We start from the raw sequence: 230686 nt of genomic DNA on the forward strand, positions 1-230686 counted from the left end.
GAAGCCGGCTTCATGACCAAGGACCTGGCGCTCCTGATCGGCCCCGACCAGCCGTGGCTCTCGACCACCGGCTTCCTCGACAAGATCGACGAGAACCTGAAGAAGGCAATGGCTGCCTGATCGGCACACGCCATCGACCCGAATGCGAAACCCGGCCTTGTGCCGGGTTTCTTTTTGGTTGGATAGCCGCAGTTCCAAGAACCTCTGGCGACCCATTCCCTCTGTCATGCTCGGGCTTGACCCGAGCATCCAGGCCAAGCCTCTTGAGCCCAAGGACATCTGTGCGTTGGCGACGGCTCAGGTGGATCCTCGGGGCAAGCCCGAGGATGACGAGAGAAGTCGAGCGGGTCATTTCAGCGGCAGATAGATCTCGCTCAAGAGCTCGGTCGGCGGCACGTCGCGCGGATTGTTGAGATACTTCTCGAACATCAGGCTGTCGCGCACCTCGCGGCCGGATTGCGGCAGCCACGTGCCGTAAAGCCATTGATAGGCCAAGGGCATGTCCGCATAGGGGCCTTTGTGGCGCAGAACGGCATAGCGTCCGCCCTCGAGCGTCTGGGGTGTCAGCGGTGCATCGGCAGGCAGGGTCTCCTTGGCGGTGACGCAGGCAAAGGAGCGCAGCCTGTCCGCCGGCACCAGTTCCGGATCATCCAGATAGATGCCGATCATCTCCATGTCCGGACGATAAAGATTGCGCGAAATCAGTGTGCCGTAGAGCGTCTCGAATGCCTTGCCGATGCCCATATAAGAGCCGGAGTGGGCGACGCCGACGAGATCGAAGCCGTCGATCTCCTTGAGGGTGACTTCATACATATCCGCAATTCCTTCCGATGAAGCGGTTTCGAAGGTTTTGTGGCTGCCCTCCCTCCGATACCGCGCCGGCGGCAGTCCATAGACGGCCTTGAAGGTGCGGTTGAAGGATTGAATATTGGGGTAGCCAGAGCGCTGCGCGATCGCTTCGACAGGAAGATCGGACTGCACGAGATCGGCGGCGGCCTTCTGCAGCCGTAGCCGCTTGACCGTTGCCGCCAACGTCTCGCCGTGGACGGCCCTGTAGATTCGGTGCCAGTGGTGTGGCGACAGGCAGGCGATTTCAGCGAGACGGTCGAGATCGAGCTCCTCGTTGAGATGGCCGTAAATGTAGTCGCTCACCCTGTGCAGCCGTCTTTCGTAGCTTGCCCAGGTCGCCCGCTCGTCCATGTCTAGCCCTTCGCGCTTTGCTCACGGATCGGTAGACCATAGACGACTTTGACAAATCCTGCGGAGTTTTGCGGCGAGCATGCAGAGGGGGCAATCGCAATCACAAAAAAGGACGCCCGAAACCGGCGCCCTTTTCAATTTCACGTTTCTGCGCCTACAGCGCCGCGCATCAAGTATGACGCGCAAATGGCACTGTAACACCTTAAACTTGCTGCATAATTTTATCCTCCAATCGCATCCGATTTGAGGAATTATGCAGTGTCCTTAGCCGGCCAATGCAACGGCAACGGCCTCGATCGCGTCGGCTGCCTTCTCGCCGTCAGGGCCGCCGGCCTGCGCCATATCAGGGCGGCCGCCGCCGCCCTTGCCGCCAAGGGCGGCCGAGGCGATACGCACGAGATCGACTGCGCTGACCTTGGAAGTCAGATCGTCGGTGACAGCCACGACTGCGCTTGCCTTGCCATCGCCGGAAACGCCGACGAAGGCGACGACGCCGGAGCCGAGGCTCTTCTTGCCGTCATCGGCCAGGCTCTTCAGATCCTTTGGTTCGACACCGGAAACGACCTTGCCGAGGAAACGCATGCCGGCGATGTCGCGCGCGGCATCGGTCGATCCGGCCTGACCGCCGCCACCGAGCGCCAGCTTCTTCTTGGCTTCCGTCAGTTCGCGCTCCAGCTTGCGGCGCTCGTCGAGCAGTGCCTCGACGCGGCCGAGCACGTCGCCCGGCTGAACCTTGAGCGTGTTGGCAAGCGTCTTCACCCGCTCGTCCTGCTCGTTGAGATAGGCACGGGCTGCCTCGCCCGTCAGCGCCTCGACGCGGCGCACGCCGGCGCCAACGGCACTTTCGGAAACGACGCGCACCAGACCGATGTCGCCGGTTGCCGAAACGTGGGTGCCGCCGCAGAGTTCGACCGAATAGGCACGGTTGGCCTTGGAGCCGTGAATGCCCTGCCCCATGGACACGACCCGCACTTCGTCACCGTATTTCTCGCCAAAGAGCGCCATGGCGCCTTCGGCAATCGCATCGTCGACGCTCATCAGGCGCGTGGTGACCGGCGTATTCTGAACGATGATCTCGTTTGCCATCTCCTCGACGATCTTCAGCTCCTCGGCCGTCATCGGCTTCGGATGCGATACGTCGAAGCGCAGGCGCTCGGGCGCAACCAGCGAGCCCTTCTGCGCCACATGGGTGCCGAGCACCTCGCGAAGCGCCTCATGCAGCAGATGGGTGGCCGAATGGTTGGCGCGAAGGCGCGAACGGCGGGCATGATCGACTTCGAGCTGGGCCGCGTCGCCGGTCTTGATCGTGCCTTCGGCAACGACGCCGAAATGAACGAACAGGCCCTCGCCGCGCTTCTGCGTGTCGGTCACAACAAGCTTGCCGCCGTCGGTGGTGATCGTCCCCGTATCGCCCATCTGTCCACCCGATTCGCCGTAGAACGGCGTCTGGTTGAGGACGATCTGGACGGCTTCACCCTTGGTGGCCGACTGAGCGACAGCGCCATCGCGCAAGATCGCCTGGACGACGCCTTCGGCAACTTCCGTATCGTAACCGAGGAACTCGGTCGCGCCGTGCTTTTCGCGCAGCTCGAACCAGATGGTTTCGGTTGCCGCTTCGCCGGAGCCTGCCCAATTGGCGCGGGCTTCGGCCTTCTGCCGCTCCATGGCGGTCGTAAAGGCGTCGGTGTCGACGCTGATGCCCTTGGCGCGCAGCGCATCCTGGGTCAGGTCGAGGGGGAAGCCGTAGGTATCGTAGAGCTTGAAGGCGGTTTCGCCATTGAACTGATCGCCTTCGGAAAGGTCGGCCGAGGCTTCGGACAGGAGGTTCAAGCCACGCTCCAGCGTCTTGCGGAAGCGGGTTTCCTCGAGCTTCAGCGTCTCCGAGATCAGCGCCTCGGCGCGCATCAGTTCCGGATAGGCGCGGCCCATCTGGCCGACGAGCGCCGGCAGCAGCTTCCACATCAAGGGATCGCGGGCACCGAGCAGCTGCGCGTGGCGCATGGCGCGGCGCATGATACGGCGCAGCACATAACCACGGCCCTCGTTCGACGGCAGCACGCCATCGGCGATCAGGAAGGCGGACGAACGCAGGTGGTCGGCAATGACGCGATGGCTGGCGCGCTGGTCGCCTTCGGCCTTGACGCCGGTTGCTTCTTCAGACGCGGCAATCAATGCGCGGAAGAGATCGATTTCGTAGTTGTCGTGCTGGCCCTGCAGCACGGCTGCCAGGCGCTCGAGGCCCATGCCGGTGTCGATCGACGGACGCGGCAGGTTGACGCGCTCTTCCTTGGTGATCTGCTCGTACTGCATGAAGACGAGGTTCCAGATCTCGATGAAGCGGTCGCCGTCCTCATCGGCAGAACCAGGAGGCCCGCCCCAGATCTTGTCGCCGTGGTCGTAAAAGATTTCCGAGCAAGGACCGCAAGGGCCGGTATCGCCCATGGCCCAGAAATTGTCGCTGGTCGGGATGCGGATGATGCGGTCGTCGGAAAGGCCGGCGATCTTTTTCCAAAGGCCAAAGGCTTCGTCGTCGGTGTGATAGACCGTGACCAGCAGGCGCTTGGCGTCGAGGCCATATTCCCTGGTGATCAGGTTCCAGGCAAGCTCGATAGCGTTTTCCTTGAAGTAATCGCCAAAGGAGAAATTGCCGAGCATCTCGAAGAAGGTGTGGTGGCGCGCGGTGTAGCCGACATTGTCGAGGTCGTTGTGCTTGCCGCCGGCGCGCACGCATTTCTGCGCCGTCACGGCCGTCGAATAGGGACGCTGCTCAAGCCCGGTGAAGACGTTCTTGAACTGGACCATGCCGGCATTGGTGAACATCAGCGTCGGGTCGTTGCGCGGTACCAACGGGCTCGACGACACCACCTCATGACCATTCCTGCGGAAATAGTCGAGAAACGTCGACCGGATTTCATTCACGCCGCTCATCTTGCGTCCTATCTGTGCACCAATTCAGGCCCAGGCCCCGGCATCTGCCGCGCCACTCGCCGTTATCCTTCGACCCCGCGGCCATCGCTGACGGCTGCGCCCTCCAACGCCCTCGGTCGCCGGAACCACAGGCTTTTATCGTTCGCGTATCATGCTGTCCAGACGGCAGCAAAAAACCGGCCGCCGATGAAGGCGACCGGTTTTGAAAGCTTGAAGCTCGGCTCGCTGCTTATGCTTCGGCAGCGTCGTCGCCGTCGTCGGGTTCCGGACCACCATTCTCGAGGAACCGGTCGGCGATCAGGCCGGCGTTCTGACGCAGAGCCGTCTCGATCTCGCGCGACAGGTCCGGATTGTCCCTGAGGAACGACTTGGCGTTCTCGCGACCCTGGCCGAGGCGCTGGCTGTTATAGGAGAACCAGGCACCGGACTTCTCGACGATACCAGCCTTGACGCCGAGATCGACGAGTTCGCCGGTCTTCGAGACGCCTTCGCCATACATGATGTCGAATTCGACCTGCTTGAAGGGAGGCGCCATCTTGTTCTTGACGACCTTGACGCGCGTCTGGTTGCCGACGACTTCTTCGCGCTCCTTGACGGAACCGATACGGCGGATGTCGAGGCGAACGGAGGCGTAGAACTTCAGCGCATTGCCGCCCGTCGTCGTTTCCGGCGAACCGAACATGACGCCGATCTTCATGCGGATCTGGTTGATGAAGACCACCATGCAGTTCGACTTCGAGATCGAGGCGGTCAACTTGCGCAGCGCCTGGCTCATCAGACGGGCCTGCATGCCCGGCAGGCTGTCGCCCATTTCGCCTTCGATTTCGGCGCGCGGCACGAGCGCTGCGACGGAGTCGATGACGAGAACGTCGATCGCCCCGGAGCGTACCAGCGTATCGGTGATTTCGAGCGCCTGTTCGCCGGTATCGGGCTGCGAGATCAGCAGGTTTTCGAGATCGACGCCCAGCTTGCGCGCATAAACCGGGTCGAGTGCGTGTTCGGCGTCGACGAAGGCGCAGATGCCGCCCTTCTTCTGTGCTTCTGCGATGGTCTGCAGCGCCAGCGTCGTCTTGCCCGAGCTTTCCGGACCATAGATTTCGACGATGCGGCCCTTCGGCAAGCCACCAATGCCGAGTGCGATGTCCAGGCTGAGAGAGCCGGTCGAAACCGTCTCGATCTCGATGATGCTGTCCTTCCCACCGAGCTTCATGATCGATCCCTTGCCGAACGACCGTTCGATCTGGGAAAGTGCCGCTTCAAGTGCCTTGCTTTTATCCACCGATTTGTCCTCTACGAGCCGCAAAGAGTTTTGTGCCATTTGGTCCACCTTTAGGTTATTGAAGCTACCGAGGCAATGAAGCCGCCGCACGAGTTTTTGTACATGTTTTGTTCCGTTTTTGCAAGAGCAGGACAAGACATTGAAAAATAGGAATTATTCGGATTGTGTTCGATTCATGTTCACGCTTTGCTGCGTAATTTTTTTGGCAGCGCCAGGCGCACCCTGAGACGATGAACCCTCCCGATCCGATTCGGCCGATAGACAGCAGAGGAACATTCATGAAGGAAGGCGAAATCGCCGTCTTCGGCGGCGCTCATATCGATCGGCGCGGCCGCATCTCGGGCACGACCGCACCCGGTTCGAGCAACCCCGGCACCTGGTTCGAAGAGGCAGGTGGCGGCGGCTTCAACGCTGCGCGCAACCTGGCACGACTGGGTCATAGCGTCCGGATGATCAGCACGCGCGGTGGTGACGCTGCTGGCGACATCGTGACGGCGGCCGCAGCGGCTGCCGGCGTCATCGACAATCCCCTCACCTTTCTCGACCGCCAGACGCCGAGCTACACTGCGATCATTGAAAATGACGGCAACCTGGTGATCGCCCTTGCCGACATGGATCTCTACCGGATGTTCTCGCCGCGCCAGTTGCAGCGGCGCGCATTGCGCGATGCCATCGCCGACAGCCGGCTGGTGCTGACCGATGCGAACCTGCCCGAAGAAACCATCGCCGCCCTCGTAGCGGCGGCGTCGACGGATGGGCGCATTGTCGCCGGTATCGCCGTATCGCCGGCAAAGGTGATCCGATTCCAGCCGAGCCTGGTCAGGCTCAGCTTCCTGTTCATGAACGAGGCCGAGGCGCGGGCGCTCACCGGCAAGGATGCGGCGGATGCTGAGGGTTGGCCGCCGCTTTTGCGCGCCGCCGGGCTCAATGGCGGCGTCGTTACCCGAGGCGGCAGAGCGGTCGTCGCCTTCGATCGCGAAACCGTCTGCGTCGCGACGCCGCCGGCCCTGCCGGAGCTCGCCGATGTTACCGGCGCCGGCGATGCCCTGGCATCAGGCTTCCTCACCGCCCGTCTTGCCGGCCATGATCTGTCGGAATGCCTGCGGCGCGGCATTGCCGCCGCCGGCATTACGCTTCGCTCTCCCTTGGCCGCCTCGGAACAAATGTCGCAGGCCAACCTCGAACAGGCACTGGCCCTTGTGCCGGCACCTCAAATGCTGGCATGAACGCCGCCAGCCGAACTCCCAAGGAAAAACCATGACCAAACCCGCTTCCCCCTTCCTGCCGATGGAATATTCCGACGAGGTTGCAGCCGCCAAGGCACGCGGCGCGCCGATCGTGGCACTGGAATCGACGATCATCACCCATGGCATGCCCTATCCGGGCAACCTCAACATGGCCCGCAGCGTCGAAGCGATCATCCGCGACCAGGGTGCCGTTCCGGCGACGATCGCCGTCATTCACGGCGTTCTGCATATCGGCCTTGACGATGCGAAGCTGGAAGAGCTGGCCAAGACCGAAGGCGCGATGAAGGTATCGCGCGCCGATCTCGCCTTTGCCATCGCCGAGCGCCGCACCGGCGCGACGACCGTTGCCGCCACCATGATCGCCGCTGCCCGCGCCGGCATCCGCGTCTTTGCGACCGGCGGCATCGGCGGCGTGCACCGCGGCGCCGAGCTGAGCTTCGACATCTCCGCCGACCTCGACGAACTGGCACGCACGGCCGTCATCGTCGTTTGCGCCGGCGCGAAAGCCATCCTCGACATTCCGAAGACGCTCGAGGTCCTCGAAACCCGCGGCGTGCCTGTTGTGACCTATGACAGCGACGTGTTCCCGGCCTTCTGGTCGCGCGATTCGGGCCTCAAGAGCCCGCTGATGCTCAACAGCCCAGCGGCAATCGCCAACTTCCAGAACATGCGCGAACTGCTCGGCGTCGATGGCGGCATGCTGATCGCGAACCCGGTTCCGGCCGAAAGCGAGATCGCGCGCGAGGAGATGGAAATCTACATCGGCCGCGCGCTCGACAACGCCGAACGCGATGAGATTTCCGGCAAGGAGGTCACCCCGTACCTGCTCGACAACCTCTTCCACATGACCGAGGGCCGCAGCCTCGAAACCAACATAGCGCTGGTCGAGAACAATGCCCGCCTCGCCGGCGAAATCGCTGTGGCGCTGACCGCGAAGTAGTCGACTGACATTAAGATCATAAGAGAAAAGCCCGGCGCGAAAGCGTCGGGCTTTTTGTTGGACTGCAATTCTTGGCGAGCGCCGAAATGCGCGCCGCGATTTCTCAGATTCGCTCAATGCACTGCGCAGTTTCGCGCACGCCTCAGGAGTCCAGCATCTCGCGCACGGCCACGGCCAGTTGCTTCAGCGAGAACGGTTTCGGAAGGAAGCCGAATTTGGCGTCGGCAGGAAGATTGCGGGCGAAGGCATCTTCCGCGTAACCCGAGACGAAGATGAACTTCAGGTCCGGGTACTTCTTGCGCAGCTCCGTCAAGAGTGTCGGCCCGTCCATTTCCGGCATCACCACGTCCGAAACGACGATATCGACGGCGCCATCGAGCTCCTCCATGATCTCGAGTGCTTCGACGCCAGAGCCTGCCTCGTGCACGGTATAGCCGCGGGTCTCGAGCATGCGCTTGCCGCCGCGGCGGACCGCTTCTTCGTCCTCTACCAGGAGGACGACGGCTGAATCACCGGTGAGATCGGTCGGTTCCTCGGTCTTGGCGACTGGCTTGGCGACAGCTTCAGCCGGCGGCAGCGTCACCGCCCCATTGGATGCGCCCTGCGTCGGTTCACCCGCGGCTTCCGGAATGTCGATATGGCGCGGCAGCAGGATGCGGAAGGTGGTTCCCTTGCCGACTTCGGATTCCGGATAGATGTAGCCGCCGGATTGCTTGACGATGCCGTAGACCATCGAAAGACCAAGGCCCGTGCCCTTGCCGACTTCCTTGGTGGTGAAGAAGGGCTCGAAGATCTTGTCGAGAATTTCTGGCGGAATACCGGTTCCCTGGTCGGAAACCTCCACCATGACGAAATCTTCCTCCGGCAGTTCGCGCCGGCCAATGGCCGCGATTTCCGTTGCCGGCAGATTGCGCGTGCGAAGCGTGATGATGCCGCCTGACGGCATGGCATCGCGCGCATTGACGGCAAGGTTGAGCAGCACCTGCTCGAACTGGCCGAGATCCGTGCGCACCGGCCAGAGATCGCGCCCGTAGTCGACTTCGACCTTGACGTTGGTCCCGGTCATGCGATCGACGAGCATGCGCAGGTCGCCGATCACGTCGGTCATGCTCAGCACTGTCGGCCGCATGGTCTGCTTGCGCGAGAAGGCGAGCAACTGCCTGACGAGCACCGCCGCACGATTGGCGTTGCGCTTGATCTCCATCAGATCGGCAAAGCTCGCATCGGCCGGTCGCGCCGACAAAAGCAGGTGGTCGGAGGACAGCAGGATCGCCGTCAGCACGTTGTTGAAATCGTGCGCGATGCCGCCCGCAAGCGTGCCGACCGCATTCATCTTCTGCGTCTGCGCCATCTGGTTTTCGAGCGCCTTCTGCTCGGTAATCTCCAGCGCGTAGATGATCGCTGCCTCTTCCGGAGCCTGATCGCTCTGGTCGATGACGGCATTGATATAGAAGCGGAAATGCCGCTCGCCATCGGCCGGGTGCAAGGCGTCGATCGGCGCGATATCGCCCTGGCGATCCTTGGCGGCGGCAAGCGCCTCATGCAGACGGCCCTTTTCCGTCGGATGCACCACCGTTTCGATCAGCGCGCCACGCTCGACATCGTCCTGGGAGACAAGGCCGGAAAACAGCTTGAGGAACGGCGCATTGGTGCGAAGGATGCGACCGTTGCCGTCGACCGAGGCGATGGCCATCGGCGTATTGTTGAAGAAGCGGGTGAAGCGCATCGCAGCGCTCGACGCCGACTGATCCTCGTCCTCGCCGCCGTCGCGCGACATGACGATGGTCCGGCTTTCGCCGGGCGCGCCATCGCGTGCCGACGACACGCGGTGCACCATGCGCACCGGCAGGCTCTGGCCGTTGGACTTGCGCAGATCGAGATCCAGCACCTTGGTCTTCTTCAGGCCTGGCTCCGCCTGCACCGATTGCACCAGCGTCAACCCCTCGCCGGCGACAAGATCGCCGATGCTCATGGAGCCCGGCTGGAATTTTGTCAGGTCGATGCCCAGCCAATCCGCAAGGGTAGCGTTGATGTAGAAGATCTCGCCCTTGCGCCCGGCGGAGAAGAAGCCGGCCGGAGCATGGTCGAGATAATCGATGGCGTTCTGCAGTTCCTTGAAGAACCGCTCCTGGTCGTCACGTTCGGCGGTGATGTCGGCAATCTGCCAGAGATAGAGCGGGTTGCGGTCACTATCTTCGAGCGGCAACACCCGGGCCTTCAAGCGAAACCAGTGGGCACCAGAGCCGCTGGACGCAGCACCGGTCGCCAGCGGCTTCAACAGCCGAAACTCCTCGTGCCCCTGCTTGCCTTCGTGCAGACCGTTGGTGAGGCGGTAGATCGCTTCGGTCGCCTCGCGGTTTCGCGACAGGATCGTTTCGAGCGACTGGATGCCGGCAGAATTCTTCGCGCCGGTCAGCGCGCCGTAGGCGGCGTTGGCGTAAATGATGCGGCCCTTGCGGTCGGTGACGATCGTGCCGTCTTCATGGGCGTCGAGAAAGGCGCGCGCCAGTTCGTCCGGCCGCGATTGCGGCATCACCTCGATGAAGCCGATGACCGACGAGACGAGGAAGAAGATGCCGACCATGGCAAGAACGCCAAGGATGCCGAGCACGATCTCGTTGTCCAACTCGTTCTTGAAGATCACGAAGGCGATCGCAGAGACGGTCAGAACGATCGCAAGCAGGACGATCCGCATGACGGTTCCCGGCCTGACGCCACGGTCAACAACCGGCATCTGGTAGTCACCTGACTGCCGCATTTTCGTCATCGGGTCCTCATCTGCCGCCAATACCGCCCGGCACATAGCCGATACGGTCCGGCGCTCCGGCCGGCATCCGCGCAATCCGCCAGGTGAAATCGGCCAATCCCGACACGCCCTCGATCATTCGGATAGGAATCATCTTTAACGATCAGAGATAACAGCAAAAAGCACCTGTGCGGAAGCGCAGCGGTCAATTCACAGGGAATGTCGGCGAAGTGCTTGTCCAAGCCCGAAAAAAGCCGTCAAATACTGCCACTCGAAAGGCTTTAAGGAGTTCAGCCTATGATGGAAACGATCGTCGGAGACAACGGTAGCCGATTCATTATCGCCGCCGGCGCCGTTGCGATCGGGCTTCTGTGCCTCGTGGCCGTGCTCTGGATCATGCGCAACAGGCCGTCGTCGCCCTTCATTCGCGGCGGCAAGAACAGGCAGCCTCGCCTCGCTGTGCTCGATGCGGCCGCTGTCGACACACGCCGTCGCCTGGTGCTCGTGCGTCGCGACGACGTCGAACACCTGATCATGATCGGCGGACCTACGGATATCGTCATCGAAAGCCGGCTTGCACCGATCGATGAGAGCGCCTCAGCGAACGACGGTCCGGCAGTCATCGAGCGCAAGCCGATCGAGCAGCCGGTTGCCAGCGGCAATGGAACAGAGACAAGGGCAGCAGCGCCGGTGCAGTTGCGCCCTGTCGTACAGCCGGAGATGGCCGTCGCCGCGCCAGTGCGTCCGGCGGCGATACCGCAGGAGCAGCCGGTTGCGCGTGTCGAGCCGGCCCCGGCGGTTCGCCCGATTGTCGAACAGCGCCCGGCTCCTGTGATGGCCCCCGTGATGGCCATTGAGCCGCGTCCGGTCGAAAGGGTTGCGCCACAGGCGCCCGAGATCGTTGCCCCTGTCAATACGGCCGAGAAGGTCGAGGGCATCTTCGATGCCGCCCGCAGCCGCGTGCTGCCGACCCAGCCGCCAGTGCAGGAACAGCGTCCTGCAGCCGTTGCCCAATCGCAGCCCGTTGCCCAAAGCGCGCTTTCGGACTTCGAACGTATCCTCGACGCCGAAATCAGCGGTGACCTGCAGCGGCTGACGCCGGCTGCGGCGGCCGCACGTCCGGAAAATCGCGCGCCTGTGGCCGCTGCCGCCCGCCATGAGCCGATGCTCGGCGCACCGATCGACGATGTCCGCAAGGAGCCGACGATCGAGGAAGAGATGAACCGCATGCTCGCCGACATCTCCGCCGGCCGTAAGCCTTGACACATTCGGCGTCATTTCACCACGGAACAAACATTCAGCAAAAAGAAAAAGGCGCGGTCAACCCGCGCCTTTTTCTCAAGACTGATCCGGAAATCGGACCCTTATTCGTCCCTATAGACCTTTTCCCGACGCTCGTGGCGCTCCTGCGCCTCGATCGAGAGCGTTGCGATCGGTCGGGCGTCCAGACGCTTCAAGCCGATCGGCTCTCCCGTTTCCTCGCAATAGCCGTAGGTCCCTTCATCGAGCCGCTGTAGCGCCGCATCGATTTTCGAGATCAACTTCCGCTGACGGTCGCGGGCTCTCAGTTCAATCGCCCGGTCTGTTTCGGAAGAGGCCCTGTCGGCGAGATCGGGATGATTGGCGCTCTCCTCGGCCAAGTGATCCAGTGTCTCGCGTGCCTCGCGAAGGATGTCGTTTCTCCAAGCATTCAGCTTGGCCCGGAAATAGGCCCGGTGGGTGGCATTCATGAATTCCTCGTCCTCCGAGAGGACAAAGGTACTAAGATCGATCTTCTCACTCAACGCGATTCTCCTGAAGAACATCTCATTGCGGCGGTGTATAGCCCCATGGAAGCCGCGATTCAAGCCTCGGATTAGACACTCAACCGTATTTTAACAATGCTTGCAATTCAGGCTAACTGGCGAATATTTCATCAAAATTACAGATGAGATCTTAGTCGTAGAGATGATCACCTACCCGGCGCCAAGAAGACCGGTCGTAACTTGGATGTTCTGCCGCCAGCGCGACGCCGCCCTTTTGCCGGGATTGGTGCGCCCGGCGGCAACCGGGCAATCCCCTGAAAAAAGCGGTTCACAGCTTGATCTTTGCATCATCGACGGGAAAAGGTGGTGATCCGCCGCGAGACGCGCAAGACCCCGATCCGGCGATACTTTATCCCGTCGCGACCCGCGGCCGGCAGCTACCGGAATTCAATATATGCAAGACAGTGCCGCCAGGCCCTTCCGTCTCTTCCTTCTGCGTCATGCCCGCTCCGGTTGGGCCTTGCCCGGTCAACGTGATTTCGATCGCGCGCTCGACGACGTAGGATATGCCGAGGCGGAACTGATCGCGCAGATGGCTGCCGATCGCGGCATCCGGCCGGAGCTGATCTTGTGCTCGACGGCGGTCCGCTGTCGCCAGACCGCGGAACCCTTCTTCCGATCCGTCAGCGAAGACATCCAGATCCGCTATGTCGATGCGCTCTATACCGGCCCGGCAAGCGTCTATACCGATATCATCGATGCAAACAGGCATCTGAATTCGTTGATGATCGTCGGACACAATCCGATGATTGACGAACTCTTCCGCCGCTTTGCCGGGAACGAGGCGGCGACCGACGCCCTTCCGCATGGTTATCCGCCGGCAGCCCTTGCGATCCTTGACTTACAGGGAGGCCCAGGCGGCGCCGCAACGGCCACGCTGGTGTCGCTGATCCTGCCAACCAGGGAACCGAAATGACATGCCATTGTTGCGGTGCGGGAAATATTTCCTATATCGCCAAGGCAAACAGGACCTGCCGCACGTCTGGCAGACATTCGCATGAACGAAAGCGGCAAGGTCCGCGAGGGATAGCACGACTTGGCGCCAAATCTGACCAGCTTCAAAGACGACGCCCTGATTGCATTCGACAATCTCACCGATCGTGCATCGGGCCTCGTCAATCCCTCTATCCGGCTGGGCGTCACCGGGCTTTCGAGAGCCGGAAAGACCGTCTTCATCTCGTCGCTGGTCCACAATCTCCTCAACGGCGGACGGCTGCCGGTGTTCGAGCCGGTGCGCTCCGGCCGCGTCTCGAAGATAAGGCTTGAACCCCAGCCGGACGACGCCGTGCCGCGCTTTCAGTACGAGGATCACATTGCCGCCCTGGTGCGCGATCGTATCTGGCCGGATTCGACCCGCGCGATCTCGCAGCTTCGCATTACCCTCGATTTCGAGAGCGCCAGCGGCTGGAACAGGCTGTTCTCGGCCGGCCGGCTGTCGCTCGATATCGTCGATTATCCCGGTGAATGGTTACTTGATCTGCCGCTACTCGCACAGGATTTCAAGCAGTTCAGCGACAATTCGGTTGCCCGCGCCCGTGCTCCGGGCCGCGCCAACCGGTCGGCGGATTGGCTGACGCTTGCCTCATCTGCGGGACCAACGGCGATCGCCGATGAAAGCAGCGCGCGCCGGCTCGCCGAAAGCTTCACCGCCTACCTCAAAGCCTGCAAGGCGGACGCGAGCTCGCCCTCGACCCTGCCGCCCGGTCGCTTCCTGATGCCGGGCGATCTCGAGGGCTCACCTGCCCTGACCTTCTCGCCACTGCCCGACCTGCCCGAGGGCCGTGCGCCGAAAGGTTCGCTCTGGGCGATGATGGAGCGCCGCTACGAAGCCTACAAGAAGCACGTCGTCGGCCCGTTCTTCCGCGAGCATTTTGCTCGGCTCGACCGTCAGATCGTGTTGGTGGATGCGCTACAGGCGATCAATGGCGGGCCGGAAGCGCTGCTCGATCTGGAGCAGGCGCTGGCCGACGTGCTCGCCTGCTTCCGTCCCGGCACGAACAGCTGGCTCTCGTCTTTCCTGACCCGACGGATCGACAAGGTGCTGATCGCCGCGACGAAGGCGGACCATCTGCACCACGAAAGCCACGATCGGTTGGAGCGCATCACGGCGCGTCTCGTCAGCCGGGCAGCCGCCCGCATCGGCATGAGCGGTGCGGGGCTCGAGGTCATGGCGATCGCCTCGGTCCGGGCGACACGCGAGGCCACGGTCGACCATGGAGGGCATACGCTTCCGGTTATCGTCGGAACACCGATCGCTGGCGAGAAGATCAACGGCGAGACCTTCGACGGTGAAGGGAAAACAGCGATATTTCCCGGTGACTTGCCGGATGATCCTGAAGTTTTTTTTAGGGCGCTTGATGCCGATGCGTCGGCGAAAAAATTCGGCGACGTGCACCCGATGCCCGAGCTCAGTTTCGTGCGCTTCCGGCCGCCGCATCTTGAAGAGACGGGCGGCGGATTGAAGCTGTCGGTGCCGCATATCCGGCTCGATCGGGCGATGCAGTTCCTGTTCGGAGACCGGTTGGCATGAGTGACGATTTCAACAGCCGTGGCCGAAAGCCCGGTGCTTTTTCGGTGAACCCGGATCCGGAGCAGAAGCCGGCGGAAAGCGACCGCCCCCGCCGCGCCCCGGCGAGCTTCGACGACAAGGTGGTGATGACCCCCGACACGGAGGATCCCTTCCGGGAAACGACGCTTGGCGTCGAAAGCCTCGCTTTGCCGGAGGCAAACCCGCGCAGGCGTCGCCTGTCCGTCGGCAAGATCGCCATGGGGGCATTCGGCATTCTCCTCTCGCTGGCGACGGGTCTTTGGGTCGACCGCCTCATCCGCGACCTGTTTTCCCGCGCCGACTGGCTCGGCTATGCCGCAATGGGTATCGTTGCCATCGGGCTCCTGGCACTGCTGGTAGTCATTGGCCGCGAGCTTTCAGGCATGATGCAACTGACTGCCGTCCAGAGCTTGAAGACGGAAACGGAGAATGCCGCCGCTTCCGGCAATACCAAGCTGGCACGGTCCGCTTCGGAAAAACTCGTCCATCTTCTCGCCACCAATCCGCGCACGGCACGCGGTCGTACGCGCCTTAAGGAAACCGAAGGCGAAATCATCGATGGCCCGCATCTGCTTGACCTGACGGAGCGCGAATTGTTGACGCCGCTCGATCGCGAGGCCCGGCGCATCATTCTCGCCGCTTCCAAGCGCGTGTCGATCGTCACCGCCGTCAGCCCCCGCGCGCTCGTCGATCTCGGCTATGTGCTTTATGAATCCGCTCGCATGATCCGCGCGATGGCCGAGCTTTATGGCGGCCGCCCCGGTACGCTCGGCATGATCAGGCTGATGCGCGACGTTATCGCCCATCTCGCTGTCACCGGCTCGATCGCCGCCGGTGACAGCCTCATCCAGCAGGTGCTTGGCCACGGCTTGGCGTCAAAACTCTCGGCCCGGCTCGGCGAAGGCGTAATCAATGGACTGATGACCGCCCGCATCGGCATCGCTGCCATGGACCTTTGCCGACCGATGCCTTTCAGAGCACTGAAACGTCCCGGGATCGGCGACTTTCTTTCGGACCTCGCGCCCGGTGCCGGTCGCGCGGCTAGTCAGAACGGCGACGTCTAGAAACGACTGCATGTTTCCTAAAACCTACCCGACTTAAGGATGAAAACATGCAGAAATTCAAAGTGCTTCAGCGACCTTTGCGCGTCTGAAAAGACGCGCGGCCTGTAGAACTAGATGCCCGCATACCACTCATAGCCCAATTCTTCCCAGAAGCCGCCGCGTCCACGACCGAACGTCGAAAGATCCGCAACGACCTCGATGGCACTGATGTACTTCGCCATCTTGTAGCCGAGCTGCCGCTCGATGCGCACTCGAAGCGGCGCGCCATTGGCGACCGGAAGTGACCGTCCGTTCAATCCATAGGCAAGGATCGTCTGCGGATGGCGCGCATCGATGAGGTCGATCGATTCGTAGTAGGCCGTCGGTCCGGAAAGCCCGAGACCCATGCGATCGAAGCAATGGAAGACGACATAACGCGCTTCCGGTCTGATCTTGGCTTCATCAAGTACCTTGGCAAGCGGAACGCCCGACCATTTGGCGATGCAACTCCAGCCCTCGACACAGTCGTGGCGGGTGATCTGTGTCCGCGACGGCATGTTGCGCAATTCGGCCAATGTCAGGCTGAGCGGCTTTTCGACCAAACCGGTGACGCCGAGGCGGTATCCGGAAAAATCCTGCTGGAGGGCGATATACTCCGGGTCGGTCGGATCGGTCGAGCCGTTCGGCCGTTGTCCCTGGCGGATTTCGCTTTCGGCGAACTCAGGCGCCAGCCGGTCCGCGTCCATCAATAGCCGCTGTACCCGATAAGTCAGGCTGTTCGCCGATGCCAGGACATCACGGACCGGGCTTCTGTTTTGCAGGATTCCATCGAATGCATCACAACCTGCAAGAGGCAACGTCGAGGCGGCAATGCCGGCGGCGGTCAAAAAGCGCCTGCGATTGATCAGAAGCCGCGTCATTGCCCTGCCTCCTTGCGCTGCGCCTCGCTATCGATGCGGTAACGCCCTGTTATCATCGAGCGCAATTCGTTGATCGGCCCGGCGGCAAAAACCATGAAGATGTGTATGGCGAAGAAGCCCACGAGCAAAAGCATGACGACGAAGTGGATCGTGCGTGCCGTCTGTCGACCGGCAAAGACGTCGATCAACCATGGCCAGGCCGCGTCCATGCCCGGCGACATCGTCAGCCCCGTCAGGATCATCAACGGAAAAAAGACGAGCAAAACAGCGGCATAGGAGAGTTTCTGCAAGCCATTGTAGCTGCGGCCGTGATCGAATCGGAACCGCACGTGGTTGACGAAACTTCGTGGCAGGCCGCTGATATCGGAGGCCGATGGCAGGATGTCGCGCCACAGGTGCCCGTTGATCAGGCTCGCAACCAACCAGACAAGAAAGACGGTCGCAAAAAGCCACGCGAAGAAGAAATGTATCACCCGGCCCGTCGCCAGGTCTTGATAAGAAGGCACCGTTAGCCAGGCTGGAAATGCCCTGTAGTCACGCCGGTCTGCGGCGCCGCTGACCCCGAGAACACCCGTCGTGTCGACCCCCAGGCCGAGCAGCGTCGTCACGCCCCTGACCTCTCCATCTTGCGTCCGGGCGGCGCTGATGGACAGCACGCCGTTGTCGAAGGCAAAGCCCGATTGCTGCCCAAGATAAAGCGTCGGGTGGGCGTTGAAGATCTGCAGGCCACTCAGGAGCAGGAAGAACAATGCCAGTGCCCACAGCCAATGGGTCAGCCGCGTGGCAAGTCCGTGGCGGCGGATTATGAGTGCCTGCGAGATGTCCGTTTCCGGGGTGGTGCTGTTGATCGCCGCTGCCATCATGAAACCTCCGCGTTTCAAGTGGATACGTACGCCGTTGCGATAGAGTTTCATAAACACGTCTGCGCGCATCGTAGCACATGACGGTGAGGCCGCCGTGACTGCCTTGCAGCCATCCGATCTGCGGCGCACAGAGCGCATCACCGACACAAAGAAGCCTTGATATCAGCCCGAAAGAAACCGTCCATTAACCATTTGCGCGCAAATGTGGCTCCTAGTTTCGGACGTTGACCCATCAAGGATCGTTTATGTTCTCGCGCCCTTCTTTGATCGCTCGCGGCGCTGCCGCCTTCGCGCTCGCAGCAACCGTCGGCGTTGCTACGCCAGCCATTTCCGGTGGCAAGGACAAGGCTTTCTTCGAGAAAGTCTCCGGCCAGTGGAAGGGCCCCGGCGAGATCGTCGCCGGGAAATACAAGGGCACCAAGTTCACCTGCGATCTCGCCGGCGAACCGGTTGCCGGCAATGATGCCGGCATCAAGCTCGACGGCTTCTGCCGCGTCGGCGTGTTCAAGCAACCGATGTCGGCGCTGATCACCCAGAAGGGCGGCAGCTACACCGGAAAATTTCTCGACGGCGCTGATGGCAAGGGTCTCGACGTAGTCTCCGGCAACGTCGCCAAGGACAAGGTCGTCGTCGGCATCAACCGCAAGAAGCTGAACGGCGCGATGATCGCCCGGCTCCAGAACGACTCGACCATGAACATCACCATCTCGGTGAAGGTCGAGGATACAATGGTGCCGGTGATCGGCGTCAGTCTCAACCGCCAGCTCGACAACATCGCCGTCGGCTCGATCAAGTAGACGACAGTCCAGATTGCGGAGAAAAGCCCCGGCCAAACGCTGGGGCTTTTCTTTTTGTGCTACTCGAACTCAGGCCCCTGCCCGCCACCAGCCCCTGTCTTCGTCCACCACCTCGATGCCGGTGACGTCGGCATCCGCCAGCCAGTCTTCGACCCGCCGTCCGTTCACACGCATGCCGGAGGCAAAGTCCGCAAGCGGCATCAGGACGAAACCGCGCGCAGTCATGCGCGGATGTGGTAGCTCCAGCTTGGTCTCGGTCTGGGACAGGTCGCCGAAGGTGAGGACATCGATGTCGATCGTGCGCGGGCCCCAGCGTTCGTCGCGCACCCGCTTCATCTGCCGCTCGATATCAAGGCAGGCGTCCAGCAATGCCTCCGGGCCGAGCAACGTTTCGACTTCGGCGCAGGCGTTGAAGAACCAGTCCTGATCGGTCTTGCCCCAGGGTGGTGTCCGATACAGACGCGAAACGGCCCGAACCGCGCAATCCGGCCTGGCATCGAGCATCTGCAATGCATCTGCCATGGCCCTTCTCGGCTCGCCCAGGTTTCCGCCAAGTCCCAAAGTTGCGATATGCCCGCTCATCTCAGGCGACGTGCTCGACCGTGACTTCGACATAATCGAGAATTCCGGGAACCGGTGCATTCGGCTTGCGGACGGAGACCTTGGCACGCCGGACCTGCGGAAAACGCACGCACAGGGTCTTTGCGACCTCGAGCGCCAGCGCCTCGATCAGATAGCGCCGCCGACCGGTGACGATGCGCTCGATTTCGGTAAAGGCGATGCCGTAATGCACGGTGTCGTCGATCGAATCATCGACCAGCGCCGAGCCTTGCTCCACTTCAAGCTCCGCATCGACGAAAAACCGTTGCCCGAGGAATTCTTCCTCGTCGAGAACGCCATGGCGCGCAAAGAAGGCACAGTTTTTCAGGGTGATCGTATAGGTCGCGCTCATGGTTTTCCGTCCCGTCAGCTCTTCTTTGCACCCAGCATAGCATCCGCCACCATCAGCGCATCCCTGCTGTTTGCGACATCATGTACGCGGAAAATGGCCGCACCCGCCATGCGTAGCAGGGCCGTGGTCGCCGCGGTGGCGGCATCGCGGTCCGCCGGCTCTCGTTCGGTGACAGCACCAAGGAACCGCTTGCGTGACGTGCCGACCAGAAAAGGCAGCTCGAAACGGTGCAATTCGGTAAACCGCGCCATCAGTTCGAGGTTCTCTTCCGTGTCCTTGGCAAAGCCGAAGCCCGGATCAAGCACGATCCGTTCGCGTTCGATGCCGGCTTCTGCCGCGATCTGCAGCGAGCGGTCTAGGAAATGGAACTGGTCGTCCACCACATCGGCAAGCTTCTGGCGATCGCGGCCTGTGTGCATGATGCAGAGCCCGGCGCCCGTCTGCGCAGCAACCCGCGCGATATCCGGTTCGCGCTGAAGGCCGTGCACGTCGTTGATGATGTGGGCGCCAGCGTCGACGGCAAGCCGTGCGGTCTCTGCCCTATAGGTATCGACTGAAATGAGCGCATCGGTGTCGCGCGCCAATGCCGCGATGACCGGAAAGATCCGGTTCTGTTCCTCTTTGGCACTCACGGGCGCTGCGTCCGGTCTGGTCGATTCACCGCCAACATCGAGGATCAGGGCGCCGTCGTCGATGCAGCGCTTGCCCTGGACAACGGCTGCTGCCGTATCCGTGAAACGACCGCCATCGGAGAAAGAGTCGGGGGTAACATTGATGATCGCCATCAAAACGCCACGCGGCCCCAGTTCGAGACTACGGCCATGCGCCAGCTTCCAATGAAAATTTTGAAATGGATTGTAAGTCATTTCCCCTCACGATGCGCCGCAGACAACCATTTCGATTTGCTGTTGCACCCACGCTGGCTATGCCCCAAGCTTGATTGAAGTTCAACTAAAGAGAACTACGCATTGATGTCTCGAGTACGCGTTCCGTTCAAAGCCGCCCTTCTTGCCCTTCTGGTTGCCATGCCCTTGGGCTCTGCGTCCGGCGAAACGGTGATAAACAAGAGCTTTTCCTATTTCTCGATCGGCGGCCGCACGGCGGCGGACCTCGACAAAGCTCTGTCCAAAGCCGGGCCGATGATGAAATCGACGGGCGCGCGCCATCCGGGCGCGACGCGGATCAAGTTTGGCGGCACGATCACCTACGTCAATCGCGGCGGACGCTGCGCGGTCGGCGTCGCCCGCGTCACGCTCAGCACGCGCATCATCCTGCCGCGCTGGAAATATCGCAAGCAGGCCAGCCGCGACCTCGCTCTGGTCTGGGATACGTTGTCGAGCGATATCAAGCGGCACGAGGAACGCCACGCCGAGATCGCCCGCAACCACGCCCGCGAGATGGAGAAGATGTTTCTGGCCCTGAGGCCGCAGGCGGACTGCGAACAGATGCAAGAAAGCGTCACACGCGCCAGTACCGAAGCGATCGCCGCTCACGACAAGGACCAGGCCCGGTTCGACCGGACGGAGGCGGCCAATTTCGACAAGCGCATAATCCGATTGCTGCAATACCGGCTGGATGCGCTGAAGAAAACGCAGCGCTAGACAGGTCGCTGTTCAACGGTCACGACCGACATAAGCATAGCCGGAATATACTTTGAGGCGACCTGTTCAACGAGTGCGCACCCACAGTATTTTATTGGTGAAATCTAGCGATAGCTACAGCTGAGCGACTCGCTTATATTCAGAATATGGAACGTGGGGGCGAATTGAAATCCAACCCTCCGTTGTCGAAAGGAATTTGGCGGACCATCATGGTCTTGCACGACGTATAAATATTGCCGTTACTTGAGTTCAGCAGTGTCGTTTCGTTTCTTTAAGCGCAAAGCTCGACGACGCAGCAAATACAGGTTCTCCTGGCGTGTCTTCATGCAGCAGATGTTCCCTCCCTCATCTGCGTGCGATGCGCCCTCCTAGCCTCGCTCGTCACACGACCAGCGAGGCGCTTTTTTGGCAAACATGACATCAATAGATCGATAGACTGAAGATGGGCGCCAACGGCCAGCGATCAGGCCTGGCGTTCGGGCACGTGCACGACGAGCCCGTCCAGCGCATCGCTGACCTTGATCTGACAGGAAAGCCGCGAGGTCGGACGGACATCATAGGCGAAATCCAGCATGTCCTCTTCCATCGCTTCCGGAGCGCCGACGACAGCCGTCCAGGCATCGTCGACATAGACATGACAGGTGGCACAGGCACAGGCCCCGCCACACTCCGCTTCGACACCCGGAACCGAATTGCGAACGGCGTTCTCCATGACGGTCGAGCCGTTCTCGACATCGAGTTCGTGGCGCGTGCCATCAAAGGCAACGATCGTAAGTTTTGTCATGTCACTTTCCGGAATAAGCTGATGGGACTGGCCGATTGCGCAAAGCCGCGCGGGGCGGCGGGCGCGAATTCAGGGAAAGTTCTTCCAACAATTCGGCCATCCAGTCAACAACAGCCGGCAGTTGCATCGCGGACGCAGCGTTTCAGCGCGGGCCGCGATGCACCTTTGTGGCTCGCTGCAATCAGCGGCAGAGCTTCAGGATAAACAGTTCAGCCTCAAGCACGCTCTCTGCAAGAACGTCGGGCAAAGCCGCATCGGTCGGACGCTGTTCGATCGCGCCGGCCGCAGCAGCGACGTCGACGGCGCCGACAGCGAGTGCGGCCCCCTTCAACTGATGGGCCGCCTGGGCACGTCCATTCACGTCGCCATCGGTGATTTCCTTCATCACCTTGCGTGCCTGACGGGCGAACAATTGCAGCACTTCGATTTCGAGCGCCTTGTCTCCCATTGTCTGCGCGGCAAGGTGGGCAAAATCGATGGGCTTCTTGCCGGAAAGAGAAGAGCTACCCGGAGTGTCGGGAGCTTCGAAGGCAATTCTGAGGGCCGCCATGAGCCAATTTCCCTATTGTTTGTATGCTGTTGGTCTTTATCCGACGCCGTCCCGCGACATTCGCGGTCCAATTGCCATGGGCGGCACGGACACCGTGACCGACGACGCCTGTTCACCAAGCTTCGTCGCCGGACGATCGCTACGGTTTGCGAGCTATCATCCTCCACGGGCGGGCGCTGCTATCGGCTTAAAACGGGGCGCAATATAGGCAGGAATCTGGGAAAATGGTTAACGCTCGTTAAACCTCCTGATTTCCTTGCCTTTTCCGACCTAAACCCCTTTGCCACATTAAGAATTCATTAGGATTTTAATGAAGCTGGAGTGCTCTTAATTGTAACAACCGGGCTAATGTGTCACTACGATACGGTTAGGAACGGGCTTGCGTACGAAAATGGCAACCGTTCCGGTGGATAAGCTGTGCGAGTGGTGCCCTCGAGGGTCAATTCCGACTATCCATCGAGGAAATGCAGTGGTGTTCAGTAGGGTATTGCGTAGATGTGATGCGCGTATCTTGCCGTCACCGCCCCGGTGAAGTCAGTGCCTGGCCGCAATCGCGGATCAAATGGACACGCTTCATCGCAGGCAAAAGGTAATGAGGCGTATCCCTATGGCGACGAAGAAGAGCAACGAGTCAATTGATGAAAAGGCCTTCCAGGCTCTGGAAGCGGCCCTTAAGATCGATTTTGACGAGCTTAAGTCGAGCCCTAACGACAAGACTTCCTTGGATAATCCGGAGGAAAATGTGTCTGACTCCACTAATCAGGCTGCTCAGCCCGATCACAGCCGAAATGCCAAGCCTCAGCAGGAAGCCCCCCGCGCCGCGCGAGCAAATGACGCCGCACGCGGGCTCGCTCCTGAACCTGCGCCAAAGTCGCCTCCCCTTTCTCCGGCAAACGACGATGGGCGCCGCTCTCCGGCTGCCATGTTGCGCGCCCTCGACGTTCGCTCGAACCGCGCCGCCATCCGTGTCGCAGCCCTCGTTTCGGTGATCTGGGCCGTGGCCGGCATCGGTGTCGCCAACCTGCTCTATGGCCCACAGATCTGGCAGATCCGCTCGCTGAGCGATCTCGCTGCCACCCCGGGTGCCGTCGGCGTCGCCATTGGCATCGCGCTGCCGATCATGCTCTTCTTCTCCTTCGCCATCATGATCGCCCGCGCGCAGGAACTGCGCAACGCCGCGCGCTCCATGGCCGAAGTGGCATTGCGCCTGGCCGAACCGGAAACTGCGGCCGCCGACCGGGTCATGACCGTCGGTCAGGCCGTTCGCCGCGAAGTCTCGGCGATGAACGAAGGCATCGAGCGCACGATTGCGCGCGCCACCGAACTCGAAACGCTGGTTCACTCCGAGGTGAATGCGCTCGAGCGCAGCTACAGCGAAAACGAACTGCGCGTGCGTACGCTGGTTCAGGAGCTGGGCCTTGAGCGCGAAGCCATCATCGGCCACTCCGAGCGCATCCGCTCGACCATCGCCGGTGCGCATGGCAAGCTGAAGGACGATCTCGACCAGGCCGGCGAAGACATCGCCTCGCGCATCGCCATCTCCGGCGAGGCTTTTGCCTCGCTGATCGACACGCGGGCAGCGGCACTCAGCGAAAAGTCCGACACGGCGCTGCAGAACATCAGCACCATGCTGTCGAACCGCACGGACTCGCTCCTTTCCGGCCTGACGGCAGCCGGCCTCGGCCTCAGCAGCGAATTCGACACCCGCCTCGACCAGCTGAGCGATACGCTGACAAAGCGCGGCGAGCAGCTGCTCGGCCAGTTCGAGACCCGCGCCTCCTCGCTCGATGCTAACACTGAAAAGCTGAATGCCGCGCTGAACGAGCGCGCCCGCCAGCTCAATGAAACGCTGATTGCCCGCACCCGCGACCTCAACGAAAGCCTGAGCGTCGGCCAGCAGGCAATTGCCGGCGGCCTCGAAGACGTGCTCGCGACGCTCAACGCCACCCTCGACGAAAAGGGTGCGCATTTCCGCCAGAGCCTGCGCTCCAGCGCCGACGATGCCATCATGGATCTCGATCTGCGCGGCGGATTCTTCGAAGAAAAGCTGCAGACGACAGTCGGCCACCTTGCCACCGCCTTCGACGAACGCTTCCACGAGTTCGCATCGGCCTTCGACAAGCGCGCCAGCTTGCTCGACACCAAGCTGATGGAAAGCCTGCACCGCATCAACGAGACCGTCAGTGGCGGTTCGGATGCCATCGGTGGCGCGCTCGACAGCAGCATCGAGAAGATCGGCTCGGCGCTTTCGGATCAGTCGCTCACACTCGCGACAGCACTCGGCGCCACCCACGACTTCATCGAGGAGACGATCGGCAGCCGCACGTCCGATCTCAGCAACCTGATCGGCGGAGCCCATAGCCGCATCGACAGCGTTCTTTCCGAAAAGACCAGCAGCCTGATGGGCGCCTTGTCCGAGGCTCAGGATCGCATCGAGAACGGCTTTGGCCAGCGCGCAGATGCGCTTGCAAATGCACTGACATCAAGCGAACAGCGCCTGACCGAGGGCCTCGACACCCGCACGGCACAGTTCGTCGATGGCCTGCACGCGGCCCATGCCCGCATCGAGCAGACGCTGACCGGCTCGACCGACGAGATCACCAGCGCCATCGCGGCAAGCCAGCACCGCCTCGACAACACCCTGTCCGAGCGCACCCTTGCCCTTTCGACCGTGCTTTCGACCGGAACGGACGCGATCGAAGGTGCCGTCGGCGAAACGGCCGACCGGCTGGAGCGTGTTCTTTCGGAACGCAGCCAGGCGATTGCAGAAACCCTTTCGACCCAGACATCGGCACTCGACGGCGTTCTCGCCGATCGCTCCGCCCACATCACCTCGACGATGACGGCCCGCGCCAACGAAATGGCAGATTCCCTGAGCCGTCATGCCGAAGACGTCGCCGACAACCTCACCTTCCGCGCCACGGCCGTTGCCGAGACGATGACCGACCGTGTCGGTGAAATCGAACAGAAGCTTTCGGACAGCGTATCCCTCGTTGCCGAAAACCTCGGTGGCCGCGTCAGCCAGATCTCCGACACTCTTACCAACACCAGCGCTCGCATTGCCGAAGACCTCAGCGGCCGCGTGGGCAAGATCTCGGACGTCCTGACGGCCACCAGCGCCCAGATCGCCGAGGCGCTGACCGCGCGCACCACCGAGGCGACAGCCTCGCTCGCCGGCAAGGCGACGGAAATCGAACAGACGCTGACCGGCCGCGCCGAGCACCTGCGCGAAACACTCTCCTCGACCCACGAGCAGATTCGAGCCACGCTCGACGACCGGATCAACGCAATCAACCTCGCCGTCGACCAGGGCCGCGACCAGCTGGAAGGCATGTTGTCCGACCAGTCCGTGTCGATCGCCACCAGCCTTGCCACCAGCGCCAGCATGCTCGAAATGTCGCTCGAAGAGCGCCAAGCGGCACTTGCCGGCATCATCGACCGCAGCGGCGAAACGCTGGAAGCCCGCATGCGCTCGACGACCGGCAACATTGCCGAGCGCCTGGCGGAAACGGCCGGCCAGATCAGCCTCGCCGCCGACACGCTGACCAACCGCGTCGACATGTCGATCAACGGCCTCAACGACCGCCTTGACGACACCGGTCTGCGCATCGAGACAAGCCTTGGCGCGCTTGAAGAGCGCATGCGCGACAGTGCCGAAAATGTCGGTTCGATTGCCGATGCGGCGGGTGTTCGTGTCGAGACCCGTCTTGGCTCGCTCGAAGACCGTATGCGCGGCAGCGTCGATAATGTCAGCACGATCGTCGATGACACGGCCGCCCGCATCGAGACCCGTCTGGGTTCGCTCGAGGGGCGGATGCACGGGAGCGTCGATAAGGTCAGCGTCATCGTCGATGAAACCAGCAGCCTCATCGAATCTCGCCTCGGAACTTTGGAAGACCGCATCCGCGGCAGCGTCGGCAATGTCAACGCAATCGTCGACGACACCGGTATCCGCATCGAGGCCAGCATTGGCACCCTGGAGGATCGTATCCGCGACAGCGTCGGAAGCGTCAATGCCATCGTCGACGATACCGGCGCCAAGATCGAGACAAGTCTCGGTTCTCTGGAAAGCCGTATTCGAGGCAGTGTCGGCAGCGTCAATGCCTTGGTCGATGACACCGGTCTGCGCCTGGAAACGAGCCTCGGCTCGCTGGAGGATCGCGTCCGCGACAGCGTCGACAGTGTCAACGCTATCGTTGACAACGCCGGCCAGCGCATCGCCGACAGCCTCGGTGAGCGTTCCGGCGAGATCGACCGCGTCAGCGAGGAAGCCGCAAGCCGCATCTCCAGCGCCATCAATGCCGGTACGGACCGCATTGAAGAGCGCCTCGGCACCATGGACCGCGCCCTCAACATCGGCCTCGAAAACGTCAACCGCACGATCGAAGGCAAGGCTGCGGTGCTTGTCACCAGCCTGCGCGGCGCCGTCAGCGAAGCGACGCAGGAGATCGACGCCGAGGCCGGCCGGATCGAAGGCAAGACCGCGGACCTCATCAGCAACCTTCGCGGCGCAGTCGGCGATGTGGTCCAGGAACTCGACACCGAAGCCGCCCGCATCGGAGGCAAGGCTGCCGGTCTCGTCACCAGCCTTCGCGGTGCAGTCGGCGATGTTGCCCAGGAACTCGACACCGAAGCCGCCCGCATCGAAGGCAAGGCTGCCGGTCTCGTCACCAGCCTTCGCGGTGCAGTCGGCGATGTTGCCCAGGAACTTGACACTGAAGCCGCCCGCATCGGAGGCAAGGCTGCCGGTCTCGTCACCAGCCTTCGCGGCGCAGTCGGCGATGTTGCCCAGGAACTCGACACCGAAGCCGCCCGCATCGAGGGCAAGGCTGCCGGTCTCGTCACCAGCCTTCGCAGCGCGGTTAGCGAAGCAGCGCAGGACCTCGACGCGGAAGCGGCCCGTTCCGCCGGCCTTCTTTCCAAGGCTGGTCAGGACTTCGCCAATGTGCTGGCGGCCCGCAACGCCGACTTCGCAAATGCCATTGAGCAGACCGCCTCGACAACGGCCGCACGCCATGCCGAACTCGCCCGCTCGGTCGCCGATGCCTCTGACACCGCCACTGCACGCCTTGCCGCCACGCATGGCCAGGTTGCCAGCCACGCCCAGAACATCCAGCAGGGCTTGGCAGATGCCGAAAAGGCACTGGAAGCCCGTGGTGAGGCGATCCGCAGCACGCTCGACGATCGGACCCGCGAACTCAACTCGATGCTCGCCGGCCGCTCTATGGAACTGTCGCGCATCATCGACGAGCAGGCACGCCCGGTCATCGATCAATATGCCGCAACCGGCCGTGAGGCTGCCGAGCGCATCGCCAGCCTGACGAAGGACAGCACCGATCGCCTGCGCGCGGAAAATGCCGCATTGGTCAATGCCATTACCGAACGCACCGGCGAGACGCTCAACGCCATCTCGCTGCGCGCCGAGGAAACGGCAAAGGCGATGAAGATGGTCGAGAACCGTCTGCAGTCGACGGCCCTCGGCCTGATCGACCAGCTCGCCGCCAACAACACGGCGATCGCAACTGTCATCGACCAGGCAAGCGACAATCTCGGCGACATGGACCAGCGGCTGGAGGCTACGGCCACCCGATTCTCCGAAACCACGCGCCAGGCTTCCGACATGCTGTCGACCTCTACGCGCCTCATCGAAGGCAAGGTCGACAAGCTCTCGGACATCTCGGCCTCTACCCTGTCGCAGATCGGCGGCATCGTCGGCCGCTTCGAGGATCACTCCAAGGTGCTCGGCCAGGCCTCGGACCTGTTGGGCGCCGCCCAGTCGAACCTCGTCAGCACACTCGAGGAACGCCAGGATGCCTTGCGCACCCTGTCGGTCGGCCTCGTCCAGCGCTCGGAAGAAATCGAACGCACCATGCGTGCACTCGAAGGCTTCGTCGATGGTGCCTTCCAGCGTGCCGAAGAGCGCTCAGGTCTGGTTGCTGGTAATCTGCGTAGCGGCATCCAGCAATCCTTCTCGGATGTCGGCCGCCTGCTGTCGAGCACCGAACAGCGTGCAGCCGAAGCCGCCGAATCCATGCGCAATGCGCTGGCCCAGGCCGGCGACGAGGCTGGTGCCTCGGTCGAGGCAGTCTTCTCCCGCGCCGAAGAACGGTCGCGCCAGATTGCCGATACGCTGCGCTCCGGCGTCGAGACCTCGTTCGCCGACGTCAACAAGACGCTCTCGGCGGTCGAGGGCCGCGCGCTCGGCGCCTCCGAGGCGCTCCGCCAGGCGATCGCCAAGGTGGGCGAAGATGCGGGTTCCTCAATCGAGGGTGCATTCGCAACCGCCGAGGAACGCTCCAAGGAAGTGGCGTCCCGCCTGCGCGGCAGCGTCGCGTCGTCTGTCTCCGACGTCGAGCGCATGCTTAGCGAAAGTGGCAAGAAGTCCGACGGCGTCGCAATCCAGCTGCGCGACGCCGTTCGCGTGGCGATCGACGACGCCATCGGCCGCTTCAGCGGTGCGACCGACGATATCCGCCGCTCGGCCGGCGAGATCCGCAAGGAACTCGATATGACCCGCGAAGAGCTGAAGCGCAGCGCCTTCGACCTGCCCGAGGAAGCCAAGGAAAACGCCGCCGTCATGCGTCGTGCCGTGGCCGAGCAGATCAAGGCCCTGCAGGAGCTGTCGGAAATCATCGGCAAGTCCTCGACGCAGCTCGAAGTCGCCCAGCCGCTGCGCCAGCAGCCGGTTGCTGCCGCTGCTGTGGCTGCAGCGCCTGTCGCCCGTCCGGTCCAGCAGCCGGTCGCAGAGCCGCGTCGCCAGGATCCGGCGCCTGCCCTGCGCGGCAGCCTCGGCATCGAACAGGCGACCGTCCAGCAGCCTGCCCCGGCCCAGCCGGAAACGCAGGCCGTCACCAGCGAAGTCGCAGAAGGCGGTGGCTGGATGCGAGACCTGCTGCGTGCCGCGTCGCGGGAAGAAGCGCCGGCAGCCGCACCGCAGCGCCCGGCAGAAAGCCAGCCGGTTGCCCGCAGCGGCGATAACCGCAACCCGCGCCACGTGGTGGAATCGCTGAACTCGCTTTCGGTCGATATCGCCCGGGCCATCGACCACGACGCATCGGTCGACCTGTGGCGCCGCTACCAGCGCGGCGAGCGCGACGTCTTCACCCGCCGGCTCTATACGCTGAAGGGCCAGCAGACCTTCGACGAGATCAAGCGCAAGTACGACCGCGAGCCGGAATTCCGCACCGCCGTCGATCGCTACATCGCCGACTTCGAAAAGCTGCTCGCCGATGTCGCACGCAACGATCCGGACAAGCGCATCACCCAGACCTACCTTACATCCGACACGGGCAAGGTCTACACGATGCTCGCCCACGCCGCCGGCCGCTTCAACTAAGAGGCAGCCCGACCGGCAAGATTTGACGGCCCCATCGCAAGGTGGGGCCGTTTTCACATGTGTCGTCCACAGCGGAAGCGCGCAACAGGTTCGCGTCCGCATCGAGGGCTTCGAGATGTTCTGCATCGACCCAGTGTGACCCACGGCGCGATGACGGTCGTTGTGTGCCTTACCCAGATACCGCATTGTATCCGGATACCACACTGTCGAACCCAAAATCCCTGCCGCATCATCACCGCCGATCTTCCCCAACCACCCGGTGCCGTCGGGCGCCGAGGATCGACATTGAAAAGTGGCGCGTCGGTGCCAGCACAGTGCCGTTGGCGGCGGCACAGTGCCCTAAGTTCAAGGATGCGCGGCATCGCCAATGTTACGGCGCAAGCACGCCCCAGGAGCGGAAGCCGCTTCACTAGTCCCATTTGAATGGCAGAGTTACTCCACGCGCGTTGCGCGCCAACGTGGGCAGCTTACCGGCGGCTACCTACGGCAAACTGCCGTACTACATCACCGCCGATGCTGCCGAGGTGGCGGAGTACCAAGCACCCAACGGATGACCCTTTCATAGCGTCGGCTGGCCGACGCCATTGTCCACAAGAGTATCCCGCAGCCAATCTTGGCGGTGTGGGCCGGAGTGCAGGAGAACGGCGTTTGCCGCACCGTCGACCACAATCGAGAAAGGCGCGGTTCGAGCTTGGAAAAGCCCGGGCATGTTCGTCGCATGATCAGCAAACGCTGACCAGAAGACAGCAGACATGCCTAGCATTCTAAAATTCTGCCCAGGCCCAGGCGGACGCCCTGCCAGGTTCCGCAGTGGTATGTATCCACACCTTAACTATCTCCTGCGGAAGCTGCCGCGAGCATCTCATGCATCTGGCATTAGCCCGACGCGACAGATGTCGCGGTTCACTCCTCATGACGAGAACGACCTGGCGGCCACCACCATAGTAGCTACGCGGCATTGCGTTGCATCAGCGCGTTTGAGTGCATTCCGGCGGCAGCCGGCACATACCCCCAAAGGCGCTTATTTCGGGAAGTAGCAGCGATCCGACCCACTGGTCCGACGCAACCAATCGCGCCACGGTTCGACAACACGAGACAAGGCTCGGATACCCCATCACCGCATTGACACCAGGTTGCTCTTTCCCGTCCAGGCAGAGCCACCTCATGCGCATTTCGCACCGTCGAACGAAAACAACACCGCGCAAAACAAAAGGCCCCGGACAAACCGGGGCCTTTCTAAGGTTTCGATCAAGCTGGCGAAGCCAGTCTGCGATCAATGTTCCTTGTTGGCGTAAACCGACTTCTTGGTCAGGTAGACGAGACCGGTGAAGATCAGCAGGAACACCATGACCATGAAGCCGGTGCGCTTGCGGTCTTCCAGGTGCGGCTCGGCTGCCCACATCAGGAAGGCCGAAACGTCCTTGGCATACTGGTCCACCGTCTGCGGCGTGCCATCCTCGTAGGTAACCTGATCGTTGGAGATCGGCTGGGCCATCGCCAGCGCAGAAGCGTTGGCGAAGTAAGGGTTGTAGTGCGTGCCTTCGGCGACCTGAACGCCTTCCGGCGGCTCATGGTAACCGGTCAGCAGCGCGTGGATATAATCCGGGCCACCTTCCTGGTAAGGCCAGAACATATCGAAGACGAACTGCGGGAAGCCGCGTTCGATGCCGCGCGCCTTGGCGATCAGCGAGAAGTCCGGCGGTGCAGCCCCGTTGTTGGAAGCAGCAGCTGCTTCCTTGTTCGGGTACGGCGACGGGAAGTGATCCGCAGGCACGGCCTTGCGGGTGTACATTTCGCCGTCAGCGTTCGGGCCGTCCTGAACTTCGTAGTTCGCGGCGAAGGCCTTCACCTGTGCGTCGGAATAGCCGAGGCCTTCGAGCGTACGGAATGCCACCAGATTCATCGAGTGGCAGGCCGAACAGACTTCGGTGTAGATCTTCAGGCCACGCTGCAGCTGACCCTTGTCGTAGTTGCCGAACGGGCCGGCAAACGACCAGTCCTGCTGCTCAGGCTTGTGGATCGGATAGTGGGGCGTGCCGCCGCCATGCTCCGCGCCACCTGCCGCCTCTTCAGCGACAGCAGCTCCGAGACCGAGGCCAGCGACGACAGCAAGTGACAGAATGCCTGTTACAAGCTTTTTCATTGTTGTGGGTTCCTTATCAATCGCTGTTCTGATCAGGCACGTGCGGTGGCCGGCTGTGCCTTCGCATTCTTCTTCTCAAGCACCGCCTCGGTGATGGAATTCGGAATGCGCTTCGGCGTTTCGATCAGGCCGAGGACCGGCATGATGACGAGGAAGAAACCGAAGTAGTACAGAGTGCCGATCTGCGACATGACAACGTACAGGCCTTCCGCAGGGCGCGAACCCAGCCAGCCGAGCAGGATGGCGTTGACCACGAAGATCCAGAAGAACAGCTTGTACCAGGGACGGTAGACAGCCGAACGCACCTTCGAGGTATCCAGCCATGGCAGGAAGAACAGGATGATGATCGAGCCGAACATCACCAGAACGCCACCGAGCTTGGAGTCGATCGGGCCGACATTGAAGGTGATGGCGCGCAGCATCGCGTAGAACGGCAAGTAGTACCATTCAGGAACGATGTGGGCAGGCGTCTTCAGAGCGTCAGCCGGAATGTAGTTGTCCGGATGGCCGAGGAAGTTTGGCTGGTAGAATACGAACCATGCATAGACCAGCAGGAACACGGAGACGCCGAGTGCGTCCTTCAAGGTCGCGTAGGGCGTGAAGGGAACGGTATCGGTCTTCGACTTCACTTCGACGCCGGTCGGGTTGGTCTGGCCGGTGACGTGCAGGGCCCAGACGTGAAGCACGACAACGCCGGCGATCATGAAGGGCAGCAGGTAGTGCAGCGAGAAGAAGCGGTTCAGGGTCGGCTGGTCAACGGCAAAGCCGCCAAGCAGGAACTGCTGGATCCACTCACCCACCAAGGGGAAGGCCGAGAAGAAGCCGGTGATAACGGTCGCGCCCCAGAAGGACATCTGACCCCAGGGCAGAACGTAGCCCATGAAGCCGGCAGCCATCATCAGGAGGTAGATGACCACGCCGAGGATCCAGAGGATTTCGCGCGGTGCCTTGTACGAGCCGTAATAGAGGCCACGGGCGATGTGTAGGTAGACGGCGATGAAGAAGAATGATGCGCCGTTGGCGTGCATGTAGCGCAGCAGCCAACCGTGGTTGACGTCGCGCATGATCTTTTCGACCGAGTTGAACGCAACGGTCGTGTCGGAGGCATAGTGCATGGCCAGCACAATACCGGTCAGGATCTGCACGATCAGCATCACGGAAAGCATGGCGCCAAAGGTATATGCGTAGTTCAGGTTCCGGGGAACCGGATAGCTGATGAAGCTGTCGTGAATCATACGCGGCAGCGGAAGACGGGAATCAACCCATTTCTCAATGCCAGTCGTTGGCGTGTAGGTTGAATGTTCAGCACTCATTATCAGTAGTCCCCTCAACCGATCTTGATAACTGTGTCGGAAACGAACGAGAAGGTCGGCACGGCGAGGTTCTCCGGCGCCGGACCTTTACGGATTCGGCCGGCCGTATCGTAGTGGGAACCATGGCAGGGACAGAACCAGCCACCGAAATCACCGGCCTGACCAAGCGGCACGCAGCCGAGATGGGTACAGGAGCCGATCATCACGATCCAGTTTTCCTTGCCTTCGCCGGCGGAGCGATCGAGATCGTTCGCCTCGGCGTCGGTCGGAAGGTTGGCGTTGCGCGCAACCGGATCCTTGAGGTCGGCAAGAGCGACCGCCTTGGCCTCTTCCACTTCCTTCTCAGTGCGGTTGCGGATGAAGATCGGCTTGCCGCGCCATTTGGCCGTCAGCGACATGCCGGCCTGCAGGCTCGACACATCGACCTCGATCGAGGCGAGAGCAAGCGTCGAAGCATCCGGACGCATCTGGTCGATGAATGGCCAAGCGACCGCGCCGGCGCCGACGACGCCCGCCATGCCGGTGGCCAGGTAAAGGAAATCGCGGCGAGTGGGCTCGCCCGAGGTCTCGCTTGAAATGTCGTGTTCGCTCACGGCTAAACCATCCTCTCACGCAATGTTGCGGAAACCGCATCCGCCCAGCGAGATCCCTGCCCTTGCGGTTTCACCTAGGTCAAGGAAGCACGCCCAATCAATGTGCTGACACCTTAGCCGGTTTGCTGTTGCAAACACGTTATCGGGCGTCAGAATCCGAAAAGTGCTGCGCGCACACGGCTCGCAGATTCCCCGTCAATCCGGCGCGTTCTATGCTTGATCGCAAATTATGTCCAGCCTTGACAAGGGTGGGTGGGCAGATTGTCGCGGGGAAAAGCGCGGCCGATTGGCACAAGGACTTGACGGTCGTCATTGCAGTTGGCCGGCGGCCGTTCGAAGGGTGGAGAAAAGGCGACGAGGCCGCCCTACTCTGCCGCTTCTTCGCGTGCCAGAAAGCCGCCGGATTGCCGCGACCAGAGGTCAGCGTAAAGACCGCCCCGAGCGATCAGTTCGGCGTGGGTTCCGTCCTCGACGATCCGGCCCTTATCCATGACGACGAGCCGATCGAGAGCGGCGATCGTCGACAATCGGTGTGCGATAGCAAGCACCGTTTTTCCTTGCATCAGCCGGTCGAGATTGGACTGGATTGCCGCCTCGACTTCGGAATCGAGCGCCGACGTCGCCTCGTCGAGAACGAGGATCGGCGCATCCTTGAGCATGACGCGGGCAATCGCGATACGCTGCCTCTGCCCGCCAGAAAGCTTGACGCCGCGTTCACCGACATGGGCATCGAAACTCCTGCGGCCGCGCTGGTCCTGGAGATCGAGAATGAACTCGTAGGCCTCGGCCCTCTCGGCTGCGATGATCAATTGCTTGTCGGTTGCATCCGGGTGGCCGAAAAGGATGTTGTCCCGGATGGAGCGGTGCAGCAGCGAGGTGTCCTGGCTGACCATGCCGACCTGTGCGCGCAGCGATTCCTGCTTCACCGTCGAAATGTCCTGCCCATCGATCAGGATGCGCCCGCCCTCGAGGTCGTAGAAGCGCAACAGCAGGTTAACGAGCGTTGACTTACCGGCGCCCGAACGGCCGACGATCCCGACCTTTTCGCCTGGACGGATCACGAGCGAGAAGTCGTCGATGACGCCGGCACTCTTGCCGTAATGGAACTTCACATGCTCGAAACGGATTTCCGGCTCGCTGACCGACAACTCCTTGGCATCCGGTTTGTCCACAAGACCGATCGCCTGGGAGACGAGCTCGGCCGAATTCTGGATCGTGCCGATGTTGCGCATGATCGAGTTGAACTGCGTCATCATCCGGCCGAGCAGCATGTTGAGTCGCAGCACCAGCGCCAGCGTGAAGGCAACCGCACCCGAACTGATCGCACCGCCAAGCCAGAGGTGGATGGCATAGACGGCGATGGCCGCGATCATCATGCCCGAAAGCAGCGCAAGCGAGGCACGCACGGCCGTCAGTAGCCGCGTGAAGGGGATCACCGCCCGCTGGAAGCGATCGAAGCCGGCGCGGATATAGCGGTCGTTCTCGTCGTCGCGACCGAACAGTTTCAATGTCTGGATGTTCGAATAGGCATCAACCATCCGCCCGTTCAGCATCGAGGCCATTTCAGCCGTATCGCGCGCGTGCTTGCGGATGCGCGGAACGAAGTAGCGCGCCAGCGCCAGGAAGAGGACGATCCAGAACGCGACCATTGCCGCCAGCCGCCAGTCGAGCTGGGCGATGAGCGCCATGGTCGAGGCGGTATAGATGACGATGAACCAGACGACCTGCAGCAGCGAGACGATCAGATCGCTGGTCGCCTGCGCGCCGGACCAGACTTTCGTCACGATCCGGCCGGAAAAATCGTTCTGGAAGAAGGAAAGCGATTGCCGAGCGACGTGGGTGTAGGTTTGCCAGCGCACGAGATTGAGGAAGCCGGTGATGATCGACTGCTCCTCGACGAGCGCTGCCAGCGACACCGCGACGAAGCGGAACACCAGCACCGTCAGCAACATGAACAGAAGCTCTGGCCCGTTGGCGGAAATTAGCCCGCTCCAGCCCGCTTCGGGCTTCACAGTGTCGAGCAGATCGACCAGCCGTCCGACGAAGTAGAAGAGCCCCGCCTCCAGCATGGCGACAAGGCCCCCGAGGATGGCCATCGCCAGAAACGGCCCTTTGGCCTGGCGGGCGTAGAACCAGGCAAAACCCCACAGCGATTTCGGCGGCTGCAATCGCTCGCGCGGCGCAAACGGCTTGATCCAGTTCTCAAAGATGCTGACGATGGCGCTGAGCATGTTTCCGATATAGGCGGTTCGGCGGCAACAGCAATCGGTTTCCACCATCGGGCGCATTACAAATGCGTTAGGTGACGTGGCAAAACCCCGCCGCCCGCATGGGCGGCAGGGTCACAGCGGATCACTCCGCCGCTTCTTCCTTCTCGGTATCGTCGGCGATGAAGCCGCCCGACTGGCGTGACCAGAGGTCGGCGTAAAGGCCGCCCTTGGCCACGAGTTCGGCATGCGAACCGGTTTCGACGATCCGCCCGGCCTCGAGGATGACCAGGCGGTCCATTTCCGTCAGCGTCGACAGGCGGTGGGCGATCGCGATCACCGTCTTGCCAGCCATCAGCGCGAACAGGTTCTCCTGGATCGCCTGCTCGACTTCGGAATCGAGCGCTGATGTCGCTTCGTCGAGGACGAGGATCGGCGCGTCCTTGAGGAAGACGCGGGCGATCGCGATACGCTGGCGCTGGCCGCCGGAGAGCTTGACGCCCCGTTCGCCGACCTGGGCGTCGAGCCCCTTGCGCCCCTGGTTGTCCTCGAGCGCCTGGATGAACTCCCAGGCATTCGCCCGCTTCGCAGCCGCGGTGATCGCCTCGTCGTCGGCTTCCGGGTGTCCATAGGCGATGTTGTCGCGAATGGAGCGGTGCAGCAGCGAGGTATCCTGCGTGACGACGCCAATCTGGGCGCGCAGGCTATCCTGGGTGACGGTGGCGATATCCTTGCCGTCGATCCGGATTGCGCCTGACTCCACGTCGTAGAACCGCAATAGCAGGTTCATCAGCGTCGTCTTGCCGGCACCCGAGCGTCCGACCAGGCCGATCTTCTCGCCCGGCTTGACGTCGAGCGACAGGTGATCGATGACGCCCTTTGCCTTGCCGTAGTGGAAGCGGACGTTGTCGTAGGTGATCGCACCCTTTTCCGCCTTCAGCGCCTTGGCATCCGGTTCGTCGACGATGTCGTGCGCCTTGGTCATCATGCCGATACCGTCATAGACAGTGCCAATGTTCTCGAACAGCGCCGAGACTTCCCACATGATCCATTGCGACATGCCGTTGATGCGCATGGCCAGACCAACGGCGATCGCGATCGCGCCGACCGAGATGGCACTTGTCAGCCACAGGTGAATGCCGAGCGCGCTGATTGCAAACAGCGCGATGCTGTTGTTGGCGTAGACCAGCACGTGGAACAGCGTCACCTTGCGCATCTGGCGATGCACCGTGTCGAGGAAGCCGTCCATGCCGGCGCGCGCATACGTTTCCTCGCGGCCTGCATGCGAGAACAGCTTGACCGTGCCGATGTTGGTGTAGCTGTCGACGATACGGCCCGTCATCATCGATCGCGCGTCCGCCTGCTCCTTGGAAATCTTCTGCAACCGCGGCACGAAATAGGTAACGATGCAGATGTAGATCACCAGCCAGACGGCGAGCGGCGTCACCAGCCGCCAGTCGGCAGCGGCAACGACGATCAGCATCGTGACGAAATAGCTGACGACATAGACGAAGACGTCGAGGATCTTCATCACCGTTTCGCGAACCGCAAGCGAGGTCTGCATGACCTTGGTCGCCACGCGGCCGGCGAACTCGTTGGCGAAGAACGTCATGCTCTGGCGCAGCAGATAGCGGTGCATCTGCCAGCGGGCGATCATCGGGTAATTGCCGAGCAGCACCTGGTGCATGATGAACGAATCGATCGCCACCAGCAGCGGCAGGCCGATCAGAACCAGGCCGCCCATCCAGATCAGCCGGTGACCTTCCGCCTGCAGGAAGGTGTCGCGATTGGCACTCGACAGCCAGTCGACCATGTTTCCGAGAAACTGGAACAGCGCCACTTCGCCGATGGCGATGAGCATGGTGCAGACCGACATGATGAGCAACCACGGAACTGCGGGCTTGGAATAGTGCCAGCAGAAGCCGAAAAGGCTCTTCGGCGGAAGCACGGGCTCTTCCGTCGGATAGGGATTGAGGCGGGATTCAAACCAGCCAAACATAGACTTGCTCCTTCAGAGTATTTTGAAGGAAGGCGGGAATTTGCCCCGCATTCTTTATCGTGAAAATTTCAGTCCGGAAATGCTGCCCGCCATAGCGGTTTGTCTTCCGGAGTTCCGGAAGCGCGCATCGATCTCTTGAAAGATAAGTCGCGGAACCGGTCAGGCCAAACGGTGGCCCATCACTCCTGGAAGGCGTGTCAACATCAATACAGTCATCATTGCCTCCGTCGGTTCGCGTTGAAGAGAGGTTCTCTCTACCCCTAATCGCGTCGACATGCCAGATTGTCGCAGGCACTTTCCTGCCTGTTTTTTCATCGTTCGGTCGGATGTTGCTCATTCGGCACAGATTAGACACCGCGAAATCAAACGGAAACGACACATGGCAGGCGCGTCCGGCATTGGTAGGAGACGCATATGAACGCATCATCGACGCCCCCTCCCGAATTGAAAGGACAAGGTTTCCATCTGAGGCGGCCGCAAGGGGGCGACGTCGAGGCGCGACTGGCGCTCGGGCGGGATCCCGAGATCCACCGCATGTTCGGTGGCAGCGCCACCTTCGCCCGCGCTTTCGGACAAGCGGATGCAGAAGCGTGGGTGCAACACCTCGTCGAGCATCCAGCTGCCTGGATCATCGATCGCAACGGGCCAATTGGCGAAGTCAGGCTCGACAATATCAACCGGGTCGACCGGCGCGCCTCCTTTGCCATCGGCATCTTCAATCCGAAATTGCTCGGCCAAGGGCTTGGCACTGCCGTCACCAAGCTTGTATTGGCGCATGCGTTCGGCGCGCTCGGCCTGCACCGTGTTTCGCTGCGCGTGCTTGCCTTCAACGAGCGCGCCATCGCCAGCTACCGCAAATGCGGCTTCTCGGTCGAGGGACGAGAGCGAGAGACGGCGCTGATCGACGACGCCTGGCACGACGACATCATGATGGGGATTCTGGCGCATGAATTCTCCGCCGCAAAAGACAAGTCGCAAGAAAAGTGAACAGACGTGAGTGACCTCCGCATTGCCCTCTACCAGCCCGACATTCCCGGCAATACCGGCACGATCCTGCGCCTTGCTGCCTGCCTCGGCCTTGCCGTCGATGTCATCGAGCCGGCGGGCTTCGACCTTTCCGACCGCAATCTCAAGCGCGCCGGTATGGACTATATCGCCTCGGTCACCCTCACCCGCCACATCAACTGGGAACGGTTCGAGGCGTGGCGGGTGCCGACCGGCCGAAGGCTTGTGCTCGCCTCCACCAAGGCCGCCGAGCCCTATACCCGCTTTGAATTCAGGCCCGACGATATCCTGCTGTTCGGTCGGGAAAGCGCCGGTGTGCCAGACCATGTGCATGATCGCGCGGAAGGCCGCATCCTCATCCCGATGGCCGAGGGGCAACGGTCGCTCAACGTCGCCATGTCTGCTGCGATGATCGCCGGCGAGGCGATCCGGCAAGTGCAACTGCTCTGAAAAACATCGCATGGTAATGCCCTGCCTTTCCCGATGGGGGGTGACGATGGGCGCGGCCAACGGCAGCGCCCCAAAATTCAGGCGGCAACCTCGTTGTAGGGCGTCGCCTTGCGGGCCTGCTTCAATGTCCGCGCCCACCAGATGAGCCGATCCATCATCAGGAACAGCGGCGCACGCAGCTCCTCGGGCTTGTAGAGGTTGCCGGCCGCATCGAACTTCGACCAGGCTTTGGCAAACTGGACGCCGTCGCGCAGCGTCACCGCATGCAGCTCGGCAAAGACTTGGCGCAACTGCTCGACGGCGCGGATGCCGCCGGAAGCGCCGCCATAGGAGACGAAGGCGACGGGCTTGGCATGCCACGGCTCGTAGACCGAATCGATCAGTTCCTTCAGCGCGGCCGGGTAGCCGTGATTGTATTCCGGCGTCACCACCAGGAAGGCATCCGCTTCGGCCACCTTGCGCTCCAGCCACTCGCCGGGATTGACCGTGGCGCCGACGCCGCGCGATGCCCTCAGCCGTGCCGGATCGATGACCGTGAGATTGAAGACGTTCGAATCCGAGATCTCACGGATCAGCCAGTTGGCGACCGTGTCGCAGAAGCGCCCCTGCCGGGCGCTGCCGTAGATCACCGCAAGCGTCATTTTCTCTGTCATGGGGATCAGCTCCTTGTTGTGAATTCCATGGAGCTCATGCTATAAAACCTCAACATTAGTTGAGGTCAATAGCCCGCCATGACGATTGTAAGAAACAGCGAAATGCGACGCGAACTGACCGTCGGCGAAGTCGCCGAACGCAGCGGCGTCGCCGTTTCCACCTTGCATTTCTATGAGGCCAAGGGTCTGATCCGCAGCAACCGCAGCCGCGGCAACCAGCGCCGCTATCCCCGAAGCGTGCTGAGGCGCGTGGCGGTGATCAAGGTGGCGCAACGGACCGGAATTCCGCTTTCGGAAATCCAGGCGGCGCTGACGGTGCTGCCCGACGACCGGCCCCTGACGGTGCAGGATTGGGCTCGGCTGTCGGAAAGCTGGCACGAGCAACTGAATGCGCGCATCGCCAGCCTGATGGCGCTACGCGACCACCTGACGAGCTGTATCGGCTGCGGATGTCTGTCGCTCAGGGAATGTCCGCTGCGCAACCCCTACGATGTGCTCTCGATGGAAGGCGCCGGCCCTCGGCTGATGGATGCGACGGAAGAGGACGGCCAGCCCTAGGAGGCCTCAGTCTGCAGTCGGCAGGCGGCGCATGGTGAACTCGATCTCGTCGCCGTCGAGCTGGCGCCAGCTTTCCACTTCGGTCCAATAGGCGGCTTTTGGCCAGGTATCGAACCATTCGCGCGCCTTGGCGCGGGCCGCACTTCGATCGAGCCGAAAGGTTTCACGCACGAAAAGGCCATCGCCTCGTGTCGGATTGTCCCGGCGATGCCGGGCGATCTGGCGCCGCAAACCATCGAGCGGCGGACCTGCGGGTATTCTTGCCATGGGCCATACCTCTGGAGGTAAAGATAGTGTGAGTATCGGGCCATTGCGAGTCCGTTTTACACCGCCCATACGATGCGGCAGACTGCAGCGCGGCGCGCCAAATATGACGCGCAAAGGACGCTGCAGCGCTTTAGACTTGCTGCATAATTTTCTCCTTAAATCGAATCTGATTTAAGGAATTATGCAGTAGCCCGATGGCCCCTCCGCCGTTGCCAATCCGGCGGAAATATGAACTGTGGCCCATATCAACGAATCGGCGGCTTTCCGGCGCGCAAAGCCGCGAACAGGACAAATTTTCATGGAACGACCGCAACTACCCCAGGGGCTGCCTGCCGATATCGAAGACAAGAAGGCAGCAGCCAGAGCCTGGTTCGAAAGCCTGCGCGATACGATCTGCGCCGCTTTCGAGGCTGTCGAAGACGACCTGACCGGCCCGCTGTCCGACCGTGAACCGGGCCGCTTTGTCGGCAAGGAATGGAGCCGGGACGGCGGCGAAGGCGGCGGCGGTCGCATGTCGATGATGGAAGGTCGCGTCTTCGAGAAGGTCGGCGTACACACCTCGACCGTCTTCGGCGAATTCTCACCGGAATTCCGTGAGCAGATCCCCGGCGCCAGCGAAGACCCACGCTTCTGGGCATCGGGTATCTCGCTGATCGCGCATCCCGTGAACCCCAATGTGCCGGCCGTTCACATGAACACCCGCATGGTCGTCACCACCAGCAACTGGTTCGGCGGTGGCGCAGACCTGACGCCGGTGCTCGACCGCCGCCGCGTCATGACCGACCCTGACACGCAGCTGTTCCACCGCGCGATGGAGATCACCTGCAACCGTCACTCGGTGGCTGATCACGCCAGGTACAAGCAGTGGTGCGACGAGTACTTCTTCCTGAAGCACCGCAACGAGCCGCGCGGGACCGGTGGCATCTTCTACGATTGGCTTCAGTCTCCGGCCGAGCAAGGCGGTTGGGACGCGGACTTCGCCTTCACGCGTGATGTCGGCAAGGCGTTCGCGCTTGTCTACCCCAAGATCGTGCGCACCAATTTCAATACGCCCTGGACCGAGGAAGATCGCGACGAGCAGCTCGTGCGTCGCGGCCACTATGTCGAGTTTAACCTGCTCTACGACCGCGGCACCATCTTCGGCCTGAAGACCGGCGGCAATGTCGAGTCGATCCTCTCGTCCCTGCCCCCGGTCGTGCGCTGGCCCTAAAAAATTTCTACTGCATGTTTCCTTAAATCCTATTCGATTTAAGGATAAAAACACGCAGCAACTCAAGGTGCTACAGCGACCTTTGCGCGTCTCATAAGACGCGCGGCGCTGTAGGAAAAGTGCGAAGCGGTTTCCGTCAGGAAATACTTGGAAATGAAGAGATAGAGCGTTTCTGAGGCTCCTTTTGAACGAAACCGAAGGTGCGCGGACGTCATTTGCAGATGCGCACCTTCTTGATCACCACCCGGCCATAGGCGCCATAGGTCTGCACCGTCTTGACCACGCAGGTCTGTCGATAACCGTAGCTGTAGTTGCCGGCTTTTGCCGGAATGGCGAGAGCAATGACAGTCGTCATCGCGAGCGCGACGGCGAAGAGAGAATGGCGCATGAATGGTTCCCCGTTCGAATTCTGCGGCCAGGAATGACGTGCGATCCGCATGTCCGAGCCATCGCACGAAAGCCTGGATTGCGCTGTTTCGATTGGAACAGCTGAACAAATCGTCGAGCGCCGCGTTGTCCTTCCATCGAGGAAGGGGGCCGGACCATGATCTTCAAGAAGCGCACATTTCACGGCAGCGAACCGGATCGCAGCACCGGGGATCACCCCGCCGAGCTGGAACGTCGCGTGGCGCATGGCCTTGCGGTGACGCCCGGGCTCGATGCATCCGACGTCACGGTTGTCTGCCAGGGAAATACGATCGTGCTTGCGGGGCATGTCGCCACGAAGGCCGAATCCGCCCGCGCCGAAGAAGCCGCAAGACTGACGAAGGGGGTGGCAGAAGTGGTCAACCGCATCGAGGCGGCAGAGGGAAGATAGGACTGGCTCAGATAGAACCGAGCGTCCAGCCGACGATCTCGGATGCGACCGTCGCGAACGCCTGATCGAGGGCCCTGACGAAGGCCGGGTTGCCGGTGCCCTTGACGCCGGCCGTGGCGCGGAATGCCTTCTGCGCCCGCACAGTGCCGTTCCGGTCATTGACGATCTTTGCAAAGATCTCGACGACCGCCGTATCGGCGCCTTCGGTCGAGATCTCGAAGGAGCGGATCTCGCTGATCACCTGATAGTCGATCGCCAGCCCCTCGCCGGGCTTGCCGACGCCCGCCACCTTGCCGGTATTCTCGAACGCCTGAACCAGCTTTGCCTGCACCATGCGCGGCAGGCGGTCGCTCCATTGTGCCTTGGACAGATACTGCAGCTCCGAACCGGAAAGACGGATGACGACCTGGTCGCTGTCGAGCGCTTTCAGCGCCGTCGGTTCCGGCACGAGTATCTGCTTGCTGGTCGCAGCCCGTCCTTCGACGACCGGCGACGCGGAAAGGCTGAATGTATCGTTGACGGCAGCACCGGCGCCGCACCCGGCCAACAAGACAGCCAGCGTGAAAACCAGGGCAGAGCGTTTCGCTCCCGTCTCACGCATACACACCAGCCCCGGAAAATTCATACTGCCCAAACCCTTGTCCAATTCGCAGCACCTTAGAGCGCTCTTTAATGAAAGCAACCCGCCGGCCCCACCCGGCTTTGTCTTACCTGATTCAGCGTCGGGTGCGACCATCGTATTGCTTGACTGTTTCGCCGCCGAACAGCAGGCGTTGCGGATTCTTGTCGAATGTCGAAATCGTATTCTCGAGGCTCTGCACGGTGCGACGTGTATCGGTCACCAGTGCCTCGACATCGCGAAGGCCGGAGCCGGAGAACCGCTTCAGATTGTCTGCAATCGGGCCGATCTGGGCGTTGAGGTTGTCGGCCATCTTGCGGAACGATTCGAGCGTGGTGCGCGCCTCGGCCGAAAGCGACGGTGCGTCGGCATCGCCGAGGAACCCATCGACCTTGACGAGGATGCTGTCGACGCGGCTGGAGGCAGCATTCAGCTTGCTGGCCATCTGGGTCACGTCGGTGATCGTGCGATCGATGTCCTGCTGGCGCGCCGTGATCTTCTCGGCAAACTGCGTGATGTTGGCGACCGTCCTGCGGGCGTCGGCACTTGCTGCCGAAATGTCGTTGACAACAAGTTCGACCTTCTGCTTGTCGACGGCAGCCACCAGCGTATCGACGCGCTCGAGCGTCTTCTGCGCATTCTTGCCGAACTGGTCATAGGTCTCGACCGTGCGCTTGAACGCTGCAATGGTTTCGGAAACGCCGCCTGAGGCGGCCTTCAGGTCATTGCTAAGCTGCTCAACGTTGCTGACGATATGATCGATCTTTTTCGGATCGACCGACTTCACCAGCACGTCGGCCGAGGCAAGGGTCGAATCAAGCTTCTTCGACGCGGCATTGATCGATGCCGAAAGCTCGGTCACGCTTTTCAGGAAGTCGTCGATTGCGCCGGAATTGTCGGCAAGCGCCTTGGAGAATTTCTCGGCATTGCCGATCGTGCTGGTCAGGGGGCCGCGCACGTCCTTGACGAAGCCCTGGATGTCGCTGATCGCATCGTCGGCGCGGTCCATGATCTTGTCCGCTGTCGCGAGCAAGCTGGTGACGCTCGACTGGTCGGCAAGAATGCGCGCCTGCGTACCATTTTCAACGGCGCTGCGCAGGATGTTCTCATCGCCCTTGTTGCCACCGCTCAGCTCGATATAGGCAGAACCCGTCAAACCTTGCACTTCGAGCGTCGCCTTGGTCGATTTCAGCACGGGCGCATCGATGGAGACTTCCGTGACAGCAATCGAGTAACGCGGATCGTTGGCGTCGATCGCCAGATTGCGCACCGAGCCGACGGGAATGCCGTTGAAGCGAACAGGCGAGCCGACGGAGAGCCCGTTGGCGGAACCCGGAATGTTGACGACCAGCTCGACCATCTCGCCGCTGCGGCCGTATTGCGACATCCAGTAGACGAAGCCGAAGGCAGCCGCGATCACGAACACCGTGAAGAAGCCGACAATGGCGTAGTTCGCTTTAGTTTCCATTCGTCCCGACTACCTCAGTGGCCATCCTATCGGCCGTTCTTCTGCTTCAGACACCCCGGAAGATGTCCAAGACACCCGGGATCGCCCGCCGGCTTCCTGACGCTATTCGTCGTGCCGCACGATCGACCGCGCCCGTTTGCCCCGGAAATAGGACTGCACCCAAGGATCGTCACAGGCCAACATGTCCTCGACGGTCCCCTCGACCAGAACCTTCTTGTTTCCGAGCACCGCAATGCGATCGCAAACCGAAAACAGGCTGTCGAGGTCGTGAGTCACCATATACACGGTCAATCCGAGCGTGTCGCGCAGCTTGGCGATCAACTCATCGAACTCGGCCGCGCCGATCGGGTCGAGGCCTGATGTCGGCTCGTCGAGAAAGACGAGATCGGGGTCGAGCGCGAGCGCGCGGGCAAGTGCGGCTCGCTTGATCATGCCGCCCGAAAGCTCGGATGGGTATTTGTCGGCCGCCTCCGGCGCCAGACCTACCAGCTCGATCTTCACGCGCGCCAGTTCGTCCATCAGGCTCTGCGGCAGGTCGAGATATTCGCGCATCGGCACCTGGATGTTTTCACGCACCGTGAGGGCCGAAAAGAGTGCGCCGTGCTGAAAAAGCACGCCGAGACGCATGTCGAGCGCGATCCGGTCAACCTCGGACATCCTGTCGTATTCCGCGCCAAGGATCTTGATCGTGCCGGAGCGCTTGGCCAGAAGCCGCAGCACCGTGCGCATCAACACCGACTTTCCGGTACCCGAGGCACCGACGAAGCCGAGGATTTCGCCGCGAAAAATCTCGAGGTTGAGCTTGTCGAGCACGATGTGGGAGCCGAAGCCGACCGTCAGGTCGCGCACGGACAGAACCGCTTCGTGTTCGTAGGCCGGATCCTGCTGTCTTTCCGTGGCTGCTGTGCTCATCGTTCCATCCGCCTCAGAAATCGATCGCTGCGTAGAACATGGCAAACAGGCCGTCGATCAGGATCACCACGAAGATCGATTTGACCACCGAAGAGGTCACGTGGCGGCCAAGCGATTCGGCGCTGCCGCCAACCTTCAGGCCTTCGACTGCCGCCACCACGCCGATGATCAGCGCCATGAACGGCGCCTTGATCATGCCTGCCGCAACCGATGAGAAATCCACGGCCTCCTGCAGGCGCGACAGGAAGGTCGCAACGGTGATGCCCGAATAGGTCCAAGCGACCAGCGCCGCACCGGTCAGTGCTGCGAAGTTGGCAATGATGGTCAGGAGCGGCAACGCGATCGTCAGCGCCACGAGGCGCGGAAACACCAAGACGCCGACGGGGCTGAGGCCCATGACCTTCAGCGCGTCCACCTCCTCGCGCATCTTCATCGAACCGATCTCGGCCGTGATCGCGCTGCCCGAACGCCCGGCGATCATGATGGCGGTCAGCAGCACGCCGATTTCGCGCAGTTGCAGGATGCCGACCAGATCGACGACGAAGACTTCGGCGCCGAAATAACGCAGCTGGAATGCGCCTTGCTGCGCAATGATCGCACCGATCAGGAAGGACATCAGCATGATGATCGGCACGGCCTTGACGCCCATGCGGTCGATCTGGTGAACGATGGCCGCCGGCGAGACGCCACTGTGCCGCCCGAGCTTGAGCTGGGCACCGCGAACCGCCGAGCCGAGAATGTACATCGCCGCGACGGTATCGTTCCAAGTGGCGATCATCACCTCGCCGACCGGTGCGAACAGCCGCTGGAACAGCGGAAGATGTTCGCTTTCGTCCTCCGGTGCCGGCAGTTCCGCCGGTAGCGCGCCGATCAGCTCGACATAGCGTTGACCGCCGTCGACGAACTGGATCTCGTCCTTTTCAGGTCCGGCAAGCCGCGTCATGAAGCGCCGGATGATCCAGGCGCCGGCCGTGTCCATAGCCGTCACACCCGACAGATCGAACTGCCTGACGCTGCTGCCCTTGCGCGCAAGCTGTTCGAGCTTGGCGGCCATGGCTTCAGCTGTCTCGTGCCGCCAGACGCCTGAAAAGACATACGCGCGTTCCGAGCCTCCGGCGTCTCCACTGAGCGCGACATCCGCAACGATCTTGGTCTGGGAACGCGTCACCTGGTCTCTGTCATCCCGATTTGCTAACCGCTCGTAAAAGCTTGCTCCGTCATAACGGCTCACATCCTTGATGTCATCCTGACGAAGCCGGTAACATCAAGACCTAAGCGCCAGATAGGCCCCGCCGGAGAAGATTTCATGTCAACTGTGCTCGAAGCGACAACCGAAGACTTCCCGATTGCGGGCACATTCACGATTTCACGCGGTTCGAAGACCACGGCAAGCGTCGTGACATGCCGAATCACCAAGGACGGCACCAGCGGTTGGGGGGAATGCGTACCCTATGGCCGCTACAACGAAACCATTGCCTCGGTGCTCGCCGAAATCGAAGCCATATGCCCGCAGATCGAACAAGGCCTGACGCGCCCGGAGCTACAGTCGGCGATGAAGCCGGGTGCGGCCCGCAATGCGGTCGACTGTGCGTTGTGGGATCTGGAAGCAAAGCAGAAAGGCAAATCTGTCCATGAGCTTGCCGGTCTCTCCTCACCTGGCACATTGACGACGGCCTATACGCTGTCGCTTGCCGAGCCCGATGCGATGCGCAACCAGGCCGCACAATATGCCCACCGCGCGCTGCTCAAGATCAAGGTCGGCACATCAGACGATGCCTCCCGCATCCGCGCCGTGCGCGAGGGTGCGCCGGAGAGCCGCATCATTCTCGATGCCAATGAAGGCTGGACGCCCGACAGCCTCGCCTATCACTTCGCCATCTGCGCCGAGCAGCGCATCGACCTGATCGAACAGCCGCTTGCCGCCGGCCATGATCAGGCCCTGGCCACGATCGCCCGCCCCGTTCCGGTGTGTGCCGACGAGAGCGTGCACGCGACCGGCGACCTCTCGGCCCTGGTCGATCGCTATGACGCCGTCAACATCAAGCTCGACAAGACGGGCGGCCTGACGGAGGCGCTTCGCATGCGCGATGCGGCAACGTCGCTCGGCCTCAAGGTGATGGTCGGCTGCATGGTCGGAACCTCGCTCGGCATGGCACCGGCAATCCTGGCGGCGCAGGGCGCGGATTTCGTCGATCTCGACGGGCCCCTGCTTCTGGCACGCGATCGCACGCCCGGCCTGCGCTACGAAGCCTCGCTGGTCTTTCCGCCGGAACCACGCCTCTGGGGCTGAAGATACCAGGCGGCAACGGCAAAGCAGCAGCCGGCAAAGGCGACGACCGACATCGAATAGAACCCGTTCACCCCGTACCAGGCGTAGAGATAGCCGGACAGGAAGGTGAGGATCGCCGTGAAAATGCCGGTGTAGAAGAAATAGAGCCCCTGGGCCGATGCCTCCTGCTCCTCGACGACGCGCTCCACCAGCTTGTTCTGCATGCCGGTGTGCATGATCGCATAGGTGAAGGCGTGGAAGCACTGCAGCACGAAATAGCCGGAAAAGCCGAGATCCATCGGGAAGATGATCCAGCGCACGACCGCCAGCGAGCAGCCGGACAGGATCATCGTCCAGACGCTGAAGCGGCGGATGATCGCCTTGGCGAAGATGAACATCGTCACTTCAGCAGCAACGCCGGCACTCCAGAGGATGCCGATCTCCGTGCCGCTATAGCCGATATGCTGCCAGTAGATTGCCGAGAAAGCGAAGAGCATGGCGTGGCTGGCGTTCACCAGCGTCACGCCGATCAGCAATAGCTGCAGATCGAGCTGGCGCAACGATTGCGGCGGAGGCTCGGTCAGCGCCGTGATCGGTGACGGGCGCCGCGGTCGGCCGACCTTTGGCGCCGCAAAGGCCATCAGGATCGTCAGGCCGAAACCGACCGCCATCGCCGGCAGCACCATGTCGCCACCGAAGATGCCGATCATCCAGCCGCCGAGCATGGTTGCGCCGATGAAGGCGACGGAACCCCAAAGCCGCATCTGCGCATAATCGAAACCCCAGCGCCGGACGCCGGAAAGCGCGATCGCCTCGACGATCGGCACATAGGGCGAATAGACCGCCGATTGCAGCGTATAGATGATCAGAACCGGCCAGAACTCCCGGGCGTAGAACAGCACGAAAGCCGTCGCCAGCGACAGGAAACCTGACCAGATCAAAACGATCGTGCGCTCTCCGAGCCGATCGGCGATCACACCGGCAATTGGCGCGGTGATCACGCGTACGAACATCGGCAGCGCCAGCACGACGCCGATCTCGAAATCGCTCATGGAAAGCGTGCTCAACCAGACCGGAAAATACGGCATTGCGAAACCGTTGACGATCAACGGAGCGCAGAAGAGCAAGGCGATGCGAAGCGCAAAATGACGCGGCGGAGGGCCCACAGTTGCGGGCGCTTGGGAGGGAATCATGGGAGAACCTGATGGCTATCGGCCAGCAATAGCATAGCCCGCTGCCGGATCGCCATAACCTAGATTTCACTACAAGCGACGCTTGCGCCCTCGCCGGCGTTCCCGTCAGGCTGCCCGTTGCGTCAGCAGGTGCGCCAGAAGCCGTTCGGCTTCGGCCGTTCCCTCGGCCTCTGCGACGCCGCCGCGCATCTGATGCCAGGTGATCAGTTCCATGGTGCCGTCGTGGTGTTCGGCGATCGCCGTGCAGCTTTCGACCCAGTCGCCCGTGTTGATGTAGCGCACGTCGCCGATATCCTCGATGACCGCATGGTGGATATGGCCGCAGATCACGCCCTGCGCATCATGCCGCCGCGCCTCGTCGGCAACCACCTTCTGGAACTCACCGATAAAGTTGACGGCGTGCTTCACCTGCAGCTTCGCCCAGGAAGAGAACGACCAATAGGGCATGCCGAGCCGGCGACGAACGGCGGCCAGGCCGATATTGATGGCGATCGCCGTATCGTAGGCCCAGTCGCCGAGATAGGCGAGGATGCGCGCATTGCGCACGACCACATCGAATTCGTCGCCATGCAGCACCAGATAGTTGCGGCCGTCGGCACCCTTGTGCATATGGCGCTGCGCCACTTCGATGCCGCCGAAGTGAACACCCGGGAAATCGCGCATGAACTCGTCGTGATTGCCGGGGATATAGATGATGCGCGTGCCCTTGCGCGCCTTGCGCAGCAGCTTCTGGACGACGTCGTTGCAGTTCTGCGGCCAGTACCAGCTACGCTTCAACCGCCAGCCATCGACGATGTCGCCGACGAGAACGATGGTCTCAGCCTCGTGATGGCGCAGAAAATCAATAAGAAAGTCGGTCTTGGCGGCCTTGGAGCCGAGGTGGACGTCGGAGATGAACAACGTCCTGAGGTGTCTTACGGAATTGATTTGCGGTGCCGCCATCATACCAGCCTCGTCTTGATTGAGCCTTCTGGGGCCCGTCAAAACCAGACTCGTGTTTCAGGAAGATGACACGGACGCCGGCCGCTTCGTCGCACCGGCTTAAAAGAACCGCGCAAAAACTGTACGCGGTTCGCAATTCATGCCACAAGGCCACGTCCAAAAAAGAGGAATGCAGACTATGAGCACGGGCGACAAAACGAAATCCCAGACAGGTCCGGTCAGCGGCGACATCGACCAGCAGGCCCTTTTCTTCCACCGTTACCCTCGCCCTGGGAAGCTCGAAATTCAGCCCACCAAGCCGCTCGGCAACCAGCGCGATCTCGCGCTCGCCTATTCGCCCGGTGTGGCTGCGCCCTGCATCGCCATCCGCGACAATCCTGAAACGGCTGCCGACTACACGGCACGCGCCAACCTTGTCGCGGTCATTTCCAACGGCACGGCCGTTCTCGGCCTCGGCAATATCGGTCCGCTTGCCTCCAAGCCGGTCATGGAAGGCAAGGCCGTCCTGTTCAAGAAATTTGCCGGCATCGACGTCTTCGACATCGAGATCGACGCGGCGAGCATCGAGCGTATGGTCGATGTCATCTCGGCGCTCGAGCCGACCTTCGGCGGCATCAACCTCGAAGATATCAAGGCGCCGGAATGCTTCGAGGTCGAGCGCCAGTTGCGCGAAAAGATGCAGATCCCCGTCTTCCATGACGACCAGCATGGCACCGCGATCATCGTTGCGGCCGCAATCCTCAACGGTCTGGAACTGGCCGGCAAGGACATCGCCAAGGCCAAGATCGTTACCTCGGGTGCAGGTGCCGCAGCGCTCGCCTGTCTCAATCTGCTGGTCACGCTTGGCGCCAAGACCGAAAACATCTGGGTGCACGACCTCGAAGGCCTCGTCTACAAGGGCCGCGAAGTGCTGATGGACGAATGGAAGTCCGTATACGCGCAGGAAAGCGACAACCGGGTATTAGCCGACAGTATCGGCGGCGCCGACGTTTTCCTCGGTCTTTCCGCCGCTGGAGTCCTGAAACCGGAACTGCTGGTGCAGATGGCCGAAAAGCCACTGATCATGGCGCTCGCCAACCCCACGCCCGAGATCATGCCGGAGGCAGCGCGCGCGGCGCGCCCCGACGCGATGATCTGCACCGGCCGTTCGGATTTCCCCAACCAGGTCAACAACGTGCTTTGCTTCCCGCACATCTTCCGCGGTGCGCTCGACTGCGGCGCAAGCACGATCAACGAAGAAATGAAGATGGCGGCGGTCCGCGCCATTGCCGGCCTTGCCCGCGAGGAGCCGTCCGACGTGGCCGCCCGCGCCTATTCCGGCGAGACGCCGGTCTTCGGTCCCGATTACCTGATCCCCTCGCCCTTCGACCAACGCCTGATCCTCCGGATTGCGCCGGCGGTTGCCAAGGCTGCCGAGGAAAGCGGCGTCGCCACCCGCCCGATCCAGGACTACGACGCCTATCTCGACAAGCTGAACCGCTTCGTCTTCCGCTCGGGCTTCATCATGAAGCCGGTCTTTGCCGCCGCCAAGAATGCGCAGAAGAACCGCGTGATCTTCGCCGAAGGTGAAGACGAGCGCGTGCTGCGCGCCGCCCAGGTGCTGCTGGAGGAAGGCACGGCCCGCCCGATCCTGATCGGTCGTCCGCAGATCATCGAGACGCGCCTGCGTCGCTACGGCCTGCGCATTCGTCCGGATATCGATTTCGAGGTGGTCAACCCCGAGGGCGACCCGCGCTACCGCGACTACGTCGAGGACTATTTCGCCCTCGTCGGCCGTCTCGGTGTCATTCCGGAAGCTGCCCGCACGATCGTCCGCACCAACACCACCGTCATTGGGGCGCTTGCCGTCAAGCGCGGCGAAGCCGATGCGCTAATCTGCGGTGTCGAAGGGCGTTACAGCAAGCACCTGCGCGACGTCTCGCAGATCATCGGCAAGCGCGACGGCGTGCTCGATTTCTCGGCCCTCAGCCTGCTGATCTCGCAGCGTGGCGCCACGTTCTTCACCGACACCTATGTCAGCTACTGCCCGAGTGCCGAAGAAATCGCCCAGACCACCGTCATGGCGGCGCAGGAGATCCGGCGCTTCGGCATCACGCCACATGCCGCCCTGGTCTCGCATTCGAACTTCGGCTCGCGCGATTCCGAGAGTGCCACCAAGATGCGCCAGGCGCTTCAGCTTGTGCGCGAACTCGCGCCCGATCTGGAAGTCGATGGCGAAATGCACGGCGATTCGGCCATCTCCGAAGTGCTGCGTCAGCGCGTCATGCCCGACAGCACGCTCTCGGGCGAAGCCAACCTGTTGGTCTTCCCGAACCTGGATGCTGCCAACATCACGCTTGGCGTCGTCAAGACGATGACGGACAGCCTGCATGTCGGACCGATCCTGCTCGGCTCAGCACTGCCGGCGCACATCCTGTCGCCGTCCGTGACCTCGCGTGGCGTCGTCAACATGGCGGCACTCGCCGTCGTTGAAGCCAGCCATCCGGGCTAGCGACGCCCTCGTTTTTAAGGGCCGCCGCACCCGGCGGCCCTGTGATGCTGCCGCGACCCTGGGCAACAACCATTGTTTGCAAGGGTCGACAATCCACAGCAAATCGGCTGTCGGTTCTGGACAAAAGGTGAACCCCCAACCATTGTGGGGTTTAGCGCAAAAATCGGTGTTGTGGCATGACTGAACAACAGGCTGTCCTCGACATGCTGGAAATTCTGGAATGCGGAGGCTGTGTCGAGCCGGCCCATTTCTTTACGTTGATGCGCCGTACCTTTCGCATCGCTCATCTCCTATATCTTGAAGCTGAGCCCTATGCCGACGAGCTCAAGATCTGCCGGTTGCACCACACGTTCGGTGCCTACGCGGCCGAGCTTTATCTGACGCGGGAGCTCTACCGTATCGACCCGATCCTCAAGCTGGCGCTCGGTGGCGTCAGGCCTGTCGAATGGACGACGGCGCGCCACCGCTTTCCCGAATGCGAGCCATTGTTCAAGACGGCCGAAGAGATCGGCCTTTCCAGTGAAGGCGTCGCCCTGCCGCTGCCCTCGCCGGCCGGCCGCACCGCCTTGCTGGCCATCAACGTCAATATGTCGGCCGCGGAGTGGTCGATCTATCGGCGCAACCACTTGCGCGACTTCCAGCTCGCCGCCAACCTGTTTCATGCCGGCATGCTTGAAAACGCCGCCATGACAGGGGGGCTGAACACGCGCGATACGCGCCTCACAGGTCGCGAAACCGAGGTTCTCACCTGGTCGGCGGCCGGCAAGAGCTATTGGGAAATTGCCACCATTCTCGGCATTTCCGAACGCACCGTGCGTTTCTTCATGACCAATGCCCGCCGAAAGCTCAATGTTGTCTCCAACACGCAGGCCGTGGCCCAGGCCGTTCGCCATGCACTGATCCCGACGGTTTGACCCACCCTCAAGACGCTCCTCCTTCGCTCATCTGAAAACCCGTCTATATTTAGTGGGAAAAAACGGTTTCCGGAACTGTCGGTAGTGACAGTTTCGCCCCTGCCTGAGGACTGACAGCATCACGCCATCCCCCAAAACAAGGATGGAGAAGAAGATGATCAGGATCCTCAACGGCAGGACACGCGGACAGCACCCACAGTCCATCGACGAGATGTTCAAGCTGCGCAAGCGCGTCTTCCACGATTTCCTGAAATGGGACGTGCAGACCGATGGGGAATGGGAGATCGACAATTACGACAAGTCGAATCCGCTCTATATTCTGTCCTATTCGCCGGAGACGGGAAAACTGCGCGGATCGCTGAGATTGCTGCCGACGCTCGGCCCCAACATGCTGGACGATACGTTCCCGATCCTGCTTGGCGACAACCCTGAGATCCGCAGCGCCTCGATCTGGGAATCGAGCCGCTTCTGCATCGACCCGGAGATTTCTCAGGACCGCGCCTCCAACCAGGTGACCGTCGCCGCCGCAGAACTGATGTGCGGTGTCGGCGAACTCGGGCTGGCCTCCGGCATCAGCCATATCGTCACGGTGACCGATGTCTTCCTCGAGCGGATGTTCCGCCGCATGGGTTGCCCCGGCGAGCGCATCGCTGACCCGCACCGGATCGGCTCGGTCTATGCCGTAGCGGTCGCCTGGGAAGTGACGCCGTCGCTGCTCAGCGCCATGAAGGCCGTAGCGGCGATCGAAGGCACGGTTCTTGAACGGCCGATGTCGCTGGAGACGGCACGCGCCGCCTGATCTCTAACGCTCCTTCCGTTCCTCCCACCGGACGGAGCTGTTAACGCAATGCGAGGCTTGTCGTTGCACCGGCGGCGACAAGCCTTATGATAGGGCTGAAACAGGAAGTGCCGACAGCGACCGAACCCGGACAACAAGGGTGGCGCCGTGCGGTTGCAGGAATGGACGTTCGCCCGTGTTCCGGAACATGAAAACCCTAGCCGCGGCGACCTTGCCGCTGCTTCTGGTTCTTGCCGATCAGGCGCTGGCCTCCAGCGTGTGCGACCGCCTGAACACTCGGCTCGCCGAACTGCCCGCCGCCATCGAAACTACGGCCGATACCCGCGATTATGCGAGCGCGATTTCCCGACAGAACATCGAATTGCGCCGGGCGCGCAACGATCGCCGACGCGCCGGCTGCGGCACAGGCAGCGTCGTCGTCTTCAACGGCGGCGACCCGGATATCTGCACAGACATCAACAGTCTGATCGCCGAGATGGAAGACAATCTGCGCATCCTCAAATCGGAGCGCCAGCAGCTGATGTCAGGCGATGGAGACGATACGCGCCGGCGCATCCTCGCCGCCCTCGAGATCAACGGTTGCTATGGTGGCAGCGAGGAATTTGCGACCGCCGACCCGGACGAGCCGGAAACGTACCGCAACATCCTGCGCGATCTGCCGCCGGACGAAAGCTACGGACCAATGCTGCGGGACGGCGAAATGGGCACCTACCCGCCGGAAAGCGGCGTCTATTCCGGCACGCTTCGCACCATGTGCGTGCGCACTTGCGATGGCGCCTTCTTCCCGATCTCGTCCGAGGCAAGCCCTGTGGACTTCGCCCGCGACGAGCAGGCCTGCCGCGCCCGCTGCCCGGGTGCCGAAACAGAACTATTTTTCCACGACCTGGCGACCGAGGAGAGCGACCAGATGGTCTCCGCCTCGACGGGACGCCCCTATAAAGAACTGCCAAACGCCTTTGCCTATCGGACGCGCGGCGTCGGCAAGCCGGGCATTTGCGGTTGCCAGATTCCAAAGATCGCGACGACGCCCAAGGCTTCCAGTGGCAACACTGGCAACAGCGAATCGTCGATCATCGTCATCGAGGGCAAGAAGGAAGCGGCCGCCCCTACCGCCAAGGCGGCTGCGGAGGAGCGCCCCTACGATCCCGCCAAGAGCAAGGTGCGGGTCATCGGGCCGACGTTCCTTCCCCAGGAGGAAACGTCGATCGACCTTCGCCATCCGAAGGGTCCGGGCTACCAGCCGGTTCAGAGCAACTGATCGCAGCGTCTGCCTTTCGGCAGGTTCCCCAGCCTTCCTCGAACACCAGCTCCTCCAGCGGCAGCCGCTGGCGCCAGCCCTTAACCGCAAGTTCCGGCTCCTGGTAAAGGCGATCGACATATCCGAGGCAAAGCCAGGCGACGATCACGACATGATCGGGAATGCCGAGGATCGCCTTGATCTCATTTTCATGAAAGATACTGACCCAGCCGACACCAACGCCTTCGGCGCGCGCCGCAAGCCAGAGGTTCTGCACGGCACAGACGGTGGAATAGAGATCCATCTGCGGGTTATGGGTGCGCCCGAGAACGACCGCTCCACCGCGCGTGCGGTCGCAGGTGACGCAGATGCTCAAGGGTGCCTTGCGGATCCCCTCCAGCTTCAGGGAGCGGTATTTCGCTTGGCGGTCGCCATCGAACATCAATGCCGCTTCGTCGTTGGCGCGGGAAAAGGCCTGCCATACCCGCTCGCGGGTTTCGGCCTGCCGGACCACGACGAAATTCCACGGTTGCATGAAACCCACCGATGGCGCCCGGTGCGCAGCATTGAGCAGGCGCATCACCACATCGTCAGGCAAGGGTTCGGCCAGGAACTGATCCCGCACGTCCCGGCGCGTTTCGATGGCTCGATAGACGGCTTCGCGCTCGTCGGATGAAAAGGCCTCTGCAGCCGCAAGGCCGCCATTAGCGTCAGTCAGCATCGTTCGATCCCCAACAATGCACAACCTTCCGCCGTCCGCGCGGATATCGGTCTATCTTGCCAGGCCGGTCTTCTGACTTCGGATCAACCGGCCGCCTCACCTTCCCAGATCACATGAAGATCCAGTGGCAAGATCTTGAGCAAGCTCAAAATCCCTAGAGGCAGTCGTCCCCGTCACAGCGTTGGGCACGTTCCGGAATAACACCGGATTCCCGATTCTCCCGCGTTGCGGGCACCTGACGGCGTCATAAGGGCACAGCCCACAGGGAATGACAAGCAAGTCCGGCGTCGCTTGCCGGTCACTCCACAGGGCCTCGCGACAGCGTCAGATGTCAGAGCGGCGCGACCGGATGCGGCGAGCCGTCATAGCCGCCCCACACCGACTGGTCGAAGCAGATGACCGACCCCGTCATCAGGCCGGACTCATCCGACGAGAGATAGGCGCAGGCACGCGCGACTTCCTTGGGGTCGACAAGCCGACCGAAGGGTTGGCTGGCGGCCGCCTTTTCGAGCCAGTCGTCTGCCGCCCCATGAAATTCGCGCTGGATGCGGTCTTCCCCTTCGGACGCCATCCAGCCGATATTGAGGCCATTGACGCGAATGCGGTTGCGCAGCAGCGCATAGGAGGTGTTCTTGGTCAGCGTCTCCAGCGCCCCCTTCGACGAGCAATAGGCGGCGATAAACGGCTGACCGGCCATCGCCGACATCGAGCCAATATTGACGATGGTGCCCTGCGTGCCCTCCCGCCGCATCAGCTTTACCGCTTCCTGCATCAGGAAGAACGGTGCGCGCACATTGACAGCGAACATCCGGTCGAACAGTTCGGGGCTGGTGTCCAGGATGGTGCCGCGATCGGTGATCGCCGCCGCATTGACCAGCGCATCGACGCGCCCGAATGTGGCGTCGCAGGCGCTGACGACCTTGCGCGCGTCCTCGACCTTTTCGAGGTCTGCCTCGACATAAAGTACCTGCGCGCCGGTTGCCTTGCGGATCTGCTCGGCCTTCGCTTCGCCCTTGGCAACGTTGCGTCCACAGATGACGACACCTTTAGCCCCACGTTCCGCAAACAGGTTGGCGATCGTTGCGCCCAGCCCCTGCGTCCCGCCGGTGACGATGGCGATCTTGCCGTCGAGACGGCCATATTGCTCGGTCATGAAAGTCCTCCCAGAATTGAAAGTGAGATGAAAACAGGGCGACCGGCCCCCGCCGCAGAACGCCGGGGACCGGAAAGATCGATTCTGCCGTTCAGCTCAGCTTGCGCTGTGCCTGCTCGCCAAGCGCGCTTCTGAAATCCGCATCGCTCCACCTGCCTGCCAGCGCCTCATGCATCAGTTGCGCCTGGGTCTTCGGCGCGAGACCGCCCAGCGGCGGATCGCGATCGAGATTGGTCGGGAAGGAATAGCCCTCGGCACAGGACGCAATCGCATTGGCCGCCTCATCGGCCGAAAGCGTGCCGGATGCCACGAGTGCGGTCAGCGCCGGGTAGAGGGCTGCACTCATCCTGGCGCGATCGACGGTCTCCATCGCCCTCCCGAAGGCCGAGGAGACCTGGAGCAGGTTGGCGACGCGCTTGATATCAGTCGAATGATTGCTGCCGGCCGCATGGAAGAGAGCCGGGTTGAAGAAGACGACATCGCCCTTTTCCAACGGCAGCTGCACGTGATGCTGGTCGAAATAGGCCCGGAACTCCGGACGTTTCAACGCGAGATAGCCGGGCACGTAGGTCTGGCTATAGGGAAGGAAAAGCGTTGGACCGCTCTCGATCGGCATGTCGCAATGGGCAACGGCACCTTGCAACGTCAGCACCGGCGACAGCCTGTGCACATGAACAGGATACTGCTCGATGACATCAGAGGTCTGGAATCCCAGATGATAGTCGCGATGGGCCGCCTGCGACGCGCCGCCGGGATTGACGCGATTGACCTGCGCCGTCAGCTGGTAGTTCGGACCAAGCCAGGCTTCGCTGACGAGCGCGATGATGGCGTTGGCGTAATAGGCGGCAAAGTTCTCAGGGCTTTTCAGGCAGTGTTTTTCGAGCGAATTCCAGATCCTGTCGTTAGCGCCGGGCTTGGCAAAGTGGTCGCCGCCGCCACTGTTGGTGCGGTGTTGCTCGTCGATGATGGCGTCAAAGATGCCGCTGGCCGCATCGATGACTGATGTGTCGGCATAGGCGTGCTTGAACACCGCCACCCCGGGCCCGGTTGCCAGCACCTCGCAGATTTCGGCCAGGGCAGCGCGGCGCCCCTCGGTCGTGGCGCAGGCGGCAACCAGGCTGGCGCTGTCATAGATCAGCACATTTTTCTCGCAGGCGAGCGCGTGTGGATAATCAGCAAGGTTCGTCTGCCGCTCCACCTCCGCACGGAACGCCTCGATGTCGCAGGCATCCTCGCTCAGCCACACACGGTCGAGGCGCTGGCGCGCCCTGTTGTCGGTCTTCATCTCGTTCCTCCTCAGAAACTTTCGATGTCCCGACTATAGGCGGCGTGAGATCGTGATATAGAGCAGGAATCCATCAAAAAACCATCAGGAGAGTTCGTCGTTGGCACATCCGTTTCTGGTCAAGGATATCGCCTTTCAGGCGGGACTCAGCACCGCGACCGTCGACCGCGTCCTGAATGAACGTCCCGGCGTGCGCCGGCAGACGGCAGCCCGCGTGCGAGCCGCCATCCGCGAGCTGGAGAAGCAGCAATCGGGATCGGAGATGCAAGGCCAGAAGCGCGCGATCGATATCGTGATGGAGGCGCCGGAGCGCTTCACCGAGGCGGTCAGGCAGGCGTTCGAAACCGAGGCGCCGACCTTCATGCCGACCACGTTTCGCTGCCGGTTCCATTTTGCCGAGATCATGCGGCCGCACGACATCGCGCAGCTGCTCGACCGCGTCCGCCTGCGTGGGACCGACGGCGTCGTGTTGAAGGCACCTGATGTGCCCGAAATCGTTGGCGCCGTCGCCCGCCTCGAACAGGCGGGAATTGCGGTCGTCGCGCTTGTCACCGATCTGCCGAACTCGGCGCGCACCGCCTATGCCGGGGCCGACAACCGCGCGGCCGGCGAGACGGCGGCCTATCTCGTGGGCGAACGGTTCGCCGGGCAGGCAGCAACCGTGCTCGTGACGATTTCGAGCAGCCGTTTTCGTGGCGAGGAGGAACGCGAAATCGGCTTTCGCCGGGTGCTCCGCGAGCACTATCCGGCGATCCGCATCGTCGAGATCAGCGAAGGCTACGGCAAGGACGCCGAAACCGGTGTTCTTGCAGCAAGAGCGCTTGCGACAGACGCCGACATCAATGCCGCCTATTCGATCGGCGGCGGCAACCGCGCCGTGCTGGCCGCCTTCGAGCGCCTCGGCCGCGACTGCAGCCTGTTCATCGCTCATGACCTCGACCAGGACAATCTGGCGCTGCTGCGCCAACGCCGGATCCATTTCGTCCTGCATCATGACTTGCGCAGCGACGCCCGCATGACTTTTCGCGCTATTCTCGCACGACGGAGCGGCGCCGGGCAAAAGCTGGGCGGAAGCCGACTGTCGGCCGTCGAGGTGATTACACCCTACAACGTGCCCATCATTTGAAAGGCGGGCCCCGCGACGACACGGGGCCGGTCTCTCACTCCGGCAAAAGCACGATCTTTCCGGAAAAGCTGCGGTCTTCGAGCCGCGCATGGGCTGCCGCACCGTCCGACAGTGCGAAGGTCTCGATGCGCGGACGTTCGATGATACCAGCGCGCAGGGCCTGGAACAGACGCTCTGCCCGGCTTAGCCGTTGCTGCCGGTCTGTCAGAAAATCCCAGAGATCGCCGCCAACGACGGTTTTCGAATTTTCCATGAGATAGCGCGGATCGACCAGCGGCGCCGGCCCACCCGCCATGCCGAATGTCACCAGCGTGCCGCGCGAGCGCACCGCCGAGAGACTGTCGAGCAAGGTTATGCCGACCGAATCATAGGCGACATTGACCCCACCGGCGCTCAAGGTGCGCACCTTGTCCGGCCAGCCCTCGTCATATCCGAGCGCATGGGCAGCACCGGCGGCCTTGGCAAGGGCCTGCTTTTCCAGCGTCGAGGCCATGGCGATGACGCTTGCGCCCCGCGCGATGGCGAGCCGGATCAGCAATTGCCCAACGCCACCGCCTGCCGCCTGGACAAGAACCGTGTCACCGGCCCGGACGCTATAGCTGTCCTCAACCAGATACTGCGCCGTCAGCCCCTGCAGCAGGAGCGCTGCCGCCGCCTCGAAGCCGATATCAACAGGAAGCGGAATCGCCCGCTCCAAAGGCACGGTCACCCGCGTTGCATTGGCAAACGGCACGTCGGCAAACCCTATCCTGTCGCCGAGGGCGATGCCTTCAACGCCTTCACCGACCGCGATGACCTCACCGGCCCCTTCATAGCCGGCAATAAAGGGTGCCTTGCCGGCGAGCACATAATTGCCCTTGCGCCGGTAGATATCGGCGAAGTTCAGCCCGATCGCCCGCATGGCGAGCTGGATGTGGCCGGGCGGCACGGCCGGGTCGGCAACCTCGCGGTAGCTCAGCACCTCGGGCCCACCGAACGAGTCGAACACCAATGCATGCATGATCACTTCCCCCTATCGGATGAGCGTACGGACGAATTCGTCGCCGAGCCCGACGGACTTACAGTGTGCCGCATACCGATCGAGCCTGACGAGCACATCGTCATACCCTTCGGCGTTGCCGTCCTCGTCGAGATAGACCAGGGGGCCGAACACATGGAACAGCGCCTTCATATGCCCGGCCTCCGGATGCACGTAGAGCGTATGAATGTCTCCCGCCGGCTCGAAGATGAAGGTGCCGCGTCGTGCTATCCAGTCGCGCTCACGATACCCCCAAGTGCCCTCGAGCGTCCAACCGGTAACCGGATTGGAATGGCGATGCCGCTCGATCGTGCCGGCTCCCTTCGCCTTGAAGAGGCTGACCCAGCTCCCGCCGCGCACGTCAAACAGCAAGGGCAAGGAAAAGGCACTGTCGCCAAATGGCAGCCATCGCCGCTCGTCGGCCTCCGCATCGGCAACGAGCAGCTCGTCTACTCCATATCTGCTTTCGGCAATGTTGATCACAGTCCATCCTCCCGTTAACTTCAACAATTGGGAATTATCTACTATAGTGGATTTCGTCAACAGAATTGAGAATCGTCGATTTTGCCTCTATCTGTTGCGCGAGGAGACGCCATGCCGAAGCTGACCATCACCCGCCGCCCCGCCGAACAGAGATTGCGCACGACTGAGGAGCGTCCGGCCGAACTCGGTGCAAGGGTCAAGGAGCTCAGAATCGCGCGCGACTGGACACTAGAAGAGGCGAGCCAGCATATCGGCCTGTCGCGTTCGGCCCTGTCGAAGATTGAGCGCAACGAGATGTCACCGACGTTCCACGCCATGCAGAAGTTGGCAGCTGGATTCTCGCTCGACCTCCTGAGTTTTCTCGCCTCCGGCGAGGCAAGCCCGCCTGCCGGTCGGCGCAGCATCACCCGACAGGACGATGGTACCCGCCACGAAACGCCGAACTATGGTCTGCGGCTGTTGATGGAAGAGGTCCGCAACACCGCCTTCATGGCGGTGGAGGTTCTGGTCAGAGCACGATCGCTCGACCAGTTCCCGGATTGGGACCGGCATGACGACGAGGACTTCATGTATGTTCTCGAAGGCGATATCACGCTCTACACCGAACACTACGCGCCAGCCGTGCTGAAATCCGGCGACGCCGTCTACTTCGATGCGCGCCTTGGCCACGCCTGCATATCGACCAGCGACAACGATGCCCGGCTGTTGTGGGTGACCGCTCCGCTTGGCGGGCGCTTCAGCCGTTCAGACGATGACCATGCCGATGGAACGGCGTCGGCCTGACAGCTCAGCCGGTATGGCGCCTGTCAGCCTCATCGTCCGGCGCATCGTTGTTTTCCGTCGAAAGGTCGTCGGCCGTCTGGACGCGGTTGCGTCCCCGTCGCTTGGCCAGATAGAGCGCCTCGTCGGCTACAGCCAGCAACGACCGAGCAGTACGGCCATGCCTCGGCGCAAAGGCCACACCAATGCTACCGCCGATACGCAGCACCTGCCCCTCGAACTCGATTGGCGTCTGCGCATCGTTGACGAGACCGGTGGCAAGTTCGGACGCATCCTTGCCGGTTGACCGCAGGATGACGGCAAATTCATCGCCGCCAAGGCGGGCAACAGTTCCGCGCGCACCAACCCGCAGGCGGTAACGTTCGGCCATCGTCACCAAGACTGCGTCACCCGCCGCATGGCCGTGCTCATCGTTGACGGCCTTGAACTCGTCGAGATCGGCAAAGATCAGCGCGAATGGACGTTTTTTGACGTCGAGCAGGGCCGCAGCGAGCACTTCGTCGAAGCCGCTGCGATTGAGCAGCCCGGTGAGACGATCGTGTTTCGCCATGTGGCGGTTTCGCGCCTCGCTCTGCTGCAGGGCGGAAAAGACGGAGGAGAACCTGAGGGCCACAAACGCCATCAGCAGGGTAGCCGCGATCGCGATGACGATGACGCTCGGCAGGATTTCCGCGCGGACGAAGCCGCCGGGCGATTTGGGCGTCCAGGCGACGACAAGGCATGAGACATCAGCGCAGCGACCGGCGGAGACGTGCACGCCGTCGGCCGGCCGCTGTGACAATGGCACGAAAGCGAGGCCGGTTACGCCAAGCTTTGCCTCGATTTCGCGCAGCGACCGCGCCGTCAGCGGGCGAACCGAAACCATGAACACCGGCTTGCGGCGTTCGGCCGGCAGCTGCAGCGTTTCCGGGATGACGGCCTGAACGACGGCTATGCTCATCTGGCCCTCGATCTGGCGCATATCCACGGCATGAATGCCGGGCACGATCGGCGTGACCGATTGCCGATCAGGCTGGGGGATATCGAGCGTATAGGTGCCGTTGTTGTTTCTCAACGCGTTGTCGTAGCGGCGTCGGGCTTCGTCGAGCAGATCTTCGACGTCGTGAAGCGGGGCATCGGCCGCCTCCGCCGGCACGACCAGCCCATCCTTCACCGCGGTCGAGACATGCCCGTCGGCATCGCTGACGATCAGCCAGGAAAAGCCGTAGTCCTCCCACAGCCAACCCGCCAATTCCGGGGCCACAAAGGTATCGCTCAGCCGTCCGGCCGCAAGTTCCGCATAGGTCGCATTCCAGAAGGAAACCTGGGCCTGAAACTGGACGGCGGCTTCCATCTGGTGCCGCAATTCGTTTGCCACCAGCCGGCGTTCCGCCGAAAGACCGAAGCGATCGGCCTCGACGACGGAGCGGTTGAGAACGAAGATGAGGCTGGCGATCGTCAGGATCGCGACCAGGGTACAGGCCGCATGGATCGCCCACACCGCCCTGTTGCGCTTCGGTTGCCGAAACTTTTGCTCGATCACGCCAGCGCCCCCTCACCGGACCAGCCGTCAAAGGCGAGGGGTGGCACCGGTCAGACGCCACCCTAAAGATCAAAGCAGAAATTTAGTTTAAGCAAGCTGGTATTTGAAAGCCTTAAAGACTTCAACCGCCTAGTAAAGCCGACAATCACCAGTCGTGCGACTGTTAGTTGGACTGCACAGCCGGACGCAACAAGGAGACGATTTCGTCGTCGCCTTCGTCGCGCGCCAGGTCGCGGATCGACCTCGTACCAGTACCATCACGCAGGTTGGCGTTCGCGCCTTTTTCGAGCAACAGCTTCACCACGGATGGCCTCCTGTTGACGACAGCGATAGCGAGCGGCGTCATCCAGTCGCTCTGCGGGTTTGGCCGCCCACGCCCACGGAACTGACCGAAGGGGATGTCGAGCAACTCCGGCTTTTCATTGACGATCTCGAGCACCCGCTCTCCCTTGTCGAAGGCAGCGGCCGCAAACAGGTCGAGCGGCTGTGTCTCGAGGAAGCGCACCATATCGGCCTTGCCGTTGTATTCGGCCCAGCCGATCGGCGGTGCGTGATGATACGGGTCGCGCGCCATGGTGTTGGCACCATGCGCGATCAGCAGCTTCGCCATCTCGATATGCCCGTGCAATGCCGCCTCGTGCAGCGGTGTGCGCGACGTCATGCGGTTGACGTCGAAGCCGAGCGACAGCATCAGCGCCACCTGGGCCGGCTGGGCTTCACCCGCAGCCTCATGCAGGATCGCCGGATGGGCCGCCTGCGTGCGCGAAACAAGCGCCGCATCCCCGGCTGCCAGCGCCTTTGCCGCCGTCGCATTTCCCTCACCGATCGCCCGCGCGAGGCGATCGACATCGGTGAGTTCCGCGACCGTGGCGCCATGGGCCACCAGATAGCCGGCAAGGGTCGGATCACCGCCGAGCTCGGCCCATTGGTAGGGCGTGCGACCTTTCACGACGCGGTTTACGTCGGCCCCATGCTCGACCAGCAGCCGCACACGGTCCGTCATCTTCTTTTCCAGCGCCCAGGCAAGTTGATAGTCGAAGACCCTTTCGCTGTTCTCGATCAACTGACCGTCTTCGCGGACAAGCCAGTTGTTCCTGTCCTTTGCGCTTAGCCCATACCGCAACAAAAGACCGATGCAGGTGTTATCGGGCTCGAACATGCGGTTATAGAGCGCCTGGCTATCATTGGCCGTAGCGCCGGCCTTAAGCAGGAGTTCGGCAAAGGCGACGCAATCCGGATGTTCTGGCTGACGCTCTTTGCCCGCCTCGCCCTGGCCGAAGACGCCCGTCAGCGCGGTAAAACGATATTGCCCGTCGTCCATCCAGAAGGCATTGGCATCGGCGCCACACGCAATGAGCCGTTCAGCCGCTGCAAGGGAAGATCTGCCGGGAACGCGGGCATAGGCCGCGTAGAGCAGAGGCTCCCAATCGTAAGGCCCACCACGCTTGCCGGAGAGTTTCGGATCCGTGTCGAGCCAACGGTCGATGGCGTCGCCATCGCCAAGAGCGGCTGCTACATGGATGCTCTCACGGGCAATTTCTGGATGCTCGTCGAGCAAGGCTTTCGCCTGGGCATATCGCTCCGGGTCCGCAGCGATGTCGCCGAAATAGGACACGGTCGCCAATGCGAGGAAGCGATTGGCAAGCTGTTCGGTGGCGGGCTTGCCGCCCTGAGCGCGTTCGAGATGCGTTTTCAATCGGGTCCAGCTGGAGAAGCCGAACTCCCGGGCGATGACCAGTTGGGCATCCTGCAGGCCGATTGTGGCCGGCTCGGAGAAATAGGACAGCGCCCGCTGGCGTGCCGCGGCATCGCCAGCCTCCAGGGCTTTGTGAAAAGCCTTGGCCTGCTTGCGGATGGAATAGAGGGTAGCGTTCGCGGAAAGATCGCGCGTGATCATGAAAGACCTCCTTTCATTCACGTCCGGTATCCGCGCCCACAGACTGAAAAGAGGTGTGGCAACCAAGTCCAGTGAAACAGGTGGGTCTGGCCCTTCCCGCGGATCGGGTGCGCCCTGCGAACGACACGATCGCTAGCACGCAGCCGATATTCTTGTCCACTGCATGTTTCCTTAAATCCTATCCGAGTTAAGGATAAAACATGCAGCAATTCAAAGTGCTACAGCGACCTTTGCGCGTCTGATAAGACGCGCGGCGCTGTAGGCTTCTCAGCTTTCCGGTTCGTAGCGAACGAAAGCAAAGCGATCCCCCTTGGGCGACCAGTTGGGAACATTCATCGTGCCCTGCCCGCCGAAGAGCTCGAACAGCTCGCGCGCGTTGCTGCCATCCATCTCCATCAATCGCAGACGGACGTTCAGGTCCCGCGGATGATCGAAGACATCGCCGTCATAGGAGAGAACCAGAAGGTGTCTTCCGTCGGGCGACGGATGCGGGAACCAGTCGCCATAGGGGCTGTCGGTCACGCGCTCAACGTCGGTGCCGTCGGGACGAACGCGCCAGATCTGCATGCGGCCAGTGCGGCTGGAGTTGAAGTAGATCCACGCTCCATCCGGCGACCAGTCCGGCCCGTCGTTGCGGCCTTCGCCCTGCGTCAGTCGCCGCTCTTCGCCGCCTTCGACCGAGATCGTATAGATATCGAAGACCTGATCACGAATACCGCAATAGGTCAGTGCGCCGCCATCCGGCGACCAGCCGTGCCAGTAGGACGGGAGGTTGGGGGTGACAAGCCGCGGAGTGCCGCCAGAAGCCGGCAGCAGGTAGATCGCCGACTTGCCGAACTCGGTCTTGTCGCTGATCGCAATCGTGCTGCCATCAGGCGAAATGCCGTGGTCATTGTTGCAGAGATGGGCAAAGCCGGTTTCGATCTCGACCGGCTCCGAGCCGTCGAAGGCCAGCCGGTAAAGCCGGCCGTCGCCATTGATGATGAGATATCGCCCGTCCGGAGACCAATTCGGCGCCTCGACCAGCCGCTCCGTCTGCCAGACGACGCGAGTCTCGGCGGTAACGATGTCATAGGTTTCGATGGAACTGCGCATACGCTTCTCCTGCCGCAACCGCAGCTATTTGCTTTCTTCGCCCCGTGGCAGCACCGCCAAGACTTTGGCGCAGATCGACCGCATCAAGATGACGCTGCGCTGGTCTTGCCAGGTCGAGACCAAGCCCCAGGCCAGCAGCAGAAGAATGCAGACGAAGGCGACGCCGACGGTGACGAGACTACCGGTCGCAAGACCATAGACACCGAACACGGCCGGCGTCGCGAAACAGGCGATCTGCGCCGAAAGCTGCCCACCGGCAGAAACGTCGCTCAGCGACCACAGCCGGATCAGCCGGATTTCCTCCTCGGTGAACTCCGGCTGGCTTTCCTTGCCGTCCCGCCCTTCGGGGATGCGCTCACCGTCTATCCCCGATCGCGGAACCGGTTGGTGATTGGATAGCGCCGATCGCGGCCAAAATTCTTCTTGGTGATCTTCACGCCGGGCGCCGACTGTCGGCGCTTGTATTCGGCGATATAGAGCAGATGTTCGATGCGGTGTACCGTTGTCTCGTCATGACCACGAGCAACGATCTCCTCCGTGCTCATCTCCTTTTCGACGAGGCACTCCAGAATGTCATCGAGCACCGGATAGGGCGGCAGTGAATCCTGGTCCGTCTGGTTGGGGCGAAGCTCGGCCGACGGCGCCTTGTCGATGATGTTTTGCGGGATGACCACGCCGGATGGACCGAGCGCGCCCGGCGGCACGGTGGTGTTGCGCCAGCGCGAGATGCCATAGACCTCCATCTTGTAGAGGTCCTTGATCGGATTGAAGCCGCCGTTCATATCGCCATAGAGCGTGGCGTAGCCGACCGACATTTCCGACTTGTTGCCGGTGGTGACCACCATCGAGCCGAACTTGTTGGAGACGGCCATCAGGATCGTGCCGCGCGTGCGGCTCTGCAGGTTTTCCTCGGTGATGCCCGATTCCGTGCCCTCGAACATATCGGCCAGCGCGCCGAGAAATCCTTCGACCGGCTCTTCGATCGGCACGATATCGTAGCGGCAGCCGAGCGCTTCGGCGCAATCCTTGGCGTCCTTCAGCGAGTCCTTCGAGGTGTAGCGGTAAGGCAGCATGATCGTGCGTACCCGCTCCTCGCCGAGCGCATCAACGGCAAGTGCTGCGCAGATCGCCGAGTCGATGCCGCCGGACAGGCCGAGCACGACGTTCTTGAAACCGTTCTTGTTGACGTAGTCGCGGAAGCCGAGCATGCAGGCGCGATAGTCTGCCTCCTCCCGCTCCGGCAGGCGCGATTGCAGGCCGCCGGCACAGTGCCAGCCATTGTCGCCCTTTTTCCATTCGACGATCGACAGCGCCTCCTCGAACTGGCTCATCTGGAAGGCGAGCGACTTGTCCGTGTTGAAGGCGAAGCTCGCGCCGTCGAACACCAGTTCATCCTGACCGCCGAGCTGGTTGGCATAGATCATCGGCAGGCCGGTCTCTATCACCTGCTTGAGCACGACCTGATGGCGCACGTCCACCTTGCCGCGATGATAGGGCGAGCCGTTCGGTGACAGCAGGATTTCGGCGCCGCTTTCCGCCAGTGTCTCGCACACACCAAGATCGCCCCAGATGTCCTCGCAGATCGGGATACCAATGCGAATGCCGCGGAAATTGACCGGCCCTGGCATCTCGCCCTGGTCGAACACCCGCTTCTCGTCGAACTCGCCGTAATTCGGCAGATCGACCTTGTCGCGTACCGCAATGATCTTGCCGCCATCGAGCACGGCGACGGCATTGTGGCGCCCGGTCTTGGCCAGGCGCGGGAAGCCGATAATGACGCCCGGGCCGCCGTCGGCGGTCTCCTCGGCCAACTTTTCCACCGCCTGTAAACAGGCCTTGAGAAAAGCAGGCTTGAGAACCAGATCCTCCGGCGGATAGCCGGAAATGAAGAGCTCGGTGAGCAGCAGGAGGTCGGCGCCCTGGCGCGCCGCATCGGCGCGCGCCTCACGCGCTTTCGCCAGGTTTCCGGCGATATCGCCGACGGTCGGATTGAGCTGGGCGATTGCGATACGAAGCAGGGTGGGAGCGGCTTTGTGAGCGGTCATGAGCGGGCCTGTCGGTCTGTTCTCGAACGAATGCGTCTGACTTTCGCCCCGATCTTTAGCGCAATCCGCGCGAAAATGCCCACAGCCAATCGCCGCGAAGCGAAAAATTCCAAAAAATTCTGCGTTTCCGGTTTGTTATCGGCGCCGGCTCGCGCGTCCTCACGTCACGAAAACCTGTTTCCAAACACCCTGAACAAGTCATTCATCCCCTGTTCAAAATGACAGTCGTATGACAGCTACACGACACATTGATGAAATTGGAGAAGACGTTGGCCAATATCGATTCAGCCGTAGCGAGGAGATCACGAGTCTACGCTGGTAGACCCGGATTTGCCGCGCGGCACGCCAAGACGCTGACCTCCGCACGCAGTGCATTGTTCTCGCTGTCGATCGCGGCAGCCCTCGTTTTTGCAGTCGAGTTGATCGTGCGCCAGTCCATGGCCGACACGGTCGCCTACTTCCTCGATCCGACGCGCCCCGCATGGACCACCATCGGTGCATTCTTCCTGATCCTTCTCGCCATCGATGGCGTTTTCGGCCGCGAACACAAGTCCGCCGTGGTGCTCGCGCCGCTGGCGATCATACCGGCCATCATCTGCCAGCAGAAGCAGGTCTTTCTCTCCGACCCGCTCTATCCGACCGACTTCCTCTTTGGCCGCCAGATCCTCGAATTGATGCCTGTGCTTGTCAAGGATCGTCCGTGGACGGCCGTCGGCATCGTTGTCGGCCTCATCGCAGCCGTTACAACCATCGGCCTGTTGCTGCGTTACGCCTGGCGCAACTTCCCCAAGCTGACACGCCGCGAGCGCATCGCTCGCGCAGCTTTTGCGCTGCCGCTGCTCTTCGCCTTCTGGCACATCATGGATTACAACCAGTTCTCCTGGATCCGTGATCGCCTGAAGGTCATCCCGATCATGTGGGACCAGACCGAAAACTATCGTCACAACGGCTTTGCGCTGGCGTTTGCGATCAATCTGCCGATGGCCAACGTCAACGCGCCCGCCGGCTACATGGCCGATGCGATCGATCGCATCCCGGTCAAGCCGCTGCCGGCCGGCACCTCCCACCGCAGCAAGCCCGACGTCATCGTGCTGATGAGCGAATCCTTCTGGGATCCGACCCGTCTGCCGAACGTCAAGCTTTCGCCCGACCCGATGCCGACGATCCGCGAAATGCAATCTGGCAACGTGTTCTCGCCAGAGTTCGGCGGCATGACGGCCAATGTCGAATTCGAAGCGCTGACCGGCTTTTCGAATGCCTTCCTGCCCTATGGCAGCATTCCGTACCAACAGTACATCCGCAATCCGATCCCCTCGCTTGCCACCTTCTTCCGTGGCGAGGGTTACGTTTCGCGTGCCATCCATCCGTTCCAGAGCTGGTTCTGGAACCGCACCGCCGTCTACAAGGCCTTCGGCTTCGACACCTTCAAGTCGGAGGAGAATATGCCGCCGATGCAGAAGCGCGGCATTTTCGCCTCGGACGAATCCCTGACCAAGGAGATCATCCGCCAGGCGGACGCCATGGATGACCCCTTCTTCTTCTTCGCGGTAACGCTGCAGGGCCATGGCCCCTATGAGCCGAACCGCTATGCCAAGAATACCATCAAGGTCGAAGGCAACCTGCCGGAGAGCGATCGCCAGGTGCTTGAAACCTACGCCCAGGGCGTCAAGGAAGCCGACGAGAGCCTGAAGAAGCTGATGGACTGGGCCAAGCAACGTGACCGCGAAACCATCATCGTGCTCTTCGGCGACCACCTGCCGCCGTTGAACACGGTCTACACCAACACCGGTTTCATGAAGGGCGTGACCGCGGAGCGCAAGGGCTCGAAGGACCAGATGAAGGCGCAGCACGAAACTCCGCTCGTCGTCTGGTCGAACAAGACGGGTCCGAAGAAGAATGTCGGCACGATCAGCCCGGCCTTCCTTTCCTACCAGATCCTCAAGCAGTCCGGCTACGAGCATCCCTACTATACCGGCTTCCTCGGCAAGGTGCACGACCAGTACCGCGTCGTCGACCGCTACATGCTGATCCGCAAGAACGGCAAGGATGTCGCCGAATGGTCTCGTCAGCCGAAGGTCCCGGCCCTGCTGCGCGACTATCGCTTCCTCCAGCACGACATGATGTTCGGCAAGCGCTACTCGACCGACCGCTTCTTCAAGTCGCACGCGGATCTCTACGCCGCAGGCTTCTAAACCACACCCGCACACGTTCGTGCGACATCACTGGCCTCTGAACAGAGCCGGACGGTAAACCGCCCGGCTCTGTGCACTTTCTCATCTATCCCGTTGATTTCCTCGTCGAAGTGGTGCGCTTAAGCGCGTCGCGATCTTTCCGATTCGCTCACTGCGCTTTAGGCTCTTGTTTTTTGCCCGTGTCGTTATCGCAAATCCGCCGCACACTTTTGCGCGAAACGCTTTCGATATCGTCCGATCCATTTCCGGAGATAGCCATGCCGCATTTGAACGAACTCTCGCAGCACATCTTCGGCAAACCGATGGCCGAGCTCGGCGAAATCGAGCGCCGCATCCTGACCCGCGCCAAGGAACGACGCACCGTTGCAACCGACACCAATGCCGCGTTCAGCGCCGAGCTGTCCGTCGGCGACCGGCTCGCCGACGCCATTGCCAGGATTGGCGGCTCCTGGGGGTTCATTCTCAGCTTTTGCGGCTTTCTCGTCGTCTGGGTGATCATCAACACCGTCTTGCTGGTGACCGGGGCCTTCGATCCCTACCCCTTCATCTTCCTCAACCTGCTGCTTTCGATGCTGGCGGCGCTGCAGGCGCCGGTCATCATGATGTCCCAGAACCGGCAGGCCGAGCGCGATCGCTTCGCTGCGGCAAAGGACTATGAGGTCAATCTGAAGTCGGAAGTCGAGTTGATCGCCCTGCACCACAAGGTGGACGATGTGCTACTGCGCGAGATCGCCGAGCTGAGGACCGACATCGCCAATCTTAACCGCCAGCTTTCCCAGTATCGGCACATACCCGACAATGAATAGACACCGGACAAGCCACTAAAGCGCGCAAGAATCTGCAAGATTCCTAATTCAATCACAAATTTGTATTTTGCAACAATAGGCTATTTCTGACTATTGAAACAACCTATTAGCGTATCGAAAAATTAACACTTGGGGAGCACCGTCAAGGCGCAGGGACAGAGAAAAAGCAGTCACGGTTCGGTCGGAGTTGCTGATATGTCCAAAATAACGCGCCTGTTCGGCAGCCGCGATGGCGCTGCCGCAATTGAATTTGCAATCATCGCCCCTCTATTCTTTCTATGTGTGTTGACGTTGATCGCCTACGGCATCTACCTCAGCGCGGCCCACTCCATTCAGCAGATAGCCGCCGACGCAGCGCGCACCGCCATTGCCGGACTTTCCGAAGGCGAGCGAGAACGCCTTGCCACGGACTACATCCAGCGCACGACCATGGACCAAGCCTTCATCAAGCCGTCCCGTATGACGGTCACCGTCAAGGACGATGCTGGTAACGCCAACCAGTTTACCGTGAGGATCAAGTACGACGCCGGCGATCTCCCGATTTATCGAGCGCTTCGCTACGATCCGTTTGGGAGGTATCTGATATGGGTTTGAAAGCGCCGGGAATAGCACACCTCGCCCGATCAAGAGGTGGCAACGTCGGCATATCCGCCGCTCTCGTCATGCCGCTCGTGATCGCCTCCATGGGACTTGGCATCGACTACGGTTACCTCACGGTCCAGAAGCAGGAAATGCAGTCGACCGTCGATCTTGCTGCCATCGCCGCCGCATCGAACGTCTCCTCCGCCGAGCAGGCTGTTCTCAAGTACTTCTCCAACAACCATGTCAATTTCGCTGTTGCGACGCCCTCCGGCCTGTTGACCGTCGATGGCAAGGTTCTGCCGCCCGGCGACGTCGGGACGGAAAAGGTCGACGGCGTGGCAACGGTCACGCGTGGACGGTATGTCCCCGATCCGGGCGTCGCAGCCGGCCAGCGCTTCGTCAGGGATGCCGCGGGGCATAGACGGGCTTGCGGCCCTTGCCGGTATGCGCATTCGGTTGCCGATCTATGTCGAGCTTGCCCACGCAGAAGCCAAACTTGCCGACATCCGTTGCTACGGCGGCAAGCCGGAGAACGCGGCAGTCGTCGTCGACGCGGTGCCGGGCGTCGCTGAGATCGCCGTCGGTGACGTCAATCCGAAGGTGCTTTCGAGTTTCTCCTTCGACGCTCGGGTCGAGCGCGCCCGCATCGTCGATGCGCTGGCGGTCAAGATCGACGCCATCGCTCACGTCGAGGCGCAGAACCTTCAAGCGTCCCGCCTCACCTTCAGCCCCGCCGAAGTGGCCGCACGCTCGATCAAGAGCGTTTCGACCAAGGACATCCTGTCGTCGACGACGAAGACCCTGCTCAACAATCTGGACCTGAACATTCAGGTGTTGTTCCTGACGCTCGGCAGCCCGACTATCCTGCAACAGGCGCTTGCCCAGACCTTGGCCGCGGTCACGAAACCGGTGGACGATCTGCTCTACAATCTGCTGCTCCTAGTGGGGGTACGCGTGGGAGAAGCCGATGTCCGCGTCACCGGCGTCAAATGTCAGCCACCGGTACTGGTGCAGTAACAGCCTCGCGACAGCACAAAGGGACTGGCAACGGAAAATCGATTGCCGATGCTTTCGAACAAAATGACGGGTTCGCACGTTATGGGCAAGGTAGAGCTGCTACATGCAGATGGGTTGAGTAGTATCGAAGCACACGTGGCGAGGGATCGGAACCCGAGGCGTATGCGAGAGATCGTCGGGAGACGTGCGCGACAGATGCAGTTGGTTGCAAAACAGGGGGATGCTGCACCGGAGAAACCGCTCGCCTTCACGGCGGACGGATTGCTGCGCAACCCGCTCCTGCGCGAGACGCTGCAGATCAGCGCTCGCGATCTGATGGCGGTCTATGATATTTTTCCACGTGTGGCTCGTCTCGTCGCCTCCCACCAGAAATGGACGCTGACCCAGGCCGCTTACGCGCTTCATCTTGAGCGCGACCCGTCTCACCCCGATTCGGGAGTGACTGCCGCGCGGTTGTTGAAGTTCATGCGCGAGACCGGCGGCGCAAGCAGGAACACGGCAGCCGCATTCCTGTCCGAGCTGCTCGCCTACAAGCTGCTGCGCGATGTCAGAGGTGAGCGGACGAACAAGAAGGTTCGCCCACTTGAGCCGACGGAAGTCAGCGAGAGCGCCATGATGCGTTGGTTCATGAGCCAAATGGGCACGCTCGACCGCCTCGATGGCGGCAGACGTCTGGAACATGTCGAGGCCGACACCTCTGTCCTTGGACGCACGCAGCCGATCGCGGCGCGAATGCTCCTGTCCGACAAGAATTGGAGCGAGCCCCCCGAAGGCGTTGCCATCTTCGTTTGGACCGAATGCGGGGGCTTGCTGCTCGATGACCTCATGGCGCGTCCGAAAAGCCTGACGCCCGTGGACGGAAAGGTCTGGCTGGAACTCAATCTCGCCGAGCTTGCCAACCACTACACCATCTCCAACACGCACGTGCGCAGACTGTTCACCAAAGCGCAGGACACAGGTTTCATCGGCCGATCGAACGACGGCTCCCGTGGACGCTTTTGGATGAGCGCCGGACTGGTCGACGAGTATTGTCGCTGGCAGGCTATAAAGCTCGCGGCCCTGGCCAATGCCTATGAGCGAGCCACGGACGGTGCAGTCCGGTTGGCGAAATAGGTCATTTCCTTCACTAAGTGCGGCCCGGCGTCGCCGGAGGTTCGCGCGCACGGATCGCGTCATCGCCTGGCGGCCGGAAGTGGCTTGAACGGTCCTACGACCGGCCCGCTTCAAACTTCGGCAGATCGTCGTTAATGTCGTAGAAATCGCCCTTGTCGGCACAGAATATGTGATAGCCGGGTAGGAGATCCGTCGGCTTCTCAAAGGCGCCGGCCATGATCGAGACGTATTCGGCGCTATCGGATTTCCAGAACAGAGCCGAGCCGCAGTTGCGGCAAAAACCACGCTGCGCGCCATCGCTCGAACGATACCAGGTCACGTCCTCCGCCCCCTCAAGTTCCATGTCGCGATCCAGCACATTGGTCGCGGCGTAATAGAGGCCCGTCTGCTTGCGGCATTGCGTGCAATGGCAAAAGATCAACTCGCGCAGTTCGCCCCGCGTCTTGAACCGCACTGCCGCGCAAAGGCAGCTGCCGCTGTGAATATCCGACATGGTCCCCGACCTCCTGAAACGAGAAATGCCGGGCCAGCTTCGCGAGCCGGCCCGGCATTGTCAATTTCATAGCGACCGCTCGAGGTTCAGAAAATCTGAACCGTGCGGCAATGCCTCAGTATCAGCCGTTGACGACCAGCTTCTTCTCGTCGCGGCCGCCCTTCATGCGCTCGGCGAGCAGGAACGCCAATTCCAGCGCCTGGTCCGCATTGAGGCGAGGATCGCAATGGGTGTGGTAGCGATCGGCGAGATCGTCACCCGAAAGCGCACGGGCGCCGCCGGTGCATTCGGTAACGTCGTTGCCGGTCATCTCGATATGAATGCCGCCCGGGTGCGAGCCTTCCGCACGGTGGATCTGGAAGAAGCTTTCGACTTCCGACAGGATCCGCTCGAACGGGCGGGTCTTATAGTTGTTGAGCGTGATCGTGTTGCCGTGCATCGGATCGCAGGACCAGACGACCTTCTTGCCTTCGCGTTCAACCGCGCGGATGAGGCGCGGCAGGTGCTCGGCAACCTTGTCATGGCCGAAGCGGCAAATCAGCGTCAGGCGGCCGGCTTCGTTGGCCGGGTTGAGCAGATCGATCAGTTCCAGAAGGCCGTCAGCCGTCAGCGACGGGCCACACTTGAGGCCAAGCGGGTTCTTGATGCCACGGCAATATTCGATATGGGCGTGGTCCGGCTGGCGGGTACGGTCGCCGATCCAGATCATGTGGCCCGAAGTCGCATACCAGTCGCCGGAGGTGGAATCGACACGCGTCAGCGCCTGCTCGTAGCCGAGCAGCAGCGCCTCGTGGCTGGTGAAGAAATCGGTTTCGCGCAGGCTCGGATGATTTTCAGAGGTGATGCCGATCGCCTTCATGAAATCCATCGTCTCGGAAATCCGGTCGGCGAGCTTGCGGTAGCGCTCTGCCTGCGGGCTATCCTTGACGAAGCCGAGCATCCACTGATGAACGTTGTCGAGGTTGGCATAGCCACCCATCGCAAAAGCGCGCAACAGGTTGAGCGTCGCGGCGGACTGGCGGTAGGCCATGATCTGCCGTTCCGGATCCGGAACGCGTTCCGCTTCGGTGAACTCGATGCCGTTGATGATGTCGCCACGGTAGCTCGGCAGCTCGACGTCGCCCTGCTTCTCGATGTTGGAGGAGCGCGGCTTGGCGAACTGGCCAGCGATGCGACCGACCTTGACCACCGGCTGCTGAGCGCCGAACGTCAGAACGACGGCCATCTGCAGGAACGCGCGGAAGAAGTCGCGGATCGTGTCGGCCCCATGCTCGGCAAAGCTCTCGGCGCAATCGCCGCCCTGCAGCAGGAAGCCGCGGCCTTCGGCAACATTGGCAAGAGCAGTCTTCAGACGCCGCGCCTCGCCGGCAAACACCAGCGGCGGATACTTCGCGAGTTTCGCTTCCGTTGCCGCAAGAGCCGCAAGGTCCGGATAATCCGGAACCTGCTGGATGGGTTTCTGCCGCCAGCTATTCGGAGTCCAAGTCTGTGCCATTTCGATCACCTGTTGTCTGCCGCGGACGTCGGTCCGCGCGGGTCGCGCCCTGACGGTTTCGACACCGCCCGGTATTCGGAAATTTCACTGCGTCCGCGCGCCCCGCTTCAGCGCGTGGCCAAGCCTTCGCGCCCGCTCGAAGCCGGTGACTTCGCGGATGCGGGCTTATAGACGTTAAGCGATGGCTTGGAAAGGCATCCTACCAGAATTCATGGTTTCCGGCGTCAGCAAAGCAACCGCCCTGCTCAGCCGACCCGCTCGCCCTTACGCACGCGATAGGACGGCGCATACATCGTCACAAGCTCTTCCGATGCTGTCGGATGCACCGCCATCGTCCGATCGAAGTCGTCCTTGGTGCAACCGGCCTTCAGCGAAATGCCGAGCAATTGCGCCATTTCGCCGGCATCGTGCCCGAGGATGTGGGCGCCCAGCACTTTGCGGTCGGCAGCGTTGACGATCAGCTTCATGATCATCTTTTCCTTCCGGCCGGAAAGCGTCGCCTTCATCGGCCGGAACTCGGCACGATAGACTTCCAGTTCTTCGAACTGACGCGCAGCCTGCTCCTCGCTGAGGCCGACGGTGCCGATCTCCGGCTGGGAGAAGACGGCCGTGGCGATCAGGTCGTGGTCGGGCGATACCGGGTTGTTCTTGTATTCGGTCTCGATGAAGCACATTGCCTCGTGGATCGCGACCGGTGTCAGCTGGACGCGATCGGTCACGTCGCCGAGGGCATAGATGCCGGGCGCGCTCGTGCGCGAAAAGGCGTCGACGACGATCGCGCCGCGCTCATCCGTGTTCACCCCGGCGCTTTCGAGCCCGAGGCCCTTGGTGTTCGGCACGCGGCCAAGCGCCAGCATCACCTGATCGACGGCGATTTGGCCGTGTTTCATCGTCTGCGCCACGCGCTTGCCGTCGGCGTCAGTCGTGACCGACTGGATGATGTCTTCGCAAAGGATCCGGATGCCCTTCTCTTCCATCGCCGTGTGCAGGCCGCGGCGGAGATCCTGATCGAAACGCGAGAGGATTTCCTTGCCGCGATAGATCAGTGTCGTTTCGACGCCGAGACCATGAAAGATATTGGCGAACTCGACAGCGATATAGCCACCGCCTGCAATCAGGATCGACTTCGGCAGTTCCGCCAGATCGAAAGCCTCATTGGAGGAAATGCAGAGTTCATGGCCCGGCAGCGCGTCATGCGGCGTCGGGTGGCCGCCGACAGCAATGACGATACGTTCGGCGGTCACGGTCTTGCCAGTGTCGAGCAGGCGAACCGTATTCGGGCCGACAAGCTCAGCCCGTGTACGCAGGATCTCCGCGCCGGCATTGGCGAGCCCCTTCTGGTAGAGGCCTTCGAGCCGCGTGATCTCCTGCTCCTTGGCAGCGACGAGCTTTTGCCAATCAAAGCGACTTTCGCCGACGGTCCAGCCGAAACCCGCCGCATCCTCGAAATGTTCCGAATATTGCGACGCGTAGACATAGAGCTTCTTCGGAACGCACCCACGGATGACACAGGTGCCGCCATAACGGAACTCTTCGGCGATCGCGACCTTCTTGCCGAGACTTGCCGCCAGCCGGCCGCTTCTGACGCCACCCGAACCGCCACCGATTACGAAGAGGTCATAGTCGAAAGCGGGCATGGGCGAACTCCTGAAGGTCGTGCAAGCTGCAATTAGGACAATTAGGGGACCGCGGACCAGGCATTTTCGCCGGCGGCACGCCCCGCTCGGGGGGCAGTCCCCCGTCGCAGGCACATATAGTGTTGCACTGCAGAAAAAGAAAAGCCCGGATTGCTCCGGGCTCCCCAAAACGTGATGTTTAGCCCAGCTGACCCGAGCTCTCTCCGACCGACCGCGGATTATTGGGCGGGCGGTGTCTCAACGGTGCCTTCAATACGTGGCGGAGCCGAAGTGCCGACCTTGGCGTCGAGCGACTTCGTGGCTTCGGTGTTGAGGTCGCGCGACACGCCGGCTGCCCAGATGTCTGCCGCCTTCAACAATTCGCGCGAAGCAATCGGGCCGTCGTTCAGAAGCTTCTTGCCGGCCGTCGACTTGTAGAACTCGGTAATGGCGTTCAGCTCTTCAAGCGTAAAGGTCTTGGCGTAGATCGTCGCGGCTTCGTTTTCGAGATCGGCGCGACGCGCTGCCAGGGTCAAAGCCTTTTCGTCGACGGTCGCGGTGATCAGCTCCTGGAAGTTCGGCGAAGCCTGGATCAGAGTATTCTTCAGACGCTCGGCGAGGTTCGGCAGAATGTTGTCGAAGTTGTTGGTCACGCCGAGTGCAGCGATGGTCGCACGCGCGGCCTTGATCTGGGCGTCGGACACGTCCTGAGCCTGAACCGGAATGGATGCAGAAAGGAGAACCGCGGTGGCTGCGAAAGTGCGGACAAGACCTGCGAGTTTGTTCATTTTTATCCATGCTCCTGTGTTTGTCGCATGCTGCCGGGGCGATTGCCGCCGCCAGGCCCGCATGTGTGGTAACCTGTTTTCTTCACCGGCCCCTGCTCCCCAGGGAGCGACGGGAACCGGCTCAAGATGCGGTCAGAATGCGTGCCTCTTCCGGTCCGGCAATAATTGCCAGCGACGCGATGCCTATGAAAAGTCCATGCTCGACCACGCCCGGAATGGCATTCAGCTCTCCCGCGAGCGCATCTGCATCAGGAATACGGCCAAAAGATGCATCAAGAATGAGGTGTCCACCGTCCGTCTTGAAGGGGCCGTCGCCTGAGTTGCGCACGGAGATGTCACCGGAAAGACCGAGACGCGAGGCCACCTTTTCGATGGCGATGCGCGTTGCCACCTGGCCGAAGGGATTGACCTCGATCGGCAGCTTGAATGCGCCGAGAACATCGACGACTTTCGATTCATCGGCGATGACAATCATGCGCTTGGAAGCGGCCGCGACGATCTTCTCGCGCAGCAATGCGCCGCCGCCGCCCTTAATCAGTCGCAACTGACCATCGATTTCGTCGGCACCATCGATCGTCAGGTCCAGTTCCGGAAGTTCGTCCAGCGACTTCAACTGCACGCCAAGCTCCAGGCACAGCCGCGCAGTACGCTCGGAGGTCGGAACGCCTTCGATGCGGAAGCCCGCAGCGACCTTCTCGGCCAGGAGCCGAACGAACTCCTCGGCAGTCGATCCCGTCCCAATGCCGAGACGCATGCCGTCTTCGACATGTTCGAGCGCCGCTGCCGCGGCTTTGATTTTCATTTGGCGGGCGTCCATACGCCAGTCGCTCCCTTTTTTACCCACCGGATGTGGATGCGGTTACCCACCTTCTCCATCCGTTTTCCGCTGAGACACTTACACGCCCAAAGCTGCAAACAAAAGCCAAAATCAGGGGCCCGGCCCGGATTCCTGGTCCCTTCCCACACACACTTGCCATTGCATTCTCTTGCAACTTCGCCTACCCGAACGACAACTCTTTCCGGCTACGCGAGGTTCACCTCTTGTCTTCCCCCATTGTCGTCTTTGATCTCGACGGAACCCTTGTCGATACGGCGCCGGATCTGGTGGCGAGCCTCAACCATGCGGTGACCCAGGCCGGCGTCGAGCCGGTCACCTACCGCGACCTCACCCATCTCGTTGGCCACGGTGCCCGCGCGATGATCGAGCGGACTTTTGCGCTTCGCAACAAGCCGCTCGATGAAGAAGCGTTGGCCTGGCAGATGAAGGAGTTCGTCGACTTCTATCATGGCTCGATGCCGGGTGATTCCCTGCCTTACCCGGGCATGCTCAACGCACTCGACCGGCTGTCGGCGGCGGGCTTCAAGCTCGCAGTCTGCACCAACAAGCCGGAGATGCTGGCAAACCGGCTGCTCGAGCGCCTAGGCCTCATCGATCGCTTCGCGGCGGTTTCCGGTGGCGACACGTTCGAAATCCGCAAGCCGAATGCCGACCACCTGCTGCGCACGATCGCCAATGCCGGCGGCAGTGCCGCGCACTCGGTGATGATCGGTGACAGCCTCAACGATATTCTGGTCGCCCGAAACGCCGCGATCCCGTCGATCGCCGTGCCGTTCGGCTATTCCGACGTGCCGATCGAAAGCCTGGAGCCGACAGTGATCATCCGCCACTTCGACGAGTTGACGCCGGCGCTGGTGACAGGGCTTTTCAACGGCAAGTAAGCGCGCGGGCGCTGGGCCTGAGGTTTTGATCCGCATCTGATCGAGGATAGAGCCCACTAAGATCAATCGTCATTGGCAGCGCGCACGTAGCAGGTTCCTGCGTCGCGCCGCTTCTCGCATCGCAAAAACACGCTGCGTTCCTCTCGCGTCACCACCACCTAAACGAAAAACCCCATGGAGAAGCTCCACGGGGTCTGAAATTCTGTCGTCGAACACGGTGCCAGTGCGAGTGGCGCCATCGCCTAATTGGGACTTACCCCTCGGCCCGGCGAGCGTCGCGGGTGGCGTCGAGGGCGCGGTTCACGTACATGTCGCGCTCATACACGTCGTCGAAATACTCGATGACACCGTCCTTGTTCGGCCAGGCGGTAAAATAGGCGACGTAAACAGGAACCTTCTGCGGCACCTGCAACGCCTTGTTGCTGCCGCCGCCGATTTCCTTGCCGACATCCTCGACGCTGGTGCCAAGCACGGCCGCTGCCATCCGGCGCGGATCGGCGAGCCGCACGCAACCGTGGCTGAGTGCGCGCTGGTCACGCTTGAAGAAGCTCTTCGACGGCGTGTCGTGCATGTAGATGGCATGCGCATTCGGGAACAGGATCTTCAGTTCGCCAAGCGCGTTGTCGCTGCTCGGCGGCTGGCGCACGGCAACCGAGGCGGTCGATCCGGTCCAGTTGACGGAAGACGACGGCACTGAGCGCCCGCCTATCTCAACCTGATAGCCCATCCGATCGAGATAACCAGGGTCGTTGCGCAGCTTCGGCAGCATCTCGTTGATGATGATCGACTGCGGCACGCCCCAGTATGGATTGACCTCGACGGTCTGAATCTCATCCTGGAAGAAATAGGTCTGGTTCGCCTTTGAACCGACGACGACGCGCATCGAAAACTGCTCGGCGCCATTGTCGCTATAGGACGCGGTAAAGGCCGGCTGGTTGATGAAGACGTAGCGGTTGCCGAGCCCATCGGGAAGCCAGCGCGCCTGTTCCATCGCGACTTCGAGCTTGTTGATCTTGCTTGCCACGGTGTCGCCACCGGTCAGGAGTCGCAGCGACGCCTGACCGACGACGCCATCGGCCTTCAGGCCATTCTCCTTCTGGAACGCTTCGACGAGCAGAACCAGCTCAGGCGTGTACTCAGGGGTTCCTTGATAGGCCGCGAGCACTGCGGCGTGATCCGACTTCAGCGTCTCGGAACCCTTGATGCGGATCCCGGCGACGATGTTGGCAAGTTCCGGATTGCTTTGGCCCGGCTTCAGGAGCGTGCCCGGCGCGATCTCGACACGCTGTTCCACGCTCTTCTCTGCACGAAGGCGCTCGAGTTCAACCGACAATGCAGCGAATTGTTCGCTCTTCGGGTTCTGATCGTTGAGCAGCGTGGCAACATCGGAGCTTGCCGACATCCTATCGAGGAAGGCTGAGAGATCGACGGTCTTGCGCTTGAAATCGTGATAGCCGGAGATCTTGTTGGGATCGATGCGGCCACGCACCGTGTCCTCGACATAGGAAAGCGTTGCCGCCGACAGCGCGATTTCGAACTGAACAAGTTCCTTTTCGCGCGCGATCATATCGCCGCGGTCGAATTCATCAGCAGGCACCTGAACGGCATAATCCTGCGGATCGAGACCGACCTTTGCTGCATCGGCAAGAACGGCAATCGCCCCCTTTGCGCGCGCGTTGACACCGGTGCCGTCGATCCAGACGAAATCAGAACGCGAGCCGTAATGGGTCTCGATGGCTTTTGCCACATTCGAGGTCGTGCGAACCTCAACGTCAGGCATGAATTGACGGGCATCGGTGAGCGCCGCACGCAGCATTGGCGGCAGCGCTTCGTTGCGCACAGAACCGGTGACGACCGGATCGAGCAGCCTACCGGTATCGACCCGGCGCAGAGGTTCCGCCTTGTAGGTATAATAGCGAGGGCCGGTCACCTTCGGCAGCGGCGTGGAGACCGTCCTCTGCTGCGGCTGCCCCATGGAACCGACACCGGGCAGCGGCTGGCCGGACTGCATCTCCTGCTTCGGCGTCTTCTGTCTGCCGCCGCGGATAAGGTCCATCAACGTGATGGCCGCAGCCGGCCGCACATCGAAGGTTGCAATCGAACAGCTGCTCATGAGCGCTACGATCGCTGCCGTCTTGAAAATTCTCATGTGAAACTACGTCCCCGTATCGCGTTGTCGCCGAACTCGGCTTTAGCCAGATTCTCGCCACGCCCTCGTGCTCTAAAACTTATAGAAAAGGATGGTGAATGAAAAGGAAACGCGCCTCCCCGAACGTGCATGAAAACACCTCTGCGTGGTAAAAAAACCGCTTGATTTCCAGGACGTTCGAGGGGGCGTAAAAATTTGATTTGCATCGACATTAGTGTCGTTGCCACCCGGCCCGCACGGCAAGGCGAGCAATGCGAGCCTTAAAGGAAGGCAACGAATGTGGCTGAAACGCCACAAGGAATCCGGGTTCGCCGCGCGCACGCGAATCAGCCGCTGCACGACTGCAAAGGCCGCTCTTTGTCGCACGCCCGCCTTTCAAACGATTGTAGCATTGCCAGCTCCGGGGCCACCTCTTTACAAGCCTTGCCAGCCGGGGCAGAGAGAGGCCCGGCACCTTGGGGAAGGGACAGCCGGTTGCGACCGCGTCCCCTCGCCCAGACTTCATGAACCGCATGACGAAGGCAGGGATCACGATGACATCGACGCGCACGGAAACAGATACGTTCGGCCCCATCCAAGTGGCAAACGACCGCTATTGGGGCGCCCAGGCCGAGCGTTCCCTCGGCAACTTCAAGATCGGCTGGGAAAAACAGCCGGTCGCAATCGTCAGCGCGCTCGGCATCGTCAAGCAGGCCGCGGCCCGCACCAACATGGCGCTCGGTCGCCTGGATGCAACCATTGCCGATGCCATCGTCAAGGCCTCGCAGGAAGTCATCGACGGCAAGCTCAATGACCACTTCCCGTTGGTTGTCTGGCAAACAGGCTCCGGCACCCAGTCGAACATGAACGCCAACGAGGTCATCTCGAACCGCGCAATCGAAATGCTCGGCGGCGTCATGGGCTCGAAGACGCCGGTGCATCCGAACGACCACGTCAACATGAGCCAATCGTCCAACGATACCTATCCGACGGCGATGCACATCGCCTGCGCGGAGCGGGTGATCCATGATCTGCTGCCGGCGCTAAAGCACCTGCACGAGGCGCTCGAAGCCAAGGTCAAGGCGTTCGATCACATCATCAAGATCGGCCGCACCCACACCCAGGACGCAACCCCGCTGACGCTCGGCCAGGAATTCTCCGGTTATGCCGCCCAGGTCGCGTCCTCGATCAAGCGCATCGAGTTGACCCTGCCCGGCCTTTGCGAGCTCGCGCAGGGCGGTACCGCCGTGGGTACCGGCCTCAATGCACCCATCGGCTTTGCCGAGAAGGTCGCGGAAGAAATCGCCAAGATCACCGGCATTGCCTTCACCACGGCACCGAACAAGTTCGAAGCGCTTGCCGCCCACGATTCGATGGTCTTCAGCCACGGCGCTATCAACGCCGCAGCAGCTGCCCTCTTCAAGATTGCCAACGACATTCGCTTCCTCGGCTCCGGCCCGCGCTCGGGCCTCGGCGAGCTCTCGCTGCCGGAAAACGAACCGGGTTCGTCGATCATGCCGGGCAAGGTCAACCCGACCCAGTGCGAAGCGCTCACACAGGTCTGCGTCCAGGTGTTCGGCAACAACGCCGCACTGACCTTTGCCGGCAGCCAGGGCCATTTCGAGCTCAACGTCTTCAACCCGCTGATGGCCTATAACTTCCTGCAGTCGGTACAGTTGCTCGCCGATGCCGCGATCTCCTTCACCGACAACTGCGTCGTCGGCATCGAGGCCCGCGAAGACAACATCAAGGCAGCGCTCGACCGCTCGCTGATGCTGGTGACGGCGCTGGCGCCGAAGATCGGCTACGACAACGCGGCCAAGATCGCTAAGACCGCCCACAAGAACGGCACGACACTGCGCGAAGAAGCCGTCGGCGGCGGTTACGTCACCAACGAAGAGTTCGACGCCATCGTGCGTCCGGAAACGATGATCAGCCCGGCCTGATCCGTATACCCCTGCCGCGGCGCCTTAATCCGCGTCGCGGCTCGGCCCTCGCCCGGATCGACGGGACATTGCATTGTCTGCGTTAAGTCGAATTGTCTTCATTCGCAGAAGCAATCATTAAGACTTCGCAAATCATTTGCCCCTAAAAATCAGTACCTGTAAGCAATGAGTAATATTGGGGGTTTGCGAATGCAAACGGCCACCTCTGGAAAAACGCAAGCTCCGGATATCGCAGCACAAGTAACTCATGCGATGCGCATGATGGGCGTGTCGCCGATACCGCGCAATTACGAGCTTTATTACGAAGCCTACCTCGGTTCGAATCCGCAATTGTCCAAGGAACTCGCAGCTCTCGGCAGCCGCGCGACCCAGGAGGAACTCGACGCGATCGGCGCACAATATTTCAGCCATATCCATCGCTCGACCGGTATCGAGCGCGCCCACACCAGCCTTGCGGCCAAGCTGACCGAACTGGTCAACCTGTTGAAGGACGAGCAATATGCGCTCGAGACTTACAACAAGGTTCTCGACGAAGCCTATGTCAACATAACGAGCAAGAGCGCGTCCAGCGCCGACATCCTGCGCCACGCCATCGGTATCCTCACCGAGGCGACCGCCGACACGATGAGCCAGGGCAAGGAGCGCGTGCAGACCGTGGTGCAGAAGTCCTTCGAGATGGAGGTCATCCGCCAGGAACTCGACGAATACAAGCGGATCGCCAATACGGATTCGCTGACGCGGCTCGCCAACCGCCGTGCCTTCGACGACAATCTCGCCGCCGTCTACAACAACGATCATGAGAAGAACTTCACCGGCCTGCTGGTTGCCGATATCGACCACTTCAAGAAGGTGAACGACACGTTCGGCCATCCGGTCGGCGACAAGATCCTGGCGACGGTCGGCAGCGTCATCCGCGCCAATGTCCGCCGCGACGCCTTTGTCGCCCGCACCGGCGGAGAGGAGTTCGCGGTCATACTCAAAGACAGCAGCCAGGAAGAATGCCTGCAGGTCGCCGATCGCATTCGCACCGTACTGGCCGGCACGCCCTTTAGAAATTCCAAGACCGGCGTCAATTATGGCCCGATCACCCTGTCGGTCGGCGTCTGCATGGCGACCGCCGCGGAGGATGCCGTCGATCTCTACAACAAGGCGGATATCGCGCTCTATTCCGCCAAGAATGCCGGCCGCAACAAGACGATGCTGTTCGAAGACGGCATGCGCAAGGAATCCGGCCGCAACTGGCTGATCTACCGACGTTAGCAACGTCCGAGATACCCTTCATGAAAATGGCGTCCATCGGGCGCCATTTTCATGTCAGCACTCTCGTTCCCTTGGAAACAGCCAGGCCTGATTGCAATCGCTAGAACAGTTGCAACAGGGACCAACGGCTACGGAAAGCACGATCGGTTCCCACAATCCGAGGGGGAGAACCGACATGAAGCGCATTTTTGCAGCCGTCACCGCGATCGTCTTGATGACAGGATCAGCCGCAATCGCCGGCGAAAAGGCACAGGGTCAGATCACCGTCGCCTCCCTCGACAGCAACGCCGCCAAGACCGGTTGGCTTCAGGTCCTGTCGCAAGGCGGCGCCAGCTATAAGGCCAAGCGCGGCGACATCAGCCAGTCACCGATCGCGCGAGAACTCGTCGCCTTCCCTGAGACCGCCGCTCCCGGCACCATCATCATCGACAATTCCGAGCGTCGCCTCTACCACGTCGTCGGCCGCGGCATCGCAGTCAAATACGCCGTCAGCGTTGGGCGGAAGGGGTTTCTGTGGACCGGAACCAACACCGTGAGCCGCAAGGCCGAATGGCCCACCTGGGTGCCGCCCGAGGACATGCGCGTTCGTGAAGCCAAGAAGGGCAAGGTGCTGCCCGCCAGCATGGAGGGCGGCATCGACAATCCGCTCGGTGCCCGCGCCATGTATCTCGGCTCGACGATCTACCGCATTCACGGGACCAACCAGCCGCTGTCGATCGGCAAGGCGATGTCATCAGGCTGCATCCGCATGGCCAACGAGGATGTCGAGCACCTTTATGCCAATGTCCAGCTCGGCACGACTGTGGTCGTTCGCGACTGACCGACCAGTCAAGGCAAGGCGTCCACACTCAGCCTATCGACAGGCGGAGGCACCCGCCTGTCTTGCAATGGCGATCAGTTCCGGCCGGTACTCGAAATGCATGGTGTCGAAATGATACCAGCGGCCGCCCCAGATGAAACCATGCTTCTCGAAGACCTCGACGATCTCCAGCGGATAGCGGTTGCGGTAGGGCGCCGCGCCGCTCTTGCCTCCGCCCGCCCAGCGCCAGTAGTCGGCAAAGCCGGTGTTGAGATCGATCGCCGCGCCAAAACTGTGCACCGAGAGCGTGTGCGCGCCGGCAATGTTGCGCCAGTTGAAGGTCCCGGCACTGGGCACGAGATACCGCTTCAGCTTTGGTCGTGAGGCAAGCTCGCGCCCGACCGCCTGCAACGCCTTGGCCACACCGTGCCTGCTGGTGACGCTCAGGCGCTCGCCGAACCAGTCAACCACGACAAGATCGCGCCTGACGCCCGCAGCACTGCCCCCATAAAGACGTTTCATCAAGGCTTCGCTGCGGATGCGGCCCGGATCGAAATCCACACCCGGCGGCTTGGCACAGGGACCAAGCGGATAGATCTGCGAAAGACTGTCCTCGATATCGCCGGATGCGAGCTTTTCGGCGTGGCTCTTCTGCCTGCCATCATCGATCGGCAGCGCCGGGCCGCCATCGCGCAGGGTCAGCGTGTCTTGGCCGACCTCGGCGACCGCCTCCGGATAGGCCCTGGCGAGCAGTTCGAGCTTTTCGCTGAGCGTCGGCTCGGCCGCCAAGCCTCTGCTGACACAGGCCGAGACAAGCAGAACGGCGGCACCAAGACACGCGCTTATAGATCCACGTCGCATCACGTTTCCATCTCTGGCTTGCGTCGGCTCCGCGGTCGTTCGCAAACCCGCTCGGCCGTTCAGCCTACCACATGGTCTGGGCTGCGCGCTCCGGCCATTCGCGGTCATAGGTATCCCGATCGAAATCGGCCTTGGCGGCCTTCAGCAACGCACCGGGCGTCGGAAGCGTCGCGGGATCGATGAAGCGCTCAGGATTCCAGATCTGCGATCGCATCAAGGCGCGGGCGCACTGGAAATAGACCTCGCCGATGGTGACGACGAGGACGCTGCGCGGGTTCCTGCCATCGATCTCGAAGGAGTCAGTCAGCGCCGGATCGATGCTGACAACGGCGGTGCCGTTGATGCGCATGGTGGTGTTGGATCCAGGCACCAGGAACATCAGCGCCACGCGCGGGTCGCGCACGATGTTGGCGAGCGAATCGACGCGGTTGTTGCCGCGCCAGTCGGGCATCAGAACCGTCTTGTCGTCGGCGACCCGGACAACGCATTCGTCGTCGCCGCGCGGAGAACAGTCGAGCCCTTCGGGACCTACGGTCGCAAGTGCGGCAAAGGGAGATGCCTCGATCATCTGCCGGTACTCTGCGGTCAGCACTTTGGTGACCTTTGCCACCGATGCCTCGCTGACGCCGCCGTAAAGCGCGTTCAATTCCTCGACCGAGGTGATGATCGACATGCCGTCCTCCCGCAAATGCATGATGCCCAAACCGTTATCCGGCTTCATGCAGCCAACTCAATATCAGCAGCGGCGCTCGCCTCGCGAAAGACGGTAACACCGCGGTCGAAGTGATCCTTTCGACGGATAGCATGACGGGCATATGACGGCATCAGCGAAATCTTCCGAAGCCGTATCGGACGCGAGAACGCGGATGCGCGACCAGCCTTCGGTCAGGCAGCAGCCTTTCGATCCTCGGCATGGACGAAAGCATTGATCCTGTCGATCACCGGGCTTGCCGATACGATGCGGCGATGGCCGTAGCCATTCGCCCAGTGAAGCTCGACATTGGGTCCGGCCGCCGCATAGCGGCGCGCATGGTCGGCCGAAACCTCCTTGTCATCTTCCGCATGGATGATCAATGTCGGAACGGCCCGCACCTCAAGGATCCTGGCCGCATCGAAATCCTCCAGCCGGCGGCCGGACAGGCGTTCGACGACGCCTTCGAAGGCGCCCTGGGTTTTGGGTGAAAGGCGAAGAACTTTTCCGAAGCCCTTGAAAAGCCAGGTCATCTCGCTCGGTGCACCGATCAGGACAAGCTTTTTTGCGACATGACTAGGCACGTCGCAAACGAGACCACCGGCCGCACAGGCAAGGCTGGCGCCTCCGAAGGAATGGCCGACGCTGACGTCAAAGCCCCCGAAATGCCGCCAGGCGGCATCGATCGCCCTGACGGCGGCCGGCATCGTCAGCGTCCGCCCCGGCGAGGCGCCATGCCCGGGCCAGTCAAGTGTTACCACCTCGGCTCCGCTGGCAACCAGCCCTTCGATCATGGTGGCGAGATAATCGCTGCGCGATCCCCAGCCGTGAACCAGCAGCACGCGCTTGGCGTTGGCGGCATTGCGCGGGCTCGCGAAATGCCGTGCTAGGACCCACCCGCCGGCATAGGAAAGCGTCACCGGCTCGCCCTTGGCGATCACCGGGACGGCAGCGGCAAGGGCCGCGCGTTCCTTGGCGCTCTTCGGCTTGCGGCCGGGCGTAACACTGAACAGTTTGAAGGCGAGCCGGCCGGCGGCCTCGGGAGAAATGACCGACACGCCGGCAAGCGCATGGCGGATGACCTTGATCGCAAAGGATGCCATAGTGAGAATCTCTTGATATGTTCAATGCTGAACATTATTGTACAACGATGAACAAAAAGCAAGTGATGAACGAACAGCATCATTTCCCCTGGGACCACCCGCGTTTTCGTAGCTGGATTGCAGTCGCGCGCGCCTGTCAGTTGATGCAGCAGACGATGACGCGCTCGCTCGCGCATCTCGACATCAAGCCGCCTCATCTCGACATCCTGATCAACCTCTATCGCTTTGACGGGATCTCGCAGCAGGAGCTTGCCCGCAAGCTGCTGGTGGGGCGGTCCAACATGAGCATGCTGCTGCCGCAGCTGGAAAAACGCGGGCTGATCGAGCGCCGCGGCGACGACAAGGACAAGCGCGTGCTTCGGCTGTCGCTGACACCCACCGGGCGCACGCTGACGGAAGAGGCCATGGAGGTTCAGACCGGCCTCATCGAAAAGTCGATGGAGGGCGCACCGCTCGAGGACTGCATGGTCGTGGCACAATCCATGGAGCGGCTCATCGCCGTTCTGCTCAGGGACGAGAACGAACTCGCCTGACTGCCGGACCGGGCACGAGCCAGTCTTTAGCTGGCTGAGCCTTCCTGTGCCTCGCGGGCTTCCGCTTCCGCCCGCTCGCGCGCGGTTCGCGAGGCGATAATGTCGGACGGCTGCGCGTTGCCTCGGATCAGCTGTCGCCCGGCATAGATGCCGCCGATGGTTTCGAGCGCAAAGCGCTCCTTGTCGAGGTCGCGGAACTCTTCGATCACATCCGCAGCTGTTTCAGCATCCTCGCCCAGAACATTCAGCACTTCAGTGCCAAAAGCGAGCGCCGATTCGAACGTCTCGCGGATCTCGAAGTCCACCCCGGCGTGCAGGAGGTCGATGGCATGACCGCGGTCGAACGCGCGCGCCAGCACGGGCACCAGCGGAAACTCCTCCTTGGCGGTGTGGGCGATCTTGATCGCCGCCGCCTTGTCGTCGACGCAGATGAGGATTGCCCTTGCGGTGGCTGCGCCTGCCGCGTGCAGGATATCGCTGCGGGATCCATCGCCGTAAAAGACCGGAAGCCGAAGTTCGAAGCGTCGCGCACGAAGTCCGCATCCTTGTCGATCAGCGAGAGCTTGTAACCGCGCGCCAGCAACGGCTGGCTGACGATCTGGCCGAAACGGCCGAAGCCGATCATCAGCACCGTGCCTTCGACATTCTCAGGCACTTCCAGATCGTCAGTCTTCGGCGGCTCGGGTTTGGCGAGACGGCCATGGATGAAGATTGCGATCGGGGTCAGCATCATCGACAGGATGATCGTCGCCGTTAGCGTCGCATTGGCTTCGGCATCGATGATGCCGGCCGAGACGGCGGCGGCATAGAGCACGAAGGCGAATTCGCCGCCCTGCGCCATCAGCACCGCCCGCTCCAGACTTTCGCTGTGGCAGGCACGCAGCAGCCGCGCGACCGCATAGATCAGCACGCCCTTCAGCGCCATATAGGCGAGCACGGAAATCACAACGACCTGCCAGTTGGCGGCGATCACCGACAGGTCGATCGCCATGCCGGCACCAAGGAAGAACAGGCCGAGCAGGATGCCGCGAAACGGCTCGATATCGGCTTCGAGCTGGTGGCGGAATGCAGACTCAGAAAGCAGCACGCCGGCAAGGAAGGCACCCATCGCCATCGACAGGCCGCTCTGCTGCATCGCCAGCGCCGAACCGAGGACCACAAGCAGCGCCGCTGCGGTCATCACCTCGCGTGCGCCCGCGGCTGCCAACAGCCGGAACAGCGGGTTCAACAGGTAACGACCGGCGATCACCAGCGCCACAAGCGCTGCAAAAGCAATGCCGATCGCCATCCAGCGCTCCGACGGCTCGCTCGCAGCCCCGCTGCTGCCAAGCAGGGTCACGAGCACCAGCAGCGGCACGATTGCCAGATCCTCGAACAGGAGGATCGCGATCATGCGCTGGCCCTTCAGCGTCGAAATCTCGTTTCGCTCCTGCAGCATCTGCATGACGATCGCCGTCGAGGTCAGCACGAAGCCGGTGCCGGCGATGAAGGAGGGAATGGGCGCAAAGCCGAGCTCTAACCCGACACCGGTCAGGCCGGCAATGCAGGCGAGCACCTGTGCCGCGCCAAGGCCAAAGATATCCTTGCGCATGCTCCAGAGCTTCGACGGCTGCATTTCCAGCCCGATGATGAACAGGAACATCACGACGCCGAGTTCGGCCACATGGAGGATCGCCTGCGGCTCGGTGAAGAAGCGCAGGCCGAACGGGCCGATCACCAATCCAGCAATGAGATAGCCGAGCACCGACCCGAGCCCGATGCGCTTGAACAGCGGCACGGCAACGACACCGGCGGTCAACAGCACGACCACCTGCATCAGGTCATTCGCATCAGATGCTTCGGCCAATAGACCCTCTCCTTTTCAGATGGTTCAGCGTGGCTTTTCGGTCTTGTCGCGCGACATGCCCTTGTCGGCGAGTTCCTGCTCGTAAGCCGCAAAAAGCTCCTCGCCCTTCTCGCCCAGCTCGCGGAGATAGGTCCAGGTAAAGATGCCGGTATCGTGAAAATCGTCGAAGCCGATCCGCACGGCGTAGTTTCCGGTCGGCTGCACCGAGATGATCTGGACGTTGCGCTTGCCCGGCACGGTCACCCGCTGACCCGGTCCATGCCCCTGCACCTCGGCAGACGGCGAAAGCACCCGCATCATCTCCGCCGAAAGGTCGAAGGTTGCGCCGTCATTGAAGGCGACGACGAGGCGGTGGCGATCTTTCGATACACGCAGTTCCGTCGGCCAGATTTCGCTCATGATGTCTGCTCCTGTTTTCAAGCTCACGCTTAACTGAAGAATCGCCCGTGGAGAATTACCCGGCTTTTCCAATCAACACTTTGCGACAGGATGCGCCTTGACGCGACCACGTTTGCTGGCGACATTGAAGGGGCTGGGAGAAAGACATTTGAACACAGCAGCGATAGTGAAAGCCGGCGCAAGGCCGCTTGAGGACAGAACCGCCCCGATGATCGATCCGTTCGGCCGGGCGATCACCTATCTGCGCGTGTCCGTTACCGATCGTTGCGATTTCCGCTGCACCTATTGCATGGCGGAACACATGACCTTCCTGCCGAAGAAGGATCTTCTGACGCTGGAAGAACTTCACCGGCTCTGTTCCGCCTTTATCGCCAAGGGTGTGCGCAAGCTGCGGTTGACCGGCGGCGAACCGCTGGTACGCAAGAACATCATGTTTCTGGTGCGCGAACTCGGCCGCGAGATCGAGGCCGGGCGCCTTGATGAGCTGACGCTGACGACCAACGGTTCGCAACTTGCGAAACACGCCGCGGAACTGGCCGATTGCGGCGTGCGCCGCATCAACGTCTCGCTCGACACGCTCGATCCCGCGAAATTCCACCAGATCACCCGCTGGGGCGATCTCGGCAAGGTCATCGAAGGCATCGACGCGGCCCAAGCCGCCGGCATCAAGGTCAAGATCAATGCCGTTGCGCTGAAAGGCTTCAACGACGCCGAGATCCCCGACCTGATGCGCTGGGCGCACGGTCGCGACATGGACCTGACATTGATCGAAACCATGCCGATGGGCGAGATCGAGGAAGATCGCACCGATCACTACATGCCGCTGTCGGAAATGCGCCGGCAGCTTGAGCAGCAGTTCACGCTGTCCGACATCGCCTACAAGACCGGCGGACCGGCCCGTTATGTCGAGGTCGCCGAAACCGGCGGCCGGCTCGGCCTCATCACGCCGATGACCCATAATTTCTGCGAAAGCTGCAATCGCGTCCGGCTGACCTGCACCGGCACGCTTTACATGTGCCTCGGCCAGAATGACGCCGCCGACCTGCGCACAGCACTGCGGGCCTCGGACGACGACGTGTATCTCGGCCAGGTGATCGACGAGGCAATCGGCCGCAAGCCGAAGGGCCACGACTTCATCATCGATCGTGAGCACAACCGCCCGGCCGTTGCCCGCCACATGAGCGTCACCGGCGGCTGATCCGCCCTCTTCTCCCCGCCAGCGGGGAGAAGAGCACGCGTGGCAGCGCTCTCGCCTCCCTTGAGCCTTGAGCCTGCGCGGCGGGCCGGACAAAGGTCAACCGCTACGAAGTGAGTCGGGCAAGGATGCGCGATCGACATGTTGGGAATGGCGCCGTAAACGAGCCGAAGCAGTCGAAAACCTGTCGCGTGGCACGTGCCCTCTCCCCGTCTGCGGGGAGAGGATTAGGGTGAGGGGCAGCCGGCAGATGCCGCCCGCCGGCTCGCTCAAGCCGCGTAGTTCGATCCATAGCCACGGCCATAGGCCTGGCTCGCGACCGTCGAGGTACCGGTCTTGAAACGCTCGATCTTTTCGTTGAGCGCCTCGACCTGCCGGCGCAGGCCGTGGATCTCGGCGGTGTTTTCCTCCACCATGGCCGCATTCTGCTGGGTGAGCAGCTCGACCTCGTGCACCGCCGAGTTGACCTCGTTGAGCCCCGTATATTGGTCGGCGGCGGCGGCCTCGATGTTGCTGACGAGCTGATGGATGGTGCCGATGTGGTCGTTGATCACTGCAAGCGCGTCGCCGGTTTCCTTCACCAGCGCCACGCCGCTTCTGACCTGCGCCGAACTGTCGGAAATCAACCCCTTAATCTCACGCGCAGCACCAGCACAACGCTGGGCGAGCTCCCGTACCTCCTGCGCGACCACGGCAAAGCCGCGACCCGCCTCGCCCGCCCGCGCCGCCTCGACGCCGGCATTGAGCGCCAGAAGGTTGGTCTGGAAGGCGATCTCGTCGATGACGCTGATGATCGTGCTGATCTTCTCGGACGAGCGGTTGATCTCCGCCATGGCGTCGATCGCCTTGGCGACGACCTGGCCAGAATGCTTGGCGTAGGAATTGGTCTCGTCGACCGAGACAGTGGTCTTGCGGGCGCTTTCGGCCGTCGAGCGAACGATCTCTGTCAGCTGGCGCAAGGCGCGCGAGCTTTCCTCGAGCGCGGCCGCCTGCTGCTCCGTCCGCCGCGCCAGATCGTCGGCCGAGGCCGAGAGATTGCTGGTGCCGCCGGTGATCTCGCCGGTCACCATACGCACATCGCTGAGCGTGGCGCGCAGTGCCTCGACAGCGTTGTTGTAGGTGCGCGCCATGATCACGTAGTCGGCCGGCAGGTCTTCCGCCATGCCTTCTTCGAGATTGCCGGCGGCAAGCTCCGCCAGCACGTCAGAAAGCGCGTTAAGCGCCTGCATCTGTTCGGCCTCGATCCTGGCACGCTCTTCGGCGCGGCGGGCTTCGTCTTCCGCCGATAACGTACGGGCGGCCTCCGCCTCGCGTCCCAACCGGACGTTTTCGACCGCGTTGTCGCGGAACACCGCTACAGAACGCACCATGTCGCCGATCTCGTCGCCGCGGTTGCGGCCTTCGATCGCCACGTCGAGATCGCCGTTGGCAAGCCGGGTCATCGTCTCGGTCACGCGCTTCAACGGGCCGCGCAGGGTCTCGACCAGCATCAGGCCGCCGACGATTGCAAGCAGCGTTCCGGCCACCATCGCCACGATCGACATGTCAGCCGAACGCTGGCTGTCGACCTTGCCGGCTTCCTGGGCGCTGCTGACGAAGCTTTCCAGCGTCGCACTCGCACCGGCAACCAGTGTCGAGGCCGCGGTCTTGGCTTCCTGCCAGCGCCCGCCGACGTCGATCAGCGCGGCCGTGCCCTTGTCGATGTTGTCGAGCGACGGCTTGAGCTTGGCCGGCAGGTCACGCAGCGCGGCATTCTTGCCACCAAGCTCCGACAGTTTCGCCGCGCTGTCACGAACGGCCTGAATATCGGCCAGCACCAGATCGCGGCCTTCCGCGTCGAGCTTGCGGTGTAGCTCGCTGATATGCAGCCGCGTGCTGTCTAGCCCCTTGAAGGTATCGCCCATCAGCGCGATCAGCGTCTTCAACTGCGAGATCTCGCTGTCCATGCCGACGAAACGCTTGGCGGCTGTGTCGGAGTTCTTGGCCGCTTCCTTGGCGAAGTCGGCCTCGTATTTCGAGAACTTGCTGAGGATCGGCACCAACGCGTTCTTCTTGGTCTCGCTGTCTTCAGCGCCGGCAAGGATCGCCTGGACCTTCAGCGCCAAATCCTTCAGCTCGGCAATCGGCTTTTGAACCTTTTCGGAAGCGATCGTCTCGGCGTCCTCGATCTGCTTGATGAGGTGCGGCAGCAACTTGCCCGCCTGATCGATCTTGGCGTCGGCGTTCGCCGCCATCGTCACCGGTAGGCGGAATTTCTTGATCCGCTCGGCGATCCCCTGATAGGCGGCGGCATCGAACAGCAGCGCCTTGGCAAACGCTTCCTTCTCACCCGATTCCTTGCGGATGATGTCGATCTGTTTGTAGGCGCTGTTGCCCTGCGTCGTCATGTCTGTCAGCGCCGCCTCGAGCGAAGCCGTCACCTGATCCTGTTCGACCTTGATCGACCAGAGCTTTTCGGTCTGGGCGCGCATGGCTTCACCGAGCGACAGCACGGAGGCGATCTCTGACTTGTCAGCCTCGCGCGTCAGTAAGCCGTCAAGCGAACGGACGCCGCTTTCCTGTTCGTCGATCTGGGCGCTGAGCGCCCCTCGCGTTTCTTCGCTCGGCGCATCGGCAAAACTCTGGAGCGCGCTGCGCAGCGCCTGGAAATCCGAGAGATTGTTGATGGTTTCGCGCGTCACGGTCATGTGGCCGTTCAGCGTTCGCGCCGTGAAGAAGCCGATGAGGCCGATACCCGCGATCAGAGCCACCAGAGGAACCACGAAGAGCAGAACCTTCGTGACGATTCGCAGTCGCTGTAATAGACGATCGATGAAAGACATTGCGGACCCCAGATTATTCTTATGTGAGACATGTCCGCGCGGTGGCTTCTTCTTGCTGGAAGCACGGGTGAAATATCGGCGGAAGCACCTCCCAGGCCCCGACCGACATCTCTGGAATGACGCGCCGCCAAGGTTCCGGCGCACGCCATCCACCGATCGCGTCATGCGATTGGAAGCGGAATCATCGATGACGATAGGCAGTGAAACTTAAGATTCCGCGAATAGAAACCGGTTCGGGAGAACGCATTTTCTGCACGGCGGACAGTCTTCGTCCGGGTTGATCTCGCCATTGCCCGAAAATTCTACTTGCGCTGGAAGAAAAATCCGCCGTCGGCGGGTTGGTGTTTGCACAAAATGGCGGCCGATGCTTAAACGGTATGCGAGATCCGGCAACGGATTCGCCTTCCCATCCGCCGTCAGGTTTCCGCCCGATCCGGCGCCGCAGGACAGCCCGCATGCAATCCTCCAGCAATTTCCGCGGCATCGTCTTCATGTGCCTGGCGATGGTCGCCTTCTCCTGCAACGACGCCTTGGTGAAATCGGTGACCGGGGCGATGAATGTCGGCCAAATCCTGTTCGTGCGCGGGCTGCTGACCACCTTGATGGTGATCGTCATCGCCCGGCATTTCCGGGCATTTCGTCCGCTTCGCACCATGATGAAGCCGGTCATCATCCTGCGCATCATCATGGAGGCGCTGGCGTCCATCACCTACATCTCGGCGCTCGGACAGATTCCGCTCGCCAATGCATCCGCGATCATGCAGGCGCTGCCGCTGGCCGTGACGCTCGGCGCCGCCGTATTCCTCGGCGAGCCGGTCGGCTGGCGGCGCTGGACCGCCATCTTCGTCGGCTTCATCGGCGTGCTGATCGTCCTTCGCCCGGGGCCGGAAGGTTTTACACCGGCCGCACTCACGGTCGTTGCCTGTGTCTTCTGCACAGCCACGCGCGATCTTTGCACCCGCCGCATCGACCACGACATCCCCTCGCTCTACATCACGGTGACGACGGCGCTCGTGACGACCCTGGTCGGTGCCGCAATGATCGTACCGCTTGGCGGATGGCAGTCGATGTCCTCGACCACGCTGACCCACATCGCTGCCGCAAGCCTGCTTCTGATGGTCGGATACCAGACGATCGTGCTTGCCATGCGCGGTGGCGATATCTCCGTTATCGCGCCCTTTCGCTACACCAGCCTGCTGTTTGCGATCACGATCGGCATTTTCTTCTTCTCGGAGAAGCCGGATGCATGGATGCTGCTTGGTGTTGCCGTGATCATCGGTTCCGGCCTCTACACCTTCTATCGCGAGAGCCGGCGCGGCAAGAAGCCGATAGCCCAAAGCTCGCTGACCGGACCGCTCGAATAGGAACAACGAAAGCCCGATGCCAACAGTCAAGACACCAGATGCGAGACACCCACCGTGGCCGGCCGTGATCCTTGCCGGCGGGCTTTCACGCCGGATGGGTCATCCGAAGTCCGGATTGAGCCTCGGCGGAAAGACGATGCTATCGCGGATTATCGACAGGCTCCGGCCACAGGTCGCAAGCATCGCCATCAACCTCAACGGCGCAGCCGAGCAGAAGACGATCGTGGGGCATCCTGTCATCGCCGATACCGTGCCCGGCTTTCTTGGCCCACTCGCCGGTGTATTGACCGCCATGCGCCACACGGCCGCCATCACGCCGGCAGCAACGCATGTCCTCGTCGTGCCCACCGATACGCCCTTCTTCCCGCACGACCTCGCCCAACGCCTGACCGATGCGATGACGCAGCGCGAGCAGATTGCCGTTGCGTTATCCGATGACGCCCTGCATCCGCTTTTTGCCCTATGGCCGGTCGCGCTCGCCGATGACCTAGAACACTGGATCACAACCGACCCAAAACGCCGCGTGCGCGCCTTCATCGAGCGCCATCCATCGGTCACGGTCGATTTTCCGATGACCACCACAGCCAGTGGATTGTTCGACCCCTTCTTCAACGTCAACACACCAGACGATCTGCTGCGGGCAGAGGAATGGCTTCGCATTCTCGGGGAGAACAGCGCATGACTGCGACGAAAATCTTCGGCATCGCCGGCTGGAAGAATTCCGGCAAGACCGGGCTTATGGTCCGGCTTGTCAGCGAACTGACACGGCGCGGCTTCGTCGTCTCGACCGTCAAGCACGCTCATCATGACTTCGACATCGACAAGGTGGGCGCCGACAGCTACCGCCACCGGGAGGCAGGCGCCCACGAAGTCACGATCGTGTCAGGCACGCGCTTCGCGATCATGCATGAACTGCGCGGCGGGCCGGAACCGAGTTTCGAGGAAATCATCGCCCGGCTCGCCCCGTGCGATCTGGTTCTGGTCGAAGGCTACAAGCGCGAGCCGATCCCGAAGATCGAGTCCCGTCGGCTGGAATCGGCCAACCGCGAACCTCTGGCTCCGACCGATCCGCATATCTGCGCCATTGCCGCCGATCACCCGGTTACGGACACGGATCTGCCCGTGTTCGATCTCGACGACACGAATACGATTGCCGATTTTGTCGAGCGCGTGACCGGCTTGCAAAGCAACAGCGGCGCTCGTTAACGCCGTCATGTCATTGCTGAGCAAGCGAAACGCAGGGCTTACCCGCGCGAAGTCACGACACGCGGTCGAACAGAGTCAGTTGGTGGCGCCGACTGTCATTTCATCGGGAATATCGTTGAGGCGGACGAAGCTGTAGCCCTTTGCCTTTAAGTCGAGAATACCGCGAGCGACGCCGGCGCCGGCGGCGTGCGTCGGCTGGTTGATATGGGCGATGATGACGTCGCCGTCCCGGGCGGTGCGGATGCGCTTCTCTGCCATGGCCGCCCCGAGCAGCGACCCGCCGTCGCCATTTACGGAATAGCCGGCGATGCGGTAGCCCATTTCGCGGATCTGGCTCATCGAGGTGTGGGTGTATTTCGCCGTCGCGCCGCGGAACCAGCGTGGTGCGGCAAGGCCATGCGCCTTGATTGCGGCCGCGCCACCGTCGACCTCGGCCGCAACGGCAGCGCTCGAGCCTGCCGCAGCCAACCCATAGACAGAGACCTTGATGTCGATCGGCGGCACATGCATGGCGCCATGATCCTCGATCTCGAACAGGTCCGGGTGCGCCTTCATCATCTCGACCACCAGCCCGTTGCGCTTCAACCAGCGCGCCGTCACAAAGATCGTCGCCGGAATGCGGTTCTCGATCAGGGTTCCGAGGATGCGCATGTCGGTTGCGCCGCTGCAGGCGTCAAGCGTCAACGCCACGCGCGGAGGTTGGTCCCTGCCCAAAGGATTGCTCGGAAGCCGCAGGTCCGGTTCGACGAGTGCCGGCGCCGCAGTGGCGGACTGGGCAAACAGGGCAAGGGAGGCAATGAGAAGAGCAGCGGTTTTCATGGCAATCCGGAATGAAGAAGAAGAATGGAAACGGCAGAAACCCGCCCTGTGACGGGCGGGTTTCCGAAGATTTGCGCGGGCGACTGTGCCCGCGCTTTGATCAGCGCTGGGCGACCGGGCGAACCAGCGGCGTCACGCGGCGAATGGTAACGCGGCGGTTCTGCTGCTCGGCGACCTCGGTGCGAACCTTGAGGAAGCGCTCGCCATAGCCCTGCGTCACCAGGTTTTCGGCAGGAATGCCGTAGACCTCGGTCAGAAGCGAGGCGACCGATTCGGCGCGCTGGTCGGAAAGCACCAGGTTCGAGCGGTCGGAGCCGACAGCGTCGGTATGACCTTCGATGAAGAAGGTTTCACCCGGATCCTTGGCCAGCACCTTCTCCATGGCGGCGGCAACGCTGCGCATGGTCTTTGCCTGCGACATCGACACTTCGGCACTGCCCGTCGGGAAGGTGATGGTGTCGAGGTCGATGCGGCGAACCTTGTCGCGCAGACGCGCGGAGTGCCGCACTTCGTCGATCGTATAGACGCGCTCTACGCGCTCCACCGGCGGTTCGGCCAGGAAGTCGTAGTAGTCACGGTCCGGATCTTCGGAAACATCGGCGATGTATTCGCGAACCGGGATGCGCAGGCGCATCGGCGGCAGCTCGTAGCCGACGTCGATGATCGCCGGACGCGGACCTTCGTCGCGCTCAGGCGCGTAGATCATCAGGTACTCGTTGCCATCACGGTCGACACGCGAGCGCTGCAGGATGTCGCCATAGCGGTTGTAGACCGTGACGATCCGGTAGCCGCCGGGACGAACGATGGTTTCGCGGGTGCGGCCACGCGGCAGCTCGTCGTAGAAGGTCTCTTCCGCATCGCGGCGAAGGCGTGGACGATCGTCGCCGCGAACGAAGATCTGGTCGCCAACGCCGAGGATGACGCGGTTGTCAATCTCCTGCACCACCTCCACATTGGTGACGTTGTTCGTCACGTTGTTGACGGTCGTGTTGTTGTTGATCACCGTGTTGTTGACAATGGTGTTGTTGACGATGTTGGTCGTCTCGGGAACGGCGAATACCGGCACTTCCTCGACGCGCGTGCCCTTCTCGTTCAGGTTCGCTTCGATCTTCTGAGGCAAGTCAGCCTGAATCTCTGCCGGTATCTGCGCCTGCGAAGAGGCGTCATCGGTCGGCGCCGGAGCGGCTTCTTCCTGCGCACGCAGTTCTTCGCGCTGCTTCTGTCGGTCTTCGCGCGACTTGTTGCCGCCGGCATTGTCGGCGTCCTTGTCGCTGTCGAGAACGGCAGCGCCGTTTTCAACCGGCAGAACGACAGTTTCGTCTGACGCCGCGGGATCTTCGGCGATCTTCTGCTTTTCTTCCTCGGTGCGGGTGTCGACCACCTCCGGTACTGGCTGGACCTGAGGCTGCTGCTCAGCCGTCGCCGGCTGCTCGGTGCCCGGAGCCGGCTGTCCCTCGCCTGTCTGCGGCTCGGTTTGAGGCTCGACGGCGGGTGCTACGGCTTCGCCGGCATTCTGCCCGTCGGTTGCAGGCGGCTGTTCACCGGCGTTCTGGCCTTCGGTCGCCGGCGGCTGACCGGTCGTCGCTTCGCCACCAGCCGGCGGGCAAGCGGTGGATGCATCCTGGCCTTCCGGCACGACGCACTCGCCCTGCTGGGCCTTCTTGGCTTCATCGGCCTGGCGCTTGGCTTCTTCCTCGGCGGCCTTCTGCTGCTCGGCCGCCTGGCGGGCGGCTTCGTCCGCAGCCTTCTGCTCGTCCGCGGCCTTCTGCTGGGCTTCGCCTTCGGCAGCCTTCTGCTCGTCGGCGGCCTTCTGGGCTTCGGCGGCCTTTTCCTGTTCGGCAGCCTGGCGCGCAGCTTCGTCTTCGGCCGCCTTCTGCTGTTCGGCGGCCTTCTGTTGTTCTGCCGCCTGACGGGCCGCCTCCTCTTCGGCAGCCTTCTGGGCTTCGGCAGCCTTTTCCTGCTCGGCGGCCTGGCGTGCGGCTTCTTCTTCAGCCGCCTTCTGCTGCTCAGCCGCTTGCTGTTCCTGCTGTTTCCGCGCGGCTTCCTCTTCCGCAGCTCGCTGCGCTTCGGCAGCCTTCTCCTGCTCGGCGGCCTGGCGTGCGGCCTCTTCCTCGGCAGCGCGCTGCTGCTCGGCCGCCTGGCGGGCAGCCTCCTCTTCGGCGGCCTTCTGCTGTTCGGCGGCCTGCTGTTCCTGTTGCTGGCGCTGCGCTTCGGCTTCCGCCGCACGCTGCTGCTCCTCAGCGGCCCGCTGTTGTTCTTCCGCTGCGCGCTGCTGCTCTTCCGCCTGGCGCTGCTGCAGCAGAAGCTCTTCTTCCGATGGCTGCCCGCTTCCTTCCTGCGCCACTTCGAACGGCTTCATCAGGCTGTCGGCAAGGGCTGGTTGCACCGCAAGCGACACCGAGAGCACCGGTAGCGCCACGGTTGCGAATAGTCTGGATCGAATCGACATAGTCTTCCTTCCTCGTCCTGGGAGGTCCCTTACCTGCCACTGTTACCCACCGGACAGCCAGTTCGGCAACAGGGGGTAGGCGTGAATTCTCAAGGGCCTTGATCCAAGCTTCCGGCTTTTTTGTGTTGCCGGCCAAACGAGCCGCCAACCCAACGCCCGCACCTCAGATCGGTTCCCGTAATAGGGCTAACCAAAGCAAGATTAACCGCCCCTGAACGCACCGTTCATGTTCGCTTGGATCATGGCCAGTGCAATCTCCGGTCGAAATTCTTTTCCCGGCGAGCGTTGTCGCTTTCCAGTTGATTTTTGCGGGAAAACAGTACGAATATCGCCTCAACCGGTGGCAAGCGCCCCGGTCAAGATAGGCATCCGTGAAGAACAAGAAACCGGATGTCGGCCAACAGAGAGGACTATCATGCGTATTTCCAGACGGCTGGCAGCCGCCGCATCGGCTGCCGTTTTCGTGCTCATGGCTGGCTCTGCCATGGCAGATGGCGAAAAGGTCGTTATCGGCACGGAAGGCGCCTACCCGCCCTTCAACAATCTCGAATCAGACGGCACGCTGACCGGCTTCGACGTCGACATCGCCAAGGCCCTCTGCGTCGAGATGAAGGTCGAATGCACGTTCGTGACGCAGGACTGGGACGGCATCATTCCGGCACTAATCGCCAAGAAGTTCGATGCAATCATCGCCTCCATGTCGATCACTGCCGAGCGCAAGGAAAAGGTCGACTTCACCAACAAGTACTACAACACGCCGCCGGCGATCGTGGTGCCGAAGGATTCGCCGATCACCGAAGCAACCGAGGCAGCACTTGCCGGCAAGTCGCTTGGTGCTCAGGGCTCGACCACCCACTCCAACTATGCCGAAGCGCATATGAAGGAAGCGGACATCAAGCTCTATCCGACCGCTGAAGAGTACAAGCTCGACATCGTCAACGGCCGCATCGACGCGGTGATCGACGACGTCGTCGTTCTTTCCGAGTGGCTGAAGTCGGCTGACGGCGCATGCTGCAAGCTGCTCGGCACGCTGCCGGTTGATCCTGTCATCAACGGCGAAGGCGCCGGCATCGCGGTGCGCAAGGGCGATGACGCGCTGCGCGAGAAGTTCAACAAGGCGATCGAAGCCATCCGCGCCAACGGCAAGTACAAGGAAATCAACGAAAAGTACTTCCCGTTCGACGTTTATGGCAGCTGATCGACGGCTTCCGGCCTGTTTTCCTAGTGAATCATGCCGGAAAAACGTTGGTTGATGAAAAAAATGCAACGGCGGATGGCTTGCCCTTCCGCCGTTTTTGTTTGACAAGAAACTAAAACATAAGCGCGATCCATATCCATAAGAACAGCGCAAAGGGGAATTCTCTGACATGAGCGGGTTGTTTACCGGCTTCTACTCGATCCTAGCCTGGATCGGCTCCATCGTGGATCCATTGTGCGGCCCTGTCGGCGTCTTTCGCTGGCTGGCACCCGGTACGCTCCTTGCCTGCGGCGACGCCGGCTGGGGCGACGAGATCGCCTACGGCTTCGTTGTCACCGCAAGCCTTGCCATCGCGACCTTGCCGGTCGGCCTTCTGATCGGCTTCTTCGTTGCACTCGGCAAACAGTCAGAAGAGCGCACGGTCCGCCTGGCATCGAACATCTACACCACCATCTTCCGCGGTCTGCCGGAACTGTTGACGCTGTTCATCGTCTACTACGGCCTGCAGATTCTGGTGCAGCAGCTTCTGGCATCGTTCGGCTACGAAGGGCCGGTCGAGATCAACGCCTTCTTTGCCGGCATGATCGCGCTTGGCGTGGTCTTCTCGGCCTATTGCTCCGAGGTTCTGCTGTCGGCCTTCAAGGCGATCCCGCATGGCCAGTACGAGGCGGGTGCGGCACTCGGGCTCCATCGCGGCCGCACCATGCGGCTGATCATCCTGCCGCAGCTCGTGCGCATCGCCTTGCCGGGCCTCGGCAATCTCTGGATGGCGCTGCTCAAGGATACGGCTCTGGTCTCGGTCGTCGGTCTGCCCGACATCCTGCGCCAGACCGGCATTGCCGCCCGCGTCACCAAGCAGGCCTTCGAGTTCTTCGGCATGGCCTGCATTCTCTTCTTGGTGCTGGCCATGGTTTCGTCGATCATATTCTCGAACCTTGAACGCTGGACCAAACGCGCGGAGATGGGTCGATGAGCTTCGTCGAAACGATGATCCCGCCGCAAGCGCCGCCACCGGCGCCGCCCAAGCCTTACACCCTGGCGCGCTTCGTCGGCAGCGTAACGCTCGGCATCTGGCTCGCCCTCGGCGTCGGCGTCTTCCTGACTGTCGTCAACGGCTGGGATCCGGCGAAATTCGCCAAATACGGTCCGAGCTTCCTGTCGGGTCTTGGCGTCACCTTGATGCTGGTCGCCTGCTCGGTGGTGCTCGGCGCCCTCCTGTCGCTGCCGGTCGCGCTCGGCCGCATGTCGAAGAACAAGATCTGGTCTTGGCTTGCCTATGGCTACGTCTACTTCTTCCGCGGCACGCCGCTGATCGCCCAGCTCTTCCTGATCTACTACGGCCTCGGCAGTTTCCGCCCGCAGCTCGAATCCGTCGGCCTCTGGTGGTTCTTCCGCGAGGCCTGGAACTGCGCCCTCTTTACCTTCACGCTGAACACCGCCGCCTACCAGGCGGAAATCCTGCGCGGCTCGATCGAGAGCGTGCCGCGCGGTCAGCGCGAAGGTGCAGCCGCCCTCGGGCTGCCGGAGCGCATCGCTTTCTACAAGATCATCCTGCCGCAGGCGATGATCGTGGCGCTGCGCCCCTACGGCAACGAGATCATCCTGATGATCAAGGGTTCGGCCATCGTCGCGATCGTCACCGTGTTCGACCTGATGGGTGAAACGCGCCGCGCCTTTTCGCGCACCTTCGACTACCAGATGTATGTCTGGGCGGCGATCCTCTATCTCCTGATGGTGGAAGTGCTGCGCAATATCTGGGCCTGGCTCGAAAACCGCCTGACCCGGCATCTGAAGCGCTAAAGCGTTATCTCGCCAAGACCGAGTTGAAATGAAATAGCGTGGCAGCACTCTGCATGGAGTGCTGCCAAGCTATTGTTATTACGCCTAAAATTTCATATTGAAGCAAATATTAGAACTTGATTAATAAATCAAGCGTTTCATCATAAAGACCAACCTTTGCGAGAAGTGAGGTTCATATGACGAACGAAATGGAACTGCAGCTGAAGGGCTACGGCGTGACCACGGCCCAGATCCTCTACCGCATGCCGGATCATCCGACATTCCTGCAGACCTACATCTGGCAGCACTACGACATCGCCCCGGATTTCCCGGAGATGCGCAGCTTCCTGAAGTTCTGGCAGGAAAAGCTGGATGGCCCGTTGCATTCGGTACGCTACGTCCACCGCAAGCTGATCTCGGCCACCGAATGGCGGGCACTCAACGGCGAGTTCAACCTGCACTGAACCCGCCCTCCGCTGCATCAGGTTTCTATTGAGCGCAAAATCATGCAGCCAGGTTGCTGCGCGCCCGGCCCGTCACACTTGACGCGCGGTGCTGTAGAGAACGACGCACCGCCGTCGGCCACAAATGCAACAATCCTTGGCGCCTATGCCGCGTCAGACATGGACCTCGCCATGGGCAAGCTCGCCCTCGCCCGGTTCCTTGTGCAGCGAGCCGTAAAGCACCACTGCGTAGAACAGCACCACCACCATGATGACGGGCCAGCCGGGCAAAGGGCCTAGCGCTGCATTCTCCGTGACATCGATCCAGGAGCGCACGTGCCCGAAGGGCTCGCCATTGGTCGACAGTTTCGGCGACGAGATCTTGAGGGCCCAGGCGAGCAGCAGGATCAGGTACATCCAGCAGTAGTTGCGCTGCAGCCGGCGGCACAACGCCTCGCGGTAGCTCATCAGGAACGCCGGTTTGCGCAGGCTCTTGGCAATCGACGCGGCCCAGTTAAGGTTGGCAGTGCCGTCCGGCGCCAGGATCTGCGCGAAATACCCGCGCTCGAGCTGGCGCACGCGGGCGCGGTAGACGTCGAAGAAGCGATAGCGGCGAGCCTCGATCAGAAGCAGTAACGTGATCAGCAGCATCGCGAACAGCAGCACGCCGTGATGGGAGTTGGGCGTCGACAACGATACCGACAGCAGGGCGGCGACCACGGTAATCGCCCAGTTGGACGTGCGGTCGATGCGATCCCGCCAGCCGGCCATCCGCCCCAATTCGCCGCGATAATAATGCACGACGGCATTGATCTGCTCCTGCGAGGTCTGGGGCAGTGGCGGGCCCTTCGGCTCCTTGATTTCCGTGCCCACAAGCAGCGGACTGAGTTCGGCAGCCATCGGCATTTCCTCCGTCTTTTCTTGTTGTTGCGATCATGAACCCTTTCCCCCTCCGGATAAATCCCGTGCTCGCCGCCGGCCGTCGTTTTTTGCATTTTCGGCGCCCCGGAGACCCAAGGATCTCGGCGGGCTGCATCTTGCGGCGCATTGCCAAAAGCGGCCTTCGGACGTAAGAAGCGCGCATGACCCAGAACACCACGAAAATCGACGAGGAAGCGCTGGCGGAAGCCTACAACCGCGCCCTCACCCTGGAAAAATCCGGCAACTTCGATGCCGCCGCCGATGCCTATGCCGAAGTGCTGGCGCTCGATCCCGAGGATCACGGCGGCGCATCCGTGCGGCTCGCCTCGATGGGGCGCGGCGAAACACCGGTGAAGGCGCCGGACGCCTATGTCGCGACGCTCTTCGATCAGCATGCCGACGTGTTCGACAACGTGCTTGTCGAGCAGCTTGGCTACTGCGTGCCGCTGCTCGTGCGCCAGCGCCTGCAGGCGCTCGAACTCGGTCCTTTCAACCGCGTGCTCGACCTTGGCTGTGGCACGGGCCTGACCGGCGGCGCCCTGCGCGACATGGCCGAAGACATCACCGGCATCGACCTCTCCGAAAACATGGTTGAGATCGCCCACGAGAAGGAGCTCTACGACACCCTCTACGTCGCCGAAGCGGTGGACTTTCTCGACGACAACGACGACGAACCCTTCGACCTGATCGTCGCAACCGACGTTCTGCCCTATATGGGCGCGCTCGAGGCATTGTTCTTCGGCGCCGTCGACAATCTCGTACCCGGCGGCCTGTTCATCTTTTCGAGCGAAACGTTGCCGGCCGAGATCTTCGCCGGTCGCCCCTTCATGGTCGGCGCGCACCAGCGCTTTGCCCATGCCGAGACCTATCTGCGCGAACGCCTGACGGCGACCGGTTTCGAAGTGATCGAAGTCGGCGACATCACCGTACGCATGGAAGAAGGCGAGCCGATCGCCGGCCACCTCGTGATCGCCCGCTTCAAACCTTAAGCAGAAAACAAAAGCTTGCGAGGGAACAGGCGTCCGCCTGTTCCCTCGCCCCTTTCGCGCACCCGCGCCATCGGCTAAACCTCACCCAGAGCAATCGGGAGTGTTTTGGAAATGGCAAAGGTCGCATTCATCGGTCTCGGCGTGATGGGTTACCCCATGGCCGGCCACCTTAGGGTACGTGGCGGACACGAACTGACGGTCTATAACCGCACCTTCGCCAAGGCCGAGAAGTGGGCCGCCGAGTTCGGCGGACGTGCAGTCAAGACGCCGGCGGAAGCGGCCGATGGCGCCGATTTCGTCTTCGCCTGCGTCGGCAACGACGACGACCTGCGCTCGGTCACCACAGGCAAGGACGGCGCCTTCGAAACGCTGGCGGCTGACGCCATCTTCATTGATAACACCACGGCCTCGGCCGAAGTCGCCCGTGAACTTTACGAGGCGGCCCAGGCCCGTGGCGCCCATTTCGTCGATGCGCCCGTGTCCGGCGGTCAGGCCGGCGCCGAGAACGGCGCGCTGACGGTGATGTGCGGCGGTGACGAGCCTGCCTTCGAGCGCGCCAAGCCGGTGATCGACGCCTTTGCCCGCATGGTCGGCTTGATGGGACCGGCCGGCGCCGGCCAGATCACCAAGATGATCAACCAGATCTGCATTGCCGGTCTCGTCCAGGGCCTCGCCGAAGGCATTCACTTCGGCAAGAAGGCCGGTCTCGACATCGAGAAAGTCATCGACGTCATCTCCAAGGGCGCTGCAGGCTCCTGGCAGATGGAAAACCGCCACAAGACGATGAATGCCGGCAAATATGATTTCGGCTTTGCCGTCGACTGGATGCGCAAGGATCTCGACATCGTGCTGACGGAAGCGCGCCGCAACGGCGCCAAGCTGCCGGTGACCGCCCTCGTCGACCAGTTTTATGGCGACGTGCAGGCCATGGGCGGAAACCGCTGGGATACGTCTTCGCTGCTCGCTCGGCTGGAAAAATGAGCCTTTCGCCGACCTCGGGCGCCGGCGACATCATCGAGCACTTGCGGACGCTGCGTTCGCAGGAGAACCTCGCCGGCATGGCACGGTTCGGCATCGTCACCGAGACGGCGCTTGGGCTCTCGAATGTCGAGCTCCACCGGATCACGCGGCTGGTGAAGGTCAACCATGCCCGCGCGCTCGAACTATGGCAGTCCGGCATCCGCGAGGCACGTATTCTCGCCGCCTTCACCGCCGACCCGAAGACGTTGACGCTCGATGATGCAAGGCTCTGGGCCGATGATTGCAATTCCTGGGAGGTCGTCGACACCATCGCCGACGTCTTCGTGGCTGCGCGCTTCGAACAGGTCCTGATCCCGGAGTTCGCGGCGGACACCCGAGAATTCGTTCGCCGCATCGCATTCGCGATGATCGCGACCGCCGCGGTGCATCTGAAGAAGGAGCCGGATGCAAGCCTTCTTGCCTGGCTGCCGCTGATCGAGCGCCACGCCAAAGATGAACGCAACTTCGTCAAGAAGGCGGTCAACTGGGCGCTGCGCCAGATCGGCAAGCGCAACGCCGCCTGTCATAGTCCTGCACTGGCACTTGCCCAAAAACTCGCAGGCAGCACCGATCGCACAGCAAGGTGGATCGGCAAGGACGCCCTGCGTGAACTGAGCAGCGACAAGGTATTGGCGAGGCTCGGTGTCGTCGGCGCCAGCACGGATCGCGCTCAATCCTAGATCGGATCGCCCAACACAAGACGGCTGCTTTGTCGGGCGCAAACCGAACGATCCGGGTCTTCTCAAGAGCTTGACGAATCAAAACGGCAACGCCATCCTTCCCTTGGCGTGACCTTCGCCTAACCTCCCAAGGCCTTCCTCAGCATGGTCTTAAACGGAGGCAAAGGGACTTCTGTCTCGGGCTATTGTCTTGGTCCGATCGTTTCGGACGTGGTTGCTGGGGAACTGACGTCCGCGACGTGAAAGGCCCGACAATGACAAAAAATGGAAATCTCAAGCGCCGCGTCCGTGCTCGCGCAGCCAAAACGGGCGAGTCCTATACATCAGCTCTCAGACACGTTCGGCAAACATCCCCTGATCATCCCGGCGCCAAATCGGTGCGTTTGGCTGTCGCGCAAACGTCGCTCTTCGACGACCCCCACGACATTTCAGGCCTTCGTGCCAGCGGAATGGAAATGCGACGCCTCATGCGGGAAGCACGCGAGACCGGCGCGCGCCTAATACATTTCCCCGAGGGAGCAACGTGCGCGCCCAACAAGCGCATCATGTCTGAAACCGGTCCCAGAGAGATCGGCCCATCCGATTGGAGCAGGTTCGAATGGACGGTTTTGCGTGAGGAGCTAAGCGTAACCAGCCAGCTAGCGAGAGAACTCAAGCTGTGGACGGTATTTGGCTCGGTCCATCAACTCACGCCACCACATTGCCCGCATAACAGCCTTTATGTCGTTTCCGATCACGGAGAACTGGTGACGCGCTACGACGAGCGCATGCTGTCGAACACGAAGATCTCGTTCATGTACGCGCCAGGGAAAATCCCGGTGACATTTGAGGTTGATGGCGTCCGCTTCGGATGCGCACTGGGTATGGAAACGCATTATCCCGAAATCTTCCGAGAATATGAAGGGCTGGACGTCGATTGCGTCCTCTTCTCAACGACAGGCGAAGTCCCTTCCGCTGCGCCGGCTTTCGCGGCTGAGGTGCTGGGCCATGCCGCGAGCAACGCATTTTGGGTCAGCTATTCCGCCCATGCGCGCCAAAGTGTAGTCGTTCCCTCGGGAATAGCCGCGCCCGACGCTCAATGGGCCGCGCAATCTTCGTCAGACGGCACCCCCGCAATCGCTATCGCGGATATCAATCCCAATCCGGAGCATCCTGCACGGCTATGGAGACGAACGGCCGGGCCGATCTTTACATGCCGCATCAGATCCACAGTGATCCAAGGAGCGACGGCCGCAACACATTCTAAGCGGCGTTCTCCGCCGCCCGTTTACCAAGCCTCAATCCTCGCTGGATTTCGCCTGATCGATCATCATGTAGTCGAGCGGAAGCTCGGTCGTGTACTTGATCTGCTCCATCGCGAAAGCTGAGGAGACGTCACGGATCTCGATCTTGGCGATCAGCCGCTTGTAGAAGGCGTCATAGGCGGCGATATCGGGAACGACAACCCGCAGCAGGTAGTCGACGTCGCCGCTCATGCGGTAGAACTCGACGACTTCGGGGAATTCGCCGACCACTTCCGAGAAGCGCCGGAGCCATTCGATCGAATGCGTGTTGGTGCGGATCGACACGAACACCGTAACCTTGGTGTTGATCTTCACCGGATCGAGCAGCGCCACACGGCGGCGGATGACGCCGTCCTCTTCCATCTTCTGGATGCGCCGCCAGCAAGGTGTGGTCGACAGGCCCACCTTCTTGGCGAGGTCAGCAACAGCCAGCGTGGAATCCTCCTGCAACAGGCGCAGGATTTTGCGGTCTAGACGATCCATGATGTCCCTCTCGAATTATTTTTCTTTCTATAGCGTGAAATCGACAAAGATAAAGAATATTTTTTCAGACAATCAACAGACCGACGCGCTCGCGCAGGAACGGCAAAACCTCCGCTTCGAACCACGGATTGCGCTTCAGCCAGCCGGTATTGCGCCAGCTCGGATGCGGCAATGGCAGGATCGCAGGCATGGCGTTGCGCATGGCGTAACGACGCCAGCCGACGACGGTCGCGGTCATTGATTTCGGACAGTCCGGCCCGATATGCCAGCGCTGCGCATAGTGACCGATGGCCAGCACCAGCTCCACCTGCGGCATCGCCGCCATCACGCTCGTGCGCCAATAAGGCGCGCATTCCCGCCGCGGCGGCAGATCGCTGCCATGGGCATCGTAGCCGGGGAAACAGAACCCCATAGGCACGATCGCCAGCTTGTCCCTGTCGTAAAACGTCTCGCGATCGACAGCGAGCCATTGCCGCAGCCGGTCGCCGGAGGCGTCGTTGAAGGGCAATCCGCTTTCATGCACCCGCAGGCCCGGTGCTTGACCCGCGATCAGCACCCGCGCGGAGCTGGAAATGACCGCAACCGGTCGCGGCTCGTGCGGCAGCCGGTCTTCCGCCCCGCGCGCCGGCTGGTCGCGACAGATACGGCAGGCGGCGATAGCGGCGCGAAGTGCTGCGAGATCATCCCGTTCCTCACCCATCGCCGATCCTCGCAAACAGCGCCGATAGGTGGTCGAACAGCCAAAGCCGGATCGCCTCAAGCCAACCGTCAACCACATGCGGCGCCTCTTCCGCATGGCGGTTGCTGCGGCGCCAGGCCTGCGGCCGGGTGAACTCGCCGGCCCAAAGCCCGACCCTCTGCCTTTCGGCCGTTGCCTCCTCCTTCTGATAGCGGCCGTAGCTCACGGCATAGCCGGTCGCCACCATCTGGCGCCCGACGTCTCGCCCATTGGTCTCGCAGGTGCCGAGATCGCGGCCATATTTGTCGCGTCCATGCAGGCGACACAGCGTCGTGCCGCCCGAGACCATTGCCTTCAACCGCTTGCGGGCATCCGCCCCACAGTCCCACTCCGCTCCATCGCGTCTGCAGGTCTGGCCGATCTCGGGCGCATCGATGCCTTCTAGGCGTATGCGCCGGCCGTCAAGGCGCAGGCTGTCGCCATCGCTCGCGGTCGCAAACCCCGAGAGTTCTCCTGTCACGGTCCGCTCTGGCGGCGGCAGTTGCGAGGCGACATAGGCGCCGGCGCAGAGCAGCAGGAAAATGACCCAACCGCCGATGGTCCCGATGTGCCCGGCAGGCGCGCCCTTTCCGCCTCCGCCCGTGAACCGATATCTCGATCTGCCCGATCTCAACTTGTCCGCATCCCCTTGTTTTTCGGTGTCTCAAGGCGATCGCCAAACACGATCGCGCCACAATGGTTGTCGAATCCTTCACCTGAGGCAGCAACTTCTTAAGGATTGCTGTCTAGACTGCAACCAGCTGTAACCTTTGCATATATGAGCATGAGTATCGCCGTCAGCACCTCGACAGATAAGATCATCGTCGACAAGTCGCGAAGCCATCGAAACAAGGCTGTTTCGAAGACGGTACGCGCGACGCGCGAACGGCTGCAAACCGGTTCGTCCGCCCCTTCCGGCTTTGAACGCGAAATGCTCAATCTCTATATCGGGTCCGCCTTGCATGGCGCCATTGCCGTGCCGTTGCTGGTTGCGCTCATCACTGCGGTCGGCATCTACCTTTCTGGCAATCTGAGCATCGTCGTCTGGGCCGTGATGACGCTTTCGACTCACGCCGTCACCGTCTTCCTGGCGCGAAAGGCGCGCAAGGAGGACATCGCCGCCGATAAGGTGCCGGTGTGGCGCCGCCGCTTCCTGATCGGCCAGCTGCTGATGGGCCTTTGCTGGGCGACGTTCGTCACGCAGGACTGCGCAACCTGCGGCGATATCCGCTATGGCCTGTTCGAAGGCGCCGGCCTGTTGATCGCGCTTGCTGCCACCGCGATGGGCACCTTCCTGCTGCGCAATGCCCTGCTCTACACGTTCGTACCTGTCGTCGCCGCTCTCGCCTTTTCCTCGCTGACCACGGCCGATCCGGTTCACGTCGGTCTCACCGGCGTGATCTCGCTGTCTCTGCTGTTCCTCGTCTTCATGACCGACCGCATGAACCGCGCCAATGTGCACATTCTGTCGATGCAATCGGAGAAGGACGACCTGATTGCCGAGCTCGAAGTGGCAAAATCGATGTCGGACGAAGCCCGTCGGCGCGCCGAGGAAGCGAACCTTGCCAAGTCGCGGTTCCTCGCCTCGATGTCGCACGAGCTGCGCACGCCGCTCAACGCCATTCTCGGCTTCTCCGAGGTCATGTCGACCGAAGTTCTCGGGCCGCTCAACAACCCGACCTACAAGGAATATACCAGCGACATCCACCGCTCGGGCGAACATCTCCTGAACCTGATCAACGAGATCCTCGATCTGTCGCGTATCGAGGCCGGCCGCTACGACCTCAACGAAGAGGCCGTCAGCCTGGTCGATATCGCCGACGATTGCATCGGCATGGTCCAGCTTCGCGCCCGCGCCAAGACGATTGCCATCCACGCGCAGTTCGAGCAGGGCATGCCTGCCGTCTGGGTCGACGAAAAGGCCATGCGCCAGGTGATCCTCAACCTGCTGTCGAATGCGGTGAAGTTCACCAGTTCCGGCGGGGAAGTCACCGTCAAGGTCGGCTGGACGGCCGGCGGCGGTCAATATCTCTCGATCAAGGACAATGGCCCGGGCATTCCCGATGAGGAGATCCCGATCGTGCTTTCGGCCTTCGGTCAGGGTTCCATCGCCATCAAGAGCGCCGAACAGGGCACTGGCCTCGGCCTGCCGATCGTGCAGGCGATCCTAGCCAAGCACAATGGCGAGTTCATCCTGCGCTCCAAGCTGCGCGAAGGCACCGAAGCCATCGCCATCCTGCCGGCCCGCCGCGTGCTCGAAAGCCTGCCCGCGGTCGAGGATGTGCCCGCCCCTGCCCGCCGCCGCAAAAGCTTCGCTTGATCCATGCAGATTGAGACACAACGCCTGCGGCTCCGGCCCTGGCAGGAGCGCGACGTCTCGCCTTTTGCGGTCATCAATGCCGATCCTGAAGTCCGGCGCTACTACTATCCCGCCATCCTGACACCTGAAGAAACCGCGGGCGTCATCGCAGAGTGTGATGCCCACTTGCGCCAACACGGCTTTGCCTTCATCGCACTGGAGCGCAACACGGATGCGGCCCTCATCGGCGGGCTCGGCCTTTCCATTGCCGGTAACGAAATTCCTGATGGTCCGCATGTCGAGATCGGCTGGATCCTCGGAAGGCCCTACTGGGGCAACGGCTATGCGCTGGAGGCGGCCTGCGCTTGCATGCAATATGCCTGGACGACGCTCGGACTTGCCGAAGTCATCGGCTACACCTCGCAGATCAACCATCCCTCACGGGCATTGATGGAAAAGCTGGGAATGCGGACCGATCCGGCTGAGGATTTCGACGACGTCACGGTGCCCGAAGGCAATCCGCTGCGGCCGCACGTGCTTTATCGGATCAGTCCGGCTGACCGATGAGCATTCCTTGGAAAAATGCGACGCGTTTTCCGCAATGAAATGTTGAAAAAGGAGATCGAGCGTTTCTACGAGTCCGTGGAAACCGGAAACGCTCTCGTGCTCAGCTCATGAAGCCGACGAAGATCACCACGTAGCCGGCATAGACGGCGTTGGCGACGATGAGGCAGAGGCAGGCGAAGGAGCCGAGGTCCTTGGCATTCTTGCCCATCTCCGAGATTTCCGGCGAGACGCGATCGACGATCTCTTCGATCGCCGTGTTGATCGCCTCGAACGCCATCATCAGCAGGAACAGGATCGCCATGGCGACATACTGGAAGAAGGTGGCGCCGGCGATGGCGAACGCGACCATCGCCACCGCGAAGGCGATCAGCTCGTGCCGGAACGCCGCCTCGCCGATCAGCCGTTTGGCGCCGCCCAGCGAATAGCTGGCGGCAGCGAACAGATGGCGGATCCCGGTCTGCTTTTCGACGGGGCCGGTCTGGCCGCGGCGGGGCGTGGTGTTGTTGGCGTCCATTTCATCTCGACTGGCTATAAACTGCGCTGCTTCGACATCGTCATTGAGGCGAATGCAAGGCGGTCTCGGTTGCAGAGACGCCGGCAGGTGGCTGCGGCGTGCATCTGCGCCTCTGGATAGGCGAGAAGAATGCGGCCAGCAAGGCCCGACACGCGTAGCGAAGCAGCGACGACAGCCAATCGACAGCAAACGGCGGGCCTTTGCTCAAAGGCCCGCCGTTTCTTCGTCAGTTCTTGTTGCTGACGCCGGCCTGCGCAAACGTCGCCATGCCGCCGTGGCAGGCGGCAGCCGCCTTGACGATGCCGGCGGCAAGGGCTGCACCCGTGCCCTCGCCAAGCCGCATGCCGAGCGCCAGCAGCGGCGTCTTGCCGAGCTTCTCGATCGCCCGCATATGCCCGGGCTCGCCGGAGACGTGGCCGATCAGGCAATGGTCGAGCGCCGAAGGATTGGCAGCCTTGAGGATGGCGCCAGCGGCCGTCGCGACGTAACCGTCGATGATGACAGGCACCTGCTGCATGCGGGCTGCCAGGATGGCGCCGGCCATGGCCGCGATCTCACGGCCGCCGAGGCGGCGCATCAACTCGAGCGGGTCGGACAGATGGTTGCGGTGCAGCGCGACTGCCTTTTCGACGGCGGCGATCTTGCGCTTCAGCACCTCTCCTTCCGAACCGGTGCCCGGACCGACCCAGTCTTCGGCAGAACCGCCGTAAAGGCCGAGATTGATCGCCGCGGCGATGGTCGTGTTGCCGATGCCCATCTCGCCGATGCACAAGAGGTCGGTACCGCCGGCGACAGCCTCCATGCCGAAGGCCATCGTTGCCGCGCAGTCGCGCTCGGAAAGTGCTGCCTCCTCGGTGATATCACCGGTCGGATAGTCGAGCGCCAGATCGAAGACCTTCAGGCCGAGATCGTGGCTGACGCAGATCTGATTGATCGCGGCACCGCCTGCGGCAAAGTTCTCGACCATCTGTGCCGTCACCGACGAGGGAAATGGCGTCACGCCCTGGCGGGTGACGCCGTGGTTGCCGGCGAAGATCGCGACGAGCGGCCGGTTGACCGCCGGCGGCTTGCCCGTCCAGGCGGCGAGCCAGAAGGCGATCTCCTCGAGCCGCCCGAGCGCGCCCGGCGGCTTCGTCAGTTGCGCATCGCGATCGCGCGCGGCAACCAGCGCGGCCGAATTCGGGCCTGGCAGGTTGCGCAACAATTCGCGGAAATCATCAAACGGCAGGCCGCTGGCGCTCATGGAGAAGAATCCTTGCATTTCGTGAAGTTCAATCCACGCTCCTCATAGAGGGCGAGGAAATTTCGGGCAACGACATTTGCGCCAATCCGCGTCGCCGGAGCATGATCCGCCGAACGCGCGGCGATTCGGCGCACCGGAATTTGGAGGGGCCATGACCTATCTTCGCGACTTTTGTGACGATGTGGCGCGCTCGGTCGCCTTCCTCAGCCGCATCCACATGCCGCAACGCCATTTCGTTGACTATGACGGCCGGCTCAATCGCGCCGTTCGCGCCTTTCCGCTGGCGGGCATGCTGATCGCCCTGCCCGCAGCCGCGGTCGCCTCCTTGCTGATTGCGCTTCAGGTCAGCTCCCTCTTCACCGCTTTCGTGGTCGTCGCGGTGCAGGCGCTCATCACCGGCTGCCTGCACGAGGACGGGCTCGGCGACACCGCCGATGGTTTCGGCGGCGGGCGAGACCGGGAGGCGGCGCTGGTGATCATGAAGGACAGCCGCATCGGCTCCTATGGCGCCGTGGCGCTGATCCTTTCCTTCGGCCTTCGCGTGTCGGCGCTTGCATCCTTCCTGCCGCTGTTCACGCCGACTGGCGCAGGCCTCATGATCCTCGGTGCCGCCGCCCTCAGCCGTGCGGCCATGGTCTGGCACTGGTCACGGCTGCCGCCGGCACGCCGCGACGGGGTTGCCGCCTCGGCCGGCGAACCGGACCCGGCAGCGACATCCTTCGCGCTTACCTCGGGCGTGCTCGCCGCCATGCTGCTCTTCTATTTCGCCAAGGCCCCGGCCCTTGCCCTCATCCTCTCGCTCGTCGCTTTCATCGCAACCGTTGCCGCCTTCGGCCGTCTGGCCACCCGCAAGATCGGCGGCCACACCGGCGACACCATCGGCGCTACCCAGCAACTGACGGAGATCGCTGTTCTCAGCGCCCTTGCGCTGACAGTTTGAAACGCCGATATAATCATTCGAAACAACGCTACAGTGCCGCACGTCTTGTCAGACGTGCAAAGGTCGCTGTAGCACTTTGAAATGCTGCATGTTTCCCCAAACCGGATGGGATTTGAGGAACATGCAGTCCCATTCGCCGCAACCCGGGACCGTCAGTTCAGGACCATGGAATCTCCCTGCATTCTCGTCTGTTCTATCGATGAAAAGACCGGCTACTGTTTCGGCTGCGGTCGCACACGAAACGAGATCGGCGCCTGGACGCTCTACACCGATGCCGACAGACACGCGATCATGCTGGCGCTCCCGGCAAGGCTTGAAACAATGGTGCGAAAGCCCCGGCGCGAAACGCGCCGCGCGCGCATGGCCAGGGAACGCGGCGACGCATGACACGTCTTTTGATCCTGCTCTCGATCCTTGCGATCGGCCTCCTGCTGCTGATCGTCAATCACGACGTCGGCCGCACCTTCGGACTGGCAAATGACGATTTCGGCCAGCTCGTTTCACTCGGCGCAATTGCCACGCTCTTGAGTGCCGGCATCTGGCAAAGCCGCCGCCGCTTTGGCGAAGGCGCCCGACAGGCTGCGATCTGGCTGCTCATCGTGCTGGCGCTCGTCTCGGCCTATGTCTACCGCTTCGAGTTTCAGGGCTTCGGCAACCGGGTGCTCTCCGGTCTGATGCCGGGCCGCGCGACTGTGATCACCGACAGCGAGGGTCGTCAGGAAGTGGTGCTGCAGAAGATGATCAACGGTCATTTCGAGACCAATGCCGCGGTCAACGGCAAGGAAATCAACATGCTGGTCGATACCGGCGCCAGCAGCATTGCGCTGACCTATGAAGATGCTGAGCGTATCGGTCTCGATCCGGCGAATCTGAGCTACACGATGACGGTCATGACCGCCAATGGGCAGGCGATGGCCGCACCCGTATTGCTTTCCGAGGTCGCGATCGGCCCGATCGTGCGCAACGACATCCGTGCGACGGTCGCCGCTGAAGGCAAGCTCGACCAGAGCCTGCTCGGCATGACCTTCCTCTCGACGCTCGACTTCCTGCAGATGCGCACCGACGAGCTTCGACTGCGCGATTGATCGGGCATTTGCGGCGAACGCGTCTTCGTGCATGTTGGCGAGATCCGGCCTGCGCCTATCGCCATCGCAAAACCGCCGATTATTTTTGCACGACAGACGTCAAGGAGAAGCGCCTCATGGATTTCATGCGATTGCTGAAGTCGATCGAAGAGCTTCTCTATGAACTCGTGTCATGGCTGCTGTTCTATCCGCTGACGATGTGGCGCACACTGCGGCAACCGCAGGCGATGATGCGCTATGCTGATGTGGAGCTGACGGACGATGTGTCCGAGCAATATACCGAGACGCTGAGCCCGCCACTCTTTCTGCTGATCACGCTGCTGCTCGCCCACGGCGTCGAACTCGGGCTTGTCAACCAGACGACGCCTTGGGCACCGCCGCCGCTGCTTGCAAGCCATTCCAATCTGTTGATGTTTCGCGCCGTCGCCTTCAGCATTCTGCCGCTGCTGATGGCAGTCAAGTTGCTGCACCGCAAGGGCGTGCGGCTGACCAGACACACGCTGAGGGCGCCCTTCTACAGCCAATGTTACATCACGGCGCCGTTCGCGCTTGCACTCAGCATCGGTACGCTGCTCTCCCGAGCGGAAAACCAGAAGGCGCTTGCCGCAGGCCTCGCCTTCATCCTTGTCGCGTTCGTCTGGTACGTGATCGTCGAAACGCGCTGGTTCAAGTCCGACCTCGGTCTGTCGACATCACAGGCGGCCCTGCGCGTCGTGTGGACTTTGTTTCAAGCGCTGATCGCTATTTTCCTGGTTGGCGCCGCTATCGTCTTCGGCACAGGCGCAACGCCCGCCTGATATCGGCTGGCGCCCGCAGGTTTTGGCTCTCCGCCGTCAGTTCCGCAGCCGGTAGCCGGTGCGGAAGATCCAAGCGAGAACCGACAGGCAGATCGTCAGGAACACCAGGATGATCGCGGCGCTGAAGACTGGGTTGACGTCGGACACTTCAAAGAAGCTCCAACGGAAACCGCTGATGAGATAGAGCACCGGGTTGAAGTGGCTGACCGCCTGCCAGAACGGCGGCAGCATGTCGATCGAGTAGAAGCTGCCGCCCAGGAACACCAGCGGCGGAATGACCAGCATCGGGATCAGGTTCAACTGCTCGAAGTCCTTGGCCCAGATACCGATGATGAAGCCGAACAGGCTGAACGACACGGCTGTCAGCACGAAGAAGAACACCATCGCGATGGGATGGGCGATCGAAAGATCGACGAACAGCGAAGCCGTCAACAGGATGATCGTGCCGATCATCAACCCCTTGGTCGCCGCCGCGCCGACATAGCCGAGCACGATCTCGATCATCGAGACCGGCGAGGACAGCACCTCGTAGATCGTGCCGGTGAACTTCGGAAAATAGATGCCGAACGAGCCGTTGCCGATGCACTGCGTCAGAAGCGTCAGCATGATCAGGCCCGGCGTGATGAAGGCGCCATAGGAGACGCCGTTGATCTCCTGGATGCGCGCGCCGATCGCCGCGCCGAAGACGATGAAGTAGAGCGAGGTGGAAATGACCGGCGACACCACGCTCTGCAACAGGGTGCGCCGCGTGCGCGCCATCTCGAAGAAATAGATCGACTTGATCGCTTCGATGTTCATCGTCCTGCTCCCACGATCTCGACGAAAATATCCTCCAGCGAGCTCTGCCGCGTGGAAATATCCTTGAGGCGCACGCCGGCCTCGGCAAGAGCCGCCAGCAGCGAGGTTATGCCGGTGCGGTCGGCGCTGGTGTCATAATCGTAGATCAGACAATGACCATCACCCTCAAGCATCAGGTTGTAGCCCGAGAGCGTTTCGGGCACGGCTTCCAGCGGATGCGACAGGTCGACCCGCAACTGCTTGCGCCCAAGCTTCGACATCAGCGCCGTCTTGTCCTCGACCAGCAGAATCTCGCCGCCGTTGATCACCCCGATGCGGTCGGCGATCTCTTCTGCCTCTTCGATGTAGTGCGTCGTCAGGATGATCGTCACGCCCGAGGCGCGCAGCCGCTCGACGACTTCCCACATGCTCTTGCGCAGGCTGACGTCGACGCCGGCCGTCGGCTCGTCGAGGAAGAGCACGCGCGGTTCATGCGACAGCGCCTTGGCGATCAGCACACGACGCTTCATGCCGCCGGAAAGCTCGCGCAGCATGTTGTCCTTCTTGTCCCACAGCGACAGATCCTTCAGCACCTTTTCGATATGGGCCGGGTTCGGCTTCTTGCCGTGCAGGCCGCGCGAAAAGGTGACGGTGTTCCAGACGGTCTCGAAGGCGTCCGTCGTCAGTTCCTGCGGCACCAGACCGATCATCGACCGCGTCTCGCGAAAATCGCGCACGACGTCATGGCCGTTGACCGTCACGGTACCACCACTCGGGTTGACGATGCCGCAGATGATCGAGATCAGCGTGGTCTTGCCCGCCCCGTTCGGACCAAGCAGGGCCAGAATCTCGCCCTGCTCGATATCGAGGCTAACGCCTTTCAGCGCCTTGAAGCCCGAGGCATAGGTCTTCGAAAGATTGGAAACGGAAACGATTGGTGCCATGAAGCTGATCCGGAATGCGGGGGGCGAAGTCGGCAGGTCACGCCTATATGGGCCGTTTCATCACGATTTGCAGCCCGCGCCCCGCAAAAAACAAGGTGACAGAGCGTCAACATCAGGACAATCGGCCGCTTTCCATTCCGATCGGACCTCGGCCCTCACCTTGCTGACGCGATCCCACCCGCGGCAACCGGTCGTGCAGCACCATGCCGGCAAGCATGGCGACCACGAAGAGTGCCGTCGCCGGCAACCCGAGCGACAGCGATGCCAGCGCGGGGCCAGGACATAGGCCGACAAGGCCCCAGCCGACACCGAAGATCGCCGAGCCTATGATCAAGCGACGGTCGATCACGCGGTTCGAAGGCAGATGAAAGGCATCGTCGAGCAGCGGGCGCCGCATGCGCCGGGTCAAGAGAACGCCAAGCGCCGAGACGGCGACAGCGCCTCCGAGCACGAAGGCAAGGCTCGGGTTCCAGTCGCGCGTGACGTCGAGAAAGCCGCGAACGCGGGCCGGATCCAACATGCCGGAGAGCGACAGGCCGATACCGAAGATCACGCCGGAGGCAAGCGTTGCCAACAGGCGCGGGAAGGCGCTGCCGTTCATTGGACGAAACCTTGGAGATAGACGGTGACGACGGCAGCGATCATGAAGGTCGCAACCGCTGCAATCGACCGGCGGGAAAGCCGGGCGAGACCGACGACACCATGTCCGCTGGTGCAGCCTGAACCCATGCGCGAGCCAAAGCCGACAAGCAACCCGCCGACCACCAGCAACGGCCAGGAGGAGGTGACGGTGACGGTTGGCCAGATGCCGGAGAAAAGACGGTAGATCACCGGGCCAGCCAGCAGGCCAAGAACGAAGACGATGCCGGTCGAGGCCTGCACACCCTGCAGCAGCCTGCCGGCAATTCCGCTGACACCGGCCACACGTCCGTTTGCCACCATCAGTATTGCCGCCGAAAGCCCGATCAGCAGGCCTCCGGCAAGCGCATTCCAGTACTCATTCATTTTTTCGCGCCTTCGCGACAGAAGATTTGACAAAGCGTGCCCACGAGCCGGGCGACCTTATCATGGCTCAGGCGATAGAAAACCTGCTTGGCCTGCCGCCGCGTCGAAACGACGCCGGCTTCCCGCAGCACAGTCAGTTGCTGTGAGAGCGTCGGCTGTCGGATTCCGAGCAATTCCTCAAGTGCCGCCACCGAATGCTCCCCTTCGAGAAGCGTCGTCACGATCAGCAGTCTGTTGCGATTGGCAAGCGTGCGCAGGATCTTCGAAACTTCTGTGGCATGCGCGGTCATGTCGGCGCGCACGCCGGGAAATCGCATCACAGTTCCCATGCCGTCCTCCCGTCGTATCAAGGAGTGAGTAGAACCCTAAAACAATGCGTCCGGGACAAGCCCGGATTCTATCCATGATTGTTATATGAAGTAATATAATATCATATTACTTATACGCAAGCCAGACGACACACAAACGCGTTACCGACCCACTTCGGCCCGCACCGATCCTCACAGAGAAAATAATACCGCAAATTCAGCTTGTTACAATTGCGCACCACGGGAGAACGACGCGCCAAAGTTGGGTCGATTCCTGAAATCAACCATGAGGAAGCGCTAAAACCTACGGTATAAAAACGGCTTAACCGTACAGGCTGTAGAAAAAACGGGCTGCAATCAGAATCATGAAAATGCCGAATCCGACCTCGAGCTGCCGGCGGTTCATGGCGTGAGCGGCGCGCACGCCGAGTGGCGCAACCAGCAGGGTGATCGGTATGATCAGGCCAACGGCGATCCAGTTGATGAAGCCGGTCGAAAACGGCGGCAGGCCCGGCATGCCCCACCCGGCCCAGACGTAGCCGAACAGACCAGGGATAGAGATCAACACACCGACGCCCGCAGACGTCGCGACCGCCTGGTGAATCGGGCGGTTATAGAGCGTCATGAAGGTGTTGTTGAGAACGCCGCCACCGATGCCCATCAGCCCCGAGAGGATGCCGATCGCCACGCCGACCAGCCATTTCACCGGATTGGCCGGCAGGTCGGATCCAAGCCGCCAGCTCGCGCGGTTGAGCAGCATGCGAAAGGCGACGGCAAGCGCGATCACCGCAAAGATCAGCCGAAGCGTTCCGCTGCTGATAGAAGCCGCGATGACCGACGCAAGGATCGCGCCAAGCGGCACGGCAATGGTCCAGTTTCGCAACAGCGCCATGTCGACGACGCCGCGTTTGTAGTGCGACAGGAAGGACCGCACCGAGGTCGGCACGATGATGGCAAGCGACGTCCCGACCGAAAGATGCATGCGAACCGCATCGTCGATGCCGAGCAGCCCAAAGACCTGGTAAAAGACGGGAACGAGGATCGCTCCGCCGCCAATGCCAAAGAGACCGGCAAGCAGCCCTGCGACCACGCCGGCGGCGGCCAGCGCCAGGGCAAACATCATCAGTTCCGAAACCGGCGGCACGGCGTGCTCCATCGTAATAGTGGGAATCCGGCGAACGAACGCAACATTGCCGCCGACGCGGCAGTTCTGTCACAAAACGGTGATGCTTTTCAATCAGTTTGGCGTGGCACGCGGCACGCCCGCCACGTGATTTGCACGCATCACTTGATCTCCGGAGCCTCCCCCTTTCTCCGGATACAGGCCGGCACCACCTCCGCCGGCCTCTTTTTTTGCCGGCTCACGATAGGCGCGATGCTGACGGATGCTCAATCACAGTGACGATAACCGGTCTTGCGCGTCCGCAGGTCGAAGTGGAAATGATCCTTGTGAAAGGGATCGCTGCCGGGGCCGAGAACCGTATTGAAGTATTTGCAGCTGTCGGTGCGAACGGCCTTCAAAAGCCCCTTCTCGCGAAAGGCGAAGAAGCCCTTCTTGCGCACGTCGATTTCCTTGCCGTTCTTCAGCACGAACTTGCCGACATCGATGGCGTTGCCATGCGCATGCTCGGACATCGGGTTGCCCCGGCGCGAGTTCATGGTGCGGCAGGAGTAGCCGCCGAGCGGCTTGATCGTCTTGACGCCGGACCAGTAGCGATAGCGCGACGATGGCGCCAGCTCGTATTTCACCCACTTCGCGAAGGCTTCGGTCACTTCGCAGTTGAGCTTGACGGCGGGCTTGACGTCGATGCCGCCCGACAGACCGCCGAGTTCGATCGGATAGTCGATGCCGCAGGAAGGGCCGTTGCTGATGCGCGGGATATCGCGGAACTCGACGCCGAGCTTGCGCAGCCGCTGGCGGCAGGCGACTTCAGAGCGAGGCATCTGGCCGGTATATTGTGATTCCGGCTCCGCCATCGGATTGCGGGTGCGCGGCAGCATCGCCACCTGCTGCGGCTCCTGAGCGCGCTGCATCGCCTTTTGCCGCTCGAAGGCACGGATACGCTCAGCCTCTTCGGCTGCAATCTGTTCTTCCGTCAGCGGTGGCAGATCCGGGTCGCCGCCAAGGCTCGCCTGCGCCTCGTTCAAGGTCTGCGGCGGACTGCCAAGTTGGCGGACATTGTCCTCGCCGATACCACCGACGACAGGCTGGCTGGCATTGCCCTCGGCGATCTCGTTGCTCTGCTCCTCCGCCAGCCCGACCACCGGCTCCACGCCAAGCATCTGATCCATGTTGACGCCTTCGGACGGAATGGCGGTCGAACCAGTGTTGACCTGCTGGGCGCCCGAACGCGCCGCCTCCTCGCTGTCGATCATCGGCAAGGCGCGGCGTTTCTGCTGATGCGTCGAGGCAGGCATTGTTGTGCCGCCGCTGTTGCTGAAAGTCGAAACCGGCTCTCCGGAAGGATAGGCGGCTACCTCCTGCTCGGGCACGGCATCGACAGGAACGGGCCTGATCGCACCGACGCGTTCGCCGCCGTCGATACGGGCCGAGGGCGTCAATACATCGGTCGTGCAGGCGACAAGAGAGAGCGACAGCGCGAGCGCCGCCAACGGACGATGGAGTGAGGAAACATACGCCATACCGATTTGCCGCCTTCATCCAGCGTATGCGCCCGAAAATCGGCATCGATTTTCGAAGAAGCCCATACGTGCGCACCCACCCGAAATCAAAACGGTGCAGGCCGCCTGTGTCGCAAACCGGGCACGCCGCCGAAAAAGCCCGATTTGGAACCTATTTTATGCAAACACGGTAAATGAAGCCTTGCGAGGCACACCCAACATCAAGCAGGTCGGCAGTCGAAATCGTGTCGGGCTTACAGCGCCGCGCTGACGCGCAAAGGACGCTGTAACGCATGAAACCTGCGGCATGATTTTCTCCGCGGCGACGCCGGCATCAGCGATACCGATGGCATGCCGACGCAAAAAGGCCCGCGCAGATTGCTCGACGCGGGCCTTTGTTCTTACAGCTTACAGCGCCGCGCGTCTTATTAGACGCGCAAAGGTCGCTGTAGCACTTTGAATTGCTGCATGTTTTTATCCTTAAATCGAATACGATTTGAGGAAACATGCAGTAGGCGTGCTTAGCGGCACTCACCGGGGTGTACGACCCGGAAGCCGGCGCCGCCCGCTTCGCAGGAATTCGGGAAGGTCTGAACTCTGCTGCCGCGTTGACCGCAGACCGGTGCGTATTCGCGGGTGCAGAACTGGCCCTGCGGCGGACGGTCGTCGTCGCGGCGGCATTCGCCTGGCGAAACCACCCGGAAGCCATCGGCCCGCGCCATGCAGGCATTCGAGAACGTCTGCTGCTGGCGACCGCGCTGGCCGCACACCGGAGCATATTCACGCGTGCAGGCCTGCGGCTGCGGCTCCGGCGGACGGTAATCCGGGCGGCACTCGCCGCGGTGGATTACGTTGAAGCCGTCGGCCCGCGCCTGGCACGAATTCGAGAAGGTACGCGTGCGGTTGCCCCGCGCCCCGCAGACCGGCGCATATTCCATCGTGCACATCGGCGGACGGATCGGCCCCGGACCGGGCCTCGGCTCGTCAACCACGACGGTACACGCGGACAGAAATCCGAATGCCAACAGAATTGCCGCCCCCGGCCGCGTAAAAAGAAGTCTGAGAAGCGCCATCAATATCCCTCTAACACCGGCAGACAGGCGACCCGGCGCCATGCCGCGTCATTCCACCTCCCGTTCAGCCGTATCTATCTCCGCACACGGATTGGTCAAGCCCGCTCCCGCTTCGACAAACCAATGGTTGAACTGCTCGGTCGTCAACGAACGGGAGCAAGCCGAACCCGCCTCACACCGCACTCAAATTTCAGCTTGATCGGCGCGTGCCGCATACAGTCCGAAATGCAGAAAGGCCCGCGTGCTGCCGCACACAGGCCCTTCATTGATCACGCTGGCGTCGTGCTCAGGCAGCGCGACCGTAAGCGGTCTGCCTTGCTGTTTCCCGCAACCGGAACTTGGTCAGCAGCATCTTCAGTTCGCGGCTCTCGGCTGCGAGCGTCTGGCTTGCTGCCGTCGTCTCCTCCACCATGGCGGCGTTCTGCTGGGTCATCTGGTCCATGCTGTTGACGGCGGTATTGACCTCCGCCAGGCCGGTCGCCTGTTCGCGGGCTGCCGTTGCAATCAAGGCGACCTGTTCGTTGACGCGGTTGACCAGCGCTTCGATCTCCGTCAGCGCATCGCCGGTCGAGCGCACGAGCTCGACGCCGGCGCCAACTTCGCGCACCGATGTTCCGATCAGTGCCTTGATCTCCTTGGCGGCACCGGCAGAACGTTGCGCCAGTTCGCGCACTTCCTGCGCAACCACGGCAAAGCCACGGCCGGCTTCGCCTGCCCGCGCCGCTTCGACGCCGGCGTTCAGCGCCAGAAGGTTGGTCTGGAAGGCGATCTCGTCGATCACGCCGATGATCTGGCTGATCCGGCTCGATGAGGTCTCGATCCGCCCCATGGCGTCGATGGCATTGCGCACGATGCCGCCGGATTTCGCAGCACTCGCCCTGGTCTCATCGACCATGTTGCGCGCTTCGTTGGCCCGGTCGGAGGAATGACGCACCGTCGACGTAATCTCGTCGAGGGCAGCTGCCGTCTCTTCCAGTGCCGCCGCCTGCTGTTCGGTACGGCGCGACAGGTTGTTGGCCGCCTCCGAAATGTCTCCAGCGCTGGCGGTGACGATCTCGGTCGAATGCGAGATTGAACCGATGACATCGCGCAGAGCAGCAACGGCCGTGTTGAAGTCCTGCCTCAGCTTGCCGTACTCAGGGGCGATATCGCCAATTTCAGCCGTCAGGTCACCGCTTGCCAGCAGTTCGAGGGCGGCACCGACTGTCTCCATCGCATCGGCCTGTGCGTCGGCCGTTGCCCGCTGGCGCTGCTCATTGCCGCGCCGCTCGGACGCCAGCCTGTCCTGTTGCTCGGCCTCGCGGAAGCGCAGCTCCAGTCGCTCGCGCACCGAGTCGCGCAGCACGACGAGAACCTTGGCCATCTGGCCGATCTCGTCTCCGCGGTCGGTTTCCGGCACTTCGGATGACAGGTCCTCATCGGCAATCGACCGCATCGAGGCCTTCAGCTTTTCGACCGGCTTGACGACGCTGCGCACGATCGCCAGCGCCGCCATCACGATCGCCAGCGCCGCGGCGAGAAGAATGCCGGCCACCTGCCACGCGCGTTCACGGAACATGGCGGTGAGGTCGTCGGAATAGACGCCGGTGCCGACCACCCAGCCCCAGGGCCTGAAGCCGGCGAGGTGCGAATACTTCAGCACAGGCTCGTCGGCGCCCGGCTTCGGCCAGTAGTAGTCGACGAAGCCCTGCCCGCTCTTTTCCACCGTCTTCACAAATTCGACAAAGAGGTGCTTGCCATTGGGATCCTTGTTGGCGGAAAGATCCCTGCCATCCAGTTCCGGCTTGATCGGATGCATGATCATCGTCGGATGCATGTCGTTGATCCAGAAGTAACCGCTGCCCTGGTAGCGCATCGCCTTGATCGCTTCGAGGGCGCGCTTCTGCGCGTCTTCGCGCGACAGCGTGCCGGCCACTTCCTGTTTGTGGTAGGCGTCGAACACCGCAATGGCGTTCTCGTTCATTGCCGACAGCATCGCCTTGCGTTCGCCCACGAGCTTGTCCTGCGCCTGAAGCAGACCGAAGGTCAGCGCCGCCGCCATGGTCAAAAGTGCGAACGCGACGAGCGCGTAGAGCCGCACCGAAATCCTGAATCGTTTCATCCCCAGTCCCCTGCCTCCAGTAGAAGCGTGCAGGATAGGGACCGCGCTTTGCAAAGCCCCTAACAAACGATCCCTAATTTTTACAATTCTGAATTATCACCTTCGAAAGGAATGGCGTTCGCCATCATGGACTAACGCGATTTGTCGCCCGCCGCTCTTCCCTGACGAAGCAACCATGCGCTACATCTTTCCCGACACAGGGAGACAGGCCGCATGACCGCAGACAACAAACCGACCGGCGAACTGACCTTGCGCACGCTCGCAATGCCTGCCGACGCCAATGCCGCCGGCGATATTTTCGGCGGCTGGGTCATGGCGCAGATGGACCTTTCCTGCGGCATTCGCGCCGCCGAGCGGGCCCGTGGCCGCGTGGTGACGGCAGCGGTGAAGGAAATGGCCTTCGCGCTACCGATCAAGATCGGCGATACGCTCTGCATCTACACCGATGTCGTCAAGGTCGGACGCACATCGATGACGCTCAAGGTCGAGGCCTGGGCGCAGCGCTATCTCTCGCATCTGATGGAAAAGGTGACCGACGCGATCTTCGTCATGGTCGCGCTCGACGAAAATGGCAAGCCGAAGGCGGTACCGGAGGAATAGGAGGAGCGTTCATGGATCCGACCCTACCTGATCCGGCGATTTTCTCGCATATCCGCGTCGTCATGGGCATGGTCGTCAGTCTCAGCCTTGCGAGACTGCTGAGCGGGCTTGCCCTCTTCGTGCAGCATCCGGGAAAGACCGGGGTCTACTGGATCCACCTCGGCTGGGTCCTGTTCATGTTCGTCTTTCTCGTGCACTTCTGGTGGTGGGAATTCCACCTCCATGCCCTGCCTGTGCTTGACGTCACCGTCTATCTCTTTCTCATCCTCTATTGCTGCGTCTTCTTCTTTCTTTGCGTGCTCTTGTTTCCGACGACACTGGAGGATTACAGCGACTACGAGCATTACTTCATGTCGCGGCGAAGCTGGTTCTTTGCGTTTCTGGCACTCGCCTTTGCCGTCGACCTCGTCGACACCGCGCTCAAGGGCAAGGCCTATTTCACGTCCTACGGACTGGAATACCCGATCCGCAACGTGACCTACATTGTGCTCTGCCTGATCGCCGCCTGGACGCCGAACCGGCGTTTCCATGCCGCGTTCCTCATCGGCGCCGTCACCTATCAGCTTGTCTGGATGTACCGCGCCTTCGACCTCTTGGATTGAACACCGCCAAGGCTGTTCTTGACCACCACAATGACGTTATTCCCGAGCTGCCTCTCCTGCCGCAAAAGCGTTCCGCAAAATGCGCCGACAACAAAACAAACAAACTCCATAAATTTTATATTCTTCTCTTACACTGATCCCAGTTCACCGGACGGCGCCCTAGGCCCGCCAGCAAACAGGAGCGGGACAGATGTTCAAACTGACCAGACGGCTTTTCGGCACCGGCCTCTTCACCGCCGCAGTACTGGCCTCCTTCGGCGTCATGGCCGAAGAGCTGAAGGAATTCCGCATCGGCTTCCAAAAGACCGGCCTGCCTGTTGTCGCCCAGCAGCAGAAGGTTATCGAGAAAGCGCTGGAGCCGAAAGGCATCGCCGTTTCCTGGGTGGAGTTCACCGCCGGGCCACCGCTGGTCGAAGCGTTGAACGTCGGTTCCATCGATGTCGGCTGGACCGGCGACGCACCGCCGATCTTCGGCCAGGCCGCCGGCTCGGCGATCGTCTATGCCGCTGCACTTCCGTCGAACGGCAAGGGCGAAGCGATCTTCGTCAAGCCGGGCTCGCCGATCCAGACGCTCGCGGATCTCAAGGGCAAGAAGATCGGTGTCGGCAAGGGCACCAGCGCCCACAATCTGGTGGTCGCTGCTCTGGAGAAGGCAGGCATCGGCTTCGGCGACGTTACCCCTGTTTATCTGAGCCCCGCCGATGCGGCGGCCGCCTTCGCCAGCGACAAGATCGATGCCTGGGCTGTCTGGGATCCATTCTTCGCCATCGCCGAAACGCGCTACAAGCCACGCATTCTGACGACGTCGGCCGAGACCTTGAAGGTCAACACCTATTTCCTCGCCAACCGCGACTTCGCTGCCAACCATGCAGACGCCGTCACCACCACGATTGCAGCGCTGAAGGAGGCCTCCGTCTGGGCCGACGCCAACCGCGACAAGGTGGCGGCCGCCTTGCATGAGGTGACCGGCGTGCCGCTTGAGGCACAGACGATCGCGGCGAACCGCAGCGTCTTTTCGATCGGGCCGATCACCGACGATATCGTCGCCGGCCAGCAGCAGACCGCCGATCGCTTCTTCAAGCTCGGGCTCATCCCCAAGCAGATCACCATTTCCGATGCTGTCTGGACGGCGCCGGGCAACTGATCCCTCTCCCTCCCAAGGCGAGAACCGGCCGGCGTCGAGACGGAAGTTTCGGCGCCGGCGCCGCGAAGACAGAAGGCCCCGAACAGACGAGGACCTAAGCCATGGTGAGAACCGCACCGAACACCGTCGCGCGCAACCTTGCGGGCTGGCTGCTGCCCGCCGCCCTGATCCTTGCCTGGGAAGCGGCTTCCCGCGCGGGCCTGATTTCCGAGAGCGTGATGGCGCCGCCCTCGGCCGTGCTTGCCGCCTTCGTCCGTCTCCTCGCCTCGGGAGAGCTTGTCGAAAACATCGGCATCAGCACGCTGCGGGCACTTTCGGGTTTTGTCATCGGCGGTTCGATCGGTTTTGCGTTCGGACTTGCCAACGGCCTGTCACGCTTGAGCCGGGATCTGACCGACACGACGCTGCAGATGGTGCGCAACATTCCGCATCTGGCACTGATCCCGCTGGTCATCCTGTGGTTCGGCATCGACGAAGAGGCCAAGCTGTTCCTCGTCGCGCTCGGCGTCTTCTTCCCGATCTACGTCAACACGCTGCTCGGCATCCAGGGAGTCGACCCGCAGCTCGTGGAGATGGGCCGGATCTACGGCATGTCGAGGCGCGAACTCTTCTTCCGCGTCATCCTGCCAGGCGCCCTGCCGGCAATCTTCGTCGGCCTGCGCTATGCGCTCGGCATCATGTGGCTGACGCTGATTGTGGCCGAGACGATCGCGGCCTCCTCAGGCCTCGGCTACATGGCGATGCAGGCACGGGAGTTCCTGCTGATCGATGTCGTCATCCTGTCGATCCTGATCTACGCGCTGCTCGGCAAACTCGCAGATAGCTTCGCACGGTTGCTCGAGCGACTGACGCTGCAATGGCACCCGGCCTTCCAGCCGGCCTGATTGCCGTTGAACTGGACGAGCCCGATCCCGAGGAAAAATGGAGCAATCCCGATGTCCGTCATCGCCCTACATCCAAAACAGAAACAGGAAGCGAGCGACACCCCCGCGACCAGCCTGGCTCCCACCTCGCCGTCACCAGTTTCGACAAACGCTCCGCTCGCCTTCTCGCTCCGCGGCATCACCAAACGCTTCGGTGACAAGACCGTTCTCGACGGCATCGATCTCGATGTACCGCAGGGGCAGTTCGTCGCCGTTATCGGCAAGAGCGGCTGCGGCAAGAGCACCTTGCTGCGCATCCTCGCCGGGCTGGATAGCCCAACGAGTGGCACCCTGACCGTTGCCGGCGGCAGGGCGTCGGAGCGGCGCAGCCGCATCATGTTTCAGGAGCCGCGGCTTTTGCCCTGGGCGAGGATCGGCCGCAATGTCGAAATCGGCCTCACCGGCATCGCCAAGGGCGAAGTCGCCCGCGACCTCTCGCTCCAGATCCTTAAAGACGTCGGTCTTGTCGACCGCGCTGAGGAATGGCCGTCGGTGCTGTCGGGTGGGCAGAAGCAGCGCGTGGCGCTGGCCCGGGCGCTGGTCGCTCACCCCTTCATCCTGGCGCTTGACGAGCCGCTTGGCGCACTCGACGCCCTGACGCGCATCGAGATGCAGCAGCTCCTGGAGCGCATCTGGCAACAACAGAACTTTACCGCCGTACTTGTCACCCACGATGTGGCCGAGGCCGTGGCGCTTGCCGACCGCGTCGTCGTCATCGATGAAGGCCGCATTGCGCTCGACCTGTCGATCCCGCTCGCCCGCCCGCGCCGACATGGCAGCCCCGAAACCGCCCGGCTCGAAGGGCAAATCCTGGATCGATTGTTCGGCCGGGGATAAGGTGCCGCTTTCGATCGCTGTTTGGGACGATGCCCATTGACGAACACAACCCTCCGTGGAAGCAATGCAATCATTGCCCGCATAGTAGGTTGGAACATGAACTCAGCGACCGCCGATACCGTTCCTCCGCGTTTCTTCTGGCGCCGCTTCGCAGCCTTTGTGATTGACACTCTGCTCTTTTACGTCGTCGCAATCGTTATTGCGGTCACCCTTGCGTTCGTTCTTCCCTGAGCGCCACGCTTCTTCGTTTCCGCGACAACCCAATGCGAACCTGCCGGGCAGAGCGCGCTTGCAGATAGAATCGACCGCGAATGGCCGCTCGCCACAGGACAGACGCGTGAGAACCAGATCTGCATGACGTCCATATGGGGAGTGCCCGAAGGCAGGGCGTTCGTTTCAACATTGATCGATGTTGATGACAAACCGGCACAACGCTCGATCAGTCTTGCGATCGACGAGACCGGCAAGCCGATTGAATTTGAATCCATGCAGGTCGGACGCGGCGTTCTGGACCAACTCGCGCCGCTGGTTTTCTTCTGCTTGTGCAGTGCCGGCTTCATAGCACGCTTCGGCACCACGCCCGGCAAACGGCTGCTCGCCTTGCGCGTGGTTCAGGGCAACGGCGAACCGCTGCCGTTTGCCTCGGCCGCCAAGCGAGAGACGTTACGGATGCTGCCGTCAATACTGCTCACTGTATTCGGTGCGCCGATGATGCTCCTGTCGGCGTTAGCGATCTTTGGCACCGGCGACATTCTGATGGATGCAGTCGAAACCGTGACTGTTTTCGGCGCTCCCGCCCAGGTCATCCTGTTGGCCAGCTTTCTGGTCTTCACGCTTTTCGCTCTGATCTGGTGGGTTTTTCCCTTCATGCGCTGGCGCGGCCAGACAATCTACGATCGTCTGACTGGCTCCCATGTCGCGTCAGGCGAACCGTTCAGCGAACGGCGGGTTCACCTGCAGCGACAGCGTCCTGACGGACAGATGACGCCATTACAGCGCCGCGCGTCAAACAGGACGCGCCAAGAACGCTGTAACGCTTTGAACTAGCTGCATAATTTTACCGCTAAAGCAGATTCGATTTAAGGAATTATGCAGTAGGCTGACCCGCTCACCCCTTGAAGATGAACGAGGCACCGATGGCGATCAGGGAGAAGCCGACGAGATGGTTCCAGCCGATCGATTCCTTCAGCCAGAAGACCGAGAACGCCGCGAACACCAAGAGCGTGATTACCTCCTGCATCGTCTTCAACTGTGCCGCGGAGTAGACCTCGTGGCCGATACGATTTGCCGGCACGGCCAGACAATATTCGAAGAAGGCAATGCCCCAACTGGCGACGATCGCCATGTACAGCGGCGACGACGTGTATTTCAGGTGCCCATACCAGGCGAATGTCATGAAGACGTTGGAGATCAGGAGCAGCAGGATCGGCCAGAGATAGGCCGGATTGATGGAGAACGACATGAGGATCCTCGAAGGCGCGAATCGTTCCGGCAGGATGATCTTGCCGCTCGCGCTATGACAAGCGCAAACATCATCTGAGACGCGCGATCGGCAGCGCACGAGACCTGAATTTGTCGTTGACAAAATCCCGGTAAACTGCTGTAAAGACGTTAATTTGCGCCGGTCGGCGCAGCTATGCCGCTGATCGTCGTCGCATGGAGTTATGCGTTCGAGGAACAGCGACGCGCCGGCATCCATCAACTTCTGCCGCCCGACCTCCGGCGCCTTGGTGCGCGGTCGCCCGACCTTTGCGGCCGCCCGCGTCGATTCCTGTTCCTTTCCATGGCTTTGCCCGTTCTGCCGCATTCGGCTACAATTGACATTGCTGCCTTAATTAGGGCCCGAAGATGCGATCAATGGATCGCGGTGCCTGCGCCAGGGGCCAGGCAGAACACAAAAATAACGCACCAAACCCAGAAAACACGGCGATATCTAACCCAAATGGATTAGATTGCGCACGAATATTCGTATTTTTTGCCCTTTGCCACAATTTTGCACCAGACGGTGAGCAAAGTCCGCGCACCGTCCGACGGGACAGGCAGGGGAATACCACACTCCGACGGCAATCGCCGTGAAGTTGGCACCGCGTTTCATCGCGGTTCGCCGACGCGCTGATGCTGCGTTCAAGGTGCAACGCACGAGGCGCGAACCGCCGATATCCCCGAAAACAGTGATCGATGCAGATGAAAACCGGGGGCAGTGTTCGGCGATCGCCAGGCACATCCGGGATGCACGCACCAAACAACTTGGCAAGGAGACCTGACCATGAAGGTCCTGGCGTTTCTCGCGGCTGCCTATGTCGCGCTTTTGACACCGGATGTGGCCACGGCGGGCATGTTGGCCCAGGCCCAGCAATATAACGGCCTGCACGAGGTCAAGAACAACAAGCGGCTCCGGACCGCGCTCGGCATCAATCCGGCCCGCACCCCCTGGTGCGGCCACTTCATGGGCTTGATAGCCCGTAAGGCTGGCCGAACACCGCCACAAAGCTTCGGCATCGCCCGCTCCTGGCTGCGTTTCGGCGCGCCGGTCAAGCTGTCCTATGCCCGTCCCGGCGACATCATCGTTGTGCGCACCGGCCGCAGCTATCACGTCGGCATCATCTCCGCCCTGTCCAAATCGACGGCGAAGGTGATTGGCGGCAACCAATCGGGTCGCGTCACGGTTTCGCAGTTCACCCGCGGTCAGGTGGTCGCAGTTAGACGTTAGCCGACGACGGAAAGATCTGCGGTCAACGAACGAGGCTATCGTCGCGCATGTCCGGCTGCGCACCGTCGAGCGACAGGCGCATCGCGCAGCGCCGCTCGGCCGGTAGGCCGTTTGTCGCCTCCTTCGCCAGGATCTGGGCCAGCCGCGAGCCGAGCTCTTCTTCGCCGAGCGTCAGGAAGCCGAGCTTGCGATAGAAGCGCTCGTTCCAGACGAGTTCGCGGAACGTGGTCAGCGTCACCTCGCCAAGCGAGCGGTCGCGCGCATGCGCGATAGCGGCTGCGAACAAGGCGCGCCCAAGTCCAAGGCCTTGCCGCTCGTGCAGCACCGCGAGCTGCCAGATGTGCAGAGCACCATCGCTGATCTCGGCGCAAAGAAATCCAAGCGGGCGGTCGCGATCGTCGACCGCAACCCAGGAAAGACCGGAGCGAACGAATTCCAGATGCGATGCGACCGACTGGACGTCGTCGTCAGCAATCCAGGCAAGCTCGGGCACGGTGCGAAATGCCTCACCCGACGATCTCTCGATATCGGGCAGCGCTGGCGCATCGTCTTCACGGGTCAGTCGTATCAGGGCGTTCATGGCGGCATCCTATCGACGGAATTTGGTCCGTCGAAACAGTCTTTCGATAGAACGCCCAAGTAAGCGATAACGACGATACGTTTCTAGAGTTTTCTCCATGAAGACAAACGCTTATCCCCATATCTTCGCCAACCACACGCGATCCGCCCCCGGCGGAACCGTCAGGCGCATAACGCACAAGCCCGCCGGCAGCATCGAAACCGCCAATGACCGTGGCGATGGTCAGCCGGTTGACGAACCAGTCGAGCGGCTGCTTCGCCTCATCTTCAAAGGCGGCGCCGAACGCCTCTGGATGGCGCGAATGACCATCGAGGCATAGCGCCCGATGGAGGTCGACGTCTGGGGCAATCAAGCCGGCGGGGTTGAAAGGAAGACAGCACGGTTCCAAAATTGGCTGCTGGGCGAAAGATCCTCTCCGCATAGACCCGCCGCGTCACGGCAATCCGTGACGCCGGCAACCGGATTCCGAATTTTAAATCTTCGCCCTAAACACCTGAATCAACAATCAAACACTCTACTCATCGCGCAACCCGCGAGGCCATCTGCGCGATCTGTTCCAACGCGGCGCTCAGCCCCGCAGACGGGCTCGTCAAGGGGCGCGTTCCTCGACGCACAAGCTCGGCCGCCCCGGCCATGGAGGCTTGAGCGAGAGCGACAATCGCCGCGCCATCGTTATAGGCGGCGTCGGCTGCATCGGCGATTGCGGCGAGATAGCCATCGCGGTCACCGGCCTTGAACAGACCCCATGCGCCTGCGACGAGACGCACCTCGAGCGCCACACCCTTTCGCTTCGTGGCCTCGGCAAAAAGCGCAGTGGTCGGCGCCACGGTCGTTTCGACGGCGCAGAGCGCCACCACCTTTTCTCCGATCGACGCTGCCTTTTCGGCAAGCGCGGCATCAGTCCGCAACACCGGCACCGGCGCTTCACGCACGATCGCGGTACTCGGCCCGAGCGTCGAACAGGTGAGGAGCACGGCGTCGGCGCCGCCTGCAAGCGCCGTCAGCGCTGCAGCCGTCTCCTCGGCTATATCGTCGGTGAGCCCGCCTGCCCGTTCCGCAGCCTCGAGCAGGTCCGGCCGCACCGCATGGCGAAGCACGCCCGCGGCAAGGCCGAGTTCGCGCGCGGCGGCTTCGAAGACGGCGACGTTGCTGTCGGCGGTATGCAGGCACGCGATGATCAAGATGCTTTCCCTCACGCTGGATTCGCGCTTTGCGGTCGCCGTCGGCCACTCGCTGCCGGTAAACTTCGCACGTTACGTCGCCGGCTGGAAATAGGGATTGAGGCCCCCAACACAACGCAGGTCCTTCCATCGCTTCAAACGTGCAATCCACGGGCGAAAGCGCCTTCGGCCCGCAAATGGCCCCAAAATCGGCGCAGCAATCGATGCCGACACACGATCGCCGCGCTTTTCGCGCTTCTAGATATTGCTAAATTACGTTACCCTTAATTTCCTCTAGCTGTACGCCGCGGGAGGGGCTTGCCCCTTTGGAACGGAAGCTCGCAGTCATCCTCGCTGCCGATGTCGCTGGCTATAGTCGCCTCGTCGCGACCGACGAGGAAGGTACGCTTGCGACGCTGGGCACCTATTGCGCCACGATCGGCGACCTCGTCGCCGAGCATGGCGGTCGCATTTTCAGCACTGCCGGTGACAGCGTCGTCGCCGAGTTCCACAGCGCCGTCCAGGGGGTCCGCGCCGCCGTTGCTATCCAGCGCGCCCTGCAACGCCGCAATGCCGATCTGGCGCCGGAGAAACGCATGGAGTTCCGCATCGGCATCAATCTCGGCGACGTCGTGGTCGAAGGCACAAACCTGTTGGGCGACGGCGTCAACGTCGCAGCGCGGCTGCAGCAGGTGGCGCGACCGGCCGGCGTCTGCATCTCGGGAACGCTGCACGACCAGATCGAGGGCAAGCTCGACTTCCCCATGGTCAAGCTCGGCGAGCAGACGCTCAAGAACATGCCGCGGCCGGTGCTGGTGCACAGCGTCGACTGGCGCGAAGACCCGACGGTGCCCGACCTGCCCGGCATGCCGCTCCGCCTGCCGAACAAGCCGTCGATCGCCGTGCTCCCCTTCCTCAACATGTCGGACGATCCCGGCCAGGACTACTTCGCCGACGGGTTGACCGAGGACATCATCACCGGGCTCTCGCTCTGTCGCTGGTTCTTCGTCATCGCGCGGAACTCCTCCTTCGCCTACAAGGGGCACGCAGCGGACGCGAAGCAGATCGGCCGCGATCTCGGCGTGCGCTACATCGTCGAGGGCAGCGTGCGCCGATCAGGAAGCCGCGTGCGTGTCACCGGGCAATTGATCGAGGCCGAGACCGGCGTGCATCTCTGGGCGCAGCGCTTCGATCGCGAAGTGGCGGACATCTTCGCCATCCAGGACGAACTCACCCAGCACGTCGTCGCCGCCATCGAGCCGGAAATTCTGATCGGCGAAAATCGGCGAGCGCTGTTGCGCGGCACCGAGAACCTCGACGCCTACGAATGCCATATGCGCGGCACGCTGCTGCACAACGCCCAGGACACGGCCGCGCATTTCTCCGAGGCGATCGACTGGCATCGTCGTGCCATCGCGCTCGATCCGGATTTCGGCCGCGCCCATATGATGCTGGCGCGTTCGCTCTACGCCAGATGTTTCTTCGGCTTCAGCGACGATATCGACCGCGACAGGACTGAACTGCTCGCCGCAGCCGAGCGCGCCATCGCGCTCGAAGATCGGGATCCCTATTCGCACTACGTCATGTGCCTTGCCAATTTCGCAGCCCATCGTCCGCATGCGGCCGTTGCCGAAGCGCAGCAGGCGATCGATCTCAACCCCAATCTCGCATTGGCCTATATGGCACTCGGCTGGGCCCGCATTTTCATCGGCCGCTTCGCCGAAGCGCTCGATCCACTGCACAAGGCCTTGCGTCTGAGCCCGCACGATCCGCTGACCTATCTCTTCCTTAACCGGCTCGCGCTTGCCCACTATCATCTCGGCAATTACGAGGAGGCGCAGCACCATGCCGAGCGCGGACTGCTGTTGCGGCGCACCTATTTCAATCTGGTCGTTGTGCTCGCCTGCCTCGGCCAGCTCGGGCGCACGGAGGATACCTGCAAGCTTATCGACGAGGCGATCGCCAACGCCCCCTCTGATCTCAAGCGCTACTGGCAGATCCTCACCGCCTATGTCGATCCCGCCGACTACGCGCATTTCACCGACGGGCTGCGCAAGGCGGGCCTGCCCGCTATACCGTGAGGCGCCATGACACGTGCGCAACAGCTCGGCGTCGTGATCGGTCTGGCCGTCGTGGTAGTCCTGACATTGCTGCGCGCCAGCGATCCGCAGCTTCTGAAACAGGCGCGCGACGTCACCTTCGACGAATATCAGCGGCTGTCCCCGCGCGCCTACGAGCCGATGCCGGTCAAGGTCGTCGATATCGACGAAGCCTCGCTGCGCGCCTTCGGGCAATGGCCCTGGCCGCGAGACCGGCTGGCGAAGCTGACGGACAGGCTGGCGGAGATGGGGGCGTCGGCGATCGCCTTCGACATCCTGTTTGCCGAGCCGGATCGGCTGTCGCCACGCAACGTATTGCGCGACGTGCCGGAGATCGATCCCACGCTGCTTGAGCGCCTGCCCGACAATGACGAGGTCTTTGCACAGTCGATCGCGGAAAAGCCCGTCGTCCTCGGCTTCGGGTTGACCAACGAAGGAAGCTACCTGCCGCCGGTCAAGGCGGGCTTCGCCTTCACCGGCGAAAGTCCGATCGGCGCACCGCCGCGCATTCTGTCGGCCACGCCGCTGCGACCGCAACTGGAGAGCAATGCCGCCGGTCTTGGCCATATCAGCCTCAACCCCAGCGACTCCTCGGCCGTCGTGCGAGCGGTGCCCCTGTTCCTGAGCGACGGCCAGCAACTCTACCCTAGTCTCGCAATGGAGGCGCTGCGTGTGGCGCAAGGCGCATCGACCTATGTCATCGCCGGCGCGCCCGACCTGCCCGATACGATGACGGCTGCCAAGATCGGCGATTTCGTCGTGCCCTTGACCGCCGCCGGCGAACTCTGGCTCTACGTCAGTCCCGATACAACCGAGCGCTATGTCTCCGCACGGCGCATTCTCGAGGATGGAGACATGTCTCCCGACGTCAGCGCGGCAATCGAAGGCAGCATCGTGTTCATCGGCACCTCCGCCGCCGGCCTGCAGGACGTTCGCACGACGGCGCTCGGCCAGAACGTTCCCGGCGTCTCGCTGCATGCCCAGATCGTCGAGCAGATCCTCTCCGGCCACTATCTCTCTCGCCCGGACTGGGCCAATGGCCTGGAAATCCTGGCGATTGCGATTGCCGGCTGCCTGCTCGTGCTGTTGACGACTTTCGTCAGTCCCGTCATGGCGCTTGCCTGCGGCATGGCGATCACGGCGCTGGCGCTCGTCGCCTCATGGGTCGCGTTCGCCTATGCCGGCCTGCTCTTCGATCCGCTGGCGCCGATCCTTGCGGCGTCCATCACCCATTTTTCGGCCACGGCGTTCCGCTTCCTCGTCACCGACCGCGAGCGCCGCGAGGTTCGCCAGGCCTTCGGCCGCTATCTCTCACCGTCGTTGCTCTATCGGATCGAACACAATCGCAACGCCCTTCGGCTCGGCGGCGACGATCGAGAACTGACGGTCATGTTCGTCGACGTGCGCAGCTTCACCGAGATCAGCGAGCGCATGGCGCCGACCGATGTCGTTACCTTTCTCAACACCCTGCTCGATGCGCTGAGCCGGCACGTCATTGCCAATGAGGGCACGCTCGACAAGTTCATCGGCGATTCGATCATGGCCTTCTGGAACGCACCGGTCGATGTCGCCAACCATCCGCGAAAGGCGCTGCGGGCAGCGCTCGGCATGCGTGAGACCTTGGCGCGGCTCAATGCCGACGACGCCTTCGGTTTCGGCGCGACGCAGGCGGTCGGTATCGGCATCGGTATCCATACGGGGATCGCCTGTGTCGGCAACATGGGCGCCGAGACGCGCTTCAACTATTCGGCTGTTGGCGACACGGTCAACATCGCCGCCCGCATCGAGGCGGCGTGCAAGGAGGTGAGCTTCGACATTCTCGTATCGGAAGCGACGGCGCAGGCGCTGCCCGGTTGCGCGCTGCTGGAAGCAGGCGCCCTGGGGCTGAAGGGAAAGACGACGCGAACCCGGCTCTTTGCCGTCGCCGGCGACGAAGGCGTCGCCTCTTCGCTCGACTTCGGTGAGTTGCACAGACTACATTCGAGGCTGATCGAAAACCTGCGTGCACGCGCCTCGACCAGCCGCAGCCTGGCCAATGCCGCCAAGCTCAAGGCGGCGGCGATCACGCCGGGTCTGGTGACCTTCTACGGCAGGATCACTCGCCGGGCGGAGCATTTCATCGATGTTCCCGCCGAGCAGGAAAGCCGAATCGCCGAGTAGCGATCAATCGTCATTGTCACCATCAAGGACGCGTTTGGCAGCCCGGTGGGGCACCTATTGCGCGGTCTCCTGCTACTCACCGGTGTTGCGACCACGGTCGCCACCGCCGCGTTTGCCGCCATCCTGGCTGTTGCCGCCACTCTGGGCGCCGACGTTCTGGCCGGCGCTGCTCTGAGTGCCGTTGGTCTGATTGCCGCTGCTCTGTTCCGTGCTGCCAGGTCCGGTGTCGTTGTTGTCGCCGCCCTGATCCTGATTGTCGCCGCCTTGATCCTGCTTGTCGCGGCCCTGGTCGTGCTTCTCGCCACCGCGATCATGCTTCTCACCTCGATCGTGCTTCACACCTCGATCATGCTTGTCATGGCCCTGTTCGCGAAGCTGCTTTTGTGGTCGCGGCGTTTCCGGCTTAGGCTCTTCGCGGACGACCGGATCCGGTTGCTGCGCCGGAGAACTCTCGCGCTGGATTGCAGCCCGTAGCCCGCAGCCGCCTCCGGCCCAACCCATGGCGCCGGAAAGCCGCTGGCCGCCAGACAAGAACGGCAAGGCCTGGGCGTTGCCGAGTGCTTGCAGCGTACGGCGGTTGACACGGCTGGCCTGGCTGACGGCGCCGCCGGGCTTTGCCACCACACAGTCGCAGCGCTGCGTCAGCTGGCGACATCCGCCGGCGCCGCAGAAGCTCGCCGCGCCGCTGAGCAGCACCATCGCGGTCGTTCCATCGCTGCCGACATAAAAATCGAACGCCGTGCCGCGCACGCCGATGGTGCCGGCCGGCGTGACGATTTCGTAAGCCGAATGTTTGGATTTGCCGCTGACCCAGCGAAAGGTTCCCTTGGCGGCCATGATCGTCAGTTTCTTCACCGACTTGCTGCCGTCATAGACGAACTGATCGATGACCACGGATGATCCCCAGCCGACAGCCAGCTTGGTCCCGTCCTGAAAGACGAATTGTCCAAGGCCGGACTTTGACGTCCGGATCCGTTCATCCCGGTAGACCGGGTCCCTGACCGCCAACGGACCACTCTTGCCGGAGACTTCCGTCCTGATCGAGACTGCCTGGCCAATGGGCTCGGCAGTAAAGCTCGGCACTGGACAAAAAAGCGTGGCACTAACAGCGATGAGTGCGGCACTGCGCAAACGCGACATGAGCCCCTCCAAACCACTCTTTTTACCACGCGGCATGGCCGGATGTCTGCTCGCCCATTCGAGGTAACCGGCGGCAACCAGAACTAGCAAAAGCTAACCCCTCCCCGTTGCCGGCGCGAAAACAATACGTCCAAAACGCCAGATGCGCCGGGCATGTTGCCTCACGAACGGCAGGCGCAAATACAACGCCAGATAGACAACTCAATGCACCGACACACCGGAAGTCACCCGTCGAAAGCTGCCGTGAGCCGACAGGAAGACGAGGAAACGGTGGGCATTGCCTGGCCAAGGCGAACGGGCTGGTAGTCTGCTTCCGCCGGGCCATAGGGAAGCCAAGATGCACACGATGCAAGCGTCGCGCTTTCAGCTGCGACTGGCGTCATTGCCGGCTGTTTTCTTGAGCCGGAACCGATGACGGCAAGATGCAGCAGTTGGAACGACTGCAAGCTCCAGTTGATCTTGCTAGATCGGGGGTCGCACATGCGCCCGCAGACTACCTCTCCCCGTTGGCGGGCAAGCTCGGCCACCGACATGGGCAAACCGTCGCCCCAGGACCGGTAAACACCCGGAAGAATCCATGCATTTCGTTTCCCTTTTGTACTCATTCCCCCTTTATTTTCGTTATGACTCTGTCCATATTCCCGCCATGGCCCAGGATCCGAAGACGTCTGCAAAAAATCCCCCCAGGAAAACCACAGTGCCCGGCGGCTTCGAGGAAGCCCCGCAGGCGCCGCTGTCGGGAACGCCGCTATCCGGCAACGTCTCCGATTGGGTGAAACAGCTCGAGGCCGATGCCGAGGCTTCCGCCTTCGAGAGCCAGCGCGAGGTCGCCTCCAAGGCCGGCAAGCACCGCAAGAAGGTGGAGATCGCCGCGAAATCGGCCGCAGGCCGCAAGCCCGAAGGGGCGTCCGAGCCAATGCGAGGCCCACGCGGAGCGAAGGCGCAAGGCGCCGACAGCGTGAGCGGAAGGACGTCCCGCGGGACGTCCATGGGCGGCACGACCGACCCGAAGACGCGCGCCGCGGCGGGCCTCAATCCGGTCGCCGGCCTCGACGTGTCGCTTGAGGATGCCGACAAGCTGTCCACTTCCGGCGTCACCGCCACCGTGGAGGCGCTGTCGGCGCTGATCGAGAGCGGCAATCCGCTGTTCAAGGACGGCAAGCTCTGGACGCCGCACCGCCCTGCCCGGCCGCCGAAATCCGAAGGCGGCATCGAGATCCGCATGGTCTCCGACTACGAGCCCGCCGGCGATCAGCCGACGGCGATCGCCGATCTCGTCGAGGGCCTTGCCTCCGGCGAGCGCAGCCAGGTGCTGCTCGGCGTCACCGGCTCGGGCAAGACCTTCACCATGGCCAAGGTGATCGAGGCGACCCAGCGCCCCGCCGTCATCCTCGCGCCCAACAAGACCTTGGCCGCCCAGCTCTATTCCGAGTTCAAGAACTTCTTCCCCGACAACGCGGTCGAGTACTTCGTCTCCTATTACGACTACTACCAGCCGGAAGCCTACGTGCCGCGCTCGGACACCTTCATCGAGAAGGAATCCTCGATCAACGAGCAGATCGACCGCATGCGCCACTCGGCCACCCGCTCGCTGCTGGAGCGCGACGACTGCATCATCGTCGCCTCGGTCTCGTGCATCTACGGTATCGGCTCGGTCGAGACCTATACCGCCATGACCTTCCAGATGAGCGTCGGTGACACGCTCGACCAGCGGCAGCTGCTGGCCGACCTGGTGGCGCAGCAATACAAGCGCCGCGACATGGATTTCCAGCGCGGCTCGTTTCGCGTGCGCGGTGATACCATCGAAATCTTTCCGGCCCACTTGGAAGATGCCGCCTGGCGCATCTCCATGTTCGGCGACGAGATCGACGCCATCACCGAGTTCGATCCGCTGACCGGCCAGAAGACCGGCGACCTGAAATCGGTAAAAATCTACGCCAACTCGCACTACGTCACCCCGCGCCCGACGCTGAACGGCGCCATCAAGGCGATCAAGGAAGAGCTGAAGCACCGGCTGGCCGAGTTGGAAAAGGGCGGCCGCCTCCTCGAAGCCCAGCGGCTGGAGCAGCGCACCCGCTACGACATCGAAATGCTGGAGGCCACCGGCTCCTGCGCCGGCATCGAGAACTATTCGCGATACCTCACCGGCCGCAATCCCGGCGAGCCGCCGCCGACGCTGTTCGAATACATCCCCGACAACGCGCTGCTGTTCATCGACGAGAGCCACGTCTCCGTCAGCCAGATCGGTGGCATGTATCGCGGCGACTTCCGCCGAAAGGCGACGCTGGCCGAATACGGCTTCCGCCTGCCCTCGTGCATGGACAACCGTCCGCTGCGCTTCGAGGAATGGGACGCCATGCGCCCCGACACCGTCGCGGTTTCGGCCACGCCCGGCAGCTGGGAAATGGAGCAGTCCGGCGGTGTCTTTGCCGAACAGGTCATCCGCCCGACCGGCCTGATCGATCCGCCGGTGGAAGTGCGCTCGGCGAAAACCCAGGTCGACGACGTGCTGGGCGAAATCCGCGAGACGGCCGCTGCCGGCTACCGCACGCTGGTGACGGTGCTGACCAAGCGCATGGCCGAGGACCTGACCGAATACCTGCACGAACAGGGCATTCGCGTCCGCTACATGCACTCCGACATCGACACGCTGGAGCGCATCGAGATCATCCGCGATCTTCGTTTGGGTGCTTTCGACGTGCTCGTCGGCATCAACCTCCTGCGCGAAGGCCTCGACATTCCCGAATGCGGCTTCGTCGCCATCCTCGACGCCGACAAGGAAGGCTTTTTGCGCTCGGAGACGTCGCTGGTGCAGACCATCGGCCGTGCCGCGCGTAACGTCGACGGCAAGGTCATCCTCTATGCCGACCAGATCACCGGGTCGATGCAGCGCGCCATGGACGAAACCAGCCGCCGCCGCGAAAAGCAGATGGCCTTTAACGAGGCCAACGGCATCACGCCGGAATCAGTAAAGGCAAAGATCTCCGACATCCTCGACTCGGTCTACGAGAAGGACCACGTGCGCGCCGACATCTCCGGCGTCGCCGGCAAGGGCTTTGCCGATGGCGGCCACCTCGTCGGCAACAACCTCCAGGCGCACCTCAACGCGCTGGAAAAGCAGATGCGCGACGCCGCCGCCGACCTCGACTTCGAAAAGGCCGCCCGCCTGCGCGACGAGATCAAGCGCCTCAAAGCCGCCGAACTCGCCGCCATGGACGACCCGATGGCACGGGAAGAAGCCAAGGCGATCGAAGGTGGAACGGGGCGGAAAAAGGCAACGGCACCAAATAGCGGTAAGGCCTCCCCCTCGCCGTCATCCTCAGCCTTGAGCCGAGGACCCACCACCATCGCGGACGACAATTCCCTGTTCCAGAAACCGTCGCTCGACGACATGGGTCCGGGCACCGACACCGAACGCCCGCTGTTTCGCAAGCCCGAACTCGACGAAATGGGCCGCGACGTGGCAACGCCGGCCGGCCGCAAGGATGCCGAGAGCCAATCGCTCTTCCGCAAGAACAGCCTCGACGAAATGACTGTCGGCCGCACCGAAAAACCCGTCATCGGCAAGGTGCCGGACAAGCCGCTCATCCGCGCCAAACCGGGCGTCGGTTCCTATGAAGACCCCGTCGACGAAAAGCGTCAGAAGGGGCGGACGAAGGGCAAGACGGGGCGGCCGGGGAAGTAGCGTCGGCAACGGCGAACAAGTTTGCGTTATCCCGGCGCAGCTCTCATCACACCACGCCCAGTATGCGCGAACCAGACGCGCCAAGGATAGGACCTTTCTCAAGGCGCAGCGCCATTCAATGTGAGGGCGGCGCGGGTTGCAAAGCCTATCGCTGGCGTCAAGCTTGGGATCCACTTCTATGAGTATCTTGTCGACGTAACCTGACCAGACGAGATGACCGCGCGGCGAGGATGATATGCAGAAAGTTAAATTGGCACTCCAGAAACTGAGAGGTTCCGGTCGAATCAAACCCGTAAATGAGAACGCATCTGCGTTTAACTTCCGCTACATCAAAGCATAGTTCTTTTTGGGAGAGCAGCCGCAGAGTCGTCAATCATTCGGCAGAACTGAACTCATCCAGTTCCGTCGCCTCAGGCGGCCTGGCCAAACAGGACTGCCTTATGCGGCCACGTGGGCTTCCTCTGCTTTAGCTTTCCATAAGACCGCGCTCCGGCCCGATGGCTTGAGTACCCCCGCACGTCTTAATCGAATGATGGGCTGGCTAATTCAACTCCACCCCCCCTGTGCCTATCAAGCTCCTGCATCATCAGGCCCTTGAGGTCGCGCGGCTCGGCGAGTTGCGGATCGTAGCCGGTGTCGGCATGGATCTTCCGGCGCACCAGATCCTTCAGGAGAACGCAGGCCGCCTGCAGCCGGGCAAATTGCCCGGAATCGCGCAAAGCTTTGCGGACGGCAGCGGCTAGCCCAGCATGCATCACCGCTCCGCGCTACAGCTTCATCTCCGCCAGCGCCCTATGCAGGGGCGCATCTGAAATCAGGATCGCGCCGGTGAACGGAATGTCCATGTCGAGCACGACATAGACAGAGGCGGCGATGAACATCGCCGAAACCACGAACATGGCGACGACCACGACGTTTTGCGGCGCGCGATAGCCGAAGCTGGCGAAGATCAGCGTCATCCACGCCATCAGCATGCCGATGACGGGCATCGGTATTGCGCCTTCCGATTGCTCGACGATCGTCCAGCGCTGTTCGACGATGCGGTTATATTGCTGGCGGGCACTCACCAGCATGGATTCATGCAGGCTGTCGGCGGGCTGAATGGCCGCGAGGCTGTTACCGACCGTATCCAGCCGCTGTTGCGTGGAATTGGGTCCCTGGTGCTGCACATTGTCGACCCTTTCGGGATCGGCAATCACCCCCTCTACATAGGCGATCAGATATTGCCGCGCATCGTTGCCGGCGAGGCCATAGGTCCTGAGCGTCCGGTCGAGAAGGATCAGATTGATGGCGAAGGAATGCACATTGTCGTCGATCCCCTCGAACGTATTCTTGGCCGAATTGATCATCAGGCCGAAGACCAACGACGCCATGACCACGAAGATATTGGCAACGAGCCGCACGACGGTATTGGTGTCATCATCGCGATGACGCGCCGGCAGCTTCGGATAGAGGTGCATCATGCCAAGCGCCGCCACACTCAGGCAAAGGAACGCGGCAACGGCAATCAAGATCGCACTCATTCCGGCCCCGTTCCCGTTATTCCACTGCCCTCTGTCCGTCTGGCGCGTCCCATGGGCGGCTACTGCATGTTTCCTTAAATCCTATTCGCTTTAAAGAAACATGCAGCAGTTCAAAGTGCTACAGCGACCTTTGCCCATCTAGTCAGATGCGCGGCGCTGTAGGATAGGAACTTTATCAAAGTCCGCAACGGCTGAGGTGTTGGCCGACGGTCTCGAATCCGCGGCAGCCCGGTCGTCAGTTCACGACATCGCCGAGCTTGAGCCATCGTCTTGCGGGCCACGCTTTAGCCGCCAGTGCCAGCCGTCACCTGCCCCAGCACTCCAACCAGCGCCTTGCCATCGGTAAAATAGGGATCGCCACCGCCGTTGCGGCCGGTCGTGGTGGCGCCTATGCCGGGGATGTCGTAGGTCGAGGAAACCTGTCCGGCCTTTTGCAAATCGCCGATGACCAAGTCTCGCTCTGCGTCCAGGTTCGGGCCGATATGGTGGGTGATCTGGCCGGTGTCGTGGCTGAAGCCGACACCGCGGTCGAAGCTGGCCGAGCCGAGCCAAAGCGGCTTGCCATCCGAGCCGGTATGTTTGGTCTGCCAGAAGCGCACGTGGTTTCGCTCGTCGGCGCTGTTACCGACGGGCTTTTCAAACGCCAGATCCTGTTTCCGGCCCTCGAAGAACAAAGGGCTGACCGGTGCATCGAGGTCCGGCCGATCGAGCACCACGCTCAATCCGATGTCGACGGAGGATCGCAGGGTTATCTTGTCGGCCGGATCCCAGCCGGCCGCGGCGAAGGCGCGGATCACCTGTTCCTTGGAGCCAACGAGGCCGACGTTGATAGGGTCGCCGGGAATATCCTGCTCGGTGGTGGTGACCATGGCGCTAAAATCGTCAACCCGGCTCCTGTCGTGAAAGATCCAGAGCTCCGGCAGCAGGAAATAGCTGACCAGCAGATAGGCGACCAGCACAACCGCCAGGACGCTCAGAGATGCATGAAGTTTCCTGCGACGGGTCATCTGCGTTCACCCTAGTCCCGGTGCGGTGATATCAGCTAAAGGCGATATCAGCTAAACCTGAAACAGCCAGGAAAGCAACGTGTGGTTATGGTCATGCCGATCCTGCACCAGCCCGTCTCCGTTCCGCCACCACCGCCGCAAACTCATTCCCTGCGCTCTGAACCGACGCGACCGCCTTGCGTGTCCCAAAAACGACCGTCGAGTATGGTGCAGACGGCTGCAGCTGCACGCCGTTGACGAGTATTCCTGCATCTCGCAAAGCCCATAGCAAAACAGGCGGCCATTCAAAGTGCTGCAGCGACTTTGCGCGTCTGATTAAGACGCGCGGCGCTGTACGCGAACCGGATCGCCGCGTTTTCAAGCGCAGTGACGGCCAGTTGGAGGCAGAACGTCCGCAGGCTGCCGGCGTCGGGCCGCGAGTGGCGAGCGGCACGGCTCCCTTGCCTTCTGCGGCAAGATGCGAGCAGCGCTACTCCGCGGCGTGCGCCTTTACCTCCAGCGCCTCCAGCTCGTAGGAATAGCCTTCCAACATTTCATAGGCCTGCTCGATCGTCTTGATCTGCTCTTCGGTGGTCTTGATCGCCTCGGCGATCGAGCGTGAGCGGGCGCGCAGCATCGAGCCGAGGACGTCGGTTTCCGGCCGGCGGCCGAGGCGGTCGAGGTGTTTTCGCACGCGGGCGCGGTGGCGCTCCAGCTCGAGGATGTGGAAGCGGCTCTTGACGATATCGTCGGAAAGCTTGCGGCGCATGGCGGCGACGGGGTCGAAGCTGCCGGGCTCGCGCTCGTCGAGAATGAAGTCGTTGACCAGGGTCTCCAGCATCATCAGGCCCTTGAGGTCGCGCGGCTCGGCGAGCTGCGGGTCGTAGCCGGTGTCGTCAAAGACCTTGCGGCGCACCGGATCCTTCAGGAGATCATAGACCGCCTGCAGCCGGGCGAATTGCTCGGCATCGCCGCCCGAGTCGGGATGGGCCGCCTTGGCCGCCTTGCGATAGGCCGTGCGGATGGCCTGGTCGTTCGCGTCGCGGTCCACGCCAAGCATCTCGTAGGGATCGATCACGCTGCCCCCTGTTCGTCTCGCATTCCGATTTCTCCGCCTGACCTAACGCACGCAACCGAAGACCGGAACCAATCACCGGTAAAGCCTGCGCGTTATCCCAAACTTGTTCAAGTGCTGATGCGGCGTGATGGGATCATCACCGCATCCGGGCGCCGCGTTCATCAAGTCGAGGCGCGCCGAAGCACTCGCCCTTCCGACGCGGCGGCGCGCACGTTCGTCCGTGGTCGGGACGAAATTGTGGTCGGAAACGGGCCGTCCCCGATTTTTCCATGCAGGACCAATGGTTACGGCGCAAACCGACCACGTGACCTGCGTCGCCCGCAACAGGAGCGATGGCCGGAAGGCGGTCCATCGAAGGGCGACGCACCTTGGCGCACGCGGAAACCGATGCGCGTTCGGCCCGCTTGTTCGGCTGCTTATCGGCCCGCGCGTGGCCGCGACAATCAACGGACGTCGCCATCAACGGCCCTCACACGCACTCCGCCCGCCGCGGGTGACCTTCGCTCTTTTCTGCGGCACGCGCCTGCCCCAAAACCTTGGTCGCCTCTTCCACTTTTGCCGATAGCGGCGATGGTTGCCCGCTGAGGAATGACACCAAGATCGCGATCATCCAGCGGCCGGAACGCGGCAGTCTGCAACATGCTCGCCGATAGCCCGCCCGGCTCTGCGTCCCCTCGCCGTTCGTCTGCACCAAGCGGCAGCCGCTACAGCGCCGCGCGTCTAATCAGACGCGCCAAGGTCGCTGTGGCGCTTTGAATTGCAGAAGCCCAAAACCCCTGAGAATGCTGTGGTTGGCGGCACATTTTCCCGAAATAAGCCGCGCGAATGGCTCTTGCGTTTTTTTGCAAATACTGTCACTGCTGCTACCGTTCGGGCGTTTTCAATCCCGGAGACTGGACTTTCTCTTTTGTGCCCGGCTTGCCGGGCCGGCCGGAAGCGGCAAATGGACGTTCTTTCCCCGTTATCGTGACTACTCGACGCCTATCCGCTTGTATGCGGAAGACGACACACCCACATCCTCACGGGGGCGCGGGTATAGCTTTAAGACTGAAGGAAAAGGACTTCTTCCATGGCCACTAAGGGCACCGTAAAATTCTTCAACCAGGACAAGGGTTTTGGTTTCATCACGCCGGACGGCGGCGCTAAGGACGTATTCGTCCACATCTCCGCTGTACAGGCCGCTGGCCTTGCTACGCTGAAGGACGGCCAGGTTGTCACGTTCGACACCGAAGCTGACCGCATGGGCAAGGGCCCGAAGGCCGTCAACATCCAGGCTTCGTAAGCCGGATCGTCCGACTGGACTTTTTGGAAGCGGCGCTCCCCAGGGGGCGCCGTTTTCGCTTGGGCTGTTGGTTTGTGTCGGGGCGGGTGCCGACGCATTGGCCGGAAGCCGCCTTCGCTTCGACCGAGGAGACCTCGGCATCCGCATCCGCAAGTATTCGCGGGGCGGCCAGGGGGATCATCGGCTCAAGGCCGAGGATGACAGCGGTTCAAGGCTGAGTATGGCGCCGGCTCAAATGAGAGACTCGCGTCGGTGTGAGGACGACGGCCGATGTTGGCGGGTCCGCCAGCTCTTTTCATTTGGCCTCAGGCGTTCTCGATCACCGTGAGGATCGACAACACACCATGTGGCCAGCAAGCGGGGCCACCGCTCTGCCTCGAACAAGTCGCCCCTCATTTCTGTGCTCGTCACAGAAATCCAGCAGCGCCGCGTCCGCGGCGCAAGGTTGCAGCTGTAGGCGCAGTCCCTAGTCGCCATGTGAGACATTCCGGCCGTGCCGACGCTGGCCCTCTGCGACATGCAGAGGATGACGTTCCGCGACGTCTCCGGACCTACTCGGCCGCCTGCTTTGCGGCTGCCGCCTCGAACACGGCATCGAAGGCGGCGTGGATGACCTCCGGCCCAGCCCCTTGGCGGGTGGCGTCAGACGACAGGATCTGGCGGTAGCGCCGTGCACCCGGCCAGCCCTGGAACAGCCCGACCATATGCCGCGTGACATGGGCGAGCCGGCCGCCATTGGCGATGTGGCCGGCCGCATAATCGGCCATCGCTTCGCGCAATTCCGCCCAGAAGGACAGGTCCAGCCGGTGGCCGCGCTCTGAGAAGTCGGCAGCGTCGTGAATGAGCGTCGGCGCGCCGGTCAGCGGATGCGGGAAAAAGCCATCGACCGACGAAAGCATGGCGCTGTCGTGATAGGCGGCCCGACCGAGCATCACGCCATCGAGATGCTTGAGCTCGTCAAGCGACTGATTCAAAGTCTGAAGTCCGCCGTTGAGGCCGATGAAAAGATTAGGGTTTTCAGCCTTCAGCCGGTGCACGAGAGCGTAGTCGAGCGGCGGGATGTCGCGGTTTTCCTTGGGCGAGAGCCCCTGCAGCCAGGCTTTGCGGGCATGGACCCAGACCGCGTCCGTACCGGCGTCGACGACGCGCGACACCAGATCGCGCAACGCCACTTCCGGATCCTGCTCGTCGACGCCGATGCGGCATTTCACCGTCACCGGGATCGTGACCGTGGCCTTCATCGCCGCCACGCATTCCGCCACCACGCCAGGCTCCTGCATCAGGCAGGCGCCAAAAGTGCCGGATTGCACCCGGTCGGACGGGCAGCCGACATTCATGTTGATTTCGTCATAGCCGAACGCTTCGGCAATGCGGGCCGCCTCCGCCATCTTGCGCGGATCGCTGCCGCCCAGCTGCAGCGCCACCGGATGCTCCGACGCATCAAAACCGAGCAGCTTCACCCGATCGCCCCTGAGGATCGCGTCGGCGACGATCATCTCGGTATAGAGCAGCGCATGCCGCGAAAGCCGGCGCGCAAAAAACCGGTAGTGCCGATCGGTCCAGTCGATCATCGGCGCCACGGCGAAGATCGGAGCCTTGAAATACGCTCTTCCGGCCGCAGATTTTGCTGCGTTCTCAGTCATTTCTTCTGTCTCTTGTTCGCTCGCGGCGGCAAAGGGCAGCGCGATGGCCACGCGCCCGCCGACGGCCAGCGTCTTGTACCGTTGCCGGCTTATATAATGGCGCAGGCAAGAAAGCGAGCCTTTGACGGGCAGCAAGGCTCCTGGCTGCGGATCGCCGTCATCGGGCGTGGCTGCTCACGCGAACGGCACGGCGGGACGCTTCGGATCAGAAATGCCGGCAACGCCACGGGCTGTTGCGACAGACGCTTCATTTCGCGCCAGAGTTTCTGGCAGACTTTGATGGCTTGCGCCCTGCCGCCTGCAAGACTTGCGTCGCGACATCCGAAGCCTTCGTCGGGCGGAGGCAGTTCGGCGGGGCCGGAAAGCCGGGCGCAAAAACGCACCAAAAATGGCTCACGCTCGAGCCGTCATCCTTGATAAAAAATCACAGGCGACTCGATCGGGGACCATTCATGCAAAATGTCATATTTGCTTTTGTGCTGGGGCTTGCGACGGCGGTTGCAACAGGCGCCTGGGCTCAGCCATTCAGGTCCCCGACCGCGCTCATCGAGGCGCTCTATGCGCCATATCTTGGCGACGGCGACACCTCGGAGCGCGACGCGTTTTTCTCCAACGATCTCACCAAGCTTTACGAGACCGACGCGGAGAAGAGCCAGGGTGAGGTCGGCGCCATCGGCTTCGACCCCGTCATCAACGGGCAGGATTGGGACATCGCCAACCTGCGCATCGGCAAGGCCGAAATCACCGGCCCATCCGCTGTCGTCACCGTGCGCTTCGAGAATTTTTCGGCGCCCGTCACCCTGCGCTACAGTCTGATGAACGAAGCCGGAAACTGGCAGGTCGACGACATCGAAAGCACCGAGGGCGATACCCGGTGGACGTTGAGCGAGATCTTCGCCAACGCGCAATATTGAAGCGGTAGATATGGCTCGAACCGCAGCACGGAAACGAATTCGCAGGTGGCCGGGCCGCGCAAACAACCAGACGCAAGCATCTTCGGCTTGACAGGCGGTATCACAGGCGATTAGGGCAGCGTCCCTGTATCGATACAGAAGGCAGGAACAAGGGAAGACGGCATGAAACGTGCGATCGTGGCACTCCTCACCCTCCAGCTCGCGGGTTGCCAGTCAGTGGCGCTCGAGGATCAGGAGATCGCGAAGCCGAAACCGCCTTCCGTGCCGACGCTCTCCGGCACCGATCTTCAGGCCCTTATCGTCGGCAAGTCGCTGCGCTACACCATTAACGGCGTCGTCTCCTCCTATTTTGCCGACGGCCGATATGGCTACCGCGATTACGAAGTGCGCGACGGCGGAACCTACACGATTGCGGGCGACGAAGTCTGCATCACCTTCGAGGATGGTGGCAGGCGCTGCGACCAATTCGCCCGGATCGGACCCGACTATGTCAGGATCGAGGAAGGCGGCCGCCAGACCAAGGTGGCAGGCGTCGGACCGGCCTGAACCGGCGACAGCGCTGCGGGCACCAGCGTCGCGGCAATGCTTCAGAAAGGCGGAGATGCCCGCGCTCGAAATTCGCCCTGCCCGTCCAGACGAGCGCCTGGCGCTGATCGAGCTTTCTCTCCAATCCGCTTCGCGAACCCCTTATTCCCAAGGGGTTCTATTATGGGGGGTTATGGCATAGTTCGCCGGGCACCGGGGCTTGGGTGCCGGGGGAGAAAGACGTGAACCCTTTGCGCTCGACACAATGTATCGCGCTGTCGCAGCCTGATATCGACACGCTGCAGCGCGTCTTCGACAACATCTGCGCCGAGCAACACTGGCCGCGCGACAGCGCCCGTGCCCGCCGCCATGCACGCATGCTGATCGACGAATATCTGGCCGGCACGACCAATGAGCAATTGCTGCTTGTCGTCGGCCGCTTGTTCGCCTCACGCTTGGCGGAGACATCGACCTCGGCCTAGGGGCGAAGTCCAGCGGTTGTGCTTCGGCAAGACGCACCCGGAAAAGCTGCTTACAAAAGCGTTATCCTGCGCTACATTAGCACAGTTGACCCTTGCCGCGTGGGAGGAGCCCTGTCGCAAGCAGTCGCGATGCCGACATTCATTGAGATGATCTCGAGGAGGAGACGCATGCATCAAATCATCTGGAACCAGCCGATCGAACTCGACTTCGTGACGGGCGATGTCCGCACCGTCAAGGGCCCGTCAGACGCGCTTGCCTGCCTTGCCGACCATTGGCCGCGGCGCGGACCGAGTTACGTCGCCGCCCGCAGCGCCTGCCGCGCCGCCATCGACGGCCGTCGCACGGTGGAAGAAGCGCGATCGCTGTTCATCTCGGCTGCAAATGAAGCCGAATTGAAAGCGCATTAAGAGGCATTTGCCACCCGCATTGAGTGCCCTGCACTCGCCCCTTGCCGTTGGCATGCGAAGAGCACGCCGGAGGGCCTGTTGATTGGCATCTGCGCCCTCTTGGAAGAAATGACTTGCGGCGGCGCGATCGCGCCCCAGACAGTGCCTGAGCATGGCATCCGGTGGTGGAGTTACCGTGCCGATTCGGCGCAGCATCTTCAAATAGCACGCAAATTTCCCGGAAATGGCCCGATTTCTGTCGTGAAGCCTTCATTTCTCTGCGCTATATCATGAGGTGCCTCACAAAAACCAATTTCGAAGCGTCTGAGTCCCATCAAGGGAAAAAGCATAATGTCCCAGAAAAAAGGGACAACGAAAACGGGAGAGATATCATGAGCGAGCAGAATCTCTATCGCATCGTTGAAGTCAGTGTGAAGCGCGACGGCGATCGTCGCGATGTCGGCATCATGACCGTGCGCCAAGCCCTGGAACTTCAAGTACCGAGCCTCGAATACAGCCATCCGGAACTGAACTCTCGGTCGGATGGACGGTTTCTCACGCGCGCCCAGTTGCAAGCCTACGCCTGCTGCGCCTGAGATAAACCCTTGCAGCACCCGAACAGGGTGTTAACGTCCGGCTGGGATTCGAAACAGCCGGACAATCATGCAAACAGTCATTCCACCTTCACCACCCGTCCTGTTGCCGATCGCCGGTAGCCTCGTGGGTTTTCCGGTGCGCCGGGTCTATTGCGTGGGCCGCAACTATGCGGCCCACGCCATCGAGATGGGTCACGACCCGGATCGCGAACCGCCGTTCTTCTTCCAGAAGAACCCGGACAACCTGCTGGTGGCCGATAAGACCTTCCCCTATCCGCCGCGCACGGCCGATGTGCACCATGAGGTCGAGCTGGTTGTCGCCTTGAAAAGCGGCGGCGCCGACATCCCTGTCGAACAGGCGCTCGACTGCGTCTACGGCTATGCTGTTGGCATCGACTTCACCCGCCGCGACCTGCAGGCCGAGGCCAAGAAGGCGGGCAAGCCCTGGGCAGCGGCCAAGGCCTTCGAACATTCGGCGCCTGTTTCCGAGATCGTGCCGGTCGAGGCGATCGGTCATCCCGTCAACGGCAATATCTGGCTGAAGGTCAATGGCGAGCTACGCCAGCAGGGCGATCTCGAGCAGATGATCTGGAAGATACCCGAAGTCATCTCGGAGCTTTCACGGCTGTTCACGCTCGCCCCCGGCGACATCATCATGACCGGGACCCCTTCGGGTGTCGGTCCGGTGGTGCGCGGCGACGCGGTGACCTGCGGCGTCGATGGCGTCGCGGCGCTTGCCGTTACCGTTCTCTAAGATCGGAGCGCTTCCGCTTTCGTTTCGGAACGCATCGCGGAAGCGCCCCATCGCATTGTCTTGACGCATCTCCCGATAAAGGAAGCGCTGCACGCGGTTTCAGGGAATGCTCCAACAACAAGGATTGCCCGATGCCGCTCTATGCCCTTGGACCGCTGCGTCCGCAAACGCCTACTGAGGGCAGCTACTGGGTGGCGCCTGATGCCAACATCATCGGCCAGGTGGAAATCGGCGAGGATGTCGGCATCTGGTTCGGCGCCACGCTGCGCGGCGACAACGAGCTGATCCGGCTTGGCGCCCGCACCAATATCCAGGAAAACACCGTCATTCACGTCGACCCCGGCTTTCCCGTGACCATCGGCGAAGGCTGCACCATCGGTCATGGCGCCATCATCCACGGCTGCACCATCGGCGACAACTCGCTGATCGGCATGGGCGCAACGGTGCTGAACGGTGCGAAGATCGGCCGCAACTGCCTGGTCGGCGCAAATGCGCTGGTGACCGAGGGCAAGGAGTTCCCCGACAATTCGCTGATCGTCGGCGCGCCCGCCAAGGCCATCCGCACGCTTGACGATGCCGCCGTCGAAGGGCTGAAGCGCTCGGCCAGCCACTACGTCAAGAACTGGCAGCGCTATGCGATGCAGCTGACGAAGCTCGACTAGAGCGTTTCCGGTTTAAACGGAGTCACAAAACGCTGACGGAAAACCGCTTCGCACTTTTCCTGGAATTGCTCTAAGCGCGACGAGCCCGCCGCGCTCAGTCAGGCGCAGCTCTGGCAGTGACCACGGATCTCGATGGTGGTCTTTTCCGTCTTGAAGTTCTGTGCACGCGTCAGCGCCGACAACCGCTGCTCGATCGCGGTGTCGTGGAACTCGGTTACCTGCCCACACCCCTCGCAGATCGTAAACGCCGTGACCCCGTGATCATGCTCGTGCTCGTGCGGGCATGTGCAGGCAACGAAGGCGTTGAGGCTTTCGAGCCGGTGCACGAGGCCATACTCGAGCAGCTTGTCGAGCGCGCGATAGACCTGCAGTGGCGCGCGAAACCCCTGGTCGCGCAGCTTGTCGAGGATTGTGTAGGCGCTCAAGGGGCCTTCGGAATGGCTGAGCGCATTCATCACCATCGTCTGGTTCTTGGTCAGTTGCGGGGTCGTCATCAATGATGCCCTCCAGGCGTGGAATGAGACGCTGTCTCCAACCGACGCCGCCCGATCGGCAGCAGACTCAGTACGAAAAGCGCAAGTGCAGCAACGACGATAGACGGTCCCGACGGCGTGTCCCAGTGCAGCGAACCGAAAAGCCCACCGGTAACGGCAAGCGCACCGATCACCGAGGCAAGAACCGCCATTATTTCCGGCGACGTCGCAAAGCGGCGGGCTGTGGCCGCCGGGATGATCAGCAGCGAGGTGATCAAGAGGATGCCGACGATCTTCATGGCGATGGCGATCACCAGCGCCATCAACAGCATGAAGAACAACCGCGCCCGCTCCGGCTTCATGCCCTCGGCCTCGGCGAGTTCAGGATTGACCGTGGAGGCCAGCAGCGGCCGCCAGAGATAGACGATCGCGAAGATCACCAGGATGCCGCCGCCCCAGATGATGTAGATGTCGGATTCCGACACAGCGAGAATGTCGCCGAAGAGAAAGCCGACGAGATCGATGCGCACCCAGGTCATGAAGGCGACGATGACGAGGCCGATCGACAGCGCCGAATGCGACAGGATGCCGAGCAGCGCATCGGTCGACAGCGCCCCGCGCCGCTGCAGGAACAGCAGTAATATCGACACGGCAGCCGCAACGATGAACACCGCCACCATCAGGTTGAGATCGAGAAGCAGCGACAGCGCCACACCCAGCAGCGCCGAATGCGCCATGGTATCGCCGAAATAGGCCATGCGCCGCCAGATGACGAAGCAGCCGAGCGGCCCCGCCATCACGGCGATACCGATGCCGGCGATCAGCGCCCGGACGAAGAAATCGTCAAGCATCGCGCTTCTCCTTCACCTCGAAGCCATGCAGGCGGGTGTGGTGGCCGCAGCCGCAATCCTCGCCATGGTCATGCACGTTGTCGTCCTCGTCGTGGTGATGGCCGTCGCCCGGGTAACAGTGCTCGGTGATCGAACCATCAGCATGCAGCACGCGCCCGTCAGGCAGAAGCGTGTGGTCGTGATTGTGGCTGTAGACCGCAAGCGTGCTGGCAGCGCGCCTGCCGAACAGCTTCTGGTACTCCGGGCTCTGGCTGACGGCCTGCGGCGTGCCGCGGCAGCAGACATGGCCATTGAGGCAGACGACCGTGTCGGTTTCGGCCATGACGATATGCAGATCGTGCGAGATCAGCAGGATGCCGCAGCCGGTGCGGTTGCGGATCTGCTTGATCAGTTCGTAGAGCGCGATCTCACCGCTGAAGTCGACGCCCTGCACCGGTTCGTCGAGCACCAGCAGGTCCGGCTTGCGGGCGATCGCCCGCGCGAGCAACGCCCGCTGGAATTCACCGCCCGACAGATGCTGCACCTCGGCTTTCGCCAGATGCAGAACGCCGGTCGCCGACAGCGCCTCCTCGATCTCCCTGCCCTTCAGCGGGCCGGTCAGCGTCATCAGCCGTTCGACTGTCAAGGGCAGCGTCCAGTCGACTGCAAGCTTCTGCGGGACATAGCCGACCTTCAGGCCCGGCTTGCGCTCGACAAAACCTTCGTCGGCCTTCAGCACGCCGATCGCCGTCTTCGCGGTCGTTGACTTGCCAGAGCCATTGGGGCCGATCAGCGTGACGATCTCGCCCGGGCTGATGGAAAACTCCACGCCACGCACCAGCCAGCGGCCGTTGCGGCTGACGCCGGCATTGTTCAACCGCACCAGCGGTGTCGTTTCTGGGGATCGGAAATTCAGCATCAAAAAATTCCGGATTGGCGGTTGCCACTGGCTATCGCACACGTTATAGCATAACGCAATTGATGTAATAACATTACATTGAAACATCGACACGTTCAACCGGACGTATGCTCGGTGTTTCAAGTGTCCGAACTGCGCCTGTCCCTGGCCGAAAACGATAGTCGGTTCAGGGCCTTGCGTGACATTCAAGCCCGGAGAAACCGATGAAATCGTCTTCCGCCCTGCTCTTTGCCTCCACAATCCTGCTGTCTTCGCCCGTTGCAGCGGCCGGCCCCAATGTGGTGGCTTCGATCAAGCCTGTCCACTCGCTCGTCGCTTCGATCATGCAGGGCGTCGGCGAACCGTCGCTGATCGTCGAGGGTGCTGCTTCGCCCCATACCTACAACATGAAACCGTCGAACGCCGCGGCGCTGCAGGCGGCCAAGGTGGTCTTCTGGGTCGGCCCGGGGCTCGAAGCCTTCCTCGACAAGCCGCTCGATGCGCTGAGCGGCGGCGCCAAGGTGGTGGAGCTCAGCGAAGCGCCGGGTCTTGAGAAGCTGAAGTTCCGCGAAGGCGGCGCCTTCGAGGCGCATGATCACGACGACGAGGGCCATGGTGAGGAGGGCCACAAGCACGCCGAGGGCGAAGCGGAACACGACGATGCCGCAGCTCCCGAGGCTGCTGCCGCAGATGACCACGATCATGCGCATGAGGGCCATGATCACGAAGGCTTCGACATGCACCTGTGGCTCGACCCGCAAAATGCTAGGGCGATGGCAGCCGAGATCGAAAAGACGCTCACAGAGGCCGACCCGGACAATGCCGGCGCCTACAAGGCCAATCTCGAGAAACTCAACCAGCGCCTCGACGCGCTGGACAAGAGCCTGGTCGCAACCGTCGCGCCGGTGAAGGACAAGCCCTTCGTCGTCTTCCACGATGCCTATCAGTATTTCGAGCATCGCTACCAGGTGCGGGTGGCGGGCTCGATCACGGTCAGCCCGGAGGTTCTGCCCGGCGCCGATCGGCTGTCGCAGATCCACGCCAAGATCAAGGAACTGGGTGCGACCTGCGTCTTTGCCGAACCGCAGTTCGAACCGAAACTGATCAATGTGGTGATCGAAGGCACGCCGGCGAAATCCGGGACGCTCGATCCAGAGGCGGCCACGCTCGATGCCGGGCCGGACCTCTACTTCCAGCTGATGGAAGGTATCGGCACGTCGCTCAAGACCTGCCTCGCCTCGGCAAGCTGATCCGTGCTCCCAAGGCGGCATAGCCGTCCTCCCAAGGCGGCAAAGGCGCGCCACGCGCCGCCCCTCTCCGTCATGCTCGGGCTTGACCCGAGCATCCAGCGTGCCTCCCTGTGGGGCTTTCAGCCGCTGGATCCTCGGGTCAAGCCCGAGGATGACGAAAGGACAGATCAAGCCCCGGAAGTGACCGGCGGACAGGTCTAACCGATGACTGAGACCGGTCGAGGCAGGACCGGCGCACAAGGCCGAAGCCTCGCGGCCGATGGCAAAGCCAGTCCACGAGCGACCGGATTGTTCAGGCGGGCGTAAGCGTCCGCCTTTTATAGGCGCGTCAAGCGTAATGGTATAACATACAGGAAACAACGATGGAAAGACTTCCCGTAACCGTGCTGTCCGGCTTCCTTGGCGCCGGCAAGACGACGCTGCTCAACCATGTGCTGTCCAACCGCGACGGCTTGCGTGTAGCCGTCATCGTCAACGATATGAGCGAGATCAATATCGACGCCGCGTTGATCCGCGACGGCGGCGCCAACCTGTCGCGCACCGAAGAGCAGCTCGTTGAAATGACCAATGGCTGCATCTGTTGCACGCTGCGCGACGATCTGCTGCGCGAAGTCCGCGATCTCGCCGAACAGAACCGCTTCGACTACCTGCTGATCGAATCGAGCGGCATTTCCGAACCCCTGCCCGTCGCAACCACCTTCGATTTTCGCGACGAGGATGGCGAAAGCCTTACCGACGTCGCCCGCCTCGACACCATGGTCACCGTGGTCGATGCCGCCAATCTGCTTGCTGACTACTCCTCGCTCGATTTCCTTGCCGATCGCGGCGAGACGGCAGGCGAAGGCGATACCCGCACATTGGTCGACTTGCTTGTCGAGCAGATCGAGTTCGCCGATGTCGTCGTGCTCAACAAGATCGGCACGGCTACATCAGAGCAGCGCGATGCCGCACGCAAGATCATCGTCGGGCTGAACCCGGATGCGCAGCTGGTGGAAGTGGATTTCGGCCAGGTGGAACTGCGCGACGTGCTCGGCACCGGCCGCTTCGACCTTGCCAAGGCCGAACAGCACCCGCTCTGGTACAAGGAGCTGCATGGTTTCAAGAATCATATTCCGGAAACCGAGGAATACGGCATCCGCTCCTTCGTCTACAAGGCCCGCCGCCCGTTCGATCCCACCCGGTTCCAGGCGTTTCTCAATCGCTCCTGGCAGGGCGTGGTGCGGGCCAAGGGTTTCTTCTGGCTGGCGACGCGACCCTATCATGTCGGCGAACTGAGCCAGGCCGGGCCGCTGGTCAGAACATCAAAGATGGGCCTGTGGTGGGCGGCAGTGCCTAGGGAGCAATGGCCGCGCGACCCGGGCTTCCTGAAGGCTGTCGGTCCCTACATCGATCCCGTCTGGGGCGATCGCCGCCAGGAGATCGTCTTCATCGGCGCCGACCCCATGGATCAGGCGATGCTGACGGCCGAACTCGACGCCTGCCTGGTCAATGACACCAGCTTCCAGCCGGACCGTTGGCGGGATCTGCCCGATCCCTTCGCGAACTGGTCGCAGCGGGCGGCCTGATGCAGGCGGCCGGTCCAAGACCACGTCGACCGCGCTTCACCTGCATGGGCCTCAATGCCGCCGGCAGGCCCGTGCCGATGTTCGATCCGTTCTTTGATGGACAGGATAATGGGGAGGAGGCACTCGCCCCGCCCGGCCCGCTGGAGCGACTGCTTTTCGGAGAGCGGGGTCGGACTGAAGCCGCGGACATTCCGTCGCTGCGTCGAACGACGGTGTAGGGAAAATCGAAGGGGTAGCCATAAAGCGCCCCCGGACTGCTGACAAAGTTGCCGCTGGTTATCTGCCGACCATTGGCAAGCTCAAGGCGATCGGAAACTTCCTTCATTCCTGTGCCTGTCACAGGAATCCAGTCAGCCCAAGTCCTTGGGCTAAAGGGTCTTTTGGCCCGACAGACGTCGGGCCACTGGATCCCCGCCACAAGGGCGAGGATGAGGAGAGGGGGTTTCGCCCTTCGTCAATAGATTCTTTCAGAGGCTGTAATAAGTTTGAAGGGGCAGCCCGAAAGGCTGCCCTCGATCAAATCGTTCAACGCGCAGACGTCAGGCCGACGATGACGCCGGTCGCAAGGCTGATCAGCAGGAAGTCGTTGTCGACACGCACCCACTGCTGGCCGCGCGGCGGCTGGCGCAGCTTGTAGCGGCGATAATCGCGCACCTGCGCCATGTGGCGGCGCTCGGCGGGGCTCAACCGATGGCCGCGCGACCAGCGTTCCTTCTTCTTGACGATGACACGCTTTTCGATTGTCACGTGCTTGTCGACATGCCGGTCCACGTGGCGGTCGACAGGTCGACGCTGATAGCGGTCGTAGTTCTGTGCGACCTCGAAGGAACCTGCCGGCTGGGCAAAGGCTGCTACCGGTGTGATCAGGAAGGAGCTGGCGACCAGAGCGGTCAGGAGACGTTTCATCGGGGTATCCTTTCGTTATTTGCACCCCGAAAATAGGTCCGGCTTCCTGAACCGAATATGAAACGCTACATTACAAATACGTAATGATATCGAGTACTTATAAGCGTTACCTTACAGACTGATATTCTCACTCTGAGAGGCTGACGTAACGGAACAGATCGAAATCCGCCGCCAGTCCCGCACCCGACGTGTCGAAGGCGAACATGCCGGCGAAAGCGCCGGTAAACGATCCATGTTCGCCGCGGCCGCCCTCGTCCGACACCACGCCAGCGTCGAGCACCGGGCCGAGGGCCTGCCAATCGACCGCCCCGTCTGCGCGCCAGAAGAACTGCAGGTCATTGTCGCGGATCTCCATGGCAAGCCCGATCGGCCCTCCGGGCACGGCGATGCCGCTTCCGACAGGAAACTGCAGCCGGCCAAGCGGGAAGTCGCCCGGGCAGGACAGGATCGTCAGCGTCCGCCCAAGAGTCTCGTGCCAGGTGAGGCCGAGCGCATGAAACTTGTGGCGGTTGTAGTAGTGCGTCAGCCCGGCGACCTGCTGATAGGTCTCCGGCGCGAAGTCGACCAAGGTTTCAGCGCGGAAAGAATGATGCTCCTGCCGGCGGGCGACCAAAGCCTGCTCGAACCAGCTGCCGATGCTTTCGCGGGCAAAGAGCCTCAAGTGCCCTGCCCGCCTTTCCAGCGAAAAGATCCGCTCCGGCAGCGGCGTGCGCAGCCACTGGAACTCGGCCGGAAGCGCGGCCCCATCGAAATCGGTTTCGACCACGCGCGGCTCCACCAAGGCCCCGACCGGGCCTGGAGCTGCGACCAGGACTTCGGGAACCGGCCCGCCGTTTTCGAGATAGAGCCAGCCGTCATCGCGCCAGACGCATTTCTGCAGTGCCGTCTCGCGGCCAAGCGTGCAGCGACGCTCCGGCGGCAGCGGCCGGCCGCAGAGATGGGTGTGATAGGCTTGCCCGTCCGGCGTCTCGACATATTGCCCGTGCCCTGCGCGCTGCAGTGGCGCATCAGGGTGATCCTTTGACGTGATTAGGTAGGTATCGGGATGGATTTCGTAGGGACCGTCGATCGTGCGCGACCGCGCCATGGTCACGGCATGGTCGTATCCCGTGCCGCCTTCCGCCGTCGTCAGATAGTACCAGCCATTGCGCTTGAAGAGATGCGGCCCTTCGACCAGACCGAGCGGCGAGCCGGCAAAGATGTTCTTCACCGGCCCGGCCAGCCTGCGCGCGCGCTCGTCCCATTCCTGCAAGAGGATACCGTCGAAGGCCGGATGTTTCGGCGAGCCGCCTCTGCGATGGTTCCACTGCATGTTGAGGAACCATTTTCGCCCATCGTCGTCATGGAACAGCGACGGGTCGAAGCCGGAGGAATTGACGTAGACAGGATCGGACCAGACGGCTTCGATCGCCTCTGCCGTGACGATGTAGTTGTGTGCGTCCTTGAAGTTGCCGTCGAAGCGCTTGACGTCGGTATAAACAAGGAAGAACAGGCCGTCGTTATAGGAAAGGCACGGCGCCCAGACGCCGCAGCTATCCGGGTTGCCACGCATGTCCAGCTGGCTTGCCCGCTCCAGCGGCCGGCGCACCAGACGCCAGTTCACCAGATCGCGCGAATGGTGGATCTGCACGCCCGGATACCACTCGAAGGTGGACGTGGCGATGTAATAGTCATCGCCCACCCGGCAGATGGACGGGTCCGGGTTGAAGCCGGGCAGGATCGGATTGCGAATCAGGGCAGTCATTCCTCGGGCATCCTCCAATTGTCGGCCGCATCCAGCCCCAAACCGCCGTGATTTTCAAGACTGCAACGTTACAGTTGGTGACGTAGCCCACGACGCGGCACGAGTGGTTCACGCAGTATTGCCATTTGCGCCCTTCACGTCTGCAGTGAAACCCACTGGCGATACTGGTTGGCACCCTGTTGTGCACAATGATTGGGCAATCGCCTGACAGCTCCATTCGACTTTAGTCTGGGGTGGCGGAACTAACCGGGAAAATCGAGCCTCGGACTTGAACGCTGGCTTGAAATCGGCACTCTGGTTGTGCTTGGCACAAAAACCAAAACAGCCACTGCGGGGAGGAAATCGATGAAAGCGTTACTCGGCTTCAGCCGACTCATAGACACGACGACCGAGTTCATCGGCAAATCGGTGTCCTGGCTCATTCTGGTCGCTGTGCTCGTCAGCGCCGGCAATGCCATCATCCGGAAAATGTTCAACATGTCGTCGAACGCCTGGCTCGAGGCGCAGTGGTATCTCTTCGGGGCGGCCTTCATGTTCGCCGCCGCCTATACACTGAGCCAGAACGAACACATCCGCATCGACGTCGTCTACGGCCAGTTCTCGCGCCGCGTGCAGCACTGGATCGACCTGTTCGGTCACGTCTTCTTCCTGATGCCGTTCGTGCTGCTGATGCTCTATTACTTCGTGCCCTACGTGAAGATGTCCTACATCTCGGGCGAGGGCTCCTCCAGCGCCGGTGGCCTGATCATCTGGCCGGCCAAGGCCATCCTGCTCTTCGGCTTCCTGCTGCTCGCCTTCCAGGGCGTATCCGAAATCATCAAGAAGGTCGCGATCATGACCGGCAACATGGACGACCCGACACCCTATGTGCCGACCCATGCACCGCTTGACGACGTCGTCGCTCCGGAGGCCCGTCCATGATCGAATTCATTGCTGAAAACCTGGCACCGATCATGTTCGTCTCGCTGATCGTGTTCCTGCTGCTGGGCTATCCCGTCGCCTTCTCGCTCGCCGCCAACGGCCTCCTGTTCTTCATCATCGGCGTGGAGCTCGCTCCGCTGTCGGATTCGATCAACCTGTCCTGGCCATTGCTCAACGCGCTTCCCGACCGGTTCTGGGGGGTGATGTCGAACGACACATTGCTTGCCATCCCCTTCTTCACCTTCATGGGGATCGTGCTCGAGAAATCGGGCATGGCGGAAGACCTGCTCGACACAATCGGCCAGCTCTTCGGCCCGATCCGCGGTGGTCTCGCCTATGCGGTCATCTTCGTCGGCGCGCTGCTTGCAGCCACCACCGGCGTGGTTGCAGCCTCGGTCATCGCCATGGGCCTGATCTCGCTGCCGATCATGCTGCGCTACGGCTACGACCGCAGGGTCGCATCGGGCGTCATCGCTGCCTCCGGCACGCTCGCCCAGATCATCCCGCCATCGCTCGTTCTGATCGTTCTCGCCGACCAGCTCGGCCGCTCAGTCGGCGACATGTATGCCGGCGCGCTTATCCCGGGCCTGGTCCTGACCGGCCTCTACATGATCTATATCCTGATCATGACCTTCGTCCGGCGTGACTCGATGCCGGCCCTGCCGCTGGCCGCCCGCACACTCGGCTCCGGCGTCACCTCACTGATCGTCGCGCTCATCGTCGCCGGCGCCTTTGCCTACGCGGCGCATATCTATCTCTATCCGACCCATGGCGAGAACGCCGACATCCTCGGCGCCACCGTTGGCGTCGGCTTCATCTACGTCGTCGCTCTTCTGGATCGCGGCTTGAAGATCAATGCGATGTCGCGGCTTGCCCAGCAGGTCATCATCGTGCTGATCCCACCGCTGGCGCTGATCTTCCTCGTGCTCGGCACCATCTTCCTCGGTATCGCCACGCCGACAGAAGGCGGCGCCATGGGTGCGGTCGGTGCACTGATCATGGCGGCGGCCAAGGGCCGCCTGAGCATGGACGTCGTTCGCTCGGCCCTGGCGGCAACCACCCGGCTTTCCGCTTTCGTGCTGTTCATCCTCATCGGCGCCCGCGTGTTTTCGCTGACCTTCTACGGCGTCAACGGCCACATCTGGGTCGAACACCTGCTGACGGCGATGCCGGGCGGCGAGACCGGCTTCCTGATCACGGTCAACCTGCTCGTCTTCTTCCTGGCGTTCTTCCTCGACTTCTTCGAGCTTGCCTTCATCATCGTGCCGCTCTTGGCTCCGGCCGCCGACAAGCTCGGCATCGACCTGATCTGGTTCGGCGTGCTGCTCGGCATCAACATGCAGACCAGCTTCATGCATCCGCCGTTCGGCTTCGCGCTCTTCTATCTGCGCTCGGTCGCGGCCAAGGTGCCCTATCTCGACAGGGTCACCGGAAAGATGACACAACCGGTGACGACAGGGCAGATTTACTGGGGGGCTGTGCCCTTCGTCGGCATCCAGATCATCATGGTGGCGCTGACGATCATGTTCCCGCAGATGGTCATGCACTACAAGGGAAGCGGCGAAGTCATCGATCCGAACACCATCAAGATCGAGGTGCCCGGATTCGGGACCGGTGGCGGCGGGCTTACGCTCCCCGACAACGGCGGCGGCCTCGGCCTTCCCGGCGGTCTCCAGCTTCCGGGCGGCAGCCCGCTCGACCAGAAGCCGGCGGACCAGAACGGCGGGGCTGGCGCACAACCGCAGACGGCGCCGTCAAACGACCTGAGCCAGCCGCCTTCGTTCAAGTAACGTTCGGCTTATGCAGACAGAGGGCGGCCCCGTAAAGGGCCGCCCTCTCAGCTTGCTGCCCCCCGAAGATCGCTTTCTGGCAAACGGGCATCCCATTTTCCCTCATCCTCGCCGTTGTGGCGGGGATCCAGCGACCTGACGTCCGTCGGGCCAAAAGACTCTTTTCAGCCCAAGGACGTGGGCTGACTGGATTCCTGTGACAAGCACAGGAATGATGGAGGTTTTGGATGGCGTTCGGGCTTTCCCCCGCAAACTTGCGATGATCGAACATGCCCTTGTCGGCAGTCAGGGCTGGCCCCACAAGGGCCGCCCTCTTCATGTGGCAACAAGCCTGCTCCAGCCACCGATGTCCGCTCAATCCAGCCGCTTGGCCGGATTGTCGCGATACCAGTCGACGATCATCGGCATCATCTCCTCGAACGGGCCGCCGACGAAAACATTGAGCAGGCCCATGCGCGACGTGCTCTCGTTGCGGAAGTCGTGCATCGTTCCGCGCGGGATGACACAGATCGATCCCTTCTCCATTTGGTGCCAGGTGTCGCCGACCAGGATGCTGGCGGTCCCCTCGATCACGTAGAAGATTTCGTCATTGTCGTCGTGCTTATGCGCCCCCGGCCCTTCGTGCCGCGCCTCCACCCACCATTCGGAAATCGAGAACCGACCTTGGGTCTCCGGGCCGTCGGCTTTGAACACGGCCTGTATCGCGCCCATGTCGTAGCGCCGGCCGCCGTCCGGCCCGTGCACGATCGATTGGCTTTCGCTCGGCATGGCATCCTCCTCATCGAGCGTTAAGACAGCAACCTTACCACGAAATCTGGAGACCGCGTCCACCCGCAAGCCGGAACGAAAAAGCCGCCCGCAACCGAAGTTGCAAGCGGCTTTCATTCCGGTTCGATGCCGCTTCCCATCAGCGATGGAAAGCGCTGTAGCCAGTCGCAGGCTTAGAGCTTGCCGCCCCGCTGCAGGATCATCATGAAGGTGTCGTAGTTGTATTCGGCGATCTGGGCGTTGAGGTAGTACTCGCCGCGGAATGCCTTGATCGAGTCCCAGATCTTCTTGAAGGTCGGGTTCGAAGCTTCCATTTCGGCATAGACTTCGTTCGCCTTTTCGAAGCACGCCGACAGGATTTCCGGGCTGAACGGGCTGAGCTTGGCGCCCGAAGCCACCAGGCGCTTGATCGCCGACGGGTTCAGGTAGTCGTACTTCTGCAGCATGTTTGCGTCGGTTGCGTGGCAGGCGGTGCGCAGCAGCGACTGGTAGTTCTTCGGCAGGCCGTCGAACGCCGCTTTGTTGAACATGGCGTGGACCGTCGGGCCACCTTCCCACCAGCCGGGATAGTAGTAGTAGGGCGCGACCTTGTAGAAGCCGAGTTTCTCGTCGTCATAGGGGCCGACCCATTCGGCAGCGTCGATGGTGCCCTTTTCGAGCGCCGGGTAGATGTCGCCGCCGGCGATCTGCTGCGGCACGACGCCGAGCTTTTCGACCACCTTGCCGGCGAAGCCGCCGATGCGCATCTTCAGGCCCTGCATGTCGGCAACGGTCTTGATTTCCTTGCGGAACCAGCCGCCCATCTGCACGCCGGTGTTGCCGCCGGGGTAGCCGACGAGACCCTGGGTCGCCAGGAACTCGTTGAATAGTTCGATGCCGCCGCCATGGTAGTGCCAGGCGTTCATGCCGCGCGCGTTGAGCGCGAAAGGAACGGCAGCGCCAAGCGCCCAGGTCGGGTCCTTGCCCCAGTAATAGTAGGCGACCGTGTGGCAGGCCTCGACCGTACCGGCAGCGGCAGCATCCGCAGCCTGCAGGCCGGGCACGATTTCACCGGCTGCAAAGACCTGGATCTGGAAATTGCCGTCGGTTGCTTCAGAGACATATTTCGAAAGGACTTCGCCGCCGCCATAGATCGTGTCCAGCGACTTGGGGAACGACGAGGCAAGGCGCCAGTTGATCTTGGGATTTGCCTGCGCGATCGCAGGCGATGCGAGCGCCGATGCGCCAGCCGCAGCCAGGCCACCGAGGCTTGCGTTTTTAATGAATGAACGGCGATCCATGGTTCCTCCCTATTTCCGCCGAGGCAGAATCCGGCGCAACCGTGGTCGCGCCTCCGCCCAATGGAACCTCACCGCCTTTGCGGCACGTGCGAGGCCCCGCTCCTCCTCCCAAAGCGTCGCGATCTCCAGGATTCGCTCGCTGCGCTTTAAGCTCTACTGCAGTTTCCTTAAATCCTATTCGATTTAAGAATAAAAACATGCAGCAATTCAAAGTGCTACAGCGACCTTTGCGTGTCTCATAAGACGCGCGGCGCTGTAGTTTCTGCAAAGCCGCTGCGCACGGCATGCTTTGGAGCCATCCGTGTCGCAGCGCGAACCGGTGGCATCGACGCACCTTACACGCTCACTTATGCATGTCCAGCGGACGCTTTCCGGCGCATATTCGACTTTTGTCTAATGCGCCGGAAAGTAATCGGAATTGCTCAAAATCGAGGCAAATCAATGTATTCGCAGGATCAGAGCTCGGCCGAAGAGGCCCAGAGATTGACGTCGGCTTCGCGCGCGTAAAGGTCGATCTCGGCCAGCTCTTCCGCCGTGAACGTGTCGTTTTCAAGCGCCTTGACGCAATCGACGATCTGCTCGGAACGGCTGGCACCGATCAGCGCCGAGGTGATGCGCCCGCCGCGCAGCACCCAGGCGAGCGCCATCTGCGCCAACGTCTGGCCGCGCTTTTCGGCAATGCCGTTGAGCTTGCGGATGTTGTCGATGATCGCCGGACGGATGAAGTCCTTCTTGAGGAAGTGGTTCTGTGCGGCGCGGCTGTCCTGCGGAATGCCGCCGAGATACTTCGTCGTCAGCATGCCCTGGGCGAGCGGCGAGAAGACGATCGAGCCGATGCCGAGATCTTCGAGCGTGTGCACGAGGCCGTCGTCCTCGATCCAGCGGTTGAGCATGGAATAGCTCGGCTGATGGATCACGCAGGGTGTGCCGAGTTCCTTCAGGATCGCGGCCGCCTCGCGGGTGCGCTGCGAGTTGTAGGAGGAAATCCCGACATAAAGCGCCCGGCCCGACCGCACGATATGGTCGAGGGCGCCGCAGGTCTCTTCCAGCGGCGTGTCCGGATCGAAGCGGTGCGAATAGAAGATATCGACATAGTCGAGCCCCATGCGCTTCAGGCTCTGGTCGCAGGACGCGATCAGATACTTGCGGCTGCCCCACTCGCCATAGGGACCCGGCCACATGTCGTAGCCGGCCTTGGATGAGATGATCAACTCGTCGCGCAGATGCGCGAAGTCCGTGCGCATGATCTCGCCAAAAGCGGTTTCGGCCGATCCCGGAGGCGGACCGTAATTGTTGGCGAGATCGAAATGGGTGATGCCCAGATCGAAGGCAGTACGGCACATGTCGACCTTGCGGTCGTGCGGGGTGTCGCCGCCGAAATTGTGCCAAAGCCCCAGCGAGATCGCCGGCAGCTTCAGGCCGGACCGTCCGACGCGGTTGTACTTCATGGTGTCGTAGCGGTTTTCCGCCGGTAGCCAGGTCATCGCAATTCCTCCGCGATCGGGTTTTGATGGCGAATAAGAGACCGCCATCCTGCAAATGAGAAAGGTTTCCGCGGCTGCGGAAACCTCTGTTCAGAAACGTCTAAACTGGTCCGATGCAGCTATGAAGCGGCAGCGGCACGATTTCCCGATATTTCTTCTTGAGGTTCGATGAGCAGCGCCCGCGCCTCCTCGATCCCGAGGGCTGCCGGCTGGGTGCAGGTGGTACTGAGTTCGATGAACCGCCCTTCCTCGCCCGACTTCAGGATCGATACCATCACGTCGACGCCGTGCAGCGCGCGGTCAAGCGAGCAGCGGGCATCGCGACCCTCGAGAATGGCGATCGCCATGTCGGCAAGGCCAGCCGTGCGGTAGTTCGCCATCGGGCCCTGCGGGTGCTCCTGGTTTTCGACGGCAAAGGGATGATCCCACATTTCCAGCGGCTGGATGTTCTTGTCCCTGCCGCTCGCTTCGACCTTGCCGCCGAAGAAGTTGGGATCAGGGACGAAAATCGAGCCCTCCGTGCCGTAGAGCTCCATATTGGCGTGGCGATGCGACCAGACATCCCAGCTCGCCGACAGGGTGATCGTTGCGCCGTTTGCGAACTCCAGCAGCGCATGGATGTTGGTCGGCGTCTTCACCGGGATGACCTCGCCGTTGCGCGGCTCGCTGGTAATGGTGCGTGTCGGATTGGCCATCGAAGACAGCGCTGCCACGCGCTTCACCGGACCGATGAGGTTGATCAGGTTGGCGATGTAGTAGGGCCCGAGATCGAGGATCGGACCGCCGCCGGGAAGAAAGAAGAAGTCCGGGTTCGGATGCCACATCTCCATGCCGGGGCTGAGCACGTGGCAGGTGCCCGACGTCACGCGGCCGATCTTGCCGGCGTCGATATAGCTGCGGGCAAGCTGGTGGGCGCCACCGAGGAAGGTGTCGGGGGCGCAACCGACCGTCAGGCCCTTGGCCTTGGCAAGGGCGCGGAGTTCCTCACCCTGCTCCAGCGAGAGCACCAGCGGCTTTTCCGAGTAGACGTGTTTTCCCGCTTCGAGAATACTCTTGGATACCGGGAAATGCGCATCAGGGATCGTCAGGTTGACGACGATATCGACATCCGGGTTGGCGAGAAGCGCTTCGATGCTCTGCGCTTTGACGCCATACTCAGTCGCCCGTGCTTCGGCTGCCGCCGGATTGATATCCGCGCAGGCGACGACTTTGATGCCCCTGAAAAGCGGGGCAAGCTTGAAATAGGTGGTGGAGATGTTGCCGCATCCGATGATGCCGACGCCAAGTTCCTTGGTCATGGATCTACCTGTTTTTCAGTAGGATTGGATGGAGGCGAGCGAGCGCTTGGCGAAGCGCTGGAAGTCACTCGGATTGTCGTGCTCGGCAATGAAATAGCGCGCCTTGGTGCCGGAGAGCGCCTGGAACAGGCCCTTCCAGTCGACCGTACCCTCGCCGACATCGGCCCAGCCGTCTTCGTCCTTTTTCTCGCCCGTCGGCGCGATGTCCTTCACATGCACGGCAGTGATCCGGTTGGCATATTTCTTGATCCAGGCGATCGGGTCGGCGCCGCCGCGGATGATCCAGGCGATGTCGGCCTCCCAGGAAAGATCCGGCCCACCCTCGAAGATCAGGTCCTGCGGAATGCTGCCATCCGGCAGGGCGAAGAATTCGAAGTCGTGGTTGTGCCAGCCGAAGATGAGGCCGGCATCGCGGTAGGGCTTGCCCGCCGCCTGCAGGCGCTCGCCGAAGGCGCGCCAGCCGGCCGCGTTCGTCGGGCGATGCTCGGGCAGGAGATAAGGGCAATAGATCGCCCGGATGCCGAGCGCCTTGGCGATTTCAAGCACCCGTGCCGGATCGCTTTCGAGCATATCCAGGCCGAAATGCGCCGTCGGCATGGCGAGGCCGTTCTCGTCGAGACCGTGCTTGAAGCTTGCGATCTCCGCATCGCTGAGCGCCGCATAGAGCGCGCCGTAACCTTCGACCTGGCTATATCCTGCCTCGCCGATCGCCTTCAGCACATCGGCGAAGGGCGGGAAGTTGCGGGCGCTATAGAGCTGAAAACTGACGTCTTTCATCGAAAATCCTCCTCGGGAAATCATCGTGATCGGTCTGATCGGCCAGGGGCGGGACGAGACCCGGCCGGGTTTTTCGTCATCCGGCCCTGAGCCAGGCGTCGTAATCCGACACCAGCAGATGGACGGGGGCTGTGTCCTCCTCGATCGCCGAGAAGCGACCAACGGGTTCGCGGAAGTAATTGTCGGTAAGGTCGTCGTTGACGGTCGAAACCTCGCCCATCAACACGTCTCCGTCTTCCGCCCAGAAGGCGTGCCAGTTGCCGGGCAAAAGCGTCACGCTTTCGCCGGGCATGAGTTTCAGGAGGTCGCCGGCCTTCAGCCGACGCAGGCGCGCATCGGTCGCTACCTCGACGTCGCTTTCGTCGTCGACAGAGCCGTCGGAGTGCGAATTGTACATCTGCAGCACCAGCGTGCCACCGCCACGGTTGATGATGTCCTCGGTCTTGGCGGCGTGGCGATGCAGCGGGTTGACCTGACCGTTGCGGGTGATCATCAGTTTCTCGGCATAGACCATGCCCTGCCCCGTCGTCAGGTTCGAGGCATCGCCATTGCGCAGCGTGAAGAGCACGAGACCGACCTCATCGAAGCGGCCCTTGCCGTAATCGGTGATGTCCCATCCGAGCCGGGCATCGAAGATCGTCGGGCAATCCGAAGCGACGCGCGACTTCATTTCTTCCGGCGACCAATAGGCAAAGGGCGGAAGCACGAAGCCGAAGCTGCGCATGAAGGCATCGCTGCTGGCGATGATGTCATTGACGTGGCTGCGTTTCACGGTGGGTCACCCCTTTCCCTGGCAGGATTCAAGATCGAAGGCGGCAAAGCGCGGCACCGTGCCTTCGGCAAGTGATGTCTTCGGCGTGAAGCGGATGACCTTCGTTTCACCTGATGTGAGATCGAAGGCATTGTCGGCGTAGCGCCCGGCGACGTCGGCCTCGATCATCACATGCAGCGCCAGGCCACTCGCCTTGATCGAGACGTCGTAGGCGCCGTCGCCGATTGGCAAGACCTCAAGCGACAGCTTGGAGGGCTGAAGATCGAGAGCCTTATAGGTGCCCGGCACGTGATGGCCTTCGCCACGCATGCCGTTCGACGCCTCGAACGACCAGAACAACAGTGCGTTTTCGGGAATGTCGCGCGCCGCGATGCTCACCAAGGTCGCCGCGCGGTCCGGCGAGCAGGTGCCTGCTGCCGCCATCAGCGGCGTGCGCGCACCGTCAAGCGTAACGACGAAGGCCTGCAGTTCCACAGTCACCGGCGCGGCGGTGTCGTTGACCATCGAAAAGGTGATTTCCTTGCCGTCGGCGGACGGAATGGCGGCAACGGCCACCGGCTGGAAGAAGCGGCGCACCATGTAATGCATGGCCTTCCAGCTGCCGCCGTAGTCGAGGCTCGACCAGGAAGCGACCGGCCAGGTGTCGTTGAGCTGCCAGTAGAGCGTGCCCATGCAATGGGGCTTGAGCGAGCGCCAGTAATCGACGGCCGTGCGGATCGCCAGGCCCTGCTGGATCTGGCTGAGATAGACGAAGCTTGGGAAGTCCTTGGGGAAGCGGAAATAGCGGAACATCGTGCCGGCAATGCGCTCGTTGCCGCCGACGTTCTTCTGGTGGCTCTCGATCACCGGCGACGCGATGTTGAGGTCCTTCTCGGCAGCAAACTGCCGGATGACGGGCATGGAGGTATAGGACTGGAAACCGAACTCCGAGCAGAAGCGCGGGCGCACGGACCGGTAATTGTCGAAGGATTTGTTCTCGTGCCAGACCGACCAATAGTGCATGTCGCCGGAACCGTCGGAATGCCAGGCGTCGCCGAAATCGAGATAGCCGGAGGCCGGGCTTGAGGGCCACCACAGTGCGTCCGGCAGCGCCGCCTTCAGCGCAACTTCGACCGTACGGTTCAGGCGGTCATAGGAGACGAGATAACGGTCGCGATCCTTGCGCGGCTCGTCGAACCAGGTGAGCGCCCCCACCAGCTCGTTGTCGCCGCACCAGAGCGCGATCGACGGATGGGACGACAGGCGCTTGACCTGGTAGTCGACCTCGGCCGCGACGTTGTCGAGGAAATCGGGCGTCGAGGGATAGAGGTTGCAGGCGAACATGAAGTCCTGCCAGACCATCAGGCCCAGCCGGTCGCAGAGATCGTAGAACCAGTCCGGCTCGTAGAAGCCGCCGCCCCAGACGCGGATCATGTTCATGTTGGCGTCAAACGCTGAGCGCAGCAGGTCCTCGACACCATCAGGCGTCACCCGTGACATCAGCGCGTCGGCCGGGATCCAGTTGGCGCCCCGACAGAAGATCTCGCGGCCATTGACGCGAAAGGCAAAGCGGCTTCCCGCCTCGTCCTTGTCGGTCAGAAGCTCGATCGTGCGAAAGCCGATCTGACGCGTCACCTGCTCCTGTGGCACTTCCACGGTCAGCATCGAAAGGTTCTGCTCGCCGCTGCCGGCCGGCCACCAGCGTTTCGGCTCACTGACGGTAAAGACGTGGGTGATGCGGGTCTCGCCGGTGCCGACGGCGCAATCGAGCCGCTCCCTTTGGCCGTCGAGAGAGAAATGAACCGGGACGATGCCCGGACCATCGGCAAAGAGCGTGACCGTTACCTGCAGATCGACCGAGCCGTCGCCGAGCCAGATCTGCTTTGTCGTCACATGCTCGATGCGGGCGATCTCCAGCCGGCGCAGCGCCAGCGTACCGTAGACACCGAGCGGCGCAATCGCGATGTTCCAGTCCCAGCCGAAATGGCACTGGGGCTTCCTCAGCATGTTGCCGTTGGCGATCGGCGAATTTCCGGGGTGGTAGGGCACGTAGAAGGGCTGCGCCCTCTGCCGGCGTGCACCCTCTGATATCGAGGACGGCAGCACGATGCGGATACGGTTTTCACCGGCGACCAGCGTACGGGAGACATCGGGCCGATGACGGCGGAAGCAATTGTCGGCCTCGAGCACGAGCCGGTCGTTGACGAAGACCGAGGCGACCGTGTCGATGCATTCGAGGTCGAGATACCAGTAGCCGCCGAGATCATCCGCATCGATCGACACTGTGCGCTCGATCACCCAATCCTCGTGCGCCACCCATTGCACGTCATCCTCGTTGCGACCCACATAAGGGTCGTCGATGATGCCGGCCCTTTGCAAAGCCGTGTGCACGTCGCCCGGCAGCGCCATGGTCGTCGCGTGGCTTTTATCGCTGGAAGCGAGCTGCCATTCTCCCGCGAGGTCGAGATAGCAAGCGGTTCGATTCGGGTCCTGGGAGAGCATTTCCATATTCCGTTGATTGCCGGCGAAACTGCCGGCATGCCAGTGTGTCGAAACGCGCCGGATGATGAAAGCCGGCGCGTTTCCCCGTTGTTCAGAGACGATTTTCGCTGACCGCGTCGAAGATCGAGGCGACCGCCATGTCGAAGGAAAGCGTCACCGCCGTTCCCGGCTTGTAGCGGCGCTGGCCGCCGATGCGCACCGACATCGACTGGCCGGCAAGTTTCAGCCAGAGCAGGTTGTCGGCGCCCATCGGCTCCTCGATATCGACGACCGCCTGGTGCGACGGCTGGCCGTTCGGTGCCTCGTCGACACGCACATGCTCCGGCCTCAGGCCAAGGACGACCTTTTGGCCAGATTTGAACGGCCCGCGCGACGGATAGGCCGACACGTCGAAATCGACGCCATTGGCGCGCACGAAGGCCCGCCCATCCTTCAATTGCAGCTCGCCGCGGAAGAAGTTCATCGACGGCGAGCCGATGAAGCCGGCGACGAACAGGTTTTCCGGCGCGTTGTAGATCGTCATCGGATCGGCAAGCTGCTGGATGACACCGCTCTTCATCACCGCGATGCGGTCGGCTAGCGTCAGCGCCTCGATCTGGTCGTGGGTGACGTAGATCATCGTGTTCTTCAGGGACTGATGCAGCCGCTTGATCTCGACGCGCAGTTCCGAACGCAGCTTGGCGTCGAGGTTCGACAGTGGCTCGTCGAACAGGAACACGTCGACATCGCGCACCAGTGCCCGGCCGATCGCCACGCGCTGGCGCTGGCCGCCGGAAAGCTCGGCGGGCTTGCGCTTCAACAGCGGCTGGATCTGCAGGATCTCGGCGGCGCGGCTGACGCGCTTGTCGATCTCGGCCTTTTCGACCTTGGCCACCTTGAGCCCGAAGGAGAGGTTCTTCTCCACCGACATCTGCGGATAGAGCGCGTAGGACTGGAACACCATGCCGATACCACGGTCCTTCGGCTCCTCCCAGGTGACGTTCTTGTTCTTGATGAAGATCTGGCCGTCGCTGACGTCCAGGAGCCCGGCGATGCAGTTGAGCAAGGTCGACTTGCCGCAGCCGGATGAGCCGAGCAGCACCAGGAATTCGCCATCCTTGATGTCGAGGTTGAGCGTGTCGAGCACAGTGACGGCACCGAAGCTCAACGACAGATCCTTGACCGATACGCTGACGTTTTCCATGCCCTTACCCTTTCACTGCGCCGGCGGCGATGCCGCGGACAAAAAGCCGCCCGGAGACGAAGTAGACGAAAAGCGGCACGGCACCGGTGAGGATGGTTGCCGCCATGTTGACGTTGTATTCCTTCACGCCCTGTACCGAATTGACGATGTTGTTGAGCTGGACGGTCATCGGGTAATATTCCGGCCGGGTGAACACCACGCCGAACAGGAAGTCGTTCCAGATGCCGGTCACCTGCAGGATCATCGCCACCACGAAGATCGGCATCGACATCGGCAGCATGATGCGGAAATAGATGGTCCAGAACCCAGCGCCGTCGACGCGCGCCGCCTTGAACAATTCTTCCGGCAGCCCGGCGAAATAGTTGCGGAACAGAAGCGTCAGGATCGGCATGCCGAAGATGGTGTGAACGATGATCAGGCCGGTCAGCGAGCCATAGACGCCGAGCTCGCGCAGCACGATGACGATCGGATAGATCATCACCTGATAGGGGATGAAGGCGCCGACGATCAGGATAGTGAAGAACAGGTCGGCGCCCTTGAAGCGCCAGTTGGCCAGCGCATAGCCGTTGATCGAGGCAATCGCGATCGAGACGATGGTCGAGGGAACGGTGATGCGCACCGAGTTCCAGAAGCCGCGCGAAAGGCCATCGCAGTTGAGGCCGGTGCAGGCGCTCGACCAGGCCTTCACCCAGGGCTCGAAGGTGATTTCGAGCGGCGGCGCGAAGATGTTGCCGAGTCGGATTTCCGGCATGCCCTTCAGCGAGGTCATGACCATGACGTAGAGTGGCAGCAGGTAGTAGAGTGCCACGACAATCAGGGTGCCGTAGACCATGATGTTGCGGCCCGAAAGCGCCCGGCGCGGCTTGCGGCCCCGCGGGCCTGAAAGGGCAACGGAGGTCTTTTCCGCCTCGGGGTCGATACCGGCGGCGATGGCGTTGAAAGCGACGATCTCAGGCACGCTTGCGCCCTCCCCCAAATTCGAGATAGGCCCAGGGCACGATGATGATGGCGACGGTGATGAGCATCATGGTCGAGGCGGCAAATCCCTGGCCGAGATTCTGCGCCTGGAACATGTAGTCGTAGACGTATTTGGCCGGCACTTCCGAGGCGATGCCCGGGCCGCCGCTCGTCTGCGCCACCACGAGATCGTAAACCTTGACGATGCCGCTTGCGATGATGACCAGCGTGGTGATGAAGACGCCGCGCATCATCGGGATGATGACGAAGACATAGGTCTTCCACATCGGAATGCCGTCAACGCGCGACGCCTTCCAGATATCCTCGTCGATCCCACGCAAGCCGGCGAGCATCAGGCACATGACGAGCCCGGTCCCTTGCCACAGCGCCGCGATCAGGATGCCGTAAATGACGATATTGGAATTGTAGAGCGGGTCGAAGGCAAAACTCGTCCAGCCGAGAGAGCGCACCACCGACTGGATGCCGTATTCCGGGTTGAGCAGCCATTGCCACACGAGGCCCGTCACGATGAAGGACAGGGCGAAGGGATAGAGCATGATCGTGCGGAACGTGTTCTCGAAGCGGATCTTCTGGTCCATCAGCGCCGCCAGCAGGAAGCCGATGACCAGGCTGAAAATCAGCGAAAACAAGCCGTAGATCGCCAGGTTCTGCACCGACATCAGCCAGCGCGGCGCGGCCCACAGCCGCTCATACTGGTCGAGGCCAACGAAGGAAAGCCGCGGCAAGAGCTTGGAATTGGTGAAGGAATAGACCACGGTCCAGACCGTGCCGCCGAGGAAAATGACCACGGCCGTCAGGATCATCGGGATCGAGGCCAGCTTCGCATTCAGATTCCGCAGCCACTGGTTCGGCCGACCCGAACCGCGTGTGTGACCCATGTTTCGTTCCTCCGGAACTGCATTGGATTGCCGATGGCAGGCGGCGTCGATGACGAACGGATGTGCCGTCGCTCGAAAACCGCCTCGCCACGTTGAAGCCGTTCTCCCAATACGCCTGCCAGGCAAAGGCACGCTGGTCCGCCTGAACGTGTCGTGCCGAATGGGAGCCTTGGCCGACCCCGCCGAGGGCGGGGCCGACGGATCAAGGAAGCTCCATCAGTCCGCCGAAGCGATGATGTCGGCAAAGCGCTTCTGCGCTTCCTCCGGCGTCATGGAGGGGTTGGCGAAGAACTCGGAGAAGAGATCTTCCTTCTGTTTCTGGCTGTCAGCCGACAGAAGCTGGTCGGTCCACTGGATGACGTTGCCCTTGGCGAGGATGTCCAGGCCCTTCTTCATGCAGTCGTTGGCGGCAGCCAGATCGACATCGCCGCGCACCGGCAGCGAACCCTTCTTCAGGTTGAACGCCACCTGCGTCGCCGGGTTCAGGAGCGTCGATGCCAGCACTTCCTGGGCCTTGGATATCTCCTCATCCTTCAGCACCGGGAAATAGAAAGCGTCGCCGCCCGTCGCGATGACTTCGTTGACGCCGAGGCCCGGCAGGCAGGTGTAATCGGTTCCGGCCTTCTGGCCGGCGAGCTGGAATTCGCCTTGCGCCCAGTCGCCCATGATCTGGCCGCCGGCCTTGCCGGTGATGACCATGTTGGTCGCCTGGTTCCAGTCCTGGACATTGGTGCCCTTGGACATGCGACGCGCGTCATCCGCAGCCTTGAACACCTTGGCAATTTCAGGACCGGCGGCCACTTCCTCGTCCTTGTCGCCAAAGACCTTGAGGAACGTGTCCTTGCCGGCAAGAGCGACGATGAGAACGTCGAAGGCACCGGCCGACTGCCACGGCTGTCCGCCGACGGCGAGCGGCACGATGCCGGCTTTTTCAAGTGCCGGTGCCGCTGCGACAAACTCGTCCCAGTTCTTCGGCACATCGACGCCGGCCTTCTTGAAGGCAGCGTTCGACAGCCAGAGCCACTGCCAGGAATGAATGTTGACCGGCGCGCAATAGACCTTGCCGTCGATGGTGCAGGAATCGAGCAGGCTCGCCGGCCTGATGATCTCTTTCCAGTTCTCCTTGGAGGCGACATCGGTCAGGTCGCGCATCAGCCCAGCCTCGACCAGTTCCTCTGCCTGGCGTCCATGGTTGAATTGCGTGGCACCCATCGGATCGCCACCGGTCAGGCGGCTGACCATGATCGGCCGCGCCGTGCTGCCGGCGCCGGCAATGGCACCGTCAACCCAGTGATTTCCGGTGGCATCGAACGCTTTTGCAAGCTCGGCGACCGCAGCAGCCTCCCCGCCCGACGTCCACCAATGCGTCACCTCGAGATCGGTTGCGTTTGCTGCACCAAATGGCAGCGCCACCGTCACCGCCAAAGCGGCCGCGAAAGAACGTAAATTCATGAGTCTCCTCCCTCACTGTAACGTTACCGTAAAAAACTTAGAGGAAACGATCCCGGTCCGCAACTCCCACCCCAATGAATTTAAACAGAAACATTTTCTGCAATCTACAGGCGTACTTTCGGACATCAAAGAGACGTGAACTGATCACGGGCAAGACCATGAAGATCCGGCATAGCGGGTTGATAACGCGCTGATTTTGATATTTTTTGTGCAGAAATGCTGGTATTTTGCTGCATATGCTCTCTCGCAGACGCAAAAAGCCCGCTGCAACACAGCACACTCAACCAGAGTGTTTCATTCACCGCAGCGCAGCAACGAAAATGCTCGACAGCGCTACTGTATCGTTACAGATTTGCCTCGGTGCCGTACGCCCATAGCAGGATAGCTCCCCGTCACATTTCGTATATAAGGCGGGAAGTGACGCTAAATGGGGCGGCGGGCGGCAACGGCAAGGGCGAGCGGGTGACAGCGATGGACAGCAAGACGAAAAACAGACCGCTGACGCCGCCGCCGGATGGCGGCAGGCCCACGCTGAAGACGATCGCCTTCATGACCGGGCTCGGCATCACCACCGTCTCGCGCGCCTTGAAGGATGCGCCCGATATCGGCGCCGAAACCAAGGAGCGCGTGCGCCTCGTCGCCAAGCAGATCGGCTACCAGCCGAACCGCGCCGGGGTGCGCCTGAGAACCGGCAAGACCAATGTCATCAGCCTGGTACTGACATTGGAAGAAGAAATCATGGGCATCACCAGCCCCATGGTCGTCGGCATCACCGAGGTTCTCGCCGGCACCCCCTATCATCTGGTGGTCACGCCCTATAGCGCTACCAAGGATGCGCTGGCGCCGATCCGCTATATCCTCGACACCGGCGCGGCCGACGGCGTGATCATTTCGCGCACCGAGCCGCACGACCCGCGCGTGGCGCTTCTGACGGAGCGCGGCCTGCCCTTCGTCACCCACGGCCGCACCGAGATGGGCGTCGTCCACCCCTATCACGACTTCGACAACGAGCGTTTTGCCTATGAGGCCGTGCGCGAGCTGGTGGAGCGCGGCCGCAAGCGCCTGGTGCTGCTGGAGCCGCCGCCGCACCTGACCTTCTATTCGCACATGCGCGCCGGCTTCGAGCGCGGCCTTCGCGATTTCCAGGCGGATGCGGTCAGCTTCCACCACATCAATATCGATCACACGCTGGTCGAGATCCGCGACGCCTTCGAGACGCTGATGCGCTCGGACAATCCGCCTGACGGCATCGTGTCGGGCAGCGGCTCCGGCGCGATCGCACTGATCGCCGGCCTTGAGGCCGCCAACAGGACACTCGGCAAGGATGCCGACATGGTGTCCAAGGTGCCGAGCGATTTCCTGCGCTGGCTTCGCCCCGAAGTGGTGACCATGTACGAGGACATCCGGGTTGCCGGGCGCGAACTCGCCAAGGCGGTGATCGGCCATATCGACGGCCAGCCGTCCGAAACGCTGCAGAGCCTCAGTCAGCCGGAGCTTCAGTCCGCCGTGCCGGTATCGATCAAACGGTAGGAACAGGGCAGTCCAGGTCACCGTCGGTGCATTTCAGGTAAACCTTGAGGTTTTCGATACGGACTTTGGTCATGCCATCACGGCACGAGTTGAAAATGAACGAATACAAGCTGCCCGTGACCACGGAACTCGAAAAGTTGCACTCGGCATCGCGGAACGCCACCCACGCCCTCTGCGCTGTTAGCAGCAGCCTTGTGGTGTCTGCGTCGTCCTTTAGTCGTGCCTCGATCTGCTTGTAGAGAGTGTTCAGTTCGGTGTCGGATTTGTCATAGGCCTTCCCGGCGCATATGTTCATGTCCGCTTGGTTCGTCAGGTCGCCGCAGCTTTGCTCCGCATATGCCGACGTGGACGTTGCCAAGACCAGGGCGGCAGTCAACAATGAAGCCTTCATGGAACTCAGTCTCCGTTTTTGAAACGACTCTGTTTCGCGCTTGGAACGAATAAATCCCTTACTGCAATTGGCCGTCTTATCAGCAACGGCGCACCGGGCGCGCTGCCGCCGCCGTTATCCGCAGCTCTCATGACAGTCTGATCATGGGCGCTCTCTTCGGTTTCATCGGCGATTCAATCACCGGTCGCACCAAGGACGGCCGTCTACTGCATACTGGTCTTCCTGCTCGATACAACCGTGTGAATAGATGGGGATCGATGACCAAACGAAACGGGGCGACCTACCGCATGTTGCCTTAAATCGCATTCGATTTAAGGATAAAAACATGCAGCAATTCAAAGTGCTACAGCGCCGCGCGTCTAATAAGACGCGCGGCGCTGTAGGCCGCCCCGTTCGAAATTCCGATTTTGCCCGCTCAGGCGTTGAGGCCGCTGCCCCACGGGCCGTGGTGGGCATCGGCGCCATCGACGCGGTCGAAGCCGTGGGCGCCGAAGAAGTCGCGCTGGGCCTGGATCACGTTGGCAGTGCCGCGGCCGCGGCGGTAGCTGTCGAAGTAGCCGAGTGCCGAGGCCAGCGCCGGCGCCGGCAGGCCACCGAGCATGGCCGCCGAAACGACACGGCGCAGTGCCCCGTCGGTTTCCTTGACCATGGCGGCAAAGGCCGGGGTGACGATCAGGTTGGCGGCATCGGGCGCCTTGGTGAAGGCGGTGGTGATTTCATCCAGGAACTGCGAGCGGATGATGCAGCCGGCGCGCCAGATCTTGGCAATCGTTGGCATCGGCAGCGACCAGTTGAATTCCTTCGAGGCGGCGGACATGACGGCAAAGCCTTGAGCATAGGCGCCGATCTTGGCGGCCAGCAGCGCGTTTTCCAGGTCCTTGATGAAGGCAGCCTTATCAGTGACCTTTAACTCGCCGACATCAGGCAGGCCGAGGATCTTCTCGGCGGCTTCGCGCTCATCCTTGGCGGACGAGATGCTGCGCGCGGCAACGGCCGCTTCGATCGCGGTTGCCGGAACGCCCATGTTCTGCGCTTCGATCACCGACCACTTGCCGGTGCCCTTCTGGCCGGCCTTGTCGAGGATCAGGTCGACGATCGGCTTGCCGGTCAGCGGATCCGCTGCCTTCAAGACCTTTTCGGTGATCTCGATCAGGTAGGAATTCAGGCGACCCTTGTTCCAGGCGCCAAAGACTTCGCCGATTTCGCCGGCCGTCATCTTCAAGCCGTCGCGCAGGATACCGTAGATTTCGGCGATCATCTGCATATCGGCATATTCGATGCCGTTGTGGATGGTCTTGACGAAGTGGCCGGCGCCGTTTTCGCCGAGCCAGGCAACGCACGGATCATTGTCGTATTTCGCGGCGATCGAGGTCAGCACCGTCTCGACGCGCTTGTAGGAATCTTCCGTGCCGCCGACCATGATCGACGGGCCATGGCGCGCGCCCTCTTCACCGCCGGAAACACCCATGCCGATGAAGGTCAGACCTGAGTCCTTCAGCGCATCGAAGCGGCGCATCGTGTCGCGGAAGTTGGCGTTGCCGGCATCGATCATGATGTCGCCCTTGGCGAGGTACGGCTTGAGGATTTCCATCTGCTGATCGACCGGCTCGCCGGCCTTGATCATGATGATGATCGGACGTGGCGGGCGGATGGCGGCGACGAACTCTTCGATGGTGTCGCAGGGCACGATCTGGCCCTGGAGTTCGCCGGCTTCCGCGTAGAATTTGTGCGTCGCTTCGACGGTGCGGTTGAAGACCGCTATCTTGTTGCCTTTTTCAGCGATGTTGAGCGCCAGGTTCGAGCCCATGACGCCGAGACCGATAAGGCCGATTTCCGCCTGTGACACGTGATTGCCTCCATTGGACAGGAGAGCCGGACGCGATCAGGATAAACGCGTGGGAGCCGGCCCCTCGAATTAAACTTCGCGCGCTCGCATTGCCCCTCGGGAAAGGGGCGGACGCGAGATGCGACGGCGGAGGCTGTTTTGGCATTCAAATCGATTAACGACAAGCGATTCTTGAGAAAATCACTCCTTTTCGGGCTTGCCGTCGCCATCGTCGAGCACGCGCCAGGAGGCGCCGTCGAGGTCTTCGTACTGGCCGCTCTTCAGCGCCCAGAGGAAGGCGACGAGACCGAGTCCCCCTAAGAACAATGCGATCGGAATGAGATAGATCAGCGTGTTCATGAGGCGCTTCCGATCGCGCCCAGCGTCGTCGGCGCCTGTCGCTCGATCGCTGCGGCAGACTTCGCCACCTTCGCGCGCAGCCGCAAAGCGTTGGCAACGACGATGATCGACGATGTCGACATGGCGATGGCTGCAATCAACGGCGTCGCGTAGCCCATGATGGCGATCGGGACGGCGATGACGTTGTAGCCGATCGCCAGCGCGAAGTTCTGGCGGATCAGCCGGCCTGCCCGGCGCGAGGTGTCGATCGCCATCGGCACGGCGTCGAGGCCCTGGTGCAGGAAGACGAAATCGGCAGCCTGCCGGCCGACGTCGGCAGCCGTTGCCGGCGCCATCGAGACGTGGGCTGCACGCAGCGCCGGCGCATCATTGATACCGTCGCCGACCATCAGCACGCGATGACCGCCTTCGGCCGCAGCCGCGCATTCGTCGACCTTGCCGCGCGGCGACAGTTCGGAACGCCAGCGGATGATGCCGAGCCTGCGGGCAAGCGCTGCCACGACCGGCTCGCGGTCGCCCGAGAGAATGCCGGTTGCAAAGCCCATGCGTGTCAGCTTGTCGACGCTTTCGCGCGCCTGTGGCCGCAGCCGGTCTTCAAAGCGGAAGCAGGCAAGCTCGCGTCCGTCGAGCGAGAGGATGACCTCCGACTGGCCGCTCGCCTCACCGGCGTCGCCACAGGCAAAGGCGCGGCTGCCGAGACGATAGATGCCGTCGGTCGTCTGTGCCTCGATGCCCGCGCCCGGGATTTCACGGATATCGCCGGAGAGAACCGGCGCGATCGCAGCCGCATCGTGGATGGCCATGGCCAGCGGGTGGCGCGAATGCACGGCAAGGCCGGCAGCGGTCGCCAGCACCGCCGGCTTGATCTCGGCCCCGTTGGTCAGGCGCGGTTCCCCGGCGGTCAGCGTGCCGGTCTTGTCGAACAGCACCGTGTCGATCTCGGCCAGCCGCTCCATGGCCGATCCGTCCTTTACCATGACGCCGTTCTGGAAGAGCCGGCCTGCGGCAATGACCTGCACCACCGGCACCGCCAGGCCAAGGGCGCATGGGCAGGTGATGATCAGCACAGCAACGGCCACCAGCATGGCGTGATGGAAATCGCCGTCGACGAACATCCAGCCGATAAAGCTCAGGAAGGCCAACAGGTGAACCGCTGGCGAATAATATTGCGCTGCCCGATCGGCGATGCGGCGATAACGCGCCCTGCCCCCTTCGGCCGCCTCCATCAGGCCCATGATTTCCGCGAGCAGCGAGTCGCGGGCAGCAGCCGTCGCCTCGATCGTCAGCGGTCCCGTCAGGTTGAGCGTGCCGGCCTCGACCGTGTCGCCAATATGCACCGGCGCGGGTGCGCTTTCGCCGTTGACGATCGAGCGGTCCAGGTCGCTCGAGCCGACGAGAATCCGGCCATCGACAGGAATACGCTCGCCGGCCGCAATCGCCAGCCGTTCGCCCGGCTTGATCTCGTCCACCGGACGGTATTCGCGGCTGCCGTCGGCATCGATGACCATCGCCCCGCGCGGCGACAGGCGCGCCAGGCTGCTGATCGCCGAGCGGGCGCGGCCGCGCATCATGTGGTCGAGCGTGCGGCCGATAAGCAGGAAGAACAGAAGCATCACCGTGCCGTCGAACCAGGCATGGGTGCCGTGAGTGATCGTCTCATAAAGCGAGATGCCGTAGGAGAGCGTGATCGCCAGGGCGATCGGCACGTCCATGTTCGTGCGGCCGTGCTTCAGCGCATTCCAGGCGGAGGCATAGAAGAACCGGCCGGCATAGATCAGCGTCGGCGCGGCGATCAGCGCCGAAATCCAATGGAAGAGATCGCGCGTTGCCGCCTCGGCGCCCGACCAGACCGAGACCGAGAGCAGCATGATGTTGGTCGAGGCAAAGCCGGCGACGGCAACGGCGCGGACCAGCTGCTTCAACAGCGTGTCGCCCTCTTCCTCGCCGGGTGCAAACAGATGCGTTTCGTAGCCGCGCTCGCGGATCGCGCGCGCCAGTTCGCGCGGATCGCTGCGCTGCCCCGCGACCTCTTCCTTCCAGACGACTGAGACCCGGCGCGAGGACAGGTTGACGCGGGCGCGCTCCACCTCCGGCCGGCTCTTCAGGGCAGCCTCGATCGTCGTGATGCAGGCGCCGCAGTGGATGCCGGGCACGCTGAGGTCGGTCTGGCGAAGGCCACTGCCGAGCGTGCGGCTGGTCAGCCACAGCTCTTCCGAACTCGGCAGGCCTTGCGCACTCCTGTCGATCTCCAGCGCGGTTTCGGCGCCGGCAGCGCAGCAACTCATGGACGCTCTCCCGGCGCGATGAAGCGAATGGCCTGGCGATAGACGACCTTGTCGCCCGACGTCGCGGTGATATCGGCAATCCATTGTCCGCGCTTAAGGTCGGTTGCGGCAACGAAGACGCCGTTGCCCTGATGCGCCATCTCGATCTGCACGTCCTCATGCTCCTCGACCGGACGCTTGAACACGGCAACGACCTTGTCGGCCGACGTTTCAGCCTTGCCTTGTCGCGTCAGCGTGTAGCGCACCGCGCCCGGCTCCAGGCTGAGCTTGCCGTCGAGGCCGCTCGCTGCAAAGGCGCGCGCCTCCTTCACCTTGCCGTTGAACTGCTGGCTGGCGACATAGGTGTTCTGGACGACGAGCCCGCTCCAGCTGTGGCTGGCGTTCCAGGCCATGATCAGGTTGACGGTGATGATGGTGCCGAAGAACAGCACCATCACGCCGAGCATGTGCCATCCGGTGAAGACACGGGGTTGCCTGCCTTGGTCAGCGGTCATTTCGCGGCTCCCGGTTGGTTGAAGTTGGCCTGGTATTCGTCGCGCTCATGGCTCGACGGGTCTTCTGCAATCAGGCTGAAGCCGTCTTCCGCTTCGCCGAGTTTATCCTTCGGCAGCGTCACGAACACTTTCAGCGCCGTCACCTTGTCCGGATCGACGCCGACGGCAAAGCTGCGGCCGTCGCCCGGTGCCTGGCCGGCAATGCGCATCATCGCCGACGGCATGCCGTCGATGGTGAGTGTGATCGTGCGCTGTTCGGGGATCATGTTCAAGAGCTTGACCATGTAGCCGTTGCGCACCGATCCATCCGATTCGAGCACGAATTGCGGGTTGCGATCGTGCAGCACGTTGAGCTCCAGCCGATCGCGCGCCAGGAGCGCATAGAGCAGGCCGATACCAACCAGCGTCCAGACGCCGAGATACACAAGCACGCGCGGCCGGAAGACGATCTTCCAGTTGAAATGCCTGACCTTGTCGACGAAGGTGCCGTCGGCGTCACGCACCCGGCCCGGGTCGATCGCCGTCGTGCCGCCGTCGGTGGCAAGCGCCATGTTGGAGGCATAATCGCTCAGCGTCGCATAGGCGATCAGCCCGCGCTCGCGCCCAAGCTTGTCCATGACGTTATCGCAGGCGTCGATGCAGAGCGCGCAGGTGATGCATTCGAGCTGCTGGCCGTCGCGGATGTCGATGCCCATCGGACAGACGACGACGCAGGCATTGCAATCGACGCAGTCGCCGACGCTCTCGCCCGCGGCTGCCGCCTTCTTCTGGTGGCGCGAGCGCGGTTCGCCACGCCAGTCGTTATAGGTGACGACCAGCGAGTTTTCGTCGAGCATCGCCGCCTGGATGCGCGGCCACGGGCACATATAGGTGCAGACCTGCTCCCGCATCAGCCCGCCGAACACATAGGTCGTGGCGGTGAGAATCGCGACGGTCATATAGGCGATCGTCGGCGCCTCGAGCGAGACGAAGCTCTTCAGCAAGGCCGGCGCGTCGGCAAAATAGAAGATCCAGGCGCCGCCGGTGGCAATGCCGATCAGAATCCAGATCGAATGTTTCGTCACCCGCTTGACGATCTTGGCCGCTGTCCATGGTCCGGCATCGAGCTTCATGCGCGCGTTGCGGTCGCCTTCAATGTAGCGCTCGACGACAAGGAACAGGTCGACCCAGACGGTCTGAGGACAGGTGTAGCCGCACCAGGCGCGCCCGACGGCTGACGTGACCAGGAAGAGGCCGAAACCCGCCATCACGAGAAGCCCGGCCACGAAGAAGAATTCCTGCGGCCAGATCTCGATGAAGAAGAAATAGAAGCGACGGGCGGCGATATCGACAAGCACCGCCTGGTCGGGCGCATGCTCGCCGCGGTCCCAGCGGATCCACGGCGTCAGATAGTAGATGCCGAGCGTGACCAGCATCACCAGCCACTTGAACTGGCGGAATCGTCCCTCGGCGCGCTTCGGGAAGATCTTCTTGCGCTTTTCGTAAAGCGGCTTGCGCACATGCGCCGCGTTGACCGCCTCGGCCTCGTGGCGTTCGACGATGGGGGCGTTTGTGGCGGATTGAGGCTGCATCTGTGGGATATCCCCGAATATATCGCGTATTGAACGCTGTTTTGCCCGATCTGGCGGCCGGAAACGTTGATCTGTGTCAAGTTTGCGGGCTAAAGCGGCCGCATGCGTCGAAACGTCCGGGCTTCATGCCGCGCGACTTGATGGCAATTGCCACACCACGACATCCCGCCAAACCTACGAGGACCGCATGGACACGATCATCGGCTTTTTGAACACGATCTTCTGGGGCTATGTGCTCATTTATGGCCTGCTCGCCGTCGGCATCTTCTTCACCATCCGGCTTGGCTTTCCTCAGATCGTGCATTTCGGCGAGATGTTTCGTGTGTTGAGCAGCGGCGGGTCGAAGGATGCGGCGGGCATCAGTCCGTTCCAGGCGCTGACCGTGAGCCTTGCCTCGCGCGTCGGCACCGGCAATCTCGCCGGCGTTGCCGTTGCGCTCTATCTCGGCGGACCGGGCGCCACCTTCTGGATGTGGATGGTCGCGCTCGTCGGCATGGCGACGGCCTATGCGGAAAGCGCGCTGGCCCAGCTCTACAAGGTCAAGAACGAAAACGGCCAGTATCGCGGCGGTCCGGCCTTCTACATCGCCCGTGGCCTCAATGCGCCGTGGGCGGCAACGATCTTCTCCGTCTGCCTCATCCTTTCCTTCGGTCTCGTCTTCAATGCGGTTCAGGCCAATTCGATCGCCGATGCCGTACAGGGCGCCTTCGGCATTCCGAAGATCGTGGTCGGCATCGCCGTTGCAGCGCTCTCGGGCATCGTCATCTTCGGCGGTATCCGCCAGATTGCGCGCGTTGCCGAAATCGTCGTGCCGTTCATGGCCGTCGCCTATCTGCTGATGGCGATCTATGTGCTGATCGCCAACGCCTCGCTGGTGCCAACGGTGCTCTGGACCATCATTTCCAGCGCCTTCGGCCTGCAGGAAGCGGCAGGCGGCATCACCGGCGGGGTCGCTGCCGCCATGCTCAACGGCGTCAAGCGCGGCCTGTTCTCCAACGAAGCCGGCATGGGCTCCGCCCCGAATATCGCAGCCGTCGCCACCCCGGTTCCGCATCACCCGGCCTCGCAAGGGTTCGTACAATCGCTCGGCGTCTTCATCGACACGATCCTGATCTGCACCGCGACATCGGTGATGATCCTCTTGTCCGGCACGCTGGAGCCCGGCTCCGGCATCACCGGCACGCAACTGACCCAGGCCGCCATGAACGTCCATATCGGCTGGGCGGGCAGCTATTTCATCGCCATTGCGATCTTCTTCTTCGCCTTCACCTCGATCATCGGCAACTATTCCTACGCGGAGAACGCGCTGACCTATCTCGGCGGCGCCAACCGTCTCGGCATCACCCTCATGCGATGCGCCGTTCTCGCCATGGTCGTCTGGGGCGCCTATGAGAGCATCGCCACCGTGTTCGACGCCGCCGACGCCTCGATGGGCCTGATGGCGACGATCAACCTGATTGCCATCCTGCTCCTGTCGGGTACCATTGCCAAGCTGACGAAGGACTATTTCGCCCAGCGCAAGCAGGGTGTCGAGCCGGTCTTCCACGCCGCCGACTACCCGGAACTGCAAGGGCAGATCGACGGCAAGATCTGGTCGCGCGATTAGGGCGGCAAGAGACAGGTAACCGGAAGCGGGAGACCTCGGAGGGCAAGGCATGCATGGTACCTTGCGGCCACTGACGCTTGCCAAGCGCTGCGGCATCTACCGCGAGCGCTCGGCGCCTGCCTCGCTTGCGGGCCATGTGGAGTGCCTTTGGAGCCATACCATGCCCGAGGGCCCGCCCTCGCCCATGGCTGTCGTTCCCGATGGCTGCGTCGATATCATCTGGTCGAGCCGGGGTCTGGCTGTTGCCGGCCCAGACAGGGTCGCAGCCTTTCCGGTCATCGGCCCCCGCGAGACCGTGGTCGGCCTGCGCTTTCGGGCCGGTATTGCCGCCTCCTGGCTGCGCACGCCGCTTTGCGAGCTGACCGGTACGGTCGTGCCGCTCGATGCCTTCTGGGGTGCCGCCGCCGATGAACTCCATGCGCGGATGACTGAGGCCGGTAGCGCAGCAGCGCGTGCCGCGATGCTTGCTCACGCGGTTGAGAAAAGGCTGGCGGCGGTCGCAGCCCCGCCTGCCGACATCGCCGCTTGCCTGGCTGAGTTGCGCCAGAGGCAACCGATGTCTGACAACCCGATCCGGCTGCTGGCGCAGACGACAGGAACCAGCGAGCGCACGCTGCGCCGCCGCTGCCACGAACATTTCGGCTATGGCGCCAAGACGCTCGACCGCATCCTCCGCCTGCAGCGTTTTCTCGCCACCTGCCGAAGCGACGTTGAGGCGAGCCTGAGCGCGCTTGCGCTTGATACCGGCTACGCCGACCAAGCCCACCTGACGCGCGAGACCAGGGAGCTGACCTCGCTCTCGCCGCGCGAAATCCGGCGCCAGCTCGCGAACTGACTGGCCGTTTCATTCAAGACGGCGACGCCCTGTGGTGCTACCCCTTGATTGCAACGGCAATGGCAAGGCGACGAAACGCATGACGACACTGGCAGCGAAAATCATCCACATCTCGATCGAGCGCGACTGGCACGAGGTCTATGTTTTCATGGCCAAGCCTGAAAACATGCCGCTCTGGGCATCGGGCCTTTCGTCCGGCCTGACGCGCGACGGGGAAGAATGGGTCGCTCCGGGACCGCTCGGCAACGCGCGCGTGCGTTTTGCCCCCGACAATGCCTTCGGCGTCGTCGATCATCTGGTGACGCTGGAAAACGGCGTGAAGGTGCACAACGCCCTGCGCGTCGTGTCGAACGACGATGGCGCCGAGGTGATGTTCACGCTGCTGCGGCAGGCCGACATGAGCGACGAGCAATTCGCCGGCGATGCCGAATGGGTGGCGAAGGATCTCGCCGCCCTTAAGTCAATCTTGGAATCAGAAAGCGACAGGACACATCATGGGTAACAAGGGCAACGATCGCCGCATCGACTATGTCGAGTTCAACGTCTCCGACATCGCCGCCAGTAAGGCGTTCTATGGCGGCGCCTTCGGCTGGACCTTCACGGATTACGGCCCCGAATATTGCGAGTTCCAGGACGGAAGATTGACCGGCGGCTTCACCACGACAGGGCCAGTCCGGGCCGGAGGGCCGCTGATCATCATCTATGCCGACAATCTGGAAGAGAGCTTGACGAAGGTCGAGGCGGCCGGCGGAAAAATCCTGCAACCGATCTTCCCCTTCCCCGGCGGCCGGCGCTTCCACTTCGCCGATCCTGACGGCTACGAGCTGGCGGTTTGGTCGGCGCAATAACCATCCCTCGCGCCGGTTTCCGCCACCTGTGGACAACCGGCGTCTGCGCCTGCAGATTTTACCCAGACTTAATCTTTGCATCCCAAGATTGCGCGCGAAAACAAGAAGCGGCAAAGGGCGCTGGGCAATGTCAGACGATCACGAGTTTCTGCGGAATTCCGTCATCATCGGCGCCCACCCCGACGACGAACTGCTGTGGTTCACCTCGATCCTGAAAAAGGTCGACGAGGTCATCATCCTTTATCGCGATATCTGGTCGGAGCCGCAGATGGGCGACGCCCGCGTTGCCGCCATCAAGGCCTATCCCCGCGGCAACGTCCGGTTCCTCGAGATGGAGGAGACCGGCTCCTTCGACTGCGCCGATTGGACGAGCCCGAAGCCTGGCCCCTACGGCATGGAGTTCGGAACCGAAGGCACGCGTCGCGAGGCCAAGCGCGTGGTGAAGAAATCGCTGTCGCAACTGATGCCCGGCAGCTTCCGCCACTCGACGCGGCCGATCGCCCAGGCCTACCGTGAAAACTACGAAACGCTCTATCGCACGCTGCAGCCGCGGTTGAAGCCCGACATGAACGTCTTCACCCACAATCCCTGGGGCGAGTACGGTCACGAGGATCATGTGCAGGTGTTTCGCGTGCTCGACCGGCTTCGCGACGAAATCGGCTTCAAGCTCTGGATGTCGAACTATTGCACCGAACGCTCGATGCCGCTGGCGATGCAGTATTTTAGCCGCAAGCCGGTCAACTACATCAGGCTGCCGGCCGATAAGGCCTTCGCCGAGGAGGTTGCCGCCGTCTATCGCGACAAGGGCTGCTGGACCTGGCGCAATGACTGGATCTGGTTCGACGACGAATGTTTCATGGAAGCCCCACGCAGCAAACCCGAGGGCGGCGGCTTTCACCTGTTGCCGATGAACCTGTTCAATTTCGGCACCGTCGTGCGCCGACCGGTCAACGCGCCGCTGCTTTTGGGCGCCGCCCTTTCAAGCGTCATGGTCGGCGCCACCATCGCCGCTGCGCTGGAATGAAGATAGGCCGCGTCTTTCGACGCGGCCATTTTCTTAACTTGACGATTGGTACCGCCCCTCATCCGCCTGCCAGCACCTTCTCCCCGCCAGCGGGGCGAAGGTAGCAAGCCGGGCCGGCACCGCACCCATCAACGCCGATGTTCGGCGAAAGCGTCGCTCCCAACGGCTCTCTCCCCGCTGGCGGGGAGAGATGTCCGGCAGGACAGTGAGGGGCAAACCTTAGCTCGGGGCGCGAGCGTTCCCCTACTCGCCGCCGCCGAGCGAATGCACGAACACGGCAAGCTGCTTGACTGTGGTGTCGCCGAGGCGTGGCAGCCAGGCCGGCATGACGCCGTGCTTGGGCGCCTTCATCTGCGCGACGATTGCCTGCTCGCTTGAGCCATTGAGCCAGAGCGCATCGGCAAGATCCGGCGCGCCGAACTCGCGATTGCCCTTGGCGTCGGCGCCGTGGCACGAGGCGCAATTGGCCTCGAACAGCGCCTTGCCCGGTTCGACCAGCGCCGCATCCGAAGGCGTGCCGGTGAGGCTGACGACATAGGCGGCGGTCTGCTTGATCTCTTCCGGCTTGAGGATCTCGGCAAAGGACGGCATTTCGGAGACGCGCGTCTCGTCGTCGCCGGTATAGCGGATGCCGTGCGCCACCGTCTGGTAGATCTCCTCAGGTTTGCCGCCCCACAGCCAGTCGTCGTCGTTGAGGTTGGGGAAGCCGGCCGAACCGGCGGCACCCGAACCGTGGCACTGGGCGCAGTTGACCTTGAAGGCCGAGGCGCCGGCCGCAACTGCGAACTGGTGAAGCTGCGGATCGGCGATGATCTGGTCGAGTGAGCTCGCGGCGATCTTTTCCAGATTGCCGGCCTGCGCCGCCTTGGCATCGGCAAGCTCGACGCTGAGTTCCGCACGGCTGGAGTAGCCGAGCACGCCCTTGGTCGCATCGGTTAGCAGCGGCACGGCCGGATAGACGATCATGTAACCGATCGCCCAGACGATGGTGGCGTAGAAGGTATAGACCCACCAGCGCGGCATCGGGTTGTTGAGCTCGCGGATCCCGTCCCATTCGTGGCCGGTTGTCTCGACGCCGCTGATCTCGTCGACATGTTTGTCCGACATGGATCAATCCTCCTTACGAGCGGAATGAGGAAAAGTGTTTTGCGGTTTTCCGCCCGCATTCCGCTCTGATTTCTGAGTCTCGATCACATCGTGATCGAAGGGGATGGCTGCGGCCCGATCGGCGGCCTTCTTGGCGCCGGGCCTAAAGATGAAGGCGACGACGCCGAGGAAGAAGAGCGTCATGGCAAGCAGCGCCCAGCTGTCGGCGAACTGGCGCATGGCCGTGTAGGTTTCCATGTCCGTGCCCTCCCTTAGCGATAGCCCGTGGTGTCGTCGTAGGTGGAGAAGTCGACCAGCGTGCCGAGCATCTGGAGATAGGCGACGAGCGCGTCCATCTCCGTCAGCTTCTGCGGATCGCCGTCGAAATCGCCGAGCTTGGCCTTGGGATAGCGCGCCTCGACACCCGACGTGTCCGCATTCGGGTCGGCCTGCGCCTTGATGTCGGCGGCGGCGTTCTCGATCATCTCGTCCGAATAGGGCACGCCGACGGCCCTGTTGGCCTTCAGCTGTCCGGCGACGTTCCTCACGTCGAGCGGCGTCGACTTCAGGAACGCATAGCTCGGCATCACCGATTCCGGCACCACCGAGCGCGGCTCGGTCATATGCTGCACGTGCCACTCGTTCGAATAGCGGTCGCCGACGCGGGCGAGATCCGGCCCGGTGCGCTTCGATCCCCACTGGAACGGATGGTCGTACATGGATTCTGCCGCCAGCGAGTAGTGCCCGTAGCGCTCCACCTCGTCGCGGAACGGCCGGATCATCTGGCTGTGACAGACGTAGCAGCCTTCGCGAACGTAGATGTCGCGGCCCGCGAGTTCCAGCGGCGAATAGGGCCGCATGCCTTCGACCTTCTCGATGGTGTTTTCGAGATAGAACAGCGGCGCGATTTCAACGATGCCGCCGATCGAGACGACGAGAAGCGAGCCGACGAGCAGCAGCGTTGCGTTGCGTTCCAGGGTGGCGTGTTTGTCGAGAATGGACATGGGTACTGCCCTCCTATTCCGCAGCCTTGAGCACGGGCGTCGAACCGAAGATCGGGGCTTCGTCACGCACGCGGCCGAGGATGGTCATTGTTACGTTGAAGGCCATGAGCAGAGCGCCGGCGAGGAACAGGGCACCGCCCAGCGCACGCAGCACGTAGTAGGGCAGCATGGCCGCGACCGATTCCGCGAAGGAATAGACGAGGAAACCCTGGTCGTCGTATTCGCGCCACATCAGGCCCTGCTGGATACCGGCAACCCACATGACAGCGGCGTAGACGACGATGCCGAGCGTGGCGAGCCAGAAGTGCCAGTTGACCATGCGCACGCTATAGAGCCGCTCGCGGTTCCACAGCTTCGGCGTGAGGTAGTAGATGGCGCCGAAGGTGATCAGTCCGTTCCAGCCGAGCGCACCCGAATGCACGTGGCCGATCGTCCAGTCGGTATAGTGACTGAGCGAGTTGACCGTCTTGATCGACATCATCGGACCCTCGAAGGTCGCCATGCCGTAGAAGGCGACGGCCATGACCATCATGCGGATGATCGGGTCGGTGCGGATCTTGTCCCAGGCGCCCGAGAGCGTCATCAGGCCGTTGATCATGCCGCCCCAGGACGGCATCCACAGCATGATGGAGAAGACCATGCCGAGCGTCTGCGCCCAGTCCGGCAGAGCCGTATAGTGCAGGTGGTGCGGACCGGCCCAGATGTACATGAAGATCAGCGACCAGAAGTGAATGATCGACAGGCGGTAGGAATAGACGGGGCGGTTGGCCTGTTTCGGAATGAAGTAATACATCATGCCGAGGAAGCCGGCCGTCAGGAAGAAGCCGACGGCGTTGTGGCCGTACCACCATTGCGTCAGCGCGTCCTGCACGCCGGCAAAGGCCGAATAGCTCTTGGAGCCCAGGAACGACACCGGAACCGCCAGGTTGTTGACGATGTGCAGCATCGCGATGGTGACGATGAAGGCGAGATAGAACCAGTTCGCCACATAGATATGCGGCTCCTTGCGCACCAGCAGCGTGCCGAGGAACACGGCGAGATAGGCGACCCAGACGATCGTCAGCCACAGGTCGACATACCATTCCGGCTCCGCATATTCCTTCGACTGGGTGATCCCCAGCAGATAGCCGGTGGCGGCCAGGACGATGAAGAGCTGGTAGCCCCAGAACACGAACCAGGCGAGATTGCCGCCGAACAGGCGCGCACGGCTGGTGCGCTGGACGATGTAGAACGAGGTCGCGATCAGCGCGTTGCCGCCGAAGGCGAAGATCACCGCCGAGGTGTGCAGCGGCCGCATGCGACCGAAGTTGAACCACGGCTCGATGTTGAGATCCGGAAAGCCCAGTTGGAGCGCAACCACGACGCCCACGAGGAAGCCGACGACACCCCAGAAGACGGTGGCGATGACGCCATACTTCACGACTTCGTCGAAATATTCCGACTGCGGTGCGGCCGCCTTGCCTGCTGACGCCGTGCTGAAGTCGAGGCGCCGCATCATAACGATCGTGCCGCCGAGCAGCACGAAGAACAGCACCCACATATGGGCTTCGAACTGCCGGTCCTGTGCGAATCCGGCGCCTAGAAGCGCCAGGAAAGCACCGACCCCGAGCAGGATCGTCTCGAAAGTGTATTTCATGGTTGGGTCCCCAACTTTATCCAGATGCAGACGCGTGCACACGCCTAAAGGCGGCATGCCCAGCGCAGCTTGCCGGAAAGTGTCAGAATCGGGGCACCCTCACCTTGATTCAGATCAAGGCCGGGGGCCTCCACTTGCTTCACCCTCAGGAAACAATGAGGGAGCGCCATAGGAGCTGGCGTCAGAACAGCATGAAGAGAACGAATGATAGTGGAATGATCCGGGTGTGGACGGGTTTGCGAGCGCGCCCTGCCCCGATGGGCGAACCGCGGGCCTGGCTGGCACGTGCGCATCAGGAACAGCTTGCGCTCTGCAACAGCCTGGAGGAAATCGCCGACAGCCTGCCGGCTGAAATCGACCGGCAGAAATGCGCCTATGCCGCCAAGATGCTGGAGCCGCTCATACGCGAACTGCATTCGGGCGAAGAGAGCGCGGTGTTTCGCTGGGTCGAGCAGAATTTCGGCGACGACCCGTCGATCGCGGCAACGCTCGCGCGGCTCAAATACGAACATTGCGAAGATGAGTGCTTTGCCGAAGAGCTCACGGAGATGCTGGTGAAGCTCGGCGCTGCCGACGAGAGCGTCAATGCGGAGACAGCCGGCTACATGCTGCGCGGCTTCTTCACCAATCTGCGAAGGCACATCGGCTTCGAGCAGGAATGTCTTCGCACGCTGCTTCCAGTCGACCCGGACATCAATTGAACGAACGGCGGCTCGAAAGGGCCGCCGTTTCTGTATCCGGCTCAACTGCATGTTTTCTTAAATCCTATTCGATTTAAGGAAACATGCAGCAATTCAAAGTGCTACAGCGACCTTTGTGCGTCCAATAAGACGCGCGGCGCTCTAGGCGACAGGGATCAGGCGGCGATGGCGCGGCGTCGGTCCGCATGCTCCTGGATCACCAGGATCGCACCGATGAGCTTGCCGTTGCTCGACATGCACGGCGTCAGCCGGCAGCGCACCACGACGGTTCGCGCGTCGACGGTCTTGGCGAAGGTATAGTCGACCACCTCGCCCGCAAAACAGCGATCGAGATAGCTCTTCACGCGCAGCTCGAAGCGCTGGATGCCAATGAATTCGACGATATGCCGACCGATGAGATCCATCGGGCGGCTTTCGAGATGGTTCGCGTTGAGCGGATTGGTATAGAGATACCGATAATCCGGCGTGATCACGGCGATGCGGTCAGGGAAGCTGTCGAGAATCGCCTCGTTGAGAAGCCCCTCGTCCGCCCGCCCCTTGTGTGGTGCAGCCGGCGTGCGCTCCAGTCGCAAGTCGGCAGCGTTGACCGCGCCCGTGGCTGCGAAATAGCGATTGATCAGCGACTGCAAAAGCTGCGAATGGCGCAGCACGCAGGAAATATCGTCGGCCTCGACGCGCAGAATATCGATCAGAAACTGGAACTGAAGGCGGGCATCTTCGACGCTCACGGCCTTCTCATCATAGACCGACTTCAAGATGGGATCGAGCTCGCGATCCAGAAGTCCGATCAGATGTTCGTCTGCTGTACGTACTGCATACTGCAGTTGTGAATACTTGAACCAGAACAGCTCAATCAGTGCGTTCAATTCGAAACCCCAATCCCCCACGGCCGAGGCCGCGCCGATGCACTTATATGACAGGCTTTGATGATGTAGATGCTGATCTACAGCGCCGCGCGTCTTATTAGACGCGCAAAGGTCGCTGTAGCACTTCGAATTACTGCATGTTTTTATTCCTAAATCGAATAGGATTTAAGGAAACATGCAGGCGTTGACGTTTCCCCCACATCCTCAGCGAAAACCACAAAGACTTGGCCACCCAAAGCGCTTGCAGTCTGCCCCTCGCAATACAACGGTGAGTTTACACTCATTACCGCCCCGTTCAACATCAGAAAGGGAAGCTTGCGGTTTCGAAACGACTTCAACGGCGCAAAGACGGCGATTTTCTCCAGCAAATGCCTTAGGCATAGACAAAAAGGGCGTTAATGCCTGCGGCGGCAACGCCTTTTGCGGTTCGAAGAGAATCAGTCTTACAGGTAGCGCTTGATGTGCCAGCGGTCGTGGTACCACAACCATTGCCCGGGATACTCCCTCACCCAGCTCTCCACCTTGTCGTTGAGAACCTGTGCCGTGGCGTTGACGTCGACAGCGCCATCGGGCTTGCGCGGAATGTCGATCGCCGGCTCCAGCTCCAGCCGAAAACGGTTGCCGGGCAGCCGGATGCAGCGGGCGGGATAGACCTCGCAATTGAACTGCCGCACGAGCTTGGCGAGCAGCGGGTTGGTCTGCACGTCCTGGCCGAAGAATTTGGTCTTCAGGCCCTTGCGGAATTTCTGGTCGACCAGAACGCCGACGCCGTTGCCGCGCTCTAGCTGGCGGGCGAGTGCGAAGGACGAACCCGCATGCGACGGCACGAGATTGCCCATGCGCTCCTTGCGGAACTCGAAGACCTTCTCGGCGACGTAAGGGTTGTTCGGCGGACGGAAGAGCACCGTCACCTCCAGCCCGAAGGCGGAGCCAGCGACCGGCAGCATCTCGAAATTGCCGCTGTGGGCGGTAAAGACGATAAAGGGTCGCGGGTTGTCGCGCAGCTCGAGAAAGAGCGGAACGCCGGAGACTTCGACGCGGCCGGGCTTGGTCGCCTCGGGATCGAAATCGAACAGCCGGTCGAGGAAGACATATTCCGCCGCCATGCGGCCCATATTGCCCCAGCTCTCCATGGCGATCGCTTCGATCTCGGCCTCCCGCTTCTCGGGAAAGGCGTTGCGCAGATTGGTCAGCGTCAGCTTGTGCCGGCTGGTCTTCGGGCCGATGAAGCGTGCGGCGCGATCCATGAAGCGGATCGCGCCGTCAGCCGGAAACAGCTTCAGGATCGTCAGAAGCAGAAAGACGAGTTGCGCAATCAGCCACTGCCGGAAATGATCCGCCGTCAGAACCAGCCGTGTGATCAGCATGCGCACGTGGATCAATCCATCTTCAGGATGATCTTGCCGAAGATCTGGCGCGATTCCATCCGCTCCAGTGCCCGGTCGATCTCGTCGAAACCGACCTGCGTATCGATGACCGGATGCACCAGGCCGCGCGCCATCTTCTGCATGGCGTTGGCCATGTTTTCCATGCGGCAGCCGAAGGAGCCGAGCAGCTTCAGCTGCTGCTGGAACAGCATCATCAGGTTCATGTCGGTCGACACACCGGAGGTCGAGCCGCAGGTGACCAGGCGGCCTCCCCGCTTCATGCAGAGCATTGAGCCGGCCCAGGTGTCCTTGCCGACGTGTTCGAACACGACGTCGACGCCCTTCTTCTTGGTGAGCTTGCGCACGACACCTTCGAAGCGGTCGGTGCGGTAGTTGATGACGTGATCGGCGCCGAGCGCCTTGGCCTTCTCGATCTTGTCGTCGGATCCGACGGTAGTGATAACCGTGCAGCCGATCTTCTTGGCAAGCTGGATTGCCGCCGAGCCGATGCCGGAGCCGCCGGCATGGACGAGAATGGTTTCGCCTGGCTCAAGCTTGGCGTTGTCGAACAGCATGTGCTCGACCGTGCCGAAGGTGACCGGTGCAAGCGCTGCGGCCACGGCATCGATGCCCGGAGGTGCCGGCACCAGCAGGCGTGCGGGAAGATTGATCTTCTCCTGCGCGAAGCCGTCGAGGTGGAAGCCATGCACGCCGCCCACATGTTCGCAGAGATTGTCGCGACCTTCGCGGCACGGGCGGCAGAGGCCGCAGGTGCGCGCGCCATAGATCGAAACGAGCTGCCCCGGAAGCACGCTTGAAACGCCCGGGCCGATGCTTTCGACCACACCGGCCGCCTCGGCGCCGATGACGAGCGGCATCTTGCGCTTGGCAAAGGCCATGCCGCGCCAGCCCCACACGTCGATGTGGTTGAGTGCGACGGCCTTGACCCGGAGCGTCACTTCGCCCGGGCCTGGCGCTTCCGGCTCGGGAACGTCGGTGATTTCGAGCTTGCGGTCATCGAGCAGTTGCAGGGCGCGCATGATCTTTCCTCTGCCTTGAGCGGCATCATTTCGTCTGAAGTTTCTGCGGCGTGCTTCCTTAGATCGGATCCGGTTCAAGGAAGCGTGCAGCAGGCTTAAAGCGTTACAGCGTCGCTTGCGCGTCATGTTCGACGCGCGGCGCTGTGACCGCCGACTTAGGCCGGCTCGGCGGTCATGACAAGGCTGGCGTTCTGTCCGCCGAAGCCGAAGGAGTTCGACAGCACGGCAGAGACCTGCTGGCTGCGCTTCACGTTCGGCACGACGTCGAGCACGATGGCCGGGTCGGGATTCTGGTAGTTGATCGTCGGCGGCAAGGTGCCGGTCAGCATCGTCTGGATCGAGAACACTGCCTCGACTGCGCCTGCAGCCGTCAGCGTGTGGCCGATCATCGACTTGTTCGACGAAACCGGGATCGACGGCAGATGTTCGCCGAAGACGGCCGACATCGACAGATATTCCATCTTGTCGTTTTCCGGCGTCGAAGTGCCATGGGCGTTGATGTAGCCGATGCCACCTTCGTCGATGCCGGCGTCGGCAAGGGCCGCGCGGATCGTCGCGATCGCCGGGCCGCCATCGGGCGACGAGCGCGTGCGGTGGAAGAGATCGGCCTTCTCGCCGCACCCCTTCAGGATGCCGTAGACACGGGCGCCACGAGCGACCGCTGCTTCCAGCGATTCCAGCACCAGGGTTGCCGCGCCTTCGGCGATGACGAAGCCGTCACGGTCCTTGGTGAAGGGCTTGGAGGCCTTTTCCGGCGGGTCGTTCTGGGTCGACAGCGCCGAGAGCAGCGCAAAGCGGATCAGCGCCTCGGCACTGACCGAACCGTCGGTCGCGACTGTCAGCGCGCGATCGGTGCGGCCCTGGCGAATGGCCTCGACGCCGAGCTGGATTGCAGTTGCGCCCGAGGCGCAGGCCGTCGACAGCGTCACCGGCAGGCCGCGGGTGCCGAAGCGATCGGCCAGGCGTTCGGAGATCGCGCCGAAAAGCACGGCCTCGTGAAACACCGGATCGGCCTTCTCGCGCATCGCGGCAAGGAAGCGATTGTAGGCGTCGCCCGGCTGGGTCGACGGTGGCGAGCGGTCGGCCAGTTCAAAGCGCGCGCTCCATTCCGGCTCGATCGGCGGAGCGGCGAGAAACAGCGGGCCGTTGAAATCGCCGGAAAGACCGGCCTGCGCCAACGCCTCAAGCGTCGTTTCGCGCGCCATGGCGTAGGAGCGCTCGACCGAATTGGCCGCCGGGACCTCGATGAAATCGACCATGCCCGAAATGCGCGTGTTCAGGCCTTCCGTCGGGAAACGGGTGATCTTGCGGATGCCGGAGACGCCGCCGGTCAGCGCCGCCCAGTTGTCTTCGAGACCCTGGCCGAGCGAGGTGATGACGCCCATGCCGGTGACGGCGACGATCGGACGACCGAGATGATCCTTGTAAGCGTTGCTCATCAATCGTTCCTCTTATTCGGCCGAAAGGACCGCGACGCCTTCGCCGCGTGAATGACCAATGGTCGTCACGACCGCCGTTCTGGCGCCCGCCGTCATCGGTTTTTCGAAGCTTGCGTCGAAAGCCGGAACCTTGGCGCCGTGGCCGAGCGCCAGTGCGGCAAGCGCGAGGCCCGCCGGAAACTGCGCTTCGATGCTGTGGCCGACAAGCCCGCCATAGGCGCGCACCGGCGCGCCGGCGAGCTTTGCTTCCAGAAAGGTCTTTTCGTGGGCAACGAGATCATGCAGGCCCGAGGTGCCGGAGAAGACCACTGTCTGCGCCGGATCGAGCGTTTCGGCCGGTTTTGCCAGATCGGCAAGGCGCGCCTCCAGCTTGCCGTCGCTGCGGCTGCCACGGTCGCTGCCGATCGCGTCGATCGTGGCATAGATGCGGGCGCCTCGGGCTTCGGCATATTCGCGCGATTCCAGCATCAGGAAGGCGCCGACGGAACCGAGGATCATTCCGCCGCCATCCTGGCGCTTGCGCGACCAGATCGGCTGCCAGTCGCCGACCGTCTGCGCCTGGATGGCCTCCGTCATCAGCATGATGTCGAGACGTTCGGCCGAAAATGCGCCGCCCGCCAGCGTATGTGTCGACTGTCCCGCCTTGATGCGGAAGAACGCCGTTTCGATCGCCGAAATGCCGGCCGCCTCTTCGCCCATGAAGGTGCGCGACGATCCCGTCACCTTGTGCACGATCGAGATGTTACCGGCGAGAAGGTTGGAGAGCTGGGCGAGGAACAGCGTCGGGCGCAGTTCGGTCGTCAGCTTCTCGTTCAGCAGCTGCTCGCGGTCGTTGCGCTTCAGCGCCTCGCCGACGATCAGCGAATCGACATTGATGTCGCGCTCGCCGCCGCCGGCGGCCACGATCATGTCCATGCTGCCGCAGGCGTCGAGATTGTCCTTGAGGCCGGCGTCGTCGAGCGCCAGGCCTGCTGCAAACACGCCGAGGCGCTGCCAGTTTTCCATCTGGCGCTGGTCGCCACGCTTGGCGATCTGCTGCGACCAGTCGATCTGCGGCAGCGGATGCACCGGATAGGGCTTGAACTTTTCGGCCTCGACGCGTGGCTCCGGCGCCTCGGCCGCGTTCAGAAACGCCACATGCGGCTCGACGCCGACACCCTGGCTTGTGACGATACCGACGCCGGTGATCACCACGTCGTTTGCGGATTTGCTCATCTTCACTTCTCCGAAGCGGCATCCGCCGCAAGTGCCGTCATCAGGCCCACCTCGTCGGCGCGCCTGCGCACGATATCGCCGAGCGGCACCTGATCGAACGGCATCGTTCTGAGTTTCAATTGTGCGTCACAGACCTTCTTGCCCGCAGACGTGATCTTCGCCTTGGTGACGGCGAAACCGGAGCCATCGTGCTCGAGGAAGGCTTCGATATCGAGTTCTGCCGACGGCTCGACGAAGGCCCGCATCTTGGCGCCATCGACCGACATCAGAAACGGCATTGCCGCGAAATTGGTCGCGGCCAGCACCAGAAATCCCGAAGCCTGCGCCATCGTCTCGATCAGAAGCACACCCGGCACCAGCGGATAGCCTGGAAAGTGGCCCTCGAATACCGGGCTCTTTTCGGGAACGACGGATCGCGCCGTCAGCCGGCCAGCCGACAGATCGACCGTTTCGACACGATCGATCATCTGGAAGTATTCAAGGAGCATGGAGGCTCACCCCGTTTGGTTTCGGGCTCAAGTAAAAACGCCAATGCCGCCTGTCAAGCGCGAGGCGCGACCGGCGGCATTGGAAATCGAGTGGAAAGGCTTGAACCTTGGCCCGATCAGGCCTTGGCAGCCCGCAGCTCGTCGATCTTGGCGCAGAGGTTCTTGAGCACGAAGTATTCTTCGGTCGAAACCTTGCCTTCGTTGACTTCCTGCGTCCACTGTTCCAGCGGAATCTTGATACCGAAATCCTTGTCGATCGCAAAGACGATGTCCAGGAAGTCCAGGCTGTCGATGCCGAGATCGTCGATCGTGTGGCTTTCCGGCGTAATCGTCTCGCGATCGATCTCGCTCGTTTCAGCGATGATGTCGGCAACCTTGTCGAATGTAGCAGTCACGCGCATACCTCTTTATTATTTTATTCCGAGTCTCGGCGATCCTATAGGTAAATGCGCCGCAAAAGCCAATGGCCTTGATGGCAACCTCTGCGATTTGAAATGCGGTGTTGCTAAACGGCGACCGAATGGCGCCCCCGTCCTGACTGAAGATGAGTGTCGAAAATGGCCGCCACCGACCGGGCAAACGGCCGGCCGCGTTCGGTAAGGCTGAAGACGCCGTCCTCGATCGTCGTCAGCCCGTCCACATCCCTTGCGCGCCAGAGCTTTGCCTCCTCGACGACCGCTCCGGCGAGTTCAGGAAACTCCGCCTTGATTCGCGAGAACGAGAAGGCGAAATCGCACATGATGGATGCGATCACCCGCGCCCGCAGGCGATCATCAGGCGTCAGCATGTAGCCGCGCACCGCGGCCAGGCCTGCGTTCTCCACCTGGCGCAGATATTCGCCGGTTGCCGGCATATTCTGCACATAACCTTGACGGAACTGGCCGATCGCCGAGGCGCCAAGACCGATCAGGGTTTCGGCGCTGTCACATGTATAGCCCTGGAAATTCCGGCGCAGGCGCCCTTCCCGGTTGGCAACGGCCAGACTGTCGCCGGGCCTGGCGAAATGGTCGATGCCGATCGCCTCGTAGCCGGCGGCAACAAGCATGTCGGCCGCCCGGCTCATCTGGGCAAAACGTTCGACGATACCTGGCAGGCTCTCGTCTGATATCATCGACTGGTGCTTCTTCATCCACGGCACATGGGCATAGCCGAAGAGCGCGACGCGATCCGGCGCCAGCGACACGACGGCGTCGATCGTTGCCTCCAGCGACGACAGGCTCTGGTAGGGCAAGCCGTAAAGCACGTCGCAATTGACCGAACCCACGCCGCGGGCTCGCGAAGCCTCGATCGCATCACGCGTCTGCTCATAGGTCTGGATGCGGTTGATCGCCTTCTGTACCACGGGGTCGAAATCCTGGACGCCGAAGCTCGCCCGCGTCATGCCGATCGCTGCCAGCGCGTCGTGGCGCGCCGCGTCGAGGTCGTTCGGGTCCATCTCGATGCTGATTTCGCAATCGCTGGAAAATTCGAAGTGACTGCTGAAGGCGCGCTTGAGCGCGATCAGATCGTCCGGCCTGACCAGTGTCGGCGATCCGCCGCCCAGATGCAGCGCCGTGACCTTCGCTTGGCGGTTCACCCGCCCGCCGATCGTGGCGATTTCGCGGTGCAGTCCGTTCAGGTAGCTCGCCACCGGCTCGTAGCGTAACGTCTGCTTGGTGTGACAGGCACAGAACCAGCACAGCCGGTCGCAATAGGGCACATGGGCGTAAAGCGACAGCGCCTCACCCGGCCCGATGGCCTCTAGCCAGGACTGGTACTCAGCCTGACCGACCGCCTCCGAAAAATGCGGCGCGGTGGGGTAACTGGTATAGCGCGGCACGGGGCTCGCATATTTCAGGATCAGAGCGTCGTCCATCGGTCTCTCCGTCAAGATGGCAAACGCATAGGACGGATGGGAAAGCACGCCGTTGATTTTGATCAAGCCGTCGAATTAACACGTTAAAATTGACAATGCTCAATTCAACATGAGACATTGTTTCGCGCTTCCGGAATTAGCACCTGTCAACTCTTGATTTAACCGCCCGCATCCTCTTTGGTCCCTCGAACAAACCCGATGCAGGGAAGAAAGATTTGCAGATCGTGACCGAACATCGCCGCAAGGATATCCACAATTCGGACATTCCAGCCGTCTGTGCTGCCTGCGAGGCGCGCCACGGCGGCGTCTGCGGCACGCTGACTGCTGACCAGCTTCTCGACCTCAGCCGGCATTCGACCCGCAGGCGTGTCGAACCCGGTCGCGAGGTCGTCGGCCAGGGCGAAATGACTGACAGCTACGCCAACATCATCAGCGGCGTCGTCAAGCTGAGCAAGGTTCTCTCCGACGGACGCCAGCAGATCGTCGGCCTGCAGTTCGCTCCCGATTTCATGGGCCGGCCGTTCACGCGTGAAAGCGCGCTGACCGCCGAAGCGGCGATCGACACCGACATCTGTTCGTTCCCGCGCAATGTCATCGAGCGGCTCGTTGCCGATGCGCCGGGCCTTGAACACCGCCTGCACGAACAGGCGCTGAAGGAACTGGACGAAGCGCGCGACTGGATGCTGACGCTCGGCCGCAAGACCGCGCAGGAAAAGGTGGCGAGCTTTCTCTATATCATCGCCACTCACATCGATCCGGAAAACGGCACGGCAACAGCATTCGATCTGCCACTGTCGCGCGCCGATATCGCCGACTATCTCGGCCTGACGATCGAGACCGTCAGCCGGCAGGTGACCAAGCTGCGCAAGGACAATGTCATCCACATCGAAAACAGCCGTCACGTCACCGTGCCAAGCATGGACCGGTTGATGCAGGTGGCCGGCATCGACTGAGTCCGCCGTCCAAGGTTCAGCGCGTTTCCGCTTTAAAGAAGTCGCGGAAAACCGCTGCGCACTTCTCCGGGAAATGCTCTATCTCTTTGTTTTATGCATTCTCCGACGGAAAACCGCTCCGCACTTTTCCTGGAAATGCTTTTAACGCGTGATGACGATGCGCGTGTTTTTCAGCCCGTGTTCACGGGCAAGCGCGAAGAACTCCGCGGCATTGTTGGGATGCAACCGCACGCATCCGTGTGAGGCAGGGCGGCCCAGGCGCTTGACATCATAGGTCGCGTGAACAGCATAGCCACCGTTGAAGAACACGGCGTAAGGCATTGGCGCATCATCATATTTTTTCGAGCGATGATTGCGCGAAAGCCACTTGGCCTTCCAGCTCCCCTTCGGCGTGACATAGCCCTTGCGCGCGGTGGAAACCTTCCAGCGATACATCACGACGCCGTTCTGCTTTACCACCATCGTCTGGGAGGAGAGGCTGATCTTGGCAACGAGATTGGCGGCGTTCAGCGGCTGAACGGAAAACTGCATCAGAACGGCAATCACCACAATCAGGGATGTGTGTCGCATGCTTCACTCCCCGCGTGTGAAACCTCGACTGCATGCCTCCGATCAGCGGAGAAAATCCCGCAGCAGGCTTCAGGCGCGTTGCAGCATCCTTTGCGCGTCATATTTGACCCGCAAGGCCGCAATCAGTGGAACCAAACGTCCGCAGAGAATAACCGGCCCGTAATGTTGCAAGTTTAATACATATGGAAAGAAAAGTCTTAATGCCAAGATCAACTTGCCGTGGATACGCGGTAGAAACCGATCAAATCATGGCGATCAGAAGAACAGCCAAGGTCATTGCCGAACAAGCACCATAGAATACAGCGATACCGGCGTCGATGTCTTCGCTTTCGGCAACGGCGCGGCCAGGCCCATTGATCATCGGTTCGCTGACCATGACCCCGCCATAGACGCGCGGACCCGCTAGCTGCAGGTCCAGCGCGCCGGCCATCGCCGCTTCCGGCCAACCTGAGTTGGGGGAGCGGTGCAGGCCGTGATCGCGAAACGCCACTCCGATCGCATCGGCCGCCGCGGGGCGCCCACGATGCAGCCAGGCGCCGGCAGCGATCAACAGGACGGATAGTCTCGCTGCCGGCAGGTTGGCGACATCGTCGAGCCGGGCGGAGGCCCAGCCGAAATTGAGGTATTTCGGCGATTTGTGGCCGATCATCGAATCGGCGGTGTTCAGCATCTTGTAGGCGAGCAGCCCGGGAAGACCGGCAACCGCATACCAGAAGGCAGGCGCCACCACCCCATCGGAAAAGTTCTCGGCAAGGCTTTCGATCGCGGCGCGGCAGACGGCGGGCGCATCGAGCGTCTTCGGGTCGCGCCCGACGATCATCGACACGGCGTTTCGGCCGCCTTCCAGCCCCCCCAACCGCAAGCCTTCGGCAACGCGCCGGACATGATCGCCAAGGCTCTTCTGCGCCAGGAACACCGCAACGACGACAGCCTCGAGCAGGTAGCCGATGGGGGCCATCACCGAGAACAAGCGGTGCAGGATGCTGCCGGCAAGCACGCTGGCAAGCAGCAGCACGCCGATCGTCAGGATACCGCGTATTTTCAGGGCGCCGGCACCGAGGCTCTCATGCCTGTTCAGCGCCCCATCAAAAACCGCGATCGCCTTGCCGAAAAACACCACGGGATGCGGCAGGCGTGACCAGAGCCAGTCCGGATCACCGACGACACGATCAAGCAGCAGGGCAGCCACAAGGATGAGAAGAATCTCGCTCGACACTCAGCACTCCCCTGGGCGCAACGCGTCCCCAGGGCGCAACGCGTCCCCAGGGCGCAACGCGTCCCCAGGGCGCAACGCGTCCCCACGGCGCAGGGCGTCCGCCAGTCGCCGGTCACCTTCCGCATCGGGCGCAAGCCCGATCCTGAGCCAGCGAGAATCGTAGTCGAATTTGCGCGTCAGGATCTGCGCCTCGCAGAGATGACGGTGCAAGGCATGGGCATCGGCATGTTCCACCAGCACGAACAGCCCGGTTCCACCGATGCGCTTGAGACCGGCCTCATCAAGAACCGCATCGAGCCCAGCGCGACGCTCAAGAATGCCCGCGGCGATCGCTTGCGTATCGCCGGACATCAATGCCTTGGAGATAACCAGCGCCGGCCCGGACACTGCCCAGGGGCCGAGCCACTCACGAAATGCATCGAGCACGGTATCGGCTGCCACGACGAAGCCCAGGCGCAGGCCAGCCAGACCGAAGAATTTCCCGAAGGAGCGGAAGACGATGAGATTGTCGTGGGCGCCGACTTGGCCGGCGACACTGAAGTCCGGCTCCAGATCGCCGAAGGCCTCGTCGACGACCAGCACGCCGCCATTCGCCGCCATCGTCGCCGCCATCGCCAGGATTCCTGCCGGCTGGAAGGCGCGGCCGGTCGGGTTGTTGGGGTTGACCACAACTGCAAGGCCGTGGTCGACGCCAAGATCCTCGGCACGCTCCACCCGATCGACGGCAAAGCCTGCCGCGGCCAGCACGCGTGCGTATTCGCCATAGGTCGGGCCGAAGACCGCGACGCGGCGACCGGTAGGAACCAGCCGCGGCAACAGCTGGATCACCGACTGGGTGCCGGGAACCGGCAAGGGCTGGATACCATCGGTTCGGTAGTAGCTGGCGGCGGCAGCGCGCGCGCCATCGATCGTCAGTTTGTCGGGCAGCCGGTGCCAGGCCTGCTGCGGCACCGGCGGCAATTCGACCGGGCGCGGATTGATGCCGGTCGACAGGTCAAGCCAGTCCTCGAAGCGGCCGCCGAAACGGGCAGCGGCTTCGGTGACGCCGCCGCCATGCACGATCGGCGCGCTCATGGCCTGCCCGCAATATCGATGAGATGCATGAACGAGCCGGCGACATTATCGCGCTTCAAACCCGCCTGCCCCAGATCTACGCTGGCGGCATCGCTGACGGAAAACAGCCGATCGGCTGCCCCTTCCGAGACGATGGTCGCATAGTGGAATTCGTGCGCCGTCATGGGTCCATCGAAGAATGTGTTGTCGAGGGGCACGACGCGGCGGTAGCCGAGGTGCCGCCTGCGCTCGGCAAAACTTGTGGTGAGCGGCAGCAGGCCGAGCATTTCGTAGCGCGCACCGTCGGCCGCGACAAGCCCCTCGCCCAGCACCATGTAGCCGCCGCACTCGCCGAAGATCCGCGCGCCACGCCTGGCCGCCGTCCCGATACCGGATCGGAAGGCTGCCGCCGCCTGCAGGCGTCCAGCATGAAGCTCGGGATAGCCGCCCGGCAGATAGACCGCATCGGCCGCCACGTCCGGGCCTTCGTCGGCAAGTGGCGAAAAGAAGGAGATTTCCGCCCCGGCGCGGCGCCAGCCGAAGAGCAGGTGTTCGTAGCAGAAGGCGAAGGCCACATCCCGTGCCACGGCGATATGCTGGCCGAGCGGTTTGAACCGGGTGACCTCGGCCATCACCCGCTCTTCCGGTGAAAGTGCTGACGCAGCGCGGATCGCGTCGAGATCGCAGGTCGCCTCGACCCGGTCCGCCGCATAGTCGATGAAAGTTTCAAGCGTGCCGTGTTCTCCTGCCTGCACCAGGCCGAGGTGCCGCTCGGGCAGCTTCAGGGCACCATCCTGCCGCAGCACGCCGAAGACAGGCATGGCCACGCGCGTCAGCGCATCGCGCAGCATCATCTCATGCCGATCGCTGCCGACCTTGTTGAGAATGACGCCGGCAACGCGGATATCTTTGCGGTGATCGGCATAACCGCGCACCAGTGCCGCCACCGAATGCGACATGCGGGCACAATCGACCACCAGGATGACGGCGAGATCGAGTGCCTCGGCAAGATCGGCCGGCGCACCGCTGCCGTCGGCGGCACCGTCATGCAGGCCCATCATCGCCTCGACGACGAGCGTGCGCCCATCGGCGGCGTAGGCCGCATTTGTCGCGAGAAGCGCGGGGCGCATGGCCCAAGGGTCATAGTTGAGGCAGGGCTCGCCGCTCGCCGCGGTATGAAATGCCGGGTCGATATAATCAGGACCTGCCTTTCCCGGCGCGATCGCCATGCCGCGCCGTCGCATGGCGCGCATCAGCCCGAGTGTCACCGTGGTCTTGCCGGAGCCCGAACAGGGCGCGGCGATCAGCAATCCGCTCATGCGGGATCCCTGAGCCCGCGGCTTGCAAGAGGATCGGCCACAAGCTGCCGCCCATCAAGCGCCCCGATCCAGTCGAGCGACGCCCGCAGGCGCACGACCTCGCCGACGACGACGATCGCCGGCGGCTCCAGACCGGAAGCGATAACATCGGCTTCGGCGCGCGCCAGCGTCGTTTCGAGCACCGTCTGCTCCGGCGTTGCCGCATTGCAGACGAAGGCCACCGGCTCTTCCGGCGAGCGCCCGGCACCAATGAGATTGGCGGCGATGGCGCCGATATGTTTCATCGCCATGTACATCACGATCACGGGCGAGCCCGAGGCAATGCCTTGCCAATTGATGCGGTCCGGCACTAGGCCGGAGGAGTCGTGACCGGTCAGGAACGTGACGGCGTGGTTGACCTCGCGGTGGGTGACGGGAATGCCGGCATAGGCAAGCCCACCAATCCCGGCAGTAATGCCCGGCACGATGCGAAACGGGATGCGGTTTTCGACCAGCGTCAGCGCCTCCTCGCCACCCCGCCCGAAGACGAAGGGATCGCCGCCCTTGAGACGCAGGACGCGCTGGCCGGCGCGCGCCAGCTCGACGAGCCGGAGAGAAATATCGCGCTGTTTCGGCGAAGGCTTGCCACCGCGCTTGCCGGCAAACTCCAGCACGGCGCCCGGCCGGGCGAGCTTCAGGCAGTCCTCGTTGACCAGCGCGTCGTGAACGATGACATCCGCCTGCCGCAGCGCATTGGCGGCATGAAGCGTCAGCAGGCCGGGGTCGCCCGGGCCAGCGCCGACGAGCCAGACGGTACCGGGCTCAAGCGCAGGCAGGCCGGAAAAAATCGTGTCGTTCATGCCGTTTCTCCCGCCACGCGCTTAAAGCCTACCGCTGAACTGCCTTGGCACCGAGCGGATTCAGATTCACAGGAATTCCGCATAGTTATTTGAAATATCTTGCATATCTTTACCAAAACGCGATCCGAGAAATAGCTCATGATGCGGCCGCCAGGGTTGCCGGCATGATTGCCAGACGGTGATCGGCAGGCCCGGCAATCGCTGCCGTTGCATGTGAAGACGTGAGCTTGGCAACCAGCAACACGCTTGCCGAGCCGGCGCCGACAAGAGCGGCGCCCTCGGCAACACCGTGGCAGCCGGTATGGGCAAAGACAATCGCCGAGGGATTTTGCAGCCGGGGCGCTTCGGCTTCAAGCGTCGCCGCATCGAAGAAGCGTGCGGCCACGGCAAAGTGCTCGGCGGCAGCGTGGATCGCCGGCTCGCCGCGCCTCGCGTCGAGCGAGGCGACGAAGCCGATATCGGCTTTGTCAGCGCCGGCCTGCGCCAACGCCTTTTCGGCAAGCGCAATCACTTCATCAATCGGCGTGCCGCGCTCGCAGCCAAGACCGAGGACGAGTGGTCCCGGCGGTCGCCGCGCTATGCTGGATGATTTCATGGTCGACCTCGGCCCCCTTCGCGGCAATCCACACGAAGCGCCGCCCGGCTCAAATCCCGGGTCGGTCTGGACAGCACCGATTCCAGCCCCCTGCCTGGGTCGGCCGCATCGGACGCTCTTTCAGTCCGCCAGAAGCGGACGCCGTCGCACATCCGTCATTTTTACCGGAGGCAACCGCACGGGTCAAACCGGATTGCGCCATCGCCATGTCGCGTTTGACGAAACCCACCACTCGCCTTCGGCGCGCGCATACCGCCAGAACCGGCAATCGACGGAAGACAGCAAACGCCCATCCGAGTACCCATAGTCTCAGAATAAGGCACTGATTTCTTGAGAGAATTCTCATCTTGCGACGAGCATCGCAGATGCACCACGACAGAAGGCTTTGCATTTCGCCGCGGCCTCTGACACAAGGCGAGAAAGGCCTGCATACTCCTCCCTCCTCGAGTCTCTCCCGTGCAAGATCTCGCTTTCCACCTGCTCGTGTTCCTGTTCGTTGCCGCCTTCATTGCCGGCTTCATCGATTCGATCGCCGGCGGTGGCGGCATGATTACCATTCCCGCCATGCTGATTGCCGGCATCCCGCCGCTCCAGACGCTGGGCACCAACAAGCTGCAGGGGCTGTTCGGCTCGGGCTCGGCAACCCTTTCCTATGCCCGGCGCGGTCACGTGAACCTGAAAGAGCAATTGCCGATGGCGCTGATGTCGGCGGCGGGCTCCGTGTTGGGCGCGCTGCTCGCGACCGTCGTTCCCGGCGACGTTCTGAAGGCGATCCTACCCTTCCTGCTGATTGCCATCGCGCTCTATTTCGGCCTCAAGCCGAACATGGGCGACGTCGACCAGCACCGCCGCATCACGCCGTTCGTGTTCACGCTGACGCTCGTGCCGCTGATCGGCTTCTACGACGGCGTCTTCGGTCCCGGCACCGGCTCGTTCTTCATGCTCGGCTTCGTCACGCTTGCCGGATTCGGCGTCTTGAAGGCGACGGCACATACGAAATTCCTGAACTTCGGCTCGAATGTCGGCGCCTTCGCCGTCTTCCTGTTCTTCGGCGCCATCCTGTGGAAGATCGGCCTGATGATGGGCGTCGCCCAGTTCCTCGGCGCCCAGGTCGGCTCGCGCTATGCCATGGCCAAAGGCGCCAAGATCATCAAGCCGCTGCTCGTCGTCGTCTCGATCGCGCTGGCCGCCCGGTTGCTGGCCGACCCGACACATCCGCTGCGCATCTGGCTGGGGCTCTGAGGCGGGACCCACCTACGCGCTGTTTGCCTGTGCTGCCGAGCGCAGGCGGCCAACGTCATCCTCACGCGACCGGTCAAAGGCTCGGATCTGAAGAGCTGGGCGTTGGCGGTCGCCTGACGTGCGGGTCCCAGAAAGGCGCGTGTCGCACTGGCCCGCAAGCTGGCGGTGGTGTTGCACCACATGCTCATGGACAGAACCAACTTCATTCCCCACAAGGTGACGCCAGCCATGGCCGCTTGAGCCGGAAGGAGACAACAACACAGGTTTCGGGTGGGCACTGCCATCAGCCCCCCCGAGCGAGGTCCCTTCGCCGGGACGATGGATGGGTTAGGCCGCAGACTTGGGCGCAGCACTCAGGTGACTGCGCGCCCCTAGATTGGCCAGCCGGTCCTCAGCAGACCCCATAGAGCAGCGGCCCAGCGTCGACTGCGAACAGAAGCAAGCACTCGGCGAGGGATTAAGCTCACAAGGGATTGACTCAAGGCCCGTTACAGAAGGCCAAGTCTCCCGCACTCCTTGGCGGGAGGTTCGAACTTAGGAGATTACAATGAAAATTATTATCGCCGCAGTGGCATCACTCGCGTTTGCGACTTCCGCTATTGCTGCTGTGCCGTCGACGCCAACCGAGAAGAAGCCCACTGTCAAAACTGCAGGCCAAGTTGAACTGGCATGGGGCAAAAACCGCTCGGGCCAAACCACGACATCGTCCGACAAGTACTCGAACGGCAGGACCTTTCGCTGATCCAGCCTAATGCAAAAAGGGCGGCTGCGGCCGCCCTGAATTTTGGCAATATGCGGCTATGGCGGGAAGCGGTGACGTCCTCCCCAAGGCCCCCGCGGGTGTCACCTCTCACCGTCGGCTCGCCGGTGAAATTCCCGTAACCAAGACGAAAGTCGAGCAAGGCCGCACCTTGAGCCTCTAGTCGCTAGAGATTTCAGAGTGCCACTCATGCTTCGCCAGTCAGGGGCCGCATGGGGCCGCCTGCCCGCGAAGCGTCGTGCTGTCCTTCGCTCGCCTTGAGGTTCCAATGTTTACCACCCTGCCCGCCATCCTGATGCTTGTCGTCGGCCTGTTCACCCTGGCGCTGGCGATCCTGCGCCGCGTGCAGTCTGGCCGCTCGCCCGTTGTGCTGACCTATGGCAACGACGCGGAAGGTTTTGCCGGCAAGCTCTTTCGGATGATCGTGGCGGCGCTGGTGGTTCATCTCCTGGCGATCGCCGCCTTTCCCGATGCGGTCGGCGCCACGCTCGGCCGGATCCCGATGCTCGACAAGCCGCTCCTTCACGCCGTTGGCCTCGTGCTCATGACGCTCGGCGGCGGGTTGACGATGCTGTCGCAATGGGCGATGCGCCACTCGTGGAAGATCGGCATACCGGAGGAGCAGGACGCGCCGCTGGTCACCTCCGGCCTCTACGCGTTTTCCCGCAACCCGATTTATGTCGGCATGGTCACGGCGCTGACCGGCACCGTGCTGGCCGTGCCGAACGTCGCCTCGGTGGCGCTCACTCTCTCAGCCTGGATATCGATCTCCTATCAGATCCGCATGGAGGAAACGTACCTCTCCCGCGCTTTTGGCGAGGCGTATGGCGCCTATTGCAAGCGCGTCCGGCGGTGGATCTGAAATCACGCGGATTGCGCGCCAATGGAACCTGCGGCGGCTGGACCCGCACCCGACCTCAAAACACCGCCAGCAGCAGCGCGCCGGCGGCAATGAAAACGACACCGAGCCAGTTCATCAGGTTGAGCTTTTCGCCGAGGAACAGCACGCCGAAGATGGCGACCATGACGATCGACAGCTTGTCGATCGGCGCCACCCGCGCCGCATCGCCGAGCTTCAGGGCGCGGAAATAGGCAAGCCAGGAGGCGCCGGTGGCAAGGCCGGAAAGTGCCAGAAACAGCCATGTCCGCCCCGGGATTTCCGAAGGCTTCTGCCATTGCCCCGTTGCCGCGACGATGCCGGCCAACACGAGGAGGATGACGACGGTGCGGATCAGCGTGGCGAAGTCGGAGTTGATCTGGGCAACCCCGACCTTGGCAAACACTGCCGTGAGCGCCGCAAAGGCAGCCGAAAGCAGAGCCCAGAACTGCCAGCTCTGGCTCATCAGAACTCGACGCCCTTCTGCGCCTTGATGCCGGAGCGGAACGGATGCTTGATCAATTCCATCTCGGTCACCAGATCGGCGGCTTCGATCAGGTCTTCCTTGGCGTTGCGGCCGGTCAGTACCACATGGGTCATGTGCGGCTTTTCTTCCTTCAGGAAGCGCACGACTTCGGCCACGTCGATATAGTCGTAGCGCAGCGCGATGTTGATTTCGTCGAGCAGCACCATCGAGTTGCGCTCGTCGCGGATCAGTTCCTTGGCCTTCTCCCAGGCCTTTTCCGCCATCGCCACGTCGCGGGCGCGGTCCTGCGTTTCCCAGGTAAAACCCTCGCCGAGCGTATAGAACTGGCAGACATCGCCGAAATGCTTCTCGATCAGGTCGCGCTCTCCGGTTTCCCAGGCGCCCTTGATGAACTGCACGACGGCGCAGGGCATGCCATGGGCGATATGGCGGAAGATCATGCCGAAGCCGGCGGTCGACTTGCCCTTGCCCTTGCCGGTGTTGACAATGATCAGACCCTTCTCGTCGGTCTTCGTCGCCATGATCTTTTCGCGTGCGGTCTTCTTCTTCGCCATCTTCATCGCATGGCGGGCATCGTCCTTTTCGGCGACACCTTCACCCGTGCTCACCACTTCTTCGCTCATGACGTTCTCCTCAATCATATGAATCTATCGTGGGATGCGGACGTAGTACCGCCCGCGATCTCACTCTTTGCAATTGCGCAACTCCGGACGGAAAACCGTTTCAAGCTTTCCCCGGAGCTGCTCTATTCGTTTCCGGCGCGAAGCCGCACCGCAGCCGTTGTGCGGCCGCTCAGTTCAAAGCGTGCCGAGTTGGAGCGCGGGATCCAGAGATTACGGTCGATCGCCTCCAGCAACCGCTCCGAGAGCTCGGCGAGTGCCGCCGGGTTCTTGTCGCGCAGGAAGCCTGACACCCGCTCGTCGACGATGAAAGCCTGGTAGGCAGCCTCGAAATGATGGTCGCGCACGGCACCCGTGGTTGCGGCAAAGGCAAACATGTAGTCGACCGTCGCGGCGATCTCGAAGGCGCCCTTGTAGCCGTGGCGCATGACGCCATCGATCCACTTGGGGTTGACGACGCGCGCGCGCACCACACGGCCGATCTCTTCCTCCAGCGAGCGGATGGCCGGCTTTTCCGGCCGGGAGTGGTCATTGTGGTAAATCGCCGGCCGGGCGCCGCTCAGGTGCTCGGCGGCAAGGCTCATGCCGCCTTCGAACTGGTAGTAGTCGTCGCTGTCGAGCAGGTCGTGTTCGCGGTTGTCCTGGTTCTGGACCACCGCTTCGATCGTGCGCAGCCGCTCCTCGAAGAGCTCCCGTCCCGCCTTGCCCTCCTCGCCGGCGCCATAGGCATAGGCGCCCCAGGTGAGATAGGCATCGGCGAGATCGGCTTTGCTGTCCCAGCCCTTCTCGTCGATCAGCGCCTGCAGGCCGGCGCCGTAGGCTCCGGGCTTGGCACCGAAGACGCGGTAGGAGGCGCGGCGCGCGGCTTCCGCCGGCTCGACGCCCGACGCCTCCAGCCGCTGCGTCTCGGCGCGCATGCGCGCGGCGATCATATTGTCGGCATCGTCTTCCTCAAGCGCCCCGACGGCACGGATCGCCTTGTCGAACAGCGCGATCTGGTCCGGGAAGGCATCGCGGAAGAAGCCTGATATCCGCAGCGTCACGTCGACGCGCGGGCGGCCAAGCATCGCCAGAGGCACGATTTCATAGCCCATCACCCGGCGCGAGACCATGTCCCAGGTGGGCTTGGTGCCGATCAGCGCCAGGGCCTGGGCGATGTCGTCACCGCCGGTGCGCATGTTCGCCGTGCCCCAGGCCGTCAGGCCGAATGAGGACGGCCATTCGCCGTGATCCTGCAGATAGCGGCGGATCAGCAGTTCGGCGGATTTCTTGCCAAGTTCAAAGGCCGCCGGCGTCGGCACCGAGCGGCTGTCGACGGAGTAGAAATTGCGGCCGGTCGGCAGCACGTCGGGACGGCCGCGGGTCGGCGCGCCGGAAGGCCCCGGCGCCACGAAGCGGCCATCAAGGCCGGTGAGAAAGCCGGCCATCTCGGCAGCGCCGGAGTTGATGATCGATGGCTTCAGTCGCGCCTCGATCTCGCCAAGCACGGTGCGGGTGGCAGGCCAGTCCTCGGGCGCGAGCGTCTCGCCAGAAACGAACGCCGCCGCCAGCAGCTCGATGCGCTCGACAGTATCGCCGGCCGTCCGCCACGGTGCATCGGAAATGGAGGAAAGCATGTCCGGCCGTGCGCCTTCCCAGGGATCGGACATCACGCAATCGAGCGGATCGAAGCCGAGCCCGGCATCCGCGGCCATCGCCCGCTGCAGGCTCTGGTCGGCGCCTTCGCCAAGGCTGCGCGGCACCCGCGCCAGCGCCACGGTCAGGTCGGTCAGCAACCGCCCCTCCGGTGCAACGCCAAAAATGTGCAGGCCATCGCGGATCTGCATTTCCTTGAGGTCGCAGAGATAGGCGTCGAGCTTCTCCAGCGCCTTGTCGTCGCTGTCGCCCTTGTCGATACCGGCATCGTGGTCGAGGCCGATGTCACGCACGAGGTCGAGGATCTGCCGGCTGAGCAGCCTGAGCCGGCGCGGATCGCCGCCGGCCGCGTCGTAATATTCGTCGACCAGCGCTTCGAGATCCTTCAGCGGCCCATAGGATTCCGCCCTCGTCAGCGGCGGCGTCAAATGGTCGATGATGACGGCGCTGGTGCGGCGCTTGGCTTGCGTGCCCTCGCCGGGATCGTTGACGATGAAGGGGTAGACATGCGGTAGCGGCCCAAAGATCGCCTCGGGATAACAGGTCTCCGACAGCGCTAAGGCCTTGCCGGGCAGCCATTCCAGATTGCCGTGCTTGCCCATATGCACAATGGCCTGCGCGCCGAACTGGTTGCGCAGGAAAGCGTAGAAGGCGAGATATCCGTGCGGCGGCACCAGATCCGGCGAATGGTAGCTTTCCTTCGGATCGATGTTGTAGCCGCGCGCCGGCTGGATGCCGACGACAATCTCGCCGAAGCGGGCAAGCGGCAGCGCGAAGGCGCCATCGAGGAAGAACGGGTCGGTTTCCGGCGCACCCCAGCGATCGCTGACCTCATCCTGAATCTGTTTCGGAAGCGAATCGAAGAACGTATTGTAATCGCTGAACGAAAGAACTTCGCGGATCTCGCGATCGCGGCTCGCCGCGTTGGTCGGCCCAGCCATCAGGTAGCCGATCAGTGCATCGCCATCCTCAGGCACGCCGGCGACGGGATAACCTTCGCTCGCCATGGCGCGCAGCACTTCAACCGTGCCCGCCGGCGTATCGAGCCCGACGCCATTGCCGAGTCGGCCATCGCGATTGGGGTAATTGGCCATGATGATGGCGATCCGCCGTTCGGCCGGACGGGCGCGGCGCAGTTTTGCCCAATTGACCGCAAGCCTGGCGGCAAAGCGGACCCGGTCGGAAAGCGGTTCGTGCCCGACGATGTTGGCTTCGACCTTGGGATCGTAGATCGAGGCCGCCTTGAAGGAGACGGCGCGCGCCAGAATGCGGCCATCGACCTCCGGCAAGGCAACGTTCATGGCGAGATCGCGCGCCATCAGCCCCTGCGGCGAGGCCTGCCATTGCGCGCGCGACGATCCGGAGAAGATCACCTGCAGCACCGGCGCGCCGGTTGATTCCAACACGGTCGGCTGCCTGTCGGCACCGGGCGAGGAAACGGCAAAGCCGGTGGCGTTCATCACCACGTCGGGTGCCGCCTCGGAAAAAATCGATTGCAGCGTGCCGACCGAAACGGCATCCTTGAGGCTGGAGACAAACAGCGGCAACACGCGCATGCCTTCGGCGGCAAGCGCCTCGATCAGCGCTTCGACCGGCCGGGTCTCGCCGCTCTGGACCAGGGCGCGATAAAAGCAGATCCCGACTGCCGGGGGTTCGAATCCCTCCCCCGCGACCATCCGCTCTTGGACACGTGCCTTCCATTCGCTGACGCCGATGACGCCCGCGCCCGGCCACCAGATGCCGGCCTTGAGCAGCGGTTTTGCCGGCTGCGGCTTTTCCGCGTCTGAGATCAACGCCTCGGCGTAGTCGAGGAACAGGCCGGCATTGTCAGCGCCGCCCTCGGTGAAATAGGCCCAGAGGCGCTGGCGGTCGTCGGCCTCAACGGTCGAAAACGGCTCGAGGCCGGGATCGGGCTTGTCGTCGCCGGGCAGCACCGCGATCTGGAAGCGGTGGGTGACGGCGGCGGCATGCAATGCTTCCAGCACATAACGGAAATAGCTGGCGCCACCGAGCGGCCTGACCACGATGAGTTTTGCATGCCTTGCCGTGCGCTCGACATAGGTGTCGACCGACATCGGGTGCATCAGGTTCATCAGGCTGGCGATGCGCAGGCTCAGCTCCCCGTCGCGCCGGCCATGGGCCGCCGCGATCGACGAAAGCTCGGTGTCGGCGGCCGACAGGAAAAGCACGTCGGCCGGCGTTTGCCCCAGGTCGATCGCCTCGTTGCCGTCGGCGATCGTTCCTTTCTGGGCGAGAAGCAGATGCATGTTTCTGTCCGTTCGAGCAATTCCAGGAAAAGCGTGAAATGGCTTTCCTGGAATTGCGTTGCTTCAAGGAGTTAGGCGAGTGCGGTGATGGCGGCGCGCACCGCAGCTTCGTCCATGTCGTGCAGGCCGATGACGACGAGGCGCGTACCGCGCTTCTCGCCAGCCGCCCAGGCACGGTCGTAATACTGGTCGATGCGGGCGCCAACGGCCTGGATCAGCAGGCGCATCGGCTTGCCGGGCACGTCGGCAAAGCCCTTGAGGCGCAGCACGTCATGCTCTGATATCACGCCCTTGAGGCGATCGATGAAACCTGCCGGATCGGCAATCGCGCCGAGCTCGACGACGAAGCTGTCGAACTCGTCATGAGAGTGCTCCTCGCCGGCCTCATGTTCCATCTCGTGGTGAGACTTGCGGTTGGCGATATCGCTTTCCGTGCCGACGCCGAGGCCGAGCAGGATGGCAGCGGCAACTTCGCCGTTCTTCGCCTCGATCATTGTTGGCTTGCGGTTAGTGCGCGAAGCGACCTCGTCGCGCACGGCCTTGAGGCCGGAGGCGTCGATCAGATCGGTCTTGTTGAGCACGATCAGGTCGGCGGCGGTCAACTGGTCCTCGAACAGTTCCTCGATCGGGCTTTCGTGGTCGAGATTGTCGTCCTCGACACGCAACGCATCGACCTTGTCATGGTCGTCGGCAAAACGGCCGGCGGCAACGGCGGCACTGTCGACCACGGTGACGACGCCATCGACGGTGACTTCGCTGCGGATATCAGGCCAGTTGAAGGCGGCGATCAGCGGCTGCGGCAAAGCGAGGCCCGAGGTTTCAATGATGATATGGTCAGGACGATTTTCGCGCTCGAGCAGCTTGGTCATGGTCGGGATGAAATCATCGGCAACCGTGCAGCAGATGCAGCCATTGGTAAGCTCAATGATATCGTCTTCCGAGCAGGCTTCTGCGCCGCAGCCCTTCAGCACGTCGCCGTCGACGCCGAGATCGCCGAACTCGTTGATGATGAGCGCAATGCGCTTGCCATCGGCGTTCTGCAGCAGATTGCGGATCATCGTCGTCTTGCCGGCACCGAGGAAGCCGGTGATGACGGTCGCCGGGATCTTGCCCTGGTTGGCTCTGGCAGTGGTCATGGATCAACCCTTCATTTTCAGCGGCAATCCGGCCGCGACAAAGTAAACTTCCGCGGATTTCTCCGCAACGATCTGGTGAAGCCGGCCGGCATGGTCGCGGAAATCGCGGACCATGCGGTTCTCGGGCACGATGCCGAGGCCGACTTCGTTGGAAACAAGGATGAGGCGCGCCCGCGCCTCCGGCAGGAAAGCGGCAAGGGCCGCGAACTCTGCCGCCATGTCGCGCCCTTCCATCATCAGGTTGGTGACCCACAGCGTCAGGCAGTCGACGAGCACCACGCGGTTCTCGTCATCGATGCGCGTCAGCAGCGAAACGAGGTCGAGCGGCTCTTCATGCGTCGTCCAGCCTTCGCCGCGCCTTGCCCGGTGATGGTCGATGCGCTCGCGCATCTCGTCGTCCCAGGCACGGCCGGTCGCGACATAGTGCATGCCGAGCCCGGAGGCTTCGACGAGCCTTTCGGAAAAGCTGGATTTGCCGGAACGGGCACCGCCGAGGACCAGAACCGGCCCGGCATGGGAAATGCTCATGTGCGTTGCAGCCTCACGCGCTTGGTCGCGAATTCGAGCGGCAACAGGATTTCACCGCGCCGACGGCGCGTTCGGGAAACGATCGATGAGCCAAGACAACCTCCGTGATGGCGTGGGAAGCGGGCTTCCCTTCGGGCGGAATGCCCCTGTCGGACGGCAGGTCTCCTGGCTCACGGCGTCACGAGCCCACCACATCGCGCCCCGCGTGATCACGCGAAGACCGATGCTTGGGCCCGAACGGCCCGCCTCACCTTCCCGGCGTTTTCTGGTTTCGTGAAAGGCGGACGATTCGTAGAAGAAGAGGCGTCCAACCCGGCTGATCACGAAGCCACGCCAGTGGCTTTTCCGGCTGAATTCCAAACCGCCTTCGATTGCCCCATGCAATCGAAAGGAAGCCGGCTATCAGCCCGATGGCGAACCCTGACCGTTCTACAGTCGCGGGGTCGGCTGCGATAAGGATGCCCGATTTGGGTCCATCCGTCACATTCCCAATTATTCCCCCGCATCGCCACGATCCGGGGAAACCATCCAACGTCAGATGATTAGGAAGCGGGCGCCGCAAAGTCAATCGACGCGTGCGACACGCCACCCGTCGAGATGCGGCGCGCGACAATTTGCCGGCAGCAGGCCGCAAAGGCCACTCCTGCATGTTTTTATCCTTAGATGGTATTCGACCTAAGGATAAAAACATGCAGCAATTCAAAGTGTTACAGCGACCTTTGCGCGTCCAGTAAGACGCGCGGCGCTGTAGTCGACGTCGGAGCGGACGCTCCACGGCAACTGAACTTTATTTTAGCAACGTCAGATATTGCGATAGAGTAGCCGAAAGTCGTTTCGATTATCCGGAAGGCAGATGGAACGCAGGCTCACCGCCGTGATGATTGCCGACGTTTCCGGCTATGGACTGCTCACCCAAGCCGACGAAGAGGGTACGTGTGCCCGCTTTCAGGCCGATCTGCACGGCCTGTTCGAACAAAGGATTGCCGCACATCGCGGGCGGTTGATCAAGACCATGGGCGACGGGTTATTGGTCGAGTTCCAGAGTGTCGTCGAGGCGGTCCGTTGTGCGGTGGAGGTTCAGCGCGCGAAATCCGAAAGCCGCGGCTCCGATCAGGGTCGACTGGAATTCCGCATCGGCATCAATCTTGGCGACGTCATCGTTGAAGGCGACGACATTCACGGCGATGGAGTGATCATTGCCGAGCGCCTGCAGAGCCTCGCCGAACCGGGTGGGATCATCATCTCCGGCACCGCCTACGACCAGGTCGAGAAGCACCTCGATGTCGGCTTCGTCTTTCTCGGCGAACAACGCCTGAAGCATATCGAAAAGCCGGTGCGGACTTACCGGCTGGGGCTGAACGAAGCCCGCCCCGGCAGCGTAAAGGTCGCTGGGCGCCACGCGAAGCGCTGGGCGGCACTCGTTACGTCTGCTGTCGTGCTCGGCGCTGCTGCCGGCGTGGCCTGGTGGCGGCCCTGGGAGTCGCCTGTGGAAACGGTCCAGATACAACCACCGAATCTGACCGCGCCGGACAAGCCGTCGATCGCGGTGCTTCCGTTTGCCAACGTGAGCGACGATCCCAGGCAGGAGTATTTCGCCGATGGCATGACCGATGGCCTTGTCACCGAGCTGGCTCAGGTATCCGGCTTGTTCGTTATCGCGCGTAACTCGACCTTCACCTACAAGGGCAGGGCGGTGACACCCAGGCAGGTGTCCAAGGAACTCGGTGTCCGATACGTCCTCGAAGGCAGTGTGCAGCGTGCCGGAGAACAGCTACGGATCAATGTTCAGCTCATAGATTCTCTCAGCGGCGGCCACGTTTGGGCCGGCAAGTTCGACGGTTCACTTTCCGATGTCTTTGCGCTGCAGGACGAAGTGATGCGCGGCATTGCCGACGCGCTTGCGCTTCGGTTGAATCCTGACGAGCAGATGGCCTTCGGACGCAAGGAAACGACGGTCCCGGCGGCCTTCGATGCGTTCCTGCGCGGCTGGGAGCATCACCGGCGCACGACCCCCGAAGATTTTGCAAAGGCAGTGCCTTTTTTCGAGCAGGCGATTGCGCTCGATCCTGCCTATGGACGAGCCTATGCCGCCGCCGCCATGGTCTACGCGCGCGTCTACCTGTGGCGTTGGCATTATCGGCTTGATATCTCGCGGATCGAAGCTAGAGCCAAGGCGCTACAATTTCTAAGGACCGCGCAGAAACACAAAACAGCGCTCGCCTATCAGGCGGCCGCTCTCCTGTCCGAAGCGGCCTGGCAGCATGCCGATGCGCTCGCCGAACTCAAGGAAGCGATCGCGCTCGAACCCGGCGATTCCTGGAGCTACGCGCTGACGGCCTTCGTGCTGACCTCCGCCGGCCGCCCAGCGGAGGCCCTGCCCTATATCCGTACGGCCATGCGCCTCGATCCGCACTCTCCGTCCTTCTTCATTTACGTTCTTGGACTGACGCAGTTCAGCCTGGAGGATTTCGAGGCGTCGGTGGCTGCGGTGAAGCGCAGCATCGAACTCAATCCTCAGGATGACGGTTCTTTCCTTCTTCTCGCCTCCGCTTACGCGCACCTCGGCCGGAACACGGAAGCGCAGGCAGCGATCACTCGTTTCAACGCGCTTCGCCTCGCACGCGGTGGCACTGCCGCCACCATCTCGACCAGCCCGCCCATGGATCTGGCAAAGCTGGCGGATAGCGAGCTCTTCTACCGGGGACTGCGCCTGGCCGGCGTGCCTGAGACCTTGATGAACGCCGACTTCGTAGGCAGGAACAGACTGGAAGCCGACGAAGCCCGCTCACTATTCCTGGGGCATCGGCTGCATGGACGCATGCTGGACTCGGGCGAGGAACATGAGGCTGTCATTTCAACCGGGGGCGTGGCCACTCTGACAGGAGGCTGGGCTTCCATCGGCGCTGGTCGCATGACCGATGTCGAGGTCAAGTTTGACAGGGACGAGGTTTGCTTCCTGTGGCTCAAGACAACGAACCTCTGCGGAATGGTGCTGCGAAATCCCGGAGGACTTAGCGGCAAGGAAAACGAATTCATATGGTACCACGGCGACAGGGCGTTCACGTTCTCGCAGGTCCGCTAGCCCCTTGCGCTCGCCCATGCTACCGCTACCGTACCCGCTGCAGCGCGCTGAACTGAAAAGCCTGCACTGAATTCCATGGCGTCTTATGCTGGTGCCTGATCGCTTCGACCAGCCGGAAGGACGGCCCGATTACTTCGGCAAGCGCCGCCGGGTCGTAGCGCATCACCGGCAAACCGCTGCAGCGGTTCGGCCCATCCGGCGCAAAGGTGGCGATGATGGCGTGTCCGGAAGGCTTCACGGCAGCACAAAGACGTTCGACATAGGCCGCGCGCTCTGCCGCACCGGTCAGGAAGTGAAACGCGGCGCGGTCGTGCCAGATATCGTATTGCCGCGAAGGCGACCAGTCGGTCACGTCGGCGGCGATCCACTCTACCGCTTCGCCGCGCGCGCCGAGCCGGGCTCGTGCGGCGCCAAGCGCGGTTGGAGACAGGTCAAGCACCGCGACCGACCATCCGCCCTCCTCCAGCAGCCGATCGACCAATCTAGACGCACCGCCGCCGATATCGATCAGCGATGCCGGCAAGCCCCGCCCGTACTCGTGAATGAGCCGCAGCGACACCTCGGGCGTGCCTTCGAACCAGCTGACGCCCGCCTCGTCCTTGGAGGCATAGGCAGCATCCCAATGCGCACGCCGCTCGTCGTCACTCATTGCAAACCGCCTGTTGCGCCGGTCATCCCGTGGTCAGAAGTCTGCATGTGTCGGCGCCTGCGGCACGCAGTCCGCGACGCATCTTAACGCCCCGCGCGCGTGCTGCAAATGCTGCGGGCGGGCCTCAATTGCCGAGCAGTTGATGGAGCCACGTCGGGTCAAGCACCGCCTCGAGCTCCGCGGCGACGTCATCGAGCGCCGCATCGACCGACTGGCGGTAGTTGCCGATGCCGCCTTCGATGCCGAAGCTTTTGAGCAGGGCAGCACGGTAGGCATCGCTGGAAAACAACCCATGCAGGTAGGTTCCCATCACCCGTCCGTCGGCCGAAAGGGCGCCATCGGCGCGATCGTCGATGCGGATCGAAGGGCGGTCGCAGTCAGGACCCGTGGTGCGGCCGAGATGGATTTCATAGCCTTCGAGCGGCACGTCGTGTTCCAGCGACCAGGCACGGCTGTTGCGCAGGGTCTTTTCCGGCGCCATTTCCGTTTCGACGTCGAGCAGCCCAAGTCCCTTGATTTCCCGCTCGTTGCCCTCGATGCCGAGAGGGTCGGTGACGCGCGCGCCCAGCATCTGGTAGCCGCCGCAGATGCCGATCACCCGGCCACCGCGCCGCACATGGCGCTTGAGGTCCTCATCCCAACCCTGCGCCCTGAAATCCTTGAGATCGCCGATGGTCGATTTCGACCCAGGGATGACGACGAGAGCGGCATCGGCGGGGATCGGGCTGCCCGGTTTGACGAAGACGAGATCGACCTCCGGCTCGGCGGCGAGCGGATCGAGGTCGTCGAAATTGGCAATTCTCGACAACACCGGAACGGCAACCTTGAGCGCCCGCCCCTCGCCGCGGGCCAGCTTTTCGAGCACGACCGAATCCTCTGCCGGCAGCCGCCCGGCCGCCTTCAGCCACGGCACTACGCCGAAACAGGGCCAGCCGGTGTAGCGGCCGACCGCGGCGATGCCGTCGTCGAACAGCGTGACGTCCCCACGGAACTTGTTGATCAAATAGCCCGTCACCATGCGCCGGTCCTCGTCGGGCAGGATCGCATGGGTGCCGACCAACGAGGCGATGACGCCGCCGCGATCGATGTCGCCAACGAGCACAACGGGGACATCGGCGCGGGTCGCAAAACCCATATTGGCGATGTCGCCTGCTCTCAAGTTGATTTCGGCAGGTGACCCCGCCCCCTCGACGACCACGAGATCGGCACCGGCCGAAATCTGCTCGAAGCTTTCCATCACCGCCCCGAGCAGCTTCGGCTTCAGTGCCTGATATTCCCGCCCCTTCGCCTGGCCTGCGACCTTGCCCTGCACGACGATCTGGCTGCCGACATCCGACTGCGGCTTCAAGAGCACCGGGTTCATGTGCACCGAAGACGGCACGCGGGCGGCTAGCGCCTGCAGCCATTGCGCCCGGCCGATTTCGCCGCCGTCATGCGACACGGCGGCGTTGTTCGACATGTTCTGCGGCTTGAACGGCCTGACCTTCAACCCGTGATTGGAGGCGAGCCGGCAGAGGCCTGCCACCAATACCGATTTTCCGACATCCGAGCCGGTTCCCTGAAGCATGATCTTGCGTGTCATGCGGCCACCGGTAACACCGAATTGACCGGCCGCAAAGAGCTGTATTGACACGTTTTCGCCGCATTTGCGGCGCGTCGATGACGGACTGTTTCGGCCGCTCATCAAGCTTGTCGAGTTTCCCTCCGAAACTAGCATAAATGCGACATCCCGTGACGAGTTTGGCATTCAATTCCATAAGGCGCGAGCCTATATCAGCGCCATCGAAACACACACCGGACGACAAACGTCCGGCCTCTCAAGGTCCATGCCCATGCTGTACATATTCAGCAAACCAAATTTCGTTCAGATCGCCTGGAATTCCAAGGCACCGGTCAGCCAGTCGCGCGTTCGCAACGTCGTTCTCGACGCTCCCTTCGGCCCGCTCGGCTTCATCCGCACGTCCAACGTCGGCTGACCCATCAGGCCCATAGGATCGGGCCCCTATCGGCCACGGCTTCGCATTCCGGCAGCTGACGCCTTCTCCTCCAGCCGTCTCCCTTCGTGGAGGCGGTTTTTTTTGGCCATACGGCGCATGTGAGGCGCTGGGTTTGCGCATGTCGTCGCCGCAGAACCGCCACGCACTTTTGTGCGACACGCCCTTAAACGCGAAAACCGCATCGACCTCTTATCGAGGGATGCGGCTTCCAAAAAACGCTGGTCACTCCGGAAAAACACACCGGAGGTTCGCTCAAACCCGGGACGCTATACCTTGATCCGGGTCGACGGCCGTTTCCCGCCGCGCAACAACAATTAGCCGGACATCGTTACCGGATGGTTATCGAGGATTTAACGAAAGATGAATCGCGGCATTTTTTGAATTTTTTTCGCGACATTTACAAAATGTGCGCGTGGCGCATTCACGACAGGAAAGGTCCTGATTGCAACAGATCGAAAACAAGCATTGCGGCGACCGCTATATTTTACGGCACTAATTGTCGCGAATGCTTAAATTTGGCCCGATGGAAGCCAAAAAAATCCCCTTCCATCATGTCGCAGACAGACGCTGCCCGCAGCCCGGCGCGGCCGTTTTCCGATTCAAGAGGTTGATTTCCCAACGAGAATACTTAGGCTTGCGGAGCGGTATAGAGGAGATCCGGCCGGCGACAGGGTTCCGCGGCCAGGACCAGATCGAACTCCCACACCGCCGCAGCAGGGGCTACCCTTGGCTTGTCTTTTGCCGAACCCCAGGCTGCTCATTTGGCTCGGGTGACCGGGATGCACGGCGTCCCCACGACGCCCGTTTGATCGTAGGCTGCAGTTAAAGACTGGGAGGTCTTGCAACATGAAGAAACTCCTCGCTTCCACCATTCTCGCCGCGGGTCTGTACGCGCTGGCGGGTTCCGCGCAGGCCGCGGAATGCGGTGAAGTCAGCATTGCCGAGATGAACTGGGCGTCGGCGGGCGTTGCCGCTCACGTGGACAAGTTCATTCTGGAAAACGGTTACGGTTGCACCGTGACGCTGGTCACCGGCGACACCATGCCGACCTTTGCCTCCATGAACGAAAAGGCCCAGCCGGATATGGCGCCGGAACTCTGGGTCAACGCCGTTCGCACGCCGCTCGACGCGGCCATCAAGGAAGGCCGGCTGATCGAAGCCGCCAAGATCCTGAGCGAAGGCGGCGTCGAAGGCTGGTGGATCCCGAAATTCGTCGCCGATGCCAACCCCGATATCAAGACGGTGCAGGATGCGCTGAAACACCCCGATCTCTTCCCGGCACCGGAAGACCCGTCCAAAGCCGCCATTCACAATTGCCCGTCTGGCTGGAACTGCCAGGTTTCGACCGCCAATCTCTACAAGGCGATCGATGCCGAGAAGGCCGGCTTCCAGCTGATCGACACCGGCTCTGCGGCCGGCCTCGACGGCTCGATCGCCAACGCCTTTGCCAAGAAGACCGGCTGGCTCGGCTACTACTGGGCACCGACTGCCATCCTCGGCAAGTACGAAATGACCCGCCTCTCCTTCGGCGTTGATCACGACAAGAAGGAATGGGACGCCTGCTCGGCCGTTCCGGATTGCCCGAGCCCGAAGGTCAACTCCTACCCGGTCTCCGACGTCTTCACTGTCGTGACCAAGTCGTTTGCCGACAAGGCCGGCGTTGCCATGGACTATGTCAAGGCGCGCAAGTGGGACAATGGCACCGTCAACAAGGTCCTTGCCTGGATGGATGAGAACCAGGGCACCAACGAGGATGCAGCAAAGCACTTCCTCGAAGAGTTCCCGGACATGTGGACCACATGGGTAAGCCCTGATGTGGCCGAGAAGGTCAAGGCGGCACTCTGATTTTCGCTGACGATGCAGGCGGCCCGCGTGAAAAGCGGTCGCCTGCATCGGCGTCTTCGCCAGCCGGAAAAAATTGTCGGACATGGCAAGCAATACCGGCGACGACGAACAGGTTCAGTTCGCTTCGCATGTCGCATTCAGTAAAGCGGGCGTCACGTTCCGCTGTCACATTCCTCACGCCGGGACCCGAAGAGGTCACCGCAAAGTCTGCGCAGGGATCGGCAACGACCGGTCTGAAGACGCAGTCGGCGTCATAAGACTTCAGGCCAAGAAGGGGAAAAATATGGCATCCATCTGCAGTGTCTTGCCAGAGTTGCTCTGCAAGTTCCCTGCCATTGACGACGGAACGATCCGCCTGGCTCGCAAGACCATCGACGATGGTTTCAAGGGTTTCGTCCGCACCTATGGCGACGCCATCGACACGGTCGTCCAGCCGCTTCAATGGTTTCTGAACTATCTCGAAAGCCTGTTCGTCAGCTCGCCGTGGATCGTCATCCTCGCGCTCATGGTGGCGATCGTCTATTTCGGCAGCCGCAACATCAACATCACCATCGGCACGGCGCTGTCGATGATCGCCATCGGCCTCGTCGGCCTGTGGAACGACACGATGGTCACGCTCGCAATGGTCACCGTCTGCACGCTGATCTCGATCCTGATCGGCATTCCGATCGGCATTCTGATGGCGCGCTCCGAGCGGGTGCAGTCGGTCGTCAATCCGGCGCTCGACGTGATGCAGACGATGCCGAGCTTCGTCTATCTTATTCCGGTCGTGATGATCTTCGGCATCGGCAAGGTTCCGGGCCTCATCGCCGTCGTCATCTATGCCGTGCCGCCGATGATCCGGCTCACCAATCTCGGCATCCGCCTCGTCGACAAGGAAGTGCTCGAAGCCGCCGACGCCTTCGGGTCGTCGGCCTGGCAGAAGCTCAAGAACGTGCAGATGCCGCTGGCGCTGCCCACCATCATGGCCGGCATCAACCAGACCATCATGATGTCGCTGGCGATGGTCGTCGTCGCATCGATGATCGGCGTGGGCGGCCTCGGCAAGAACGTGCTGCAGGCGATCGCCAACCAGTTCTTCACCGTCGGTTTCCTCAACGGCTTCGCCCTTGTCGGTATCGCCATCATTTTCGACCGTACCAGCCAGGCCTTCGGCAGGCGGCTACAGAAGCATTCGGAGGTTATCCATGGCTAGTCACGCGATCGAGGTGAAGAACCTCTACAAGATCTTCGGCCCCAATGGCGGCAACTATGTCGATGCCGTCAAGCGGGGCCTGGGCAAGGCGGAACTCAACGAAAAGCACGGCCACGTGCTCGGTCTGCAGGACATCAACATCTCGATGCCGGCCGGTGGCGTCATGGTGGTCATGGGGCTTTCGGGCTCGGGCAAGTCGACGCTGATCCGCCACATCAACCGGCTGATCGACCCGACCGCAGGCGAAGTGCTCTATGACGGCGTCGACGTCTGCAAGATGAACGACAACGACCTGCGCGAATTCCGTCGCCACAAGACGGCGATGGTGTTCCAGAAATTCGCGCTGCTGCCGCACCGGACCGTGCTCGACAACACCGTTTACGGCCTGGAGATCCAGGGCG

General features: G+C 62.1%; 205 protein-coding genes, 5 pseudogenes and 2 riboswitches (1 of these 212 cut by a window edge). Of the genes and pseudogenes, 88 read left to right on the plus strand and 122 right to left on the minus strand.

Annotated elements, in window-relative coordinates; translation table 11 throughout:
• Nucleotides 1–348 precede the first annotated feature (348 nt).
• The 3 genes from C6558_RS18585 to recA all read right to left on the minus strand — a co-directional run bounded on the left by C6558_RS18585 (nt 349) and on the right by recA (nt 5446).
• Nucleotides 349–1200 carry a GyrI-like domain-containing protein gene (locus C6558_RS18585; RefSeq protein WP_025427174.1) on the minus strand — a complete coding sequence of 284 codons (852 nt, stop codon included), beginning with the start codon at nt 1198–1200 and terminating at the stop codon, nt 349–351.
• A gap of 264 nt (nt 1201–1464) precedes the next feature.
• A complete protein-coding gene (gene alaS / locus C6558_RS18590) occupies nt 1465–4128 on the minus strand; it encodes an alanine--tRNA ligase (RefSeq protein ID WP_084814278.1) in 2664 nt (887 codons plus the stop codon).
• Between the two features lie 229 nt (nt 4129–4357).
• Nucleotides 4358–5446: a recombinase RecA gene (gene recA, locus C6558_RS18595; protein ID WP_025427176.1), complete on the minus strand. Its 1089-nt coding sequence runs from the start codon at nt 5444–5446 to the stop codon at nt 4358–4360.
• Between the two features lie 239 nt (nt 5447–5685).
• Here recA and C6558_RS18600 point away from each other — a divergent pair, with 239 nt between their 5' ends.
• Both C6558_RS18600 and C6558_RS18605 read left to right on the plus strand, forming a co-directional pair.
• Nucleotides 5686–6633, plus strand: coding sequence for a carbohydrate kinase family protein (locus C6558_RS18600; protein ID WP_057208681.1), 948 nt, complete (start codon nt 5686–5688; stop codon nt 6631–6633).
• 31 nt (nt 6634–6664) lie between these two features.
• Nucleotides 6665–7594 carry a pseudouridine-5'-phosphate glycosidase gene (locus C6558_RS18605; protein ID WP_025427178.1) on the plus strand — a complete coding sequence of 310 codons (930 nt, stop codon included), beginning with the start codon at nt 6665–6667 and terminating at the stop codon, nt 7592–7594.
• Between the two features lie 142 nt (nt 7595–7736).
• Here the strand turns inward: C6558_RS18605 and cckA are convergent, their stop codons facing one another.
• A complete protein-coding gene (cckA, locus tag C6558_RS18610) occupies nt 7737–10361 on the minus strand; it encodes a cell cycle histidine kinase CckA (RefSeq protein ID WP_025427179.1) in 2625 nt (874 codons plus the stop codon).
• Between the two features lie 276 nt (nt 10362–10637).
• On the opposite strand from cckA, the gene C6558_RS18615 reads away from it, so the two are divergent.
• Complete coding sequence (locus tag C6558_RS18615; RefSeq protein WP_107027592.1) at nt 10638–11603, plus strand: flagellar biosynthetic protein FliO; 966 nt, start codon at nt 10638–10640, stop codon at nt 11601–11603.
• A 101-nt stretch (nt 11604–11704) separates the two neighbouring features.
• On the opposite strand, the gene dksA is transcribed toward C6558_RS18615, so the two are convergent.
• Nucleotides 11705–12124, minus strand: coding sequence for an RNA polymerase-binding protein DksA (gene dksA, locus C6558_RS18620; protein WP_025427181.1), 420 nt, complete (start codon nt 12122–12124; stop codon nt 11705–11707).
• Between the two features lie 415 nt (nt 12125–12539).
• Between dksA and C6558_RS18625 the strand changes: the two genes are divergently transcribed.
• The 3 genes from C6558_RS18625 (at nt 12540) to C6558_RS18635 (ending at nt 15757) form a co-directional block, all read left to right on the plus strand.
• The gene (locus tag C6558_RS18625) at nt 12540–13061 is read left to right on the plus strand and encodes a histidine phosphatase family protein (RefSeq protein ID WP_057208685.1); all 522 of its coding nucleotides are present in this window, start codon (nt 12540–12542) and stop codon (nt 13059–13061) included.
• A 120-nt stretch (nt 13062–13181) separates the two neighbouring features.
• Complete coding sequence (locus C6558_RS18630) at nt 13182–14675, plus strand: YcjX family protein (RefSeq protein WP_025427183.1); 1494 nt, start codon at nt 13182–13184, stop codon at nt 14673–14675.
• The gene (locus C6558_RS18635; protein ID WP_025427184.1) at nt 14672–15757 is read left to right on the plus strand and encodes a YcjF family protein; all 1086 of its coding nucleotides are present in this window, start codon (nt 14672–14674) and stop codon (nt 15755–15757) included. Before C6558_RS18630 ends, C6558_RS18635 begins: the two co-directional genes overlap by 4 nt.
• Nucleotides 15758–15867: 110 nt before the next feature.
• Here the strand turns inward: C6558_RS18635 and C6558_RS18640 are convergent, their stop codons facing one another.
• The gene (locus tag C6558_RS18640) at nt 15868–16656 is read right to left on the minus strand and encodes a molybdopterin-binding protein (protein ID WP_107027593.1); all 789 of its coding nucleotides are present in this window, start codon (nt 16654–16656) and stop codon (nt 15868–15870) included.
• The gene (locus tag C6558_RS18645) at nt 16653–17519 is read right to left on the minus strand and encodes a cytochrome b/b6 domain-containing protein (protein ID WP_057208752.1); all 867 of its coding nucleotides are present in this window, start codon (nt 17517–17519) and stop codon (nt 16653–16655) included. The genes C6558_RS18640 and C6558_RS18645 overlap by 4 nt, the downstream gene beginning before the upstream one ends.
• A 245-nt stretch (nt 17520–17764) precedes the next feature.
• On the opposite strand from C6558_RS18645, the gene C6558_RS18650 reads away from it, so the two are divergent.
• Nucleotides 17765–18316 (plus strand): hypothetical protein, encoded by a 552-nt coding sequence (locus tag C6558_RS18650; protein ID WP_025427187.1) that lies wholly within the window; start codon nt 17765–17767, stop codon nt 18314–18316.
• Nucleotides 18317–18385: 69 nt separating this feature from the next.
• Here the strand turns inward: C6558_RS18650 and folK are convergent, their stop codons facing one another.
• The 3 genes from folK to folP are packed head-to-tail and all read right to left on the minus strand — an operon-like array spanning nt 18386 to nt 20134.
• Complete coding sequence (gene folK / locus C6558_RS18655; RefSeq protein WP_371412279.1) at nt 18386–18931, minus strand: 2-amino-4-hydroxy-6-hydroxymethyldihydropteridine diphosphokinase; 546 nt, start codon at nt 18929–18931, stop codon at nt 18386–18388.
• Nucleotides 18900–19268 (minus strand): dihydroneopterin aldolase, encoded by a 369-nt coding sequence (gene folB, locus C6558_RS18660; RefSeq protein WP_025427189.1) that lies wholly within the window; start codon nt 19266–19268, stop codon nt 18900–18902. The genes folK and folB overlap by 32 nt, the downstream gene beginning before the upstream one ends.
• Before the next feature lie 14 nt (nt 19269–19282).
• Nucleotides 19283–20134: a dihydropteroate synthase gene (folP, locus tag C6558_RS18665; protein WP_025427190.1), complete on the minus strand. Its 852-nt coding sequence runs from the start codon at nt 20132–20134 to the stop codon at nt 19283–19285.
• Between the two features lie 105 nt (nt 20135–20239).
• On the opposite strand from folP, the gene C6558_RS18670 reads away from it, so the two are divergent.
• Nucleotides 20240–20869, plus strand: coding sequence for a DUF922 domain-containing Zn-dependent protease (locus tag C6558_RS18670; RefSeq protein ID WP_025427191.1), 630 nt, complete (start codon nt 20240–20242; stop codon nt 20867–20869).
• A gap of 463 nt (nt 20870–21332) precedes the next feature.
• On the opposite strand, the gene C6558_RS18675 is transcribed toward C6558_RS18670, so the two are convergent.
• Entirely contained in the window at nt 21333–21653 is a 321-nt protein-coding gene (locus C6558_RS18675; protein ID WP_025427192.1) for a 2Fe-2S iron-sulfur cluster-binding protein, read from the minus strand.
• Nucleotides 21654–21834: 181 nt separating this feature from the next.
• Nucleotides 21835–22203, minus strand: a complete 369-nt coding sequence (locus C6558_RS18680) for an Hpt domain-containing protein (protein ID WP_025427193.1) — start codon at nt 22201–22203, stop codon at nt 21835–21837.
• A 607-nt stretch (nt 22204–22810) separates the two neighbouring features.
• Between C6558_RS18680 and C6558_RS18685 the strand changes: the two genes are divergently transcribed.
• Complete coding sequence (locus tag C6558_RS18685) at nt 22811–29539, plus strand: kinesin (RefSeq protein ID WP_057208687.1); 6729 nt, start codon at nt 22811–22813, stop codon at nt 29537–29539.
• Between the two features lie 1273 nt (nt 29540–30812).
• Here C6558_RS18685 and C6558_RS18695 read toward each other — a convergent pair.
• The 6 genes from C6558_RS18695 to C6558_RS39945 form a co-directional block, all read right to left on the minus strand.
• Entirely contained in the window at nt 30813–31682 is an 870-nt protein-coding gene (locus C6558_RS18695) for a cytochrome c1 (protein WP_025427195.1), read from the minus strand.
• Nucleotides 31683–31714: 32 nt separating this feature from the next.
• The gene (locus C6558_RS18700) at nt 31715–32995 is read right to left on the minus strand and encodes a cytochrome b/b6 (protein ID WP_025427196.1); all 1281 of its coding nucleotides are present in this window, start codon (nt 32993–32995) and stop codon (nt 31715–31717) included.
• A gap of 14 nt (nt 32996–33009) precedes the next feature.
• Nucleotides 33010–33588 (minus strand): ubiquinol-cytochrome c reductase iron-sulfur subunit, encoded by a 579-nt coding sequence (petA, locus tag C6558_RS18705; protein WP_025427197.1) that lies wholly within the window; start codon nt 33586–33588, stop codon nt 33010–33012.
• 365 nt (nt 33589–33953) lie between these two features.
• Nucleotides 33954–35819 carry an ABC transporter ATP-binding protein gene (locus tag C6558_RS18710; protein ID WP_038576142.1) on the minus strand — a complete coding sequence of 622 codons (1866 nt, stop codon included), beginning with the start codon at nt 35817–35819 and terminating at the stop codon, nt 33954–33956.
• Nucleotides 35820–35940: 121 nt separating this feature from the next.
• Nucleotides 35941–37794, minus strand: coding sequence for an ABC transporter ATP-binding protein (locus C6558_RS18715; protein WP_107027594.1), 1854 nt, complete (start codon nt 37792–37794; stop codon nt 35941–35943).
• On the minus strand, nt 37778–38221 hold the full coding sequence (locus C6558_RS39945) for a hypothetical protein (protein ID WP_144239149.1): 444 nt from the start codon (nt 38219–38221) through the stop codon (nt 37778–37780). The genes C6558_RS18715 and C6558_RS39945 overlap by 17 nt, the downstream gene beginning before the upstream one ends.
• Here C6558_RS39945 and C6558_RS18720 point away from each other — a divergent pair.
• Together C6558_RS18720 and C6558_RS18725 are read left to right on the plus strand one after the other, a co-directional pair.
• On the plus strand, nt 38209–38781 hold the full coding sequence (locus C6558_RS18720; RefSeq protein WP_025427200.1) for a GNAT family N-acetyltransferase: 573 nt from the start codon (nt 38209–38211) through the stop codon (nt 38779–38781). The two genes, C6558_RS39945 and C6558_RS18720, sit on opposite strands and share 13 nt — an antisense overlap.
• 6 nt (nt 38782–38787) lie before the next feature.
• A complete protein-coding gene (locus C6558_RS18725; RefSeq protein WP_057208691.1) occupies nt 38788–39249 on the plus strand; it encodes a tRNA (cytidine(34)-2'-O)-methyltransferase in 462 nt (153 codons plus the stop codon).
• A gap of 77 nt (nt 39250–39326) precedes the next feature.
• On the opposite strand, the gene C6558_RS18730 is transcribed toward C6558_RS18725, so the two are convergent.
• A complete protein-coding gene (locus tag C6558_RS18730; RefSeq protein ID WP_025427202.1) occupies nt 39327–39902 on the minus strand; it encodes an NADPH-dependent FMN reductase in 576 nt (191 codons plus the stop codon).
• A gap of 78 nt (nt 39903–39980) precedes the next feature.
• Here C6558_RS18730 and soxR point away from each other — a divergent pair, with 78 nt between their 5' ends.
• Nucleotides 39981–40460: a redox-sensitive transcriptional activator SoxR gene (gene soxR, locus C6558_RS18735; protein WP_025427203.1), complete on the plus strand. Its 480-nt coding sequence runs from the start codon at nt 39981–39983 to the stop codon at nt 40458–40460.
• A gap of 6 nt (nt 40461–40466) precedes the next feature.
• Here soxR and C6558_RS18740 read toward each other — a convergent pair whose 3' ends face one another.
• Nucleotides 40467–40727 carry a hypothetical protein gene (locus C6558_RS18740; protein ID WP_025427204.1) on the minus strand — a complete coding sequence of 87 codons (261 nt, stop codon included), beginning with the start codon at nt 40725–40727 and terminating at the stop codon, nt 40467–40469.
• 298 nt (nt 40728–41025) lie between these two features.
• On the opposite strand from C6558_RS18740, the gene hemF reads away from it, so the two are divergent.
• A complete protein-coding gene (hemF, locus tag C6558_RS18745; RefSeq protein WP_107027608.1) occupies nt 41026–41937 on the plus strand; it encodes an oxygen-dependent coproporphyrinogen oxidase in 912 nt (303 codons plus the stop codon).
• 211 nt (nt 41938–42148) lie between these two features.
• Here hemF and C6558_RS39955 read toward each other — a convergent pair whose 3' ends face one another.
• Entirely contained in the window at nt 42149–42325 is a 177-nt protein-coding gene (locus C6558_RS39955) for a hypothetical protein (protein WP_156407975.1), read from the minus strand.
• A gap of 156 nt (nt 42326–42481) precedes the next feature.
• On the opposite strand from C6558_RS39955, the gene C6558_RS18755 reads away from it, so the two are divergent.
• The gene (locus tag C6558_RS18755) at nt 42482–42754 is read left to right on the plus strand and encodes a BON domain-containing protein (RefSeq protein ID WP_025427207.1); all 273 of its coding nucleotides are present in this window, start codon (nt 42482–42484) and stop codon (nt 42752–42754) included.
• Nucleotides 42755–42761: 7 nt separating this feature from the next.
• Here C6558_RS18755 and C6558_RS18760 read toward each other — a convergent pair whose 3' ends face one another.
• The 4 genes from C6558_RS18760 to C6558_RS18775 form a co-directional block, all read right to left on the minus strand.
• Complete coding sequence (locus C6558_RS18760; RefSeq protein WP_025427208.1) at nt 42762–43379, minus strand: ABC-type transport auxiliary lipoprotein family protein; 618 nt, start codon at nt 43377–43379, stop codon at nt 42762–42764.
• Nucleotides 43380–43470: 91 nt separating this feature from the next.
• A complete protein-coding gene (locus C6558_RS18765) occupies nt 43471–44841 on the minus strand; it encodes an MlaD family protein (protein ID WP_025427209.1) in 1371 nt (456 codons plus the stop codon).
• A gap of 102 nt (nt 44842–44943) precedes the next feature.
• On the minus strand, nt 44944–45753 hold the full coding sequence (locus C6558_RS18770) for an ABC transporter ATP-binding protein (RefSeq protein ID WP_057208693.1): 810 nt from the start codon (nt 45751–45753) through the stop codon (nt 44944–44946).
• A gap of 13 nt (nt 45754–45766) precedes the next feature.
• A complete protein-coding gene (locus C6558_RS18775) occupies nt 45767–46921 on the minus strand; it encodes an MlaE family lipid ABC transporter permease subunit (RefSeq protein WP_025427211.1) in 1155 nt (384 codons plus the stop codon).
• A 138-nt stretch (nt 46922–47059) separates the two neighbouring features.
• Here C6558_RS18775 and dgcA point away from each other — a divergent pair, with 138 nt between their 5' ends.
• Nucleotides 47060–48043 (plus strand): N-acetyl-D-Glu racemase DgcA, encoded by a 984-nt coding sequence (gene dgcA / locus C6558_RS18780; RefSeq protein WP_025427212.1) that lies wholly within the window; start codon nt 47060–47062, stop codon nt 48041–48043.
• Here the strand turns inward: dgcA and C6558_RS18785 are convergent.
• Together C6558_RS18785 and C6558_RS18790 are read right to left on the minus strand one after the other, a co-directional pair.
• On the minus strand, nt 47995–49215 hold the full coding sequence (locus tag C6558_RS18785) for an MFS transporter (RefSeq protein WP_025427213.1): 1221 nt from the start codon (nt 49213–49215) through the stop codon (nt 47995–47997). The two genes, dgcA and C6558_RS18785, sit on opposite strands and share 49 nt — an antisense overlap.
• A gap of 105 nt (nt 49216–49320) precedes the next feature.
• A complete protein-coding gene (locus C6558_RS18790; protein WP_025427214.1) occupies nt 49321–50160 on the minus strand; it encodes a UDP-2,3-diacylglucosamine diphosphatase in 840 nt (279 codons plus the stop codon).
• 175 nt (nt 50161–50335) lie between these two features.
• Here C6558_RS18790 and C6558_RS18795 point away from each other — a divergent pair, with 175 nt between their 5' ends.
• From C6558_RS18795 to C6558_RS18810, 4 genes are all read left to right on the plus strand, one after another.
• Nucleotides 50336–52648, plus strand: coding sequence for an NADP-dependent malic enzyme (locus C6558_RS18795; protein ID WP_025427215.1), 2313 nt, complete (start codon nt 50336–50338; stop codon nt 52646–52648).
• A 176-nt stretch (nt 52649–52824) separates the two neighbouring features.
• Entirely contained in the window at nt 52825–53562 is a 738-nt protein-coding gene (locus C6558_RS18800; RefSeq protein ID WP_025427216.1) for a LuxR family transcriptional regulator, read from the plus strand.
• Nucleotides 53563–53716: 154 nt separating this feature from the next.
• On the plus strand, nt 53717–54361 hold the full coding sequence (locus C6558_RS18805) for an acyl-homoserine-lactone synthase (protein WP_025427217.1): 645 nt from the start codon (nt 53717–53719) through the stop codon (nt 54359–54361).
• A gap of 187 nt (nt 54362–54548) precedes the next feature.
• Nucleotides 54549–55619 (plus strand): DUF2865 domain-containing protein, encoded by a 1071-nt coding sequence (locus tag C6558_RS18810; protein ID WP_025427218.1) that lies wholly within the window; start codon nt 54549–54551, stop codon nt 55617–55619.
• Here C6558_RS18810 and bluB read toward each other — a convergent pair.
• From bluB to C6558_RS18825, 3 genes are all read right to left on the minus strand, one after another.
• Nucleotides 55528–56319, minus strand: a complete 792-nt coding sequence (gene bluB, locus C6558_RS18815) for a 5,6-dimethylbenzimidazole synthase (RefSeq protein WP_057214315.1) — start codon at nt 56317–56319, stop codon at nt 55528–55530. The genes C6558_RS18810 and bluB overlap by 92 nt on opposite strands.
• 44 nt (nt 56320–56363) lie before the next feature.
• Nucleotides 56364–56573, minus strand: a riboswitch (cobalamin riboswitch).
• Nucleotides 56574–56650: 77 nt separating this feature from the next.
• On the minus strand, nt 56651–57472 hold the full coding sequence (locus C6558_RS18820) for an SDR family oxidoreductase (protein WP_025427220.1): 822 nt from the start codon (nt 57470–57472) through the stop codon (nt 56651–56653).
• Between the two features lie 91 nt (nt 57473–57563).
• Nucleotides 57564–58757, minus strand: a complete 1194-nt coding sequence (locus C6558_RS18825) for a phytanoyl-CoA dioxygenase family protein (RefSeq protein WP_057208695.1) — start codon at nt 58755–58757, stop codon at nt 57564–57566.
• Nucleotides 58758–58857: 100 nt separating this feature from the next.
• Here C6558_RS18825 and C6558_RS18830 point away from each other — a divergent pair, with 100 nt between their 5' ends.
• Nucleotides 58858–59883: a LacI family DNA-binding transcriptional regulator gene (locus tag C6558_RS18830; protein WP_025427222.1), complete on the plus strand. Its 1026-nt coding sequence runs from the start codon at nt 58858–58860 to the stop codon at nt 59881–59883.
• A gap of 34 nt (nt 59884–59917) precedes the next feature.
• Here C6558_RS18830 and C6558_RS18835 read toward each other — a convergent pair whose 3' ends face one another.
• Complete coding sequence (locus C6558_RS18835) at nt 59918–60883, minus strand: quinone oxidoreductase (RefSeq protein WP_025427223.1); 966 nt, start codon at nt 60881–60883, stop codon at nt 59918–59920.
• Nucleotides 60884–60895: 12 nt separating this feature from the next.
• The gene (locus C6558_RS18840; RefSeq protein ID WP_025427224.1) at nt 60896–61384 is read right to left on the minus strand and encodes a 2,4'-dihydroxyacetophenone dioxygenase family protein; all 489 of its coding nucleotides are present in this window, start codon (nt 61382–61384) and stop codon (nt 60896–60898) included.
• A gap of 111 nt (nt 61385–61495) precedes the next feature.
• On the opposite strand from C6558_RS18840, the gene C6558_RS18845 reads away from it, so the two are divergent.
• On the plus strand, nt 61496–62167 hold the full coding sequence (locus C6558_RS18845) for a helix-turn-helix domain-containing protein (protein ID WP_025427225.1): 672 nt from the start codon (nt 61496–61498) through the stop codon (nt 62165–62167).
• A gap of 4 nt (nt 62168–62171) precedes the next feature.
• Here C6558_RS18845 and C6558_RS18850 read toward each other — a convergent pair whose 3' ends face one another.
• From C6558_RS18850 to C6558_RS18875, 5 genes are all read right to left on the minus strand, one after another.
• Nucleotides 62172–63686 (minus strand): diguanylate cyclase domain-containing protein, encoded by a 1515-nt coding sequence (locus C6558_RS18850; protein WP_057214310.1) that lies wholly within the window; start codon nt 63684–63686, stop codon nt 62172–62174.
• A 163-nt stretch (nt 63687–63849) separates the two neighbouring features.
• Nucleotides 63850–65583, minus strand: coding sequence for an ankyrin repeat domain-containing protein (locus C6558_RS18855; RefSeq protein WP_084814282.1), 1734 nt, complete (start codon nt 65581–65583; stop codon nt 63850–63852).
• 267 nt (nt 65584–65850) lie between these two features.
• Nucleotides 65851–66678: a TolB family protein gene (locus C6558_RS18865; RefSeq protein ID WP_025427228.1), complete on the minus strand. Its 828-nt coding sequence runs from the start codon at nt 66676–66678 to the stop codon at nt 65851–65853.
• A 24-nt stretch (nt 66679–66702) separates the two neighbouring features.
• Nucleotides 66703–66888 (minus strand): hypothetical protein, encoded by a 186-nt coding sequence (locus C6558_RS18870; protein ID WP_025427229.1) that lies wholly within the window; start codon nt 66886–66888, stop codon nt 66703–66705.
• A gap of 152 nt (nt 66889–67040) precedes the next feature.
• Entirely contained in the window at nt 67041–68723 is a 1683-nt protein-coding gene (locus C6558_RS18875) for an NAD+ synthase (protein ID WP_025427230.1), read from the minus strand.
• Between the two features lie 269 nt (nt 68724–68992).
• Between C6558_RS18875 and C6558_RS18880 the strand changes: the two genes are divergently transcribed.
• The 5 genes and pseudogenes from C6558_RS18880 to C6558_RS18900 all read left to right on the plus strand — a co-directional run bounded on the left by C6558_RS18880 (nt 68993) and on the right by C6558_RS18900 (nt 74433).
• The gene (locus C6558_RS18880; protein WP_025427231.1) at nt 68993–70915 is read left to right on the plus strand and encodes an LTA synthase family protein; all 1923 of its coding nucleotides are present in this window, start codon (nt 68993–68995) and stop codon (nt 70913–70915) included.
• A gap of 257 nt (nt 70916–71172) precedes the next feature.
• A complete protein-coding gene (locus C6558_RS18885; RefSeq protein WP_025427232.1) occupies nt 71173–71721 on the plus strand; it encodes a DUF1003 domain-containing protein in 549 nt (182 codons plus the stop codon).
• Between the two features lie 195 nt (nt 71722–71916).
• On the plus strand, nt 71917–72315 hold the full coding sequence (locus C6558_RS18890) for a TadE/TadG family type IV pilus assembly protein (protein ID WP_171520354.1): 399 nt from the start codon (nt 71917–71919) through the stop codon (nt 72313–72315).
• Nucleotides 72306–73320, plus strand: a pseudogene (locus C6558_RS18895) (pilus assembly protein TadG-related protein). Before C6558_RS18890 ends, C6558_RS18895 begins: the two are co-directional and overlap by 10 nt.
• A gap of 195 nt (nt 73321–73515) precedes the next feature.
• Nucleotides 73516–74433 carry a hypothetical protein gene (locus C6558_RS18900; protein WP_025427235.1) on the plus strand — a complete coding sequence of 306 codons (918 nt, stop codon included), beginning with the start codon at nt 73516–73518 and terminating at the stop codon, nt 74431–74433.
• A 94-nt stretch (nt 74434–74527) separates the two neighbouring features.
• Here the strand turns inward: C6558_RS18900 and C6558_RS18905 are convergent, their stop codons facing one another.
• From C6558_RS18905 to rpiA, 5 genes are all read right to left on the minus strand, one after another.
• A complete protein-coding gene (locus C6558_RS18905) occupies nt 74528–74926 on the minus strand; it encodes a GFA family protein (RefSeq protein ID WP_025427236.1) in 399 nt (132 codons plus the stop codon).
• A gap of 121 nt (nt 74927–75047) precedes the next feature.
• The gene (locus C6558_RS18910; RefSeq protein ID WP_025427237.1) at nt 75048–76421 is read right to left on the minus strand and encodes a class II 3-deoxy-7-phosphoheptulonate synthase; all 1374 of its coding nucleotides are present in this window, start codon (nt 76419–76421) and stop codon (nt 75048–75050) included.
• Nucleotides 76422–76666: 245 nt separating this feature from the next.
• Nucleotides 76667–78058, minus strand: a complete 1392-nt coding sequence (gor, locus tag C6558_RS18915; protein ID WP_025427238.1) for a glutathione-disulfide reductase — start codon at nt 78056–78058, stop codon at nt 76667–76669.
• A gap of 218 nt (nt 78059–78276) precedes the next feature.
• Entirely contained in the window at nt 78277–78825 is a 549-nt protein-coding gene (locus C6558_RS18920) for a DUF2059 domain-containing protein (RefSeq protein WP_025427239.1), read from the minus strand.
• Between the two features lie 121 nt (nt 78826–78946).
• Nucleotides 78947–79642: a ribose-5-phosphate isomerase RpiA gene (gene rpiA / locus C6558_RS18925; RefSeq protein ID WP_084814283.1), complete on the minus strand. Its 696-nt coding sequence runs from the start codon at nt 79640–79642 to the stop codon at nt 78947–78949.
• 224 nt (nt 79643–79866) lie between these two features.
• Here rpiA and C6558_RS18930 point away from each other — a divergent pair, with 224 nt between their 5' ends.
• Nucleotides 79867–80544, plus strand: coding sequence for an HAD family hydrolase (locus tag C6558_RS18930; protein ID WP_025427241.1), 678 nt, complete (start codon nt 79867–79869; stop codon nt 80542–80544).
• A gap of 253 nt (nt 80545–80797) precedes the next feature.
• Here the strand turns inward: C6558_RS18930 and C6558_RS18935 are convergent, their stop codons facing one another.
• Nucleotides 80798–82693 (minus strand): murein L,D-transpeptidase, encoded by a 1896-nt coding sequence (locus tag C6558_RS18935; protein WP_025427242.1) that lies wholly within the window; start codon nt 82691–82693, stop codon nt 80798–80800.
• Nucleotides 82694–83226: 533 nt separating this feature from the next.
• Here C6558_RS18935 and fumC point away from each other — a divergent pair.
• From fumC to C6558_RS18950, 3 genes are all read left to right on the plus strand, one after another.
• On the plus strand, nt 83227–84618 hold the full coding sequence (fumC, locus tag C6558_RS18940; protein ID WP_025427243.1) for a class II fumarate hydratase: 1392 nt from the start codon (nt 83227–83229) through the stop codon (nt 84616–84618).
• Between the two features lie 189 nt (nt 84619–84807).
• Nucleotides 84808–85878 (plus strand): GGDEF domain-containing protein, encoded by a 1071-nt coding sequence (locus C6558_RS18945; protein ID WP_025427244.1) that lies wholly within the window; start codon nt 84808–84810, stop codon nt 85876–85878.
• Between the two features lie 175 nt (nt 85879–86053).
• Nucleotides 86054–86698 (plus strand): L,D-transpeptidase, encoded by a 645-nt coding sequence (locus C6558_RS18950; protein ID WP_025427245.1) that lies wholly within the window; start codon nt 86054–86056, stop codon nt 86696–86698.
• A gap of 33 nt (nt 86699–86731) precedes the next feature.
• On the opposite strand, the gene C6558_RS18955 is transcribed toward C6558_RS18950, so the two are convergent.
• The 3 genes from C6558_RS18955 to C6558_RS18965 all read right to left on the minus strand — a co-directional run bounded on the left by C6558_RS18955 (nt 86732) and on the right by C6558_RS18965 (nt 89332).
• On the minus strand, nt 86732–87538 hold the full coding sequence (locus tag C6558_RS18955) for a M15 family metallopeptidase (protein WP_038576151.1): 807 nt from the start codon (nt 87536–87538) through the stop codon (nt 86732–86734).
• A gap of 64 nt (nt 87539–87602) precedes the next feature.
• Complete coding sequence (locus tag C6558_RS18960; protein WP_025427247.1) at nt 87603–88211, minus strand: pyridoxamine 5'-phosphate oxidase family protein; 609 nt, start codon at nt 88209–88211, stop codon at nt 87603–87605.
• Nucleotides 88212–88423: 212 nt separating this feature from the next.
• Nucleotides 88424–89332 (minus strand): alpha/beta fold hydrolase, encoded by a 909-nt coding sequence (locus tag C6558_RS18965; protein WP_025427248.1) that lies wholly within the window; start codon nt 89330–89332, stop codon nt 88424–88426.
• 47 nt (nt 89333–89379) lie between these two features.
• On the opposite strand from C6558_RS18965, the gene C6558_RS18970 reads away from it, so the two are divergent.
• Nucleotides 89380–89865, plus strand: coding sequence for a MarR family winged helix-turn-helix transcriptional regulator (locus C6558_RS18970; RefSeq protein ID WP_025427249.1), 486 nt, complete (start codon nt 89380–89382; stop codon nt 89863–89865).
• A 26-nt stretch (nt 89866–89891) separates the two neighbouring features.
• On the opposite strand, the pseudogene C6558_RS18975 reads toward C6558_RS18970, so the two are convergent.
• Both C6558_RS18975 and C6558_RS18980 read right to left on the minus strand, forming a co-directional pair.
• Nucleotides 89892–91681, minus strand: a pseudogene (locus tag C6558_RS18975) (monovalent cation:proton antiporter-2 (CPA2) family protein).
• Nucleotides 91682–91735: 54 nt separating this feature from the next.
• Nucleotides 91736–92110 carry a gamma-butyrobetaine hydroxylase-like domain-containing protein gene (locus C6558_RS18980; RefSeq protein WP_025427251.1) on the minus strand — a complete coding sequence of 125 codons (375 nt, stop codon included), beginning with the start codon at nt 92108–92110 and terminating at the stop codon, nt 91736–91738.
• A 148-nt stretch (nt 92111–92258) separates the two neighbouring features.
• Between C6558_RS18980 and moaA the strand changes: the two genes are divergently transcribed.
• Complete coding sequence (gene moaA, locus C6558_RS18985) at nt 92259–93308, plus strand: GTP 3',8-cyclase MoaA (protein ID WP_025427252.1); 1050 nt, start codon at nt 92259–92261, stop codon at nt 93306–93308.
• Between the two features lie 266 nt (nt 93309–93574).
• Here moaA and C6558_RS18990 read toward each other — a convergent pair whose 3' ends face one another.
• Nucleotides 93575–96127 (minus strand): methyl-accepting chemotaxis protein, encoded by a 2553-nt coding sequence (locus C6558_RS18990; RefSeq protein ID WP_025427253.1) that lies wholly within the window; start codon nt 96125–96127, stop codon nt 93575–93577.
• A gap of 455 nt (nt 96128–96582) precedes the next feature.
• Here C6558_RS18990 and C6558_RS18995 point away from each other — a divergent pair, with 455 nt between their 5' ends.
• Genes C6558_RS18995 through mobB form a run of 3 tightly spaced genes read left to right on the plus strand, consistent with a single transcriptional unit; the run spans nt 96583 to nt 98697 of the window.
• Nucleotides 96583–97491: a DMT family transporter gene (locus C6558_RS18995; RefSeq protein ID WP_025427254.1), complete on the plus strand. Its 909-nt coding sequence runs from the start codon at nt 96583–96585 to the stop codon at nt 97489–97491.
• A gap of 16 nt (nt 97492–97507) precedes the next feature.
• Entirely contained in the window at nt 97508–98173 is a 666-nt protein-coding gene (mobA, locus tag C6558_RS19000) for a molybdenum cofactor guanylyltransferase MobA (RefSeq protein ID WP_051509168.1), read from the plus strand.
• Complete coding sequence (mobB, locus tag C6558_RS19005) at nt 98170–98697, plus strand: molybdopterin-guanine dinucleotide biosynthesis protein B (protein WP_025427256.1); 528 nt, start codon at nt 98170–98172, stop codon at nt 98695–98697. The genes mobA and mobB overlap by 4 nt, the downstream gene beginning before the upstream one ends.
• Before the next feature lie 75 nt (nt 98698–98772).
• Here the strand turns inward: mobB and C6558_RS19010 are convergent, their stop codons facing one another.
• Nucleotides 98773–99516 carry a polysaccharide deacetylase family protein gene (locus C6558_RS19010; protein WP_084814285.1) on the minus strand — a complete coding sequence of 248 codons (744 nt, stop codon included), beginning with the start codon at nt 99514–99516 and terminating at the stop codon, nt 98773–98775.
• A gap of 100 nt (nt 99517–99616) precedes the next feature.
• Nucleotides 99617–101965 (minus strand): OmpA family protein, encoded by a 2349-nt coding sequence (locus C6558_RS19015; RefSeq protein WP_025427258.1) that lies wholly within the window; start codon nt 101963–101965, stop codon nt 99617–99619.
• 415 nt (nt 101966–102380) lie between these two features.
• Between C6558_RS19015 and C6558_RS19020 the strand changes: the two genes are divergently transcribed.
• The 4 genes from C6558_RS19020 to C6558_RS19035 all read left to right on the plus strand — a co-directional run bounded on the left by C6558_RS19020 (nt 102381) and on the right by C6558_RS19035 (nt 105406).
• The gene (locus C6558_RS19020) at nt 102381–103163 is read left to right on the plus strand and encodes an ABC transporter substrate-binding protein (RefSeq protein WP_057208703.1); all 783 of its coding nucleotides are present in this window, start codon (nt 102381–102383) and stop codon (nt 103161–103163) included.
• 169 nt (nt 103164–103332) lie between these two features.
• Nucleotides 103333–104136: an ABC transporter permease gene (locus tag C6558_RS19025; RefSeq protein ID WP_025427260.1), complete on the plus strand. Its 804-nt coding sequence runs from the start codon at nt 103333–103335 to the stop codon at nt 104134–104136.
• Nucleotides 104133–104963: an ABC transporter permease gene (locus C6558_RS19030; protein WP_025427261.1), complete on the plus strand. Its 831-nt coding sequence runs from the start codon at nt 104133–104135 to the stop codon at nt 104961–104963. The genes C6558_RS19025 and C6558_RS19030 overlap by 4 nt, the downstream gene beginning before the upstream one ends.
• A gap of 176 nt (nt 104964–105139) precedes the next feature.
• Nucleotides 105140–105406 carry an usg protein gene (locus C6558_RS19035; protein ID WP_084814287.1) on the plus strand — a complete coding sequence of 89 codons (267 nt, stop codon included), beginning with the start codon at nt 105140–105142 and terminating at the stop codon, nt 105404–105406.
• A 153-nt stretch (nt 105407–105559) separates the two neighbouring features.
• Here C6558_RS19035 and C6558_RS19040 read toward each other — a convergent pair whose 3' ends face one another.
• Entirely contained in the window at nt 105560–106285 is a 726-nt protein-coding gene (locus C6558_RS19040; RefSeq protein ID WP_025427263.1) for a DUF2270 domain-containing protein, read from the minus strand.
• A 182-nt stretch (nt 106286–106467) separates the two neighbouring features.
• On the opposite strand from C6558_RS19040, the gene C6558_RS19045 reads away from it, so the two are divergent.
• From C6558_RS19045 to C6558_RS19060, 4 genes and pseudogenes are all read left to right on the plus strand, one after another.
• Nucleotides 106468–107295 carry a class I SAM-dependent methyltransferase gene (locus C6558_RS19045; protein ID WP_057208705.1) on the plus strand — a complete coding sequence of 276 codons (828 nt, stop codon included), beginning with the start codon at nt 106468–106470 and terminating at the stop codon, nt 107293–107295.
• A gap of 111 nt (nt 107296–107406) precedes the next feature.
• Nucleotides 107407–108276: an NAD(P)-dependent oxidoreductase gene (locus C6558_RS19050; RefSeq protein ID WP_025427265.1), complete on the plus strand. Its 870-nt coding sequence runs from the start codon at nt 107407–107409 to the stop codon at nt 108274–108276.
• On the plus strand, nt 108273–108995 hold the full coding sequence (locus C6558_RS19055) for a DNA alkylation repair protein (protein WP_107027598.1): 723 nt from the start codon (nt 108273–108275) through the stop codon (nt 108993–108995). The genes C6558_RS19050 and C6558_RS19055 overlap by 4 nt, the downstream gene beginning before the upstream one ends.
• 254 nt (nt 108996–109249) lie before the next feature.
• A pseudogene (locus C6558_RS19060) lies at nt 109250–110241 on the plus strand (carbon-nitrogen hydrolase family protein).
• A gap of 31 nt (nt 110242–110272) precedes the next feature.
• Here the strand turns inward: C6558_RS19060 and C6558_RS19065 are convergent.
• The 3 genes from C6558_RS19065 to C6558_RS19075 all read right to left on the minus strand — a co-directional run bounded on the left by C6558_RS19065 (nt 110273) and on the right by C6558_RS19075 (nt 112113).
• Nucleotides 110273–110761 carry an Lrp/AsnC family transcriptional regulator gene (locus C6558_RS19065; RefSeq protein WP_025427268.1) on the minus strand — a complete coding sequence of 163 codons (489 nt, stop codon included), beginning with the start codon at nt 110759–110761 and terminating at the stop codon, nt 110273–110275.
• A gap of 64 nt (nt 110762–110825) precedes the next feature.
• Nucleotides 110826–111461: a uracil-DNA glycosylase family protein gene (locus C6558_RS19070; RefSeq protein WP_057208708.1), complete on the minus strand. Its 636-nt coding sequence runs from the start codon at nt 111459–111461 to the stop codon at nt 110826–110828.
• Nucleotides 111454–112113, minus strand: a complete 660-nt coding sequence (locus C6558_RS19075) for a thermonuclease family protein (protein ID WP_081788859.1) — start codon at nt 112111–112113, stop codon at nt 111454–111456. The genes C6558_RS19070 and C6558_RS19075 overlap by 8 nt, the downstream gene beginning before the upstream one ends.
• Before the next feature lie 150 nt (nt 112114–112263).
• Here C6558_RS19075 and C6558_RS19080 point away from each other — a divergent pair, with 150 nt between their 5' ends.
• The gene (locus tag C6558_RS19080; RefSeq protein ID WP_025427271.1) at nt 112264–113799 is read left to right on the plus strand and encodes a HAMP domain-containing sensor histidine kinase; all 1536 of its coding nucleotides are present in this window, start codon (nt 112264–112266) and stop codon (nt 113797–113799) included.
• A 3-nt stretch (nt 113800–113802) separates the two neighbouring features.
• Complete coding sequence (locus C6558_RS19085) at nt 113803–114345, plus strand: GNAT family N-acetyltransferase (RefSeq protein ID WP_025427272.1); 543 nt, start codon at nt 113803–113805, stop codon at nt 114343–114345.
• 100 nt (nt 114346–114445) lie between these two features.
• On the opposite strand, the gene C6558_RS19090 is transcribed toward C6558_RS19085, so the two are convergent.
• Together C6558_RS19090 and cobT are read right to left on the minus strand one after the other, a co-directional pair.
• Complete coding sequence (locus tag C6558_RS19090) at nt 114446–114859, minus strand: diacylglycerol kinase (protein ID WP_025427273.1); 414 nt, start codon at nt 114857–114859, stop codon at nt 114446–114448.
• Between the two features lie 226 nt (nt 114860–115085).
• Nucleotides 115086–116102, minus strand: a complete 1017-nt coding sequence (gene cobT, locus C6558_RS19095) for a nicotinate-nucleotide--dimethylbenzimidazole phosphoribosyltransferase (RefSeq protein ID WP_025427274.1) — start codon at nt 116100–116102, stop codon at nt 115086–115088.
• 151 nt (nt 116103–116253) lie between these two features.
• Between cobT and C6558_RS19100 the strand changes: the two genes are divergently transcribed.
• From C6558_RS19100 to C6558_RS19115, 4 genes are all read left to right on the plus strand, one after another.
• Nucleotides 116254–117042, plus strand: a complete 789-nt coding sequence (locus C6558_RS19100; protein ID WP_025427275.1) for an adenosylcobinamide-GDP ribazoletransferase — start codon at nt 116254–116256, stop codon at nt 117040–117042.
• A gap of 165 nt (nt 117043–117207) precedes the next feature.
• Nucleotides 117208–117429 (plus strand): DUF1289 domain-containing protein, encoded by a 222-nt coding sequence (locus C6558_RS19105; RefSeq protein WP_025427276.1) that lies wholly within the window; start codon nt 117208–117210, stop codon nt 117427–117429.
• Nucleotides 117426–118127, plus strand: coding sequence for a TIGR02281 family clan AA aspartic protease (locus tag C6558_RS19110; protein ID WP_025427277.1), 702 nt, complete (start codon nt 117426–117428; stop codon nt 118125–118127). The genes C6558_RS19105 and C6558_RS19110 overlap by 4 nt, the downstream gene beginning before the upstream one ends.
• Before the next feature lie 116 nt (nt 118128–118243).
• A complete protein-coding gene (locus C6558_RS19115; protein WP_025427278.1) occupies nt 118244–118924 on the plus strand; it encodes a hypothetical protein in 681 nt (226 codons plus the stop codon).
• Nucleotides 118925–118960: 36 nt separating this feature from the next.
• On the opposite strand, the gene C6558_RS19120 is transcribed toward C6558_RS19115, so the two are convergent.
• From C6558_RS19120 to C6558_RS19160, 9 genes are all read right to left on the minus strand, one after another.
• A complete protein-coding gene (locus C6558_RS19120; RefSeq protein WP_025427279.1) occupies nt 118961–119722 on the minus strand; it encodes an ABC transporter permease in 762 nt (253 codons plus the stop codon).
• Complete coding sequence (locus tag C6558_RS19125; RefSeq protein WP_025427280.1) at nt 119719–120645, minus strand: ABC transporter ATP-binding protein; 927 nt, start codon at nt 120643–120645, stop codon at nt 119719–119721. The genes C6558_RS19120 and C6558_RS19125 overlap by 4 nt, the downstream gene beginning before the upstream one ends.
• A gap of 112 nt (nt 120646–120757) precedes the next feature.
• Nucleotides 120758–121246 carry a YeeE/YedE family protein gene (locus C6558_RS19130; RefSeq protein WP_025427281.1) on the minus strand — a complete coding sequence of 163 codons (489 nt, stop codon included), beginning with the start codon at nt 121244–121246 and terminating at the stop codon, nt 120758–120760.
• Nucleotides 121243–121650, minus strand: a complete 408-nt coding sequence (locus tag C6558_RS19135; RefSeq protein WP_025427282.1) for a YeeE/YedE family protein — start codon at nt 121648–121650, stop codon at nt 121243–121245. Before C6558_RS19135 ends, C6558_RS19130 begins: the two co-directional genes overlap by 4 nt.
• On the minus strand, nt 121647–121979 hold the full coding sequence (locus C6558_RS19140; protein WP_025427283.1) for a metalloregulator ArsR/SmtB family transcription factor: 333 nt from the start codon (nt 121977–121979) through the stop codon (nt 121647–121649). The genes C6558_RS19135 and C6558_RS19140 overlap by 4 nt, the downstream gene beginning before the upstream one ends.
• Nucleotides 121980–122280: 301 nt before the next feature.
• Nucleotides 122281–123102, minus strand: a complete 822-nt coding sequence (locus C6558_RS19145) for a sulfite exporter TauE/SafE family protein (protein WP_025427284.1) — start codon at nt 123100–123102, stop codon at nt 122281–122283.
• A 245-nt stretch (nt 123103–123347) separates the two neighbouring features.
• Nucleotides 123348–124601: an extensin family protein gene (locus tag C6558_RS19150; RefSeq protein ID WP_025427285.1), complete on the minus strand. Its 1254-nt coding sequence runs from the start codon at nt 124599–124601 to the stop codon at nt 123348–123350.
• A 500-nt stretch (nt 124602–125101) separates the two neighbouring features.
• Entirely contained in the window at nt 125102–125653 is a 552-nt protein-coding gene (locus C6558_RS19155) for a Kazal-type serine protease inhibitor domain-containing protein (protein WP_025427286.1), read from the minus strand.
• A gap of 286 nt (nt 125654–125939) precedes the next feature.
• Nucleotides 125940–127754: a methyl-accepting chemotaxis protein gene (locus C6558_RS19160; RefSeq protein WP_057214291.1), complete on the minus strand. Its 1815-nt coding sequence runs from the start codon at nt 127752–127754 to the stop codon at nt 125940–125942.
• Between the two features lie 213 nt (nt 127755–127967).
• Here C6558_RS19160 and C6558_RS19165 point away from each other — a divergent pair, with 213 nt between their 5' ends.
• From C6558_RS19165 to C6558_RS19190, 6 genes are all read left to right on the plus strand, one after another.
• Entirely contained in the window at nt 127968–128354 is a 387-nt protein-coding gene (locus C6558_RS19165; protein WP_025427288.1) for an acyl-CoA thioesterase, read from the plus strand.
• 11 nt (nt 128355–128365) lie between these two features.
• Complete coding sequence (locus C6558_RS19170; protein ID WP_025427289.1) at nt 128366–128956, plus strand: hypothetical protein; 591 nt, start codon at nt 128366–128368, stop codon at nt 128954–128956.
• A 190-nt stretch (nt 128957–129146) separates the two neighbouring features.
• Nucleotides 129147–130100 (plus strand): aliphatic sulfonate ABC transporter substrate-binding protein, encoded by a 954-nt coding sequence (locus tag C6558_RS19175; protein ID WP_025427290.1) that lies wholly within the window; start codon nt 129147–129149, stop codon nt 130098–130100.
• A 101-nt stretch (nt 130101–130201) separates the two neighbouring features.
• Entirely contained in the window at nt 130202–130984 is a 783-nt protein-coding gene (locus C6558_RS19180) for an ABC transporter permease subunit (RefSeq protein WP_051509170.1), read from the plus strand.
• Between the two features lie 51 nt (nt 130985–131035).
• Nucleotides 131036–131860, plus strand: coding sequence for an ATP-binding cassette domain-containing protein (locus tag C6558_RS19185; protein WP_025427292.1), 825 nt, complete (start codon nt 131036–131038; stop codon nt 131858–131860).
• 402 nt (nt 131861–132262) lie between these two features.
• Complete coding sequence (locus C6558_RS19190; RefSeq protein ID WP_158071673.1) at nt 132263–132907, plus strand: RDD family protein; 645 nt, start codon at nt 132263–132265, stop codon at nt 132905–132907.
• 61 nt (nt 132908–132968) lie between these two features.
• Here the strand turns inward: C6558_RS19190 and C6558_RS19195 are convergent, their stop codons facing one another.
• Nucleotides 132969–133322 carry a DMT family protein gene (locus C6558_RS19195; protein WP_025427294.1) on the minus strand — a complete coding sequence of 118 codons (354 nt, stop codon included), beginning with the start codon at nt 133320–133322 and terminating at the stop codon, nt 132969–132971.
• A gap of 804 nt (nt 133323–134126) precedes the next feature.
• On the opposite strand from C6558_RS19195, the gene C6558_RS19205 reads away from it, so the two are divergent.
• Nucleotides 134127–134570, plus strand: a complete 444-nt coding sequence (locus C6558_RS19205) for a TIGR02594 family protein (protein WP_025427296.1) — start codon at nt 134127–134129, stop codon at nt 134568–134570.
• A gap of 22 nt (nt 134571–134592) precedes the next feature.
• On the opposite strand, the gene C6558_RS19210 is transcribed toward C6558_RS19205, so the two are convergent.
• Nucleotides 134593–135150 carry a GNAT family N-acetyltransferase gene (locus C6558_RS19210; RefSeq protein WP_025427297.1) on the minus strand — a complete coding sequence of 186 codons (558 nt, stop codon included), beginning with the start codon at nt 135148–135150 and terminating at the stop codon, nt 134593–134595.
• Between the two features lie 97 nt (nt 135151–135247).
• Between C6558_RS19210 and C6558_RS19215 the strand changes: the two genes are divergently transcribed.
• Nucleotides 135248–135469 (plus strand): hypothetical protein, encoded by a 222-nt coding sequence (locus C6558_RS19215; protein ID WP_025427298.1) that lies wholly within the window; start codon nt 135248–135250, stop codon nt 135467–135469.
• A gap of 199 nt (nt 135470–135668) precedes the next feature.
• On the opposite strand, the gene C6558_RS19220 is transcribed toward C6558_RS19215, so the two are convergent.
• Nucleotides 135669–136331 carry an Asp/Glu racemase gene (locus tag C6558_RS19220; protein ID WP_057208711.1) on the minus strand — a complete coding sequence of 221 codons (663 nt, stop codon included), beginning with the start codon at nt 136329–136331 and terminating at the stop codon, nt 135669–135671.
• A 305-nt stretch (nt 136332–136636) separates the two neighbouring features.
• Here C6558_RS19220 and C6558_RS19225 point away from each other — a divergent pair, with 305 nt between their 5' ends.
• Entirely contained in the window at nt 136637–138391 is a 1755-nt protein-coding gene (locus C6558_RS19225) for an adenylate/guanylate cyclase domain-containing protein (protein WP_025427301.1), read from the plus strand.
• Nucleotides 138392–138397: 6 nt separating this feature from the next.
• Nucleotides 138398–140569, plus strand: a complete 2172-nt coding sequence (locus C6558_RS19230) for a CHASE2 domain-containing protein (RefSeq protein WP_025427302.1) — start codon at nt 138398–138400, stop codon at nt 140567–140569.
• A 72-nt stretch (nt 140570–140641) separates the two neighbouring features.
• Here C6558_RS19230 and C6558_RS19235 read toward each other — a convergent pair whose 3' ends face one another.
• A complete protein-coding gene (locus tag C6558_RS19235; protein WP_025427303.1) occupies nt 140642–141709 on the minus strand; it encodes a FecR domain-containing protein in 1068 nt (355 codons plus the stop codon).
• A 646-nt stretch (nt 141710–142355) separates the two neighbouring features.
• Here C6558_RS19235 and uvrB point away from each other — a divergent pair.
• Entirely contained in the window at nt 142356–145394 is a 3039-nt protein-coding gene (gene uvrB, locus C6558_RS19240) for an excinuclease ABC subunit UvrB (protein ID WP_084814294.1), read from the plus strand.
• A gap of 575 nt (nt 145395–145969) precedes the next feature.
• Here uvrB and C6558_RS19245 read toward each other — a convergent pair.
• The 4 genes and pseudogenes from C6558_RS19245 to C6558_RS19260 all read right to left on the minus strand — a co-directional run.
• A pseudogene (locus C6558_RS19245) lies at nt 145970–146149 on the minus strand (molecular chaperone DnaJ); the annotation flags it as partial.
• A 12-nt stretch (nt 146150–146161) separates the two neighbouring features.
• Entirely contained in the window at nt 146162–146917 is a 756-nt protein-coding gene (locus tag C6558_RS19250) for a DUF4239 domain-containing protein (RefSeq protein WP_057208713.1), read from the minus strand.
• A 284-nt stretch (nt 146918–147201) separates the two neighbouring features.
• The gene (locus tag C6558_RS19255) at nt 147202–147924 is read right to left on the minus strand and encodes an LssY C-terminal domain-containing protein (RefSeq protein ID WP_025427307.1); all 723 of its coding nucleotides are present in this window, start codon (nt 147922–147924) and stop codon (nt 147202–147204) included.
• Between the two features lie 469 nt (nt 147925–148393).
• Nucleotides 148394–148963: a J domain-containing protein gene (locus C6558_RS19260; protein WP_107027611.1), complete on the minus strand. Its 570-nt coding sequence runs from the start codon at nt 148961–148963 to the stop codon at nt 148394–148396.
• A 1087-nt stretch (nt 148964–150050) separates the two neighbouring features.
• Here C6558_RS19260 and C6558_RS19265 point away from each other — a divergent pair.
• A complete protein-coding gene (locus tag C6558_RS19265; protein ID WP_025427309.1) occupies nt 150051–150263 on the plus strand; it encodes a cold-shock protein in 213 nt (70 codons plus the stop codon).
• A gap of 551 nt (nt 150264–150814) precedes the next feature.
• Here the strand turns inward: C6558_RS19265 and dusA are convergent.
• Nucleotides 150815–151906 (minus strand): tRNA dihydrouridine(20/20a) synthase DusA, encoded by a 1092-nt coding sequence (gene dusA / locus C6558_RS19270; protein WP_025427310.1) that lies wholly within the window; start codon nt 151904–151906, stop codon nt 150815–150817.
• A gap of 452 nt (nt 151907–152358) precedes the next feature.
• Here dusA and C6558_RS19275 point away from each other — a divergent pair, with 452 nt between their 5' ends.
• The 7 genes from C6558_RS19275 (at nt 152359) to C6558_RS19305 (ending at nt 156226) form a co-directional block, all read left to right on the plus strand.
• Nucleotides 152359–152820 (plus strand): DUF3828 domain-containing protein, encoded by a 462-nt coding sequence (locus tag C6558_RS19275; protein ID WP_063963317.1) that lies wholly within the window; start codon nt 152359–152361, stop codon nt 152818–152820.
• A gap of 162 nt (nt 152821–152982) precedes the next feature.
• Nucleotides 152983–153366, plus strand: a complete 384-nt coding sequence (locus tag C6558_RS19280) for a hypothetical protein (protein WP_057208715.1) — start codon at nt 152983–152985, stop codon at nt 153364–153366.
• A gap of 221 nt (nt 153367–153587) precedes the next feature.
• On the plus strand, nt 153588–153827 hold the full coding sequence (locus C6558_RS19285) for a hypothetical protein (protein WP_171519872.1): 240 nt from the start codon (nt 153588–153590) through the stop codon (nt 153825–153827).
• A gap of 168 nt (nt 153828–153995) precedes the next feature.
• The gene (locus tag C6558_RS19290) at nt 153996–154235 is read left to right on the plus strand and encodes a DUF982 domain-containing protein (protein WP_025427314.1); all 240 of its coding nucleotides are present in this window, start codon (nt 153996–153998) and stop codon (nt 154233–154235) included.
• A 371-nt stretch (nt 154236–154606) separates the two neighbouring features.
• On the plus strand, nt 154607–154810 hold the full coding sequence (locus C6558_RS19295) for a hypothetical protein (protein ID WP_025427315.1): 204 nt from the start codon (nt 154607–154609) through the stop codon (nt 154808–154810).
• Between the two features lie 67 nt (nt 154811–154877).
• Nucleotides 154878–155564, plus strand: coding sequence for a fumarylacetoacetate hydrolase family protein (locus C6558_RS19300; protein WP_025427316.1), 687 nt, complete (start codon nt 154878–154880; stop codon nt 155562–155564).
• Nucleotides 155565–155695: 131 nt separating this feature from the next.
• The gene (locus tag C6558_RS19305; protein ID WP_025427317.1) at nt 155696–156226 is read left to right on the plus strand and encodes a gamma carbonic anhydrase family protein; all 531 of its coding nucleotides are present in this window, start codon (nt 155696–155698) and stop codon (nt 156224–156226) included.
• 98 nt (nt 156227–156324) lie between these two features.
• Here the strand turns inward: C6558_RS19305 and C6558_RS19310 are convergent, their stop codons facing one another.
• From C6558_RS19310 to C6558_RS19320, 3 genes are read right to left on the minus strand one after another with little or no spacing between them, the layout of a single operon-like run.
• Nucleotides 156325–156720 carry a Fur family transcriptional regulator gene (locus C6558_RS19310; protein ID WP_025427318.1) on the minus strand — a complete coding sequence of 132 codons (396 nt, stop codon included), beginning with the start codon at nt 156718–156720 and terminating at the stop codon, nt 156325–156327.
• Nucleotides 156720–157550, minus strand: coding sequence for a zinc ABC transporter permease subunit ZnuB (znuB, locus tag C6558_RS19315; RefSeq protein WP_084814289.1), 831 nt, complete (start codon nt 157548–157550; stop codon nt 156720–156722). The genes C6558_RS19310 and znuB overlap by 1 nt, the downstream gene beginning before the upstream one ends.
• Nucleotides 157543–158448, minus strand: coding sequence for an ATP-binding cassette domain-containing protein (locus C6558_RS19320; protein WP_107027599.1), 906 nt, complete (start codon nt 158446–158448; stop codon nt 157543–157545). The genes znuB and C6558_RS19320 overlap by 8 nt, the downstream gene beginning before the upstream one ends.
• 203 nt (nt 158449–158651) lie before the next feature.
• Here C6558_RS19320 and znuA point away from each other — a divergent pair, with 203 nt between their 5' ends.
• Nucleotides 158652–159677 (plus strand): zinc ABC transporter substrate-binding protein ZnuA, encoded by a 1026-nt coding sequence (znuA, locus tag C6558_RS19325; protein ID WP_025427321.1) that lies wholly within the window; start codon nt 158652–158654, stop codon nt 159675–159677.
• Between the two features lie 362 nt (nt 159678–160039).
• Nucleotides 160040–161242, plus strand: a complete 1203-nt coding sequence (zigA, locus tag C6558_RS19330; protein ID WP_084814290.1) for a zinc metallochaperone GTPase ZigA — start codon at nt 160040–160042, stop codon at nt 161240–161242.
• 525 nt (nt 161243–161767) lie between these two features.
• Here the strand turns inward: zigA and C6558_RS19335 are convergent.
• Both C6558_RS19335 and C6558_RS19340 read right to left on the minus strand, forming a co-directional pair.
• Nucleotides 161768–162148, minus strand: a complete 381-nt coding sequence (locus C6558_RS19335) for an RcnB family protein (protein WP_025427323.1) — start codon at nt 162146–162148, stop codon at nt 161768–161770.
• Between the two features lie 127 nt (nt 162149–162275).
• Nucleotides 162276–163892 (minus strand): glycoside hydrolase family 43 protein, encoded by a 1617-nt coding sequence (locus tag C6558_RS19340; protein ID WP_025427324.1) that lies wholly within the window; start codon nt 163890–163892, stop codon nt 162276–162278.
• A gap of 345 nt (nt 163893–164237) precedes the next feature.
• Here C6558_RS19340 and C6558_RS19345 point away from each other — a divergent pair, with 345 nt between their 5' ends.
• Both C6558_RS19345 and C6558_RS19350 read left to right on the plus strand, forming a co-directional pair.
• Nucleotides 164238–164813, plus strand: coding sequence for a TRAP transporter small permease subunit (locus C6558_RS19345; protein WP_025427325.1), 576 nt, complete (start codon nt 164238–164240; stop codon nt 164811–164813).
• A complete protein-coding gene (locus C6558_RS19350; protein WP_025427326.1) occupies nt 164810–166603 on the plus strand; it encodes a TRAP transporter large permease subunit in 1794 nt (597 codons plus the stop codon). Before C6558_RS19345 ends, C6558_RS19350 begins: the two co-directional genes overlap by 4 nt.
• Before the next feature lie 354 nt (nt 166604–166957).
• On the opposite strand, the gene C6558_RS19355 is transcribed toward C6558_RS19350, so the two are convergent.
• The 11 genes from C6558_RS19355 to C6558_RS19410 form a co-directional block, all read right to left on the minus strand.
• Nucleotides 166958–167371, minus strand: a complete 414-nt coding sequence (locus tag C6558_RS19355; protein ID WP_057208722.1) for a cupin domain-containing protein — start codon at nt 167369–167371, stop codon at nt 166958–166960.
• 173 nt (nt 167372–167544) lie between these two features.
• Complete coding sequence (locus C6558_RS19360) at nt 167545–168651, minus strand: TRAP transporter substrate-binding protein (protein WP_025427328.1); 1107 nt, start codon at nt 168649–168651, stop codon at nt 167545–167547.
• Nucleotides 168652–169106: 455 nt separating this feature from the next.
• On the minus strand, nt 169107–170135 hold the full coding sequence (gene mgrA, locus C6558_RS19370) for an L-glyceraldehyde 3-phosphate reductase (protein ID WP_025427329.1): 1029 nt from the start codon (nt 170133–170135) through the stop codon (nt 169107–169109).
• A 119-nt stretch (nt 170136–170254) separates the two neighbouring features.
• Nucleotides 170255–171433, minus strand: a complete 1179-nt coding sequence (locus C6558_RS19375) for a Gfo/Idh/MocA family protein (protein WP_025427330.1) — start codon at nt 171431–171433, stop codon at nt 170255–170257.
• Between the two features lie 15 nt (nt 171434–171448).
• Nucleotides 171449–172210: a sugar phosphate isomerase/epimerase gene (locus tag C6558_RS19380; RefSeq protein WP_025427331.1), complete on the minus strand. Its 762-nt coding sequence runs from the start codon at nt 172208–172210 to the stop codon at nt 171449–171451.
• A gap of 76 nt (nt 172211–172286) precedes the next feature.
• Complete coding sequence (locus tag C6558_RS19385) at nt 172287–172982, minus strand: D-lyxose/D-mannose family sugar isomerase (protein WP_025427332.1); 696 nt, start codon at nt 172980–172982, stop codon at nt 172287–172289.
• Between the two features lie 6 nt (nt 172983–172988).
• Nucleotides 172989–175463 carry a glycoside hydrolase family 2 protein gene (locus C6558_RS19390; protein WP_025427333.1) on the minus strand — a complete coding sequence of 825 codons (2475 nt, stop codon included), beginning with the start codon at nt 175461–175463 and terminating at the stop codon, nt 172989–172991.
• 91 nt (nt 175464–175554) lie between these two features.
• The gene (locus C6558_RS19395; RefSeq protein WP_057208724.1) at nt 175555–176646 is read right to left on the minus strand and encodes an ABC transporter ATP-binding protein; all 1092 of its coding nucleotides are present in this window, start codon (nt 176644–176646) and stop codon (nt 175555–175557) included.
• A gap of 4 nt (nt 176647–176650) precedes the next feature.
• Nucleotides 176651–177478, minus strand: coding sequence for a carbohydrate ABC transporter permease (locus C6558_RS19400; RefSeq protein WP_225906378.1), 828 nt, complete (start codon nt 177476–177478; stop codon nt 176651–176653).
• 118 nt (nt 177479–177596) lie between these two features.
• The gene (locus C6558_RS19405) at nt 177597–178502 is read right to left on the minus strand and encodes a carbohydrate ABC transporter permease (protein ID WP_025427336.1); all 906 of its coding nucleotides are present in this window, start codon (nt 178500–178502) and stop codon (nt 177597–177599) included.
• Nucleotides 178503–178718: 216 nt separating this feature from the next.
• Nucleotides 178719–179954: an ABC transporter substrate-binding protein gene (locus C6558_RS19410; protein WP_084814291.1), complete on the minus strand. Its 1236-nt coding sequence runs from the start codon at nt 179952–179954 to the stop codon at nt 178719–178721.
• Between the two features lie 471 nt (nt 179955–180425).
• Between C6558_RS19410 and C6558_RS19415 the strand changes: the two genes are divergently transcribed.
• A complete protein-coding gene (locus C6558_RS19415) occupies nt 180426–181484 on the plus strand; it encodes a LacI family transcriptional regulator (RefSeq protein WP_025427338.1) in 1059 nt (352 codons plus the stop codon).
• Here the strand turns inward: C6558_RS19415 and C6558_RS19420 are convergent.
• From C6558_RS19420 to ccoG, 6 genes are all read right to left on the minus strand, one after another.
• Nucleotides 181474–181875 carry a lysozyme inhibitor LprI family protein gene (locus C6558_RS19420; protein WP_057208726.1) on the minus strand — a complete coding sequence of 134 codons (402 nt, stop codon included), beginning with the start codon at nt 181873–181875 and terminating at the stop codon, nt 181474–181476. The genes C6558_RS19415 and C6558_RS19420 overlap by 11 nt on opposite strands.
• Nucleotides 181876–182290: 415 nt before the next feature.
• The gene (gene gndA / locus C6558_RS19425) at nt 182291–183721 is read right to left on the minus strand and encodes an NADP-dependent phosphogluconate dehydrogenase (RefSeq protein WP_025427339.1); all 1431 of its coding nucleotides are present in this window, start codon (nt 183719–183721) and stop codon (nt 182291–182293) included.
• Between the two features lie 180 nt (nt 183722–183901).
• On the minus strand, nt 183902–184060 hold the full coding sequence (ccoS, locus tag C6558_RS19430; protein ID WP_025427340.1) for a cbb3-type cytochrome oxidase assembly protein CcoS: 159 nt from the start codon (nt 184058–184060) through the stop codon (nt 183902–183904).
• On the minus strand, nt 184057–186345 hold the full coding sequence (locus C6558_RS19435) for a cation-translocating P-type ATPase (protein WP_025427341.1): 2289 nt from the start codon (nt 186343–186345) through the stop codon (nt 184057–184059). Before C6558_RS19435 ends, ccoS begins: the two co-directional genes overlap by 4 nt.
• On the minus strand, nt 186342–186839 hold the full coding sequence (locus C6558_RS19440) for a FixH family protein (protein WP_025427342.1): 498 nt from the start codon (nt 186837–186839) through the stop codon (nt 186342–186344). Before C6558_RS19440 ends, C6558_RS19435 begins: the two co-directional genes overlap by 4 nt.
• Nucleotides 186836–188410 carry a cytochrome c oxidase accessory protein CcoG gene (gene ccoG, locus C6558_RS19445; protein ID WP_025427343.1) on the minus strand — a complete coding sequence of 525 codons (1575 nt, stop codon included), beginning with the start codon at nt 188408–188410 and terminating at the stop codon, nt 186836–186838. Before ccoG ends, C6558_RS19440 begins: the two co-directional genes overlap by 4 nt.
• 187 nt (nt 188411–188597) lie before the next feature.
• On the opposite strand from ccoG, the gene C6558_RS19450 reads away from it, so the two are divergent.
• The 5 genes from C6558_RS19450 to C6558_RS19470 all read left to right on the plus strand — a co-directional run bounded on the left by C6558_RS19450 (nt 188598) and on the right by C6558_RS19470 (nt 192723).
• Nucleotides 188598–190016, plus strand: a complete 1419-nt coding sequence (locus tag C6558_RS19450; protein WP_057208728.1) for a sodium:alanine symporter family protein — start codon at nt 188598–188600, stop codon at nt 190014–190016.
• A 49-nt stretch (nt 190017–190065) separates the two neighbouring features.
• Nucleotides 190066–190851 carry a helix-turn-helix domain-containing protein gene (locus C6558_RS19455; protein ID WP_107027600.1) on the plus strand — a complete coding sequence of 262 codons (786 nt, stop codon included), beginning with the start codon at nt 190066–190068 and terminating at the stop codon, nt 190849–190851.
• Nucleotides 190852–190930: 79 nt separating this feature from the next.
• Nucleotides 190931–191353 (plus strand): polyketide cyclase, encoded by a 423-nt coding sequence (locus C6558_RS19460; RefSeq protein ID WP_025427346.1) that lies wholly within the window; start codon nt 190931–190933, stop codon nt 191351–191353.
• Entirely contained in the window at nt 191346–191699 is a 354-nt protein-coding gene (locus C6558_RS19465; protein WP_025427347.1) for a VOC family protein, read from the plus strand. Before C6558_RS19460 ends, C6558_RS19465 begins: the two co-directional genes overlap by 8 nt.
• A gap of 127 nt (nt 191700–191826) precedes the next feature.
• Complete coding sequence (locus C6558_RS19470; protein ID WP_025427348.1) at nt 191827–192723, plus strand: hypothetical protein; 897 nt, start codon at nt 191827–191829, stop codon at nt 192721–192723.
• 243 nt (nt 192724–192966) lie between these two features.
• Here C6558_RS19470 and ccoP read toward each other — a convergent pair whose 3' ends face one another.
• The 4 genes and pseudogenes from ccoP to ccoN form a co-directional block, all read right to left on the minus strand.
• Nucleotides 192967–193830: a cytochrome-c oxidase, cbb3-type subunit III gene (ccoP, locus tag C6558_RS19475; RefSeq protein WP_025427349.1), complete on the minus strand. Its 864-nt coding sequence runs from the start codon at nt 193828–193830 to the stop codon at nt 192967–192969.
• An 87-nt stretch (nt 193831–193917) separates the two neighbouring features.
• Nucleotides 193918–194067 (minus strand): annotated as a pseudogene (locus tag C6558_RS40845) (cbb3-type cytochrome c oxidase subunit 3); the annotation flags it as partial.
• A 14-nt stretch (nt 194068–194081) separates the two neighbouring features.
• Nucleotides 194082–194813, minus strand: coding sequence for a cytochrome-c oxidase, cbb3-type subunit II (ccoO, locus tag C6558_RS19485; protein WP_025427351.1), 732 nt, complete (start codon nt 194811–194813; stop codon nt 194082–194084).
• Nucleotides 194814–194826: 13 nt separating this feature from the next.
• Nucleotides 194827–196449, minus strand: a complete 1623-nt coding sequence (ccoN, locus tag C6558_RS19490; protein WP_025427352.1) for a cytochrome-c oxidase, cbb3-type subunit I — start codon at nt 196447–196449, stop codon at nt 194827–194829.
• A 215-nt stretch (nt 196450–196664) separates the two neighbouring features.
• On the opposite strand from ccoN, the gene C6558_RS19495 reads away from it, so the two are divergent.
• Entirely contained in the window at nt 196665–197150 is a 486-nt protein-coding gene (locus C6558_RS19495) for a hemerythrin domain-containing protein (protein WP_025427353.1), read from the plus strand.
• A 155-nt stretch (nt 197151–197305) separates the two neighbouring features.
• Here the strand turns inward: C6558_RS19495 and C6558_RS19500 are convergent, their stop codons facing one another.
• The 8 genes from C6558_RS19500 to hemN form a co-directional block, all read right to left on the minus strand.
• On the minus strand, nt 197306–198016 hold the full coding sequence (locus tag C6558_RS19500; protein ID WP_025427354.1) for a PAS domain-containing protein: 711 nt from the start codon (nt 198014–198016) through the stop codon (nt 197306–197308).
• Between the two features lie 443 nt (nt 198017–198459).
• Entirely contained in the window at nt 198460–199383 is a 924-nt protein-coding gene (locus C6558_RS19505) for a lipid A biosynthesis lauroyl acyltransferase (RefSeq protein ID WP_038577074.1), read from the minus strand.
• A gap of 11 nt (nt 199384–199394) precedes the next feature.
• Nucleotides 199395–200423 (minus strand): zinc-binding dehydrogenase, encoded by a 1029-nt coding sequence (locus C6558_RS19510; RefSeq protein ID WP_025427356.1) that lies wholly within the window; start codon nt 200421–200423, stop codon nt 199395–199397.
• A gap of 155 nt (nt 200424–200578) precedes the next feature.
• Nucleotides 200579–201862, minus strand: coding sequence for a beta-ketoacyl-ACP synthase (locus C6558_RS19515; RefSeq protein WP_025427357.1), 1284 nt, complete (start codon nt 201860–201862; stop codon nt 200579–200581).
• 12 nt (nt 201863–201874) lie between these two features.
• Nucleotides 201875–203077: a beta-ketoacyl-ACP synthase gene (locus tag C6558_RS19520; protein ID WP_107027601.1), complete on the minus strand. Its 1203-nt coding sequence runs from the start codon at nt 203075–203077 to the stop codon at nt 201875–201877.
• A gap of 2 nt (nt 203078–203079) precedes the next feature.
• Complete coding sequence (locus tag C6558_RS19525) at nt 203080–203565, minus strand: 3-hydroxyacyl-ACP dehydratase FabZ family protein (protein ID WP_057208732.1); 486 nt, start codon at nt 203563–203565, stop codon at nt 203080–203082.
• A gap of 116 nt (nt 203566–203681) precedes the next feature.
• Nucleotides 203682–203966 carry an acyl carrier protein gene (locus C6558_RS19530; protein ID WP_107027602.1) on the minus strand — a complete coding sequence of 95 codons (285 nt, stop codon included), beginning with the start codon at nt 203964–203966 and terminating at the stop codon, nt 203682–203684.
• 104 nt (nt 203967–204070) lie between these two features.
• A complete protein-coding gene (gene hemN, locus C6558_RS19535; protein ID WP_025427361.1) occupies nt 204071–205420 on the minus strand; it encodes an oxygen-independent coproporphyrinogen III oxidase in 1350 nt (449 codons plus the stop codon).
• A 215-nt stretch (nt 205421–205635) separates the two neighbouring features.
• On the opposite strand from hemN, the gene C6558_RS19540 reads away from it, so the two are divergent.
• Nucleotides 205636–206373 carry a Crp/Fnr family transcriptional regulator gene (locus C6558_RS19540; protein ID WP_051509171.1) on the plus strand — a complete coding sequence of 246 codons (738 nt, stop codon included), beginning with the start codon at nt 205636–205638 and terminating at the stop codon, nt 206371–206373.
• A gap of 141 nt (nt 206374–206514) precedes the next feature.
• On the opposite strand, the gene C6558_RS19545 is transcribed toward C6558_RS19540, so the two are convergent.
• The 6 genes from C6558_RS19545 to C6558_RS19570 form a co-directional block, all read right to left on the minus strand.
• Complete coding sequence (locus tag C6558_RS19545) at nt 206515–206943, minus strand: L,D-transpeptidase (RefSeq protein WP_025427363.1); 429 nt, start codon at nt 206941–206943, stop codon at nt 206515–206517.
• Between the two features lie 241 nt (nt 206944–207184).
• Complete coding sequence (gene cbiB / locus C6558_RS19550; protein WP_025427364.1) at nt 207185–208159, minus strand: adenosylcobinamide-phosphate synthase CbiB; 975 nt, start codon at nt 208157–208159, stop codon at nt 207185–207187.
• Nucleotides 208160–209233 carry a threonine-phosphate decarboxylase CobD gene (cobD, locus tag C6558_RS19555; RefSeq protein ID WP_107027603.1) on the minus strand — a complete coding sequence of 358 codons (1074 nt, stop codon included), beginning with the start codon at nt 209231–209233 and terminating at the stop codon, nt 208160–208162.
• Nucleotides 209230–210531: a cobyrinate a,c-diamide synthase gene (locus C6558_RS19560; RefSeq protein ID WP_084815263.1), complete on the minus strand. Its 1302-nt coding sequence runs from the start codon at nt 210529–210531 to the stop codon at nt 209230–209232. Before C6558_RS19560 ends, cobD begins: the two co-directional genes overlap by 4 nt.
• Nucleotides 210528–211370: a uroporphyrinogen-III C-methyltransferase gene (gene cobA, locus C6558_RS19565; protein ID WP_025427367.1), complete on the minus strand. Its 843-nt coding sequence runs from the start codon at nt 211368–211370 to the stop codon at nt 210528–210530. Before cobA ends, C6558_RS19560 begins: the two co-directional genes overlap by 4 nt.
• A gap of 136 nt (nt 211371–211506) precedes the next feature.
• A complete protein-coding gene (locus tag C6558_RS19570) occupies nt 211507–211965 on the minus strand; it encodes a cobalamin biosynthesis protein (RefSeq protein WP_025427368.1) in 459 nt (152 codons plus the stop codon).
• Nucleotides 211966–212421: 456 nt separating this feature from the next.
• On the opposite strand from C6558_RS19570, the gene C6558_RS19575 reads away from it, so the two are divergent.
• The 3 genes from C6558_RS19575 to C6558_RS19590 all read left to right on the plus strand — a co-directional run bounded on the left by C6558_RS19575 (nt 212422) and on the right by C6558_RS19590 (nt 214829).
• The gene (locus tag C6558_RS19575; RefSeq protein WP_025427369.1) at nt 212422–213207 is read left to right on the plus strand and encodes a TSUP family transporter; all 786 of its coding nucleotides are present in this window, start codon (nt 212422–212424) and stop codon (nt 213205–213207) included.
• Nucleotides 213208–213754: 547 nt separating this feature from the next.
• Complete coding sequence (locus C6558_RS19585; RefSeq protein ID WP_025427370.1) at nt 213755–213949, plus strand: hypothetical protein; 195 nt, start codon at nt 213755–213757, stop codon at nt 213947–213949.
• 286 nt (nt 213950–214235) lie between these two features.
• The gene (locus C6558_RS19590) at nt 214236–214829 is read left to right on the plus strand and encodes an isoprenylcysteine carboxylmethyltransferase family protein (protein ID WP_025427371.1); all 594 of its coding nucleotides are present in this window, start codon (nt 214236–214238) and stop codon (nt 214827–214829) included.
• A gap of 55 nt (nt 214830–214884) precedes the next feature.
• Here C6558_RS19590 and C6558_RS19595 read toward each other — a convergent pair whose 3' ends face one another.
• From C6558_RS19595 to cobU, 5 genes are all read right to left on the minus strand, one after another.
• Nucleotides 214885–215310: an EamA family transporter gene (locus C6558_RS19595; protein ID WP_025427372.1), complete on the minus strand. Its 426-nt coding sequence runs from the start codon at nt 215308–215310 to the stop codon at nt 214885–214887.
• Nucleotides 215310–215954: a cob(I)yrinic acid a,c-diamide adenosyltransferase gene (cobO, locus tag C6558_RS19600; protein ID WP_025427373.1), complete on the minus strand. Its 645-nt coding sequence runs from the start codon at nt 215952–215954 to the stop codon at nt 215310–215312. The genes C6558_RS19595 and cobO overlap by 1 nt, the downstream gene beginning before the upstream one ends.
• Nucleotides 215955–216076: 122 nt before the next feature.
• Nucleotides 216077–219853: a cobaltochelatase subunit CobN gene (gene cobN, locus C6558_RS19605; RefSeq protein ID WP_107027604.1), complete on the minus strand. Its 3777-nt coding sequence runs from the start codon at nt 219851–219853 to the stop codon at nt 216077–216079.
• A gap of 71 nt (nt 219854–219924) precedes the next feature.
• Nucleotides 219925–220989, minus strand: a complete 1065-nt coding sequence (gene cobW, locus C6558_RS19610) for a cobalamin biosynthesis protein CobW (protein ID WP_025427375.1) — start codon at nt 220987–220989, stop codon at nt 219925–219927.
• A gap of 3 nt (nt 220990–220992) precedes the next feature.
• On the minus strand, nt 220993–221517 hold the full coding sequence (gene cobU / locus C6558_RS19615; protein ID WP_025427376.1) for a bifunctional adenosylcobinamide kinase/adenosylcobinamide-phosphate guanylyltransferase: 525 nt from the start codon (nt 221515–221517) through the stop codon (nt 220993–220995).
• Between the two features lie 137 nt (nt 221518–221654).
• Nucleotides 221655–222061: riboswitch (cobalamin riboswitch) on the minus strand.
• A gap of 309 nt (nt 222062–222370) precedes the next feature.
• Here cobU and C6558_RS19620 point away from each other — a divergent pair.
• The gene (locus tag C6558_RS19620) at nt 222371–224599 is read left to right on the plus strand and encodes an adenylate/guanylate cyclase domain-containing protein (RefSeq protein ID WP_084815264.1); all 2229 of its coding nucleotides are present in this window, start codon (nt 222371–222373) and stop codon (nt 224597–224599) included.
• A gap of 25 nt (nt 224600–224624) precedes the next feature.
• On the opposite strand, the gene C6558_RS19625 is transcribed toward C6558_RS19620, so the two are convergent.
• Together C6558_RS19625 and C6558_RS19630 are read right to left on the minus strand one after the other, a co-directional pair.
• Nucleotides 224625–225248: a trans-aconitate 2-methyltransferase gene (locus C6558_RS19625; RefSeq protein ID WP_025427378.1), complete on the minus strand. Its 624-nt coding sequence runs from the start codon at nt 225246–225248 to the stop codon at nt 224625–224627.
• A 124-nt stretch (nt 225249–225372) separates the two neighbouring features.
• Nucleotides 225373–226830, minus strand: coding sequence for a cobyric acid synthase (locus tag C6558_RS19630; protein ID WP_025427379.1), 1458 nt, complete (start codon nt 226828–226830; stop codon nt 225373–225375).
• A 250-nt stretch (nt 226831–227080) separates the two neighbouring features.
• Between C6558_RS19630 and C6558_RS19635 the strand changes: the two genes are divergently transcribed.
• The 4 genes from C6558_RS19635 to C6558_RS19650 form a co-directional block, all read left to right on the plus strand.
• Nucleotides 227081–227224, plus strand: coding sequence for a hypothetical protein (locus C6558_RS19635; protein ID WP_107027614.1), 144 nt, complete (start codon nt 227081–227083; stop codon nt 227222–227224).
• A gap of 867 nt (nt 227225–228091) precedes the next feature.
• Entirely contained in the window at nt 228092–229090 is a 999-nt protein-coding gene (locus C6558_RS19640; RefSeq protein ID WP_025427380.1) for an ABC transporter substrate-binding protein, read from the plus strand.
• Nucleotides 229091–229373: 283 nt separating this feature from the next.
• Nucleotides 229374–230285, plus strand: a complete 912-nt coding sequence (locus C6558_RS19645; RefSeq protein ID WP_025427381.1) for a proline/glycine betaine ABC transporter permease — start codon at nt 229374–229376, stop codon at nt 230283–230285.
• Nucleotides 230278–230686 carry the beginning of a glycine betaine/L-proline ABC transporter ATP-binding protein gene (locus tag C6558_RS19650; protein WP_025427382.1) on the plus strand. Its footprint extends 638 nt past the window's final position, so 409 of the gene's 1047 nt are visible here — the first part of the coding sequence; it begins with the start codon at nt 230278–230280; its stop codon lies beyond the right edge, outside the window. The genes C6558_RS19645 and C6558_RS19650 overlap by 8 nt, the downstream gene beginning before the upstream one ends.

Origin of the sequence: Ensifer sp. NM-2, from assembly GCF_003024455.1 — a bacterium.
Taxonomy (GTDB): domain Bacteria; phylum Pseudomonadota; class Alphaproteobacteria; order Rhizobiales; family Rhizobiaceae; genus Ensifer; species Ensifer canadensis.

What these genes read in the sequence shown, in the direction of transcription:
- C6558_RS18585 (WP_025427174.1), bottom strand. Translation starts at nt 1,200, where the DNA reads ATGGACGAGCGGGCGACCTGGGCAAGCTACGAAAGACGGCTGCACAGG.
- alaS (WP_084814278.1), bottom strand. Translation starts at nt 4,128, where the DNA reads ATGAGCGGCGTGAATGAAATCCGGTCGACGTTTCTCGACTATTTCCGC.
- recA (WP_025427176.1), bottom strand. Translation starts at nt 5,446, where the DNA reads ATGGCACAAAACTCTTTGCGGCTCGTAGAGGACAAATCGGTGGATAAA.
- C6558_RS18600 (WP_057208681.1), top strand. Translation starts at nt 5,686, where the DNA reads ATGAAGGAAGGCGAAATCGCCGTCTTCGGCGGCGCTCATATCGATCGG.
- C6558_RS18605 (WP_025427178.1), top strand. Translation starts at nt 6,665, where the DNA reads ATGACCAAACCCGCTTCCCCCTTCCTGCCGATGGAATATTCCGACGAG.
- cckA (WP_025427179.1), bottom strand. Translation starts at nt 10,361, where the DNA reads ATGACGAAAATGCGGCAGTCAGGTGACTACCAGATGCCGGTTGTTGAC.
- C6558_RS18615 (WP_107027592.1), top strand. Translation starts at nt 10,638, where the DNA reads ATGATGGAAACGATCGTCGGAGACAACGGTAGCCGATTCATTATCGCC.
- C6558_RS18625 (WP_057208685.1), top strand. Translation starts at nt 12,540, where the DNA reads ATGCAAGACAGTGCCGCCAGGCCCTTCCGTCTCTTCCTTCTGCGTCAT.
- C6558_RS18635 (WP_025427184.1), top strand. Translation starts at nt 14,672, where the DNA reads ATGAGTGACGATTTCAACAGCCGTGGCCGAAAGCCCGGTGCTTTTTCG.
- C6558_RS18640 (WP_107027593.1), bottom strand. Translation starts at nt 16,656, where the DNA reads ATGACGCGGCTTCTGATCAATCGCAGGCGCTTTTTGACCGCCGCCGGC.
- C6558_RS18645 (WP_057208752.1), bottom strand. Translation starts at nt 17,519, where the DNA reads ATGATGGCAGCGGCGATCAACAGCACCACCCCGGAAACGGACATCTCG.
- C6558_RS18650 (WP_025427187.1), top strand. Translation starts at nt 17,765, where the DNA reads ATGTTCTCGCGCCCTTCTTTGATCGCTCGCGGCGCTGCCGCCTTCGCG.
- folK (WP_371412279.1), bottom strand. Translation starts at nt 18,931, where the DNA reads ATGTCGAAGTCACGGTCGAGCACGTCGCCTGAGATGAGCGGGCATATC.
- folB (WP_025427189.1), bottom strand. Translation starts at nt 19,268, where the DNA reads ATGAGCGCGACCTATACGATCACCCTGAAAAACTGTGCCTTCTTTGCG.
- folP (WP_025427190.1), bottom strand. Translation starts at nt 20,134, where the DNA reads ATGACTTACAATCCATTTCAAAATTTTCATTGGAAGCTGGCGCATGGC.
- C6558_RS18670 (WP_025427191.1), top strand. Translation starts at nt 20,240, where the DNA reads ATGTCTCGAGTACGCGTTCCGTTCAAAGCCGCCCTTCTTGCCCTTCTG.
- C6558_RS18675 (WP_025427192.1), bottom strand. Translation starts at nt 21,653, where the DNA reads ATGACAAAACTTACGATCGTTGCCTTTGATGGCACGCGCCACGAACTC.
- C6558_RS18680 (WP_025427193.1), bottom strand. Translation starts at nt 22,203, where the DNA reads ATGGCGGCCCTCAGAATTGCCTTCGAAGCTCCCGACACTCCGGGTAGC.
- C6558_RS18685 (WP_057208687.1), top strand. Translation starts at nt 22,811, where the DNA reads ATGGCGACGAAGAAGAGCAACGAGTCAATTGATGAAAAGGCCTTCCAG.
- C6558_RS18695 (WP_025427195.1), bottom strand. Translation starts at nt 31,682, where the DNA reads ATGAAAAAGCTTGTAACAGGCATTCTGTCACTTGCTGTCGTCGCTGGC.
- C6558_RS18700 (WP_025427196.1), bottom strand. Translation starts at nt 32,995, where the DNA reads ATGAGTGCTGAACATTCAACCTACACGCCAACGACTGGCATTGAGAAA.
- C6558_RS18710 (WP_038576142.1), bottom strand. Translation starts at nt 35,819, where the DNA reads ATGCTCAGCGCCATCGTCAGCATCTTTGAGAACTGGATCAAGCCGTTT.
- C6558_RS18715 (WP_107027594.1), bottom strand. Translation starts at nt 37,794, where the DNA reads ATGTTTGGCTGGTTTGAATCCCGCCTCAATCCCTATCCGACGGAAGAG.
- C6558_RS18720 (WP_025427200.1), top strand. Translation starts at nt 38,209, where the DNA reads ATGAACGCATCATCGACGCCCCCTCCCGAATTGAAAGGACAAGGTTTC.
- C6558_RS39945 (WP_144239149.1), bottom strand. Translation starts at nt 38,221, where the DNA reads ATGATGCGTTCATATGCGTCTCCTACCAATGCCGGACGCGCCTGCCAT.
- C6558_RS18730 (WP_025427202.1), bottom strand. Translation starts at nt 39,902, where the DNA reads ATGACAGAGAAAATGACGCTTGCGGTGATCTACGGCAGCGCCCGGCAG.
- soxR (WP_025427203.1), top strand. Translation starts at nt 39,981, where the DNA reads ATGACGATTGTAAGAAACAGCGAAATGCGACGCGAACTGACCGTCGGC.
- C6558_RS18740 (WP_025427204.1), bottom strand. Translation starts at nt 40,727, where the DNA reads ATGGCAAGAATACCCGCAGGTCCGCCGCTCGATGGTTTGCGGCGCCAG.
- hemF (WP_107027608.1), top strand. Translation starts at nt 41,026, where the DNA reads ATGGAACGACCGCAACTACCCCAGGGGCTGCCTGCCGATATCGAAGAC.
- C6558_RS39955 (WP_156407975.1), bottom strand. Translation starts at nt 42,325, where the DNA reads ATGCGCCATTCTCTCTTCGCCGTCGCGCTCGCGATGACGACTGTCATT.
- C6558_RS18755 (WP_025427207.1), top strand. Translation starts at nt 42,482, where the DNA reads ATGATCTTCAAGAAGCGCACATTTCACGGCAGCGAACCGGATCGCAGC.
- C6558_RS18760 (WP_025427208.1), bottom strand. Translation starts at nt 43,379, where the DNA reads ATGAATTTTCCGGGGCTGGTGTGTATGCGTGAGACGGGAGCGAAACGC.
- C6558_RS18765 (WP_025427209.1), bottom strand. Translation starts at nt 44,841, where the DNA reads ATGGAAACTAAAGCGAACTACGCCATTGTCGGCTTCTTCACGGTGTTC.
- C6558_RS18770 (WP_057208693.1), bottom strand. Translation starts at nt 45,753, where the DNA reads ATGAGCACAGCAGCCACGGAAAGACAGCAGGATCCGGCCTACGAACAC.
- dgcA (WP_025427212.1), top strand. Translation starts at nt 47,060, where the DNA reads ATGTCAACTGTGCTCGAAGCGACAACCGAAGACTTCCCGATTGCGGGC.
- C6558_RS18785 (WP_025427213.1), bottom strand. Translation starts at nt 49,215, where the DNA reads ATGATTCCCTCCCAAGCGCCCGCAACTGTGGGCCCTCCGCCGCGTCAT.
- C6558_RS18790 (WP_025427214.1), bottom strand. Translation starts at nt 50,160, where the DNA reads ATGATGGCGGCACCGCAAATCAATTCCGTAAGACACCTCAGGACGTTG.
- C6558_RS18795 (WP_025427215.1), top strand. Translation starts at nt 50,336, where the DNA reads ATGAGCACGGGCGACAAAACGAAATCCCAGACAGGTCCGGTCAGCGGC.
- C6558_RS18800 (WP_025427216.1), top strand. Translation starts at nt 52,825, where the DNA reads ATGACTGAACAACAGGCTGTCCTCGACATGCTGGAAATTCTGGAATGC.
- C6558_RS18805 (WP_025427217.1), top strand. Translation starts at nt 53,717, where the DNA reads ATGATCAGGATCCTCAACGGCAGGACACGCGGACAGCACCCACAGTCC.
- C6558_RS18810 (WP_025427218.1), top strand. Translation starts at nt 54,549, where the DNA reads ATGAAAACCCTAGCCGCGGCGACCTTGCCGCTGCTTCTGGTTCTTGCC.
- bluB (WP_057214315.1), bottom strand. Translation starts at nt 56,319, where the DNA reads ATGCTGACTGACGCTAATGGCGGCCTTGCGGCTGCAGAGGCCTTTTCA.
- C6558_RS18820 (WP_025427220.1), bottom strand. Translation starts at nt 57,472, where the DNA reads ATGACCGAGCAATATGGCCGTCTCGACGGCAAGATCGCCATCGTCACC.
- C6558_RS18825 (WP_057208695.1), bottom strand. Translation starts at nt 58,757, where the DNA reads ATGAAGACCGACAACAGGGCGCGCCAGCGCCTCGACCGTGTGTGGCTG.
- C6558_RS18835 (WP_025427223.1), bottom strand. Translation starts at nt 60,883, where the DNA reads ATGCATGCATTGGTGTTCGACTCGTTCGGTGGGCCCGAGGTGCTGAGC.
- C6558_RS18845 (WP_025427225.1), top strand. Translation starts at nt 61,496, where the DNA reads ATGCCGAAGCTGACCATCACCCGCCGCCCCGCCGAACAGAGATTGCGC.
- C6558_RS18855 (WP_084814282.1), bottom strand. Translation starts at nt 65,583, where the DNA reads ATGATCACGCGCGATCTTTCCGCGAACGCTACCCTCTATTCCATCCGC.
- C6558_RS18865 (WP_025427228.1), bottom strand. Translation starts at nt 66,678, where the DNA reads ATGCGCAGTTCCATCGAAACCTATGACATCGTTACCGCCGAGACTCGC.
- C6558_RS18875 (WP_025427230.1), bottom strand. Translation starts at nt 68,723, where the DNA reads ATGACCGCTCACAAAGCCGCTCCCACCCTGCTTCGTATCGCAATCGCC.
- C6558_RS18885 (WP_025427232.1), top strand. Translation starts at nt 71,173, where the DNA reads ATGCCGCATTTGAACGAACTCTCGCAGCACATCTTCGGCAAACCGATG.
- C6558_RS18890 (WP_171520354.1), top strand. Translation starts at nt 71,917, where the DNA reads ATGTCCAAAATAACGCGCCTGTTCGGCAGCCGCGATGGCGCTGCCGCA.
- C6558_RS18900 (WP_025427235.1), top strand. Translation starts at nt 73,516, where the DNA reads ATGCAGTTGGTTGCAAAACAGGGGGATGCTGCACCGGAGAAACCGCTC.
- C6558_RS18905 (WP_025427236.1), bottom strand. Translation starts at nt 74,926, where the DNA reads ATGTCGGATATTCACAGCGGCAGCTGCCTTTGCGCGGCAGTGCGGTTC.
- C6558_RS18910 (WP_025427237.1), bottom strand. Translation starts at nt 76,421, where the DNA reads ATGGCACAGACTTGGACTCCGAATAGCTGGCGGCAGAAACCCATCCAG.
- gor (WP_025427238.1), bottom strand. Translation starts at nt 78,058, where the DNA reads ATGCCCGCTTTCGACTATGACCTCTTCGTAATCGGTGGCGGTTCGGGT.
- C6558_RS18920 (WP_025427239.1), bottom strand. Translation starts at nt 78,825, where the DNA reads ATGAACAAACTCGCAGGTCTTGTCCGCACTTTCGCAGCCACCGCGGTT.
- rpiA (WP_084814283.1), bottom strand. Translation starts at nt 79,642, where the DNA reads ATGGACGCCCGCCAAATGAAAATCAAAGCCGCGGCAGCGGCGCTCGAA.
- C6558_RS18935 (WP_025427242.1), bottom strand. Translation starts at nt 82,693, where the DNA reads ATGAGAATTTTCAAGACGGCAGCGATCGTAGCGCTCATGAGCAGCTGT.
- fumC (WP_025427243.1), top strand. Translation starts at nt 83,227, where the DNA reads ATGACATCGACGCGCACGGAAACAGATACGTTCGGCCCCATCCAAGTG.
- C6558_RS18945 (WP_025427244.1), top strand. Translation starts at nt 84,808, where the DNA reads ATGCAAACGGCCACCTCTGGAAAAACGCAAGCTCCGGATATCGCAGCA.
- C6558_RS18950 (WP_025427245.1), top strand. Translation starts at nt 86,054, where the DNA reads ATGAAGCGCATTTTTGCAGCCGTCACCGCGATCGTCTTGATGACAGGA.
- C6558_RS18955 (WP_038576151.1), bottom strand. Translation starts at nt 87,538, where the DNA reads ATGCGACGTGGATCTATAAGCGCGTGTCTTGGTGCCGCCGTTCTGCTT.
- C6558_RS18960 (WP_025427247.1), bottom strand. Translation starts at nt 88,211, where the DNA reads ATGTCGATCATCACCTCGGTCGAGGAATTGAACGCGCTTTACGGCGGC.
- C6558_RS18965 (WP_025427248.1), bottom strand. Translation starts at nt 89,332, where the DNA reads ATGGCATCCTTTGCGATCAAGGTCATCCGCCATGCGCTTGCCGGCGTG.
- C6558_RS18970 (WP_025427249.1), top strand. Translation starts at nt 89,380, where the DNA reads ATGAACAAAAAGCAAGTGATGAACGAACAGCATCATTTCCCCTGGGAC.
- C6558_RS18980 (WP_025427251.1), bottom strand. Translation starts at nt 92,110, where the DNA reads ATGAGCGAAATCTGGCCGACGGAACTGCGTGTATCGAAAGATCGCCAC.
- C6558_RS18990 (WP_025427253.1), bottom strand. Translation starts at nt 96,127, where the DNA reads ATGTCTTTCATCGATCGTCTATTACAGCGACTGCGAATCGTCACGAAG.
- C6558_RS18995 (WP_025427254.1), top strand. Translation starts at nt 96,583, where the DNA reads ATGCAATCCTCCAGCAATTTCCGCGGCATCGTCTTCATGTGCCTGGCG.
- mobA (WP_051509168.1), top strand. Translation starts at nt 97,508, where the DNA reads ATGCCAACAGTCAAGACACCAGATGCGAGACACCCACCGTGGCCGGCC.
- mobB (WP_025427256.1), top strand. Translation starts at nt 98,170, where the DNA reads ATGACTGCGACGAAAATCTTCGGCATCGCCGGCTGGAAGAATTCCGGC.
- C6558_RS19010 (WP_084814285.1), bottom strand. Translation starts at nt 99,516, where the DNA reads ATGAAAACCGCTGCTCTTCTCATTGCCTCCCTTGCCCTGTTTGCCCAG.
- C6558_RS19015 (WP_025427258.1), bottom strand. Translation starts at nt 101,965, where the DNA reads ATGTCGATTCGATCCAGACTATTCGCAACCGTGGCGCTACCGGTGCTC.
- C6558_RS19020 (WP_057208703.1), top strand. Translation starts at nt 102,381, where the DNA reads ATGCGTATTTCCAGACGGCTGGCAGCCGCCGCATCGGCTGCCGTTTTC.
- C6558_RS19025 (WP_025427260.1), top strand. Translation starts at nt 103,333, where the DNA reads ATGAGCGGGTTGTTTACCGGCTTCTACTCGATCCTAGCCTGGATCGGC.
- C6558_RS19030 (WP_025427261.1), top strand. Translation starts at nt 104,133, where the DNA reads ATGAGCTTCGTCGAAACGATGATCCCGCCGCAAGCGCCGCCACCGGCG.
- C6558_RS19035 (WP_084814287.1), top strand. Translation starts at nt 105,140, where the DNA reads ATGACGAACGAAATGGAACTGCAGCTGAAGGGCTACGGCGTGACCACG.
- C6558_RS19040 (WP_025427263.1), bottom strand. Translation starts at nt 106,285, where the DNA reads ATGGCTGCCGAACTCAGTCCGCTGCTTGTGGGCACGGAAATCAAGGAG.
- C6558_RS19045 (WP_057208705.1), top strand. Translation starts at nt 106,468, where the DNA reads ATGACCCAGAACACCACGAAAATCGACGAGGAAGCGCTGGCGGAAGCC.
- C6558_RS19050 (WP_025427265.1), top strand. Translation starts at nt 107,407, where the DNA reads ATGGCAAAGGTCGCATTCATCGGTCTCGGCGTGATGGGTTACCCCATG.
- C6558_RS19055 (WP_107027598.1), top strand. Translation starts at nt 108,273, where the DNA reads ATGAGCCTTTCGCCGACCTCGGGCGCCGGCGACATCATCGAGCACTTG.
- C6558_RS19065 (WP_025427268.1), bottom strand. Translation starts at nt 110,761, where the DNA reads ATGGATCGTCTAGACCGCAAAATCCTGCGCCTGTTGCAGGAGGATTCC.
- C6558_RS19070 (WP_057208708.1), bottom strand. Translation starts at nt 111,461, where the DNA reads ATGGGTGAGGAACGGGATGATCTCGCAGCACTTCGCGCCGCTATCGCC.
- C6558_RS19080 (WP_025427271.1), top strand. Translation starts at nt 112,264, where the DNA reads ATGAGTATCGCCGTCAGCACCTCGACAGATAAGATCATCGTCGACAAG.
- C6558_RS19085 (WP_025427272.1), top strand. Translation starts at nt 113,803, where the DNA reads ATGCAGATTGAGACACAACGCCTGCGGCTCCGGCCCTGGCAGGAGCGC.
- C6558_RS19090 (WP_025427273.1), bottom strand. Translation starts at nt 114,859, where the DNA reads ATGGACGCCAACAACACCACGCCCCGCCGCGGCCAGACCGGCCCCGTC.
- cobT (WP_025427274.1), bottom strand. Translation starts at nt 116,102, where the DNA reads ATGAGCGCCAGCGGCCTGCCGTTTGATGATTTCCGCGAATTGTTGCGC.
- C6558_RS19100 (WP_025427275.1), top strand. Translation starts at nt 116,254, where the DNA reads ATGACCTATCTTCGCGACTTTTGTGACGATGTGGCGCGCTCGGTCGCC.
- C6558_RS19105 (WP_025427276.1), top strand. Translation starts at nt 117,208, where the DNA reads ATGGAATCTCCCTGCATTCTCGTCTGTTCTATCGATGAAAAGACCGGC.
- C6558_RS19110 (WP_025427277.1), top strand. Translation starts at nt 117,426, where the DNA reads ATGACACGTCTTTTGATCCTGCTCTCGATCCTTGCGATCGGCCTCCTG.
- C6558_RS19115 (WP_025427278.1), top strand. Translation starts at nt 118,244, where the DNA reads ATGGATTTCATGCGATTGCTGAAGTCGATCGAAGAGCTTCTCTATGAA.
- C6558_RS19120 (WP_025427279.1), bottom strand. Translation starts at nt 119,722, where the DNA reads ATGAACATCGAAGCGATCAAGTCGATCTATTTCTTCGAGATGGCGCGC.
- C6558_RS19125 (WP_025427280.1), bottom strand. Translation starts at nt 120,645, where the DNA reads ATGGCACCAATCGTTTCCGTTTCCAATCTTTCGAAGACCTATGCCTCG.
- C6558_RS19130 (WP_025427281.1), bottom strand. Translation starts at nt 121,246, where the DNA reads ATGAACGGCAGCGCCTTCCCGCGCCTGTTGGCAACGCTTGCCTCCGGC.
- C6558_RS19135 (WP_025427282.1), bottom strand. Translation starts at nt 121,650, where the DNA reads ATGAATGAGTACTGGAATGCGCTTGCCGGAGGCCTGCTGATCGGGCTT.
- C6558_RS19140 (WP_025427283.1), bottom strand. Translation starts at nt 121,979, where the DNA reads ATGGGAACTGTGATGCGATTTCCCGGCGTGCGCGCCGACATGACCGCG.
- C6558_RS19150 (WP_025427285.1), bottom strand. Translation starts at nt 124,601, where the DNA reads ATGGCGTATGTTTCCTCACTCCATCGTCCGTTGGCGGCGCTCGCGCTG.
- C6558_RS19155 (WP_025427286.1), bottom strand. Translation starts at nt 125,653, where the DNA reads ATGGCGCTTCTCAGACTTCTTTTTACGCGGCCGGGGGCGGCAATTCTG.
- C6558_RS19160 (WP_057214291.1), bottom strand. Translation starts at nt 127,754, where the DNA reads ATGAAACGATTCAGGATTTCGGTGCGGCTCTACGCGCTCGTCGCGTTC.
- C6558_RS19165 (WP_025427288.1), top strand. Translation starts at nt 127,968, where the DNA reads ATGACCGCAGACAACAAACCGACCGGCGAACTGACCTTGCGCACGCTC.
- C6558_RS19170 (WP_025427289.1), top strand. Translation starts at nt 128,366, where the DNA reads ATGGATCCGACCCTACCTGATCCGGCGATTTTCTCGCATATCCGCGTC.
- C6558_RS19175 (WP_025427290.1), top strand. Translation starts at nt 129,147, where the DNA reads ATGTTCAAACTGACCAGACGGCTTTTCGGCACCGGCCTCTTCACCGCC.
- C6558_RS19180 (WP_051509170.1), top strand. Translation starts at nt 130,202, where the DNA reads ATGGTGAGAACCGCACCGAACACCGTCGCGCGCAACCTTGCGGGCTGG.
- C6558_RS19185 (WP_025427292.1), top strand. Translation starts at nt 131,036, where the DNA reads ATGTCCGTCATCGCCCTACATCCAAAACAGAAACAGGAAGCGAGCGAC.
- C6558_RS19195 (WP_025427294.1), bottom strand. Translation starts at nt 133,322, where the DNA reads ATGTCGTTCTCCATCAATCCGGCCTATCTCTGGCCGATCCTGCTGCTC.
- C6558_RS19205 (WP_025427296.1), top strand. Translation starts at nt 134,127, where the DNA reads ATGAAGGTCCTGGCGTTTCTCGCGGCTGCCTATGTCGCGCTTTTGACA.
- C6558_RS19210 (WP_025427297.1), bottom strand. Translation starts at nt 135,150, where the DNA reads ATGAACGCCCTGATACGACTGACCCGTGAAGACGATGCGCCAGCGCTG.
- C6558_RS19215 (WP_025427298.1), top strand. Translation starts at nt 135,248, where the DNA reads ATGAAGACAAACGCTTATCCCCATATCTTCGCCAACCACACGCGATCC.
- C6558_RS19230 (WP_025427302.1), top strand. Translation starts at nt 138,398, where the DNA reads ATGACACGTGCGCAACAGCTCGGCGTCGTGATCGGTCTGGCCGTCGTG.
- C6558_RS19235 (WP_025427303.1), bottom strand. Translation starts at nt 141,709, where the DNA reads ATGTCGCGTTTGCGCAGTGCCGCACTCATCGCTGTTAGTGCCACGCTT.
- uvrB (WP_084814294.1), top strand. Translation starts at nt 142,356, where the DNA reads ATGGCCCAGGATCCGAAGACGTCTGCAAAAAATCCCCCCAGGAAAACC.
- C6558_RS19250 (WP_057208713.1), bottom strand. Translation starts at nt 146,917, where the DNA reads ATGAGTGCGATCTTGATTGCCGTTGCCGCGTTCCTTTGCCTGAGTGTG.
- C6558_RS19255 (WP_025427307.1), bottom strand. Translation starts at nt 147,924, where the DNA reads ATGACCCGTCGCAGGAAACTTCATGCATCTCTGAGCGTCCTGGCGGTT.
- C6558_RS19260 (WP_107027611.1), bottom strand. Translation starts at nt 148,963, where the DNA reads ATGCTTGGCGTGGACCGCGACGCGAACGACCAGGCCATCCGCACGGCC.
- C6558_RS19265 (WP_025427309.1), top strand. Translation starts at nt 150,051, where the DNA reads ATGGCCACTAAGGGCACCGTAAAATTCTTCAACCAGGACAAGGGTTTT.
- dusA (WP_025427310.1), bottom strand. Translation starts at nt 151,906, where the DNA reads ATGACTGAGAACGCAGCAAAATCTGCGGCCGGAAGAGCGTATTTCAAG.
- C6558_RS19275 (WP_063963317.1), top strand. Translation starts at nt 152,359, where the DNA reads ATGCAAAATGTCATATTTGCTTTTGTGCTGGGGCTTGCGACGGCGGTT.
- C6558_RS19280 (WP_057208715.1), top strand. Translation starts at nt 152,983, where the DNA reads ATGAAACGTGCGATCGTGGCACTCCTCACCCTCCAGCTCGCGGGTTGC.
- C6558_RS19290 (WP_025427314.1), top strand. Translation starts at nt 153,996, where the DNA reads ATGCATCAAATCATCTGGAACCAGCCGATCGAACTCGACTTCGTGACG.
- C6558_RS19295 (WP_025427315.1), top strand. Translation starts at nt 154,607, where the DNA reads ATGAGCGAGCAGAATCTCTATCGCATCGTTGAAGTCAGTGTGAAGCGC.
- C6558_RS19300 (WP_025427316.1), top strand. Translation starts at nt 154,878, where the DNA reads ATGCAAACAGTCATTCCACCTTCACCACCCGTCCTGTTGCCGATCGCC.
- C6558_RS19305 (WP_025427317.1), top strand. Translation starts at nt 155,696, where the DNA reads ATGCCGCTCTATGCCCTTGGACCGCTGCGTCCGCAAACGCCTACTGAG.
- C6558_RS19310 (WP_025427318.1), bottom strand. Translation starts at nt 156,720, where the DNA reads ATGACGACCCCGCAACTGACCAAGAACCAGACGATGGTGATGAATGCG.
- znuB (WP_084814289.1), bottom strand. Translation starts at nt 157,550, where the DNA reads ATGCTTGACGATTTCTTCGTCCGGGCGCTGATCGCCGGCATCGGTATC.
- C6558_RS19320 (WP_107027599.1), bottom strand. Translation starts at nt 158,448, where the DNA reads ATGCTGAATTTCCGATCCCCAGAAACGACACCGCTGGTGCGGTTGAAC.
- znuA (WP_025427321.1), top strand. Translation starts at nt 158,652, where the DNA reads ATGAAATCGTCTTCCGCCCTGCTCTTTGCCTCCACAATCCTGCTGTCT.
- zigA (WP_084814290.1), top strand. Translation starts at nt 160,040, where the DNA reads ATGGAAAGACTTCCCGTAACCGTGCTGTCCGGCTTCCTTGGCGCCGGC.
- C6558_RS19335 (WP_025427323.1), bottom strand. Translation starts at nt 162,148, where the DNA reads ATGAAACGTCTCCTGACCGCTCTGGTCGCCAGCTCCTTCCTGATCACA.
- C6558_RS19340 (WP_025427324.1), bottom strand. Translation starts at nt 163,892, where the DNA reads ATGACTGCCCTGATTCGCAATCCGATCCTGCCCGGCTTCAACCCGGAC.
- C6558_RS19345 (WP_025427325.1), top strand. Translation starts at nt 164,238, where the DNA reads ATGAAAGCGTTACTCGGCTTCAGCCGACTCATAGACACGACGACCGAG.
- C6558_RS19350 (WP_025427326.1), top strand. Translation starts at nt 164,810, where the DNA reads ATGATCGAATTCATTGCTGAAAACCTGGCACCGATCATGTTCGTCTCG.
- C6558_RS19355 (WP_057208722.1), bottom strand. Translation starts at nt 167,371, where the DNA reads ATGCCGAGCGAAAGCCAATCGATCGTGCACGGGCCGGACGGCGGCCGG.
- C6558_RS19360 (WP_025427328.1), bottom strand. Translation starts at nt 168,651, where the DNA reads ATGGATCGCCGTTCATTCATTAAAAACGCAAGCCTCGGTGGCCTGGCT.
- mgrA (WP_025427329.1), bottom strand. Translation starts at nt 170,135, where the DNA reads ATGACCTGGCTACCGGCGGAAAACCGCTACGACACCATGAAGTACAAC.
- C6558_RS19375 (WP_025427330.1), bottom strand. Translation starts at nt 171,433, where the DNA reads ATGACCAAGGAACTTGGCGTCGGCATCATCGGATGCGGCAACATCTCC.
- C6558_RS19380 (WP_025427331.1), bottom strand. Translation starts at nt 172,210, where the DNA reads ATGAAAGACGTCAGTTTTCAGCTCTATAGCGCCCGCAACTTCCCGCCC.
- C6558_RS19390 (WP_025427333.1), bottom strand. Translation starts at nt 175,463, where the DNA reads ATGCTCTCCCAGGACCCGAATCGAACCGCTTGCTATCTCGACCTCGCG.
- C6558_RS19395 (WP_057208724.1), bottom strand. Translation starts at nt 176,646, where the DNA reads ATGGAAAACGTCAGCGTATCGGTCAAGGATCTGTCGTTGAGCTTCGGT.
- C6558_RS19400 (WP_225906378.1), bottom strand. Translation starts at nt 177,478, where the DNA reads ATGGTCTACGGCACCCTGATTGTCGTGGCACTCTACTACCTGCTGCCA.
- C6558_RS19405 (WP_025427336.1), bottom strand. Translation starts at nt 178,502, where the DNA reads ATGGGTCACACACGCGGTTCGGGTCGGCCGAACCAGTGGCTGCGGAAT.
- C6558_RS19410 (WP_084814291.1), bottom strand. Translation starts at nt 179,954, where the DNA reads ATGAATTTACGTTCTTTCGCGGCCGCTTTGGCGGTGACGGTGGCGCTG.
- C6558_RS19415 (WP_025427338.1), top strand. Translation starts at nt 180,426, where the DNA reads ATGGACAGCAAGACGAAAAACAGACCGCTGACGCCGCCGCCGGATGGC.
- C6558_RS19420 (WP_057208726.1), bottom strand. Translation starts at nt 181,875, where the DNA reads ATGAAGGCTTCATTGTTGACTGCCGCCCTGGTCTTGGCAACGTCCACG.
- ccoS (WP_025427340.1), bottom strand. Translation starts at nt 184,060, where the DNA reads ATGAACACGCTGATCTATCTCATTCCGATCGCATTGTTCTTAGGGGGA.
- C6558_RS19435 (WP_025427341.1), bottom strand. Translation starts at nt 186,345, where the DNA reads ATGAGTTGCTGCGCTGCCGGCGCCGAAACCGCGCTGGAGATCGACAGG.
- C6558_RS19440 (WP_025427342.1), bottom strand. Translation starts at nt 186,839, where the DNA reads ATGACCGCTGACCAAGGCAGGCAACCCCGTGTCTTCACCGGATGGCAC.
- ccoG (WP_025427343.1), bottom strand. Translation starts at nt 188,410, where the DNA reads ATGCAGCCTCAATCCGCCACAAACGCCCCCATCGTCGAACGCCACGAG.
- C6558_RS19450 (WP_057208728.1), top strand. Translation starts at nt 188,598, where the DNA reads ATGGACACGATCATCGGCTTTTTGAACACGATCTTCTGGGGCTATGTG.
- C6558_RS19455 (WP_107027600.1), top strand. Translation starts at nt 190,066, where the DNA reads ATGCATGGTACCTTGCGGCCACTGACGCTTGCCAAGCGCTGCGGCATC.
- C6558_RS19460 (WP_025427346.1), top strand. Translation starts at nt 190,931, where the DNA reads ATGACGACACTGGCAGCGAAAATCATCCACATCTCGATCGAGCGCGAC.
- C6558_RS19465 (WP_025427347.1), top strand. Translation starts at nt 191,346, where the DNA reads ATGGGTAACAAGGGCAACGATCGCCGCATCGACTATGTCGAGTTCAAC.
- C6558_RS19470 (WP_025427348.1), top strand. Translation starts at nt 191,827, where the DNA reads ATGTCAGACGATCACGAGTTTCTGCGGAATTCCGTCATCATCGGCGCC.
- ccoP (WP_025427349.1), bottom strand. Translation starts at nt 193,830, where the DNA reads ATGTCGGACAAACATGTCGACGAGATCAGCGGCGTCGAGACAACCGGC.
- ccoO (WP_025427351.1), bottom strand. Translation starts at nt 194,813, where the DNA reads ATGTCCATTCTCGACAAACACGCCACCCTGGAACGCAACGCAACGCTG.
- ccoN (WP_025427352.1), bottom strand. Translation starts at nt 196,449, where the DNA reads ATGAAATACACTTTCGAGACGATCCTGCTCGGGGTCGGTGCTTTCCTG.
- C6558_RS19495 (WP_025427353.1), top strand. Translation starts at nt 196,665, where the DNA reads ATGATCCGGGTGTGGACGGGTTTGCGAGCGCGCCCTGCCCCGATGGGC.
- C6558_RS19505 (WP_038577074.1), bottom strand. Translation starts at nt 199,383, where the DNA reads ATGCTGATCACACGGCTGGTTCTGACGGCGGATCATTTCCGGCAGTGG.
- C6558_RS19510 (WP_025427356.1), bottom strand. Translation starts at nt 200,423, where the DNA reads ATGCGCGCCCTGCAACTGCTCGATGACCGCAAGCTCGAAATCACCGAC.
- C6558_RS19515 (WP_025427357.1), bottom strand. Translation starts at nt 201,862, where the DNA reads ATGAGCAACGCTTACAAGGATCATCTCGGTCGTCCGATCGTCGCCGTC.
- C6558_RS19520 (WP_107027601.1), bottom strand. Translation starts at nt 203,077, where the DNA reads ATGAGCAAATCCGCAAACGACGTGGTGATCACCGGCGTCGGTATCGTC.
- C6558_RS19525 (WP_057208732.1), bottom strand. Translation starts at nt 203,565, where the DNA reads ATGCTCCTTGAATACTTCCAGATGATCGATCGTGTCGAAACGGTCGAT.
- C6558_RS19530 (WP_107027602.1), bottom strand. Translation starts at nt 203,966, where the DNA reads ATGCGCGTGACTGCTACATTCGACAAGGTTGCCGACATCATCGCTGAA.
- hemN (WP_025427361.1), bottom strand. Translation starts at nt 205,420, where the DNA reads ATGGACGACGCTCTGATCCTGAAATATGCGAGCCCCGTGCCGCGCTAT.
- C6558_RS19545 (WP_025427363.1), bottom strand. Translation starts at nt 206,943, where the DNA reads ATGCGACACACATCCCTGATTGTGGTGATTGCCGTTCTGATGCAGTTT.
- cobD (WP_107027603.1), bottom strand. Translation starts at nt 209,233, where the DNA reads ATGAGCGCGCCGATCGTGCATGGCGGCGGCGTCACCGAAGCCGCTGCC.
- C6558_RS19560 (WP_084815263.1), bottom strand. Translation starts at nt 210,531, where the DNA reads ATGAGCGGATTGCTGATCGCCGCGCCCTGTTCGGGCTCCGGCAAGACC.
- cobA (WP_025427367.1), bottom strand. Translation starts at nt 211,370, where the DNA reads ATGAACGACACGATTTTTTCCGGCCTGCCTGCGCTTGAGCCCGGTACC.
- C6558_RS19570 (WP_025427368.1), bottom strand. Translation starts at nt 211,965, where the DNA reads ATGAAATCATCCAGCATAGCGCGGCGACCGCCGGGACCACTCGTCCTC.
- C6558_RS19585 (WP_025427370.1), top strand. Translation starts at nt 213,755, where the DNA reads ATGAAAATTATTATCGCCGCAGTGGCATCACTCGCGTTTGCGACTTCC.
- C6558_RS19590 (WP_025427371.1), top strand. Translation starts at nt 214,236, where the DNA reads ATGTTTACCACCCTGCCCGCCATCCTGATGCTTGTCGTCGGCCTGTTC.
- C6558_RS19595 (WP_025427372.1), bottom strand. Translation starts at nt 215,310, where the DNA reads ATGAGCCAGAGCTGGCAGTTCTGGGCTCTGCTTTCGGCTGCCTTTGCG.
- cobO (WP_025427373.1), bottom strand. Translation starts at nt 215,954, where the DNA reads ATGAGCGAAGAAGTGGTGAGCACGGGTGAAGGTGTCGCCGAAAAGGAC.
- cobN (WP_107027604.1), bottom strand. Translation starts at nt 219,853, where the DNA reads ATGCATCTGCTTCTCGCCCAGAAAGGAACGATCGCCGACGGCAACGAG.
- cobW (WP_025427375.1), bottom strand. Translation starts at nt 220,989, where the DNA reads ATGACCACTGCCAGAGCCAACCAGGGCAAGATCCCGGCGACCGTCATC.
- cobU (WP_025427376.1), bottom strand. Translation starts at nt 221,517, where the DNA reads ATGAGCATTTCCCATGCCGGGCCGGTTCTGGTCCTCGGCGGTGCCCGT.
- C6558_RS19620 (WP_084815264.1), top strand. Translation starts at nt 222,371, where the DNA reads ATGGAACGCAGGCTCACCGCCGTGATGATTGCCGACGTTTCCGGCTAT.
- C6558_RS19625 (WP_025427378.1), bottom strand. Translation starts at nt 225,248, where the DNA reads ATGAGTGACGACGAGCGGCGTGCGCATTGGGATGCTGCCTATGCCTCC.
- C6558_RS19630 (WP_025427379.1), bottom strand. Translation starts at nt 226,830, where the DNA reads ATGACACGCAAGATCATGCTTCAGGGAACCGGCTCGGATGTCGGAAAA.
- C6558_RS19635 (WP_107027614.1), top strand. Translation starts at nt 227,081, where the DNA reads ATGCTGTACATATTCAGCAAACCAAATTTCGTTCAGATCGCCTGGAAT.
- C6558_RS19640 (WP_025427380.1), top strand. Translation starts at nt 228,092, where the DNA reads ATGAAGAAACTCCTCGCTTCCACCATTCTCGCCGCGGGTCTGTACGCG.
- C6558_RS19645 (WP_025427381.1), top strand. Translation starts at nt 229,374, where the DNA reads ATGGCATCCATCTGCAGTGTCTTGCCAGAGTTGCTCTGCAAGTTCCCT.